Source organism: Acuticoccus sp. MNP-M23 (genome assembly GCF_031195445.1).
Lineage (GTDB): Bacteria > Pseudomonadota > Alphaproteobacteria > Rhizobiales > Amorphaceae > Acuticoccus.
The window spans coordinates 3700213-3930898 of the sequence record NZ_CP133480.1 but is presented as its reverse complement, the minus strand read 5'-3'; the positions used below and the strand labels follow the sequence as shown (position 1 = coordinate 3930898).

General features: G+C 65.4%; 200 protein-coding genes, 2 tRNA genes and 5 pseudogenes (2 of these 207 running past the window's edge). 98 read left to right on the top strand and 109 right to left on the bottom strand.

Going from position 1 to position 230686, the window contains the following annotated elements:
• From RDV64_RS18130 to RDV64_RS18115, 4 genes are all read right to left on the bottom strand, one after another.
• Positions 1 to 1226 carry the beginning of a heavy metal translocating P-type ATPase gene (locus RDV64_RS18130; RefSeq protein ID WP_309196365.1) on the bottom strand. It extends 1318 nt beyond the left edge of the window, so 1226 of the gene's 2544 nt are visible here — the first part of the coding sequence; its start codon is at positions 1224 to 1226; the stop codon falls past the left edge of the window.
• A 108-nt stretch (positions 1227 to 1334) separates the two neighbouring features.
• On the bottom strand, positions 1335 to 2360 hold the full coding sequence (locus tag RDV64_RS18125; RefSeq protein ID WP_309196364.1) for a serine hydrolase: 1026 nt from the start codon (positions 2358 to 2360) through the stop codon (positions 1335 to 1337).
• Positions 2357 to 3037, bottom strand: coding sequence for a DUF6064 family protein (locus RDV64_RS18120; protein WP_309196363.1), 681 nt, complete (start codon positions 3035 to 3037; stop codon positions 2357 to 2359). Before RDV64_RS18120 ends, RDV64_RS18125 begins: the two co-directional genes overlap by 4 nt.
• On the bottom strand, positions 3037 to 3948 hold the full coding sequence (locus RDV64_RS18115) for an aldo/keto reductase (protein WP_375143764.1): 912 nt from the start codon (positions 3946 to 3948) through the stop codon (positions 3037 to 3039). The genes RDV64_RS18120 and RDV64_RS18115 overlap by 1 nt, the downstream gene beginning before the upstream one ends.
• A 238-nt stretch (positions 3949 to 4186) precedes the next feature.
• Between RDV64_RS18115 and RDV64_RS18110 the strand changes: the two genes are divergently transcribed.
• The 5 genes from RDV64_RS18110 (at position 4187) to RDV64_RS18090 (ending at position 9525) form a co-directional block, all read left to right on the top strand.
• The gene (locus RDV64_RS18110) at positions 4187 to 5218 is read left to right on the top strand and encodes an NADP-dependent oxidoreductase (RefSeq protein ID WP_309196362.1); all 1032 of its coding nucleotides are present in this window, start codon (positions 4187 to 4189) and stop codon (positions 5216 to 5218) included.
• 193 nt (positions 5219 to 5411) lie between these two features.
• Positions 5412 to 6434 (top strand): ABC transporter substrate-binding protein, encoded by a 1023-nt coding sequence (locus RDV64_RS18105; protein ID WP_309196361.1) that lies wholly within the window; start codon positions 5412 to 5414, stop codon positions 6432 to 6434.
• On the top strand, positions 6427 to 7239 hold the full coding sequence (locus RDV64_RS18100) for an ABC transporter ATP-binding protein (protein ID WP_309196360.1): 813 nt from the start codon (positions 6427 to 6429) through the stop codon (positions 7237 to 7239). The genes RDV64_RS18105 and RDV64_RS18100 overlap by 8 nt, the downstream gene beginning before the upstream one ends.
• Entirely contained in the window at positions 7172 to 8038 is an 867-nt protein-coding gene (locus tag RDV64_RS18095; protein ID WP_309196359.1) for an ABC transporter permease, read from the top strand. Before RDV64_RS18100 ends, RDV64_RS18095 begins: the two co-directional genes overlap by 68 nt.
• Complete coding sequence (locus RDV64_RS18090) at positions 8035 to 9525, top strand: amidohydrolase family protein (protein WP_309196358.1); 1491 nt, start codon at positions 8035 to 8037, stop codon at positions 9523 to 9525. The genes RDV64_RS18095 and RDV64_RS18090 overlap by 4 nt, the downstream gene beginning before the upstream one ends.
• A gap of 18 nt (positions 9526 to 9543) precedes the next feature.
• On the opposite strand, the gene RDV64_RS18085 is transcribed toward RDV64_RS18090, so the two are convergent.
• The 5 genes from RDV64_RS18085 to RDV64_RS18065 form a co-directional block, all read right to left on the bottom strand.
• Positions 9544 to 10107, bottom strand: coding sequence for a DUF2269 family protein (locus tag RDV64_RS18085; protein ID WP_309196357.1), 564 nt, complete (start codon positions 10105 to 10107; stop codon positions 9544 to 9546).
• A 196-nt stretch (positions 10108 to 10303) separates the two neighbouring features.
• Positions 10304 to 10909 carry an SH3 domain-containing protein gene (locus tag RDV64_RS18080; RefSeq protein ID WP_309196356.1) on the bottom strand — a complete coding sequence of 202 codons (606 nt, stop codon included), beginning with the start codon at positions 10907 to 10909 and terminating at the stop codon, positions 10304 to 10306.
• A gap of 14 nt (positions 10910 to 10923) precedes the next feature.
• The gene (locus RDV64_RS18075) at positions 10924 to 12108 is read right to left on the bottom strand and encodes a hypothetical protein (protein WP_309196355.1); all 1185 of its coding nucleotides are present in this window, start codon (positions 12106 to 12108) and stop codon (positions 10924 to 10926) included.
• Between the two features lie 100 nt (positions 12109 to 12208).
• On the bottom strand, positions 12209 to 17197 hold the full coding sequence (locus RDV64_RS18070) for a hypothetical protein (protein WP_309196354.1): 4989 nt from the start codon (positions 17195 to 17197) through the stop codon (positions 12209 to 12211).
• Positions 17197 to 19269 (bottom strand): transglutaminase domain-containing protein, encoded by a 2073-nt coding sequence (locus RDV64_RS18065; protein WP_309196353.1) that lies wholly within the window; start codon positions 19267 to 19269, stop codon positions 17197 to 17199. Before RDV64_RS18065 ends, RDV64_RS18070 begins: the two co-directional genes overlap by 1 nt.
• A gap of 338 nt (positions 19270 to 19607) precedes the next feature.
• Between RDV64_RS18065 and RDV64_RS18060 the strand changes: the two genes are divergently transcribed.
• Complete coding sequence (locus RDV64_RS18060; protein ID WP_309196352.1) at positions 19608 to 20585, top strand: hypothetical protein; 978 nt, start codon at positions 19608 to 19610, stop codon at positions 20583 to 20585.
• Between the two features lie 39 nt (positions 20586 to 20624).
• Positions 20625 to 21215: a LemA family protein gene (locus RDV64_RS18055; protein ID WP_309196351.1), complete on the top strand. Its 591-nt coding sequence runs from the start codon at positions 20625 to 20627 to the stop codon at positions 21213 to 21215.
• Here RDV64_RS18055 and RDV64_RS18050 read toward each other — a convergent pair.
• The 4 genes from RDV64_RS18050 to RDV64_RS18035 all read right to left on the bottom strand — a co-directional run bounded on the left by RDV64_RS18050 (position 21170) and on the right by RDV64_RS18035 (position 26151).
• Positions 21170 to 22456: a hypothetical protein gene (locus RDV64_RS18050; RefSeq protein ID WP_309196350.1), complete on the bottom strand. Its 1287-nt coding sequence runs from the start codon at positions 22454 to 22456 to the stop codon at positions 21170 to 21172. The two genes, RDV64_RS18055 and RDV64_RS18050, sit on opposite strands and share 46 nt — an antisense overlap.
• Positions 22453 to 24234 carry an alpha/beta fold hydrolase gene (locus RDV64_RS18045; protein ID WP_309196349.1) on the bottom strand — a complete coding sequence of 594 codons (1782 nt, stop codon included), beginning with the start codon at positions 24232 to 24234 and terminating at the stop codon, positions 22453 to 22455. Before RDV64_RS18045 ends, RDV64_RS18050 begins: the two co-directional genes overlap by 4 nt.
• A gap of 338 nt (positions 24235 to 24572) precedes the next feature.
• Positions 24573 to 25013: a cysteine rich repeat-containing protein gene (locus RDV64_RS18040; protein ID WP_309196348.1), complete on the bottom strand. Its 441-nt coding sequence runs from the start codon at positions 25011 to 25013 to the stop codon at positions 24573 to 24575.
• Between the two features lie 229 nt (positions 25014 to 25242).
• Complete coding sequence (locus RDV64_RS18035) at positions 25243 to 26151, bottom strand: LysR substrate-binding domain-containing protein (RefSeq protein WP_309196347.1); 909 nt, start codon at positions 26149 to 26151, stop codon at positions 25243 to 25245.
• A 95-nt stretch (positions 26152 to 26246) separates the two neighbouring features.
• Between RDV64_RS18035 and RDV64_RS18030 the strand changes: the two genes are divergently transcribed.
• From RDV64_RS18030 to RDV64_RS17965, 14 genes are all read left to right on the top strand, one after another.
• Positions 26247 to 27527 carry an FAD-binding oxidoreductase gene (locus RDV64_RS18030; RefSeq protein ID WP_309196346.1) on the top strand — a complete coding sequence of 427 codons (1281 nt, stop codon included), beginning with the start codon at positions 26247 to 26249 and terminating at the stop codon, positions 27525 to 27527.
• Positions 27528 to 27606: 79 nt separating this feature from the next.
• Positions 27607 to 29151 carry an ABC transporter substrate-binding protein gene (locus tag RDV64_RS18025; protein ID WP_309196345.1) on the top strand — a complete coding sequence of 515 codons (1545 nt, stop codon included), beginning with the start codon at positions 27607 to 27609 and terminating at the stop codon, positions 29149 to 29151.
• Positions 29152 to 29205: 54 nt separating this feature from the next.
• Positions 29206 to 30150 (top strand): ABC transporter permease, encoded by a 945-nt coding sequence (locus RDV64_RS18020; RefSeq protein ID WP_309196344.1) that lies wholly within the window; start codon positions 29206 to 29208, stop codon positions 30148 to 30150.
• Positions 30147 to 31052, top strand: coding sequence for an ABC transporter permease (locus RDV64_RS18015; RefSeq protein ID WP_309196343.1), 906 nt, complete (start codon positions 30147 to 30149; stop codon positions 31050 to 31052). The genes RDV64_RS18020 and RDV64_RS18015 overlap by 4 nt, the downstream gene beginning before the upstream one ends.
• A complete protein-coding gene (locus RDV64_RS18010) occupies positions 31049 to 32095 on the top strand; it encodes an ABC transporter ATP-binding protein (RefSeq protein WP_309196342.1) in 1047 nt (348 codons plus the stop codon). Before RDV64_RS18015 ends, RDV64_RS18010 begins: the two co-directional genes overlap by 4 nt.
• On the top strand, positions 32095 to 33051 hold the full coding sequence (locus tag RDV64_RS18005) for an oligopeptide/dipeptide ABC transporter ATP-binding protein (RefSeq protein ID WP_309196341.1): 957 nt from the start codon (positions 32095 to 32097) through the stop codon (positions 33049 to 33051). The genes RDV64_RS18010 and RDV64_RS18005 overlap by 1 nt, the downstream gene beginning before the upstream one ends.
• Positions 33052 to 33082: 31 nt before the next feature.
• Positions 33083 to 35392 carry a molybdopterin-dependent oxidoreductase gene (locus RDV64_RS18000; RefSeq protein ID WP_309196340.1) on the top strand — a complete coding sequence of 770 codons (2310 nt, stop codon included), beginning with the start codon at positions 33083 to 33085 and terminating at the stop codon, positions 35390 to 35392.
• A 365-nt stretch (positions 35393 to 35757) separates the two neighbouring features.
• A complete protein-coding gene (locus RDV64_RS17995; protein WP_309196339.1) occupies positions 35758 to 39978 on the top strand; it encodes a calcium-binding protein in 4221 nt (1406 codons plus the stop codon).
• A gap of 388 nt (positions 39979 to 40366) precedes the next feature.
• Complete coding sequence (locus RDV64_RS17990; protein WP_309196338.1) at positions 40367 to 40954, top strand: hypothetical protein; 588 nt, start codon at positions 40367 to 40369, stop codon at positions 40952 to 40954.
• A 49-nt stretch (positions 40955 to 41003) separates the two neighbouring features.
• Positions 41004 to 41564: an RNA polymerase sigma factor gene (locus RDV64_RS17985; protein ID WP_309196337.1), complete on the top strand. Its 561-nt coding sequence runs from the start codon at positions 41004 to 41006 to the stop codon at positions 41562 to 41564.
• A gap of 332 nt (positions 41565 to 41896) precedes the next feature.
• Positions 41897 to 42829, top strand: a complete 933-nt coding sequence (locus RDV64_RS17980) for a cytochrome ubiquinol oxidase subunit II (RefSeq protein ID WP_309196336.1) — start codon at positions 41897 to 41899, stop codon at positions 42827 to 42829.
• On the top strand, positions 42826 to 44931 hold the full coding sequence (locus RDV64_RS17975; RefSeq protein WP_309196335.1) for a cbb3-type cytochrome c oxidase subunit I: 2106 nt from the start codon (positions 42826 to 42828) through the stop codon (positions 44929 to 44931). The genes RDV64_RS17980 and RDV64_RS17975 overlap by 4 nt, the downstream gene beginning before the upstream one ends.
• Entirely contained in the window at positions 44928 to 45554 is a 627-nt protein-coding gene (locus RDV64_RS17970) for a cytochrome c oxidase subunit 3 (protein WP_309196334.1), read from the top strand. Before RDV64_RS17975 ends, RDV64_RS17970 begins: the two co-directional genes overlap by 4 nt.
• Positions 45551 to 45931, top strand: a complete 381-nt coding sequence (locus RDV64_RS17965; RefSeq protein ID WP_309196333.1) for a cytochrome C oxidase subunit IV family protein — start codon at positions 45551 to 45553, stop codon at positions 45929 to 45931. Before RDV64_RS17970 ends, RDV64_RS17965 begins: the two co-directional genes overlap by 4 nt.
• Before the next feature lie 30 nt (positions 45932 to 45961).
• Here the strand turns inward: RDV64_RS17965 and RDV64_RS17960 are convergent, their stop codons facing one another.
• A complete protein-coding gene (locus RDV64_RS17960) occupies positions 45962 to 46672 on the bottom strand; it encodes an NAD(P)H-binding protein (protein ID WP_309196332.1) in 711 nt (236 codons plus the stop codon).
• Between the two features lie 256 nt (positions 46673 to 46928).
• On the opposite strand from RDV64_RS17960, the gene RDV64_RS17955 reads away from it, so the two are divergent.
• Genes RDV64_RS17955 through RDV64_RS17930 form a run of 6 tightly spaced genes read left to right on the top strand, consistent with a single transcriptional unit; the run spans position 46929 to position 53518 of the window.
• On the top strand, positions 46929 to 48521 hold the full coding sequence (locus tag RDV64_RS17955) for a GMC family oxidoreductase (protein WP_309196331.1): 1593 nt from the start codon (positions 46929 to 46931) through the stop codon (positions 48519 to 48521).
• Complete coding sequence (locus RDV64_RS17950) at positions 48518 to 49000, top strand: DoxX family membrane protein (protein WP_309196330.1); 483 nt, start codon at positions 48518 to 48520, stop codon at positions 48998 to 49000. Before RDV64_RS17955 ends, RDV64_RS17950 begins: the two co-directional genes overlap by 4 nt.
• The gene (locus RDV64_RS17945) at positions 48997 to 49443 is read left to right on the top strand and encodes a cupin domain-containing protein (RefSeq protein WP_309196329.1); all 447 of its coding nucleotides are present in this window, start codon (positions 48997 to 48999) and stop codon (positions 49441 to 49443) included. Before RDV64_RS17950 ends, RDV64_RS17945 begins: the two co-directional genes overlap by 4 nt.
• The gene (locus tag RDV64_RS17940) at positions 49428 to 50375 is read left to right on the top strand and encodes an SMP-30/gluconolactonase/LRE family protein (protein WP_309196328.1); all 948 of its coding nucleotides are present in this window, start codon (positions 49428 to 49430) and stop codon (positions 50373 to 50375) included. The genes RDV64_RS17945 and RDV64_RS17940 overlap by 16 nt, the downstream gene beginning before the upstream one ends.
• A complete protein-coding gene (locus RDV64_RS17935; RefSeq protein ID WP_309196327.1) occupies positions 50372 to 51241 on the top strand; it encodes a VOC family protein in 870 nt (289 codons plus the stop codon). The genes RDV64_RS17940 and RDV64_RS17935 overlap by 4 nt, the downstream gene beginning before the upstream one ends.
• A 15-nt stretch (positions 51242 to 51256) precedes the next feature.
• The gene (locus RDV64_RS17930) at positions 51257 to 53518 is read left to right on the top strand and encodes a glycoside hydrolase family 15 protein (RefSeq protein WP_309196326.1); all 2262 of its coding nucleotides are present in this window, start codon (positions 51257 to 51259) and stop codon (positions 53516 to 53518) included.
• 172 nt (positions 53519 to 53690) lie between these two features.
• Here RDV64_RS17930 and RDV64_RS17925 read toward each other — a convergent pair whose 3' ends face one another.
• From RDV64_RS17925 to RDV64_RS17885, 9 genes are all read right to left on the bottom strand, one after another.
• Positions 53691 to 54635, bottom strand: a complete 945-nt coding sequence (locus RDV64_RS17925; RefSeq protein ID WP_309196325.1) for an ABC transporter permease — start codon at positions 54633 to 54635, stop codon at positions 53691 to 53693.
• Positions 54635 to 55684: an ABC transporter permease gene (locus RDV64_RS17920; protein WP_309199541.1), complete on the bottom strand. Its 1050-nt coding sequence runs from the start codon at positions 55682 to 55684 to the stop codon at positions 54635 to 54637. Before RDV64_RS17920 ends, RDV64_RS17925 begins: the two co-directional genes overlap by 1 nt.
• Positions 55674 to 57209, bottom strand: coding sequence for an ABC transporter ATP-binding protein (locus RDV64_RS17915; RefSeq protein ID WP_309196324.1), 1536 nt, complete (start codon positions 57207 to 57209; stop codon positions 55674 to 55676). The genes RDV64_RS17920 and RDV64_RS17915 overlap by 11 nt, the downstream gene beginning before the upstream one ends.
• A gap of 25 nt (positions 57210 to 57234) precedes the next feature.
• Positions 57235 to 58251 carry a BMP family protein gene (locus RDV64_RS17910; RefSeq protein WP_375143763.1) on the bottom strand — a complete coding sequence of 339 codons (1017 nt, stop codon included), beginning with the start codon at positions 58249 to 58251 and terminating at the stop codon, positions 57235 to 57237.
• Positions 58252 to 58413: 162 nt separating this feature from the next.
• Positions 58414 to 59628, bottom strand: coding sequence for an MFS transporter (locus RDV64_RS17905; RefSeq protein ID WP_309196322.1), 1215 nt, complete (start codon positions 59626 to 59628; stop codon positions 58414 to 58416).
• Positions 59629 to 59632: 4 nt separating this feature from the next.
• A complete protein-coding gene (locus RDV64_RS17900) occupies positions 59633 to 60922 on the bottom strand; it encodes a TRAP transporter large permease (RefSeq protein WP_309196321.1) in 1290 nt (429 codons plus the stop codon).
• Complete coding sequence (locus RDV64_RS17895; RefSeq protein WP_309196320.1) at positions 60922 to 61416, bottom strand: TRAP transporter small permease subunit; 495 nt, start codon at positions 61414 to 61416, stop codon at positions 60922 to 60924. The genes RDV64_RS17900 and RDV64_RS17895 overlap by 1 nt, the downstream gene beginning before the upstream one ends.
• A complete protein-coding gene (locus RDV64_RS17890) occupies positions 61413 to 62396 on the bottom strand; it encodes a TRAP transporter substrate-binding protein (RefSeq protein ID WP_309196319.1) in 984 nt (327 codons plus the stop codon). The genes RDV64_RS17895 and RDV64_RS17890 overlap by 4 nt, the downstream gene beginning before the upstream one ends.
• 48 nt (positions 62397 to 62444) lie before the next feature.
• Entirely contained in the window at positions 62445 to 63311 is an 867-nt protein-coding gene (locus tag RDV64_RS17885) for an isocitrate lyase/PEP mutase family protein (RefSeq protein ID WP_309196318.1), read from the bottom strand.
• Between RDV64_RS17885 and RDV64_RS17880 the strand changes: the two genes are divergently transcribed.
• On the top strand, positions 63301 to 64071 hold the full coding sequence (locus RDV64_RS17880; protein WP_309196317.1) for a GntR family transcriptional regulator: 771 nt from the start codon (positions 63301 to 63303) through the stop codon (positions 64069 to 64071). The genes RDV64_RS17885 and RDV64_RS17880 overlap by 11 nt on opposite strands.
• Before the next feature lie 128 nt (positions 64072 to 64199).
• Here RDV64_RS17880 and katG read toward each other — a convergent pair whose 3' ends face one another.
• Both katG and RDV64_RS17870 read right to left on the bottom strand, forming a co-directional pair.
• Positions 64200 to 66515 (bottom strand): catalase/peroxidase HPI, encoded by a 2316-nt coding sequence (gene katG / locus RDV64_RS17875; RefSeq protein ID WP_309196316.1) that lies wholly within the window; start codon positions 66513 to 66515, stop codon positions 64200 to 64202.
• A 65-nt stretch (positions 66516 to 66580) separates the two neighbouring features.
• Positions 66581 to 66883, bottom strand: coding sequence for a hypothetical protein (locus RDV64_RS17870; protein ID WP_309196315.1), 303 nt, complete (start codon positions 66881 to 66883; stop codon positions 66581 to 66583).
• Positions 66884 to 67292: 409 nt separating this feature from the next.
• On the opposite strand from RDV64_RS17870, the gene RDV64_RS17865 reads away from it, so the two are divergent.
• The 5 genes from RDV64_RS17865 (at position 67293) to RDV64_RS17845 (ending at position 71768) form a co-directional block, all read left to right on the top strand.
• Complete coding sequence (locus RDV64_RS17865) at positions 67293 to 67967, top strand: response regulator transcription factor (RefSeq protein WP_309196314.1); 675 nt, start codon at positions 67293 to 67295, stop codon at positions 67965 to 67967.
• A complete protein-coding gene (locus RDV64_RS17860; RefSeq protein ID WP_309196313.1) occupies positions 67964 to 69325 on the top strand; it encodes a HAMP domain-containing sensor histidine kinase in 1362 nt (453 codons plus the stop codon). The genes RDV64_RS17865 and RDV64_RS17860 overlap by 4 nt, the downstream gene beginning before the upstream one ends.
• Positions 69326 to 69377: 52 nt before the next feature.
• Positions 69378 to 69896 carry a cytochrome b/b6 domain-containing protein gene (locus RDV64_RS17855; RefSeq protein ID WP_309196312.1) on the top strand — a complete coding sequence of 173 codons (519 nt, stop codon included), beginning with the start codon at positions 69378 to 69380 and terminating at the stop codon, positions 69894 to 69896.
• Positions 69897 to 69912: 16 nt separating this feature from the next.
• Entirely contained in the window at positions 69913 to 70539 is a 627-nt protein-coding gene (locus tag RDV64_RS17850; RefSeq protein WP_309196311.1) for a DedA family protein, read from the top strand.
• Positions 70540 to 70652: 113 nt separating this feature from the next.
• Entirely contained in the window at positions 70653 to 71768 is a 1116-nt protein-coding gene (locus RDV64_RS17845; protein WP_309196310.1) for an endonuclease/exonuclease/phosphatase family protein, read from the top strand.
• A 42-nt stretch (positions 71769 to 71810) separates the two neighbouring features.
• On the opposite strand, the gene puhC is transcribed toward RDV64_RS17845, so the two are convergent.
• The 10 genes from puhC to RDV64_RS17795 form a co-directional block, all read right to left on the bottom strand.
• Positions 71811 to 72257 (bottom strand): photosynthetic complex assembly protein PuhC, encoded by a 447-nt coding sequence (gene puhC, locus RDV64_RS17840; RefSeq protein WP_309196309.1) that lies wholly within the window; start codon positions 72255 to 72257, stop codon positions 71811 to 71813.
• Positions 72254 to 72928: a photosynthetic complex putative assembly protein PuhB gene (gene puhB, locus RDV64_RS17835; RefSeq protein WP_309196308.1), complete on the bottom strand. Its 675-nt coding sequence runs from the start codon at positions 72926 to 72928 to the stop codon at positions 72254 to 72256. The genes puhC and puhB overlap by 4 nt, the downstream gene beginning before the upstream one ends.
• Positions 72912 to 73688 carry a hypothetical protein gene (locus tag RDV64_RS17830; protein WP_309196307.1) on the bottom strand — a complete coding sequence of 259 codons (777 nt, stop codon included), beginning with the start codon at positions 73686 to 73688 and terminating at the stop codon, positions 72912 to 72914. Before RDV64_RS17830 ends, puhB begins: the two co-directional genes overlap by 17 nt.
• 67 nt (positions 73689 to 73755) lie before the next feature.
• The gene (gene pufC / locus RDV64_RS17825) at positions 73756 to 75303 is read right to left on the bottom strand and encodes a photosynthetic reaction center cytochrome PufC (RefSeq protein ID WP_309196306.1); all 1548 of its coding nucleotides are present in this window, start codon (positions 75301 to 75303) and stop codon (positions 73756 to 73758) included.
• Positions 75300 to 76325 carry a photosynthetic reaction center subunit M gene (gene pufM / locus RDV64_RS17820; protein WP_309196305.1) on the bottom strand — a complete coding sequence of 342 codons (1026 nt, stop codon included), beginning with the start codon at positions 76323 to 76325 and terminating at the stop codon, positions 75300 to 75302. Before pufM ends, pufC begins: the two co-directional genes overlap by 4 nt.
• Positions 76326 to 76365: 40 nt before the next feature.
• Positions 76366 to 77184, bottom strand: a complete 819-nt coding sequence (gene pufL, locus RDV64_RS17815) for a photosynthetic reaction center subunit L (protein ID WP_309196304.1) — start codon at positions 77182 to 77184, stop codon at positions 76366 to 76368.
• Positions 77185 to 77769: 585 nt separating this feature from the next.
• Positions 77770 to 78165: an acyl-CoA thioesterase gene (locus tag RDV64_RS17810; protein WP_309196303.1), complete on the bottom strand. Its 396-nt coding sequence runs from the start codon at positions 78163 to 78165 to the stop codon at positions 77770 to 77772.
• 99 nt (positions 78166 to 78264) lie between these two features.
• Entirely contained in the window at positions 78265 to 79806 is a 1542-nt protein-coding gene (locus tag RDV64_RS17805) for a tripartite tricarboxylate transporter permease (RefSeq protein ID WP_309196302.1), read from the bottom strand.
• A gap of 9 nt (positions 79807 to 79815) precedes the next feature.
• Positions 79816 to 80247, bottom strand: a complete 432-nt coding sequence (locus tag RDV64_RS17800; RefSeq protein ID WP_309196301.1) for a tripartite tricarboxylate transporter TctB family protein — start codon at positions 80245 to 80247, stop codon at positions 79816 to 79818.
• A gap of 97 nt (positions 80248 to 80344) precedes the next feature.
• The gene (locus RDV64_RS17795; RefSeq protein ID WP_309196300.1) at positions 80345 to 81337 is read right to left on the bottom strand and encodes a tripartite tricarboxylate transporter substrate-binding protein; all 993 of its coding nucleotides are present in this window, start codon (positions 81335 to 81337) and stop codon (positions 80345 to 80347) included.
• 98 nt (positions 81338 to 81435) lie between these two features.
• Here RDV64_RS17795 and RDV64_RS17790 point away from each other — a divergent pair, with 98 nt between their 5' ends.
• The 8 genes from RDV64_RS17790 (at position 81436) to RDV64_RS17755 (ending at position 92650) form a co-directional block, all read left to right on the top strand.
• Positions 81436 to 82173 (top strand): response regulator transcription factor, encoded by a 738-nt coding sequence (locus RDV64_RS17790; RefSeq protein ID WP_309196299.1) that lies wholly within the window; start codon positions 81436 to 81438, stop codon positions 82171 to 82173.
• Entirely contained in the window at positions 82170 to 83549 is a 1380-nt protein-coding gene (locus RDV64_RS17785; protein ID WP_309196298.1) for a sensor histidine kinase, read from the top strand. Before RDV64_RS17790 ends, RDV64_RS17785 begins: the two co-directional genes overlap by 4 nt.
• Complete coding sequence (locus tag RDV64_RS17780; RefSeq protein WP_309199540.1) at positions 83549 to 84601, top strand: ABC transporter substrate-binding protein; 1053 nt, start codon at positions 83549 to 83551, stop codon at positions 84599 to 84601. Before RDV64_RS17785 ends, RDV64_RS17780 begins: the two co-directional genes overlap by 1 nt.
• A 420-nt stretch (positions 84602 to 85021) precedes the next feature.
• Entirely contained in the window at positions 85022 to 85636 is a 615-nt protein-coding gene (locus RDV64_RS17775; protein WP_309196297.1) for a histidine phosphatase family protein, read from the top strand.
• Positions 85633 to 86997, top strand: coding sequence for an amidohydrolase family protein (locus RDV64_RS17770; RefSeq protein ID WP_309196296.1), 1365 nt, complete (start codon positions 85633 to 85635; stop codon positions 86995 to 86997). Before RDV64_RS17775 ends, RDV64_RS17770 begins: the two co-directional genes overlap by 4 nt.
• A 43-nt stretch (positions 86998 to 87040) precedes the next feature.
• Complete coding sequence (locus RDV64_RS17765; protein WP_309196295.1) at positions 87041 to 88312, top strand: fasciclin domain-containing protein; 1272 nt, start codon at positions 87041 to 87043, stop codon at positions 88310 to 88312.
• Positions 88305 to 89519, top strand: a complete 1215-nt coding sequence (locus tag RDV64_RS17760) for an efflux RND transporter periplasmic adaptor subunit (protein ID WP_309196294.1) — start codon at positions 88305 to 88307, stop codon at positions 89517 to 89519. The genes RDV64_RS17765 and RDV64_RS17760 overlap by 8 nt, the downstream gene beginning before the upstream one ends.
• Positions 89519 to 92650 (top strand): efflux RND transporter permease subunit, encoded by a 3132-nt coding sequence (locus RDV64_RS17755; protein WP_309196293.1) that lies wholly within the window; start codon positions 89519 to 89521, stop codon positions 92648 to 92650. The genes RDV64_RS17760 and RDV64_RS17755 overlap by 1 nt, the downstream gene beginning before the upstream one ends.
• 143 nt (positions 92651 to 92793) lie before the next feature.
• Here RDV64_RS17755 and RDV64_RS17750 read toward each other — a convergent pair whose 3' ends face one another.
• From RDV64_RS17750 to RDV64_RS17710, 9 genes and pseudogenes are all read right to left on the bottom strand, one after another.
• The gene (locus RDV64_RS17750; RefSeq protein WP_309196292.1) at positions 92794 to 94233 is read right to left on the bottom strand and encodes an NAD(P)/FAD-dependent oxidoreductase; all 1440 of its coding nucleotides are present in this window, start codon (positions 94231 to 94233) and stop codon (positions 92794 to 92796) included.
• 1 nt (position 94234) lies between these two features.
• Positions 94235 to 94969 carry an ABC transporter ATP-binding protein gene (locus tag RDV64_RS17745; protein ID WP_309196291.1) on the bottom strand — a complete coding sequence of 245 codons (735 nt, stop codon included), beginning with the start codon at positions 94967 to 94969 and terminating at the stop codon, positions 94235 to 94237.
• Entirely contained in the window at positions 94962 to 95840 is an 879-nt protein-coding gene (locus RDV64_RS17740) for an ABC transporter ATP-binding protein (RefSeq protein ID WP_309196290.1), read from the bottom strand. The genes RDV64_RS17745 and RDV64_RS17740 overlap by 8 nt, the downstream gene beginning before the upstream one ends.
• Positions 95837 to 97717, bottom strand: coding sequence for an ABC transporter permease (locus tag RDV64_RS17735; protein WP_309196289.1), 1881 nt, complete (start codon positions 97715 to 97717; stop codon positions 95837 to 95839). The genes RDV64_RS17740 and RDV64_RS17735 overlap by 4 nt, the downstream gene beginning before the upstream one ends.
• Before the next feature lie 82 nt (positions 97718 to 97799).
• Entirely contained in the window at positions 97800 to 98897 is a 1098-nt protein-coding gene (locus RDV64_RS17730; protein ID WP_309196288.1) for an ABC transporter substrate-binding protein, read from the bottom strand.
• A gap of 123 nt (positions 98898 to 99020) precedes the next feature.
• Entirely contained in the window at positions 99021 to 99443 is a 423-nt protein-coding gene (locus RDV64_RS17725; protein WP_309196287.1) for a hypothetical protein, read from the bottom strand.
• A complete protein-coding gene (locus tag RDV64_RS17720; RefSeq protein WP_309196286.1) occupies positions 99440 to 99943 on the bottom strand; it encodes a hypothetical protein in 504 nt (167 codons plus the stop codon). Before RDV64_RS17720 ends, RDV64_RS17725 begins: the two co-directional genes overlap by 4 nt.
• Before the next feature lie 158 nt (positions 99944 to 100101).
• A pseudogene (locus RDV64_RS17715) lies at positions 100102 to 100821 on the bottom strand (IS3 family transposase); the annotation flags it as partial.
• Between the two features lie 414 nt (positions 100822 to 101235).
• Positions 101236 to 102288 (bottom strand): helix-turn-helix domain-containing protein, encoded by a 1053-nt coding sequence (locus RDV64_RS17710; protein ID WP_309196285.1) that lies wholly within the window; start codon positions 102286 to 102288, stop codon positions 101236 to 101238.
• Between the two features lie 109 nt (positions 102289 to 102397).
• On the opposite strand from RDV64_RS17710, the gene RDV64_RS17705 reads away from it, so the two are divergent.
• The 5 genes from RDV64_RS17705 (at position 102398) to RDV64_RS17685 (ending at position 107577) form a co-directional block, all read left to right on the top strand.
• Positions 102398 to 103516 (top strand): class I SAM-dependent methyltransferase, encoded by a 1119-nt coding sequence (locus RDV64_RS17705; protein WP_309196284.1) that lies wholly within the window; start codon positions 102398 to 102400, stop codon positions 103514 to 103516.
• The gene (locus tag RDV64_RS17700; RefSeq protein WP_309196283.1) at positions 103513 to 103728 is read left to right on the top strand and encodes a hypothetical protein; all 216 of its coding nucleotides are present in this window, start codon (positions 103513 to 103515) and stop codon (positions 103726 to 103728) included. The genes RDV64_RS17705 and RDV64_RS17700 overlap by 4 nt, the downstream gene beginning before the upstream one ends.
• 23 nt (positions 103729 to 103751) lie before the next feature.
• The gene (locus tag RDV64_RS17695; protein ID WP_309196282.1) at positions 103752 to 104960 is read left to right on the top strand and encodes an NAD(P)/FAD-dependent oxidoreductase; all 1209 of its coding nucleotides are present in this window, start codon (positions 103752 to 103754) and stop codon (positions 104958 to 104960) included.
• A gap of 145 nt (positions 104961 to 105105) precedes the next feature.
• On the top strand, positions 105106 to 105942 hold the full coding sequence (locus RDV64_RS17690; protein WP_309196281.1) for a methyltransferase domain-containing protein: 837 nt from the start codon (positions 105106 to 105108) through the stop codon (positions 105940 to 105942).
• A gap of 555 nt (positions 105943 to 106497) precedes the next feature.
• Positions 106498 to 107577 carry a hypothetical protein gene (locus tag RDV64_RS17685; protein WP_309196280.1) on the top strand — a complete coding sequence of 360 codons (1080 nt, stop codon included), beginning with the start codon at positions 106498 to 106500 and terminating at the stop codon, positions 107575 to 107577.
• 82 nt (positions 107578 to 107659) lie between these two features.
• Here the strand turns inward: RDV64_RS17685 and RDV64_RS17680 are convergent, their stop codons facing one another.
• From RDV64_RS17680 to RDV64_RS17640, 9 genes are all read right to left on the bottom strand, one after another.
• Positions 107660 to 107842, bottom strand: coding sequence for a hypothetical protein (locus RDV64_RS17680; RefSeq protein WP_309196279.1), 183 nt, complete (start codon positions 107840 to 107842; stop codon positions 107660 to 107662).
• An 88-nt stretch (positions 107843 to 107930) separates the two neighbouring features.
• Complete coding sequence (locus RDV64_RS17675) at positions 107931 to 108419, bottom strand: anthrone oxygenase family protein (RefSeq protein WP_309196278.1); 489 nt, start codon at positions 108417 to 108419, stop codon at positions 107931 to 107933.
• A 188-nt stretch (positions 108420 to 108607) separates the two neighbouring features.
• Entirely contained in the window at positions 108608 to 109264 is a 657-nt protein-coding gene (locus RDV64_RS17670; protein ID WP_309196277.1) for an NAD(P)H-dependent oxidoreductase, read from the bottom strand.
• A gap of 475 nt (positions 109265 to 109739) precedes the next feature.
• Complete coding sequence (locus tag RDV64_RS17665; RefSeq protein WP_309196276.1) at positions 109740 to 110252, bottom strand: YHS domain-containing (seleno)protein; 513 nt, start codon at positions 110250 to 110252, stop codon at positions 109740 to 109742.
• A gap of 273 nt (positions 110253 to 110525) precedes the next feature.
• Positions 110526 to 111326: a cysteine hydrolase gene (locus tag RDV64_RS17660; RefSeq protein ID WP_309196275.1), complete on the bottom strand. Its 801-nt coding sequence runs from the start codon at positions 111324 to 111326 to the stop codon at positions 110526 to 110528.
• Positions 111327 to 111918: 592 nt separating this feature from the next.
• Complete coding sequence (locus RDV64_RS17655; RefSeq protein WP_309196274.1) at positions 111919 to 112929, bottom strand: AraC family transcriptional regulator ligand-binding domain-containing protein; 1011 nt, start codon at positions 112927 to 112929, stop codon at positions 111919 to 111921.
• Positions 112930 to 112998: 69 nt separating this feature from the next.
• Positions 112999 to 113619 carry a pyridoxamine 5'-phosphate oxidase family protein gene (locus RDV64_RS17650; RefSeq protein WP_309196273.1) on the bottom strand — a complete coding sequence of 207 codons (621 nt, stop codon included), beginning with the start codon at positions 113617 to 113619 and terminating at the stop codon, positions 112999 to 113001.
• Positions 113620 to 113629: 10 nt separating this feature from the next.
• A complete protein-coding gene (locus tag RDV64_RS17645) occupies positions 113630 to 114094 on the bottom strand; it encodes a nuclear transport factor 2 family protein (protein ID WP_309196272.1) in 465 nt (154 codons plus the stop codon).
• Between the two features lie 77 nt (positions 114095 to 114171).
• A complete protein-coding gene (locus RDV64_RS17640; RefSeq protein ID WP_309196271.1) occupies positions 114172 to 114720 on the bottom strand; it encodes a carboxymuconolactone decarboxylase family protein in 549 nt (182 codons plus the stop codon).
• Positions 114721 to 114850: 130 nt separating this feature from the next.
• Here RDV64_RS17640 and RDV64_RS17635 point away from each other — a divergent pair, with 130 nt between their 5' ends.
• Complete coding sequence (locus RDV64_RS17635) at positions 114851 to 115726, top strand: bile acid:sodium symporter (RefSeq protein ID WP_309196270.1); 876 nt, start codon at positions 114851 to 114853, stop codon at positions 115724 to 115726.
• Positions 115727 to 115745: 19 nt separating this feature from the next.
• On the opposite strand, the gene RDV64_RS17630 is transcribed toward RDV64_RS17635, so the two are convergent.
• From RDV64_RS17630 to RDV64_RS17605, 6 genes are all read right to left on the bottom strand, one after another.
• Positions 115746 to 115877 (bottom strand): hypothetical protein, encoded by a 132-nt coding sequence (locus tag RDV64_RS17630; protein ID WP_309196269.1) that lies wholly within the window; start codon positions 115875 to 115877, stop codon positions 115746 to 115748.
• Between the two features lie 28 nt (positions 115878 to 115905).
• Complete coding sequence (locus RDV64_RS17625; RefSeq protein ID WP_309196268.1) at positions 115906 to 116400, bottom strand: D-Ala-D-Ala carboxypeptidase family metallohydrolase; 495 nt, start codon at positions 116398 to 116400, stop codon at positions 115906 to 115908.
• 73 nt (positions 116401 to 116473) lie between these two features.
• A complete protein-coding gene (locus tag RDV64_RS17620) occupies positions 116474 to 116761 on the bottom strand; it encodes a DUF6127 family protein (RefSeq protein WP_309196267.1) in 288 nt (95 codons plus the stop codon).
• A gap of 19 nt (positions 116762 to 116780) precedes the next feature.
• Positions 116781 to 117857, bottom strand: a complete 1077-nt coding sequence (locus RDV64_RS17615; RefSeq protein WP_309196266.1) for a DUF2793 domain-containing protein — start codon at positions 117855 to 117857, stop codon at positions 116781 to 116783.
• 10 nt (positions 117858 to 117867) lie between these two features.
• Entirely contained in the window at positions 117868 to 118347 is a 480-nt protein-coding gene (locus RDV64_RS17610; RefSeq protein WP_309196265.1) for a hypothetical protein, read from the bottom strand.
• Positions 118348 to 118406: 59 nt separating this feature from the next.
• The gene (locus RDV64_RS17605) at positions 118407 to 119381 is read right to left on the bottom strand and encodes a hypothetical protein (RefSeq protein ID WP_309196264.1); all 975 of its coding nucleotides are present in this window, start codon (positions 119379 to 119381) and stop codon (positions 118407 to 118409) included.
• A gap of 177 nt (positions 119382 to 119558) precedes the next feature.
• On the opposite strand from RDV64_RS17605, the gene RDV64_RS17600 reads away from it, so the two are divergent.
• From RDV64_RS17600 to RDV64_RS17585, 4 genes are read left to right on the top strand one after another with little or no spacing between them, the layout of a single operon-like run.
• Positions 119559 to 120401, top strand: coding sequence for a cyanophycinase (locus RDV64_RS17600; RefSeq protein WP_309196263.1), 843 nt, complete (start codon positions 119559 to 119561; stop codon positions 120399 to 120401).
• A gap of 9 nt (positions 120402 to 120410) precedes the next feature.
• Entirely contained in the window at positions 120411 to 123032 is a 2622-nt protein-coding gene (cphA, locus tag RDV64_RS17595; RefSeq protein ID WP_309196262.1) for a cyanophycin synthetase, read from the top strand.
• A gap of 42 nt (positions 123033 to 123074) precedes the next feature.
• Entirely contained in the window at positions 123075 to 124373 is a 1299-nt protein-coding gene (locus tag RDV64_RS17590) for an ATP-grasp domain-containing protein (RefSeq protein WP_309196261.1), read from the top strand.
• Positions 124370 to 126382 carry a CocE/NonD family hydrolase gene (locus RDV64_RS17585; RefSeq protein ID WP_309196260.1) on the top strand — a complete coding sequence of 671 codons (2013 nt, stop codon included), beginning with the start codon at positions 124370 to 124372 and terminating at the stop codon, positions 126380 to 126382. Before RDV64_RS17590 ends, RDV64_RS17585 begins: the two co-directional genes overlap by 4 nt.
• A gap of 415 nt (positions 126383 to 126797) precedes the next feature.
• Here the strand turns inward: RDV64_RS17585 and RDV64_RS23890 are convergent, their stop codons facing one another.
• The 7 genes from RDV64_RS23890 to RDV64_RS17550 all read right to left on the bottom strand — a co-directional run bounded on the left by RDV64_RS23890 (position 126798) and on the right by RDV64_RS17550 (position 136747).
• Positions 126798 to 126989: a recombinase family protein gene (locus tag RDV64_RS23890; protein ID WP_375143762.1), complete on the bottom strand. Its 192-nt coding sequence runs from the start codon at positions 126987 to 126989 to the stop codon at positions 126798 to 126800.
• A gap of 387 nt (positions 126990 to 127376) precedes the next feature.
• Positions 127377 to 128651 carry an AGE family epimerase/isomerase gene (locus RDV64_RS17580; RefSeq protein ID WP_309196259.1) on the bottom strand — a complete coding sequence of 425 codons (1275 nt, stop codon included), beginning with the start codon at positions 128649 to 128651 and terminating at the stop codon, positions 127377 to 127379.
• Positions 128644 to 129459 carry an SDR family oxidoreductase gene (locus tag RDV64_RS17575; RefSeq protein WP_309196258.1) on the bottom strand — a complete coding sequence of 272 codons (816 nt, stop codon included), beginning with the start codon at positions 129457 to 129459 and terminating at the stop codon, positions 128644 to 128646. Before RDV64_RS17575 ends, RDV64_RS17580 begins: the two co-directional genes overlap by 8 nt.
• Before the next feature lie 395 nt (positions 129460 to 129854).
• Positions 129855 to 130622 (bottom strand): MauE/DoxX family redox-associated membrane protein, encoded by a 768-nt coding sequence (locus RDV64_RS17570; protein ID WP_309196257.1) that lies wholly within the window; start codon positions 130620 to 130622, stop codon positions 129855 to 129857.
• A 15-nt stretch (positions 130623 to 130637) separates the two neighbouring features.
• Positions 130638 to 131507, bottom strand: a complete 870-nt coding sequence (locus RDV64_RS17565) for a DUF305 domain-containing protein (RefSeq protein ID WP_309196256.1) — start codon at positions 131505 to 131507, stop codon at positions 130638 to 130640.
• Between the two features lie 527 nt (positions 131508 to 132034).
• Positions 132035 to 132406, bottom strand: a complete 372-nt coding sequence (locus tag RDV64_RS17555) for a response regulator (RefSeq protein WP_309196255.1) — start codon at positions 132404 to 132406, stop codon at positions 132035 to 132037.
• A 39-nt stretch (positions 132407 to 132445) separates the two neighbouring features.
• Positions 132446 to 136747 carry a chemotaxis protein CheB gene (locus tag RDV64_RS17550; protein ID WP_309196254.1) on the bottom strand — a complete coding sequence of 1434 codons (4302 nt, stop codon included), beginning with the start codon at positions 136745 to 136747 and terminating at the stop codon, positions 132446 to 132448.
• A gap of 167 nt (positions 136748 to 136914) precedes the next feature.
• Between RDV64_RS17550 and RDV64_RS23885 the strand changes: the two are divergent.
• From RDV64_RS23885 to RDV64_RS17495, 11 genes and pseudogenes are all read left to right on the top strand, one after another.
• Positions 136915 to 137487, top strand: a pseudogene (locus RDV64_RS23885) (ATPase domain-containing protein); the annotation flags it as partial.
• A gap of 85 nt (positions 137488 to 137572) precedes the next feature.
• The gene (locus RDV64_RS17540) at positions 137573 to 138361 is read left to right on the top strand and encodes an ATPase domain-containing protein (RefSeq protein WP_309196252.1); all 789 of its coding nucleotides are present in this window, start codon (positions 137573 to 137575) and stop codon (positions 138359 to 138361) included.
• Complete coding sequence (locus RDV64_RS17535) at positions 138358 to 139401, top strand: sensor histidine kinase (protein ID WP_309196251.1); 1044 nt, start codon at positions 138358 to 138360, stop codon at positions 139399 to 139401. Before RDV64_RS17540 ends, RDV64_RS17535 begins: the two co-directional genes overlap by 4 nt.
• An 87-nt stretch (positions 139402 to 139488) precedes the next feature.
• A complete protein-coding gene (locus tag RDV64_RS17530) occupies positions 139489 to 140220 on the top strand; it encodes a hypothetical protein (RefSeq protein ID WP_309196250.1) in 732 nt (243 codons plus the stop codon).
• A 132-nt stretch (positions 140221 to 140352) separates the two neighbouring features.
• The gene (locus RDV64_RS17525) at positions 140353 to 140733 is read left to right on the top strand and encodes an ATP-binding cassette domain-containing protein (RefSeq protein WP_309196249.1); all 381 of its coding nucleotides are present in this window, start codon (positions 140353 to 140355) and stop codon (positions 140731 to 140733) included.
• Between the two features lie 63 nt (positions 140734 to 140796).
• Positions 140797 to 140973, top strand: a complete 177-nt coding sequence (locus RDV64_RS17520; protein ID WP_309196248.1) for a hypothetical protein — start codon at positions 140797 to 140799, stop codon at positions 140971 to 140973.
• A 143-nt stretch (positions 140974 to 141116) separates the two neighbouring features.
• A complete protein-coding gene (locus RDV64_RS17515; protein ID WP_309196247.1) occupies positions 141117 to 142193 on the top strand; it encodes a helix-turn-helix domain-containing protein in 1077 nt (358 codons plus the stop codon).
• Between the two features lie 317 nt (positions 142194 to 142510).
• Positions 142511 to 144394, top strand: coding sequence for an Ig-like domain-containing protein (locus RDV64_RS17510; protein ID WP_309196246.1), 1884 nt, complete (start codon positions 142511 to 142513; stop codon positions 144392 to 144394).
• Positions 144395 to 144439: 45 nt separating this feature from the next.
• Positions 144440 to 147637, top strand: a complete 3198-nt coding sequence (locus tag RDV64_RS17505) for an Ig-like domain-containing protein (protein ID WP_309196245.1) — start codon at positions 144440 to 144442, stop codon at positions 147635 to 147637.
• A 163-nt stretch (positions 147638 to 147800) separates the two neighbouring features.
• Entirely contained in the window at positions 147801 to 148550 is a 750-nt protein-coding gene (locus RDV64_RS17500) for a hypothetical protein (RefSeq protein ID WP_309196244.1), read from the top strand.
• A gap of 189 nt (positions 148551 to 148739) precedes the next feature.
• Positions 148740 to 148982, top strand: coding sequence for a hypothetical protein (locus tag RDV64_RS17495; protein WP_309196243.1), 243 nt, complete (start codon positions 148740 to 148742; stop codon positions 148980 to 148982).
• Positions 148983 to 149025: 43 nt separating this feature from the next.
• Here RDV64_RS17495 and RDV64_RS17490 read toward each other — a convergent pair whose 3' ends face one another.
• The 5 genes and pseudogenes from RDV64_RS17490 to RDV64_RS17470 form a co-directional block, all read right to left on the bottom strand.
• Positions 149026 to 149244, bottom strand: coding sequence for a hypothetical protein (locus RDV64_RS17490; RefSeq protein WP_309196242.1), 219 nt, complete (start codon positions 149242 to 149244; stop codon positions 149026 to 149028).
• A complete protein-coding gene (locus RDV64_RS17485; RefSeq protein WP_309196241.1) occupies positions 149241 to 149936 on the bottom strand; it encodes a recombinase family protein in 696 nt (231 codons plus the stop codon). The genes RDV64_RS17490 and RDV64_RS17485 overlap by 4 nt, the downstream gene beginning before the upstream one ends.
• A 228-nt stretch (positions 149937 to 150164) precedes the next feature.
• A pseudogene (locus RDV64_RS17480) lies at positions 150165 to 150692 on the bottom strand (phage terminase small subunit P27 family).
• Positions 150692 to 151432 (bottom strand): DNA methyltransferase, encoded by a 741-nt coding sequence (locus RDV64_RS17475; protein ID WP_309196240.1) that lies wholly within the window; start codon positions 151430 to 151432, stop codon positions 150692 to 150694. Before RDV64_RS17475 ends, RDV64_RS17480 begins: the two are co-directional and overlap by 1 nt.
• A 101-nt stretch (positions 151433 to 151533) precedes the next feature.
• Positions 151534 to 151974, bottom strand: coding sequence for a ParB/Srx family N-terminal domain-containing protein (locus RDV64_RS17470; RefSeq protein WP_309196239.1), 441 nt, complete (start codon positions 151972 to 151974; stop codon positions 151534 to 151536).
• 1693 nt (positions 151975 to 153667) lie between these two features.
• Between RDV64_RS17470 and RDV64_RS17465 the strand changes: the two genes are divergently transcribed.
• The 7 genes and pseudogenes from RDV64_RS17465 to RDV64_RS17435 all read left to right on the top strand — a co-directional run bounded on the left by RDV64_RS17465 (position 153668) and on the right by RDV64_RS17435 (position 159116).
• Positions 153668 to 153940, top strand: coding sequence for a hypothetical protein (locus tag RDV64_RS17465; protein WP_309196238.1), 273 nt, complete (start codon positions 153668 to 153670; stop codon positions 153938 to 153940).
• Positions 153930 to 154040 (top strand): annotated as a pseudogene (locus RDV64_RS17460) (virulence-associated protein E); the annotation flags it as partial. The gene RDV64_RS17465 and the pseudogene RDV64_RS17460, both read left to right, overlap by 11 nt.
• Positions 154041 to 154269: 229 nt before the next feature.
• The gene (locus tag RDV64_RS17455; protein WP_309196237.1) at positions 154270 to 154809 is read left to right on the top strand and encodes a toprim domain-containing protein; all 540 of its coding nucleotides are present in this window, start codon (positions 154270 to 154272) and stop codon (positions 154807 to 154809) included.
• 133 nt (positions 154810 to 154942) lie between these two features.
• A complete protein-coding gene (locus tag RDV64_RS17450; protein WP_309196236.1) occupies positions 154943 to 156727 on the top strand; it encodes a hypothetical protein in 1785 nt (594 codons plus the stop codon).
• 213 nt (positions 156728 to 156940) lie between these two features.
• Positions 156941 to 157393 (top strand): DUF2924 domain-containing protein, encoded by a 453-nt coding sequence (locus RDV64_RS17445; protein WP_309196235.1) that lies wholly within the window; start codon positions 156941 to 156943, stop codon positions 157391 to 157393.
• The gene (locus RDV64_RS17440; protein WP_309196234.1) at positions 157390 to 158712 is read left to right on the top strand and encodes a recombinase family protein; all 1323 of its coding nucleotides are present in this window, start codon (positions 157390 to 157392) and stop codon (positions 158710 to 158712) included. Before RDV64_RS17445 ends, RDV64_RS17440 begins: the two co-directional genes overlap by 4 nt.
• A complete protein-coding gene (locus tag RDV64_RS17435) occupies positions 158709 to 159116 on the top strand; it encodes a hypothetical protein (RefSeq protein ID WP_309196233.1) in 408 nt (135 codons plus the stop codon). The genes RDV64_RS17440 and RDV64_RS17435 overlap by 4 nt, the downstream gene beginning before the upstream one ends.
• A 187-nt stretch (positions 159117 to 159303) precedes the next feature.
• Here RDV64_RS17435 and RDV64_RS23880 read toward each other — a convergent pair whose 3' ends face one another.
• Both RDV64_RS23880 and RDV64_RS17430 read right to left on the bottom strand, forming a co-directional pair.
• Positions 159304 to 159687 (bottom strand): hypothetical protein, encoded by a 384-nt coding sequence (locus RDV64_RS23880; RefSeq protein WP_375143761.1) that lies wholly within the window; start codon positions 159685 to 159687, stop codon positions 159304 to 159306.
• Positions 159688 to 160182: 495 nt separating this feature from the next.
• The gene (locus RDV64_RS17430; protein WP_309196232.1) at positions 160183 to 161727 is read right to left on the bottom strand and encodes a hypothetical protein; all 1545 of its coding nucleotides are present in this window, start codon (positions 161725 to 161727) and stop codon (positions 160183 to 160185) included.
• 210 nt (positions 161728 to 161937) lie between these two features.
• On the opposite strand from RDV64_RS17430, the gene RDV64_RS17425 reads away from it, so the two are divergent.
• Positions 161938 to 163049 (top strand): IS3 family transposase gene (locus RDV64_RS17425; protein ID WP_309195819.1). Its coding sequence is split into 2 segments (ribosomal slippage): positions 161938 to 162187 and positions 162187 to 163049, totalling 1113 coding nucleotides; the frame shifts between segments, so codons are not numbered across the junction.
• A gap of 33 nt (positions 163050 to 163082) precedes the next feature.
• Here RDV64_RS17425 and RDV64_RS17420 read toward each other — a convergent pair.
• The 8 genes from RDV64_RS17420 to phnA all read right to left on the bottom strand — a co-directional run bounded on the left by RDV64_RS17420 (position 163083) and on the right by phnA (position 175852).
• Positions 163083 to 167441, bottom strand: a complete 4359-nt coding sequence (locus RDV64_RS17420; protein WP_309196231.1) for a hypothetical protein — start codon at positions 167439 to 167441, stop codon at positions 163083 to 163085.
• Between the two features lie 713 nt (positions 167442 to 168154).
• Positions 168155 to 168244: transfer RNA gene (locus RDV64_RS17415), tRNA-Ser, on the bottom strand.
• A 150-nt stretch (positions 168245 to 168394) separates the two neighbouring features.
• Entirely contained in the window at positions 168395 to 169996 is a 1602-nt protein-coding gene (locus RDV64_RS17410; protein ID WP_309196230.1) for an ABC transporter ATP-binding protein, read from the bottom strand.
• Entirely contained in the window at positions 169993 to 170904 is a 912-nt protein-coding gene (locus RDV64_RS17405) for an ABC transporter permease (RefSeq protein WP_309196229.1), read from the bottom strand. Before RDV64_RS17405 ends, RDV64_RS17410 begins: the two co-directional genes overlap by 4 nt.
• The gene (locus RDV64_RS17400; RefSeq protein WP_309196228.1) at positions 170904 to 171764 is read right to left on the bottom strand and encodes an ABC transporter permease; all 861 of its coding nucleotides are present in this window, start codon (positions 171762 to 171764) and stop codon (positions 170904 to 170906) included. The genes RDV64_RS17405 and RDV64_RS17400 overlap by 1 nt, the downstream gene beginning before the upstream one ends.
• A 7-nt stretch (positions 171765 to 171771) precedes the next feature.
• Positions 171772 to 173322, bottom strand: coding sequence for an ABC transporter substrate-binding protein (locus tag RDV64_RS17395; RefSeq protein WP_309196227.1), 1551 nt, complete (start codon positions 173320 to 173322; stop codon positions 171772 to 171774).
• On the bottom strand, positions 173319 to 174587 hold the full coding sequence (locus RDV64_RS17390; RefSeq protein ID WP_309196226.1) for an alkaline phosphatase family protein: 1269 nt from the start codon (positions 174585 to 174587) through the stop codon (positions 173319 to 173321). The genes RDV64_RS17395 and RDV64_RS17390 overlap by 4 nt, the downstream gene beginning before the upstream one ends.
• Complete coding sequence (gene phnA / locus RDV64_RS17385; RefSeq protein ID WP_309196225.1) at positions 174587 to 175852, bottom strand: phosphonoacetate hydrolase; 1266 nt, start codon at positions 175850 to 175852, stop codon at positions 174587 to 174589. The genes RDV64_RS17390 and phnA overlap by 1 nt, the downstream gene beginning before the upstream one ends.
• A gap of 147 nt (positions 175853 to 175999) precedes the next feature.
• On the opposite strand from phnA, the gene RDV64_RS17380 reads away from it, so the two are divergent.
• Positions 176000 to 176911 (top strand): LysR substrate-binding domain-containing protein, encoded by a 912-nt coding sequence (locus RDV64_RS17380; RefSeq protein ID WP_309196224.1) that lies wholly within the window; start codon positions 176000 to 176002, stop codon positions 176909 to 176911.
• 123 nt (positions 176912 to 177034) lie between these two features.
• Here the strand turns inward: RDV64_RS17380 and RDV64_RS17375 are convergent, their stop codons facing one another.
• The 20 genes and pseudogenes from RDV64_RS17375 to RDV64_RS17280 form a co-directional block, all read right to left on the bottom strand.
• Positions 177035 to 177907 carry a protein-glutamate O-methyltransferase CheR gene (locus tag RDV64_RS17375; RefSeq protein WP_309196223.1) on the bottom strand — a complete coding sequence of 291 codons (873 nt, stop codon included), beginning with the start codon at positions 177905 to 177907 and terminating at the stop codon, positions 177035 to 177037.
• Positions 177901 to 178938 carry a chemotaxis protein CheB gene (locus RDV64_RS17370; RefSeq protein WP_309196222.1) on the bottom strand — a complete coding sequence of 346 codons (1038 nt, stop codon included), beginning with the start codon at positions 178936 to 178938 and terminating at the stop codon, positions 177901 to 177903. The genes RDV64_RS17375 and RDV64_RS17370 overlap by 7 nt, the downstream gene beginning before the upstream one ends.
• 53 nt (positions 178939 to 178991) lie before the next feature.
• Positions 178992 to 179465, bottom strand: coding sequence for a chemotaxis protein CheW (locus tag RDV64_RS17365; RefSeq protein ID WP_309196221.1), 474 nt, complete (start codon positions 179463 to 179465; stop codon positions 178992 to 178994).
• The gene (locus RDV64_RS17360; protein ID WP_309196220.1) at positions 179462 to 182167 is read right to left on the bottom strand and encodes a chemotaxis protein CheW; all 2706 of its coding nucleotides are present in this window, start codon (positions 182165 to 182167) and stop codon (positions 179462 to 179464) included. The genes RDV64_RS17365 and RDV64_RS17360 overlap by 4 nt, the downstream gene beginning before the upstream one ends.
• Positions 182168 to 182230: 63 nt before the next feature.
• Positions 182231 to 182764, bottom strand: coding sequence for a hypothetical protein (locus tag RDV64_RS17355; protein WP_309196219.1), 534 nt, complete (start codon positions 182762 to 182764; stop codon positions 182231 to 182233).
• A 10-nt stretch (positions 182765 to 182774) separates the two neighbouring features.
• Complete coding sequence (locus RDV64_RS17350; protein ID WP_309196218.1) at positions 182775 to 183164, bottom strand: hypothetical protein; 390 nt, start codon at positions 183162 to 183164, stop codon at positions 182775 to 182777.
• Positions 183161 to 183493 carry a rod-binding protein gene (locus RDV64_RS17345; protein WP_309196217.1) on the bottom strand — a complete coding sequence of 111 codons (333 nt, stop codon included), beginning with the start codon at positions 183491 to 183493 and terminating at the stop codon, positions 183161 to 183163. Before RDV64_RS17345 ends, RDV64_RS17350 begins: the two co-directional genes overlap by 4 nt.
• 55 nt (positions 183494 to 183548) lie before the next feature.
• On the bottom strand, positions 183549 to 183986 hold the full coding sequence (locus RDV64_RS17340; RefSeq protein WP_309196216.1) for a hypothetical protein: 438 nt from the start codon (positions 183984 to 183986) through the stop codon (positions 183549 to 183551).
• Complete coding sequence (locus tag RDV64_RS17335) at positions 183983 to 184738, bottom strand: flagellar biosynthetic protein FliR (RefSeq protein ID WP_309196215.1); 756 nt, start codon at positions 184736 to 184738, stop codon at positions 183983 to 183985. The genes RDV64_RS17340 and RDV64_RS17335 overlap by 4 nt, the downstream gene beginning before the upstream one ends.
• A 49-nt stretch (positions 184739 to 184787) precedes the next feature.
• Positions 184788 to 186893, bottom strand: a complete 2106-nt coding sequence (gene flhA, locus RDV64_RS17330; RefSeq protein WP_309196214.1) for a flagellar biosynthesis protein FlhA — start codon at positions 186891 to 186893, stop codon at positions 184788 to 184790.
• A gap of 147 nt (positions 186894 to 187040) precedes the next feature.
• Positions 187041 to 187307: a flagellar biosynthetic protein FliQ gene (locus tag RDV64_RS17325; RefSeq protein WP_309196213.1), complete on the bottom strand. Its 267-nt coding sequence runs from the start codon at positions 187305 to 187307 to the stop codon at positions 187041 to 187043.
• On the bottom strand, positions 187304 to 187708 hold the full coding sequence (flgD, locus tag RDV64_RS17320; RefSeq protein ID WP_309196212.1) for a flagellar hook assembly protein FlgD: 405 nt from the start codon (positions 187706 to 187708) through the stop codon (positions 187304 to 187306). The genes RDV64_RS17325 and flgD overlap by 4 nt, the downstream gene beginning before the upstream one ends.
• Before the next feature lie 142 nt (positions 187709 to 187850).
• Positions 187851 to 188264, bottom strand: a pseudogene (gene flbT / locus RDV64_RS17315) (flagellar biosynthesis repressor FlbT); the annotation flags it as partial.
• A 62-nt stretch (positions 188265 to 188326) separates the two neighbouring features.
• Positions 188327 to 188674 (bottom strand): flagellar biosynthesis regulator FlaF, encoded by a 348-nt coding sequence (flaF, locus tag RDV64_RS17310; protein WP_309196211.1) that lies wholly within the window; start codon positions 188672 to 188674, stop codon positions 188327 to 188329.
• Between the two features lie 10 nt (positions 188675 to 188684).
• Positions 188685 to 189722 (bottom strand): flagellar hook-associated family protein, encoded by a 1038-nt coding sequence (locus RDV64_RS17305; RefSeq protein WP_309196210.1) that lies wholly within the window; start codon positions 189720 to 189722, stop codon positions 188685 to 188687.
• A complete protein-coding gene (flgK, locus tag RDV64_RS17300) occupies positions 189722 to 191107 on the bottom strand; it encodes a flagellar hook-associated protein FlgK (protein ID WP_309196209.1) in 1386 nt (461 codons plus the stop codon). The genes RDV64_RS17305 and flgK overlap by 1 nt, the downstream gene beginning before the upstream one ends.
• Before the next feature lie 10 nt (positions 191108 to 191117).
• Positions 191118 to 192506: a flagellar hook protein FlgE gene (locus RDV64_RS17295; RefSeq protein ID WP_309196208.1), complete on the bottom strand. Its 1389-nt coding sequence runs from the start codon at positions 192504 to 192506 to the stop codon at positions 191118 to 191120.
• A gap of 102 nt (positions 192507 to 192608) precedes the next feature.
• Complete coding sequence (fliI, locus tag RDV64_RS17290; protein WP_309196207.1) at positions 192609 to 193955, bottom strand: flagellum-specific ATP synthase FliI; 1347 nt, start codon at positions 193953 to 193955, stop codon at positions 192609 to 192611.
• A 96-nt stretch (positions 193956 to 194051) separates the two neighbouring features.
• Entirely contained in the window at positions 194052 to 194774 is a 723-nt protein-coding gene (flgF, locus tag RDV64_RS17285; RefSeq protein WP_309196206.1) for a flagellar basal-body rod protein FlgF, read from the bottom strand.
• Positions 194775 to 195560: a DUF1217 domain-containing protein gene (locus RDV64_RS17280; RefSeq protein WP_309196205.1), complete on the bottom strand. Its 786-nt coding sequence runs from the start codon at positions 195558 to 195560 to the stop codon at positions 194775 to 194777. It abuts the gene before it with no gap.
• 193 nt (positions 195561 to 195753) lie between these two features.
• On the opposite strand from RDV64_RS17280, the gene motA reads away from it, so the two are divergent.
• The 23 genes from motA to RDV64_RS17165 all read left to right on the top strand — a co-directional run bounded on the left by motA (position 195754) and on the right by RDV64_RS17165 (position 218674).
• Positions 195754 to 196635 carry a flagellar motor stator protein MotA gene (gene motA, locus RDV64_RS17275; RefSeq protein ID WP_309196204.1) on the top strand — a complete coding sequence of 294 codons (882 nt, stop codon included), beginning with the start codon at positions 195754 to 195756 and terminating at the stop codon, positions 196633 to 196635.
• Between the two features lie 33 nt (positions 196636 to 196668).
• On the top strand, positions 196669 to 197595 hold the full coding sequence (locus RDV64_RS17270) for a flagellar motor switch protein FliM (protein WP_309196203.1): 927 nt from the start codon (positions 196669 to 196671) through the stop codon (positions 197593 to 197595).
• A complete protein-coding gene (locus tag RDV64_RS17265; RefSeq protein WP_309196202.1) occupies positions 197576 to 198151 on the top strand; it encodes a hypothetical protein in 576 nt (191 codons plus the stop codon). Before RDV64_RS17270 ends, RDV64_RS17265 begins: the two co-directional genes overlap by 20 nt.
• 32 nt (positions 198152 to 198183) lie before the next feature.
• The gene (gene fliN, locus RDV64_RS17260; RefSeq protein ID WP_309196201.1) at positions 198184 to 198555 is read left to right on the top strand and encodes a flagellar motor switch protein FliN; all 372 of its coding nucleotides are present in this window, start codon (positions 198184 to 198186) and stop codon (positions 198553 to 198555) included.
• 3 nt (positions 198556 to 198558) lie between these two features.
• Positions 198559 to 199581: a flagellar motor switch protein FliG gene (locus RDV64_RS17255; protein ID WP_309196200.1), complete on the top strand. Its 1023-nt coding sequence runs from the start codon at positions 198559 to 198561 to the stop codon at positions 199579 to 199581.
• A gap of 57 nt (positions 199582 to 199638) precedes the next feature.
• Positions 199639 to 200727: a flagellar biosynthesis protein FlhB gene (gene flhB, locus RDV64_RS17250; protein WP_309196199.1), complete on the top strand. Its 1089-nt coding sequence runs from the start codon at positions 199639 to 199641 to the stop codon at positions 200725 to 200727.
• A gap of 146 nt (positions 200728 to 200873) precedes the next feature.
• The gene (locus RDV64_RS17245; protein ID WP_309196198.1) at positions 200874 to 201293 is read left to right on the top strand and encodes a flagellar basal body protein; all 420 of its coding nucleotides are present in this window, start codon (positions 200874 to 200876) and stop codon (positions 201291 to 201293) included.
• Positions 201290 to 201727: a flagellar basal body rod protein FlgC gene (flgC, locus tag RDV64_RS17240; RefSeq protein ID WP_309196197.1), complete on the top strand. Its 438-nt coding sequence runs from the start codon at positions 201290 to 201292 to the stop codon at positions 201725 to 201727. The genes RDV64_RS17245 and flgC overlap by 4 nt, the downstream gene beginning before the upstream one ends.
• Entirely contained in the window at positions 201724 to 202014 is a 291-nt protein-coding gene (locus tag RDV64_RS17235; protein ID WP_309196196.1) for a flagellar hook-basal body complex protein FliE, read from the top strand. Before flgC ends, RDV64_RS17235 begins: the two co-directional genes overlap by 4 nt.
• Positions 202015 to 202088: 74 nt before the next feature.
• Complete coding sequence (gene flgG / locus RDV64_RS17230; RefSeq protein WP_309196195.1) at positions 202089 to 202877, top strand: flagellar basal-body rod protein FlgG; 789 nt, start codon at positions 202089 to 202091, stop codon at positions 202875 to 202877.
• Positions 202877 to 203377, top strand: a complete 501-nt coding sequence (flgA, locus tag RDV64_RS17225; protein WP_309196194.1) for a flagellar basal body P-ring formation chaperone FlgA — start codon at positions 202877 to 202879, stop codon at positions 203375 to 203377. The genes flgG and flgA overlap by 1 nt, the downstream gene beginning before the upstream one ends.
• A complete protein-coding gene (gene flgI, locus RDV64_RS17220) occupies positions 203374 to 204498 on the top strand; it encodes a flagellar basal body P-ring protein FlgI (RefSeq protein ID WP_309196193.1) in 1125 nt (374 codons plus the stop codon). Before flgA ends, flgI begins: the two co-directional genes overlap by 4 nt.
• Positions 204495 to 205070, top strand: a complete 576-nt coding sequence (locus RDV64_RS17215; protein ID WP_309196192.1) for a MotE family protein — start codon at positions 204495 to 204497, stop codon at positions 205068 to 205070. Before flgI ends, RDV64_RS17215 begins: the two co-directional genes overlap by 4 nt.
• A gap of 2 nt (positions 205071 to 205072) precedes the next feature.
• Entirely contained in the window at positions 205073 to 205783 is a 711-nt protein-coding gene (locus RDV64_RS17210) for a flagellar basal body L-ring protein FlgH (RefSeq protein WP_309196191.1), read from the top strand.
• Positions 205783 to 206295, top strand: a complete 513-nt coding sequence (gene fliL, locus RDV64_RS17205; protein ID WP_309196190.1) for a flagellar basal body-associated FliL family protein — start codon at positions 205783 to 205785, stop codon at positions 206293 to 206295. The genes RDV64_RS17210 and fliL overlap by 1 nt, the downstream gene beginning before the upstream one ends.
• A gap of 44 nt (positions 206296 to 206339) precedes the next feature.
• Positions 206340 to 207047, top strand: coding sequence for a flagellar type III secretion system pore protein FliP (fliP, locus tag RDV64_RS17200; protein ID WP_309199539.1), 708 nt, complete (start codon positions 206340 to 206342; stop codon positions 207045 to 207047).
• A gap of 172 nt (positions 207048 to 207219) precedes the next feature.
• A complete protein-coding gene (locus RDV64_RS17195; RefSeq protein ID WP_309196189.1) occupies positions 207220 to 208149 on the top strand; it encodes a flagellin in 930 nt (309 codons plus the stop codon).
• A 383-nt stretch (positions 208150 to 208532) separates the two neighbouring features.
• Positions 208533 to 209462 (top strand): flagellin, encoded by a 930-nt coding sequence (locus RDV64_RS17190; RefSeq protein WP_309196188.1) that lies wholly within the window; start codon positions 208533 to 208535, stop codon positions 209460 to 209462.
• 380 nt (positions 209463 to 209842) lie between these two features.
• Entirely contained in the window at positions 209843 to 211459 is a 1617-nt protein-coding gene (fliF, locus tag RDV64_RS17185; protein WP_309196187.1) for a flagellar basal-body MS-ring/collar protein FliF, read from the top strand.
• A gap of 1 nt (position 211460) precedes the next feature.
• Positions 211461 to 212342 carry a hypothetical protein gene (locus tag RDV64_RS17180; RefSeq protein ID WP_309196186.1) on the top strand — a complete coding sequence of 294 codons (882 nt, stop codon included), beginning with the start codon at positions 211461 to 211463 and terminating at the stop codon, positions 212340 to 212342.
• Positions 212329 to 213780 carry a flagellar motor protein MotB gene (locus tag RDV64_RS17175; protein ID WP_309196185.1) on the top strand — a complete coding sequence of 484 codons (1452 nt, stop codon included), beginning with the start codon at positions 212329 to 212331 and terminating at the stop codon, positions 213778 to 213780. The genes RDV64_RS17180 and RDV64_RS17175 overlap by 14 nt, the downstream gene beginning before the upstream one ends.
• Before the next feature lie 668 nt (positions 213781 to 214448).
• A complete protein-coding gene (locus RDV64_RS17170) occupies positions 214449 to 217196 on the top strand; it encodes a hypothetical protein (RefSeq protein ID WP_309196184.1) in 2748 nt (915 codons plus the stop codon).
• Positions 217193 to 218674, top strand: coding sequence for a flagellar hook-length control protein FliK (locus tag RDV64_RS17165; RefSeq protein WP_309196183.1), 1482 nt, complete (start codon positions 217193 to 217195; stop codon positions 218672 to 218674). Before RDV64_RS17170 ends, RDV64_RS17165 begins: the two co-directional genes overlap by 4 nt.
• A 53-nt stretch (positions 218675 to 218727) precedes the next feature.
• Here the strand turns inward: RDV64_RS17165 and RDV64_RS17160 are convergent, their stop codons facing one another.
• The 3 genes from RDV64_RS17160 to RDV64_RS17150 form a co-directional block, all read right to left on the bottom strand.
• A complete protein-coding gene (locus RDV64_RS17160) occupies positions 218728 to 219330 on the bottom strand; it encodes a TIGR00730 family Rossman fold protein (protein WP_309196182.1) in 603 nt (200 codons plus the stop codon).
• A 183-nt stretch (positions 219331 to 219513) separates the two neighbouring features.
• A complete protein-coding gene (locus RDV64_RS17155; RefSeq protein WP_309196181.1) occupies positions 219514 to 219666 on the bottom strand; it encodes a hypothetical protein in 153 nt (50 codons plus the stop codon).
• A gap of 138 nt (positions 219667 to 219804) precedes the next feature.
• On the bottom strand, positions 219805 to 222468 hold the full coding sequence (locus RDV64_RS17150; RefSeq protein ID WP_309196180.1) for a cellulase family glycosylhydrolase: 2664 nt from the start codon (positions 222466 to 222468) through the stop codon (positions 219805 to 219807).
• A 159-nt stretch (positions 222469 to 222627) separates the two neighbouring features.
• Between RDV64_RS17150 and RDV64_RS17145 the strand changes: the two genes are divergently transcribed.
• The 3 genes from RDV64_RS17145 (at position 222628) to RDV64_RS17135 (ending at position 224984) form a co-directional block, all read left to right on the top strand.
• Positions 222628 to 222701, top strand: a tRNA-Cys gene (locus tag RDV64_RS17145).
• Positions 222702 to 222751: 50 nt separating this feature from the next.
• Positions 222752 to 223426 (top strand): protein-L-isoaspartate O-methyltransferase, encoded by a 675-nt coding sequence (locus RDV64_RS17140; RefSeq protein ID WP_309196179.1) that lies wholly within the window; start codon positions 222752 to 222754, stop codon positions 223424 to 223426.
• Positions 223427 to 223616: 190 nt separating this feature from the next.
• A complete protein-coding gene (locus tag RDV64_RS17135; RefSeq protein ID WP_309196178.1) occupies positions 223617 to 224984 on the top strand; it encodes a TolC family outer membrane protein in 1368 nt (455 codons plus the stop codon).
• Positions 224985 to 225009: 25 nt separating this feature from the next.
• Here RDV64_RS17135 and RDV64_RS17130 read toward each other — a convergent pair whose 3' ends face one another.
• The 4 genes from RDV64_RS17130 to RDV64_RS17115 all read right to left on the bottom strand — a co-directional run bounded on the left by RDV64_RS17130 (position 225010) and on the right by RDV64_RS17115 (position 228897).
• Positions 225010 to 226422 carry an enolase C-terminal domain-like protein gene (locus tag RDV64_RS17130; RefSeq protein ID WP_309196177.1) on the bottom strand — a complete coding sequence of 471 codons (1413 nt, stop codon included), beginning with the start codon at positions 226420 to 226422 and terminating at the stop codon, positions 225010 to 225012.
• Entirely contained in the window at positions 226419 to 227255 is an 837-nt protein-coding gene (locus RDV64_RS17125; RefSeq protein ID WP_309196176.1) for a sugar phosphate isomerase/epimerase family protein, read from the bottom strand. Before RDV64_RS17125 ends, RDV64_RS17130 begins: the two co-directional genes overlap by 4 nt.
• Before the next feature lie 232 nt (positions 227256 to 227487).
• Positions 227488 to 228306 (bottom strand): response regulator transcription factor, encoded by an 819-nt coding sequence (locus tag RDV64_RS17120; RefSeq protein ID WP_309196175.1) that lies wholly within the window; start codon positions 228304 to 228306, stop codon positions 227488 to 227490.
• Between the two features lie 204 nt (positions 228307 to 228510).
• Entirely contained in the window at positions 228511 to 228897 is a 387-nt protein-coding gene (locus RDV64_RS17115) for a response regulator (RefSeq protein ID WP_309196174.1), read from the bottom strand.
• A 213-nt stretch (positions 228898 to 229110) separates the two neighbouring features.
• Between RDV64_RS17115 and RDV64_RS17110 the strand changes: the two genes are divergently transcribed.
• Complete coding sequence (locus RDV64_RS17110; protein ID WP_309196173.1) at positions 229111 to 229818, top strand: protein phosphatase CheZ; 708 nt, start codon at positions 229111 to 229113, stop codon at positions 229816 to 229818.
• 445 nt (positions 229819 to 230263) lie between these two features.
• Here RDV64_RS17110 and RDV64_RS17105 read toward each other — a convergent pair whose 3' ends face one another.
• On the bottom strand, positions 230264 to 230686 hold the 3' portion of the coding sequence (locus tag RDV64_RS17105) for a pyruvate dehydrogenase complex E1 component subunit beta (RefSeq protein ID WP_309196172.1). The gene runs 1044 nt beyond the window's last position; 423 of the gene's 1467 nt are visible here — the last part of the coding sequence; its start codon lies beyond the right edge, outside the window — the gene reads right to left on this strand; the stop codon is at positions 230264 to 230266.

Here is a 230686-nt window from a genome sequence, read left to right as displayed (position 1 = left end):
ATCTGGGACAGCGCCATGTCCGCGCCCACGCGGGTCGCGCGGAAGGTGAAGGCGCCAGTCTTGTTGATGGTCCCGCCGACAACCTCGTCGCCCGCGCCCCTGGCCACCGGAACAGGCTCCCCGGTAATCATCGACTGGTCGACGTAGCTCGACCCATCGACAACCGTGCCGTCGACGGGAATGCGTTCGCCGGGGCGGACAGCCACGCTGTCGCCTGCCACAACCTCTTCCAGCGGCACATCCACCGCCGCGCCATCGCGGAGGACCCGCGCGGTCTTGGCCTTCAAGCCCACAAGCCGCCTGATGGCATCACCGGTGCGCCCCCTCGCCCGTGCCTCCATGAAGCGGCCGACCAGAATGAGCGTCACGATGACGGCGGCCGCTTCATAATAGACATTGAGCGTGCCGGCCGGCAGAACCTGCGGGGCAAACGTCGCGACCGCCGAATAGGCCCACGCCGCCCCGGCACCGAGGGACACCAGCGAATTCATGTCCGGCCCACCGCGCAGAAGCGCCGGAATGCCGGTCCTGAAAAAGCGCAGGCCCGGGCCGAACAGGACGAGCGTGGTGAATGCGAACTGGACGAACCAGCTTGCCTCGCGCCCGATGGATGCCTCGATTGCCGTGCGCATGGGAGGAAAAAGGTGGCCCCCCATCTCGAGGATGAAAACCGGCAGTGTGAGCGCCGCGGCGATGAGGACGTCCCGCCGCAGCGCTGAAATCTCGCCACTGCGCCTTGCGGCGGCCGGATCGTCCGTCCCGGCTCCGTTCACGACGCTTGCCGCGTATCCGCCGGCCTTCACCGCATGGACCAGATCCTCCGCCGTGCTGGCGCCGGCAAGATAGCGCACGGTGGCCCGTTGGGTGGCAAGGTTCACCGCAGCGTCATCAACGCCCGGGGCGGCCGCCAACGCACGCTCCACCCGCCCGACACAGGACGCGCAGTTCATGCCCTCGATGGCAAGCTCGGTGGTGGCCAGCGTGGCAGCGTAGCCGGCCGTCTCCAATGCTTCGCGAACGCCGCCAAGGTCGGCCGCCCCGCCAAAGTGCAGCGTCGCCTGCTCGGTTGCAAAATTGGCATCGGCGCGCGCCACACCGGGCAGCGATGACAGCGCGCGCTCCACCCGCCCGGCGCACGATGCGCAGGACATGCCCTCGACGCCGATCGTAATGGCCTGTTCAGCCGCGGTCTGGCCCGGATGCGCTGCGGTTGCGGATACGTTCATGGGATCACCTTGCGATCAATCTCCACCGCACATGGTCCTTCCCATCGTGGGAAGGTCAAGAGATGGCAAAGCGGATTGCGCCGAATGTGCCGGCGAGAGATCTGCGCGCTATATTTCGGCTGCGACGGGGACGATCGTGCTGCCGACAAGGTCGTGAAGGTCTCCGGCGTGACCGTCGGTCCGGGCCGGCAGCGTGGGGTCGGAGGTGACGGCGACCGTGAGGCCGGCGTCTTTCAGCACATAGATCATCTGGCCGCCATAGCCGCGCGCATAGGCTGCCGGGACGCCGCCGAACGCGGCAATGAACCAGCCATAGCCATACTGGTCGCCTGAAAATGGCGACCGGGTGCGCGGCTCCAGCGATGCTTCGATCCACGCCGCCGGAACCACCTGCGTGTCACCGGATTTGCCGCCGAGGCGCACCATCTCGCCAATCCGGGCGAGGTCCCGCGGGGACAGCGCCATGTTGTTGCCGCCCATGTAGTGGCCTTGCGGATCGCGGGTCCACGGCGCGATTTCGATGCCGAGCGGCGTGCCGAGCCACTCGCGAGCGAGGGTGAGAAGGCTGCGGTTCGCAACGGTCGCAAGGACGACGCCCAGAACATGGTAGCTGCCGGTGGAGTATTGAAAGCGCCCGCCCGGCTCCGACACGAACGGCCGCGACAGCGCGTAACGCACCCAGTTGGGGCTGGCGACCCACGCGCCATAATTGGGGCCGGACGTGCGTTCGAGCCCCGCCCGCATCGTCAACAGGTCTTCCACGGTGATGGTTTGCACCCGCGGGTCCGCATCGCCCGGAATGAGGCCGGGGATCAGCTCTCCGAGCGTTGCGTCGACGCTGCCGATGAGCCCGCGGTCGATGGCGATCCCGGTCATCAGCGCCACAATCGACTTCGACACCGACTTGACGTTGACGGGCCTGTCGAGGTCCGGACCGCGGAAGGCGCGGGCAAGGCGCTCCTCCCCGTCCTTGACAACCACAATGGCGCGAAGCTGCTCCAGCGCGTCTGCCTCAGCCGCAATGGCGGTAAGGGGATCGTCCGCCGTGGCGGTGGCGCTCCCGGTCGCCGCAATGGTGGCGCAACCGGCAAGTCCCGCCAGCACGGCGCGGCGGTGTAGCGTGGCCGGTGTCATCGCGGTGTTTCCTTCGAGCCGTTTGGCCAGACGGCGCTGGCGGACATGACCGTGGTTGCGACAATCGCTGCGCCAAGCGCGAGCCACCCGGTCGCCGAACCCATGGTGAGAAGCGTTGCCGCGCTCACCAGAAGCCACCCGGCGGGAACGATGGCGAGGAGCCCGACCCGCCAGGAAGGCCGCGCGAGAAGGAGAAGCCCGAGCGTTGCAACCGCGGTCGGGTCCGGTGCGATCCCCACCACCTCCGCCGCGTTGAGTGGACGCCCGGCGACAACGCCGAGTGCCGGATAGGCCGCAGCAAGGAGCACAAAAATTGTGCCTGCAACCCTTCGCAATCCGTCCGCAACGAAGGACAGCCGCAGCCCGAACATGACGAGAAGCACCGCCTCCACCCAGAACACCGGACGCGCATAGGCGGCAATCATGTTGATGGGCGCGTAATATCGGGCGAGGAAGATTTCAGCGACGACGACCCATCCAGCGCCGAGCGCCAGAATTGCAGCAACGCCGCTACGGCCGGCGCCACTCAGCAGCGCGAGGCACAAGCCGAGAAGCAACAACGGGGCGACCGCTGCAAGCGGCCAGACCGACTGGTTGGCCAGCGCAAACAGCCGCCAGTAGGTTTCGGCGGAAAACAGGAGGAAATCCTGCGGCGAATAGGTGAGCCACGTCTCCACTAAAGGGCGGCGACAGTGGCGGCAATCTTCGCCCGCTGTGCCGCGTCAGGCAGGACCCCTCGCGCAGCAGCCTTGTTTTCCCGCATGTGCTGCGCACTGGTGGTGGCCGGAATGGTGACCGTCACCGCCGGATGCGACACGATGAACTTGAGGAGAAGCTGCGCCCAGCTCTCTGCCCCGAGCGCGCCGGCAAACGCCGGAAGCGGTGCCCCGCGCACGCGGCCGACCAGAGCGCCCCGCCGGAACGGGCGGTTGACGATGACGCCGATGCCTTTTTCCTGCGCCAGCGGCAGCAGACGTGCCTCCGGCGTCCGGTCCAGCGCGTTGTAGGTGAGCTGCACGAAGTCCAGCGGATGGCGCGCCATGATGCGTTCCATCTCGCCATGGCGCCGCCCGTGGGACGTGGTCACACCCACATAATCAATCTCGCCTGCGGCCTTTTTGGCAAACAGCGTTTCAAGGTGCGCCTCCCAGGCAACGAGGTTGTGCACCTGCAGGAGATCGAAGGAGGTACGCCACGCCTCCCGCGAACTGGCAATCTGCCCGCTGCCCGCCCCGCCGGACGATGTCCACACCTTGTCGGCGGCAAACAGCGTCTCGGGCTGACCGAGCGCCGCCAGTCCGTGGCCGACGGTGGCCTGCGCCGAACCGTACATCGGCGAGGAATCGATCACGCCGCCGCCCTCGGCAAAGAATGCGCGCATCACATCGGTCGAGCGCTCCAGAAGCACGGGATCGCGGCCGACATTGAAGGTGATCCACGTTCCAAGCCCGATCACCGGCACAGCGGCGCCGGTTGAAGGAATGACCCGCGTTGCGCCCGCCCCTTGCGCCAGGACCTGACGCGGCAGGGCCGCCATTGCCGAGGCGGCAGCGGCTTGTGCAATCAGCGTTCTGCGGGTGATCGACATGAGGGTCTCCGGGTCGTGGACGTTTCGGGCACAGCGGACACACCGAGTTAACAGCCCGTCGGTGGCGCAGTTGCTGTGACACGTCCGCGCGTCCGGCCGGGCGCGATCAAAAGCCATTCGCCAGCGTTTTGGCGCTATCTCATCACGGCACCAGGCTGGCCTTTCCGGCATACGCCTCGCGGTGATAGGCGTCCCCTGCCAGCTCCCCGCGGTGGTCGAAGACACAAAGGAACACCTGATGACGCAGTCCGACACCCAGAACCGGAAATTCGTTCTCGCGCAGCGCCCGAAGGGCGAGCCGGACGACAGCACGCTGCGTCTCGAAACCGAAGCCGTGCCCGCCGCCGGCGCCGGCCAGATGCTGCTGCGCAACAAATATCTCTCACTCGACCCGTACATGCGGGGCCGGATGAGCGATGCGCCGTCCTACGCCGCCCCCGTTGCAATTGGCGAGGTGATGGTCGGCGGTACGGTGGCGGAGGTGGTGACATCCAACGTCGTCGGGTTTTCCGAAGGTGACTGGGTGGTCGCCTTCGGCGGGTGGCAGGACTATGCGCTCTCCGACGGCACCGGCGTCATAAACATGGGCCGGACGCCTGAAAACCCGTCCTGGGCGCTTGGTGTGCTGGGAATGCCCGGCCTGACCGCGTGGGCTGGCCTGACGCAGATCGGCGTGCCAAAGGAAGGCGAGACGCTGGTGGTGGCCGGCGCCAGCGGGCCGGTGGGCGCAACCGTGGGGCAGGTCGGCAAGCTCCTCGGCCTTCGTGTCGTCGGCATTGCGGGTGGTGCGGAAAAGTGCGCCCACGTCACCGGCGTCCTCGGGTTTGACGACTGTATCGACTACAAGGCCGACGGTTTTGCCGATGCGCTGGCCGCCGCCGTTCCCGACGGGATCGACATTTACTACGAAAACGTCGGCGGCGCGGTGTTCGACGCAGTGATGCCGCTGTTGAACACGAGCGCGCGCATTCCGGTCTGCGGGCTGATTTCGCAGTACAACGCCACCCGCCTCCCCGATGGGCCGGACCGGCTGTCCCTTCTCATGGGCATGATCCTGCGCAAGCGGATGACCGTGCGCGGCTTTATCGTCTTCAACGATTTCGGCCATCTTTACCCGGAATTCGCCAGCCAGATGGGCGCCTGGGTGAAAGAGGGCAAGATCCGCTACCGCGAGGAGATGATCGACGGGCTGGAGAAGGCACCGTCCGCGTTCATCGGGCTTTTGCGGGGCGAAGCCTTCGGCAAGCGGGTGATCCGGCTCGACGCCTGATCACGTCCCGTCTGCACCAATGCGGCGTCACTGGCGTTTTCCGGCGGCAATATGGTTTCGGCAACATTGTGCCGCCGGATGGTGTCAACGCTGCATGAAGGCAATTGATTGCCTCGCAAGCCACAGCCAATTTCCGTCACGGCACGGGAATTGCAGCATCTCCGGCATGTTCCAGAGAATGCAGAGGCCAACCATGCACATTGCCAAAAGCCACCGGCGGCTTGCACTGACTTCGCTGCGCAGCGTTGCCGCAGGGGCCGCGCTCGCTGCCAGCTTCGCACCGGGCGCCCTCGCCCTTGACGAAGTGCACCTGCAGACAGACTGGATTCCCTCCGGCGAGCACGCGGCCTACTACGGCGCCTGGTCCAAGGGGATCTTCGAAAAGCACGGCATCGACATCACCATCACCCGTGGCTACGGGTCCGGCGATACGGTGACCAAGCTTGCCAATGGCGCCTTCGATTTTGGCGTTGCCGACTTTGGTGCCGTCCTTGCGGCGCGCGCCAAGCTCGGGATGCCGATCAAGACCATCGGGATGATCTACACCCACTCGCCGCACTCGCTGTTCGTGCTGGAATCGTCCGGCATCGAGGATTTTCAGGATCTCGAGGGCAAGCGCATCGGCATCACGCCGGGCAACAGCCACAAGCTCTATTTCCCCAAGGTCGCCGAGAAGGCAGGCACCGATCCGTCCAAGATCGTTTGGGTCAACACCGATGGCGCCACCATGGCGCCCCTGCTGATCCAGGGTAAGCTTGACGCGGCCCCGTTCTACTCGATCCATTATTACTACCAGAACAAGGCTGCCGAAGCAGCCGGCGAGAAGATCCGCGTCCTCCCGTTCGAGAAGGTGGGCTTTGCGATCTACGCCGCTTCCCTCGTCACGACCGACGAGATGATCGAAGAAAAGCCGGAGCTGGTGGAGCGCTTCCTCGCCGCCACCTACGAGGCCTTCGAGTGGGCGCGCGAGAACCCGGAGGAAGCCTGCACCCTGCACACCGAACGCGTCCCCGAAGTTGCCATGGACGACTGCATGGGCAGCCTTGCTGCGGTGAACGGCTTCATCTTCAACGCGCACAGCGACGAGACCGGGCTTGGCAATTTCAGCCCCGAGCGGCTCGCCTTCACGTGGGCGGCTGTGAAGGAAGCCCAGGCGATCGAAACCGACTTCGATCCCGCGGAGGCTCTGGACACCTCCCTCGTCCCCGGTGAGTAACGAGGTCCACGCGGCGGCGGGGGCAACCCCGCCGGCCATCGTCATCAACAGCCTCGACCGCGTGTTCGAAAGCCGCGACGGCGAGCGGATCCATGCCCTCAAGGGCGTGGACCTCACCGTTGGCGAGCACGAGTTCGTGTCCCTCGTCGGCCCGTCGGGCTGCGGCAAGTCCACCTTGTTGCGGCTGGTGGCGGGGCTTCTTGCGCCCTCGGTCGGTTCGGTTTCCATCCACGGCACGCCGGTGAAGGAGCCCCGCACCGACACCGCGCTGGTGTTCCAGAGCCCGACGCTTCTCCCCTGGGCCTCGATCCTCGACAACCTGCTCTTCCCGCTGAAAATGCTGCGCCGCCCGGTGACCGACGAAGCGCGCCAGAAGGCGCACGGGCTTTTGCAGATGGTCGGCCTCGAAGGCTTCGCCTCGCGCTATCCCAGCGAACTTTCGGGCGGAATGCAGCAGCGCGCCGCCATTTGCCGCGCCCTGATGCATGACCCCGACGTCCTGTTGATGGACGAGCCGTTCGGCGCGCTGGACGCACTCACCCGCGAGGAGATGAGCCGAGAACTCCTCGACCTTTGCGAACGGCGGCCCAAGACGGTCCTGTTCGTCACCCACTCCATCGCCGAATCGGTCCTCCTTTCGGACCGCGTGGTGGTGATGTCGCCCCGGCCCGGACGGATCGAAGAAATCGTTACTGTTCCGCTCGACCGCGCCGAGCGCATCGGACATGAGGCAAGTCATGAGTTCCAATCCTGCGTCCAGCACATCCGCGACCTCATCTTCACCAGACGCCGCACAGCAGCCTGAGGCCAGACGCTCCGCGCCTTCGCGCTCGCGCGCGCTGGTGCAGGAGGCTGCCGTTCCCACGCTGGTGATTGTCTCGCTGGTCGCGGTGTGGCAGCTGGCGGTGGCGGCGTTCGAGATCCCGGTCTATCTCCTGCCCTCGCCGGCGCGCATTGCCGCCGACAGCTACAAGCACGCCGGTACCCTGGGGATGCACACCCTCGCCACGCTGAAAACCGTTGTGCTCGGCTTCATCGCCTCGGTGGTGGTCAGCCTGCCGCTCGCCGTCGTCATCACCTCATCCAAAACCGTGGCGAACACGGTCTACCCGATCCTTGTCCTCACCCAGTCGATCCCGAAGGTGGCGCTGGCACCGATCCTTGTGATCCTGCTGGGCACCAACGAGCTGCCGCGCATTGTGGTCACGTTTCTGGTGGCGTTCTTTCCGCTGGTCATCGCCATTGCAACCGGGCTCGTCTCGGTTCCGGCCGAACTCGTCGAGCTTGGCCGCTCCTATCGCGGCTCGCGCTTTCAGCTTCTCACCCGCATCCGCCTGCCCTACGCGGTGCCGATGATCTTTTCAGGTCTCAAGGTTGCGGTCACACTGTCCGTGGTCGGCGCCGTGGTCGCCGAATTCGTCAACGCGGATGCCGGCCTCGGCTACTTCATCATCTCGTCCACGGCGTTTTTCGAGACCGGTCTCGCCTACGCCGCCCTCATCATCCTGTCTCTCATGGGGATCATCTTGTTCCAGCTTGTCGTCGTCGCCGAACGCGTCTTCTTCCCGTGGTCGCCCTCCAACGCTGCGCCGGTGGCGGCATGAGCGCCACCATCATCCGCGGTGGCCGCCTGATCGACATTGCCGCCCGCACCGCCGATCTCACCGACATTCTGGTGGTGGATGGCACAATCAAGGAAGTTGGCGCCCCCGGCCTTGCCGCCCCGGCGGACGCCGCGGTGTTCGACGCTGCGGGCAAACTCATGCACCCCGGCCTCATCAACGGGCACACCCACGGCCATGGCGGGCTTGCCAAGGGCATGGGCGACCGCTGGACGCTGGAGCTCCTCCTTACCGCAGGCCCCTGGATCAGCGGTTCGCGGCAGGACGAGGACAAGTACCTCTCCACCTTCATCGGTGCTGCCGAGATGCTGCTGAAGGGCTGCACCGCCTGCTACGATCTCACCTACGAATTCCCGCTGCCGTCGGACGCCGGCATCGGCGCCTGCGCCAACGCCTACAAGGACGCCGGAATGCGCGCCGTCATCGCCCCGATGGTGGCCGATATTGCATTCTTCGACGCGATCCCCGGCCTGATGGACGCGCTGCCCGACGCCCTCAAGCGCGAGGCGGAAAAGCTGCGCCTTGCGCCCGGCGAGGCCACACTGTCAGCCATCCGCGCGGCGGTGGAGCAATGGTCGTACGGCGATACCATCCGCCCCGGCGTCGCCCCCACCATTCCCCACCACTGCACCGATGCGTTCATGACCGGGTGCCGCGACATTGCGCACGCGCACGGCATCGGCCTCCACAGCCACGTTGCAGAATCGAAGATGCAGGCGATTGCCAGCCGCGGGATCTACGGCAAGACGCAGCTTGCCCACATGGACGACCTCGGCCTCGTCGGCCCCGATTTTGTGGTCGCCCACGGTGTGTGGCTGGATGACGAGGACATGAAGCGCCTTGCCGGCCATGGCGGTTCGGTGTCCCACAACCCCGGCAGCAACGCTCTGCTCGGCAACGGCATCGCCCATGCCGCGAAAATGCTGCAGCACGGCGTGAACCTTGCCATCGGCACCGACGGCTCGAGCTGCTCCGACAACCAGAACATGTACGAAGCCATGCGCACCGCCGTGTACATGAGCCACGCCCGCGGCCCCGACTATTTTGACGAGTGGCTGTCCACCGCAGACGTCTTCACCGCCGCGACCGAGGGCAGCGCCCGTGCGCTGGGTCTGAAGGACGTCGGCCGCATTGAAGAGGGCTACAAGGCCGACATCGTCTTCCTCGATCTGGCGTCGATCAACCTCATCCCGCTGAACGATCCGGTGAACCAGATCGTGCAGGCCGAGGACGGACGCTCGGTGCATTCGGTGATGGTCGACGGCAAGGTCGTGGTGTCGAACGGCGCCCTCGTCGGCACCGACATGAATGCGCTTGCAAAAAGAGCCGAAAGCGCGCGGGACCGGCTCAACGCCGCCAACGCCGAAAAGCGCGCGCTGTTTGAAAAGCTCGCGCCGGTGGTGCGTTCGTTCTGTCCGGGCCTGTCGCACAAGCCGTACCACGCCGAGCGGCACGTTCACATTCACTGACGGCCCGGCCGCCGGCGGCTAGCGCTTCGGCGCCGCGGCCGCCGGCATCGTCATTTCTGCCGACCGGCCGCCGGCCTTCTCGGCCGTGGCGGCGTCCGGAACGCGGCGCCGCACCCGCCGCTTGAGGCCCGGCCGCCAGACGCCGAGGACGATGTTGGCCACCGCAACGGCAAGGACCACAATGAGCGTGTACCACTCCAGGGTCAGCATCCGCTCCAGCCGCTCGGGCGATGCGGTCCCGGCCGCAATTTTTGCCGCGAGGTCGGCCGCATAGTCCGCCTTGGCGCCGATGATGGTGAGAACGCCCTTGAACATCAGGATGCCAAGGGCCGCCTTGAGCCAGACCCAGCCTTTTTCGAGGAATGGCCGGTGGACGATCATCGACAACAGGCCGCTGACGAGGCCGACCGCCAGCGAAGGCAGCAGCACATAGTTGCTGACGGCGGCAATCAGGCTGCGCAACTGCACGAACCCGTCCGCCGTCGCGGGCGCGGCCACCACCAGAAGAACCATGTAGGACATGATCCCGCCAATCAGCCCGCAGGCTGCAATGGAGTGCAGGATCTTGACGGTCTTGCGCATGGGCCTCCCTCCCCGGTTGCCGCCCGGCGTCGTCTGCCACGGCGGGCACGCTGCGATAAGGCGCACCCTTCGGCCAAAGGCGGACGAGGGCTTTTGACCACAATGACAGCCTCAGGGTGCGGCGCGAACGCGGCAAAGCGCAACACCCCGGTTTCCGGTAGTGTAGAGCCCGCCTGAAAAGGCGGTGGCCTCAGACCTACTCCGCCAGAAAACGTCGGGCGACCCAGCCAAGATCGTCACGGTGAGCCACAAGGCACCAGCCATTCTGGCAGGTGCGCCTGTCCACCGCGCAGCTGGCGGCGGGGATTTCGGATATGACGGCATAGTCGCCGCTCGGGCCGACACGCATGTTGAGTGTCGTGTTTACGCCGGTGAGACAGCCTCTCCCGGAGCGCGCCGGCCTTGTGGCGATCGGCGTGAACACGAGGTCCGAATTGGGGCCGTCGAACACATGGTTGGCAATGGTGCAGTCGCTCAGGCGCAAACGCGGCGATGGCCCTTGGAGACGAAAGGCGCGGCCGGGTGCGTAGTCGCCATAGACGAAATAATCCACCGCCCCGCAGCGCGCGCTGAAAATGCGGGACTGCCCTTCCAGATAACCATCTGTCACGCGGCCGTCGAACAGGATCTGGCCGGGGGCAACGCCCTGGGCCGCTATGGCACGTTTGGGGCGCGCGTAGGTGATGACCACGCGGTTGCCCGTCGTCTCCACATCCATCAGCGATCCGTTGTGGTCATATCGCAGGACCTCGGCTGCCGCGGGAAAGGAGAGCATCACGAGAAGGATAATAATTGAACGCATGGCGGGTCCCCTGTTCAGCGCTGGATGGGCGACAGGAACTTGCCGCGCACCCACCCGATGGCATCACCGCCCTGGCCGATTTCGCACCATCGCTCGTCGAGTATCCGTTCCTGTTCGGAAAGCGATGCTCCGTCGAAGGCGATGTTGTCCGGCTCCGGATTGCAGGCGAAAACGAAGAGGCCGCGCGCCGTGGGGGCGAGCTGCGCCACCCTTGCTGCGCTGGCCGAAGGTTCCGCACGGACCCACAGCGTGCGGTCGGCCGGCACACCGCGCAGCCTGTAGTCCGTTGCGTAGATGCCGAACGCTGGCAGGTCGTCGAAAATCTCTTCTTCCACCGGGAACAGGCGGACGAGGCGTGTGTTTCCATCCACCGCCAGCGTTCCCTCCTGCCGGGCGCGATCGAGGAGGAGCCGTCCCTCGCTCGACGTGCCGGCAAACGTCACCGCCCAGTCTTCAGCGCTGCCTCTGCGCAGGCGAAGCGACAGTTCGGCATTAGCGGAACCCGATGGATCAACCCCATTGAGCGCGCCCTGCCCGGCGCTGCCGGACAGCGTGATCTGACCCAGACGCTGCCCGTCGATCGTTTCGATATCCCAGGTTTCACCGGCTCCGGCGGAGGGTGACGCAGGCGGTGCTTCGGCAATCGGCGAGGCGCTTCCGGCGGCATCTTGCGTCCACCCGTCATCGGCCAGATTGCCGAGGGATGCCAGGGGATCTCGGCGCACCGCATCGAAGATGCTTTCCATGCACATGACCTCTTCGCAAAGGTGCATGCCGCGCTGCGCGCGCCCGTCGTATCCGGTGCCGAGGCGCTCGTGCCGGATACTCGCCTCACCGCCGTTGGCCGTCGCAATCTGCAACAGCCAGCGCCCCTCGACACCCGGCAGCGCGAATGCTGCACGCAAAACATCGTCGTCGATGCGCACGCCCGATGCCTCGATCTGCTGCGACTCCTCCGGCAACGCTTTGCAAAGCACGGGGGTCATCGACGGCGGGCAGCCGGTGCCAGCCTTGTAGAAGCTGATCTCGACCTCCGCCGTCGGGTTGCTCCCGACCTGCAGCACCTGCACCACAATATCGGCCTCGGGCAGCGTATCGGTCAGGGCAAAGCTGGCATACCAGCGCCCAAGATCCGACCGGTCCTGTGCGGCCGCAGGGGCCGCGAAGAGCAATATCAAGGCGAGAAGGCGGATCATCACTCACGGTCTCCGGCGGCGTTGCATCCATATGACCCGGCGTTGGCGCTGGGCGCCACCCCCGGATGCGCGAGGGCAAGGGCGAAACCGGCAGCGCGGCGCATCACCGGGCGTCCTCCAGCGGCTCGATCCGCAGCCCGGTCACCGCGCCGGTTTCGTCCACCTCGGCCACCAGCATCGTGCCGGGTTCCAGCGTGGCGGGCGCCGCGTCAGGGCCAATGCGCAAATCGCCGGCGGGAAGCGTGCGCATCTCCCCCGGCAGCATTCGCGCCAGAATTTCGGCTGCGGCGGAACGGATCTCCACCAGCGGCGGGGGCGGAGGCGGCGGCGGCGCGGCCGAACGGGTCAGCGAGGCGGCAAGGCCGGCGGCATCGACCGCATCCAGGTATTCGCCCCCGCCCAGCTTGGACCAGTGGGTGAAGGTCGCCTTCAGCACCGGATCGTCGATGGCAAAGCCGACAATGTTGACGCGCAGGTCATAGCCCTGTGCCCGGAGCGTCCGGATCGTGTCCGGCACGTTGCCGTCGCAGGTTTCCTCACCGTCGGTCACCAGAACGATGGTCTGCGGTCCCTCGTGGGCGGTCAGCCGCTCGGCCATGTCCTGCAACGAGGCCGCAATGGGCGTGCGGGCGCGGTTGATGGCCTCGATGTCCGCAACCCCCGCGACGACGCGGCCCGGATCCAGTGGACCGAAGGCGGCGACCGTGCGCAGCTCGCACGCCTCCGGGCGGAAACCGAATGCGGTAAGGGCAAACGGGCTGCCGCTCGGAAGGCCATGCAGCGCCAGCCCCGTCAACGCCTCGCGCGCGACCTCGATGCGCCGCCGCCCGTCCAGCCGCTGGAGCATCGAGCCCGAAGCATCCAGGATCACGCCCACCGCAGGCCCGACAGGCGCGGCCGGACCGAAGTCGCTTTCGAAGTCTTCATCCAGCGCGTCGCCGCCAGCGCCCGCCAGCTCGATGCGCAGCCGGCCCGGCGCCGACGGCGCCAAGGGTGGCAGCTCGGCCGGCAGCGCCGCAACCGGCTCAGGCTCCGGCTCGGACGGGGCTTTTGGCTCGGCCTCCGGTGCCTGTTCCGGCTCTTGTTCTGGCTCTGGCTCTGGCTCGGGACCGCGCAACACCTCGGTCCACAGGCGATAGCGCTTCGGTCCGGTCATTGCCGCGAGGGTTTTGTCGAACAGCAGTGCCACATCGCGCGGGCCGTCGATCCATGACATCCCGCCGCCGGTCGCCGCTGCAATATCGCGCACGCGCATCTCCGCGATGGACTGCTCGGCGCAGCGTGCTTCGTCGGTGCATTGGGTGATCCCGGCGTCGACCGGCGCGCGCGCTGTATCGGGTGTGCCCAGCCAGTCCCGGTCGATGCCATTGCCGCTGCCGAGAAAGAGCATCGCCTTGCCGCCTTCCTCGAAGGCGATCCGCGCCGTTTCGCGGGCCAGGGCCGCACCGAAACTGGGCGTTTCGTTGCCGCGCGAAACGGCCCCGCCCGAAAGCGAGCGCAGGACGGCCTCGCGCCCCCGCAGGAGCCCGCTGTCATCGGCCAGCGTCAGCGACAGGCGCGGGAACGACAGCCCGTCATCATCGGCCATCATATCGGCGACAGCGCGCGTGCCGGCCCGAATTGCCGGCAGGTTCGGCGCCATGAAGCTCGACAGCTCCCGAAACATCGTCAGCGTCCGCGGCCCTTCAAACACCCGCAACGCATGGGGACCGGCCGGAATTTCGGCTGCGAGGTCGTACTCCCGGCCGGTGTGGCGCGGCCAGTTGGCGGGCCACACCTCGTCAGGCGGTGGCGCCCCGTCGGCAAGCGGCGGAAAGAGTTCGGGCAGCTTGTCCCGGAATGTCTCGATTGGCGCCAGATCGACCTCGGTGCCAGCCTGATCCACCAGACGCACGCCCACCTCCAGCATCCGCGGATGGGACAGACGCACGCGCAAGAACGCCTGGCCCGGCTCCTCGGGCACGGTCACCGCAAACCAGTCTTCGCGAACGCCCTTGCGCACGGCGCTTTCAACCTCGCCCGTCAACGGAACTGCATCGCCGCGCGTGGTGCCGCCCACGGAGGCAATCTCGCCTGGCGCCGGTGCAAGGCCGGCTGCCTCATAGGGGCCGGCGGTGCGCCCCTCGTCCCAGAGGCCCAGAACCGCGAGGCCCCGCGCTGTGGGGGTGATGCGCAGCCGGTCCGGCGCAAGGACCTCACCGTCCACCGGCGGTGTCGAAACTTCGATGAAGCGGGCCCAGACAGGCGTGTCGAGCGTCAGCGTGCCGCCGGGTTCGAGCGCGCCCAGCTCGACCCACGGCCCGGCGGCATCGCCTGCACTGGCGCGCAGGTCGACGCGCCCGGCTGTCAGCCTTCCGGTTTCGCCCTCCCACGCAATCCGGGCAATTTCGCTGGCGCGGTCTCCGGCAAGGCCCAGCACCCAGACGGCGCGATCGCTGCCGGCCTTGGCGAGCGCGTCTGCCTTGAACGAGGCCTGCGCGCCCGCGGTGACGAGGTTGACCGGCCGTGTCCCCGTCACGGCAAAGCCCGAAACCACGTGGCCGCCCAGTGCCGGATCGCCAAGATCGGCGTCCTTTAGCGCCGGCGGGACGAAACCCGGCCGGGCGATGGCCATCACCTCGGCAAGCCGTGTTGCGCAATTGTCCGGATCGGGGCAATCGAGGTCGCGCAGCCGCAGCCATCCGGCGCTGACGTCCCCGTCAAACGGGAAATATTGGAGGCCCTCGAGCGTCTCCACCCGGGCCTCGCGCACCAGCTGCCACGCTGTCCCATCGTTTGATGTTTCGATGGCAAAACGGCGCACCCCTTGCGCAAATGCGGTTTCGCCCCAGCTTCGTGCCGACATCGCAACGCCCACCAGCGGTGACGTCACCTCAAAGCGGATTGTCGGCGTGCCGTAGCCCTTTTCAACGCGGTAGTGCCCGGTGAAGCCGTCATTGACGAGATCACGGCGCCATGTTCGGGCCGTGCCAAGACCGGGGTTCTTTGCCGATCGCCACACCACGGGCCCCTCAAACGCCTGCCCCGCCGCGCGGACAATCCGCCCGCCGTGGGCATAGCGTGCCACGTCGATCCCGCCGCGCATCGCGTCCGGCACGGCAAAAAAGAGGTGCGATCCGACGGGAGGCGCCTCCGGATCGGCACGCAGGACGGTCTGCACAATGGCCGCGGTCTCATCGCGTTCGAGCCGGATTTCGGGCACCAGATCGTCCCAGCCGGACACCATGGGCGGGGCAATCAGCGTCAACGGAAACGTGGCCGTCTCGCCCGCGGCAAGCGCCACCTTGTCCGGCAGCCCCTCGAACCGCCAGTCCGGCGCCGGCGGGGATGCGAGAAGCGCGGCATCGATCCCGCCATCGGGAGCGTTGATCGTCAGCTCACCGTTTAGCCGCTGGCCAGCCCTGTGGTGGGCCGCCACGGTCTGCGGGCCGATGTTCAGCGCCATTGCCACATCGCCGGGGGGCGCGCCCACATGAAGGGCGTAGACGTCCTCGTCGTTGTTGCCTCGCGCCTCCAGCCCGATTGACCAGGCTCCGGGCTCCAGCCGCCTGACCAGCTTCCAAGGTGCGTCGGGGGCGATCTTGTGGGTTTCCACCTTGGTGCTGCCGCGCATGAGGGTGAGGGTCAGGCCGCCCCGTCCAGGCGGTTCGACATTCAGCGCCACCGTCCGGGCGCGCGGGACGTTGAGGCTGAACCAGTCGGCAAATTCGGCGCGGCGGACCACACCGCGGACTTCTTCATCGTGGCGCAGGCGCTGCGCGAGGGCGGGGGTCCCGTTGGGTTCATGCTCCCAGCCTTCCGGCGCCGGGCCGAGCGGCAGCACCTTGAGGCCGTAGGCGCCCGCACCCGCCACGGTCACCAGATGGCGGCCGGGCAACAAGGCCACCTCGTCGATCCGGGTGCCACGCGTTCCGCCGCGGGCGGAGGCAAGCGCCGTACCGGAGGCTTCGGCCAAGGTGAGTTGCGCAATGTCGCCGGTGGCAGCGATGCGCCAGCGTTCGTCCGCGCGCGGAATATCGAGCGCGAACACGTCAACGTCTCCTGCCGCAAGGTCGCCCGCGATGAGTTGCCCGGTGGGGAGCTTTGTGGCGAGCGCTGCAACGTCGTTCGGCTCCACCTCGCGGCCCTGTGGCGGGGTACGGCCGCGCCGTCTCTCCAGCCGGTAGGGTTGCGCGCTGATCCCCTTCGCAGCAGTGACGCGCACAACATAAGATCCCGGCGGCAACACCAGATCTTCCAGTTCGACCCTCCCGCGGCGTCCCTCGGCGCCCGCAATCCGGGCGCCCGGCGCGCCCGTATCGTCCACCTCGTGCAAGGTCAGGCCCGGCACCGGCAGGGTCCGCCCGGCGCGCAACCGCAAGGTCAGTGCGCCTGCCCCTTGCGGGACGGTCATGCGCCAGTCGTCCACATCGCCTGCGGTGAGAAGTCCGTCGGCCGCCTCGGCCAGCGTGCCGGCCTCGCCCTCCATCGCGTCCTGCGGCGCAAATCCGTCCGCCACCAGCCGCACCGCCATCAGACCGCTGGCCGAGCCCCTGGCTCTGGCACCGTACGCTGCGGTGCCGGGCTCGATGCGGTAGGGCCCTGCCACCGGCACGGCCTTGGGCAATGCTACGCCGCCGGGCAAGGTCAACCGCAGATCCGCTGTGCCGCCCGGCGCTGCAATCATCTGAAACACGCCATGGGGCTCGGTGGCGGAGAGCGTGAACTGGCCTTTCACCCAGTCCGGCGCCATCAGGAGAACGGGGGCGCCGGGGGCAAGGGCAACCTCGGCGCCAGGCTCTGCCAGCGTGCCGCCGAGGAACACGGCCGATAGTGCGATCTCGCCATCGCCAAGCGCCGCAAAGCGGTATTCCACCCCCGCCGCCAGGGCGAACTCCGGCGCATCGCCCTCGCCCAGCAATTGCTGGTCGACATTCTTGAAGCCGGTTCCGTCCGCCATACCGACGGCAAAGGTCACGGGCCAGTGCGCGGCATTGACCTCGATCCGGTAGAGTGCCGCCCTGTCCGGTGTCAGGGCCAGATCGGTGCGCGTCTGGGCAGCAGCCGGCAGCGACAGAAGGACGAGAAGCGAAAGGAGCAGGACGCTTCGCATCAGCACGCCACTTCGCGCACCATGTCGCCCACAACAACGACAGAGACCGCGACTGTCGCCGAAGCTGCCCCCATGGCACCAAACGCCAGAAGCGCGCCCGTTCTGACACAGCGCATGCAGGCGCTGTAGTTTTCCGGCGGGCCAGAATTGCATTTGGCAGTGCCGACGATGGCCTTGTAGGTCGTGAGCGCAATGTTGATGAGGAGCATCTCGTATTCGGTCAACTGGCCTTGTCCGATGCCCTTTGCATCACGCGCGATGGCAAGGCCGGTTGCCGGGTCGACCGAGAACACATCGCTGCCCGCAAAGCCCACGCGGATAGTATCGCTGCCCCGTTCGACCGCCCAGTCCGGGGCGCTCAACAGCCGGTCGGCGGCTGATGAGATCGCATCGGTCTCGATCTGTGCGGCGTCTGCAATCCCCTGGAGCAACAGCGTTTCGGTGAGGCTGGCCCAGACGCCGAGTTCGGTGGTCGCTGCGGTGTCGATCCCGTCGCCGGCCAGGATGAAGCGGCCGTCCAGCATGAGATCCGAAATCAGCCGCCGGTCTTCGGCGCCCAGACGCACCATCACCGCCGCAACCGAGGGACGCGGCCGCACCTCGATGCCAAGATCGGGCCGGTGCTGCACAAGCTGAAGGGACGGGAGCTCCAGATCGTCCCGCGCGGCATCGGCAAAGTCGATGTCGCCGAGGTTGTCTTCCTCCAGCGCCTCCAGCACAAGCCGCACCCGCTCAAGTCCGGCCATGGTCAGCGCTGCTTCCGTCATCGGGCCTGGCGACCAGGAGAGCTGGATGTTCTGGGTGAGGTCATAAAAGCGCGCGGTGGGCTCAGGCGGTCCATCCCCCTCCTCCCACAGCACCCGTTCCACGGTTACCGGAGGGGTGCCGGGGCCGGTCTGCGTGATTTCCAGCCAGTGCCGGGTCAGCCGCGTCACCTCGGTCTGGCGCGCCCCGCCTTCGGCCGCCAGCGTGCCGCTGGCATCGTTCGTCACCTCGCCAAGGCTCTCGAACAGGCCGGCAGCCGGGCTCGACAGGACGCTGGGGTCCACGGCAATGCCGGAAAGGTTGAAGGCCTTGGCCCGGCGCATCGCGCCGCCGCCAAACATGGGGGTGAAGCGCGACACCGCCGCCACATCGCCCGACAAGAATTCCTGCGCGTTGGCAATTCCGGCGGGATAGGCCTGGTAGGTCGGCGCCCAGTTGAGCGCGTTGGCCACGACAATCGACGCCTCGCCGACAGCCTCCACGCGCGTGCCCGACGGTGATGTGGTCGCAATCTTTGCAACGATGCTGACCTTGTGGAGGAGATCGTCCGGCACGACGTCCACGAGGATGCGGAGCGGTTCGGCCGGAAGGTCGGGCGCGGTGCCGAGTGCGGGATGGGCATTCTGCCACGGGTCGGACGCCTGAAGCCGCCAGCGCACATGGTGATAGGGACCGATTGCAGCGCGCAGGGCCTGCAATGCCGCCTCCGGCTGAAGGCTCTGGGCGGAAGCGGCCAGCGCCGCACTGATGCGCGTGGCGCCAGCCTGTGCCTCGGCTTTCAGCGCGGACAGATCCGCGTCCAGCGGGTCGGGACCAGCCCCAGGCTCGCCGAGGACGGTTGCCATCTCGGCGCCGAGTGCATTCAGCCGCTCCGTTACGGCGGGGTCGGCGATGGCGAGCGACAGGGGCTGGGCGACGGCGCGGGCCAGCAGCGCATCGACGCCCGCCTCGTCCACCGCGCTCTCCACAATCTGAGCCTCGTAGCCTGCCGCCTTGAGCGCGCTGGCCAGAAGCAACGCCTGATCCAGCGCATTGCCGGCCCCGGTCAGAAGCGTGCCTTCGGCGCCGCGCATGGTGCCGGCATAGGGGCGGTAGGCGATGTTCTCTCCCACCCAGCCGGCCAGCGCGCCCGCGTCACCACCGGTGACCCGCACCAGTCCTTCCACCGACGTCCATTCTTCCGGCAAGGCTTCGGTCATCTCCTCCACCAGATCGACGGCATCGAGGAGCTGATCAGGTGTCACCTCGGCACGGACGGAAGACAGCGCGAAGGAAAGACACAAGGCGGCAAGCAATACGCGGAACATGGCAGTCTCCAACCAGGGCACGGGAACCCTTGGCGCACAGGAGCGGCCTGTCGTCCCTCAAATGAGGGAGGCGCGCACGGCATGCCGCCGGATAGGGACCGGGACCGGTGCAGACCGAAGTGAGAGCAAATTCGGCGCCTCCCTCATCTGGGTGATTTGAAGGCGTGGATCCGGCGCGATCATGCCCGTCGCAACCATGTCCGGAGTTTGCCCATGTGCATCGTGCGTCCCCTTGCGCCTCTCTTCCTTGCCGCGCCGCCCCGCCCGGTGCCGGGGCGGGCATGCAGGCCCGGCATGTCGGTGGTTTGTGGCAGGGCAGCGGCGGGGCAGACCGCGCGATGACCGCCATGCCCGCACACCGCCACCATTGGGACCCGTTCGAGGGCAGCGTCACGGTGATGCCCTCTGCCCCGCCCAGGGTAAGGCGCCCGCCCTTCGATTCGGGTCTCGTTCAGGGCATTCTGGTCATCGTCGCGGTGATCGCGCTTTTCGCCGCCATCGGACTTCACCTTTTTGCCGGCACGGCGGCTGCGCTTTTCGCGGTCGGTGTCTTTGCGGCGAGCTTTCTGGCGCTGTTCGCCCTTGTCCTGTTGGGTGATGAAGAAGGCTGGACCCGCTGGCTTCTGGTGGAAACGGCGCGGCTGAACGGCTGGACCCCGGTTGCGCTGGACCCTGCCGGCGACATTGTCCGCGCCGGCGGCGTCGATGCGCTTTATGATCCGCGCAGCAACCGGGCAAGGGTCGAGCTGGCGCCGATCCTGCGGTCCCGGCTCGGGCAGATGCTCCCTTTGGTGCCGACGGGGTTCTACTATGGCGCGGCACCGGGGGGGATGCCCTTCTGGATGGGTGTCGAGATCATCAACGTAATCCTTCTTGCCGCGCCGCGGGTCATGCGAACCGACCCGTTCGGCAACACCAGGCTTGCCGGACGCGGCATCAACTTCGTCATCGGCTACCGGCTGGCGCGCAATACCCTGATTGAAGCGCACCTGCTGGCTGAGACCCTGGGCGATTCAAGACGGGACTTCGACACCGAGTCCATCGCCTTCAATGCAGCCTTCCGGGTGACGCTGACGGGCGATACCGCCCAGTCGCGCACCCGGCTCCTGCAGGTGCTGACGCCCGCCTTCATGGAAAAGCTTCTGGAGTTGGAACGGCGGTACCGGATTCAGGTGATGGTGCGCGGGCGGCACGTCTTCTTGCGCGGCTACGCTCTGGTAAACCTTCGCGATCCCCACCTCACGGCGCCGCTCTTTGCAAAGATCGTGGCCGATCTCGCCGCTGGTGCCGAAGGGTTCAAGCACTATGCCGAGTGATGGCCGCGCGCCTCTTCCCCCCTCTCCTGGAGTTTGTCGATGACCGTCCTGATTGTCATTCTGGTCCTGCTCGCGCTGACCGGGTTCGTTTATGTGCGCCAGTTCAACGCCATGCGCACGGCCGAAACCAGGATTGAGGAGGCATGGTCCGGCATTGTGGTGCAGCTGACGCGGCGGCACGATCTGGTGCCCAACCTCATCGCCGCGGTGGAAGGCGCAATGCGGCACGAGGAAGGCATCGTCGATCGTCTGGTTGCAGCGCGCGAGCTTGCCATCAAGGCGCTGAAGGATGGCACGCCGCAGGGCATTGCCGAGGCCGAGGTCGTGCTGGGCGACCGGATGCAGGGGCTGATGGTGCAGGTGGAGGACAACCCCGAAATTGCCGCCACGGCAAACATCGAAGTGCTGCAACGCCAGCTGGAGGAAACCGAGGACCAGATTGCCGCCGCCCGGCGCCTGTTCAATGGCAACGTGCAGGTGCTGAACCAGCATGTTGTGACGTTTCCGGGCAACCTGATTGCACCGGTCCACCACATTGAAGAGCGTTCGCCGTTCGACTTGCCCCAGTCCCGGCGCACTGCGGTTCAGGAGGTCCCGCGCGTTGCCTTCAACACCCAGACGACGCCGTAGACGAGCGCGGCAACGGCGAATCCCACAAGCGCGGCGCTGTTCACGTCCACCGGCGTCATCGCCAAGGCTGCGACGAGGCCCGTGAGCATCGACGCGGCCGCTGCACCGCGCGGCGGCTGCGCGATGAACAGCGCCCCCGCCGCCGCCGGCAGGAACACCACCAGACTGTTGAATGCCGCGACCACCTTGGGCAGCAGATCGCTGACGGCGATGGCAAGGCCAGCCGACACGATCAGCAGCACCGCAATCAGAACCCGCAGCCATGGCAGCGGCGTGCGGTGGCCGATGCTGGAAACCAGCGGCATCACGAAGGTGTCGACCGACGACATGATCGATACCACCAGCACCGCGGTGGCAACCCACGCCAGCGGCCCCGGCATGAGGAGAGCCAGCGTTTCGTGCACGCTTCTCCCCGGTGCCGATCCCCACCCTGCGGCGGCGATGGTGAGAAGGATGCCCGCACACACGGCGGCGGCGCCAAGGTAGGCGCGCTGTGCGGTGCGGTCCGTCGAGGCCAGGGTGATGCGCTGCCAGTTGTCCACCCCCAGCACGGCCGACCATGGCAGGAGAAGCCAGATCCCCACCAGAAGCGCCGGGCGGTAGGGCCCGAGGGTGAACATCTCCCGCGGGTGGACGTCCGCCGACCAGAGGCCCCAGGCTGCCAGCGCCATCCCGGCGATCAGGATTGCCGCCTGCACGCGGTCTGTCCCCACAGCCGCGCGGTAGCCTCCGACAAGAAGGTAGGTGCCGAGGATGGCCGTCACCGCAAGAATGGCAAGCGCCGTGCGTCCGCCGAAGAGATCGGCCGTGATCAACCCCAGCGCGCCCAGTTGCACCGCCGAGCGGAGCAGGAACACCACAGCCAGCGCCCCCCAGACCGGCAGCGCCCCACCGCCATGCGCCCGCGCAATGAAATCGGCAAGGCCGATGGAGCCGAGCCCTTGCGCCCGCGCCCTTATTGCCGGGCTCGCCACAGCGCACAGCACCAGCCCGGCGCTGTAGGCCAGCGCCAGCGAGAAGCCGATCACCGGCGCTTCGGCCGCGAACAGATAGATTGCGAGGAACGATCCGATGCCGATATTGCCGCCAACCGCCCCGGCAAAGGTGGCGCCGAACCCGTTTTCACCCGCGTTGCTCAGAAATGCCGCACGGTCCCGGTGCCCGCGCTGCGCAAGGGCAAACAGCAACGGCAGCAACAGCGCACCGGCTGCCGCCAGAAGGTCCGCGTGCCCGCCGCTCACCCGCCGAACAGCCCCAGCGGCCCGTTCATCACAAGCGCCACAAGTTCGGTTTGTCCTGCGGTTCCGGTTTTCTCGAACGCGCGTTTCAGGTGCGTTCGGGTTGTGTGCAGGGACACGCCCATCACCGTTGCGATGGCATCGGGGCTTCGCCCGCGGCAAAGGTGCGCCACCACCTCGGCCTCTTTCTCGGTGAGGCCGTGGACAAACTGCAAAAGCTCGGCAAGCGCCGTGGTGTCCTCTCCCGCGGCGCGCATGGCAATGACGCCCGACGCGCCGCCCCGCATCAGCGCTGCCTGCCGCAACTGCGGCGGCCTGAAATGCACGCCGAGAACCTCGCCCCCCTCGCCCAGCGCAACCCGGTCACCGCCCGCACGCACCTCGGCGGCAAAGGCGGGCGCGGCCAGACGGCGAAGGGCTGCCCCCATGGCAGCATTATCGCTCTGGGCGAGCACCGCGCCCGAAAGCGCGCCGAGCCGAGCGGCAAAGGCAGCGTTGGCAAACACGATGTCGAGGTCGCGCGTGACGATGGCAAGCCCGATCCCGAGCCTGTCGAGCACCCCCTGCAACACCGTGCCCACGGCTGCCGCCGACATGATCTGCCTGTCGATCTGCAACGCGCGGGCATAATGGGGCATGAGGCCGGCCAGCACATCGTCTGTCCCGTCTTCGTCTTCGGCCATTGAATGGGCAAGGCGATAAAGAAGCTCCACCCAGCGCGCCTCGTTGCCGATGGCGGTGTAGCACAGCTCCACCAGCGCATCGGGGCTGAGTGGTTCGGGGCAGGCGCCCAGCCCTTCCAGAACGAGGCTGGTCACCGCCTGAAGATCGCCTGCGCCGCGGGTTTCGACCGGTGCTGCGCCGCCAGCACACCAGTCGGCAATATGCCGCGAGATTTCCAGCGTGCGCTCGTCGATCAGAAGGCCTGCGCGCCCGCCGGGGATGCAAAGCGTGTCCAGCGTATCCGGGCCGATCTTCCCCAGCGCCTTGCACATCCGGTCCACGTAGGCGCCTCGTGCCGTCATCGGATCGTCGCCGCCATACAGGATGAGCATCTGCGTGCCCGGCGCCAGTCTGACGCCCGGCGGCCAGCGCCACGCGCTCTCGATGCCGCGGAAAAGTTCGGTGAAATAGCCGATGGTGGGGGTCGGCCAGGACAGTGGATCCGCCTCCAGCTCGGCCGTCACTTCGGGGTCGGCCGACACCACGTCGATCAGCCGTGTGCGGCCTGCGATCTGACCGCCCAGAAAAGTATAGAGCTGGTGCATGGTCAGCTCGTCCGGCTGCGTCGAGGCCGACATTGCGCCACGCACGCGCATCAGCGCCCGCGCAAATCGCAGAAGCGCCGGCTGGTTGGGCGGCGGTGCGGCAAGGACAATCCTGCGCGCAAGATCGGGCCGGGCCTTGAGGGCTTCGAGGCACAGCGGTGCCCCGATATTGGCCGCGATGACCAGCCGTTGATCCCACGGCACGCCGTTGAAAGCATGGGCGGCGGCGGCAAGAAAATCTTCCGTCAGCCGTTCCCAGCCGATACCGGGGTCCATATGGGCGAGCGGGGCCCGCCGCCCTGCCGAACCGCCATGCCCACGCAGATCCACGGCCACCACGTCAAAGCCGCGTGCCGAGAGACCTTCGATGGTCCGGGTGAGATTGCCGATGTGCTGGGCCTGCGTGTTCGTCATCAGCGCCGTACCCACCCGGCGCCCCTGCGCCGGAACGTGGCAGCTGGTCAGAACCGTTCCGTCCGGCGTGACGATGGGCTGAGTTGTCCTGCGGAGCAAATGCCCGGTCGCCACGGTGAATTCCTCGTTCGATCGCACGAACTTGCCAGACGCGCAGTTTGCACGAAAGAGGCTGAGCGTAGCAGCACGGATTGCAGTCCTGCCAGATCCTGAAACCTCTGCCCCAGCGCTTTTGCCCGACGCGCGGCGTTCTTTCGCAGCGGTCGCCATCGCCAACCTTGCGGCAACAGATATCATATCGAACCCGCCCCGAGGCTCGGGGCGGCATTCCAGCCGCCATCGACGCCTGCGCGCCGGTTTCAAACCGGTGCTGGCGCGCAGGGCGCCTTGGTTATTGAGACCCGCTGCCCTCAAGGCGCGGGCCTCTAGGGCAGTGCCTATTTCAGGGCTGCCTTGATCCCGTCCGCGCACGGTGCGCTCACACTGCCGGAATACGCGTAGAGGCAGGCCAGCGCATTGCGGCCGCCGGCATCCACCCCGGAGCAGAATTTGCCCTGATCCGCTGCGCACTCTGCCGGCACTGCGGGTGCGCTGCCTGCGCCCATGAGACTGCGAACGCTCTTTGGCAGGAGGATGTTGTTCTGGCTCTTCTTGGCGACAGCATCGACTTCCGACCGGCAGGCCGCATCCAGCTTGGACGAATAGCTCATGAGGCAGGCCGAGATCCGCCCGCGGCCATCGGGAACGCCTGAGCACCATTTCGCGATATTCGCCTGACAGGCTGACATCAGATCAGCCCGCGCGGTATCCGGCATGGACACGAAGAGCGTCATCGCCAGCGCGACGAGGCACCAGTGAATTCCAAAAACACGTTTCATTCGATACTCCTGAGGTGGCCGGCGAGCGGAAGGCTCGCCGTCGCAAATGCCGGCGCTCGAACCGAGTTCCGCACGCCAGCGACACCACACGCGGAGTAACAGACCTGACGGCGATCGATGAGGCAAATCCGCCGTCGCCCGCTGCGTCCCAGTGCCCTGCCCCCGATACGCCGACCGACCGCAGGCGACGGCGGTCCCGACAGGACCGCGAGCATCGTTTCGCGACCGGCTATCGCTGCGCCAGCGCGCCATAGGTCTTGCTGAGCGCGCGGTAGACGTCGAGCATGTTGGCGACTTCCTGCGTGATCGGAACGCCGAGCGGGGCGATCACACTGACACCGAACCCGTCCCCGATATCGATCGGCAGGCTGATCCCGCCCTGCTCGGCATGGCTGCGCGCCATGAACGGGTCGACGACGGCAATCCCCACCCCGCGCATCACCAGCGCATGGGCGACGACAGACAGGTGGACGCGAACCCTGATCCGCGGTGGCACCGGCATTTGGGCGATCAGCCTGTCCAGAATGCGCCCCGTGGTGGTGCTCGCGGCCGTGTAGCCGATGAAATCCCGCCCGGCGAGGTCGGTCAGCGAAAGGCTCTCGCGGGTGGCGAGCGGATCGTCAGCGCGCAGGATGCACCGATAGGGGAAGTGGTCGTGGGCAAGGACCGCAACCTCCGGGGTGACGCGGCGCGGGCTCACAAATCCGAGTTCGGCCTGCCGCCGGGCGACAACCGGAATGATGGAGGATGTGCGCATCGAGTTGATCTCAAGGCTCACGCCGGGCCGGGACGCCAGCAGCTCGCTCGTCAGCGCCACAAGGATCGTCGTGGAGATGACGGGCATGGCGGCGAGTTTCACCGCGCCATGCTCGCCGCGCCTTATGCGCCGCGCACTTGCCTCAATATCGGTCAGCCCGACAAAGGCATGCTCCACTTCGTCGGCCAGCAGGCGCGCGGCGTCGGTGGGGACGAGGCGGTTGCCGGCACGGGTGAAAAGCACGAGTTCGAGGCTATCCTCCAGCGTCTTGAGCAGTCGGCTCACCGCCGGCTGCGACACGGACAGCTCCTGCGCCGCCGCTGATGCGGAGCCGGTGGCCATGACTGTTTTGAAAGCTTCCAGTGCTCGCTGGCTAAGCATAAGTTTTCCGTATGAAAGGCGCCGAAAATTATACTTGCGTTAGAGCTGGTCACATTTCTACCCTTCGGCCAAGCAAACCACACCAGACGGCGCGAATGACCAAGATCCCCAGCGAAACGGAAGTCGTAATCATTGGCGGTGGCGTGGTTGGCATTGGCGCTGCAATCGAATGCGCCGAGCGGGGCATTCCCTGCGTCGTCTGCGAAAAGGGCACGGTGGCGGGCGAGCAGTCTTCGCGAAACTGGGGCTGGATCCGCAAGCAGGGACGCCGGCCCGAAGAGCTCCCGCTGATGCTCGAAAGCGACCGGATCTGGCGCCGTCTCGCCGAACGGATCGAGGATGTCGGCTTCCGTGTCGGCGGGGTTTCGTATTTCGCGCAGTCAGACGAGGAGCTCCAGCGCCACATCGACTGGATGGAGCATGCGGGCCAGTATCAGATCGAGACGCACATCCTGTCATCCGCCGAGGTCGACGAGATGACGGGGCGCACCGATCGGCGCTTCAGGGGGGGCGTGCGTTCGCCGACCGATGCCTACGCCGAGCCGTCACGGGCCGTCCCCGCGCTCGCCCGCTATGCGGAGGCGAAAGGCGCCGTCATCGCGACCGGCACGGCGGTTCGCACGCTGATGCAAGAGGGCGGGCGGGTCACGGGGGTCGTCACCGAGCACGGCCCGATTGCGGCGCAGTCGGTGATCCTCGCCGGCGGTGCGTGGTCGCGCACCTTCCTGAAGAATATCAACGTGCGCTTTCCGCAGCTTGGCGTCCGCTCGTCGGCCATGCGGACCTCACCGGTTGCGCCGATTTCCACCAGCACCTTCGGCGCCTCCGGGGCCTCCATCCGCCCCCGCCTCGACGGCGGCTACACCGTGGGGCGGGCGACCGCCGCCCGGTTCGATCTCATCCCCGCGGCGTTTGAGCATTTCCGCGCGTTTCTGCCTGTCATGTGGAAACGCCGCAAGATGATGAAGCTGCGTCTCGGCAGGGAATATTTCGGCCCGCTGGGGCACCATCGCTGGGGTGAGGACGACACCTCCCCCTTCGAGCTGGTTCGCACGCTCGACCCCGCGCCCGATCAGGCGCTTCTCACCGATCTGTTCCGCACCGCACGCTCGCTCTACCCGCACCTCGCCGAGGCGAAGCCGGTGGAAAGCTGGGCCTCGCTCATCGATGTGATGCCCGACGAGATGCCGGTGATCGACACGGTTGCGAGCGTACCGGGCCTGGTGATTGCGTCAGGTCTGTCGGGCCACGGCTTCGGCCTCGGCCCCGGCGCGGGCGCGCTGGCGGCCCAGCTTGCGCTCGGCCGCGACCCGATTGCCGACCCTCTGCCGTTCCGCCTGTCGCGCTTCGGCCCCAAACATGCAGTCGCAGCGTGAAGCTGGAATTCTCCCCAGGCGGACGCGCGACGGGACTGCAAACCCGATCGACCCACCTGAACACCGTATGGAGCCACTGATGAAGTACCGCCTCCTCGCAATGACGGTTGCTCTACCGCTTGCCATCGCCACGCCGGTGAGCGCCCAGTCCGTCCTGTCCGTCGGCATGGCCGCGCCCGATATCGGCCAGATCGACCCGCACAAGGCCACCACCACCCAGGACAAGCCGATGACCGGCTGGGTCTTCAACGGCCTCGTGCGCTTTCCCCCCGGCTCCGACGACCTCGGCGCGCTGGAACCCGACCTTGCCGAAAGCTGGGAGAAGAGCGAGGACGGCCTGGAGTGGACCTTCCACCTGCGTGACGGGGTAGAGTTTCACCACGGCTACGGCGAACTCACGGCAGAGGACGTGGTGTTCTCGCTGAACCGCGCCGCCGACAAGGAGACGTCGTCCTTCTCCGGCGACTATGCGGCCTTCGAGAAGGTCGAGGCGCTCGACGACAAGACGGTCAAGATCACCTTGTCCTCGCCCGTCCCCTCGCTGCTCGGCCTCGTCGCCAACTATCATGGTGGCAACATCGTGAGCAAAAAGGCGGTCGAGGAGCTGGGCCCCGATTTCACGCTCAAGGCCGTGGGCACCGGTCCGTTCATGGTCGGCGAATACAGCCCGCAGGAATCGATCACGTTCGACGCAAACCCCGACTATTTCCGCGGTGAGCCGAAGATCGACCAGATCGTGTATCGCTTCATCCCGTCCGACTCGGCCCGCGACCTCGCGATGCAGTCAGGCGAACTCGACGTGATGTACGGTCGCCAGGATCAGCAGTGGATCGACCGGATGAGCGATATGGACGGCGTCACGGTCAACGTGGTGCGCCCGGCCGAGCTGCAGAACATCCACTTCAACATGTCGATGGAGCCGCTCGACGATCCCGCTGTGCGAGACGCCATCGTGACCGCCATCGACCGGCAGCAATTTGTCGATTTCCTCGGCGATGCCATCGCAAAGCCGGCTGAATCGATCATCCCCGCCGGCAACCTCGGCTTCGAGGCGCAGGATCTGGTGGCCAAGGGTGACCCCGCGAAAGCGAAGGAAATGCTGGCAGAGGCCGGCTATCCGGACGGGATCACGCTCAAGATGATCCAGACCTCCCTGCCCTCGATGCTGTCCATCGCGCAGGTGCTGCAAGCCCAGCTCGCCGAGGCCGGCATCACCCTCGACCTTGAGGTCGTGGATCACCAGACCTTCCACGCCAACATCCGCAAAGACCTGTCGCAGGTGGTCTACTACTCCGCCGCCCGCTTCCCCGTGGCGGACGTCTATCTGACCCAGTTCTTCCACTCGCGCTCCACCGTCGGTACCCCGACGGCGGCAACAAACTTCTCCCACTGCGACGTGGCCGACGACGAGATCGACGCGGCCCGCGTGGAGCAGGACACCGAGAAGCAGCTCGAACTCTGGAAGACCGCCCAAAAGAAGATCGTCGACGAAAACTGCGCCGTGCCGCTGCACGAGCAGCTGATCGCGTGGGCCAAGAGCGACAAGGTCGACTACGGTTACGACCTGCAGGCGGCAATGCATCTCGGGCCGGAAATCACCGAGAACACCACGATCGCCGAATAACCAACCGGCCCGCGCATCGCGCGGGCCGATCCACTACGGCAACGGGGGAACGGGATGGGATTTTACCTTCTCAAGCGCGCGCTCTACACCGTGCCGATGCTTCTGGGCGTCCTGACGCTGGTGTTCATCCTGGTGCGCATCGTCCCGGGTGATCCGGCCATCGTCATCATGGGCGACAACGCAACGGCCGAAGCGCTTGCCGAACTGCGCACGCGCCTCGGCCTCGACCTTCCCATCTGGCGCCAGTACGTCACCTTCATGGGTGACGTTCTGTCCGGCGATCTCGGTCGCTCCCTCGTCACCAACCGGCCGGTTCTTGCCGATGTGTGGGCGGTTCTGCCCTACACCATCGAGCTCACCATCACCTCGCTCGCCATCGGCGTTCTGGGCGGCGTGCCGCTCGGCATCCTTGCCGCCCGCAAGCGTGACGGCGTGATGGACTGGCTGGCGCGGATCATTTCGCTGGCGGGCCTGTCCTTTCCGGCGTTCATCTCCGCCGTCCTGATGCTTCTCTTCTTCTCCATCCATCTCGGCTGGTTCCCGGTCCTGTCGCGGGGCTACCCGCTCGACGAGCCGGTGGAGCGGCTGCGCTCGCTGGCGCTGCCGGCGCTCAATCTGGGTCTCATCATGATGGCCTACATCACCCGCGTGACCCGCTCGGCGATGCTGAAAGCCCTCTCGGAGGACTACATGCGCACCGCCAGGGCCAAGGGCGTGCCCGGCCTCGCCGTCATCTGGCGGCACGGCTTCCGCAACGTCCTCATCCCGGTCATCACCGTGATCGGCCTTTATTTCGGCGTCCTGATGGGCAACTCCGTCCTCACCGAAATCGTCTTCAACCGTCCCGGCCTCGGCAAGCTCATCATCGGCGCGCTGGACAAGCGCGACTACACGATGCTGCAGGGACTGATGGTGATCTATGCCTTCATCATCGCCGTCGTGAACCTTGCCACGGACCTTGCCTACGGCTTCGTCGACCCGCGGGTGAAAACCAAATGAGCGCCCCCGCAACCCCGTTGCCCGTCGATCCCGAGATGAACGAAGCGGCGACCGCCCGCCGTCCGGGCCGTTTTCGCACGCTCCTTGCTCGCGCGATGCGCTCCGGCGCGCTCACAGTCGGCCTCGTGATGGTCGGCATCATGATCTTCTGCGCCATCTTCGCGCCTCTCATCGCGCCGCACGATCCCTACGCCCAGAACATCCTGCACAAGCTGGAAGGCCCCGGCCCCGTCTACTGGCTCGGCACCGATCAGTTCGGCCGCGACATCCTCTCCCGCATCATCTACGGCGCGCGCATCTCGCTCTTCGTGGGCTTCGTGTCGACGATCCTCGCCGTCGCAATCGGCGTCGCAATCGGCGTGGTGTCCGGCTTCTTCGGCGGGCGGGTGGACCGGATCATCTCCGGCGCCAACGACGGGCTGATGAGCTTTCCGCAGATCATCATGGGCATCATCATCGTGGCGCTCCTCGGGCCCTCCATCGCCAACCTCATCCTCGCCATCACCATCACGGCGATCCCCGCCTTCGTGCGGATTGCGCGCGGCTCCACCATCGCCATCAAGGAGCGCGACTTCGTCGATGCCTGCCGGGCGCTCGGCTACGGCAACGGGCGCATCATGTTCCGGCATATCCTGCCCAACATCGCCGACGAGATCACCGTGCTCGCCTCGCTGTGGCTGGCGACCGCGATCCGCACAGAGGCAACGCTCTCCTTCATCGGCCTCGGCGCGCCGCCGCCCATCGCCACCTGGGGCGGGCTGGTGCGTGACGGGTTCGACAACCTTCTCGATTCGCCGGGGCTTTCGATCTTCCCCTCCATCGCCATCCTCATCGTGATGGTCGGCCTCAACCTCATCGGCGACGGGCTGCGCGACGCCACCGACCCGCGGGCACCGGTATGAGCGCCGCCAAGATCGAGGCGCGCACGCCGCCGGCCGACGCGCCGGGCGCTGCGTCGCCGCCTGCGCTGGCGGTCGACGGCCTCACCACGTCGCTGCGCCTCGGCGGCACCTGGTACGACGCCGTGCGCGACGTGAGCTTCTCTGTCCAGCGCGGCGAGACGCTTGCGCTGGTGGGCGAGTCTGGCTGTGGCAAGAGCCTCACGGCAATGACCATCATGGGCCTGTTGCCGGCGAAAATCGGCCGCCTCTCCGCCGGAACGGTGAACGTTGACGGCCGCACGATCAGCGGCTTGCCGGAAAAGGCGATGGAGAAGGTCCGCGGCGAAGCCATCGGCATGATTTTCCAGGAGCCGATGTCCTCGCTCAATCCCGTGCTGAAGGTGGGCTTTCAGATCGCCGAGTCGCTGATCTACCACCGCAACATGAGCCGCAAGGAGGCCAGCGCGCGGGCGCTGGCGCTGATGGAAGAGGTGCGCATCCCCGCCGCCCGGCAGCGCTTCTCGGCCTACCCGCACGAGTTTTCGGGCGGCATGCGCCAGCGGGTGATGATTGCGCTGGCAATCGCCTGTTCGCCGGGCGCTCTCATCGCCGACGAACCCACCACCGCCCTCGACGTCACCGTGCAGGCACAGGTGCTGGACCTTCTGCGCGGCCTCCAGAACGAACTTGGCCTCGGCATCCTCCTCATCACGCACAATCTTGGCGTGGTGGCGAGCAACGCCCAGCGCGTGATGGTGATGTATGGCGGCGACGTGGTGGAGAGCGCGCCCGTCGCCACGTTCTTCGCCGAGCCGCGACATCCCTACAGCGTCGCCCTGATGTCGGCGATGCCGCGGGTGGATCGCGCTTCCGACGACCTCAACCCCATTCCGGGCCAGGTCCCCTCGCTGCAGGCGATGCCGGCGGGTTGCCGCTACCAGGGCCGCTGTCCGCTGCGGATCGACAAGTGCGCCGAACGCCCGCCGCTGATTGCGGTGGGGAGCGACCCGCAACACACCGCGCGCTGCTGGGTCAAAGCGGCACCGGTGGGGGATGACGCCTGATGCTCCTCGAGGTGAAGTCGATCACGAAAACCTTTCACGCGACGGAAGGCTTTCCGCCGCGCAAGGTCAGCTTGCGGGCGCTCGACGGCGTGTCCTTCTCGGTGGACCACGGCGAGGCGCTTGGCATCGTGGGCGAATCGGGCTGCGGGAAATCCACCGCCGCCCGCGCGACCTTGCGTCTGATCGAGGCCGACAGCGGGTCCGTGCAATATGACGGCGAAGACGTGCTGACCGCGAGCCCGAAGCGCCTGAGAGCGCTGCGCCAGTCGATGCAGATGGTGTTTCAGGACCCGGCCTCCGCCCTCGATCCGCGCCAGCGGGTGGGCGATGCGCTCGCCGAACCGCTCCATGTCCACAAGCTCGCGAAGGGCGCTGACCTTCAACGCCGCGTCGCCGCGGTGCTCGACGAAGTGGGCCTGCCCGCCACTGCCGCCGAACGCTTCCCGCACGAATTCTCCGGTGGCCAGCGCCAGCGCATCGGCATCGCGCGGGCGCTTGTGCTGGAGCCGGGCCTCGTCATTGCCGACGAGCCGGTCTCCGCGCTCGACGTGTCGGTGCAGGCGCAGATCCTGAAACTCCTTGCCCGGCTCAAGGCGGACCGGGGCCTTGCCTATGTGTTCGTCAGCCACGACCTCGGCGTGGTGCGCTATTTCTGCGAGCGCACGGTGGTGATGTATCTCGGCCGGGTCATCGAGAGCGGGCCGACGTCGGCGCTCTTCGATGCGCCCAAGCATCCCTATACCGTGCTCCTGCGCGGTGCCTCGCCGGTGCCGGACCCCTCCGTCGAGATCGCCCGCTCCATCCCCGAAGGTGAGCCGCCTTCGCCGATGAACCCGCCGCCCGGCTGTCACTTCCATCCCCGCTGCCCGCTTGCCACCGACATTTGCCGGCGCGAGGTGCCGCCGCTGCGCTCCTCCGGCGCCGGCCGTCTCCTCGCCTGTCACAACGTGGAATAGGCGCGAGCCCGACGACCCAAGGACTTCGACGATGAACGAGACCGATGATGCCGCCCGCAGCGGCGTCACGCACAGCGCCCATTGGGGAACCTTTCGGGCCGCCTTTAAGGGCGGCGATGTGGAGGTCACGCCGCATCCCGATGACCCGGCACCCTCGCCGATCCTCGGCAACTTCACCGGCGCCCTGCGCCACAAGGCCCGGATCATGCGGCCCGCCATCCGCAAGGACTGGCTCGACAACGGCCCCGGTCCGCGCGAGCGCCCGCTGGACGGCCCGTTCGTCGAGGTGGACTGGGACACGGCACTCGATCTTCTGGCGCGCGAACTGAAGTCGGAGACGGATCGCGGCGGGCCCGCCGCCATCTATGGCGGCTCCTACGGGTGGGCGAGCGCCGGCCGCTTTCACCATGCGCAAAGCCAGATCCACCGCTTCCTCAACGTCGCGTTCGGCGGCTACACCCGCTCGGTCAACAGCTACAGCGCCGGGGCCTCCTCGGTGCTCCTGCCGCACGTCATCGGCCCGTTCGAGCAGCTCTCGCGCCACAACGTGACCTGGGAGCAGATCGCCGCCCACACCGACATGGTGCTCGCCTTCGGCGGGATGGCCATCAAGAATTCGATGATCGGCAATGGCGGCGTGAGCGCGCATATCGAGCCGGGCTTCATGCGCGCTGCCGCCGCCCGCGGCACGCGCTTTCACCTCTTCAGCCCGCTGCGCGACGATCTGCCGGACGACATTGACGCAACGTGGCACCCGGTCAACGTCGCGACGGACACGGCGGTGATGCTGGCGCTCGCCCACACGCTCCTTGTGGAAGACCTCTACGACGCCGCATTCGTGCGTTCGCACACGGTCGGCTTCGACGTTTTTGCCAAGTACCTCACCGGCGAGGCGGACGGGACGGCAAAGGACGCCGAATGGGCCGCGCCCATCTGCGGCCTCGCGCCGGACATGTTGCGCGAGCTTGCGCGAAAAACGGTGGCCGGGCGCACCCTCATCACCGTCGCCCATTCATTGCAGCGGGCCGAATTCGGCGAACAGCCGGTCTGGGCGGCGGTGGCGCTCGCGGCGATGGTGGGCCAGATCGGACTGCCGGGCGGCGGTTTCCACTATGCGCTCGGCGCCATGGGGCACACCGGCCGCCGCGCCGTCTCCGTCGAGATCCCGACGCTCGGCCAGGGCACCAACACGGCCGAATCCTTCATCCCCGTCGCCCGCATCGCCGACATGCTTCTCGATCCGGGCGGATCGTACGAGTATAATGGCCGCACGCTGACCTACCCCGAGATCGGGCTCGTCTACTGGGCCGGCGGCAACCCCTTCCACCACCACCAGGACCTCAACCGCCTGCGCCGGGCGTTCGCGCGCCCCAACACCGTCGTCACCCAGGATTTCGCCTGGACGGGGATGGCCCGCGCCAGCGACATCGTCCTGCCTGCGACAATGTCGCTGGAGCGCGACGACATCGGCGCGACGCGCACCGATCCGCTGCTCATCGCCATGAAACGTGTGGCCGAGCCGGCCGGTGAAGCGCGCGACGATTATGCCATTTTCTGCGGTCTGGCCGAACGCCTCGGCGTCTTGCAGGCGTTCAGCGAGGGGCGGACGGTGGACGATTGGCTCCGCCAGTTCTACGAGCGCACCCGCCAGTCGCTGGAGGAAAATGGCGAAGCGGCGCCGAATTTCGAGGAATTCTGGCAACATGGCACGCAGCCCTTGCCGGTGGGTCCGGACGACGGCGGCTTTCTGCGCGCCTTCCGCGAGGACCCCGTCGGCCGTCGGCTCGCGACGGCGAGCGGCAAGATCGAAATTTTCAGCGAGACCATCGCAGCGTTCAAATATCCCGATTGTCCGGGCCACCCGGCCTATCTGGCGACCACCGAACCGCCCTCGCCCGATCACCCGCTTTTCGTCGTCGCCAATGCGCCTGCCACACGGCTGCACAGCCAGCTCGATTTCGGCGCGCACAGTCAGGCCAGCAAGATGAGCGGGCGCGAGGTGGTGCGGCTCAATCCCGCCGACGCTGCGGACCGGCAGATCGGCGAGGGTGACATCGTCCGCCTCTTCAACGATCGCGGCGCGTGTCTTGCCGCCGCCCATCTGACCGACGCCGTGGCACCCGGCGTGGTCCATCTGCCCACCGGCGCCTGGTACGATCCCGACCCTTCCCCCGACCAGCCGGATCGCCCCACCTGCGTGCACGGCAACCCCAACGTCTTGACGCGCGACATCGGCACGTCCCGCCTGGCACAGGGGTGCACCGGCCAGCTCACGGTCGCCCAGTGCGTCCGCCACGACGGCCCGCTCCCACCCATCCGCGCCTTCGACGCGCCGGTCTGATCACCGGGATCCGAGGCTCGGCATGGAGGGCTTGGGTTGGCCGGGAGTCAGCCCGCGCTCGCTCTGCACCTCGGACAATGCAGGTCCTTCAGGCGCCCGGGCCGACAGCGATCAGGCCGCAAAGATCGATCGGCTGAACAAGGAAACGGCGCGCTTCACGAGGGAGCGCGCCATTGCGAAAGGTATGCGGCGCGTTCGCCGCCAAGCATCGCCAATCCTCCGCGCAACGATGTGCCGCGAGGCAGCGCCGACGGGCGGATGGAAATACAAGAGAAAATTTTTGAACCGCATTCTGCAATAGCGCGACGGAGCCGCTGTAAGACCGGCAATGGGCCGGTGGTTTGAAAACAGCACGCGGGAAAACCATGGCCGACATCAATGGCAACAACAATGCGAACGTCCTGAACGGGACCGACGAAAACGATCTCATCGACGGCAACGGCGGGAATGACTCGCTGAGCGGCCTCGGCGGCAACGACGGCATTCTGGGCGACGGCGGCAACGACACGCTGGACGGCGGCGCCGGGAACGACACCCTGATCGGCGGCGACGGGAACGACCTGTTCATTGGTTCGGAAGGCGCTGACTTCATCTTCGGCGACCGCGACTTCGACACGGTCGACTATTCCACCTCTACGGCGGGCGTCAACGTCGTTCTGGAGGGCAGCGGCACCGGGGGTTTTGCCGAAGGCGACACGTACAGGGGCGTCGACGGCGTGATCGGCTCCGACTTTGCAGACACTGTGACGGGCCACTCCGGCCGCAACGTGATCGAGACCGGCGACGGCGACGACACCGTCATCGACTCCGATAACAACAGCGACACAATCGATCTGGGCGCCGGCAACGATACACTCGTCACCGACAATGGTTCCGGCGATACGTACGAGGGCGGCACCGGCACCGACACGCTGCGCTTCGAGGGCGCCTCCACCCTCGACCTCCTCAACGATACCGTGACCGGCTTCGAGGTAATCGAACTCGTCGGCGACGGCGGGGACGTCCGGCTGCGGATCGACGCGGCGGACCTCGCCGGCGTCACGACCATCCGCTCCCTTGCCCCCGGCAACACGCGCATCGAGATCTTCAACGCCGGCAATTTCGACCTGTCGCAGATCACGCTGGAAGGCATCGACACCAGCGCGGCGGACGAGATCTTCGTCTTCGGCACCAATGGTGCAGACACCATCATCCTCTCCGACCAGGACGATACGCTGGATGCCAACAGCGGTGATGACCGGGTCTTCGGCGGTGCCGGTGACGATTCGATCTTCGGCGACAACGGCAACGACACCATCGACGGCGGCGCCGGCAACGATACCCTGCGCGGCGCTAACGGCAATGACACCTTCATCGGCTCCGAGGGCGCGGATGTTCTCGACGGCGGCGGCGGCCGCGACACGGTCGACTATTCCGCCTCCAGCGAAGGCGTGAACGTCAACCTTGAAAGCAACGTCGCAGGCTCGGGCGGTCTGGCCGAAGGCGACACCTATTCCGGCGTCGACGACATCATCGGCTCCATCCACGACGACACCCTCAACGGCCACAACGGCAACAATTTCATCGACGCCGGCGGCGGCTTCGATACGATCCTCGACGACGCCGAGGGGTCCGACACCGTCGACGGCGGCAGCGGCAACGACACCTTCATCGTCACCCGGATGGGCCGCGACGTGTTCGACGGCGGCAGCGGCAACTTCGACACCCTGCGCCTCGTCGACAACGACCTCGATCTCCTCGACGACACCATCACCAACATCGAGGTGATCGAACTCGTCGGCAGCGGCAACGGTGGCGACATGGTCCTGCGGGTCGACGCTGCGGACCTTGCGGACGTCAACATCATCCGCTCGCTCACCAGCGGCAATGTCCGCATCCAGGTCTTCAACGCCGGACCCGATTTCGACTTCAGTCGCATCGCACTGGAGGGGATCAACACGAGCGCTGGTGACGAGATTTTCGTCTCGGGCACGAATGGCGCGGACACCATCGTCCTCTCCGATCAGGACGATACGCTGGACGCCAACGGCGGTGATGACCGGGTCTTCGGCGGTGCCGGTGACGATTCGATCTTGGGCGACAAGGGCAACGACACCATCGACGGCGGCGCCGGCAACGATACCCTGCGCGGCGCTGACGGCAACGACACCTTCATCGGCTCAAAGGGCGCGGACGTTATCGACGGCGGCCGTGGAAGGGACACGATCGACTATTCCGCTTCTACCGAGGGCGTGAAAATCGACCTTGGAAGCAACAACGCCGGCTCGGGCGGTCTGGCCGAAGGTGACACCTACGCCGGCGTCGACGACATCATCGGCTCCGACCGCGACGATACCCTGAGCGGCAACAACGGCAACAATTTCATCGACGCCGGCGGCGGCTTCGATACGATCCTCGACGACGCCGATGGGGCCGACACCGTCGACGGCGGCAGCGGCAACGACACCTTCATCGTCACCCGGATGGGCCGCGACGTGTTCGACGGCGGCAGCGGCAACTTCGACACCCTGCGCCTCGTCGACAACGACCTCGACCTCCTCGACGACACCATCACCAACATCGAGGTGATCGAACTCGTCGGCAGCGGCAACGGCGGCGACATCACCCTGCGGGTCGATGCTGCGGACCTTGCGGACGTCAACGTCATCCGCTCGCTCACCAGCGGCAATGTCCGCATCGAGATCCGCAACGCGGGCCCGGACTTTGACCTCAGCCGCATTGCGCTGGAGGGGATCGATACCGGCACCGGCGACACCATCACAGTCTTCGGCAGCAATGGCGCGGACCGGATCACCCTCTCCGACCAGGACGATACGCTGGATGCCAACGGTGGCGACGACCGGGTCTTCGGCGGCGCCGGTGACGATTCGATCCTCGGCGACAACGGCAACGACACCATCGACGGCGGCGCCGGAAACGACACGCTGATCGGCCATGACGGCAACGACACCTTCATCGGCTCCGAGGGCGCGGATATCCTGAACGGCGGCCGTAACCGCGATACGGTCGACTACTCCACCTCCAACGCCGGTGTGAACGTGAGGCTCCAGGGCAACTTTGTCGGCTCTGGCGGTTTCGCCGAAGGCGACACATACGCCGGCATCGATGATATCATCGGCTCGGCCTTCAACGACACCGTCGGCGGCAATGACGCCACCAACAACATCGCGGCTGGCGATGGCGACGACCTCATCGTGGCCGACCAGCTCACACGAGACACCGTCGACGGCGGCGCCGGCACCGATACGCTGCGCGTCACCGACAACGACATCGATCTTCTCGACGACACCGTCACCGGGATCGAGGTGGTCGAGTTCCTCGGAACCGGCAACGTGACCCTGCGGGCCGACGGCGCGGACCTTGCCAGCCTCACCCAGCTCAACGCGATCGACGCCAACCGGGTGACGGTCGACATCCGCAACGCCCGGGACGTCGACCTGTCGGGCGTCACCTTCGGCGGCATCGATACGGACGCTGGCGATACCATCAGCATCCACGGCACGTCCGGCGCGGACACGGTCACCGGCTCCGAGCAGGACGAGGTGATCGACGACAACAACAGCGGCGTTGACGACGACCTCTTCCGTGGCCTTGGCGGCGACGACACGATGTTCGGCGATGCCGGCAACGACACGCTGGACGGCGGCGACGGCAACGACGTGATCAGGGCCGGCTCAGGCGACGATTTCATCATCGGCGGCGCGGGAGCTGACGACATCCGCGGCGAATCGGGGATCGACACGCTCAGCTATTCCGCCTCGGACGACGGCATTGCGGTCAACCTCGAATTCGGTTTCTTCTCCGGCGGCGACGCTGCGGGCGACGAGGTGACTGGGATCGAGAACATTGTCGGCACCGCAAAGGACGACATCCTCGAAGGTGACGATTTCCGCAACGACCTGTTCGGCGGCGGCGGGCGGGACCAGATCAGCGGCGGTGGCGGCTGGGACGAGCTGTTCGGCGGCGACGACATCGACTTCCTCCACGGCGATGCCGGCAACGATGTCCTCGATGGCGGCAACGGCAACGACCGCCTGTTCGGCGGCGAAGGCGCAGACCAGATTTTCGGCGGCAATGGCGTCGACATGATCGAAGGCGACGAGGGCAACGACACCATCGACGGTGGTTCGGGCAACGACCGCATCAACGGCGGCGACGGCAACGACGTGATCGACGGCGGCGCCAACAATGACCGCATCAACGGCGGCAACGGCTTCGACGATATTTCGGGCGGGAACGGCAAAGACCAGATCAACGCCGGCGACGGTGCCGATTCCATTGACGGCGGCGCCGGACATGACACCATCGAAGGCGGCGATGGCGACGACCGCCTCACCGGTGGCGATGGCCGCGACACGTTCGTCTTCAGCGACGAAGATTTCGGCGATGACCTCATCCTCGACTTCAAGGCCAACGAGACGATCGACCTCCAGGGCGTCTTCAGTGTCGAGAGCTTCGACGAGCTTGATATCAACGTGGTGCCGACCGCCGGTAATCTGAGCGACGTGACGATCGAGTTCTCGGAAGGGACGATCGAGCTGCAGGGTATCAACTTCACGCTCGACGAGGGCAATTTCATCTTCTGATCGCGGGCTCCGTTTCACCCGGCGCCTGCCCCTTGGATCAAGGCCCCGCACGCATCTGTGCGGGGCCTTTCCAGTTTCGCTGCGGCGACGGCGGGCCGGACAAGCGGCAGTGTCTTTCCACGTCCGGCATGCCGAACCCGAAATTCGAATGACGGCCGGGTTCGGTCGGCCCGACGGTGCGGGGGGCTTCCGCAAGTAACGCGGTCACGACAGGCGCCGCGATCGCTGACAAAGTAGTAATCCGCCTGAACTTCCGAAAACTAATTCAGTCAACAAATCGCATTGCAAACGCTTGCCAAGCCGGGATCAAAGGCGTTAGCGCAATTAAGATTGAACCGTCCGGCACGGTCATGCGACCTACCCAAATGCGGCGGAAGGAGTGTGAGCGATGGTGGACCCGGTCGACAGTGACCCGCTGCAAAACCTCGTCAGGGGCCGTCTTTCGCGTGACGAGGCCGCCCGTCTCGAAGCCGAGATTCAGGGGAATCCTCGTATGGAAGCTGATCTTCGCCTGGTCGAAGCGCTTAACCAGACTGACAGTGCGGTCCACCCCTTTCCCGGCGAGTTTGGCTGGGCACGGCTCTCAAATGCGATCGATCGCCAGAAACCGCGCGCGTTCTGGCAGCGCAATGTCTCCGCCTGGCAGGTTGCCGCCCTCGTGGCCATTGCGATCGGCTGCTGGCAGCTTGCGGTCGCCCCCCATCTCGCCGGGCACACTGCGCCGCAGGGTTACATCACTGCAACGGGCAGTCAGGGCACGACGAGCGCGCAGAACACCCTGCGCATTGCCTTTGCGCCCGCTGGCACCGAACTTGCGATCCGCCGGTTGCTGCGCGACGCGGGCGCGCGCATCGTCGACGGGCCTACGGCGGTCGGCTTATACACCCTCGCCTTCGACACCGAGGAACAGCGCGACACTGCCGCCAAAACTTTGGCTTCATCGAAACCCTTAGTCGGAATCATCGATATAGAGTAACCGATCTTACGGACCCAGCCCTTCGACTGCGTTAAACGTTGAGAAATTTTTGAATACTTCAAATCTTGAGAATCTAGAGTTCCTTCTTCGGCGGATAGCCTTGGGCGATAAAAAGGCAATGCGCGCCCTCTATATGTCAGTCGGTCCGGATCTAGATCGCTTCATCCAGACGCGTAGCCGCGATCCGCACGAAGTGGCGGATATCGTGCAGGAAACGATGCTTGAGGTCTGGCGTCGCGCAGCGACGTTCGAGGGCCGTTCGAGCGTACGCACATGGATCTACTCCATCGCCTGCCACAAGGCGGCCGACCGCTGGCGCAAGTCCACTCCGACGGTTGCCGAGGCGGACGATACAATTGCGGACGAGGCGGCCAGCCCACACGCCGTGCTGGAAGCGCTAGAGGACGGCACGGCCTTGCGGGACTGTATCGCAAAACTCCCCGCCGTTCAGCGCGCCGCGGTTCACCTGGCTTTCTTCTGCGATCTTCCTTACCTCGACATCGCCGCCATCGAGGGCTGTTCGGTCGGCACCGTGAAGACCCGGGTTTTCCACGCCAAGCGCCTGCTCCTGCACTGCCTTTCGAGAAGATCGACGCCATCCGGCGCCTGACGGATATTGGCGGCCTGGCCGCGCTGAGGGCCTTGGTGGGCGCTCAACCGGCAAACCCGTTCAATGTCCACCCCCGCCCCTCAATCCCCGCTCTGCCACGGCGGCGGACTGGCAAAACTGGCAAGGACGAAGCGACCCGGCGGCTCCTGGCGGCAATCGGTGCCTGACAACGGCTGACGTGTCGGGTATTGCGGCGCAGGCAATGTTTGTTACGCTTTCGACAGTGGCAAGGCATCGCAAAGCGTTGGACGGTGCGGGCGCGGCTTCGAGTTGCAGCTCGGCAGTGCGGGGTTATCGGGTTGGAAACGCCTATCTTGGGGTGGACGAGGGTGATGGCCGGCGGCGTGCTGGCGAGCCTCGCCGTGGATGCGGCGTTTGCATCGCAAACGCTGGAGCAGAGCTTTCTTCAGCCCATGGGGCCGATCGCTGACGAGCAGTTCACCCACCTTCTGCGGGTCATCGCGATCTCGATGGTCGTGATCCTGCCTGTCCTCATCGGCGTGCCGTTGATCTTGTGGCGCTATCGCTATGCCAAGCCGCGCGGCCGCTACACGTCGGACTGGGAGTATTCGCCAAAGCTCGAAATCGCCATGTGGGGCGTGCCCGCGCTGGTCGTCGTCGTGCTGGGAGGCTGGCTCTGGTATTCCACCAGCAAGCTCGACCCCTACAACGCGCTCGGCCCGGACCCGCTCAGGGTTCAGGTCATCGGTCTCGACTGGAAATGGCTGTTCATCTACCCGGAAGACGGGATCGCGACGGTCGACGAACTCGTCATCCCCGTCGGCCGGCCGGTCGAGCTGACCCTCACGACGGACACCGTTATGCAAAGCCTCCTCATCGCGCCGCTGACCGGGCAGATCTATGCGATGCCGGGAATGACCACGAAGCTGAACTTTGCCGCGAGCCGACCGGGCGAGGCGGAGGGCGAGAACACGCAGTTCAACGGAAACAGCTTCGGACGACAAAAATTCACCGTGCGGGCGCTCGAACCGGACGATTACACGGCATGGGTTTCAAAGGGCGGCGGTGAGCTGACGCTTGACGAAGCCACTTACACCACCCTGCGCAAACGCTCGGTCCTCGCCGATGCCCGGACCGACCTTGGCCTCGCAAAGAGCGCGGAGCCGATCACCATGACACTCGCTCAACCGGACATGTTCCGCCGGATCGTCGCCAAGTATCACCAGCCGGGTGGTGGGGCAGCGACCCGGACCTGGGGCGGGACCGGCCTGCCTGAAAGCGATCTGCCGGAGATAGGCCGATGAGCGGCGAGACCAGTCCCATTTTCGGCAACCTCACCTGGGACGTGACGCCCTACACCGACCTCAGCCGGCATGTCGACATCAGCACGATCGTGGGCGCGGGTGCGGCGAGCGTGCTGGTCCTCGGGGCATTCGTCGCAGTGGCCCTCCTCACGTACATGCGGTGGTGGGGACCGCTTTATCGCAACTGGTTGATTTCGGCCGACGCGAAGAAGATCGGCATCATGTACATCGCGCTTGCGCTGGTGATGCTGGCGCGTGGCGTCATCGAGGGGTTCGTCATTCGGGCGCATCAGGCGACCGCACTCGGCACGCTCACCGAGCCGGAAAGCGGCCTCGTCGCGCCGGACCATTTCGCCCAGCTCTTCAGCACCCATGGCACGATCATGATCTTCTTCGTCGCCATGCCGCTACTCGTCGGCCTCATCAATTTCGTCCTGCCGCAGCAGCTCGGTGCGCGCGACATGGCGTTCCCCGTACTCAATCAGGTCAGCCTCGGCCTGACCGCGGCCGGCGCCGCGCTGGTGATGGTCTCGCTCCTCGTCGGCAAGTTCGGCACTGGCGGATGGACCATGTACCCGCCCTACACCGGCAAGACGTTCAGTCCCGGTGAAGGCGTCGACTACTGGCTCTGGGCCGTCCTGATATCGGGGGTGGGCTCGACGCTGACGGGGATGAACTTCGCTGTCACCATCTTCAAGAAGCGCGCGCCGGGCATGCATTTGATGCGCATGCCGCTATTCTGCTGGACCTCGCTGTGCGTCGCAATAATGCTGATCTACGCCATGCCGGCGCTGACCGTGTCGAGTGGGATGCTGGCGCTGGACCGCTATGCGGGGTTCCACTTCTTCACCAATACCGCCGGCGGCAACATGATGAACTACGCCAACATCTTCTGGATGTTTGGCCACCCGGAGGTCTACGTTCTTATTCTGCCCGCGTTCGGCGTGTTTTCCGAAGTCAGCGCAACCTATTCGACCAAGCGGCTCTACGGGTACACCTCGCTCGTCATCGCCAGCATGAGCATCGCGGTGATCAGCTTCACCGTCTGGCTGCATCACTTCTTCACGATGGGACAGAGCGCCGGCGTCAACATTGCGTTCGGCATCGCCACCATGGTGATCGGCGTTCCGACGGGCGTGAAGATCTACGACTGGATGGCGACGTTGTGGCGCGGCCGCGTCCGCATGACCGCGCCAATCGTCTATCTCATCGGCTTCTTCATGCTCTTCGTCATCGGCGGACTGTCCGGCATCATCCTCGCCAATCCGTCAATCGACTATCAGGTCCACAACACGACCTTCCTCGTCGCGCATTTTCACAACGTCATCATCCCCGGCGTGCTCTTCGGAATGCTGGCGGGCATTCACTACTGGTTCCCCAAGGCCTTCGGCTTCCGCCTCGACGAGACATGGGGGCGGCGGACCGCGCTGTTCTTCGTCGTCGGTTTCATCGTGACGTTCATGCCGCTGTATGTTCTCGGCCTGATGGGGCTTCCGCGCCGCTCGCCGACCTTCCAGAACCCGGACTTCCTGCCCTGGATGTACGTTGCCGCGCTTGGCGCCTGCTTCATGCTCTGCGCGCTGGCCAGCCTCTTCTGGACGTTCTGGACGAGCTACCGGAGGCGTGTGGAGCTGGCGGTGCCCGGCGGCGACCCCTGGCACGGGAGCACGCTTGAATGGTCGACGCCCGCGCCGGTGCCCGAGTGGACGTTCGCCACCATTCCGCAGGTCACCGCGAGGGACCACTGGGGCGCGGCCAAGCGCGCTGGCGACGCGTGGAAGGCGCCGGCCGCCTATCAGGACATCGAGCTGCCCGCCGATACCGCGCACGGCATCGTCATCGCGGGCGCGTCCGTCGTCTTCGGCTTCGCCATGGTCTGGCACATCTGGTGGCTGGCGATCGTGAGCGCCCTCCTCATTCCCGCAGCGCTGCTCCTGCGCGGCATGCGGACGATCAGGCCGAGGATCATCCCGGCCGCCGAGGTGGCGGAAGCCGACACCCGCTTCCGCCAGTTTGTCGCGGGCCTGGAGCCGGCGACGCGCGCCGATGAAATGACGGCGCGCAATCGCGGCGTTCCGGACATTGCGGAGTTCGCCGCATGAGCAACAACGGTGATTATCCCGGCCTGAACCTTGGCGCGGCGCACGGCGAAGCGGACGACGAAGCCGAAGCCATCGTCTTCGGCTTCTGGGTGTTTTTGATGAGCGATCTCATCATCTTCGGCATCCTGTTTGCGTCTTACGCCTCCTACCTCGACCCGGTGGGCCTCGCCGGCGCGCCGGGGCCGAAGGAGCTGTTCGACATCCGCAGTGTCGCCATCCAGACCGGCCTCCTCCTCCTCGGCGGCACCGCCTATGCGGGTGTTTCGCTGAGCGTCAAATACTGGGACGGGCGCGGCAAGGTGATCGCCTGGCTCCTCGTCTGCGCCGCACTCGGCAGCGCATTCCTGTACTTCGAAATTACCGATTTCCTGACACAGGCCAGCAAGGGCGGCGTGCCGCAGGCGAGCGGATGGCTGAGTTCCTACTTCACGCTCGTCGGCCTCCACGGCCTCCACGTCTTTGCCGGCGTCCTCTGGATCCTCGCGATGGTCGGCCAGGTCCTCTGGCGCGGGATCGACGACACGGTGAAAGCGCGCCTGATGATGCTGGGCGTGTTCTGGCATTTCCTCGACCTCATCTGGGTCGGCATCTTCTCGTTCGTCTTCCTGGTGCCTCTCGCATGACCAAAATCGACGAAAGTCTGATCAACCCGAAGGAACTTGCCAGGCGCGAGCGTCGAACCTACGCGGTCGGCTTCGTGCTCAGTCTCATTCTCACTGTGCTCGCCTTCGCCGCCCTCCTGTCAGACCTGCCGACGACCTTCAAGATCATCGTCATCGTCGTCGCGGCGTTGATGCAGATCACCGTTCACATGCGCAGCTTCCTTCACCTCAGCTTCTCGGGACGCGAGGCGCGCGAGGACCTGCTGCTCGTGTTCTTCTCGGTCAGTCTCCTGGCGATCATGGCGGGCGGGACGTGGTACATCATGACCGACCTCTCCGGCCGGATGCATCAAACCGGCTCCGGCGCGCACTCGGGCCACGACGGAACCGGAGGCTGAGGGGCCGGCGATCAATCTCGCCGGGGGCCGTCACGCCATCATGGCCTTGAGCACGGCCTCGTTGCTCTCGTCCTCGTCCGTTTCCTTGCGTGCAGGGGCCGGATAGCCGCGTGAGAACGTGCCCTGTTCGACGCAGTCGAGCATCACACCGGCAAGATCCGCGATGCGGGTGCGGATGAGCCCATCGGCAATTTCGCCTTCCGACAGGACGAAATCCTCGGTTGCGGGCTTGTCGAGCAGCCAGCCCGGCCGCGCCGCCGTCCAGTCCAGCCCGGAAGCGGCAAGCTCGCGCTCCATCTCTTCCATCTGGTCGAGCACGCGGGTCAGCGCCGGTGCCATGCCGAGCCGGAACATCAGCGGACCGCGGTCGTTTGCGGCGACCATCGTTGCGGAAATGACGACGATCCGCTTCACCCCGGCGGTCCCCATCGCTTCGACGATGCGCGCGGTCCCCTTCGAATAAAGCGGCGGCGGATCGGCGAGCGTGCCGATGGAGTGGCCCACGCCAAGGCACGAGATGACGGCGCTGGCGCCCTCAAGCGCAGGCGCAAGATCGTCTTCCAGGACGTTTGCGACGATCTCGTCCCAATCGCCGGACGTGTCATCCGCCTTGCCGAGATCGACGCCGGCCATGTCGAAACCACGCGCGTTGCCCTGGCGCAGGACCGCGCGGCCAGTATTGCCGGTGGCCCCGAAGACAACGATACGGGCGGGCGGGACGATGGGTGCTGTGTTTGTCATGATCCGCGAACGTGGCAACCCGGTACTCGTTCCACACCACGCCGGCAATGAGGTGCGGCAGAATGCTACCGAGGGGCTTTTGTCGGGCGCCGAAAGGCCGAGCGCGACGGAGATGCCAACGCGGATGAAGCCGGTCAGGAGCGATCGCCTCGACGCTGTACCTTAACATCTTTTATAAATGCGATCGCTTGCCGCAGCTCGAAATGTCGTAAGTTCACCCGGAGACAAATTGATTTGACCCGGAAGTGCTTTGCTCATGACTCATTGGGACGTCATCGTCATCGGATCGGGACCAGGGGGCGGCTCCGTTGCCCGAAAGCTTGCCGAGAGCGGCCGGCAGGTTCTCATTCTGGAGCGGGGCGATTATCTTCCCCGAGAGCGGGAAAACTGGGACGCGAACGCGGTCTTCAACAAGGGCCGGTATCAGACCGACGAGCTCTGGACCGATAGCAAGGGCAACGAGTTTCACCCCGGCCTCCATTATTTCGTCGGCGGCAACTCCAAGGTCTACGGCTCGATCCTGTTTCGGCTGCGCGAGAGCGATTTCGGCGCGGTCCACCACCAGGATGGCGTCTCGCCGGCCTGGCCTGTGGGCTACGAGACGTTCGAGCCCTACTATCAGGCGGCGGAGGAGCTGTTCCACGTCCACGGCGCGCGCGGTGAGGACCCGACCGAGCCACCCTCGCTCAAGCCCTACCCCTTCCAGGCCGTCACCCACGAGCCGCGCATCCAGGAGCTCGCCGACGACCTCGCGCGCGAAGGGCACAAGCCGTTCCACCTGCCGGTCGGCATCCTGCTGGACGAGGTTGACGGCAAGGCAACGCCATCGAGCCCCTGCATCAAGTGCGACCGGTTCGACGGCTACCCCTGCCTCACCAACGGCAAGGCCGACGCGCAGGTCATCTGCGTCGACCCCGCCCTGCGCGAGTACCCCAACCTCACCTTGATGACGCGGACCTATGCCGAGCGGCTGACGACCGACGCCACCGGCCGCACCGTCACCGGCGTGGAGGTGGTCGAAGGCACGGGCGAGGCCGCCCGCCAGCGCACGCTCACGGCCGATATCGTGGTGGTGGCCTGCGGGGCGCTGTCGTCGGCGCTCCTAATGCTGCGCTCGGCAAACGAGGCGCATCCAAACGGGCTCGCCAACGGCTCCGGCCAGGTCGGGCGCAACTACATGCGGCACAACAATTCCATCGTGCTTGCGATCTCGCGCACGCCGAACCCGACGAAGTTCCAGAAGACGCTCGGCCTCAACGACTTCTACCACGCACCCGAACGGGGCGGGATGGGCGGCTGGGAGTATCCGCTCGGCCATATCCAGATGGTCGGCAAGTCCGACGGGGCGCAGATCGAGGGCGAGGCGCTGCCCAAGGCGCTGCAACTCTTTCCGGAGCAGCCGTTCGACTGGCTTGCCCACCATTCGCTCGATTTCTGGCTCACGTCCGAGGATCTGCCGAAACCGGAAAACCGGATTCACTACAAGGAAGGCCGCGTCCATCTCGACCTGACCGACACCAACCTCGAAGCGCACCAGCGGCTGCGGGGCAAGCTGCAGGACCTTTGCAACAAGCTCGACGTGCATCCGCACCTCTTCGACCGGCAGCTATATTTCGGCCAGAACGTGCCGATTGGCGGCACCTCGCACCAGGCGGGCACGATGCGCTTCGGCACCGACCCCGCCACCTCGGTGCTGGATAGAGACTGCCGCGCCCACGAACTCGACAATCTCTATGTCACCGATGCGAGCTTCTTCCCGTCGATCGGTGCCGTGAACCCCACGCTGACCATCATCGCCAACGCGCTGCGCGTGACGGACGGAATTGAAGAAAGGCTCGCAGGCCGATGACATTCGAAATCGTTCTGACGGCGCTGAGCCGGATCGCCCTGATCGCGCTGTTCCTGCCCTTCAGCGCGCTCGACAAGGTGCTCAACTTTCGCGGCGCGGTTGGGCAGGCGCAGGAGATCGGCATCGGCCGCACGCTCGCCGCCATCATGATCGCGGTCGGCTTCCTCGTCGAGGTGGTGATGTCGGCCGGCATCCTCACCGGCATTGCGGACCGCTTTGCGGCGCTTGTGCTGGCGCTCTACTGCGCGGCGACGGCGATCCTCTACAAGCGCTTCTGGGCGGTGCCGGGCTTCGGCCTGACGGGCGCGGGCAAGGGCCGGGAGATGTTCTTCGACTTCTGGAAGAACTTCGCGGTCGCGGGCGGCTTTCTCGTCCTCGCGCTCGGCCCCACCGCGGCAGACGTGGATGCCTTCCTCGCCAACCCCTTCGCCTCCTCGCACCCCTACGCAGCAGCCCCCCTTCCCGGAGCCAACCCATGAGCGGCGATTCGCCCACGGTGACCTACTGGCACCTCTACGCCGATGCCGACGGCATCACCCATCAGCACCGCTGCACCATGAGCGAGTTCCAGATGAAGTCGATCGGGTCCGGCGCCAGCCCGCAATGGCAAGGCCGGACGCACCACGACGGGGCGAGCGTGATGGTCACGGTCCTGCCCGTCGGCTGGCAGGGCGACTGGCACGAGAACCCGAAGCCGCAGTGGATCATACCCCTGTCGGGCCGCTGGTACGTCGAGGCGATGGATGGCACCCGCGTGGAGATGGGTCCCGGCGAAATCTCTTTCGGCGAAGACCAGGGCGCTGCCGAACAGGACGGCCGCAAGGGTCACACCTCCGGCACCGTTGGCGACGAACCCGCCGTTTTGATGCTCGTTCAGTTCGACACGCCGCGCGAGGCCACGAAATCATGCCCGTTCCAGTGAACCTGCCCTCCGGGAAGGTTGCTCCCGACTACGAGGCATTCGAACCGCGCTTTCACCGTTTCATGCTGGCGAACGCGGGGCTGGAGGCGCTGGGCACCGGCTACCGCTGGACCGAGGGGCCTGTCTGGATGGGGGACTGGGGCGCGCTTCTCTTCCAGGACCTCCCCAACAACCGGACGATGCGGTGGATCGAGGGCGTCGGCGTCAGCATCTACCGCGCACCGTCCGACTATGCGAACGGGCAGACGCGCGACTGCGAGGGGCGGCTGGTCGCCTGCTCCCACCACGGCCGCTGCCTCTACCGGACGGAGCGTGACGGCACGGTGACGCGGCTCGTGGATCGCCACGCCGGCAAGCGCCTCAACGCGCCCAACGACATCGTCACCCATCCGGATGGGTCGCTGTGGTTCAGCGACCCGCTCTACGGCATCTCCAACGACTATGAAGGCGGCCGGCAGGAGAGCGAGCAACCGCCCGCACTCTACCGGTTCGACCCGGCGGACGGCTCCATCCGCGTCATGGCGGACGACTTTGGCGGGCCCAACGGCCTTGCCTTCTCGCCCGACTTCCGCCGCCTCTATGTGGCCGAGACCGGCGACCAGACGCGCGACAATCCGGACCAGTTCCTGCGCGTGTTCGATGTGGCCGGCGAAGGCGCCGAAACCCGCCTCACCGGGGGCGGTCTGTTCCACAAGATCACGCCGGGTTACGCCGATGGCATTGCGGTCGACGAGGATGGCTTCGTGTGGTCGAGTGCGGCGGACGGGGTGCACTGCATCGACCCCGGCGGCACGGTGCTCGGCCGGATCACCGTCCCCGCCCGCGTGGCGAACGTTGCGTTCGGCGGGATTGCGTTGAACCGCCTCTTCATCTGCGGCGGCAGCACGGTCTATTCGATCTTCCTCAACCGGCGCGGGGCGCGCCTGCTGTGACCGCCATCGCCGCGATCCGCCTCGTCTCGCGCAATGCGGACCGGCTTGCCGCATTCTACCGCAACGCGCTGGGTTTCCTGCCCGCCGACGAAGGAATGGTGGAAGACCCATTCGTCGGCCGTCGCCGGCTCCTTGGGCTAACGCTGGGCGCGGAGCGGATCGAGATCCTCGAGGTGGACGGTGCACCTCCCGCAACCGGCGCAGGCCCGGACACGGCGTTCCAGCACTTCGCGATGGTTGCGCCGGATATCAACGCCGCGATGAACCGCCTCGCCGCCGCTGAAGGCTGGTCGGCGATCAGCACGAACGGCCCGCAGATCCTTCCGGCCAGTTCGGGCGGCGTCACCGCCTTCAAGTTCTGCGACCCGGAGGGGCATCCGCTCGAATTTCTTTCCTTTCCGGTGGGTCAGGTGCCGCCCGCCTGGCAAGGCCGCGCCGGGGATGGCCTCCTCGGCATCGACCACACCGCCATCGTCGTCGCCGACACTGCGGCAAGCCTCGCCGCCTATGCAGCCCTCGGCTTTCGCCCGGAACCCGGAACGCACAACCGGGGCGTGGAGCAGGACCGGCTTGACGGTGTGGCGGGCGCCGATGTCGTGGTGACGCCGCTCGTGCCGGAGACCGCGCCGCCGCACCTGGAACTCCTGTGCTACCGCCCCGCTGCCGCGGTGCCGCTCGCCGACGACGATCTGCGCGCAACCCGCACGATCCTCGCAGGCGCCGGCAACGGGCCGTGGCGCGATCCCGACGGGCACCGATGGATCAGTGCCGCGACCGGAGGCGCCACGGGTCTGCAATTGCGGCAGCGACAACCCGGCGGCCACGGCGGCACTGTCACCGCACGGATGGCGGCCCATCAACGGTAACGGAGGATTGGCGCAATGAGCGCAGAGAAGATCGCGCCGGGCGCCCCCGGCATCGCGCCCACCTGGGCCTCGAGCGACAAGGACTTCGTGACCACCGCGCTCGGCGCCTCGCGCCTGTGGGCGACCATCGGCCACGGCGTCATCAACGAGGTCTACTGGCCGACCACCGGACAGCCGCAGCTGCGCGACATCGCCTTCGGCATGCTCGTCGGCGACCGCTTCGTCGACCTCAAGCGTGAGCGCGCCTACACTTTATCGACCCCGGCGCCCCATGTCCCGCTCCTCACCATCGCCCACGAGGCCGGTGTGACGTTCGAGGTGCTGCCCGATCCGTCCCGCGACACGCTTCTGGTGCGCTACGACGTCCGCGGCGGTCGCCTTGTCCTTTTCGCAGCCCCGCGGCTCGGCGAGACCGGGCACGGCAACACCGCATTTGTCGCCAATGGCGCGCTTTTCGCCGAGAGCGCCGGCAAGGCACTTTGCATCGCCGCCGACACCCCGTTCGAGACGATGAGTGCCGGCTTTTCCGGCGCATCCGACGGCTGGCGTGATCTTGCCCGGAACGGCCATCTCGAGGACGTCTACACCCGCGCCCCGGGCGGAAACGTCGCGCTGACCGCGATCCTGCCAGAGGGGACCGGCATCCTCGCCCTCGCGTTCGCCGACACCGCCACGGGGGCACGGACCCATGCGCTGTCGAGCCTTGGCGAGGGGTTCGACGCGGTCCGCTCCAGCTTCGTCGCCGGGTGGGAGGCATGGGGTGCGGGCCTTCGCGCGCTGCACCCGGACCCCGCCGTCGAGCGGGCGGCGCGATTTTCGGCAACTGTCCTCAAGATCCACGAGGACAGGACCTTTCCGGGCGCGATCGTCGCCAGCCTCAGCGTCCCCTGGGGCAACACTTCGGACTCCTCCGGCGGCTACCACCTCGTGTGGCCGCGCGATGCGACGCTGTCGGCGTTTGCGCTGATTGCGGTCGGGCTGATCGACGATGCGCGGCGGATCCTTGCCCACCTCATCGCCGTGCAGGACGACGACGGCGGTTGGGCGCAGTGCGCTTATCCCGACGGCACCCCCTACTGGACCGGCGAGCAGCTCGACGAGATCGCTTTTCCCATTCTGCTTGCCGCGAAGATTGCCGAGAGCGGCGGCGACGAGCTGCCCGGAACCCGGCGGATGGTGCGCGCCGCCGCGCGCCACCTTCTCACGAAGGGACCGATGAGCCCGCAGGACCGCTGGGAAGAGAACCCGGGCTTCAGCCCGTTCACCCTCGCCGCAGACATTGCCGGCCTTGTGGCAGCCGGCCCGTGGCTCGACCCGGCCGAGCGCGACGAGGCCGCCGACGCCGCCGACGAGCGCAACGAGCGGCTGGAAGGCTGGTGCGCCGCCGGCGACGGCGCGGCCCGGCACTATGTCCGGATCGGCCCGCCCGCGGCGGACGGCGGCATCGCCGGCCGGGTGCAGCTGCGAAACCGCTCCGGCGAAAGCATCGCCGCCGCCAATCTCCTCGGCCTTGAATACGCCGCGCTGGTGCGGATGGGACTGCGGGCGGCGGACAGCCCCCTCGTGCGGGCAACGACCGCGCGGGTCGACGCCGCGTTGCGCGTCGCCACCCCGAGCGGTCCGCTCTACCGGCGCTACAACGAAGACGGCTACGGCGAACACGACGACGGCAGCGCGTTTGACGGAAGCGGCGTCGGCCGGGCCTGGCCACTCCTCGCCGGCGAGCGCGGGCACCTTGCCCTGGCGGACGGCGAAGACGCCGGCCCCTACCTCGCAGCGATGATGGGGACGGCAAGCGCAGGCGGGCTGATGCCCGAGCAGGTCTGGGACGCGCCGCCGATCCCGCAGCGCGGCCTTGTTGCGGGGCGGCCGTCGGGGAGCGCGATGCCGCTCGTCTGGGCGCACGCGGAGTTTCTGAAGCTTGTCGCAACGGAACAGTCGGGCCGCCCTGTCGAGCTTCTCGCCGCGGTCGAAGCGCGCTATGCGGGCGCCGATGCGCCTGCCGCAAATGCCTGGCGGTGGCGGGCCGACGTGCCGATCGACCGCCTTCCGCCCGGGCGCGCGGTCATCTGGCAGGACGTGCGGCCCTTCACGCTCCATTTCGGGTTCGACGGATGGACGAACGTATCCGACAGGGAGGCCGTTGCGGGGCCATTCGGCCTGTTTACGGTCACCCTCGACGCCGGAGAGTTCGCGGGACAGCGGACCATCGAGTTCACGCGCCGCATTGTTAACGAATGGGAAGGACGGGACTGGACGGTCGTTTTGACCATTTGATCAATCGCAGCAACGTCCGCTGCCATCCCAAACGAGGCCCCATCGGTACGATCCGCCAAGGCGGCCCTGGCTCCGCGAATTTTTACGGGCGTTCAAGCGAGTACAGAGCCGTTTCGGCTGTGCGAGGCGCAGCGCGAAAACCTGGCGCCGCCTCTTGCGAAGCGGTCGACGGTCAGCGTTCGCCCTTGCGATAGGGTTGCATCAAGGCTGCCGGAACGCTCGTCCGCCGCGACATGACGACGAGGGCGAGAATCGCCAGCAGATAAGGGAGCGCGAGGAAGAGCTGGTAAGGCAGCACCGCGCCGAGCGGCGTCTGCTGCAAGCGCACCTGGAAGGCGTCGAACGCTGCGAAGAGGACGGCGGCGAGCACGGCCCGCCCCGGCTTCCATGCGCCGACCACCACGAGTGCGATGCACACCCAGCCGCGGCCGTTCACCATCTCGAAGAAGAACGAGGAGAAGGACGACAGCGTGAGAAACGCGCCGCCAATGCCCATCAGCCCGGAACCGGCAACGACCGCTCCGACGCGCAGCGCCGTCACCGGGAGCCCCTGCGCCTCGACCGCCGCCGGGTTCTCGCCGACCGCGCGAAGGGCAAGACCCAGCGGCGTGCGCCAGAGCACGAACGCGACGAGGCCCGCCAGCGCGAACGCCAGATAGGTGAGCGGCGTCTGCGTGAAGAGCGCGGGGCCGACGAGCGGCAGCTCGGAGAGCCCCGGGATGGGCAGTGGCGCAAACGGCTCGATGCGCGGCGGCGATGTCACCTCCGGCAGGATGAGGCGGTAGGCGTAGTAGGACGATGCTGTCGCCAGCAGCGTGATGCCAAGCCCGACGACGTGTTGCGACAGGCCGAGCGGCACGGTGAGAACGCCGTGAAGAAGCCCGAACGCCATTCCGGTTGCCGCCGCCACCGCGACGCCGCCCCAGAGCGGCATCCCGCCCCACACCGCAATCCAGCCCGCGAACGCACCCGCGACCATTATCCCTTCGATGCCGAGGTTGAGGACGCCCGCCCGCTCGCAGACGAGTTCGCCGAGCGTGGCAAAGATGAGCGGCGACGCAATGCGGATGGTCGCCACCCAGAATGCCGCCGTGACGAGGATTTCCAGCGCCTCCATCAGCGCCACCTGATCCGGTAGCGCGACAACCCCACGGCAACGACCATGAAGAGGAGCGCCGCGGCGAGGAGAACGTCGGCAATGTAGCTCGGCACGCCGGCAGCGCGGCTCATGGAATCGGCGCCGACGAAGACGCCCGCCACAAAAAGCGCCGCCAGAACGACACCAAGCGGATGAAGGAGCGCCAGCATCGCGACGATGATGCCGGTGTAGCCGAACCCCGGCGACAGGTCGCGCGAGAGGTTGCCCTTGAGCCCCGCCACCTCGGAAAAGCCGGCGAGCGCTGCAAGCCCGCCCGAGAGTAGCGCAGTCCACACAAGGACGCGCTCTACCTTGATGCCGGCAAAGCGCGCCGCCTCCACGCCAAGGCCGACGGCCCGGATCCGGTAGCCGAGCACGGTGCGCGTCTCCATCAGCCAGACGAGCACAGCGGCGATGATTGCGAGGAGGAAGCCCCAGTGGAGGCGCAGGCCTTCCACGATGCGCGGCAGGCGCGCTTCTTCGATGAGGCGGGCGGAGCGTGGCCAGCCCATCCCGCGCGGGTCCTTCAGCGGGCCTTCGAGAAGCCAGGAGACGATGAGGAGCGCGACGAAATTGAGAAGGAGCGTCGTCACCACTTCGTCGACGCCGAAGCGCGATTTCAGCGCCACGGGGCCAAGGAGGACGAGCCCGCCCGCCGCCATTGCCGCCACGGCGGCGACGGGGAGAAGGATCGCCGACGGCCACGGCAGCGCGCCGGTGCCCAGAAGCACCGTGACGACCGCGCCTGCGTAAAGCTGCGCCTCCGCGCCGATGTTCCAGAGGCGCGCCCTGAAGGCGACGGCGACGGCAAGGCCCGTGAAGATCAAGGGCGTCGCACGGTTCAGCGTTTCCAGCACCGCGAGGCGGCTGCCGACTGCCCCCTCCACCAGAAGCTGCAACACGGAAAGCGGCGCCGCGCCGGCGAGCGCGCCGAGAAGTGCGGCAAGGATGAGCGTTGCTGCGATTGCCGCCATGGGAAAGCCGGCGCGGCGGCCAAGGCCCGGCGCCTCCAGAACTTCAAGCCGCATCGCGTTCCGTTTCAAAGCCATGGCCGCCCATCAGGAGGCCGAGGTCTGCTGCGTTCGCCGTGCCGCGCGCGAACGGGCGAGACAGGCGCCCTTCGGAGATGACGTGAACCACGTCGGCAAGGGCGAGGATTTCGTCCAGATCCTCCGAGATGAGGATGACCGCCGCCCCCGCGTCCCGCGCCGCAATCAGCTTCTTCTCCACAAACGCGATGGCGCCGACGTCGAGCCCGCGGACGGGCTGGTTGGCGAGGATGATACCGGGGGCCGCCTCAAGCACGCGGCCCAGAATGAGCTTTTGCATGTTGCCGCCGGAAAGAAGCCGGGCGGGCAGCTCCGGCCCCGGACAGCGCACGTCGTAACCGGCGATGATTTCGCGGGCATGGGCGGTTGCGCGGGCGCGGTCGAGAATGCCGGCGCGCGCGAACGGGCGGCGGCCGTGTCCTTCGAGGATCGCGTTTTCGGCGATGGAAAAGTCTGCGACCGTCCCCTCGTGGTGGCGGTCCTCCGGGATGCGGCCGATGCCGGCGGCGAGCGCACGTGCGGGCGACCAAGCGGCAATGCGCACCCCGTCCACCTCAAGGGTGCCGGTGGCGGGCCGCTCCAGCCCCGCAATCAGCGCCGCAAGCGCGGACTGGCCGTTGCCGGCGACACCGGCGATGCCGGTGATCTCGCCTGCCCGCAGCGCCAGCGTAACGCCCGCAAGACCGGGGCCGCGGCGGGGCCGCGTCACAACGCTTGTCAGCGCGAGGCGGACTGGCCCCGGCGTGCCGGACGACGCCGAGGGAAGCTCAACCGTGCCGCCCACCATGAGGGCGGCGAGCCCGGCACGGTCGGTCTCGGCCGTTTTCACCTCGCCAACGACACGGCCGCGCCGGAGCACCACGGCGCGCTCGGCGACGGCGAGAACCTCGTGCAGCTTGTGGCTGATGACGATGACAGCGAGGCCCTGTGCCGCCATGTGGCGCAGCGTCTCGAACAGCGCCGTGGCCTCCTGCGGCGTCAGAACGGCCGTCGGCTCGTCCAGCACCAGAATGCGGGCATCCCGGTAAAGCGCCTTCAGGATCTCCACGCGCTGGCGCTCGCCGACTGTGAGATCACCCACCTTCACCGCCGGGTCGACGGCAAGACCGAACGTGCGGGACAGCTCTGCAATGCGCGCCTGCGCCACACGGCGCCCACGGGCGGGCCGCCACAAGGGCTCGGTGCCCAGAACGATGTTTTCTTCGACCGTGAGGTTGCCGGCCAGCGTGAAGTGCTGGTGCACCATGCCGACGCCTGCATCCAGCGCCGCCGCCGGGTCGCCCGGCGGCAAGGGGCGGCCGAACACCTCAACAGTCCCCGAATCGGCCGTGTAGTGACCGAAAAGGATGTTCATGAGCGTGGTCTTGCCGGCACCGTTCTCGCCGAGCAGCGCCAGGATCTCGCCGCGACGAAGGTCGAGCGAGACGTCCTCGTTCGCCACCACGGGCCCGAAACGGCACGAGATGCCGCGGAGGCGGAGAACCGTCTCCGCCCCGCCGCTCAAGGTCTCACTCCCGCCCGCGCGAAGATCACGAGGAGGCCGGCTCCTCGTCGTTGATCTCGACGGTGAAGCTGCCGTCCCTGATTGCCGCCGCGCGCTCTGCGGCAAGCTTGACGGCCTCTTCCGGAACCTTCCCCTCGAAGGTGCCGAGCGGCGACATCGAGGCGCCGCCCGCAGCCATCTGGCTGTAGGGGCCGTAGTCCTCGGCGGAGAAGGTGCCGGCGGCGACCTTTTCTAGCGCCGCATCGAACGTCGGCTCGAAGTGCCAGAGCGCGGAAGCGACGACCGTTTCCGGGTACTCCGGCTGGGTGTCGATCACATTGCCGATTGCGACGATGCCGCGCTCCTGCGCGGCGTCCGACACGCCGAAGCGCTCGGCGTACATCACGTCCGCGCCGGCGTCGATCATCGCGAACGCGGTCTCCTTGGCCTTCGGCGGGTCGAACCACGAGCCGATGAAGGCGACCTGGAACTCGGCATCCGGCCGGGTTTCGCGCACGCCGGCCATGAACGCGTTCATGAGGCGGTTGACCTCGGGGATCGGGAACCCGCCGACCATGCCGATATTGCCGGACTCCGTCATCGCGCCGGCGATGATGCCGGTGAGATACGATGCGTCCTGGATGTAGTTGTCGAAGACGGAGAAGTTGGGAAGCGCCGGGTCCGCCTTGAACGAGGAGCCCATCAGGAACGAGACATCGGGGTACTCGGCCGCGACCTCGCGCGCCTCGTCCTCGACGCCGAACACTTCGCCGACGATGAACTTCACGCCATTTTCGGCATATTCGCGCATGACGCGCGGGTAGTCGGTGTTGGAGACATTCTCGGAGAACTGGTAGGCGACCTTGCCGGCGCTTTCGGCCGCCGTCGCCGCCTTGTGGATCCGGCTCACCCACTGCTGCTCCACCGGCACCGTGTAGATGCCCGCGGTGGACACCGGGTCGGCGGCGAAGAGAGTTCGCGGCAGCAGACCCGCGGCCATGAGCGCTCCGCCCCCAATCAGGAGATCCCGTCGGCTGATAAAGTCGATTGGTCGTCTCGGCATGATTTTCTCTCTCCCGTCCTGTCGTCTGCGCGTCTTCGGCGTTGGGACTACTCTAAGGCAAGCGATGCGCCAAGTCTGCCGCCCGCAACAGGCCCCGCCTTCCCCAATTGTGCCGGGGCCGGTCTCTCGGGCAGACCATCGCAGGGTCCGAGGTGGTCGTCTTCAGCGGCTGGTGGCCGCTTTGGGCGTGCCGCGCGCGAGAATTGTCATCATCAGCGCAAATGCCACACCCGCCGCGATGACAAGCGTGATGAACGCTTCGGCGAAGGTGCCGAACAGGGCGTGCAACGCGCCGAAGACATTCGGGCCGACCAGCACCCCGGCGAAGGTAAAGACCATCGCAGCGCCGGTGATCGCGCTGACGTCGCCCATCGGCGCGAAGCGCGCAACCTCCGACAGGTAGACGCCGTTCCATCCGATCCCGGTGAACCCGAGGACGATCAGCGCGGCGATGACGACTGCGGTGGGCCAGCCGAACAAGCCTGCGGCAACGATGGTGCCGGCCGCACATGCCATCAGCAAGGCAAGCCCTGCCAGCACACGAGCCCCCGCGCCCACGACATCGGCGACACCGCCCCAGAACAGACGGCCGGCAATACCCGCCCCCTGCACTATTGCGAGAATCCCGCCTGCCGCGACAAGGCCGAAGCCGTAGTCCTGCACCAGCATGACGACGAGGAAGGAGATCGTGCAGAGCTGGATCGCCGAGAAGCAGAAGGAGGCGAGCGCGAGGCAGGCGAGCGGGCCGTTGCGCAGGATACCGAGGAGGCCGCGAAGCGCTGCCCCGGCGGAGAGCGTGCTGCGCGGAGCGTCGGTGTCGAGGGTCTTGCGGCCTGGTTCGAGAGCGGCGGCAAGGCCCAGCGAGATGAGCGCGATGGCGACGAGCAGCGACCCCCACCCCAGCGCAAGCGCCATCGACGGACCGGCAAGGCCCACCATTGCCGCGCCAATCGGGACGCCCGTCTGCTTGATCGAGAAAACGATGTTGCGGCGCCGCGGCGGGGCGTGCTGGGCAAGGAGGGTTGAGGCGGCGGGGTTGATGAGACCATAGGCCAGGCCGATCACCAGGGAGCCGGCGACGATCGGCAGAACCGCGGGCAGCGCGCACAGCAAGGCGCCGAACGCATTGAGCACCATGGAGATCTGACTGGTCCGGCAGGGCCCGACACTGCCAACGAGCATGCCGGCAAAGATCGAAGACACGATCCCGCCAAGATAGACGATCGCGATCTGCGTCCCGATCAGCGAGGCCGGCACCCCGACAGACAGAGCCACCGCCGGAGCGACGGCTGCGATTGCAAGAACCGCAGCCGACCCGACGGCCTGGACCGCGGTGGTTTCGGCCAGAAGCAGAGGAAGACGCACAGTGGCGGGCATCGTTTTATCTCAGGAGGCCGGGAAGCCAGAGTGCCAGTTGCGGCACCGCCGCGACGATCAGAATGACGGCCAGAATCGCCCCCAGCCAGGGCAGCGAGGCGATCGCCACCTTCTCATAGCTCGTATTTGCCACCTTGGTCATGGCAAACAGCACCATGCCGAACGGCGGCGTCGCTTCGCCGATAACCAGTAGCATTATCATCACGATACCGAAGTGAACCGGATCGAAGCCGAACGCGATGACGATGGGCACGAGGATCGGCGTCAGCACATTGATCGCCACCGACACGGCCATGAAACAGCCGATGAACAGCAGGAAGACGACGAGGAGCGCCATCAGCACCGCGGGCTGCGTGGTGAACTCGGTGATCCAGTTGGCAAGCGTATCTGGCACCCGCGCGCGTGTCAGCACCCAGGCGAACAGCGAAGATGCCGCGAGGATGAAGAAGATCACCGCGGTATCGTAGGCCGTGCGCCGGAACACCTCGATAACGCCCCAGAACCCGAGATTGCGGTAGAAGACGGTGGCGACAAGAAGCGCCCAGAGACCTGCGACGGCCGCCGCCTCGGTTGCGGTGAACACCCCCGCGAAAATCCCCGAAAGCAGGATTACAGGAGTGAGAAGGGGCGCAAAGGCGCGCGCGAAGGTGGCCCCGAGCGCGCGCACGCCCGGGAACGGGCTTGCCGGCAGGTTGCGCTTGCGTGCCATGAACGCGGCAAGGGCCATCAGCGCGCCGGCCATCGCGAGGCCCGGGATGAGCCCCGCCAGGAGCATGTCCGAGGCGCTGACGCCGGCGAGAACCGCGTAGAGGATTGCCGGGATGCTTGGCGGAATGATTGGACCGATGAGCGAGGAGCCGACCGTGACGCCGATCGTCGTCTTCTCGTCGTAGCCCGCCTCGCGCATCGCGCGCACTTCCATGGCGCCGAGGCCGGCCGCGTCGGCGACACCGGAGCCGGACATGCCGGCGAACAGCATCGATGCCACGATGTTCACCTGGGCAAGCCCCCCGCGCACATGACCGACCAGCGCGTTGGCAAAGGCGAACAGACGCGTCGTGGCGCCCGAACCGTTCATCATGTGGCCGACGAAGATGAACAGCGGGATCGCAAGGAGGGTGAATGAATCGACGCCCGCCACAAGGCGCTGCGCGATGATGGCGTGCGGGATCTCCAGAATGCCGCGGGTGTAGGCAAAATAGCCCATCGAGGCGAGACCGAGCGCGACCGCCGCCGACACGCCCAGAAGCAGGAGCGCGATCAGCACGATCATGGAGGTGAGACCAGAGGCCACTATTCGATTTCCTCAAGTTCCAGTACGCCGAGCGGCGGTACGGGCTGCGCGAGCCTCAGGAGGGAAACGACGGCGCCGACCGCAGCGCCGAGGAAGGGGGCGAGGTAAATGGCTCCCTTCGGCACGAAATGGAGCGTGGCGAGCGGATAAGGCCAGTTGGCGGCGGTCAATGACCACGACCCCCAGGCGACCGACGCCAGAAAGATGAACGTGAGAACGAGCTGGATGCGGTAGAGCGCTGCCGTCAGCGGGCCGTTGCCCAGCATCCTGTCGAGGATGTCGATCCGGATATGGCCGTGCCGCACCGTCACGACGACCAGACCCAGGAATACGACATAAAGGTTCAACAGCCGCGCCAGCTCTTCGGAGAACACCAGGCTCAGACCGAGGTACCGATAGCCGATCTGCGCCAGGATGAAGACGAAGAAGCCGATGAATGCGATCGTCGCCAAGGCCTCCGCGGCCTTGGCGAGCCCGTCCGTGAGGCGGGTCATTTTGCGGTGTCGGTGCTCGGCTGTGCCTCGATCACCGCGACCGCTGCTTCATAGATGCCATCGTCGAGGGCGCCCTTGGCGGCCTTCTCGATCACCGGCATCGCCTTCTGGCGGAACTCCGGCGCGGGCTCGATCACTTCGAGGCCCGCGTCCTTGATGAGGTTCACGATGCGCTCGTTTTCGGCTTCCGCAGCTTCGGTCGCCGCCGTGGTCGCAGCGTCCACGGAGGCCTGCAAAGCCGACTGCCCTTCAGCGGACAGACCGTTCCAGAAGTCGAGATTGGCCATCACGGTCACATAGCTCTGCTGGTGCCGCGTGGCGACGAGGTACTTCTGCACTTCGTAGATCCGCCGGCCGTAGATGTTGGAGAGCATGTTCTCCTGCGCATCGATGACACCGGTCTGGAGGGCGGAAAAGACTTCGGGCGAGGGCATCGGCGTGGTGACGGCGCCAAGGCCGGACCAGATCTCGATCCACAGCGGGATCTCCGGCATGCGAACCTTGAGGCCCTTCAGCTCGTCGACCGTGGTGAACGGCTTGTTGGCGGTCGCCCAACGCGCACCCTGGTAGTATGTGCCCAGGAACTTCGCGTTTCCTTTCTCCTCCAGCACGGCCTTCAGCTTGTCGCCGGTTTCAGAAGCAAGGAAGGCCTCCACGCTCGCATAGTCGGGGAACAGGTAGGGGACGAGCGTCGCATCGAGGTTCGGGAAATATTCGGAGGCGTGGAGGACGCCCATGTGGATCTGCGACTCGCCGATGCGCACGAGGTCGATCAGCTCACGCTCGCCGCCAAGGGTGCCGTCGAGAAAGATGTCGAGGCTGTCGTCGGACATGCGCTCGTTCATTTCTTCCGTGAGCGTGTCGACCATCACCTTGTTGATGCCGGTGTTCGGCACTGTGGAGGCGAGCGTGATTACATCCGCACTGGCCGGAACTGTCAGGCAGATGGCTGCCGCGAAAGCGATGACGGTATGTTTCATTCGGGGTTTCCTCGTTTTTTGTTTTGTGGTGGTGCGGATGGGCCGCTGTCAGCGGGAGGTGTGTTTGGCGTCGAAATCCCAGACGCGCTGGAAGCCCATCAATCTTGAGAAGTCATCAAAGGGGTAGAGCGACTGCGTCGGCGCGCTTTCGCCGTCCCGGATCAGCCGGCGATAGGCGTCGTCCAGCGCACGACCGGCGGACAGGAAGCCGATCGCCGGGAAGAGCGCGATGGAAAAGCCCAGCTGGGTGAGACGCTCGGCGTTCAGAACCGGCGTGCGCCCGCCCTCGACCATGTTGGCCAGAACGGGCTTGGAAAAGTGGCCGGCGACCCGGGCAAGCTCCTCCTCGCTCTCGGGCGATTCCAGAAACAGGATATCCGCCCCCGCCTTGTCGAACGCTTCCACCCGTTCAAGCGCGGCGTCGAACCCGTGCGTCGTGCGCGCATCGGTCCGGGCGATGATGAGGAAGTCGTCACTTCGACGCGCCTCGACAGCGACCTCGATCTTCTGCGTCATCTGCTCGACCGGGATCACCGCGCGTCCGGCAGTGTGCCCGCACTTTTTCGGGAAGACCTGGTCTTCCAGCTGAATTGCGGCGGCACCGGCGCGCTCGTACTCGCGCACCGTGTGGTCGACATTGAGGAGGCCGCCGTAGCCGGTGTCACCGTCGGCGATGAGGGGGATGCCCTTCTCCTCGGCAACCCTGGCAAAGGCGGCAACGCGGTTCACCATGTCGCTGAACGAGGCGATGCCGGCATCCGGCAGGCCGAGATAGGACGCGACCGTGCCGTAGCCGGTCATGTAGAGGACCTCCGCCCCGGCATCGGCCGCGATACGCGCAGAGATCAGGTCATAAATGCCGGGAGCAATGAGGCATTGCGGTCGAGCAAGCAGTTCACGCAAGTTGGCGGACATCGATGAGCGCCTTTCTGGATACAATGAATGCCATATAGGGCATAATGAGGGGCACTATTGCAAGTTCTGTATACAAAATGATGGAATTTTGAATTTGGCGAAGACCGAGAGCGCAGCGGAACAGGCCTATCGGCTGATCCGCGAATGGATCATCGCGGGCCGCTATGCCGAGGGTGCGCGCCTGCGCGAGGAGGAGCTGGCCAGCGCGGCGCAGACGAGCCGCACACCGGTCCGCGAGGCGTTGCGCAGGCTGGCGGCGGAGGGCTTTGTGGAAATGCAGCCGCGCTCCGGTGCGCTCGTGAAGGCGTGGAGCACCGAGTCCATGCGCGACCTGTTCAACCTGCGCGCATTGCTGGAGGGGCACGCTGCGCAACTCGCAGCAATGCGCTGCACGACCGAGGATATCGACGCGCTTGCCGCGATGAACGCCCACATGATCGCGCTGACCCGGCACCGGGACGATGGGTTTCTCACCGCCTTCTCGGAAACCAACACGGCCTTTCACTGCCGGATTCTACGCGCGTCAGGAAACCCGCAGCTGGAGGCGGTCGCGCTGCCGCTGATCGACCTTGCCCTGATCATGCGGAACTATCGCCGGTTCTCTTCGGAGCGGCTCGAGAAGAGCTGCGGCGATCACGACAGCCTGATCGCCGCCCTGCGCGTGCGCGACGCGGCTCTGGCCGAGGCAGTGATGCGCGCGCACATCCTGTCCGGCGGGATCATCGCCGCCACGGTCAGCGCCGACGGCTCGCAAACCTGACCCGTCCCCCCTCCTCCGGCCACGCCTTTACGCAAGAGAATTCGCAAGACGCACGCATCGCATGTTGCTTCTGGAGGCGGGACCCATTGGCGCCGCCGCTCGCCGAGCGACGGCGCCGCAGCCGTGGGTCAGCCGGCGTTCGCCACGCGCTCGGGCGTCTCGTAGCGGTCGAGCATCATCACCTTGTGCCAGGCGGCGACGAAGGCGGCGACAAAGTCGGGCTTTGCATCGTCGGCCGCCCACGCCTCGGCGATCTGGCGCAACTGCGCGTTGGAGCCGAAGATGAGGTCGCACCGCGTGCCGGTGAACTTCGTCTCGCCGCTGGCGCGGTTTACGAGGCGGAAGCGCATGGCATCATCGTCCGCCTTCTCCCATGTGAAGTCCATGGAGGTGAGGTTCACGAAGAAGTCGTTCGTGAGCGTCCCCGGCCGGTCGGTGAAGACGCCATCGCGCGAGCCGTCCCAGTTGGTGTCCAGAACACGCAGCCCGCCGACCAGCGCAGTCCACTCCGGGGTGGTCAGCGAGAGGAGCGCGGCGCGGTCGAGGAACAGGGCCTCGGGGGCAACCGTGAAGGTCACGTCCTTCTGCATGTAGTTGCGGAAGCCGTCAGCCACCGGTTTCAGCCAGTTGAACTGCTCGACGTCGGTCAGCTCCTGCGTCGTATCCATCCGGCCCGGCGTGAACGGCACGCTGATATCGACACCGCCGTCCTTCGCCGCCTTCTCAACCGCTGCCGTGCCGCCAAGCACGATCATGTCGGCGAGCGAGACCTTCTTGCCGCCGGTCGCGGAGGCGTTGAACGCGTCCGCAATGCCGCGCAGCGCGTCGACCACCTTGCCGCTCAGCGCCGGGTTGTTGACGTCCCAGTCCTTCTGCGGCGCCAGCGCGATGCGTGCGCCGTTCGCCCCGCCCCGCTTGTCGGTGACGCGGTGGGTGGACGCGGCGCTCCATGCGGTGAAGACCAGCTCCGGCACCGTGAGCCCGGACGCAAGCACCTTGTCCTTCAGCGCGGAAATGTCCGCCCCATCGACGACCGGATGGTCGAGATCGGGGATCGGATCCTGCCACGGGAGATCCTCGGCCGGCACCTCGGGCCCGAGGTAGCGCGACTTCGGCCCCATGTCGCGGTGGGTCAGCTTGAACCACGCGCGGGAGAAGGCATCCTCGAAATACTTGAAGTCGGAGAGGAATTTTTCGCAGATCGCGCGGTATGACGGGTCGACCTTCAGCGCAATGTCCGAGGTCATCATCATGAGCTCGTTCTGCTGGCCCGGCACGTGGGCGTCGGGCGTCGTCGGCGCGCCCTGGCCGTCCCTGGGCCGCCACTGGAGTGCGCCGGACGGGCTCTTCACCGGCTCCCACTCGAACCTGAAGAGGTTTGTCAGGTATTCGTTGTCCCACTTTGTCGGATCGGGCGTCCACGCGCCCTCGATGCCGTTGGTCATCGTGTACTGCGCGAAGCCGGTGCCTTCCGGGTTGTGCCAACCAAGGCCCATCGCCTCGATGGGGGCGCCCTCCGGCGCGGGGCCGATCTTCCCGGCGTCCACCATGCCGTGTGACTTGCCGAAGGCGTGGCCGCCGGCGATCAGCGCAACCGTCTCCTCGTCGTTCATCGCCATGCGGCCGAACGAGATGCGGATTTCGCGCGCGGAGTGTTCCGGGTTGCCGTCACCGTCCGGCCCCTCGGGGTTGACGTAGATCAGCGCCTGGTGCGTCGCGCCGAGCGGGTTTTCGAGATCCCAGACTTCCTGGTCCGGGCCGCCGACCCAGCGCTTGTCCATGTTGACCTGCGCGACCGGCTGACTCTTTTCCCGCGGGTCCGCTTCCCAGCCCTCAGGACCCCAGTAGGTCTGCCGGTCCGCCTCCCACGCGTCGATCCGCCCGCCACCATAGCCGAAGGTCGGAAAGCCCATGATCTCGAGCGCGCAGTTGCCCGTCAGGATGTAGAGGTCCGCCCAGGAGATTGCCTTGCCGTACTTGTTCTTGATCGGCAGCAGCAGGCGCCGGGACTTGTCGGTGTTGCCGTTGTCCCACCACGAGTTGATCGGGGCAAACCGCTGCATCCCCTGCCCGGCGCCGCCGCGCCCGTCGGCGATCCGGTAGGTTCCGGCCATGTGCCAGGCCATGCGGATCATCTGCGGGCCGTAGTTGTCGTAGTCCGCCGGCCACCAGGGCTGCGCATCGGTGAGCAGCGCCTTGATGTCTGCCTTGACCGCAGCGATGTCGAGCGTCCTGAACGCCGCGGCGTAGTCGAACGCTTCGCCGTAGGGGTTCGCCATCGGCGGGTTCTGGTGCAGGATCTCGACCTTCAGCCGGTTCGGCCACCAGTCGTCGATTGTCGGGTGCGATCCGATCGCACCGGCGACGCGCGAGCCGCCGAAGGGGCAGGTGCCGCCCTCCTGCACGATCGGCATGTCAGCCGGTGGCTTGGTGTGTTCGTTCATGGGTGTTTTTCTCCAAGGTAATTTCGTGGCGCCACTTCTGGCGACGCTGGAGCGGGTGAAAGGCGTCAGAAAGCTGGCTTGGTCGTTTCGGCTGTTTCGGACGTGTCCTCGCGCTCCTTTGCGCCCGGCCGCGCGCTCCCGACGAAGCGTTCCAGAAGCGCCGCCGCCACCGCGTACTTTGCACCAAAGTAGGGCAGCACCTGCGCGATGCTGTCCAGTGCGACCGCAGGTCCCAGTGTGCGGGCCGGGCTCAGCCGGGTGCCGCCGGCACTGCCGAAAGCCATGATCGCCAGAGGCGCCGTCATCCTGATGGCGACGGGTGCGAAATTTCCGACAAATCCGGCCAAAAGCGCCCCGGACATGGTCACCCAGAGCCCTTCCGGTGGTGCTGCACCGGGTTAAACACCAAACAGAAGCCAGCGAGATTTAAAGACAGTTTCATTCGAAACCGAGGCGCAGCCGCAGCATGGCCATCAACTGCCCCGGCAAGACATGAAATCAGCTTTAACGTGGGGCGCGCTGCATTCCTGCAACCATCGTGCGAGCGTCGCGTTCTTCGGTACGGGCGAAGCGGCCTGACACATCAATGCACCGGAGGAAGAGATTGCGCGGGTGTGCAACCAGTTCGATGCGGGCGTCCAAACGCGGCGCCTGTTTGACGCGCGGACCGGGCGGCCCCGGGCATCATCGCGCGCGATCATCCGCCGCGCGCGCTGATTTACGGGCGCATGCCGGTTTGCGTGTGCCATCCCCCGAGAGCGCCCGGATGCCCGATCCATGACGGCAATCTTCTGTGTGGAGGATGACGAGGCGACCGCGCTGGAGCTTACCGCAACGCTTGCGCGCGAACGCTACGAAGTTCGGCGCTTTGCAACCGGCGGCGAGCTTATGGTGGCGATCGCCGACTGGACCCCTGACCTTCTGCTTCTCGATCGCCGGCTGCCGGACATGGACGGGCTCGACATCGTTCACATGCTGCGGACGGCCGGCAACGCGGTCCCGATCCTCGTCCTCAGCGCGCTGTCGGAAATCTCCGAGCGGGTGCGGGGTCTGCGGGCGGGCGGCGACGACTACCTCGCCAAGCCGTTCGAGGCCGTCGAGCTTCTTGCCCGGATCGACGCTCTGACCCGCCGCCCCGCCACAATCCGCGAATCGCGCTTCAGCGTCGGTCCGATCGTGGCGGACCTTGATCGCAAGGAGGCCTGGCGCGACGGCCGCGCGCTCGAACTGCTGCCGCGCGAGTTCGACATTCTGGTCTACCTCGCCCGGCGCGAGGGGCAGATCGTGACCCGCTTCATGCTTCTGCGCGACGTGTGGGGTTACCGTTTCGAGCCGCGCTCCAACGTGGTCGACGTTCACATCGGCAAGCTGCGGCGCAAGCTCGACCCGCCGGGCACGGAACCGCTGATCGTGAGCGTGCGGGGTCAGGGCTTCAGGTTGAGCATCGGATGAATGAGGTCCGGTCGCGAACGATCGCGCGGTGGAGCGCGGTGATCGCTGCACTCCTGCTCGTCCAGACTGCGTTCCTCTCCGGCGCCTTCGTGCTCTTCGTTTCCATCGGCCAGGCCCGCGACAACGCGCGCACGCTGGACAAGCTCTGCGCGATGTTCGCGCAGATGCCCATCTCGCGCGCTGTCGAAGAGGCGAGCGAAGTCGGCGAGTGGGATGTTCACCGGCGCTACCTGCTGGCGGTGGATGACGCCAGCGACGGGCTTCTGTCCGGAAACATCGTCGCCATTCCGGACGACCTCGATCCGGCCGGAACCCCGCAGTCAGTCGCGGTGGAGCGAACCGAGCCGTCGCTGTCCGTCGAGAGTGATGTCGTCGCCCGCATGTGTACCATCGACGACGGGGCGCGCATGTTCGTCGGCTTCGACCGGGGGAGCGAGAGCGAGACCCTCGGCATGGTCAAGCAGGCGCTTGCCATCTCGCTGGTGCCGACGGCCATCTTTGCCGTGCTCGGCGGCTGGTTCCTCGGCACAAGGGCGACCGAGCGCGTCGAGCGGGTGCGTGATGTGGCGCGGTCGATTACCAAGGGCGACCTGACGCGCCGCCTGCCGACGAGCCGCACGCCTGACAGCTTCGACCGCCTGTCCCTGCACATCAACGTCATGCTGGACCGGATCGAGACGCTGCTCGAAGAGGTCCGCGGGGTGAGCGACGACATCGCCCATCAGCTGCGCACACCGCTGACGCGCCTGCACGCCTCGCTCCAGAGAATGGTGGAGGAGAGCACCGACAACGTCCCCGTCACAAGGGTCGAGGGCGCACTGACCGAAGCGCGGCGCACGCTCGCCATCGTGGCCTCCATGCTGCGCATCCGCGAGGCAAGCGACGAGAGACGGCGCAGACTGTTCGAGCCCGTCGAACTCGCCGATCTGGTCCTCGACGTGGTGGACCTCTACGAGCCGCTGGCGGCGGAGTCCGGCGTCGCGCTCGCAGCCGACGTGTCCGGTTCTGCAATCATGGTGGGGGACCGCGACCTTCTCATGGAAGCCGTCGCCAACCTTGTCGACAACGCGATCAAGTTCGTTCCGGGCGGGCGGGTCGACGTTGTTCTGACGCAGCCGGAGGGCGCGGCGATGATCTGCGTCATCGACGACGGCGCGGGCATCGCACCGGCGGAGATGGACGAACTCAGCAAGCGGTTCAGCCGGTCATGGACGACGGCTGGCGTGGACGGGCTGGGCCTCGGCCTGTCGCTCGTCGCCCGCATCGCCGAGCTCCACGACCTCGCCCTTCGCAGCCAGCAAAGGCAGCCGGGCAGCCGGGCCCGCGTGTGCCTCATACCGCGCGACGACCCGCCCTGAGCGCATGCCCCACGGAAATCCGGTCCACCGCAAAAGCGAAAAGGCAACCCCGATGACAAACTCGACTTCGGTCGCGACCCATGAGCGCTGGACAAGCCTCAGCATCTGGCTTCACTGGCTCATCGTTCTCCTCCTGCTCGCCCAGTTTGCCGAGGGGGAATTCATGGGGGACCTTTTCGACAAGGGCGCCGCGGGTGTGTCCGAGATGACGGCACTTCTCGGCTATGTCCACATCGGCGTCGGCGCAATCATCTTCCTCGCCGCAGCGGTCCGGCTGTGGGACCGCTTTGCGCACGGCCGGCCGGCGGCGCCGGAGGGTGAGCCGAACTGGGCCAAAACGCTCGCCCGGATCAGCCACGCCCTCCTCTACGCGATCCTGCTCGCCATGCCGGTCGCCGGCTTCGTCGCATGGTTCTTCGGGAGCGAGCTGCTCGCCGAGCTGCACAAATGGGCATGGGACGCGCTGATGGTCATCGCCGGGATCCACGTCCTTGGCGCGCTGGTGAACCAGTTCTGGTTCAAGACGGGCGTTCTGACCCGCATCCTCCCCGGCCACGGGCGATCCACCTGAACCTGAAAGCCTCCAAATGTTTGACTGGATTTCCGCGCTCGTCCACCAGGGCGGCTATTTCGGCATAGCGGCGCTCATGTTTTTGGAGAACGTGTTCCCGCCGATCCCGTCCGAACTGATCATGCCGATGGCAGGCTTCGTGGCAGCTGAGGGCGGGTTCAATCTCTGGCTCGCCATCGCGGCCGGCTCGCTCGGCTCTCTCGCAAGCACGCTGCTCTGGTACGAGATCGGACGGCGCTTCGGAGCCGAGCGGCTCAAGCGGATGACTTTCCGCTGGGGCCGCTTGCTGACCATGACACCCGACGAGGTGGACCGCGCGGTTGACTGGTTTGCGCGACATGGCGGGTTGGCTGTCCTGATCGGCCGGCTCGTGCCGGGGGTGCGCACGCTCATCTCCGTCCCGGCGGGAATGGCGCGGATGCCGCTGTCCCGCTTCCTCGCCTACTCCGCGCTGGGCACGGTGGCGTGGGGCGGCGTTCTCGCGCTCGCAGGGTATCTTCTGCAAAGCCAGTATGATCGTGTCGCCGGGTGGGTAAACCCGGCAGCCAACGTCGTCGTGGTGACCATCGTGCTCATCTACCTCTATCGGCTCGCCACGTTCGACAGGCGCCTGAGGCGCTATTCCCAGCCGTCCGCCGATTGACGATGGCCGCGGGCGTCGCTGCGGGAGAGCCGTGGCGCCCTCCTCGCTCGACACTTACGTCCCGGCGTTATTTCCGCTAGTGCCATCAGCATCACCGGAGTTGGACACGGCGCATGGCCAACAGATACGCAAGTCGATGGCGGGTGTGGGCTTTGGCGGCGGTCGGCATCCTCCTCGGGATCACGCTGCTGGCTTCGGCCCTGCCCCTTATCAGAACCGACACCTCGTGGGTGCGGTACGCCGATTTCCCGCGCCTGCAGTTCGCGGTCGCCCTCGTCATCCTGCTGCCGGCCTTCCTGGTCCTGCGGGGACGTGCGGGGCGGATCGGCTGGGTCCTCTCGGCGCTTGTGTTCGCGGCGCTGGTCTATCACGCCTCGCGGCTGTCCCCCTACATCCCGCTGCGGCCGCACGCTGCCGCTTCCGTCGTGGCGTGCGCCCCGGAGAACGCACTCTCGGTGATGGTTGCGAACGTCAAGGAGCGCAACGAGACGTCGGACGCCTTTCTCAAGCTCGTCGGCGAGGTCGAGCCGGACGTCCTCCTCATCATGGAGACCGATCCGTGGTGGGACCGTCAGCTCACGCCGCTCGCGGACAGCTACCCGCACCGCGAGCAGTTCATCCCCGAGGGGCACGGCGCCTTCGGAATGCATCTTCTGTCCAAGCTCCCGCTCGTCTCGCCGGAGTTCCGCTTCCTGTTCGATGCCTACTCGCCCACGCTCTACACCGGGCTCCAACTGCACAACGGCACGACGGTGCAGTTTGTGGCGCTCCACCCGCATCCGCCGATGGTCGGGGTCAAGTCGACCACCTTGCGGGACGGGCACATCCTGAGCGCCGCGCTCGAGGCACGCGCGAACGCTGCGCCGACCATCCTCGCCGGCGACTTCAACGCCGTGCCGTGGGAAGATGTCACCCGCCGCGCCGACCGCATTGCCGGTCTTCTCGATCCACGGATCGGCCGCGGCAACTATTCGACATTCAAGACCAACAGCATCTGGATGTCGTGGCCGCTGGACCAGATCCTTTATCAGGACGGGTTCGGTCTTGTCGGGTTCGAGGTCCTGCCGGACTTCGGGTCGGACCATTTCCCTGTTCTGGCGCGCCTGTGCCAGGTGCCGCCGTCATCGCTGGAACAGACGCCACCGGCGTTGCGGGCCAACGATCTGGCGGAGGCCGAGGCCGCGATTGAAGCTGCCAAAGCGCTTCAGCCGGAGAGCCGGTCGCAATAGCAGCCCGGAACGCCTCTCAGCGCAGCATTCCGGGCGGCCGCATCATTGCGGCGCTTCACTCATCAGGTTCGAGAACGCCTTGATATTCGTGGAGCCGAACCCCGCGAGCGGAACCGCCCGTTCCGTCGATGGATCGCTGAGCGACCAGCGATGGTCCGTTCCAAGGCGCAAGGTGAACACCGCGCCGTCGCCGTCGATGCGCCGGTGCGCCTTTCGGGATAGCGCCTCGACGGCCGCAATCGCGAAGCTTCCGCCTTCGATCGGGAAGGTCGCAAGCGCCTGGCCGTCGAGCGAATAGGCGACGAGCGGCCCCTGCGGATCGTCGCGCACGAAGCGGATCGCGCGTGACGCCTCGACCGCGGCGTTCGCGGGACGGAAGATGCCGCGGTCCGTCTGCCGGGCCACGATCGTTGCGGTGAAGACGAACGCGATGAGGACGGCGGCGGCGACCAGTGCGCCGCGCGGGACGCGGATCGGCTCGTCGCTCATGGCTTGCCGCCGGGTGCGTCGATCATGGCGCCGCCCTCGCTGCGGATGAGAGCGTCGCAGAGCGTGGCGGACGCCGCCTTTGCATCGGCAAGGCCCCGCAGGACGGGCTGGCAGCGCAGCCCGCGCGTCACCCTTGCATGCGGCCACAACACCAGCGCGCCCGGCCCCTGCCCCGGACGCACCGACAGAGCGATGTCGTCGCCCCTTCTGCGCCGCGCACGGATCGAAACGCCGTCGATCTTGCTCAGCGGAATATTGACGCACTTCGTGAAGGCGACGCCGATCAGAAGGATGACCCTGCGCTCCGTCACGAAGTAGCTGGTGGTTTTCGCCGCCAACAGCGCACCGATGGCAAGCAGGCCGAGACCGAGGATGGACAGCGGAACGAAGATGATCGCCGTTGCCAGTACGGCATTTTGCAAGGGTGCGCCGCTCGCCGTGATGGCGCTCGCCGCAAGCACCGCCATGGCGGCCAGGTAAAGCGCGACCGCACGCACCCGGTAGCAATCCACCGCGAGCGTCCAGAAGTCCGGACGGCCGCGCCACAGGACGGTTTCTCCCGCAGGCAGCGCGCCGGGAAGGCCCGCAAGCGGATCGTCGGCTGCGGGCATCGGCGCCAGCTTGTCGTCGTGTGAAGCCTCGGTGAAGGCGAGGTTAGTGGCGAGCGACACTGGCGCCTCCAAACTGGATGCCGCCGGCGAAGAAGCCGTTGACGCGGTCCTCGTCGCGGAACGTCACCACCTCCCCCGCGCGAACGGGAGGATGGCGCAGCGCTTCCAGCGGAAGCGTCGTCACCCGCGCCGTCCCGCGCGCCCTGTCCAGCGCGCAGAAATAGGTCGGCGCCAGCCACAGGCCGACGACACCGTCGATGCTGTAACTGAAGTAACGCACGTCGTACTCGGCCTGATTGAACCAGATGTCGACGATGCGACCGACCGGCAGCCCTTCCTTGTCAGCCAGCACCCAGCCCCGCGGATCGGCCCCGCCGCGCGGGATGTAGTGATCCGGGTGGCTGTTCAGCGAGAGCAGCTTGGGCTCGCCCTCGTTGGTGAGGTCCGGCAGGTCCGGCTTCTGCGCCTGGAACGCGGCGGCACCGATCCCGGCCGACAACGGACGCGGCGATTCCAGCGGCAGGCCGTAGGCCGGGCGGCCGGTGACGTCGTGCAGCGGCTCCGGCACCTCCTCGCGCGGCACGGTCACCGGGTCGCGCCCGTGCGGCAGATGAAACGTCTTGGGCGCCGGCATCGGCGGGAACCCCTCGGACAACGTGAGACGCGGATGGCGCGCGCCGGACACGCCGATCAGCGGGTAGCCTTCGCGCTTGTCCTCGCGCCGCAGGTAGAAGACCAGCACGAAGAGGAAGATGACGAACGCGACGACGCACAGGAACGCAACGTCGATATCGCCAAGGACGGTGGGCACTTCGGTCATCGTGCGCCTCGCGCGTGAGGGGTTGAGACTGTCGCGCGGCTCTCCCGCGCGGTGGACGGGCGAAAACTCATCGCGCGACCTCCCGTGCTGTCGGCGCGCTCGCCGTGGTCGGCGCCCAGCCACCCTTTGCGAGCGGCACGCGCACGGTCGGAACGTCCGGGATGAAGGCCTCCGTCGGCGCGCCGACGAGCCCCGGATACTGCGCCGCCAGCTTCTGTCCGCCGACCGGCTTCGGCAGGCCCGTGTGGCAGGTCTTGCAGTCGGGCTTGAAGGCATCGCCGAGCGGGCCGAGCCGCTCCTTGGGCAGAAGCTTTGCCAAGGGGTCGAAGACGTTGGTGATCAGTCCGTGGGTGAGGACGCGGCCGGTGTAGCCTTCGGCGTGCTTGGGCGTTCCTTGCGTCCAGTCGAAGAAGGCGCGGCTGTTGTGGCAGTAGGTGCAGTTGACGCCGAGAGCGTCAGACCACTGCATCATCAGGATGTAGGTGTGATCGCCATCCTCGAAGACCATCTTCTCGTCGCCGGCGAGCGGAGTGCGCGCCTGCAGGCCGGCGATCTTCTTGTCGCCCCCAATGTACCATTCGAACGGTGCGTTGGGAAAGAACTTGCGGATGGTCGTCGCCTGATCCTGCCACGGCTGCGGCGGGCCGAGCCAGTCCGGACCGGGGTCGTGCTCGGGCTGATTGGTCCAGCTGTTGGCGGGGACCGTCTCGCCGCGGTGGCAGGTGTAGCAGGTGACGCCAGACGGTGCGACGTGGGTGCCGCCGGCGTTCACGCCGCGCACCATCTTCAGCATGGCGCGGGCGACGTCCTTGGTGTAGGGGCCCTCCGCCGCATAGTCGTCGCCGGCGTGGCAGTGGCTGCACCCCTCGTCCGGCGAAACCCAGGCGGTGATGGCCTGCATGGTGCGGTCGAACTCCGCCTTGTCGAGATCGCCAAGTACCTGGACGTTCTGGTACGCCTCGCCAGCGGTCGTCCCGGATGCCGCGACCGCAGGAAGCACGGGGCTCGGCTTGTTGACGGGGTTCGAGCGGGTCCGCGCCGAGGTGAACGTGTCCATGGCGAGGGCGCGGTTGCCCCATTCGGTCGACTGGACCGTCCACGGCGCGTCATAGGTGGGCAGCCCGACGATCACCCCGACAATGGCGACCGACAGCGCCACCGCGCCACCGAGGATCCAGCCGCGGTGCCGCCCGCCATCAGCGGAGCGCCGATCCTCCGCCCCGGCGGCGCGCACCTGCAACGGGTCGCGCTCGGTCAGGCGGCGTTCCTCTTCGGCAAGCCCCGGCGGAAGCGGCCGCCGCTCGCGCACCCAGCTCTCGCCCTCTTGCGCCACCTCGGCGTGGACGAGCCGGTCGTTCGAATCGACCGAGGGTTCATCCGGCGTTCCGAACTCGCCGCCCGCCGGACGGCGCACCTCCCGCTTTTCTTCCTCAAGGTGCAGCGCCGGACGGACGGTCCGGGCCCAGCTCCCGCGGTCATCCTGCAGCGCGGCCTGCGGGTCCTCGGCCACGCGCCGCTTCGCGTCCGCCAGCGCGCGGCGCCTCCGCTCTTCTTCCCGGACGCGCAGGACGTATGCCGCGCCGCGCAGGACATGGCCGATATTATCGCGTTTCATTGCCCGAACTCCCGCATCGCTTCAGGTGAGAGGGAGACGCCCTTCAGCGCTTCCGGCATCAGCTCGGCAGGAACGGGTATCGCGTCGTAGACCGGGGCATACTCTGGCGCGAGACCCCACTTCACGCCCCACAGATACCAGTTGTCGACCACGGTGCCGGTGAGAAGCACGCCGATGGCGCCTGCAAACGTCGTCAGCGTGGCGAACCAGAAGGCCCAGCGGTGGATCGATTCGAAGGTTGCGTTGAAGCCCATCGTCCAGCGCCAGAACAGCGCGCCGCGCTCGGCGGCGGTGCCGCGGTAGACGATCTCCTCCGCCTCGCGCTCCCCGCCAAAACGCGCAGTCGCGAGGATGGTACCGCCGTGCATCGCAAACAGGAGCACCGACCCGTAGAGGAACATGATCGCGAAACAGTGGAACGGGTTATAATACCAGTTGCCGTAAAGAACGGAGACCGTCGCCGTCCAGTTGAGGTGCGGGATGATGCCGAATGGTGGCGCTTCGGACCAGTCGCCGAGCAGCAGTGGCCGGAAGAAGCCGAGCGAGAGGTAAAGGAAGATCGCCGAGGCGAACGCCCACGACACGTGGGTGCCCATGCCGAGCGCACGCGCCCGCCAGTAGATGCGACACCACCACAGGAGGATCGCCGCCGTGAGGAAGAACCCGGCCATCATCCACCAGCCGCCTTCCTGCAGCGGCGCGAACGGGTTGCGGCCGAACTCCGGCCCCGGCGGCTCCAGCCGGTGCCACCCCATGCCGGTGATGAACCGGTAGATGCTCCAGTCCACGCTGGCCCAGAAGTTGAAGCCGATGATGCAGATGGCGATCGTGCCGCAGATGATCGAGGCCCAGCCCACATAGCCGAGGTAGAACGGACCGACCTGCGGGTCCCCGATCTTGCCGATCAACCGTACCAGGCGCTCGCCACCGAAGCGGGAAACGTCTCGACCGGGCAGTGACACAGGCACCTGCGGCGGGCCGAAAACCTGCATGCGCGTCCAGACGCTCTGGAATTGGGACATAGCTTTCAGATCCGTTTGAGAAGTAGCTCTGGCGGCGGGTTCAGTTGATCAGCGACAGGAACCAGTCGTACCAGTACGGCCATCCGTCGACCCAGAACGGGCCGCTCAGGATGATGCAGATCGCGCTCCAGACGCCGGCGTTGATTGCCAGAAACCAGCCAAGCCGATGGATGCCGAGCGGCCCGATCGAGTAGAAGATCACGTCGCGGAAATACTGGTTCTCGTGCTCGCCGAACTTCACCGTCTGGCGGTCGCCGGGGTTGACGACCGACAGGATCACGCCGCCGTGCATCGCCAGCATGAGCGTGGTGGTGAAGAAGAACGTCACCGCGAGCATGTGCGCCGGATTGTAGTGGAAGTGGAGATACTGGTAGCCAACGTTCGACACCCAGTCGAGGTGGGCAAAGATGCCGTACGGAAAGCCGTGCCCCCAGGCGCCGAGCATGACCGGCCGGATGACGACGAGCGTGGCGTAGGCGAAGATCGCCGCGCTGAAGGCGATGGGGACGTGGTAGCCCATGCCCAGCTTGCGGGCGATCTCCACCTGACGCAGCGCCCACGAAATGAACGCACCGAGGGCGCAGATGGTGATGAGCTGCCAGAGCCCGCCGTCCCGCAAGGGGGCGAAGCCGAGCCCGTACTTCAGCGGTGGCGGGGCGATGGTAATCTGCCAGATGTTCCAGGTCGGCCCGATCGCCGCGCCGTAGACGATCAGCAACGTGCCGACGGTGGCGAAAATCAGCGCCGTGACGCCGAAGAAGCCGACGTAGAACGGCCCGACCCAGAAATCGAACAGCGACCCGCCGACAAGGTTGCCCCCGCGGGCACGGTATTTGGCTTCAAATGTAAGAAGCGCCATCGTTTGCCTCCGACTCTGCTGCTCGAGTCATGCCAAACGAAGGCAAGCGACGTCAACTTACATTTACATAAATGTAAATTTAGATTTACACATTCGATTTCTCAATTTCCTTGGGTGCGGCGCGGTGCCACATGTGCTACCATTTGTGCGCAGCTCTGAACGCGATGAGCGAAGGACAGCGATGCGCGGGACCGGCTGCTGGCACCGCGAGTGCCTTCGGATGGCGGCCCCTTCCTTCGTAAATCGTCGCTGCTTCGCCCTCGGGTGCGCCTTTCACCTCAGGGGAACTCTCCACTTTTCTGAAGCACATCCAAAAGATGCCGGGAGACTCCCCTGCCCGCCGGCGCGGCCGGCAACACATGAGACGCCCATAGACGTCGGGCCATGACGGTTTTCGTGTCGCGTCAATATCCGCCGGATGCCGCGCGCGATCGTGTTCAACAGCGCCGCAGCCAAGATTACCGGGCGGCTCGCTCCAGCATCCAAGCCAGCCGGGATCCGTTCGATTGACGCTGGACGCCGATCGGTTGCTCGCATGAATGGAAGCCGCGCGCCGGAGGACGCTTCCCTCCGGCCAGTTGAGGCTCAGGTCGGAGGAGAATCTACCGGACGCGGGCGGCCGTCGCCATCGAGCGCAACGAAGGTGAACGTCGCCTCGGTGACGAGCTCGGTGTCCTCCGCATGGCGTTCGCGCCGCCACGCCTCGACATGGATCCGCATTGAACTGCGGCCGACCTTCTCGATCTCGGCATAAAGCGACACCTCATCGCCGATCCTGACCGGGCGATGGAGCTTCATTCCGTCGACAGCGATGGTCGAACTGCGGCCGCGAGACCGGCGGGCCGCCACGGTCCCCGCCGCGAGGTCCATCTGGCTCATCAACCAGCCGCCGAAAATGTCTCCGGCGGGATTGGTGTCGGCCGGCATGGCAATGACCCGGATAGTTGGCGGCCCTTTCGGGCGAAGATCCTCAGATGACATGATGGCAATCCGATGCTGGTAAGCGCGTGTCCATGGTCCGGCCGCGGTTGGGGCGGCCATCGTCGATTTCGGCCGCCGCTCCGAGCGGGCTGACGTTCGTCAGTCGGTGAGCGCGCCTTCTTCCTCTGCCTGTTTCATCTTCTTCTTGACGCGCCTGCCAAGGACAATCGGCAGCACGAAGCCGACGATGGCGATGGTCCACAGAATGATCGCGAGCCAGCTGCCGAAGAGCGCCGACCACTCCCCGTTCGAGATCGTCATCGCGCGCCGAAGGTTCACCTCCATCTCGTTGCCGAGAAGGATGCCGAGAATGATCGGCACGAGCGGTACATCGAGCTTGCGCAAAACCCAGCCGAGCACCCCGAAGAAAACCATCATCTTCAGCTCGAACGTGGAACCGGTGATCGAGTAGATCCCGATGAACGCGATCATGGCAACGATTGGCATCAGGATGTGCGAGGGCACCAAGAGGACCCGCGTGAAGATGCCGACCATCGGGATGTTGAGCGCAAGAAGCATGAAGTTCGCAATGAACAGCGCCGCGATCAGGCCCCAGACGACGTCGGGGTTGTTCTGGAACAGGAGCGGCCCCGGCTGAATGTTGAGCGTGAGCAGCACGGCGAGCAGCACCGCCGTCGTCCCGGACCCCGGCACGCCAAGCGCAAGCATCGGCACCAGCGCTCCGCCGGAGGCCGCGTTGTTGCCGGCCTCCGGTGCCGCGACACCGCGCGGATCGCCCTTGCCGAAGGTTTCGGACCGCGGGTCGGAGACCTGCTTTTCGACCGAATAGGCAAGGAAGGAACCGAGCGAGGCGCCGGCCCCGGGCAGAACGCCTGCGAGGAAACCCACCACTGTCGAGCGGATCATCGCGGGCGTGCAGTAGCGCAGGAGTTTCCAGGAGGGCGTGAGACGCCCGATCTGCATCTTCGGCTCTTCTTTTTTCTCTCCGCGGCTGCTGCGATGTTCGAGGAAGATGAAGACTTCGGACAGGGCGAAGAGGCCAACGATGGCAATCAAAAAGTCGATGCCGTCGTAAAGGTGCACCTCGCCGAAGGTGAAGCGCTGCACGCCGGTCTGCGTGTCCACCCCGATCATCGCGATCCCGATGCCGAGCGCGGCGGCGAAGGCGGACTTGGCCTGGTTGGCCGCGGCAATGCCGCCGAGCGTTGCAAAGGCCAGCGTGAAGAGAACGAAATACTCAGCCGGCCCGAACAGCAGCGCGATCTTCACCAGCTGCGGCGCGAGGAAGACGAGACCCCAGGTCGCGAAGAACGCCCCCACGAAGGAGGCAATCCCCGAAAGCGCCAGCGCCTCACCCGCTCGGCCGGCCTTGGCCATGGGATAACCGTCGAGGCATGTCATCATGGCCGGCTCGTCGCCGGGGATGTTGAGAAGGATCGACGAGATCCGCCCGCCATACATTGCCCCGTAGTAGACCGACGTCAGTAGGATCAGCGCGGGGACGGCGCCGAGGCCGAAGGTGAAGGCCAGCGGAATCAGGATGGCGACGCCGTTGGCGGGGCCGAGGCCGGGGAGCGCCCCCATCATGGTGCCGAGGAAACAGCCCAGAAACGCGAGCAGAAGATTCTGCCACGTCAGCGCGATGGAGAAGCCGTCGTAGAGTGAAACGAATGTATCCATGAAATGCCCTCAAAAACCGAGTGGGCCGTCGGCGAGCGACAGACCGAAAATGAGCTCGAACAGGACGAAGAGGCCGACCGACGTGCCGACGCCGTTCAGGATTGCCGTCAAAGGCCGTGCGCCGAGGCGCCAGGTCAGGTAGGCGGTGATGATGATTGTGGCGAAGACAAAGCCGAACACCGGCAGAACCTCCGCGTAGCCGAACATGATGAGCACCGCGAAGCCGATCTCGGCCAGGCGGTTGAGCGAAGGCCATTTCGGCTCGGGGTCCGGCTTCAGCACGAAGTAGAGGGACGAGAGGCCAAGGATGACAGCGATGATCATCGGAAATCCGTCCGGACCGATCGCGTCGGACGCGAATGGCTCGGGAATGATCGTCGCGGCCCATGCGTAGAACACGGCGAGGGTCAAGCCGACGCCGCCAAGAACGCGATCACTCATAATGGGACATGTCTCCCGCATGTATGCTGTGAGGAAGGCCAGAACAGGCTTACAGCCCGCCCGTGAAACCGCGGGCAGGCTGCAAGCCGGTGGTCCGTTACTGGATGAGGCCGATCTGGCGAGAGATCGTTTCGATCTCGCTGACGGACTGGGCCACGAATTCGTTGAATTCCTTGCCGTGCAGGTCGAGCTCGGCGAGCCCGTTCTGCTCCATCACGGCCTTCCACTCCTGGCTGTCATACATCGTGTCGAGCTGACCGACCCACCAGTCGTAGGCTTCGTCGCTCATCTTGCCCGGCCCATAAAAGCCGCGCCAATTGGCACCGACCACGTCCACCCCCTGCTCCTTGGCGGTCGGGAAAGCTGAGAAATCCCCCTCCAGCCGCTCGGGCGCGAGAACCGCCAGAACACGCAGATCGCCGGACGCGACGAAGCCCATCGCCTCGGAAAGGTCGCCCGAGTAGGCCTGGAGCGAGCCTGCCAGCAGCTGACTGATCGCCTCACCGCCGCCCGCAAAGGCGACGTACTTGATCGCGCGCAGATCCTCGACGCCGGCCTTCTGCGCAGCGATGAGCACCTTGAGGTGATCCCAGCCGCCCGAGGCCGAGCCGCCGCCGATGGAGATGTCGCGCGGCGTGTCCTTGAGCGCGGTCATCAGCTGGGAAAGGTCTTTGATGTCGGACTCCGGGCGCACGCCGATCACGCCATAATCGGCGCCAATCGTGCCAAGCCAGCGAACCTGGTCCATCGTGTTGCCGGGATACGCGCCTTGCGCGAGCCGGGTCGCGGTCGCGGTGGACGCGGCCACAATCAGGTCGTTCTCGTCGTCGCGCTTGTTGACCACTTCTGCAAAGGCGACGCCGCCACCACCGCCGGAGAGGTTCTGAACCCGCATGGACCCTTCGATGAGGCCGGTTTCGCGCATCACCCGCGCAACCTGACGACATGTGAAGTCCCAGCCGCCGCCGGCCGATGCGGGGGCGATGCATTCGGGCCGCTCGGGCGTGAACGCCTGCGCAGACGCCGCAGTCGGCACGGCTGCAGCAAGGGCGGCCGCAATGGCGGCGCCCGCAAAGGTCGTCTTGATCATGTCAGTTTCCTCCAGTGCAAGCCGGGGTTTTCCCCGGTCGTCAGCGAAGGTTAGTCGTGGATTCTGTCATTTAGCTGTCATCTGGTTACTACGCTGTCATGATTGCTCATCTTTTCATCGGCTGCCGGGGCTCCTATGCTTCGAGATGGAGAAGAATCGTAATGCGCGTGCTCTTGGTGGAAGACGCGAGTGATGTGGCAGCAACGATCGCGGCCCATCTCACGCGGGAAGGATTTGCCTGCGATGTGGCCGAAAGGGCCAGGGAGGCCGAAACCTGCCTGAGCGTGCAAAGCTTCGATCTTGTGATCCTCGACATACAGCTGGCCGATGGCGACGGGCGCGACGTCCTGCGCAACATGCGCCAGCGCGAGGACGCGACGCCGGTCCTCATGCTTTCGGCAAACTACTCGGTCGAGACAAGGATCGGATCGCTCTACGATGGCGCCGACGACTATCTCGTAAAACCCTTCGATCTGCGCGAACTCACCGCGCGGATCTGGGCGCTCAGCCGGCGTGGTCGAGATCAGAAGGGATCTGAGCTTGTTCTGGGCGACCTCGCCCTCAATCCCTCTGCACAGACGGTCCGACTTCGCGGCGAACTGGTTGCCATGACACGCCGCGAATTGACTCTCCTCAACGTCCTTTTGCGAAATCCCGGCCGCATCCTGACGAAGGAAAGACTGTTCGACTGTCTGTTCACGTTCAACGAGTCAGATGTGGGCCTCAACGCGGTGGAGCTTTACGTCGCGCGCATCCGTAAAAAGCTTGGCGGATCGGACGTGAAGATCCTCACGCACCGAAACCTCGGATATTCGATCGAGGCCAGCCGGTCGTGACCGACGTGGCTGCCCCGCGCACGACGTTGTCTTTGCAGGCACGCATCGTGCTGGCGATCGGCTCTGTGCTGGCGGTCGCCGGTATTGTCGTGATGCTGGCGGCATTGGCATATGGCCGTCACGCCGCACGGGAGGCATTCGACCGACTTCTCGTTGGTGCGGCAAGCGACATTGCGGAGTCTATATCCATTCGGGATGGCTTTCCGATCGTCGACATGCCGGTTTCGGCATTCGAACTGCTTGCCCTCGCCCCGCGCGACCGGATCAATTATCGCGTGGTCGGCAGGGATGGCGACACGCTCACCGGCAACCCGGCAGCGCCGCGCCCCGAAACAACCACCGAAACGCCGAGCTTCTACGGCGCCGATTTCAGCGGAGAGCCGGCACGGTACGTTGCCGTGACGCGCCTCTTCGCTGAGCGTGGGTACAGCGGTCCCGTCGAAATCATCGTCGGACACACCTTGCACGCCCGCCGTGACCTCGCGTTCGACATTGCGCAAAATGCGGTGTTCGCTCTCGCTGTGGCGGGGGTCGTGATTGCAGTGCTCGCCTGGCTCGCAGTCCTGTCGACGCTGCGCCCGCTCGGCCGGATCGGCGCAGCGCTCGCGCGCCGCAAACCGACCGATCTGTCGCCACTGGCCGAACCGGCACCGCGCGAGGTCGCCGCGCTTCGTGATGCACTGAACAGCTTCATTGCCCGGCTCCGGCGCCAGCTCGATGCCAACAGGGATCTCATCGCCGACACGGCGCATCAGCTGCGCACACCGCTGGCGGCGATCCGCCTTCAGCTCGATGCCGCATACGACGAGGCGGACCCGGCCGAGCGGCGCATCCTGATGGACCGCGCAAAGAGCCGCGCGATCAGCCTCAGCCGGTTGCTGGACCAGCTCTTGAGCCAGGGCCTTGTGATCCACCGGAGCGATTCGGCGCCGAAGGAGCGTCTCGATCTGCGCGACGTCGCGCTTGAAGTCTATGAAGAGAGTGAAATCGAGGCCTTGGTGATCGACCACGCGATGTCTCTGGACATTCCAGAGGCCGAGGTCTGGGTCGACGCGGACATGCTTTCGCTCACGGAAGCCGGCAAGAACCTCCTCGGAAATGCGATCCGGCACGGGGTACCGCCGATCGTGCTGGGCGTATCCCGCGCCAACGGCGCTGCCCTACTCTGGGTCCGGGACGCAGGCAGCGGGCCCGCCCCTTCGGTTCTCGCCGGCATGGGGCGCCGGTTCGCCAACGGTCGTTCGGCGGGCGCGGGCGGGCTCGGCCTTGCAATCGCGCACGCGGTTGCCGTCAGTCACCAGGGCTGCCTCTCGCACTCATGCGACGGGAACGGCTTCGAAATTTCAATCAGCCTACCTCGCGTGGCGGCCCCATGATGCGGCGAGTGATTGCGGTCGTTTTCCTGATTGCCGGCAGCGTTGCCGACGCGCAGGAGCTGACCGCTGTCATCGGGCCTGAGGCTGCGGTGCAAGAGCTCCGCGTGCGCAGCACGACCGACCTTGCCGTGCTGCGGCCGGTGCTCGAAGGCTTTCTCTCGACCCAGCAGGGCACCGCGATCGTCTATGAACAATGGCTGTCAAACAATCTTTATCGGCAGAGTATCGCGGAATGCGAGACGGGATCGCCAGCGGCGGACCTGATCATCAGCTCGGCCGTTCACCAGCTTGTCGACTTCGTCAACCGCGCCTGTGCCGCAGCTCACGTCTCCAAGGCCACGGCGGCATTGCCGCCCCAGCTCTCGTGGCGCGACGAGCTTTGGGGCATCACGCGCGAGCCGGCCGTCATCGTCTACAACCGCGACCTCGTGCCACCTGACGAAGTCCCGCGTTCGCGCTTCGACCTTCTGGACACCTTGCGCAACGCCCCGGAACGGTACGCCGGTCGCGTTGCCACCTACGACATTGACGCCTCGGGTCTCGGCTTTCTCTTCGCCTATGCAGATTCGCTCGAAGCGACGACGTTCGGCGGGTTGCTCGAGGCATTTGGCCGGACCGGGGCCGTGGCGACATGCTGCTCTGCCGAGATCATGAACGGCGTGTTGAGCGGCGACTACCTCATCGGATACAACCTCCTCGGCTCGTATGCGTTCGAGCTGGCAAAGGCCGATCCGCGCCTCGGGATCGTCGCTCCTTCGGACTACACCCTCATCCTCGCAAGAGGCGCCGTCCTGCCGCGCGGCTCCGAAAACAACGAACTTGCCAGGAGACTGGTGGACTATTTGCTTTCGTCCGCCGGTCAGGACGGTCTGCGCCGCGCGAACCTTCTTATCGATCTCGATGTCCTGCGCGAGAAGGGCGCTGTTCCGGACGGGACCAGTTCGTCCCAGCTGCGCCCGATCGCGCTTTCGCCAAAACTTCTCGTCGCACTCGACCAGCACAAGCGTCTGATATTCACCGAACTTTGGCAGAATTCATTTTTTTCCGAGTAATGGCCGCGAATAATTTGGTCTCAGGCGCGGGACTAATGTCTGGTAGCTGACAGTACTGGCGAGCCAGACGGCAGCACGAAAATTGGTCCCGGGTTGATCTTAACGGGCGGCGGCGCGGCAGAAGCTGCGGAGGCCGCCGAACATGCGCAGTGTGGCGTTCCGGTCGCGGAAGAGGACGGTCGGGGTGCGTCAATCTTTCTGCATTTCGCCGCGAACGCCGTCGCTTCGGTACGGTTTACCCCCATGAGACATTTCATGGCCGCACGGTGACTCTTGTCGTCATGGCCGCACGGACACTCTTGTCGCGACTACGAGCATGGTACCGAAGATGATCGATATGACGCCTGCCGTGCGCCGCCTTACGGCGAGCCACCGCCCTAAGGTGGCCGCCGCCCGGCCTCGTTTCCCCGGGCTCGCCACTTGATAGCCCGGCACCTCCTCGCGGCCATTCTCTCGCTCATCCTCGCCGGGCCTGCCCTCGCCCAGTCCGATCCGGAGCGGCTTGTTGAGGCGATGCAGAAGGGCGGCACGGTCGTCTTCCTGCGCCGCGCCGCGACGGTCGAAAGCCAGATCGATACGGGACGTCTCGAAAACCGTGCGGGGCAGCGCAACCTGTCAGAAGCCGGCACTCGCCAGGCGAAGGCGCTTGGCGCCGCGTTCGAGGCGCTCGATATTGCCTTCGCCCGCATCCTGGTCAGTCCGGTCTTTCGCAGCCGCGACACCGGCGAATTCGCGTTTGGCGTGGGCAGGGTCGAGGTCACGATGGACCTTGTCGCCGACGACTATGCCGGGCCGCACCTTGGCCGGATGCTGGCAGCGACGGAGCGCCTTCTGACGACCCAGCCCGAGCCGAAAGGCGCGAATATCCTCCTCGTCGGCCATCGCACGCCGCTCGAAATGGTGACCCGCCGTTCCTTTGGCGACGACATATTGCCGGAAGGCGCGATGGCAATCTTCGCGCCTTCCGCGGAGGCCACGCGCCTTCTCGGAACACTGATTGCTGACGACCTCATCGACATCGCGGAGGCTCCATGACGACCATCAATCGGCGCACCTTCATCGCGGGGACAGCCGCCGGCGCCGCGCTCGCCACAACAGGCGGACCGGGGGCTGCCCAGGCGCAAGCGACGCTGATCCGGCGCGCCTACGTGATGACCATGTCGGCCGCGGGCGACAGGGCCGAGACCGACGTGCGCATCGAGGACGGACGGATCGCCGCCATCGGGGAGGCCCTACCCGCGGACGGCGCCGAAATCATCGAGGCCGATGGCCATATTCTGCTGCCCGGCTTCGTCGACACCCACACCCACCTGTGGCTCTCCCAGATGCGGGGGCTCTTTTCGCGTTCGCAGGAGACGAAATATTTTCCGCTCGTCGAGCGGCTCGGCCGCGCCTATCGGCCGGACGACATGCGCATCGGCACGTTGTTCGGCGCGGCCGGCAACCTCGATGCCGGGATCACGACCACCCTCGCCTATTGCGACAACATCCGCAGCGCTGCCGACGCCGATGCGGCGCTGGACGGCTTGCGCCAGTCCGGAATCCGGGCGCGCTTCCTCTATACCGGTCACGACAACCTCGACCCGGCGGCCGAAATCGACCTTCCCCATCTGGCCGACCTCATCGAAGCGGGCGAGGCCGGCCGCGTCACGCTCGGCATCGGCTGGCGCAGCCCTGCGGGAGACGCCGATGACGAGGTCGTGGCGCGCGCGATGCGCGAACTCGAATTCGCCCGCGAGAACGACCTGCCGATCTCCACGCACGTCAGCGGATCAGGCGCCGTGGCGCAGCTCGACCGGCTGATCGCTATGGGCGTTCTGGCTGACGACATGCAGCTCGTCCACGCCACCGGGGCCAGTGAGGCCCAGCTTCGCGCGGTGGACGAGGCCGGCGCGTCGGTGTCGCTGACGCCGATCACCGAGCAGCGCGTCGGCTTCGGCGTCACGCGGGTGAACGACTATCGGCCGGTGTTCGGCAGCATCGGCCTCGGCATCGACGGCGCGCTCGGCGGTGCGCCGGACATGTTCGACGTGATGAAGATGCTGCACAACGTTCAGGCCGGGGCGGCCGGCGAGGAGCTTGCGATCCTGCCGCGCCGCGTTCTGGAGTTCGCCACTGCGGAGGGCGCCCGCTCGATCGGCATGGGCGAGCACATCGGCTCCATCGAGGTCGGCAAGCGGGCGGACCTTCAGCTCATTGCCACCGACACGCTCAACATGGGGCCGCTGAACGACGATCCGTCCGCGCTCCTCGTCTACAGCGCGGCGCCCCGAAATGTCGTGCTCGTGATGGTGGACGACGCCATCGTCAAGCGCGACGGCCGGCTGACCGCGCTCGCACCCGCGGAACTTGCGAGGGAGGCTGCGCGCTCCCTTCAAGCCATCCGCAAACGGTGAGAGCGTCTGACGGCGCGTCGCGCCGGGAAAGAATTGAGTTCACATGATCCGACAGTTCAAATGGCTCGCCGTGCTTTGCGGCCTCGTGGCCGCACCCGTTCATGCAGCCGACGTCGCCGCGACCCTAGAGTCCGACGCACGGTTCTCGGTGTTTGCCGAAGCGTTCCGGCAGGCGACCGAGTCGCGGGCGGAACGGGATGCACCGATGACCGTGTTCGCCCCGTCGGACGAGGCGTTTTCGAGGTTGCCGCAGAACTTTCGTGACGCCCTCCTGGCCCCTCGCAACGCGGGCGCGCTCGAAAGGGTCGTCGGCCTCCATGTGGTGCCGGGCAACGCCTACCGCTCCACCAACATTCCCGTGGAGCTGACAAGCGCGTCCGGCACCCGCATTGTCGTGACCTACACGCGCGGCGCCCTCACCCTGCGGCCGGCGCCCGACGAGACGACGCGCGACCCCGACGCCGTCCTCGCCGCCCGCGCGGCCAACGAGGGGCGCATCGTCTCCGGCGACATCGTGGCCGATAACGCGTTGATCCATCTGCTCGACGCTGTCCTCCTCCCGCCAGGGCTGGATGAACTCGACGCTGGGGCCGTCGCTGGCGCCGCTGACGAGCCGCCGACGAGCGCCCCGCCCCAGCCGATCCAGACGGCAGAGGAAGCGGACGAGGCGAACACGTTCGTCGCCGAGATCGCGCAATCGGATGCGGACGGCGCCGGTGTGGACACGATCGCCGCCCCCGCCGTGCCAGCCCCCGCCGAACCTGCCTCTGCCGAAAGCGAGGGCCGTGTCACGGTTCTTCCGGCCGAGACCGACGAAGCCGCCGAGGGCGAGGATACTGGCCCTGTCGTCACGCTGCCGCCGGCCGACGAACCGGCGGACCGCGAAACGGCCAGCACCGACAACACTGCCGCCAATGTCACCATTATCCCGGCCGCCCCTGAAACCGGCACGTCAGAGGTCGCAACGGTCGAACCGAACGCAGTCGTCGTGGCGGCCGCGGATGTCGAGCCGGCCGAACCCGCCGCCGCGACGCCGGAGACGGACGCGCTGGCGCTCACGCGCCCGGTGATCGCAGTCTCCGACCTTCTGGGCCGGGACGTGGAGGATGACACCGGCGAGAAGGTCGGCGAGGTGGAGGATGTTCTCCTGTCGCTGGAGACCGGGCGCGCAGAGACCATCATCCTGTCCATCGACGGCGGCCTTCTCGACCTCTTCGGCGAGACTGTCGAGGTCCGGACACGGGCGATCTCCATTGATCCGCTTGGCAAGACTGTCATCGTCGACCGGAATGCGTTGAACCTCGACAGTGAGTAGCGCCGACAACGCGTCCGTGCAGGACGATGACAACGAACACAAAAGCCGCGGCGGCCTCCTCTGGCTGCTCGCCGCGCTCGTCGTGCTCGCGCTGGGCGCCGGCGTGTTTTACCTATTGTCGAGCGGCGGCGAGGAGGGCGAGGCGCCCGAACGCACCGCCATCCTGGTCCGCGCCGCCACCGTTCGCACCGCTGAAACGCTGACCCTGCGGCAGACGGCTTTCGTGCGCCCGCGCCGCGAGGTTGCGGTAACCACGGAAGTCTCCGGCCGCATCGCCGAGGTCGGTGAAAACTTCGCACTCGGCAAAGCCATCGCGCGCGGCGACCTTCTGATCCGGCTGGAGAGCGAGAGCTTCGAAGCCGACGTTGCCCGTGCTGACGCCGCGGTCACGCAGGCCGAGGCGCAGCTTGCGCAGGCAAATGTCGATCGCGATCGTCAGGCGGAGCTTGAATCGCGCGACTTTGCCTCGGAGGCGGCGCTTCAGCAGGCGATCGTCGCGGTCGCCGCCGCGGAAGGCGACCTTGCCGCCGCCCGCGCCAACCTCACCCAGGCCGAGATCGCGCGCGACGATACCGTGGTGCGCGCACCCTTCGATGCGCTTGTTACAGCCGAGGACGCATCGGAAGGCGCGCTCGTCCAGGCGGGCACCGAGGTCGGTCGCCTCGTCGGCTCCGACGCCGTCGAAATCCTCATGGGCCTTACGCCGGGCGATCTCGCCGTTCTAGGCGACCCCACCGTCGCGCTCGGAGGCCGCATTGTCGTGCGCTCCACTGCCCCCGGCAACGTGATCGCAGAGGGGATCGTGACCGAGGTCAACCCGCGTATCGAGGCGGACACGCGCACGGTCTCGCTGGTGGTGGAAGTCAGCGAACCATTCGCCGGGCCCGGCCGCACGCTGCGCATCGATGAGCTCGTCATCCTGGAGCTGCCTGTGTCGCTGGAGAACCGCGCTGCCGTCGAAGTCCCGCCCGAAGCGATCAAGGGGCGCGCGATGGTCTGGCGCATCGAGGACGGTGCGCTGCGCCGGACGATGGTCACCGTGCTCGACCGGTTCGAGGACCGGGTCGTGCTCGCCGGTGACGCCCTGTCGCCCGGCGCTTCCGTCATGGTGAGCGATCTGGTGGCCCCGTTCGACGGCAAGGAGGTGCGCGTCGAGGATGAGAACGCTGAGCCGGCCTCTCGCGACGCCTCGGAGAGGGGCGGCTGATGGGCGCGATCATCCGCTTCTTCATCGCCTCACCCGTCGCGGCAAACCTCCTGATGATCGCGATCATCGGCGCCGGGCTGTTCGCGGCGAGCAACATCACGGTTCGCACCTTCCCCGAAATCGCGACGAGTACCGTGACCGTCGAGGTCGCCTACCCCGGCGCGACACCCAGCGAGGTGGCCGACGCGATCCTGACGCCCATCGAGGAGCAGCTTCAGGGACTTGAGGGCGTGCGTGAGCTGTCCTCCACCGCGCAGCGCAGCCTTGGCGTGGTCTCCGCCGAGCTCACCCGCGGCGCGGATCTTCGGGCGGTGAAGGACGATATCGAGACCGAAGTCGCCCGCATCACCACCTTCCCCGATGCCGCCGAGACGCCGCGCATCAGCGAGGTCGAGCCCGACGAGCTGGCGATCCAGCTCGCGGTGGTGGGCGACCGGCCGCTCGCCGTCCTGAAGGGGCTCGCCGAGGAAATTCGCGGCGAGATCACCGATCTCGCTTCCGTCAGCCGCGCCGAACTTCAGGGCCTGCCGGTCGACCAGATCGATATCGAGGTGACACGCGAGATGCTGGAGGCCTACGGCATCGGGCTCACCGGGCTTGCCCAGTTGATCGACGCGCAGGACATCGATCTGTCCGGCGGCACCATCGACACCGGCGCCAGCGAGGTGCAGCTGCGCACTGTCGAGGACGCGGAGACGGCGCTGGGCCTGCGGGACGTGCTCCTGTTCCGGTCAGGCACCGGCGCCACCGTGCGCCTCGAGGACATCGCCGTCATCGAGGACACGTTCGAGGAAAGCGCGATCGCCGCCGATGTCTCGGGCCGGCCGGCGGTTTTCATCTCGGTCTACCGCAGCGGCACCGAGCAGGTGCTCGGCATCGTCGACGAGGTCCAGCGCTATCTGGGTGAGGAGCTGGCGCAGCGCCTTCCGGACAGCATCGAGGTGATCGTCTGGCGCAACGAGGGCGAGCAGCTTCAGAACCGCATCGATCTCCTCGCCAAGAATGGCGCCATCGGCGTCTGCCTCATCCTCTTCGTCCTGATGCTGTTCCTCGACCTGCGGATCGCGGCTTGGGTCGCCGTCGGCGTGGTCGTCGCTTTTGTGGGGGCGTTCATCCCGATGCTCCTCTTCGGGGTCACCATCAACCAGCTCTCGCTGTTCGGCTTCATTCTGGCGCTCGGCATCGTGGTCGACGACGCCATCGTCGTGGGCGAGAACGTCTTCACCGAGCTGGAGGAGACCGATGATGCCAAGGCGGCCGCCAGCGCCGGCGCAACGCGGGTGTGGCAGCCGATCCTGTCCTCGGTGACAACCACCATCCTCGCCTTCACGCCGCTCCTGTTTCTGCCGGGCTCATCCGGCTCGTTCATCGCGCCGATCGCTTCGGTGGTGATCTTCGTGCTCATCATGTCGGTGATCGAGAGCTTCTTCGTGCTGCCCAAGCACCTCAGTCACCTTTCGATCCGAGAGCCGCGGCGGTTCTCACCGCGGCGGCTGACCGAGCCGCTGCGCCGCGCCGTGGATCGCGTCTTTCGCAAGGTGACCGACGGCCCGCTCAGCCGCCTGGTGAATGGGGCCATCGCGCACCCGATCTTTGCGATCGCCGTTTGCATCGCCATCCTCGTCGGGTCCGCCGGGCTCGTCGCGGGCGGCGTCGTCAAGTTCGTCTTCTTCCCCAATATCGAGGGCAACTTCGTCGTCGCCGAGCTGGAATTGCCAGAAGGCACCAGCGATCAGGAGACCCGTGAACGGGCCGCCATCCTGGTCGAGGCCGCAGCGCGGGCGGCTGAGGAGGTGAGCGGGCCGGACCTCCTTGTCGGGACGGCGGTGACGCTGGGCTTTGCGTCAGGCGGCGGATCCGGCGGCGGCGCTGGCCCGCTGGTGGGAAACCTTGCCACGGTCGAGGCCAAGCTGCAGGACGCCAACCAGCGCGAGGTCGGCGCACAGGCGTTCCTCAACGCATGGCGCAAGGCCGCAGGCGAGGTCGCCGGCGCCAAACGGCTCAGCTTCTCGGCGAGCGTCGTGGGGATCGGTGATCCCATCGTGCTGGAGGTCTCCGCCGACGACGAGACGACCCGCGACGCCGCGATCGAACGCCTGCGCGAAGCACTTAGCGCGCGCTCGGGCGTGTTCGATATCAGGGATGACCGCTTCTCGTCCGCGCAGGAGATCGCGCTCACGCTGACCCCGGCCGCGCAGGCCTACGGGGTCGATGCCACCAGCCTCGCAAACGAGGTGCGCGGCGCGTTTTTCGGCATCACCATCAACCAGTTCGCGCGTGACCGTGAGGAGGTGGACGTCAGGCTGCGGCTTGCCGAGGGGCAGCGCGATTCCATTGCAGACCTCCTGCGCCTTCGCATCCCGAGCGACGAAGGCCTCATCCCCATTGGCACGGTCGCCGAACTCTCCTTCCAGCCGGCAGCGACGGTCATCACCCGCGTCGACGGACGCACCATCGCGACGCTGACGGCCGACGTCGACAACACCGTGACGACCGGTGGCGCGGAGACGTCCTATGTGACCTCCGAGATCGTGCCGGAGCTTGCGCAGGACTATCCGAGCGTGGTCGTCAGCGCCGGCGGAGAACAGGAGGAGTCACAGCGTTTCGCCGCGGCGCTCCAGTCGAATTTCGCGATCGCCGTTTTCGCGATCTTCGTCGTCATCTCGCTCGCGTTCGGTTCTTACCTGCGGCCGATCATCGTGCTCCTCGTCATTCCCTTCGGCATCGTTGGCGCGCTTCTGGGACATGCGCTGCTCGGCTTGAACCTGACGCTATTGTCACTCTTCGGAATCATCGGCCTTTCCGGCGTGATCGTGAACGGTGCGCTCCTCATCGTAGATTTCATCGGCGAGAACCAGGCAAACGGCATGGCGCCGCGCGAGGCGATCCGGGCTGCGGCCTTGAGCCGGTTCCGCCCGATTGTGCTCACTACGCTCACCACCTTCTTCGGCGTCACGCCGCTGATTCTGGAGCAAAGCGTTCAGGCGAAATTCCTGATCCCGACGGCCGTAGCGCTCGGCTTCGGCATCCTGTTCGCCTCGATCCTCCAGATGGCGCTCGTCCCCGCGCTCGCGTCCCTCACGCTCCGCGCACGCCGCAAAACCCGCCCGGTCCGAGACGGTGCACGGTAGCGCATCAGCGGCCATGGCAATGCGTCGGAGGGGGCCGGAGGCAGCTTGCGGGCGCGCCGGGTGAGCGCTGACATGCACTTCTCGAACCCTGTTCCGCGCAAATGATGTTTCGAAGACCGCGCACGTCGCCGCGACACCAACGTTTATCGCCTAGGCATCAACAGGTCCGCACTCGCCGGCGTCCACTCATCACCGGTGAGCTCAGGCACGTCGTAGTCGCGGCCTCGCTGGAAATGCCAGTCGACGTCTTCGCGGTAGAGCGCTGCCACGATGCCTTCAGACAGACGCGCCGCGCCGACGCTGATCGCAGGAATGTCGCCGGATACCGCGCCGTGGGACATGAGCGCGGGGTAGCAGTAGCAATGGACGCGCGACAGTCCGCCATCCTCCTCGCCGGTCTTGGGGAGGAACTCGAATGCGGGGCCGAGGTCCGGCATGTCGAGGAGAGCGTCGGTTCCGGGTTTGCCGGGCACGAAGCGGTGCCGCCACGTTCTCGCCCGTTCGCCGATATTTTTCAGGAAATCCTTCGCCGCCCAGTCGACCTTGAAGCCGGTGCCGAAGAGGACGAAGTCGAATGCGGCCGGGCCGAGCGAGGTCTGGAGGACGACCTCGCCATCCTTCATGGCGGCTCCGGACACTGCGCATCCGAGGTGGAAGTGCGCGTTGTCGTGCCGGGAGACCCGCAGCACGCTGGCCTTTGGCGGGGGCACCTGCTCTTCTGCGATGTAGCTGTGAATGCGCCACCGCCACGCGTCCGGCAGCTGCGACAGTCCTTCGACGAAGCCCGGATTTCCCATCGCCATGCCGCGATTGGTGCGCGGTATGTCGGACCGCCGCACCAGGATGTGCACGGCCGCCGCGCCGCTCTCCAGCGCGGTCGCAGCGCTGTCCATGGCGGACGAACCGACGCCGATCACCGCGACACGCCGTTCGGCGAGCCTGTCATAATCATACTCGTCAGAGGAATGCGCCCAGCGATCCGGCGGCAGATCGTGCGCGAAGTCCGGCAGCAACGGGCCGCCGAGCCCGTCGCGGCCGGTGGCCAGAACGACATGGCGTGCCCGCTGCACCTGCGCACCATCGGGGGTATCGAGGGTCAGGACCACATGGTCGGGATGCGGCACGATGCCGTTGACGCGGCACTCGCTGCGAACCTCAAGCCCGAGAACCGAGCGGTACCAGCCAAGGTAGTCCATCCATTGCAGGCGGGGGATCTTGCCCAGCGCATCCCATGCGGCGCGGCCGAACTGAGCCTCGAACCAGGCGCGGAACGTGAGCGAGGGAATGCCCAGCGCAGGCCCGGTGAGCCCCTTCGGCGAACGCAGGGTCTCCATCCTCGCCGTCGTTGCCCACGGGCCTTCCCTGCCCCGCGGCCGGCCATCGAAGATGACGGCCTCGACCCCCTGGAAACGCAGGGATGCAGCCGCCGCGAGCCCCGCCATCCCGCCGCCGATCACGGCGACGTCGAGGACCGGCTCGCCATCGATGGTCGTTTCCGGCACCCACTTCGCGGCCGGCAACTGGAGAAAGGCGAGGTCGTCCGCAACGCGGTTGTTGAGAGCGTCGAGAGGTGTCGCTGCCATGTTATCCGCCGAGATACGCACGCTGCACATCATCATTGCTGAGAAGCTCCGCAGCCGCTCCCGACACCGACACCTGCCCGGATTTGAGAACGTACGCGCGATCCGCGATCGTCAGCGCCATGTTGGCATTCTGCTCGACCATCAGGATGGTCAGCCCCATCTTCTTCCAGCCCATCAGGACGTCATAGACCTGATCGACGAATTTCGGCGAGAGCCCCATCGAGGGCTCATCGATGCAGTAAAGGCGCGGTTGCCGCATCCACGCGCGCGCCATTGCAAGCATCTGCTGTTCGCCGCCCGACAGCGTTCCGGACACCTGCTTCCGTCGCTCCGCCAGCCGCGGAAACATCTCCATCGCCTGTTCCAGCATGGCGTCGATCTCCGCCCGTGGCTTGCTGCGGTGCACGAAGGCACCGAGCCGCAGGTTTTCGAGGACCGTCATCTCCGAGAACATGCGCCGGCCCTCGGGGATCGAGCCGATCCCTCGTTCGACCATCTTGTGCGCAGGGGTTCCGTTGACCTCTTCCCCGTCGAAGCGGACCTTTCCCTTCGCCACCTTCACAAGACCCATGACCGCCTTCAGCGTCGTCGACTTTCCGGAGGCGTTGCCGCCGAGGACGACGACGGTTTCGCCGGGCATGACGGAGATGCTGACATCGAAGAGAGCCTGAACGGGGCCGTAGAAGACGTCGACATTCTCGAGCGCAGCCAACGGGTGGTGATGCCCCTCAACCATTGGCGCTCTCGACCTTTCCGTAAGCGGCGGCGGACTTGCGTGTGCCGAGATAGGCCTCGATCACCCTCGGGTGCTCCAGTGCTCGCGCCGGCGTATCGTCGACGATCACCGCGCCTTGCGCCATGACGATGCAGCGCTCGGACAGCCTGCGCACCACCTGCAGCTTGTGTTCCACCATGATGATCGTCATCCCCGGCCGCCGTCGCCGCAGTTCGGCGATGACCTCGGCCAATTCTTCGGTTTCGGTCGGGTTCATGCCGGCAGCCGGCTCGTCCAGCAGCAGGATGTCGGGATCCATCACCAGCGCCCGGGCCAGTTCAAGGCGCCGCCGGTTGGCGTAGGACAGCGAAAACGCCTGATCGTCCCGTCGCGGCCACAGCCGATCGCCGAACAGCATCATGACTGCCTTGGCACGCTCCGCCGCGTCGAGGCGCACCTTTCGATAGCCGGGAAGACGCAACAGGACACTCGCGAGTTCGCTGAGCGCGCCATAGCGCTTCGCGTTCTGCCCGCCGCCGATCATGCCGACCTGCGTTCCCACCATCACGCTGTCGAAGAGCGACAGCATCGGAAAGACGCGGCTGGTCTGGAACGTGCGCGCCACGCCGAGTGACGCGATGAACTCCGGCCGAAACCGATCGATGCGGCGATCGCCAAGGCGGATCTCGCCCTCCTGCGGCCGGATAAAACCGCTGATCATCTGCAGCAGCGTGGATTTCCCCGCGCCGTTCGGCCCGACGACGGACAGGAACTCACCCGGCTGGACCGAGAAATCCAGGGTATCAGCTGCGACCACACCACCGAACCGGCGCGTCACCTTGTCGATATGCAGTGCGCCCGGATGCTGATGCGTTGCCTGTGAAACGTTCATCGGGTCCCCGCGAGCCCCTGGGGGCGAAATCTGAGGAGAAGGAGCAGCACGGCGCCGTATGCGATCATCCGGTACTCTGCGAACTCCCGCAGGACTTCAGGAAGGAGCGCCAGGAGGACGCCGCCGATCAACGCGCCGGTGACGTTTCCAAGGCCGCCCAACACGATCATCGAGATGATGATGATCGAAGTGTCGATGGTGAAGGAGTCCGGACTGACGAAGTTCTGCAGGAAGGCGAACTGCGCGCCGGCGAGCCCCGCAAGAAATCCCGAGACAACGAAGGCAAGGATGAGATAGCGCGGGACCGGGATGCCCGACGCGTGCGCTGCCAGCCGGTCCTCTCGGATGGCGCGCCAGATGCGGCCGATGGGCGAGTTCAGGCAAACCGCTGCGATCGTGACCGCGATGCCCAGGAGCACGAGCGCCTGCCAGTATTGCGCCGTGAGGCTCCTCATCGAGATGCCGATCAGCCCGAGGTCAGGGCGCGGAACACCCGGTATGCCCATCGGCCCGCGTGTTACGTCGATCCAGTTGAGGAACAGGAGGTAGACGATCTGCCCGATCGCCAGCGTCGCGAGCGCCACCGTGTGCCCCGACAGGCGAATGGTCGGCGCGTAAAGCACGGCCGCGAACACGGCGCCGCCGACACCGGCGAAAAGGATCGCGAGCTCGGCGTCGATCCCGAGGTTTACCGTGGAGAGCGCCGCGACGTAGGCGCCGACGCCGAAGAACGCGGCATGGCCGATCGATACGACGCCCGCCGCCCCCGTGAGCAGTGTCAGGCTGACCGCGAGGACCGCGTAGACCGCCGCCTGCACGCCGACTTGCAGGATATAGTTCGAGCCCGTGACCAGCGGCAGGAATGCGAACAGGGCGAGGACCGCCAAGAGAACCGGCAGCGGCGCTTCGAACAGGCGCCACTTTGTCCGCCCGGTGGAGCCTGCCATCGAGGCGACGATCGAGGTCGTCGGGATGCCGCCGGATGCGCCGGTGGCGCCGCCCAGCGCATCGAGCGATTTCTTGCCGAACAGGCCATGCGGGCGGAACGAGATGACCAGCAGGAGGATCGAGAACGCAATGATGTCGCGGTAGCCTTCACCGACGTAACCGGACGCGAGGCTCTCGAACACGCCGAGAAGCAGCCCGCCGACGATTGCCCCCGGAATGGAAGAAAGCCCGCCGAGAAGTGCCGCGGAGAACCCCTTCAGTCCGAACGGAATGCCCATCTGCGGAAACACCGACAGGTAGTACATGCCGATGAGCACGCCCGCGATGGCCCCAAGGGCACCTGCGAGCCCGAAGGAGATCTGGCGGATCTTCGGGACGTCGATCCCCATCTGCGCGGCGGCTTCGGGGTCCTGCGCGGTCGCGCGCATGGCATTGCCGAGCCACGTGCGTGACAGGAAAAGCGTCAATCCCGCCATGACGGTGAGGGACACAACCATGATCGCGAGATCTACACCGGTGAGATAGGCCGAGCCGATGAACACGACGTAGCGCGACAGCGGCGAGGGAAACGACTGGATCTCCGAGGACCAGATCAGTTCGGCCGCCGAGTCGAAGATGATGGCGATCGCGAGCGTCGACAGGAGCGGCGCGATGTACGGCGCGTTCTGCAGCGGCCGCAGCGCCAGCCGCTCGATGAGCATGGCCGCAATGGTGGTGACCGCGATGGCGACCGGTATGCCGACGAGGATCGGAGCGCCGACGCGAACCAGCGTGAACGTGATGTAGGCGCCGAGCATCAGCAACGCGCCCTGCGCAAAGTTGATGATGTTGGCGACGCCGAAGACAAGCGAGAAGCCGAGCGCGATCAGGGCGTAGACGAAGCCGATGACGAGCCCGTTCAGGATCTGGCTCAGGAACAATTCGATCATGACGACTTCGACCTGGGGGTGCGGGGCAAACGAAAGGCCGGGTATCCGTACGGATACCCGGCCCGGAACAGTCCTGGCGCGGCTACTCGTGCAGCTTGTAGGCGCCGTCCTCGATGGCGAGGATGGTCAGATCCTTCTGCGGCGTGCCGTCGACGAATTCGGTGACGCCGGTCACCCCGTCGAAGGGCGGCAGAGCGTCGATGGCATCGCGCATCGCAGCCCGCGTCACGGGCTCGCCGGCCTCGACGAGCGCCTTCGCAGCCTCCCCTGCGATTGCCACCGCGTCCCACGCATAGGCTGCCCAGAGGTCCGGATCGCGGCCAAACTTGTCGGAGTAGAGCTTGACGAAATCCTGCTTCGTCGGGTCGGACGGGAAGAAATAGGTTGCCGTGATCAGCCCGTTCGCCGAATCGCCCGCAAGCTCGAGGAGTTCCGGGTTGTACAGCGTCTCCGGGCCGACGACCTGCTGGTCAAGACCGGCCTGCCGAAGCTGCTGGAGGAAGATCGAGGACGGGCCGTAGTGGCTTGCGAGCAGAATGCTGTCGACGTCCGCGCTGCGCAGCTTGGTGACGAGCGGGCGGAAGTCGCGCCCATCGGGCGACATCGCCTCGAAGATTGGAACCTCCGAACCGCCCTCTTCGAGCGCGGCCTTGGTCGCGTTGCCGACGAAGATGCCCCAGTCGTCCTGGAAATAGATGACGGCGACCTTGTCGTGCGGAGCGTTCGCCTTCAGCGTATCAACGTACTTCACCGACATCGTTTCCTGAGTGTTCGGGATCCGGAACTGGAAGTTCGAGATCTTGGTGAAGTCAGGATGAGACGAGGACGGGCTGATCTGCGGCATGCCGACGTCGGCGAAGATCTCACCGGCGGCGATTGATGCGGAGCTGGTGAACGAGCCGATGGCCGTGACCACATCCTCGTTTTCCGAGTATTTCTGGGCAATCGCCGCGGACTGGAGCGGGTCGCCGCGATCGTCTTCCTGCAGGATCACCAGATCGCGGCCGCCGATGCCGCCGTTCGCATTGGTCGTCTCGGCGAACAGTTCCACCGCTTCCTTGAAGCGTTCGCCATTGGCGCTGAACTTGCCCGAAAGCGGACCGAAGAACCCGAACGTGATGGGACCCTCCGTGCCGTCCTGCGCGTGTGCAGAAGGCACCGAAACCTGTGTGAGTGCCAACGCAACCGCGCCAGCCAGCCCCAGTCGAACCAATCGCGAGTTTTTGTAGGTCAAAGTTTTCTTCCCTCGTTGTTCGTCTTGCGCCCGGTGTCCCGGACGTGGATTGCCGGCAGTGCCGGCCCTTTAGCCCAAAGCGATCGTGGCGACTTCGCCCGGACTGACCCAACACTTTATCGCGGCAAGCTGGATCGCGGACAGCCCCTCCTCGATCTCTCCAATCCAGGAAAGTTCGAAAGGCTCGTTCGCCACGTCGTCACCGTAGTAGATGCAAATTTGCTGCCGCGGCCCGTAAAAACACACCGCGCCTGCCGCGCTGCCGGTCTGGCGGCGGCGTTCCTGGCAAATGTCCTGCAGCAGCATCGGCTTTTCCAGCGGCATTACCACTGGAATGCCGAGATACAACAGGTCGCCGACAATCTTGCCGTGCTGCGCGATCGTGGTAACTGGCAGCGCCTCGGTCAGCCGGCGCGCGGTTTGCGGGTAGCGGTCGGCCCAGACGTTGATCGTGCAGACGTGCTCCCCTCTGATCGCAAGCTTGAGGTTCACCGCTCCATCCCGTCCGCCCCGCGCCGGCCGTAGCCGGCCCGCATGTAGCCACTGCACACGCCCCACGGGAACGCAGCGTCGACCCAGACGTGGACGCGGTTGACGTAGCCGATCATCGCCTCGGTCAGCCGCTTCAGCTCGGCCACGTCATCCACTTCGCCCGCAACCTCCACGTAGAGGCGCACAATATGTGCAGCGTGCTCCAGGCCGAACAACTCGAAAAAGCCGGCCTTGCGCCCGACCATCTCCGCGATCACGGCCTTCACCGTCGGAAGATCGATGCCCTCGCGGTCGCACAGGATCGCGATCACCCAGAGCGTCTCGTCGGCCAGCGACCGGGCGGCACCTTCGGCGAACATGATGGGGGTCAGATACTGGCCGCGCGATCCGATGCCGCGCGGGCTTGTCCCCCGCGCAAGCACGGCGATCTCGTCCGGCTGCTTCAGCCAGATCGCATCCCGCTCCCGATGAAAGAGCTCGACCGCTTCGTCCAACGCCATCGCCATCTCAAACCTCGCCAACCCTCAGGCAACGGTACGCGCGTTGAGCCGGGCATCATCCTCGACCATGCGCCGAGGTTTGCGCAAATCTAAATGCAGCACAATCCCTCCCCCGAACGGCGCACTGAATAGCCCCTAAATTTTTGGACGCCCTCGCGTTACATTTCCTGCTGCCGTTCGAGCTGGGCGGGTGACAGCATCCCGTGCCTGACGTGCTTGCGCTTTGGGTTGTAGAACATCCCAATGTAGTCGAGCACGTCCTGCCTTGCCTCTTCGCGTGTTCGGCAGGTCCTGCGCCGGATCCTCTCGCGCTTGAGGAGATTGAAGAAGCTCTCTGCCACAGCGTTGTCGTGGCAGTTTCCGCGCCGGCTCATCGAATATTCAAGGTTGTGGCGCTGCAGGAAGGCCGCCCAGTGCATGCTGGTGAACTGCGAGCCCTGATCGGAATGGACCAGGGCGCTGCTCTTCGGCTTTCCACGCCACACCGCCATCAGCAATGCTTGCAGTACGATGTGGGTGGTCTGCCGGCTCTGCAATGACCAGCCGATGACGCGGCGCGAGAACACGTCGATCACCACCGCCAGACAGGCAAAGCCCTCCTGGGTGTGTTGGTCTCTCCCTGATCGAGAAGGTCGTCGTGCAGCTTGCGATAGCCGTAAGACCCTGCCGCTTTCCTTCCAGGCCTTGCCGAGCAGCTCGGTCTGACGTGCGTCTTCACGAGCCCGCGTGCTCAATGGGGTCTTCAATCAGGCATAGAAACCGCTGAGGCGGATGCGCAGGCAGCGACACATCGCGCGCACGGCGAACTCTTGGCGATGCTCGGCAACAAATGCGTATCTTACTTTGCATCCTTGGCGGAATACGCGGTGGCTTCTTTTCGGCATCACGAAGGACGGGGTCGCAAAGGAGATCGACTTCGCGCGCGTCTGTTGCGAGCTGATCGCGCTCGAGCGCCATGGCCTCGGCGGCGACACCGGCAAAATCATCAGGGCGGGCAACATCCGCGAGGACATGTTCAGCCTCATCGTCGAGGCCGACCTCGTCATCTGCTATATTACGGCGCACAACGCCAACGTGTTCTATGAGCTCGGAATCAGACAAGCGCTGTGCTCGGGTCCGGGGTGCATGTCTACTGCGCCGATCATCACAGGGACCGACGCGACGGCGCGGCCGGAATCGAGCGGGCCCTGCCTGTCGTCATCGGGGCCGAGGTCTGGATCGGAGGCGGCGCCATCCTGCTGCCCTGGTGTGACAGGGGGTGATGGGGGCCATCGTCAGCGCAGGCAGCGCCGTCATGCGGCACGCCCAGCTGCCGCAATCGGCGCCATGGTCGCGTGCTTGCGCCGGTAGGCGGAGGCCGAGAGACCGACATAGCGACGAAATGCGTTCCGGAAGCTCGACGTCTCGGTATAGCCGACCTCGTCGGCAATCTCCTCGATGGACATGCCGGTCGTTTCAAGCATTTGCTTGGCTTCCTCGACGCGCAGCGTCTGGATGTATTCGACCGGCGTCTGCCCGGTAGCGCGCCGGAACCGCCTCAAGAAGCTGCGTTCGCTCAGCCCCGAGCGAGCGGCCATCGCGGCAACGGGCGTCGGGTCGGCGTAGTTGTCGGCCGCCCACACCTGCGCATCGGCCACGATGGCGTCGTCGTGCTGGCGCCCAGCGAGCAGCGAGGCATAGCAGAGCTGGCTGTCGGTATGGGGTTGCAGCAGGTAGATCTTGGCGATCCGCCGCGCCTCATCCTGGCCCGCGAAGCGCGCGATCAGGTAAAGCATCAGGTCGCCCCAGGACGATGCGCCACCGGCGGTGACGACGCGATGCCCTTCGCCGGCCGGGACCAGGATGCGTTCCTTGCGCACCCGGATTTCGGGATGGCGGCGCGCGATCATGTCGGCGAATCCCCAATGGGTCGTGGCCTCGACCCCGTCGAGAAGACCGGCCGACGCCAGCATCCACGCCCCCGAACAGACCGACGCCACCATCCCGCCATTATCCGCGACGGCGCGGAGCCATTCGGCAAGCGGACCGAATTCATCCGGTGGCGGGCCGTTAGGGTCGAGATGGAGATCCGGCACGATCACGAGGTCGGGCAGCGCGCCCGGCTCTTGCGCTTCGGTCAGACTGCCGTCCGGCGTCACGCGGCGCCCGTTGATGTCGGAATACGGACGACCGTCCGGAGACAGCAACCGCACCTCGAAAATCGGCTTATGGGGCGACTGGCCGTGCAGCATCTGCCAGTCGCGTCCGACTGACCCCAACACATCCAGAATGCAAAACATCGTCGAGGTGCCCGCGCAGGGAAGGGTCAGGACGACGGTCTTCAGCGCGGCGGATGCCTGGTCCATGGGGCGTCCGTTTTTCACCGTTTCGATGAGATCGACGCATATCACGAGTCGGACATCCGCACCAGAACTCTCCGCATGACATGGGCCCAAGCGGCACCCAACCGGAGAAATGCAGATGACCGATCAATCCCCGATCCACCCGTTCGACGCGGCCAAGGCGGAAGCCTTCGCCAACCGCTTCGCCGGCACGCTCAACGAAGCCGCCCTCGCCATCATGTCGTCCCTCGGACACCGCACCGGGCTCTTCGACGCGCTGGCGGCGCATCCGGGCCTGACCGCGAAGACGCTGGCGAAACGGGCCGGCGTCACGGAACGCTACCTGCGCGAATGGCTCGGCGTGATGGTGACCTCTGGCGTCGTCGACTACGGCCCGATTGCGCGCAGCTATACCCTGCCGCCCGAGCACGCCGCGTTCCTGACGCGCGCCTCAGCCCCCGACAACATGGCCGTCACCACTCAGTTCATCGGGGTCGCGGCCTCGGTCGAGACCGAAATGGTATCGCGGTTCCGCGATGGCGGCGGGCTGCATTACGGCCATTTCGAACGCTTCCACGAGGTCATGGCCGAGGACAGCGCCCAGCTCGTGGTCGCCAGCCTGACCGAGGCGATCCTGCCAATCGTGCCTGGCCTGATCGGTCGGCTTGAGGCGGGCATCGACGTCGCCGATCTGGCCTGCGGCGGGGGACGCGCGCTTCTGCGTCTCGCGCAGGAGTATCCCGAAAGCCGCTTCACCGGCATCGACCTGTGCGCCGACGCCTTCGCGGCGACCGAGGCCGAGGCCCGCGCCAAGGGGATCGGCAACCTCCGGTTCGAGGTCCGCGATCTTTCCTCCGTGGACCGGATCGGGCCCTTCGATCTGGTGACGACCTTCGACGGCGTCCACGACCAGCGCGATCCGGAGGGTCTGCTCGACCTCATCCGCGATGCGCTGCGCGAGGGCGGCGTCTACCTGATGCAGGAGATCGGCGGCTCGCGCGACCTCGAGAAGAACATCGGCAACCCCTTCGCGCCGCTGCTTTTCACGATCTCCAGCATGCACTGCACGCCGATCTCGATCGGCCAGGGCGGACCGGGGCTCGGCGCCATGTGGGGCATCGAAACGGCCCGCGAATACCTCGAACAGGCGGGTTTCTCGGACATCGAGATGCACCGCCTGCCGCACGACCCCATAAACGCCTATTTCGTCGCCTGCCGCCGAGCGGGCCTCCAGAAACAATCAGAACAATGAGCATGATTTTTGCTCATTCCCGCGCCCCGCGCCGGCGCTTCCCCGGCCTCGCCCGCGTCCTGAAGATCTGGATCGCGAGCGGTCGGGGCCGGTTGCGCGTTCGCCGCGAAATGGCCGCGCTTTCCGATATTCCCGACCATCTGCTGCGCGACTTGGGCATCGAGGAGCATTCCGAACGGCGCAAGCGCCCCGTACCGCCGACATGGCGCTGAACTCCATACCGGAAGGAACGATCATGAAACCTGTTGATCCCCGGAGCGTGCTGGTGATCGGTGCCGGGCTTTCGGGCCTCGCAGCCGCCCGTACTCTCGCCGACCGTGGCCTTGCGGTCACGGTGCTCGAAACGCGTGACCGCGTGGCCGAACCGTGGCGCAGTCGTCATACGGCACTTCGCCTCAACATCCATCGCGCCTTTGCCGGCCTGCCCGGTCAGGCCGCGCCCCACGGCGATGGCGCCTTTCTGCAACGCGACACGGTTGTGGCGCAACTCGAACACTACGCGTCAGGTCTGAGCGACCGGGTCGAATACGGCACGAAGGCGACCCGGATCACCCGGATGGCGACAGGCTGGCGCGTTACGACAACAAAGGGCGACCGTGACGCCGCGAACGTGGTCATAGCCACAGGGCGCGACCGCGTCCCGCAGATACCCGACTGGCCGGGCCGGGATGGCTTCGAGGGCGCGTTGGTGCATGCGGGCAATGTCGGCGATGTAGCGCGCTTCGACGGCAAACGCGTGCTTATCGTCGGCGCCGGGAACTCCGGGTCGGACGTGCTGAACCATCTGGCTCGCCACAAGCCGGCCGAGGTGCTGGTCTCCGTCCGGCACGGCCCCGCGGTCGTGCCGACGCGGGTCTTCGGACTGCCGTTGCACCGGCTGGCGCGTCTCTTCGCCCTGCTTCCAGCCCCGATCCTCGATCCGGCCTTTCGACTGACGCAATGGTTGTTTCTTGGGAATCTTGGCCGCTACGGGCTCACGAGCCATCCCGACGGCGGCGGCACCCGACTGCTGCGTGACGGGATCGCCTTCGCCATCGATGACGGGTTCGTCGCGGCCCTGAAACGCGGTCGCATTCGGGTGGTTCCCGAATTGACAGCGTTCGACGGCAAGGACGTCGTTCTCGCCAATGGCCAGTGCGTGAGACCGGACGTCGTCATCGCCGCGACCGGCTACCGCCCGGGCCTTGAGGCGCTGATCGCGCCGCTTGGAGCGCTCGATGCAACCGGCCAGCCGCGCGCACCGATGGGCGAGCCCGATCCGGACAATCCGGGCCTCTGGTTCACAGGCTTCCGGCCGATCTTCACCGGCTACTTCGATGCCGCGCGCATCGCGGCCGACCGGATCGCGGCGGGGATTCTCGCCGGGGCCGAGAACCGGCCCGCGTCGCCGGTGGAAGCCGGCAACCACGTCACGGGCAAGGCTCCCGAGGAGGCACTGGCGTGAAGCGCCCCCGGCGCCCTTCCGCCAGCCCCGCATCCCATGGCGCGGCCGCGCCTTGGATGTCCGGAATTCACCGACAGGGTCGGCTCCTGCCATATTCCTGCGCGACCGCATCGACCAGAAATCGCCCAACTATTTATGCCCAGACATGACCCAAACACGCTTGAATGACAGCTTTCCGGTCCTCGACCGGCCACCAGCGGAGCGCACCGGGACGCCCGCGACGGTCTACTCCGCCGCTACCATCGCCCTGCTCGAATTGTGCTGGGGCGCGGGCTGGCTGTCGCCGGGCGGGTCGGAGGACGTCGCGGACCTTCTGCGCGGCCAGGACCTCAGGAATCTCTCGGTCCTCGACATCGGCGTCGGCGCTGGCGGACCCGCGATCGCGCTCCTGACCGATTTCGGCGCGCGCCGCGTAACCGGCATCGATGTCGAACAGCCGGTCCTTGATCGCGCCGCCGCGCTGGCGCAGGCACACGGCGTTGCCGCGGCGCTCGACCTGCGCCGGGTGAGCCCTGGCCCCCTGCCGTTCGTGGACGGGGCGTTCGACGCCGTCTTCAGCAAGGACAGCTTCATCCACATCGCCGACAAGGCGCGCCTGTTTGCAGAGATCCGGCGGGTGCTGCGCCCGGGCGCACTCTGCGCCTTCGGCGACTGGTGCTGCGGACCACCGCCCTATTCCGACGCGATGACGGCGTGGCTCGGCAACGGGATGGGGTTCGCGACGACCACCATCAACGAGATGCGCGCCGAACTCGCCCGCGCCGGCTTTGAGGCCATCGAGGCGCAGGACTGCAACCGCCGGTTCGCCGCAATCGCCGCCGAGGAGGCCGAAGCCCTCGCCGGACCGCGCCGTGCCGAAATCGTCGGCCGCATCGGACACGACGCCGCCGAAAGGCTGATTGCGACCGCGCGACGGCGTGCCCTGATCGCCATCGAGGGGCATCTGCGCCCCGCTCATTTCATCGCGAAGGCCCCGGCTTGACCGGCCCGCCTCTCGTCAACCCGGAGACCCATCATGCGAGCCGATTCGCAGCCCGAAGGCCAGAAGCGCAGCAGTGTCACTCGCCGCCTTGGCAATCCGCGTGGCACACGGGCCTTCGGCACGGCCGGATAAGGCCTTGCTACAGGGACGTCTCAGAGAATGCCGCGAGGCTGATACCCAATGCGAAAGAGGTCGTCATCAGCGCCACATGCCATCTTCTGCGAAAGGCCGATCCGGAGCTATTTGCGAAAATAGTCACGGCCTACATCACTTGGGCCAACGAGAACGAGAGAAACACTTGTTCGGAGTGGGCCGTTCGAGATGCCGCGCGGGAGCACCATCTGCTCTCGCTGCAACCTGCCATCCCGGTGAAGAGGTCGGATCCAAGCGCCAGAGCGGCCTCATCGCTCAATTGAGGCCCCGTGAAACGTCTGCCCGGCACGATGTGACAGTTGTCACTCCTGAAAATCCGCCAAGGCCGTATATGCAATTAACGGACGCGCCTGATGAGGCAGACCCATAAATTATTACTATTTATAGAAAGTATACAGATAAATGAACTTGTCGATGTTCAACAACAAAGTTCTTCAAGCCGATGGTAATTGGCAAAGCCATGCTGGGATTTATGCTTCACACTATGATGCCGCATTTGAAAAATATAAATCAACGCTGTTAGCGCAAAGTAGGTCTGATGCCGCAGCCCAGAAAAAGAAGGAGGCATTGATCTCCCTGATTCTGACAATCTGCACCAGTTCAGCGCTCATCTATTTCGCCGGTCAAACAAGCCTCAAAGCAGCAGCCACAAGCCGCGTGATGAACCGGCTTGCCCCGGAAAAGAAAATCTTAGTGGCGCAGCGCAGCTTCGACGCCAAGACCAAGTTACTGACTTGGACCGGCGCACAGCAGGAGCACGGGCGCCCGGCCAAGATTGGCGAGTTTCTGCTGGGTAGCGCTTACGGAGAAGTGTCCAAACACGTCTCCGGCGGGCTTAACAAGCTCGCCGCCTCACCGAACTCGTTCGGCCCTTCTTCCGCAAGCCCATCCGACAGCGTGCGGACCAGCGTTTCGATGTTGGGTCTGTTGATGCATCATCTCGGTCGGATGAAAGCCATGCTGGCCGAAGCGGCTGGGGCCGCGGTTGAGAAGATGGGCGAAGAGAACGCCGGCCCCCTGCTGGATAGCATTGCGCAGAGCGCCTACTTCAGGCGGCCGCCGCCGATCCAGGCCGGCCTTGCCAAGCGCATCGAGCTCGGGATGTGGATGTCGCATGTTCTTGATCAGGATTATCTCCACACCCTGAGTGAGTTCAACGCGCGCGAGGAAGGATGGATCAAGCAGAAGGAGACCTACCAGTCAATCAACCGGTCACCGGCATCTTTGGGCTACCCCAACTCCGCGCCGTCGGTAACGCACACAGCGCCGCATTTCCGAACAACGACCACTCGTGTTGTGAAGGATACAGGTGATACGATCGACCAGGCCGTTGAATCGGCACACAATGCTGTCTTCCCCAGCGACGGTCCATTCTTTGAGCACCGGAAGACTTTTTTTGGCGGCAACGAGATCAAGGCGCTGGACAGGACCGGATTGGTCAAGGCTGAGTTCGTACTGGCCAAGCTCGCCACTTTGGGCTGAAAGCCGGCCTTACGTCGATGTCGCTGATTGCGACATCGACCAAGGGAACGTAGCCAAAGCTCGACTTTGTACGTTCTTCCGATCAGATCCATGTCCAGACGATGCCTGCGTGTGCGATGAACTCGAGCGCGTCGTCGAGAGGCATGACGACACCGCCCATGTCGGCGACGTCCGCCCATGTGCGGCGGTGCGGCCAGTAGCCCAGCTGAACATCTTCTCCGTTGCCTGTCGGCTTGAGCCGGGCAATCGGCGCTTCTGTGTTCACGAGATAGATGTGGCAGGTGCCCCTGAGGTGCTCCCCGGAGATCGAAAGCTGGCGTAAGCGACATCAGGGGCTTGCTGGTCGCTTCCCGCTACGCCACGGAGAGAAGCCCGAACAACGCCAGGGTGGCGGAGAAGATGCATGCGACGGTGCGAACCGAATTCCAGAATGTCCAGCGCGGGATGTAAATCTCGGTCCAATAGGCGTGTGCCGACGCGGATTCCGGCTGCATACGGCCCAAAGCCTCGTTCATAGGTACGTTGAACAATACCGTGACGCCAAAACAGCCAGCCAGATACACGAGAGCCGCGGACGAGATCAGCAGGCGTGCCTGCCCCTCAAGACCAGTGGTGGAAAAGCCAGCGATGAGCAGGGACACAAGAGCCGTGCCGAGGAACAAGGTCATGAACATCCAGCGGAAGACCTCGCGGTTGATAATCTGCATCGCCTCAACTCCACCAGCACCGCGCGTGAGTGACAACGAGCGCATTATGAAGTCCGAGAACGCGAGGAAGACGCCGCCGAGAAGTGCGTAGGAAAGAATGGCGAACTGCGTGAGGACAAAGAGGAACGGCGACATGAAAAGGTCTCCTTGACGGCGGCTGGACCCCGTAGCGGGCGACGCCCGCCGCCGGAGCTGCCTGGATCAGGCGGTGCTCGCCCAGGCATCGGACCGCGGGCGGTCAGGGCGAATTCGGCGAAGTCGCGCGGCGACAGGCCGAGGGCATATCGTCCTGGGGCAGAGCGGCATTGACATTGCGGGCTCCCTCACGCTGCCTGGCTGGCGGTCGGGCATGCAAGCCGGGTCACCAGATCGCCGACCGCCCGCGCAGCAGCCGCTTTCGATGCCTCGTGCCTGTGATCGCCGAACTCCTGATACTCGATGCCGACATGGTGAAACTCAGACATCCCGAGGTAGCGCGACGCGAAACGCAGGTGCGGGACCAGCATGTCGCCCCCCTCGTTCACCTCGCCCATTCCGAAACCGAACTCGCCCCAGGAGGTCAGCGCGACGACGATCTTGCCAGAAAGCACCGGCTCGAGCGGCCGGTCGCCGCGGGAGAGATCGAAGGTGAAGGTCTTGTTGACCCGCACCACCTGATCGAACCAAGCCTTCAAGGCCGCAGGCATGCCGTAATTGTACATCGGCGTCGTGAAGAGGATGAGATCGACGGTAGCAATTTCGGCGATCAGTTCGTCGGAGAACTCGGTGAGTTTTCGCTGCTCCGCGGTCATCTCTGCGCTGAAGACAGCCGCGATCCATGCTTCGGAAATGATCGGCGGCGGCGTCTTTCCAACGTCCCGAATAATGACCTCGACGCCGGATTCGCGCGCGATCCATTCGTCGATGAACCGGTCGCCGAGTTGGCGAGACAGGGATCGCCCGGCGCGGGCGCTGGCGTCGACCCTGAGGATACGTGTCATGTCGGTGGTCCTTCCTTTCGGTTTCAAGAATGGCTGTCTGCTCGTTCAGGCGGCAGTCCGGCCGTCGCTGGATTCCTTGAGCAGAGCACTGCTCTCGGCATGTCCAAGGGCGTTGTCGGCACGGCCCCCGGTCCCATTAATGGTGCCGTTCACGAAGATCGGGCTCGGTTGCATAGTGTTCCTCCCTGGGCTTGGATGATGTCCGGACGATAGTGCCGGCGCCGCAGCCCGATCTCCGCCGTCCCTGCCATCGGCTTGGTCGTTTCTGCCGAATGACGAACCGGTCATCTGCAACAGCGCTGCGGGCCCTCGCTGACGGACCAGCGGGGGTCAGGTCAAAAGCATTCGCCGAGGCCGGACATTCTGCAGGCTGCGGCTTCAAGACCGCAGCGCATCGACGTGCGAAGGCGTCGCCCACGGAAAGAGGGCGTCGGCCGCAGCCGGCGCCCCCCAGTTTCGCATCGCAGGATGCCGATCAACGCAGACTGGCGGTCTCGAGGCCGTTCACCTCGGCGACGGACCGGCGGTGCATGCCGGGCCAGTTCCGCTCAGCCTTGGCGAGGACGCCGGCCTTGTCCTGGCTGTAGGCCTCGAACACCGCCGCGTTAAGGAAGAGGTAGAGCTTGCCGTCGACCACGTCGGCGTAGCGCGGATCGCCGTCGAGCTTCTTCCCCTTGGCCACGCCGAAGGCGCAGAAGCCGCCGTAGCGCGGCATGTAGCGCCCGGGGTCGGCCGCAAAGTGCGTCATCGCCTCCTCGTCGGCGAAGTAGTAGGCGACGCCGTCGTGCACGGCGGTGAAGCGGGCGTGGCCGGCCGTGACATCGAGCCCTTCCGCAAGCGCGACCGCGTCGACGCCGCGAAGCGCGACGCCCTGGCCTTCCACGGTGGTGCCGGTGGAGACGTTATACTCGTCCGCGGCGAAAGCTGCCTCGGCGGAGGCCATGGCGCCGACGAAGGCGGCGGCTATCAGAATCGAATTGCGGGTCATTAGGTCTTCCTTTCTGCTGGCCCGTAAGGGGCGGTTGATCCCCCGCCGAACGCGCGGAGGGGGAGGTCGCCGCCCTAGGCGGAGCGGCGTCTTGAGGGTCCGGAGATGCCGCGAAGGCCGTCGCCGGAGCGCCTTGGGGACGGTCGCCCCAGGGCGGCCGTGTCGGCGGGAGAAAAGGCGAACGCTACGAACGCCTCGTTGGTCGTCGTCCCCATCGGAGGACCGGCGCGGTCGGCCCTGGCCGTCCGGCGGCCGGTGCCGCGGACCGTCGATTCAGGTCGAGCGCGCGATGCGCTCCACCGCGTCGTCGGTCCACCAGACGCCGTTTGCGACCATGCGGAAGTTGATGAGGGCGGCGAGGTAGCCGTCGCCTTCGGGCACCTTCGCGCCCGCGGTGGCGTCACGCACCACGGCGACCTCGAAGCCCAGCTCCAGCAGCTCGTAGAGATGCGCCTGCGTGCAGAGGTTGGCCGACATGCCCGCCAGGATCACCTTGTCGATCCCGCGCTTGCGCAGTTGCAGGTTCAGGTCGTTCTGGGCGGGGCTGTAGACCTTGTGCGGCGAGCAGATGACGGTCTCGCCGTCCTCGATGTATTTCTTGTACTGCGGCATCCAGTCGGCGCCAGAGCCTTCGAAGTTATCAAGCTTCAAGGGGCCTGGACGGTCGAACATGCCGATGGCGTGCATGGTCTTCTCCAGCGTGCCCTCGAAGTGCCACTTGTGGTCGTGCGGGTAGTAGTAGTGAGGCGAGATGAAGACCGGCATTCCCGCGGCCTTGGCGGCGGCGAACAGCCGTTCGATGTTGTCTACGGTGCCCTGCTCGGTGACGCTCTCGCCCACCACGCCCCAGGTGACGCCGTCCTCGGACAGGAAGTCGATCTGCGGATCGGTCACCACCAGAGCGGTGCGTCCGGGCGCGATCTCCATGTCGACCTGCGGCAGCCCCGGCTCGGCGGGATCGGCGTAGAGGGCGCGCGCCTCGTCGGTGGCGGCGGTCGCGGTTCCTCCAACGACGGCGACGGCCCCGGCCGCAGCGGCGCCGGCGGCCCCCGTCATCAGGCGCCGGCGTGCCATGTCGACCTGCTCCGGGGTTATATTGCAGCCGCAGCCGCGGTCGTGACTATGATCCTGGTCCATTTCTTTGGTCTCCTTCACCTGATATCCGTCATTGCCGCCGGAGCCGGGTCCGGCCGAGGGTGGGCCCTGACCGAAGCGCTCTCTCTGGGTTGGCAGAGGGAAAGTGCAGGAAACGGGGAGTACGGTATCGGCAGGACCTGCCAGGGTATTGGCCAAACCTGCCAGAGCTCGGAATATTGCGGCGCGCGGGGGGCGCCCGGATCTCAATACTCTTGCCTCAGGAACAGGACGCGCGGATGGACAGCGCACGCTTCGGGGGCGGCAACTCGGGAAAACGGTGCCGGCAGCTTGATCCGGCCTAAGGGTGCCGCGGCGCTCTTCCGCGGCGAATGCCCGGGTCGTCCCAGAGACGCGGATCCGCCCTTGCTGTTGCAGCACCTCGTTCGACGGCGAAACGCTGGCGCAGGTGCGCAGTCCGACACGCTTCGCGGATCGTTCGCTGAACCTGGTCCGGGGCTGCCGCGCTGAACTCTACCGTCTCAGCCAAAGCTCTGGCCAGTCCTGCCGAGACGGACCCGGCTGGATGGCGCTATCGGTTCGGGGCCTGCTGCCTGAACTGTGCCGGGGCCTGTCCCACCCAGCGCTTGAACGCTCGGCTGAAGGTACTCTGCTCGGAGAAACCGGTGAGGAAGGCGATCTCGGCGATGGAACTGTCGCTGTCTCGCAGAAGCTCCTGCGCGAGCGAGGATTGCGCCTCGATCAGGACATCGCGAAAGGTCAGTCCCTCGTCCGCTAGGCGGCGATAGAGCGTGCGTTCGCTCATCCCCATGTCGCGCGCGATATCCGCCGCTTGCGGCACGCCGTTGCTGAGCGCCGGTGTCAGGCGGCGCAACAGCGCGGCCCGCAGCGAGGCATCGTCCTCGAGCGAGCCGATCTCGGTCTCGAGATGGGCGGTCAGGAAGTCCGACACCGCCGCATCGCCCAGCCGGTTCGGCAGGTCGAGCATCGCGGGCCCCAATGCTATGGCGTTACGGTCCGCCTCGAAGTGGACAGGGCAGCCGAAATGCGCGGCATAGCGGTCCGGATCGCTGCGGCACGCGTGGCGGAACGAGACGTGTTCGAGGACCAACTCGCCTTCCACGATCTGGCGCATATTGCGCGCGGACCCGGCCAATGCGCCCTCGTTGCGAAACTCCAGCACAGGATGCTGCCCGGTGCGCGCCTCGAAGACGAGAAACGCCGGATCGCCGGTCGCGTCGAGGCGATAGACCGCCGTATCGGTGACCACCCGCCAATAGCGTTCCACACGCTCAAGCGAGGCACGCAGCGTTGGCGCCGTCTTCATGGCAAGACCGAGGACCCCGATATCGTCGGCGCGGATCGCTCTCGCGTAGGCTTCCAGCAACGCAACTTCGTCTTCATGTCCCCGGCGGATCCAGTCCAGAAGATCGAAGTAGTCGGTTTCCGCGAGCCGACCGTCCGCAGGCTGCGGCAGCCGGCGCACGACCACTCCGCCCGAGACAAGAGCCCCGTCGTCTCTCAACGTCATCCCGGCCGCATGGGCCATGGCACGCGCAAATGCGGCGGTCACGCTCGGCATAGCCGACGCTAGGCCGAAAGCATCTCGAGAACCAGCATTTCCGGGCCGCCTGGCAAACGACCGTCTCATTCAGGCGATCAACTCGCGCTGGAGCCCGGTGTTCCCGGCAAGGTCGCGTTCAAGAGATGCGATACGGTCGCGCAAGCGCGCGATCTCGCCGTCGCGCTCAACATCGGTCAGGCGGATAGGGATGTGCTGCGGACAGTTCCAGTCGAACGCGGCGATCCTGATGACGATGCCGCGCTCCGCCCGGGGGCCATCGACGCCGTTCAGGAGATCCACGATGTCCCGGTCCTCGGCAATCCGGACATGGCCCCAGAGCTTCAGACGCTCCCGGCGGGCGTAGTCGACGGCGATGATCGAGACCCGGTCGTCATGGCGCAGATTGCCCACGCTCACGTATTGCCGGTTGCCCCTATAGTCGGCGTAACCGATCGTGCGCTGGTCGATGACCTTCAGAAATCCCGGCGCGCCGCCCCGGAACTGGACGTAGGGCCAGCCGGTCTCCGACACGGTGGCCTGGAAGAAGCCGTCGCGCGCCGACAGGAAGGCGGCCTCGCGCGGCCCTAGCTCGGCGCCGTCGTCGCGCTCGGGCGAGAGCACGCGAGCATAGGCATCCGCCGAGCCGAAGCGCAGCTGTTCCGCGCGGACCCGGGGCGTGAAGGCGATGTCTGCGTAGGCGTTCGGCATGGCGCGTCTCCTACAGTCCGAGGTCGGTGAGGCCAGGGTGATCCTCGGGCCGCGCGCCGAGGTCCCATTGGAACAGGCGCTGCGCTTCGGTGATCGGCAGGTCGTTGATCGAGGCGATGCGCCGGCGCATCAGGCCGTCCGCGTCGAACTCCCAGTTCTCGTTGCCGTAGGCGCGAAACCAATTACCGCCGTCGTCGCGATACTCGTAGGCGAAGCGCACGGCGATCCGGTTGCCGTGATAGGCCCAGAGTTCCTTGATCAAACGGTAGTCGTGCTCGCGCGTCCACTTCCGCGTGAGGAACTCGACGACCCGGTCGCGCCCCGCGAAAATCTCCGCCCGGTTCCGCCACTGGCTGTCGGGCGTGTAGGCGAGCGACACCCGTTCGGGTTCGCGGCTGTTCCAGGCATCCTCGGCCAGCCGGACCTTGATCCGGGCCGAGGCGTCGTCGAAAGGCGGCAACGGGGGACGTGTCATCTGGCGAAACCTTCTTGGGGTGGCGGAGTTCGCCCCGCTCGCGGGCCGGGAGGCAGCGGGAGAGCGCGACCGCGGTGTCAGGCGGCGGTGGCGCTGACGACCGGGAAGTCGATGGGCGTGTCGAACGCCTCGTTCAGATAGTTGGTGAGGGTATTCAGCGCGACGTGCGCCACGATCTCGACGATCTCGGCCTCGCCGTAGCCCGCCATCCTCACCGCCGAGACGTCCGCCTCGGTCACTTGCCCGCGTTCGCGGACAAGTTTTACCGCGAAGCGCACGGCCGCATCGGCCTTCGGGTCGGAGGAGCCGCCGGCGCGGTTCGCGGCGATCTCGGCCTCGTCGAGCTTGGCGAGGTTCTTTCCGAGATAGGCATGCGCCGAAAGGCAGTAGTCGCAGCCATTGATCTCTGCAACGGCGAGTGCGATCCGCTCGCGGGTCTGCGGCGTCAGCCTGCCTTTGGCGAGCGCGCCGTTCAGTCCGAGATAGCCCTCGAGCGCGGCGGGGCTGTTCGCGGTGATGCGGAACAGGTTCGGCACGCTGCCGAGCGTCTTCTTGACGGCTTCGAGCAGGGGCTGGGAAGCGGCGGGCGCCGCGTCTATTCCGGCGGGAAGCTGGATACGAGGCATGTCGAGATCTCCATGTGTTTCGATGCCCCGAAGCTACCGATGCAGCCTGCGTTCGTATTGGCCTGCCCTGCCAAGCCTTTGGCTCGATCCGCCACGCCGCCCGTGATACACGGATCTCGGGGGTCAAGCCGTGACGACTGAAACGATCATCGATGTGGCAGTTCCAGTCGCGGTCTTCTTGATGATGTTCGCGCTCGGACTTGGCCTGACGTTCGCCGACTTCCGCCTGGCGCTGAAACGACCGAAGGCTCTCCTTGTCGGGGTCGCAAGCCAGATCGTCCTCGTTCCGGTCGTGGGCCTCCTGTTCGTGTTGGTGCTGCAGCAAGATCCCGACCTCGCCCTCGGCATGGTGCTCCTCGCGCTCTGCCCTGGCGCCGCGATGAGCAACCTGCTCACTCGGATCGCCGGCGGCGACGTGGCCTTGTCCGTATCCCTGACGGCGGTCAGCAACCTCCTGTCGGCGGCGACCCTGCCGGCGCTGTCGCTTCTGGCAGCGGGTCATTTTCTCGGAGCCGAAGCGACGCGGATCGAGTTGGGGGATCTGACGCTACGGGTCGTGGCGGTCGCCACGGTTCCAGTCCTCCTGGGCATGGCGATCCGTTCCCTCGCGCCCCACCTCGTCGAGCGGCACGAGCCTGCCGTCTTCCGCATCTGCTTTGCCGTCTTCATCGCGATCATCGGCTGGTCCTTCATGGAAGTCGCCGATACGCTGCGATCGGGCCTGATCCTGATCGGGTGGCAGCTTGCATTCCTGACCTTCCTCCTTCTCGGCTTCGGTGTTGCCATGGGGCAGGTTTGCGGTCTGTCCGCACCGCAGCGGATAACCATAGCCATAGAGACGGGTGTGCAGAACAGCGGGCTGGGGCTTGCCGCGGGGGCTATGCTATGGGGCGATGCCTCGGGTTTTCCGCTCTTCGCGATACCCTCCGTCGTCTACGGCGCGTTGACCTATGCAATGACCTTTCCGGTGGTCATCCTGCTTTCGCGCGCCTGGCAGCGCGTCTGAAACAAAGGGAAAGGGCCGGTCAACGACACACCCGCGCCTGCTCACGCATCGCGGCGTAGTCGCCCAGCATTTCCGCGATCACCAATCCCTCCGGCAACAAGGGCAGTTCCTCGGCCGCCCGCGCCTGAAACTCCCGGCTGTACTCGACCACGGGCGGACATGTTCTGACGGCGCGCCCGTCAGAACTCACCGTCGTGCAGCCGCTGGAAAAAGCTCGTTGCGATCACGAGGGCGGCGCGCCGCCGCTTCCAGCATCCGGCGTTGGACATCATTGACCTTCTCCGTGGTCTCAAGACGTTCGGCGAGGCGAGGTCGACGTGGATGAACCCCGAGCGCGGGTAGAACCCGAAACGGATGAATCCGACCTCCCGCGCCGCCGCCTCGAAGGCCACCGGATCGTGGTTTGCCATGGTGATGTCGAAGGCCGCGCCGTCAAGGCGCTTGGAGCGGGTCGCGCCGCCCACGGCGCGGTTGTGCTCTGGGCTGCGATAGGCGGAGCGGACGATCAGCGGCTTGCCCAACCGGTCGCGCAGCGCCTGCAGCTCGTCGAGCGCCGGTTCGTTGACCAGCAGCTTGCCGGTGCCCCGGCAGGCGATCTCGGGCGGCGAGAAATTCGGCCAGCGCCACGCGCTTTTCGGCACATCACGACAATGTCGGTGGAAAGTCGTGTTCATGGGGTCCTCCGAAAACGAAAAACCCGCCTCGAGGGCGGGTCATTGCGGGCTGATGAATGGGGATGGGGCGCGGCTACGGGCCGCCGCCGAAGATCTTGAGCTTGATTGCGATGCCCGCGAGCAGCGCCAGCATGACGCCGGTGGTGATCATGCGAACGGCGGTTTGCATTGCGGTGCGGCGGACCAGCCGGATGCAGTCCACCAGGGAGCGCAGATCGCGGATGTCGAGCGCGGCCTCGTCGCCGTCGAGACCGACATCGGCAAGCGCGCGCTTCGCGCCTTCCTCGGCCGCCCGCGTCAGGATCGCCTCGAACTCGGCGTCGGGCATGCGCACGAAGCCCTCGGATCGGGGTGGTTTCATCGGATCCTCCTTCCGCCGCTCAGCCGACCTTGCAGCCCCAGAAGGAGGTCTGGTCGGCGACGAAATACCCGTCCGCGACCCGGAAATACCCCTGCAGCTCGACGGCATCGCCAGCAGTCAGCGGCACCATGGTCTGCAGCCAGATCGCGGTGGCGAGCGAGACGTGGGTGGCGGAGATTTCGCCAAGGGAGCCGCGGATTTCGGTCGAGCCGTTCAGAACGAATCGCCCGCGCATGCTCGCAGTGGCGCTGGCGTTGATCTTGTCGAGCAGCGTCGTTCCGAAGAGGTAAGTGCCATCCACCGGCGCCACGAAGTGGTTGTTCGCGGCGTCGAACGCCCCCTTATCGTTGTAGTCGGTGCTGTTGAGGCCGATCTTCGTCCAGGTCCCGACGCTGACGTAGTTGTCGTAGTTGGCCCATGCCTTGAAGCGGGGCAGCCGGGGCTGGTCGACGATGCCGGTGGCGTTGTCGACGCTGAGCCCGTCGAAGAAGGTGCTGCTGTCGGCGGAGACCGCGAGGCGGAAGCGGTCCGAGCCGAACAGCCCGACCAGCGCCTTGGTGACAAAGTTGGTCTGCAGCGTCAGCCCGAGATCGTCGCCCGCCGCCTCCTTGTTCATGGTGTAGAACAGATCTCCGGTGCCGCCCTCGCCGAGGGGCTTCGCCGTCCAGAGCGCGGCGTTCAGCTTGGCCGAGAACGGGTTCGACGCATCCGCCGTCGTGCCGAGTCCCAGCAGCGCCACGTTCTGCAGCGCCGCGGGCGTGGTCCCGATCCAGCCTGCGCCGTCGTAGACCAGCAGCAGTCCCTCATCCTCGACCCAAGCCCGCCACCCGGTCCGAGGCGGCAGGCGCAGCCGGGTCCAGCTCGTCCAAATCGCTACGTTCAGGTCCCAGCCCGTCCAGTCACGGGTCCCGCCGCTGGCCACGATATAGCGGTCGCTATCGACGGGGCTGCCGGGCGGCATGGTCAGGTCGCGGTCGAGGACGGAAAACTGCACCAGACCGTCGAGGATCCGCAGCGCCTCGTTGTGGGTGACATGCTTCTGGGCCTGCGCCGCGAGGATCCAGGGCAGCAGAAGATGGGTCGTGGCGTCGGACATGGGATTGCCTTCAGAACAAGAGCGTGACGGTCTCGGGCGCGCCCCGCCCGACCAGCGCGGAGAGCTGGAAGATGCGGACGATGAGGCTCTCGCCGGGGGCGAGTGGCGCGCCCCAATCGGCGGTCTGGTCTGCGGCGGTGTAGACCGCGCTGGTGGTGGCGGTGCTCAGCACCCGCTTCACTGTGGTGCCGTCGAGGATCTCGACCTCGTAGGCTTCGAGCTCCTCGCCCAGCGGCACCTCGAGCCCGCCCCAGCTGTCGGCCACGAGTGCCCGGGACCGGCGTGTCCAGCGGATCGTCAGATCGCCGGGACTGCGCGCCTTGCGCGACGGCTGCTCGACATGGGCGACCGAGAACGGCCGCAACCCGACGCCTTCAGGCGTGAAGGTCTGCGCCACATTGGTCTCGTCGCTGACCGGGCGGCTTGCGGGACCGATGCGCCAGTTCCACGGGATGCCGGAGATCGGCCTCGGCGATTGGCAGCGTTGCAATGCTGTCGCCCAGCACCACGACCCGCACGCCGGCGGGCGCCGGATTGCCCATGGCTCCTTCAGTGCCGCGCTGGCCCCGCAGGAGTCTGGTCAGGCGATACCGGCCTGGGCCGATCAGTTCCGCCGCGCCTGCCTGGACGATTTCCCAGATACCTGGCGCGCTCTCGATTGAACCGCCCCGCGTTTTCCGGAAACCGTTTGGCTTGAATCCTACGCGGCGAGCGGCATGGCCTCAAGCTGGCCGTAGTAGGCGGCTTCCGCCTCGGCGTCGGCCCCAGCAACATCGCGAGCACACCTGCCCGCGTCTCCAACGGCTCGCAGGCCGCCAAGGTCTCGCCGGTCAGCACCTCCTCGATGAGCTTGTGGATTGCGAGGCCACGCTCGCGACGTCCGCGCAACGCAGCGCCGCGCCCGACCGATTCACGGACCTGCGTCCAACCGTCCACCGCCATCGTCGCGGCCGCATCCTCGTCGGCGGAAATGATCGGTGACGCCGGCTCCGGCGCGCCGCCCTCGTGCCGGCTCGGAACCACCCGGAACAGCCGCCGCTGACGGCCGGCTATGCCTTCCGCCTCGGCGCGGAATGTCTCCGCCGACTGCGCGCCCGGACGTATGCCGGCGGCCGCTCGCGCTGCGACGGGCGGACGGTCGAACGGCGGCAGGTCGCCGAGCGCGAGGTCGACCGGAGCGCGCCAGGCTGACCGGCCGGGCTCCGCGTCAGGACGGGGCAACAGCAGCGTCTGCAGCGCCCGCGTCGCCGCCACATACCACAGCTGCTGGCGCTCCAGCCGGATCTCCTCCTTCTCCGCCTCCCAGCGCGCAGCGTACCCCGTCGGCTCGGCGCCGAGCACCTTGCGAAGGAGCGCTCCGGTGGCTTCGTCGACGAAAGCGCGCGATTCCGTCCGCGGCGCACCCAGCGTGTTTACCGGGACAACCACCGGCCGCTTGAGTCCTCTGGCAGCGTGCATCGTGAACAGCGTTACAGCGCCCTCCTGCGCGTCCGGCCGGCCCTCCTGCGTCCGCTCGAAAAGCATTCTTCCGGGTTCCGTCAAGCTCGGCGACTGCCTCACGGTGGTCGCGCGCCATCGAGTGGTGTAGGACGTGCGCGCGCGGGTCCGGTCGAGCGTGAGAGCGGTTGCAATCGCGTCCGCCGGCTGGCTTAGATGATTCCGGCGCACCCTCAGCGCCTTACTTGGAAGGCCACGGTCGCCTTGTTCAACGATCTTACCGACAACAAGTCCCGCGGCGTGCTGGTTGCCATCGGCGGCGCCGAGGACAAGACATCCGAAGCGGTCATCCTGCGGCGCGTTCTCGGCCTCGCGCCGGACCCGTCGGCGTGCGAGGTCGGCGTCATCGCCACGGCGAGCGGCTATCCCGACGAGACGTTCGCCACCTATGACGAAACCTTCGGCCGACTGGGCGCGAAGGCTGTCCACAATCTCGACGTTCGCACTCGCGCCGATGCCGGAAGGCCCGAGCTGATCGAAGCCATCGAGCGGTGCAACGTGATTTTCCTCACGGGCGGCGACCAGCTCCGCCTCACCCACATTCTCGGCGGCTCGCCGCTTCTCGCCGCAATCCGCCAACGGCGCGAACAGGGCGCGGTGATCGCCGGCACCAGCGCCGGCGCCGCCGCCATGTCGGCGACCATGATCTACAACGGCCACGCCGCCGACGCCCTGCGCAAGGGCGCGGTCAAGATGAGTTCCGGCCTGGCGTTCGTGCACGGCGTCATCATCGACAGCCATTTCCTGGAAAGGGGCCGCTTCACCCGGTTGATGGAGGTGGGGACGACGAACCCGGAATATCTCGGCATCGGTATCGGCGAGGATGCGGGGGTCATCATCCACGAAGGGCCGATCCTCGAAGCGATCGGCAACGGCCACGTCATCATCGTCGACAGCTCTGAACTGCGCGTATCGAATGTCTTTGAATTGAGCGACGGCGAGCCGGTTGCGGTCGAGCACGTTATTATGCACGCTCTCACCAGTGGATTTGGCTACGATGTGCGCAAGCGCCGGTTCCTCTCCCCATCCGATCTTGAGAATAACTAAGGAACGCGCGTGAAAATTGTCAGCCATCGGGCTTTGCGTGGACCAAACTACTACAGTGGCTACCCCGCAATCCTCATGCGGCTCGACATTGGCGACCTCAACCACCGGCCGAGCAACGAAGTGCCGGGCTTTCTGGACAACCTGAAGGCCGTCCTGCCGTCGCTTTACGACCATCGCTGCTCTGTCGGCGTGCCCGGCGGCTTTCTCCAGCGCGTCGAGGCCGGCACCTATGCCGGCCACGTTGTGGAACACGTCGCGATTGAGCTGCAGAATCTGATCGGCTTCACGGTCGGCTACGGCAAGACGGTCGATAGCTACGAGCCTTGCGTCTACAACGTGGTCTACCGCTACCGGGACGAAGCGTGCGGGATTGCCGCCGGGGTCGAGGCGGTCGCCATCGTCGAGCGCCTCTACGACGGGCAGACGGCCGATCTGGGGCCGGTGATCGAACGCCTGAAGGAAGTGCGCGACGCCAACATGCTGGGGCCGTCGACCAATTCCATAGTGCAGGCCGCCCGCAAGCGGGGCATCCCCTACGTGCGGCTGACCGAGGACGCGAGCTATATCCAGCTCGGCCACGGCAACCGCCAGCAGCGCTTCCAGGCGACCGTTACGGCAAAGACCAGCCTGATCGGCTCCTCCATCGCCGACGACAAGGACTGGACAAAGAAGATCCTCGGCGAAGCCGGCATCCCGGTGCCCTGGGGCTCGATCACCTACACCTTCGAAGAGGCCGTCGCCGCGGCGCAAAGCATCGGCTATCCCGTCGTCACCAAGCCGCTGGTGGGCAACCACGGACGCGGCGTGACCACCAACATCACCGACGAGAACGAGCTGAAGGAAGGCTTCGACGCCGCTTACGCGCGCAATGCAAGTGTCGTCGTGGAGAAGTACATCAAGGGCGAGGATCACCGCCTCTTGGTGGTGGACGGCAAGCTTGTCGCCGCGGCACGACGCAGGCCCGCCCACGTGGAGGGCGATGGCACGTCCACTCTGCAGCAGCTGATCGACCGCGAGAACAAGGATCCGCGCCGCGGCGTCGGCCACGAAAACCTGCTCACGCAGATCTTCGTCGATCAGCAGACCGAGCGGCTGATTGCGCAGGCCGGGCTCACGCTGGAAAGCGTCCTGCCCCAGGGCGAGATCTTCCTGCTGAAGTCGACCGCGAACCTTTCGACAGGCGGCACCGCCACCGACCTTACCGACGATGTCCACCCCGACGTGCGCTTCGCAGCCGAACGCATCGGCCGGCTGATCGGGCTCGACATCATCGGCATCGACCTTCTGGCCGAAACGTTGACCCGTCCCCTGGACCAGCAGTCCGCCGGCGTGGTGGAGGTGAACGCAGGCCCCGGCTTCCGGATGCACCTGTCGCCGACCCACGGCAAGGGCCGTCCGGTTGGTGAGGCCGTCGTCGACATGCTGTTCCCGGACCCCGGCGACGCGCGCATCCCTATCACCGCGATCACCGGCACCAACGGCAAGACCACCACCACGCGCCTTATCGCGCACATCCTGCGCTATGCCGGCCGCCACGTGGGCATGGCGACGACGGGCGCGATCGAGATTGACAACCACGTCGTCATGCGCGGCGACTATTCCGGCCCGCAATCGGCGCAGATCGTGCTTCAGGAGCCGTCCGTCGACCATGCGGTTCTGGAAGTGGCGCGCGGGGGCATCATGCGCCGCGGCCTCGGCTTCGACGAGTGCGATGTCGGCGTCCTCACCAACATCGCGAGCGACCACCTCGGCGACTACGACGTCCACACGCTCGACGAGCTCGCACGCTGCAAGACCGTCGTCACCTACGCGGTGAAGGAGAGCGGCACCGCGGTCCTCAACGCCGACGACCCGCGCGTGTTCGACCAGGGCACTTACTGGGCACGTGGCAAGATCGCCTACTTCACCATGAACCCGGACAACCCGGATCTTGCGGGCCACATTGCCGGGCACGGCGTAGTGGTCACGGTGCGCGGCGGCAGGATCGTGCTGCGGCAGGGCGAGGTGGAAGCTGAGATCGTCGAGGTCAACGACGTGCCGATCGCTTTCGAGGGCCACGCCGTCTTCAACGTGCAGAACGCGATGGCGGCGGCCGCCGCGGCGCACGCGCACGGCCTCTCGCTGGGCGACATACGGATGGGCCTCACCACCTTCCACCCGACGCCGACACAACTTCCCGGCCGATCGAACCTTATCGAGGCTGATGGCGTTCGCTGCCTGATCGACTACGGCCACAACGTGCCTGCGCTGGCCGCGCTGGCGCCGCTGGTGCGTGGTCTTCAGGGAAAACGGGTGATCGGCGTTGCGAGCGCGCCGGGCAACCGGCGGGACGAGGACCTTTCGGCGCTGGGCCGTCAGCTCGGCGAGATGAGCGACATCCTGTTCATCTGCGAGACGCATGCGCGCCAGCGCGAGGTCGGCGAAGCGGCCGGTCTCCTCAGGGCCGGCGCCGAGGAGGCAGGCTCCTGCCGCGTCACGCTGGAGCTTGCCGAGCACGACGCCATCGGCCGTGCGATGGACGAAGCGAAGGAGGGCGATCTGCTCCTCCTGCTGGTGGACGACGTCGACGGCACGATCCAGCGGCTCAAGGGGCGCAGTTTCCGTGAGAAGGCCGCCGTTGCGGCACAATAAACGCGGCGCATTGCGCCCAATAAAACGGAACGGGAGGATGCGATGACGAAGAACGTCTTCGTGATCGGCATGAACGATCTCAATCACGAGCGCCTGAAGCGGCTCAAGGGTGTCGAGGACGTGGTGTTCCACGGCGTCATCGATCCGGCCATCGTCTACGAGGTGGAGGACTACAACATCCCCTCCCTGCTCGAGATTGCCGAGCGGCAGATCAGGGCGGCCGACGTTCCGGTCGACGCCATCATCGGCTACATGGACATTCCGGTGTCGACGATGCTGCCGCTGCTCGCCAAGAAGTTCGGCACGCGGGCGACGTCGCTGGAAAGCCTGTTGAAGTGCGAGCACAAGTTCTGGAGCCGCACGGTCCAGCGCGAAGTGATCCCCGAGCATATCCCCGCCTTCACCGCGTTTGACCCGTTCGACGACGATGCGCTCTCCAAGATCGGCCAGTCGGCGCTGTCGTTCCCCTTCTTCGTCAAGCCGATCAAGTCGTCGGGCTCGCGGCTTGGCTTCCGTGTCGACAACCCGGAAGACTTCGACTTCGCGATCGAAAAGCTGCGTGCCGGCGTCGGTGCCGTGTCCGAACCGTTCGACTACGTGCTCGACCACGCGGAAATGCCGGCCGACATTCGCAAGGTCGCCGGCCAGTATTGCATGGCCGAGCAGATCATCGGCGGCCGCCAGTGCACGCTGGAGGGCTACGTCTACGACGGCAAGGTCGTCCCCTACGGCGTGGTGGATTCCATCCGTTATCCGCAGGTTCTTTCGTTCTTCTACTACATGTATCCGTCGAAGCTGCCGCAGCGGGTGCAGGACAGGATGGCCGAGATCGCCATCAAGATCATGGAGCACACCGGCTACGACGACTCCGCCTTCAACATCGAGTTCTTCTGGGACGAGGTGCAGGACAAGATCTGGCTCCTTGAGATCAACACCCGCCTTGCCCAGTCCCACTGCGACATGTTCGAGAAAGTCGACGGAACGAGCCATCAGCAGGTTGCCGTCGACATCGGCCTCGGCCGCGCGCCGCAGATGCCGAAGCGTGAGGGCGGTTACAACGTCGCGGCAGAGTTCTTCTACCGCGTGTTCTTCAACAACGCGGTCGCATCGAGCGTACCCTCTGCGGAGGAAGTCGCCGCCGCGCAGGACAAGGTCCCCGGCACCACCGTCGCCGTGCAAATGAAGGAAGGCATGCGACTGACCGAGCTTCCCGAGCAGGATTCCTACAGCTTCGCCGTGTGCTGCATCTGGATGGGCGCCAACACCCAGGCCTCGCTTCTGTGGAACTACGAGCGCGTGATGAAGGGGCTGAACTTCGAGTTCACCAACATCGACGAATGATGCGCGTCGCCGAGGATCTCCCCCACAAGGTTCGGGAGATAAAGCACATCGACGTGCCGATGCCGGACGGCTGCCGCCTTGCCGCCCGCATCTTCATGCCGCAAGACGCCGAAGCAAAACCGGTTCCGGCGATCCTCGAATACATCCCCTACCGCAAGAACGACCTTTGCGCGCCCGAGGATGAGGAGACCGGCCGGTACTATGCCGGCCACGGCTACGCCTACGTCCGGCTCGACCTTCGCGGGGCGGGCGATTCGGAAGGCCTGATGCTGGACGAATACCTGCCGCAAGAGCTGCAGGACGGTGTCGACGCCATCGCATGGATTGCCGATCAGGCGTGGTGCGACGGCAATATCGGCATGATCGGCATCTCGTGGGGCGGGTTCAACGGCCTCCAGATCGCAGCCCTCCAGCCGCCGGCACTGAAGGCGATTGTCACCATCTGCTCCACCGACGACCGCTATGCCGACGACGTGCACTACATGGGCGGCTGCCTCCTCATCGACAATTTCTCCTGGGCCTCGCAGATGTTCGCGCGCAACGCCCTGCCGCCCGATCCGCGCTGGCGCGGCGAAGCCTGGCGCGAACTGTGGCTGGAGCGGCTGGAAAAAAGCGGCCTGTGGCTGGAGAACTGGCTGAACCACCAGACCCGCGACGCCTTCTGGCAGCACGGCTCGGTCTGTGAGGACTATTCGGCGATAAAGATCCCGGTCTACGCGGTGAGCGGCTGGGCGGACGGTTACTGCCGCTCGGTCCTGCGATTGATGGAGCACCTCGAAGGACCGCGAAAGGGCCTCGTCGGCCCGTGGTCGCACAAGCGGCCGCACGTTGGCTCGCCCGGCCCCGCCATCGGCTTCCTGCAGGAGACGCTCCGCTGGTGGGACGAATGGCTGAAGCTTGAGCCGGCCGGCATCATGGACGAACCTATGCTGCGGCTCTTCCAGCAGGACCATGCGCCGCCGCGCGCGAACTACCCGTCGCGCGAAGGCAAATGGATCGCCGAGCCCGTCTGGCCGTCGAGCAACATCGTGCCCACGCACTACGCGCTGGGGTCGGGCGGCACGCTTGGCGGCGAAGGGGGCGGCGCGCTGCTCACCGTCTCATCGCCACTCGACGTCGGCATGGCCGGCGGCAAGTGGTGCTCCTACGCCCACCCCGGCGATCAGCCGACCGACCAGCGCGCGGAGTATGGCGGCAGCCTTACATTCTTCACCGAACCCCTGGCCCAGCCGGTCGACATTGCCGGCGAGCCTGAAGTCACGCTGCGGCTTTCAGCGGACCGGGAGATGGCGCAGGTCGCAGTGCATATCGACGACATCGCCCCGGATGGGGCCGCGACCCGTGTCACGTTCGGCGTCCTCAACCTCACGCATCGCGATGGCCACGCCGACCCGAAGCCCCTCGTGCCGGGCAAAAGTGTGACCGTGCGCGTTCCCCTGAAGCCCGTCGCGCAGCGCTTCCGCGCCGGTCACCGCATCGGCCTCGCGGTCTCCACGTCGTATTTCCCGATGATCTGGCCTTCGCCCGAGAAGGTGACCATTACCGTTGATCCGTCAGGTTCGCGTCTCACACTCCCCGTGCGCCGCGAGGCTCTTGCCATCGATGCCGTCACGTTCGGCGAACCTGAAACCGGCAAGGGACCGACCCGCGAAACCATTGAACCGGCAAACCTTTACTGGCGCGTCGTGCGCGAGGCTGACGAGAACAGCGTCACCCTTGAACTCGGCGACGGCGCCGGCACATACCGCCTGGTGGAAGACGACATAACGATCCGCAAGAACGCGGTGGAGCGCTACACGATAGACCCGAGCGACCCGTCCTCCGCAACCGCTTTTGCGCAGTGGCACGCAGGGCTGGAGCGCGACGGCTGGGTCACGTCCTCGCGCACCACGACGCGCCTCACCTGCAGTCCCACCGATTTCATCATCGAGGCCCATCTAGAGGCGAAACAGGCCGACGAAATCGTCTACGAGCGGAGCTGGAACCGGACGATCCCACGCGGCGTCTGATATCAGCGCGCCTTCCCGCTAACTCGGTAGAGGATTGGCATCCGGGCCCGGAGTCTCTTGCGCAGGTCGGCGGGTCTCCTCGACCGTCCCGGACCGTGGCGCGGGCCTGCCCTCACCGAGGGTGCGCTGGCGCTTCTCGCCGAGCGGATCCTCCGGGGTCCCGATGCCAAGGTCGACGGCGTATCGAGCTGGAAACTTCCCGACCTCACCGCCTCTATCGGAAAGCGGTTAGGCAAGCAGATCACGCCGCAGAGCCTGTTGCGCATCCGCGCATCGGTGCACCCTCAACGCGGATGAGTCGATCAGGCTCGACGCAGGCGGGCCGCCGGCTGCGGCCTGAGCTGCTGCCGGTTTCGTGGACACGAAGAAAAGATCGTGACTATCGCCTCCACGAAAGACATCAGCCTTGTCTGTTTTATCGTCCAGCGCCCGCCTGCTTTCGACCCAGCCTCCCGAGAAGGTTCCGGACGTTCGAAACGTACCACCGCCCTCCCCGTCGTGTGACGATGCCGCATTCGTTCAGCTCTTCAGCGATGGCGCGCAGACTGGTTCGACCCGAGCGCTGAACATCCACGATGATTGGCTCAAGGGCTGATCGTGCAGTCATCAGCTTTCGCGCCACAGCGCGCGCGCCGTGGCGTTTTCGACGCCCGATTGAGGAGCAGAGAACGGTTCGAACTTGCTGAGTGGCGGAGGGAGAGGGTCCCGGAGCGAACATTCTCCGCCTCGTCGGCTACTACAAAGCGAGTGCCCTGGCCTGGCCGGTCTGCAGAGTTGAGTCTCAGAACGGATTTCAGAGCGGCCTCGCCAGGTATCTTAGAGCTGCTGCGGGGACGCTTTAACAGAGGCCGTGAAGCCAAGGGGCGACGTGGATGCAACGTGCCCGGCCTGTCACCGAGGCGGCAGTTTCGGAGTAGCAGAATGGAGGCTCGCGAGCGCGGCACATCGCGAGTGGCCCGTCGCATGTGTGGATGACGCCGCGATGTTACCGATTTCAAGCGGCCAGCCGGTCTATCCGCTCAGAATGCTGCGCCCTCAGTCCCCCCGCAACTGACGCCGATACCGGGATCAACGGGATCACCGTCGCCTGGAAGTCGTGATAAAGATCCTCGCGCGTCGGGTAGACCACGCCGCTCAACGTGCCGTCGGCGTCGACTTCCTGTCTCCAGCCGCCAGCCGTGCGGTCGATGAGCGTTGCGGCGATGTAGTCCCAGACCATGCGGTAGACCCCTTCGTACCGCGCCTCGCCGGTGCGCCGCATCAGCATCAGCGCAGTATTCGCGGTTTCGGCCTGCACCCAGTAGGCTCGGTTCGGCACTGAAACCCGGTCGGCCCAGTCGATGGTGTAGACCATGCCCGGCTTGCCGTCCGGCGCCCAGCCGTGCGCCATCGCGTTGTCGAACAGGCGCACGGCATCGCCGAGCAGCCATTCGGGTGCCGTGCGCCCACGCGTGAGACAGGCCGCCTCGACCTTGAGGAGCAGGCCCGCCCATTCCGCGAAATGTCCGGGCGTCAGGCCGAACGGGCGGGTGTCGTCGGTCGGCAGGTCCGCACCGTAGTCCGGCAGCAGCGTCCAGTCCGGATCGAAGTGTTCCGGCAGACGCCCATCGTGGGCGGATGGGATATCGTGACCGAAACGGCGGGCGAGCGACAGGGCGCGGTCCAGCCAGCGATCCTCGCCCGTCGCGTCGGCGAGCGCGAGGCATGCCTCCGTTCCGTGCATGCAGCAGTTGGCGCCTCGGTAGGCTTCAGGGTCCGTCCAGTCCGCGGCGAAGCTCGGCTGCAGCACCTCTTCTCCGGCGATCCAGAAGCGCTCGTCGATCACCCTCGCGGCCGCCTGAAGCAGCTCGGTGCCGCGCGGCCGTCCCGCCATCGCGGCGGAGGCTCCGGCCAGCGCGACGAAAGCGTGCAGGTACGCCTTCTTCCGCGAGGATCCTGACGCATCGGCGAACCAGCCGTCGTGCCGGCGATCGCGCAAGGGACCATCCAGCAGCGCGTCCAGCGCGTGATCGGCGAGTGGCGCGGTCGCGGGGACCCCCATGAGGGACGCCAGCGCATAGCAATGCACCATGCGCGCCGTGATGATTCCCTGCGCGGTGTCGTCCACCATGGTGCCGTCGTTGCCGAGGGTGGCGAAGCCTGCCGGCACGCGGGCGCCGCCATAGTGATCGAGGAGGCGCTGACCCTCCGCCAGGAGCCAGCGGCGATGGCTGTCGAGGTCCGCCCACGCAGCAAATCCTCCCTCGACAGGGGGCGCGGCGTCAGCCATTGGCGATCATCCCGCCGTTGACGTGGAGGGTCTGGCCGGTCACGAAGCTGGAGTCGCGGCAGGCGAGGAACACGTAGGCCGGGCCGAGCTCGTAGGGCTGGCCCATCCGCCCCATCGGCGAGGCCATGTTCTTCAGCATGTCCTCGTCGTAGTCCTTGAAGACCAGCTGGATTTCGGTCGCGACCGGCCCGGGCGCGACCTCATTAACGCGGATGCCACGATCAATCAGCTGGAGGGCCAGCGCCCGCGTGTAGCCGACGATCGCACCCTTTGTTGCCGTGTATGGCACCAGGTCGGCGTTGCCCACGAACGCGTTGATGGACGTTGTGTTGATGATGCTGGCGCCCTCGCCCATGTGGTTCAGCGCGGCGCGCGTCGTATAGAAGATGCCGTCCATGTTGACGGCGAAGTGCATCCGCCAGTCGTCGTCGCTGATGTCCTCCTGGGAGGCGTAGGGCTTCTGGAGCCCCGCGTTGTTCACCAGAACATCAATGCCGCCCCACTTGGCCACAACGGCGTTCACGGTATCGGTGCAGCTCGTGCTGTCCGCGGTATCGCCCTGGAGGACAAGCGCTTCGGCCCCTTCGGCCTCGATGCCTTCACGCGTCTTCCGGGCGCTGTCCTCGTCGCTGTGGTAGAGGATGGCGACCCTGGCCCCCTCACGCGCCACGTGCAGGGCGACCGCGCGGCCGATGCCGCTGTCGCCGCCGGTGATCAGGACACGCTTGTCCTTCAGCTTGTTCGCACCCTTGTAGTCCTCGGTGATGTATTCGACGGGTGGCATTAAATCGTCGATTTTCTCGGTCATGAGTGTCTTTCAAAGGTTCGGGGCAAGCACGGTAATTGCCGCTGGGTCGATCTGTGGCCGCGTGCAGGACGATGCTGCATCGCGGCGCTGTATGATCAGGAAACGGCGCGCCTTCTGGTCCGTTCCTGCGAAAAAAGTTCATCAGAGACGAGTGTTTTAAGGTTCCATGCCAATAGCGGGTCATGGCACGCCTTGCCGCACTTGCGATCCGCCCGCGGCTTTTCCGGCCGGCCAGATGCACTCATCGATCGCAACCGACCTCGGCCTGACGCCGCCGGCGCTTCACCGGACTATCGCCGGTCTGGAAGGCCGTAATGGGATTGCGCGGCTCAACGCGGGCCCGAGCCGTGCTCCTGTTCGCTGCTAAAAAACGCTGACGTCCGCTTCACCGGTCATCACGACAGAACGAATGCCTTAAGCGGCATCCAAATGCCCATCAGCATCATCATGAGGCTTTCCGTCAGAGACACGAAGCCGAGCGGCACCGACGAGCTGCCGCCGACGCACGCGCACTTCAGCTCCCGCTTGTCGATATAGACCGCCTTGAAGATGCTGACCGCGCCGATCGTGCCGATGACGAGGGCGACGGGCGCCGAGATGAAGACAAGCGCCCCCGCCGTCATAAGGATGCCGGCGAGCGCTTCGCCGAAGGGGTAAATCTTGCCGTAGCGGACCCAGCGCTTGGCGAGGAGATCGTAGTTCAGGAACATCGTCGAGAAGCTCTCGATGTCCTGCAGCTTCTGAATTGCGAGGATCGTCATCGACAGCGAGACGAACCACTCTGCCGCCCGCAACGTGAACGGATTCTCGTATTGATGCCAGGACAGGCCGAGCGCGAGCAGCGCGGCGACGGCGAAGATCGCGATCACCGGCTGGTACGTCGTGTCGCTCTGTTCTTCCTTCGGCGGGTCGATGCCGAAATGGACTCGCAGATCGTCATAGCCGCCGATGCGCTCGCCGCCGATGAAGGTCTGCGGCGTCGTCTTGACCCCGTGCTCTTCCATGAAGGCGTCCGTCTCGGGCCGCGTTTCGAGGTGGTGATCCTCTACCGCGTAGCCCTGCCGCTCCAGGAGATCCTTCGACTTCAGCCCGAAGGGGCAGGTGTGCTCCGGCATAACCATCCGGTAAAGGGTGGCCGTCTTCGTCGAGACTTGCTGCTGCATCGTCCTCGTTCCTTCTTACGCGGCACAGCCGTAGGTGCCGATGTAACCAACGTTGAGGCCCCGCTCGAGCGTCAGCGTCAGCGTCGCCTCGGTCCGGGTGCTGCGGGCGGCGCCGAGCGGTTCGTCGCCCGGGCCGCCGATCTCCATTGTGATGCCGGGGGCGCTCGCCGTGGGGCCCGATACCAGCGTCGAAGGCTCCGCCTCCAGGCGCACCAGATCGCCGCTGATTTTGACAAGGGCTGACCCGTCTCCGGCCAGCCCCAGGACCGGCGGGCTGCCTTCGGTGTATGTGAAGGTGCATTGCGCCCCGGCCGGCAGGCCCTCGGCCATCTCGGCATCGGAGATGAACTGCGGGTCGAGCGCCGGCAGATCGGCGGTCGCGAGCGCCTCGTCCAAGGTGACCACGACCGCCGTCGGCGCCGCCTCCTCGGAGCCGTCGCCGCCGCGGTCGATGGCGTCGATCAGGTAGCGCATCTCGGCGATCTCCTTGTCCTGCGCATAGACGATGTCGCCCGCCAGTTTGCGCACCCGCGGATCGGAGATGTTCGCGCGGCTCGACGTCATGATCGCGATGGAATGGTGCGGGATCATCGCGCGCATGTAGGACGTGTCGCCGACGGTTACCTGACTGCGCACCAGCCACAGCGACAGGGCGAAGACGACTGCGGCGCTCACAAAGATCGCCGCGTTGGCGCGAGCGTTCGTGTACATGCCCAGCATGAAGGCGAGCATGATGATCGCCATCGTCGCGCCCATGAGGATCGCCATGTACGTGCGCGTCTCGGAGAAGAAGACGTGGGCGAAGAGGTAGGTGTTGAGATACATCAGCACGAACATGACGACGGTCGACGTCAGGATCATCGCGCCAAAGCGGATGTAGGACATACTTGTTCACCCTGCGGATCGTTAAAGAGAAGGCATGGGGCTCACTTTCGGTTCCGGGAAAGCCGGACGCGCCCCTTGATCCGAGCCGCTCGACCAAGCGAGCCGGCGCTGTGATGGCTTTCCGGGCAGAGACCACGGACTCAACCACCAGACAGCCGGTGACGCGTAGGCTCGCTACGGCCGAGCCGTCATCTGCGCATTCACCTCGGCATGCCGAGCCCGGACGTCTGGCGGCCAGCGGCTCTTGATGTAGGACAGCACGGCGACGATATCCTCGTCGCTGAGGACGGCCTCGAACGCCGGCATGTTGGAGTAATACGGCTCGCCGTTGCCGATTTGCGCGGCCGATGGAATATGCCTCCTGCGTCCCGTGCAGGCGATAGAGCGTATCGCGGCCGTTCTGGTACAGGGGGAGCTCGCGTGCACCGCCGATGACGGCCGTGCGGCATTTGGTGGTTTTTCGGCACGCCGGACTGCCGTTTGAGTCAAGACACCCCATCTCCGAGCCGAGGCGACGGTGCTTCAGTTTAGTCGACACTCACTTGTTCGCTCAGCTTTCTAAGCGTGGAACGGAGATCGTCCTCTGAAATTGGCTTCTTCATGGTCGGTACGTTTTTCGTCAGCGGATCTCCGGACAGATTCAATCGCGTGTAACCTGTCAGGAAGACGAACGGGATACCGCGGGCTACCAACTCTTCGGCAATCGGGATGCTCGATTCACCCCCGCCGAGGTTCATGTCGAGAATGGCGACCTGCGGCTCGAAGTTATCGAACGCGTCGATCGCTTCCCGTACGGAAGCATGGGGCCCGTCCGGACAATACCCCCAATCCTCCAGCAGCATGACCAGATCCATGCCGACCAGCACTTCGTCTTCGACGACCATTATGCGCAGCGACATCAGTCCAAGCTTCCTTCGCTGTAGCGCGCCTTCACGGCGTCATTTTTTATTCCGCTCTATGACGCAGCAAAAGCCGGCCGGCTTGAATTCAACGCTCACAGTCGCCTTCAGTTCCCGTTCAAGCAGAGTGCCGATCAGAAACATGCCAAAGCCATTCGCCTCGGGAGGCTCGACGCTCGGCCCGTCGATCTCCCGCCATTCGAGGCGTTGAAGCTGGCGTCCATCCGCCTTCACGGTGACCTCGATCCGTCCATTCTCGTGAAGCAGGGCTCCATGTTTCGCCGCATTGGTTGCCAGCTCGTGAATGGCCAGACCGACGGGCAGCGCATTGCCGGGCGACAGCAACAGATCGTCTCCAACGTAGCGGAAGCGGTCGCCGTCGGGGTCTGCGTAGGGGGCCAGTTCCGCACGCAGTAGCGCCTTGAGGTGCTCGCCCTCCCAATCGGTTGCGGTAAGCGCATCATGCGTGCGCGATATCGCGGCGAGACGGTCATTCAGGCCGCGCGCCATGTCTTCCTTGTCCTTGGCCCATCGCTTGCTGAAGCGCGCGACCGCCTGGACGGTGGCCAGAGTGTTTTTGACACGATGCTCGAGTTCTGCGAGCAGGACGTCCTTGCGCTCTTCCGCGCGGACGCGCTCGGTCACATCGATGGCGGAGGGGACAACTTCCGTCACCTTCCCATCGTCGTCGAAGATCGGAACCAGCTGGAAATCTAGGATGAGCGTCTCGCCACCCGCCGCGCGGATCGGGACGTCATAGCGCAGGCTCTCACCCCTGGCCGCGCGGGCGACGGAGTCCTTCAGGCGGTCTTTCGACTCCTCGCTGAACGACCACCAAGACGCATCCCAGAACTTGCGGCCGATGACATCCTTCGCAGCGATCCCGCCCGCTTCGAGCGCGGCAGCGTTCGCCTCCAGAAGCGTGCCCTCGGTGTCGAGCAGCCCGACAAAGGCGCTCAGGCTGTCTTGGAGCCTTTGCAGGCGGTTGCGATCCTCGCGGTCGCGCTCCTGCGCGCGGCGCAGATCGGTCACGTCGGCAATCACGCCCATCAGGCATTTCTGCTCGTTGTCGCCCCGTGCTTCTATCTGGCCATAATACTGGATGTGCCGCTGCTCGCCATCCGATTGCCTGCGGATACGCACGCTGACGTCGAAGTTGCCGGTTCGCCGGGCTGTCTCGACAGCAGACTTAATGACCTCATGGTCGTCGGGATGCAGCATGTTCGAAACGAATTCGTCTAGCGAGAGTGGGCCTTCTTCGCTGGGTCGCCCGAAAATCTCGTACATTCGGTCGTTTTCCCAGATGGCCCGATCCTCGTCCATCAGCCATTCGAAGACGCCAAGGCCTGCGGCCTCGACGGCCACCTCCCGGCGAACAGCACCCGCTGCGAGGTCGCGCTCCAACTGCTTCTCGCGGGTGACTTCGCGGACGCAGGACCCAACGGCGAAAATCTCGTCCCCGTCGCGCACCGGATAAAAATCCACGACGAAGTTACGCTTCGCGCCCTTCTCGGCCGGGGTTTCGGTCTCGACCTTCAGGCCGAGCGCCGGGTCGCCCGTTTCAATCACGCGCCGCTGGATTTCCGCGATTTCGGTGTGGACGGCCGGCAGGAGATCCTCCTGCATGCGACCGATATGCTCATCGACCGGAAACCCGTTGATTTGCGCCAGGGTGCTGTTGATCCGAAGATAACGCAGCTCTCGGTCGAGCAGGTTCAGACCCACCGGCGCGGTATCGTAAAGCTGTTCGAGCTCCGAATATTGTTCGCGCAGTGTTTTGGCGTTCTCCTCCAGCTGTCGTTCGCTGCGCTTGCGTTGCGTAACGTCGACGAAGGTGACGACCACGCCGTCGAGGCGGTTGTCCACGGTCCGGTAGGGTCGCAACCAGGTGGCGAAGGTTTCGTCGGTCGCGTCGATGCGGACTTCTCGTTCGATCGGCTGCAGCGTCCGGCGAACCGCCTCGGCATCATCCTTGAGGCCCGGATAGTCGACATGCCGCGCAAGGTCATGGATCGAACGGCCGATATCGCGCTCCTGCACGCCGAACAGCTTGCGCACCTCGGGCGTGTAGAGCCGCACGCAGTCGCTCTGGTCGATGAAAAGCGTGGCGATGTCGGTGCTCTCGAGCAGGTTCTGGAGATCGCTGTTGGCGCGGACGAGCTGGCGGTTGTTCTCCGACAGTTCCGCGTTGATGGTCTCCAGCTCCTCGTTGATCGACTGCAGTTCCTCGCGGCTGGTCTCGAGCTCCTCGTTGGAGCTCTGCAGCTCCTCGTTCATGCTCAAGAGTTCTTCGTTGGCGCTTCTGAGCTCCTGCTCGGCGCCTTCGAATTCGCGTTCCAGCGTGGACAGGCGCTTGCGGGTCAGGGCGAGTTCCTGGGCCTCGCTGTCCCGCCGCCGGGTCGCTCCAGCCTCGCCAAGGTCGCCCTCTTCCGCCGGCCGCACCTCGGTCAGCGCGAGCAGCATCAAGTCGCTGTCCTCGGATACCGGAGAGACGCGAAGGTCGAACATCTTCGGCTTGTCACCGATATCGACGACGACGTTCCTGATCTGGGCGTCCGTCCCCGTCCCGCGGGCTTCGTCAATCGCGGAATGCGACGGCAGCCTGAGTTCGGGTGCGAGGAAATCATCAAGGGCGACGCTCGTTGCCCCGCGCGACGGCTTCACGAAGGACGACATCGCGTCCGATACGTAGACCACGTCGTTCTGGCGGTTGATCGTCGCGAAGGCCGGGGCGAACCGCTTCATGAAGGCGTCCTCGGACACGGCGGCGATGTCGTCCGCCGCCCGTGGCTTCCCCGCAAATTGCGAGATTGCCCTACCCACCTGCGGGGCCTTCTGCATCCGCGGCTTGGGCTGAACCTGGCCGAGCGCGCTGTAACCCGGTCTGGCCCGATCGTCCCGGCGAAAAATTCGGGCCTGCCGGTCTAAAGACTTGAAGAAACCTTCGCCCTTACCCACCGTCTCCGATGGGCCGAGCCACAGAAACCCGCCGGGGTTCAGGGCGTAATGGAATCTCGGCAGCAGCGCCTCCTGACTGTCGGCGCTGAGATAGATCATCACGTTGCGGCAGGAGATCAGATCGAGCTTGGAGAACGGGGGATCCTGCAACAGGTTGTGCGGCGCGAACACGCACATCTCGCGAAGACGCGGGTCGACCTGCCAGTATCCTTCCGAGCCGTGGAAGAAGCTGTCGCGGCGGGCTTCGGTCATGCCCTTGAGGGAAGCCTCAGGGTAACGGCCGTTGCGGGCGTGACGCAGCGCATCCTGGTCAATGTCGGTGCCGAAGATCTTCCATGACCTCTTGTCGCCGGTCTCCTCGGCGAGTTCGCGCGCCATGATTGCGAGCGAATAGGCCTCCTCGCCGGTTGAGCAGCCGGGGACCCATATCCGGAAGGAGGCGGCCTCGCTGTTCAACACGTCCCGCAGTACCTTCGACTTCACGTCGTCGAAGCTTTCGGGGTCGCGAAAGAACTGCGTCACGCCGATCAGGAAGTCTTGAGTCAGAAGCTCCCGCTCTTCCGACTGCCGCTTCAGTGTTCTGAGATATCCGTCGACGGTCCCCTGCCGCAGCAGGGTCATCCGGCGGGCGATACGCCGCACGAGCGTGCCGGGCTTGTAGCCGGAGAACGAGTTGCCGGCGTCGGTCTCGAGCTGGTCGAGGAGCTCATCGAGCCGCTCCTCGATCTCGTCCAGGAGCGCCTGGCGCCCGATCCCCTCTTCCATCTCGGCACGATGGTTGACGATCTCCATGATCTTGCCAGGTATGGCACTGGCCCTCAGAACGAAGTCGACAAGGCCGGTGGCGGCGGCGCTGTCCGGCATTCCGGGAAATCTCGCGTTCCGGCTCTCCTGCACCAGCGCGATGCCGCCGTGCGACTTGATCGCCCGCACGCCCATCGTGCCGTCCGATCCCGTGCCCGAGAGGACGACGGCGAACGCCTGGCGGCCCGCCGCCTCCGATAGCGAGGTGAAGAAGCGGTCTATCGGGGTGCGCACCCCTTCTTCGCGCGCATGTTCGATGAGCCGGAAACGGCCCTTCTCGATCTCGAGGAACGGCCCCGGCGGAATGATGTACACATGGTCGGGCTCGATCGCGATGCCGTCTTCAATTCTTACGACGGGAACCTCAGTGTGATCGCCAAGCAGCTTGTCCATCAGCGACGGCTGGTCGGGCGCAAGGTGCTGCACGATCACGAACGCGATCCCGCTGTCGTCCGGGATCGCGTGGACGAGTTCCTTCAGGGCCTCCAAACCGCCGGCGGAGGATCCTATTCCCACAATGGGCGGCAGCCTGTTCATTGCGTCCGGCGCATCATCTTCCCAGCGCTCCCAGATAGTCATCCGCTATACGCTGAAGTGGATCCGTCCAGGCTCGCCTAGAGAGGCAGGCTCGGTGTCCTGTTCACTTCCCGCACCACCTGCTTTATCGAGAAGAAGGACGGCGTAAGCAACCTCCCGAAGAAACGTGAGTATGACAGCCGGCGGCCCTCATATCAGGACGGAGGACAATGTTGGCGAAGCGGATTTCCACAGGGGTCGAGGGCCTCGACAGCATCCTGCAGGGCGGCCTGGAAGCGGAGCATGTCTATCTCGTCGAAGGCGGGCCGGGAACGGGGAAGACGACCCTTGCGCTCCAGTTTCTTCTGGCCGGGGTGGAGCCGGACGAAGCGGGTAGATGCCTCTACCTCACGCTTTCGCAAACCCGCGGCGAACTTATTGGTATCGCAAACTCGCACGGGCTGGACCTGTCCGGCATCGAGATCGTCGAGCTGCTGGCGTCGGAGGTGAGCGACGTGTCGCACACCCAAACGGTCCTGCACACGTCGGAGGAGGAGCTCGCCGAGTTGATCGAGAGGATCGTCGCGCGGATTGAGGACCACGAACCCCGCCGCGTCGTCATCGACAGTCTCGCGGAACTGCGCCTCATCAGCACGTCGATGCTGCGCTTCCGCCGCGCGATCCTGGGGCTGAAGACCGCCCTTTCGAAGGCGAAGACGACGGCCCTTCTGATCGAGGCGTTCGACGGCTTGGGAACGGTCGAGAGCACCGAACTGACCACACACGGCACCATCCGGCTGGACTGGACGACGCCGGAATTCGGCGTGACGCACCGGCGCCTCCAGGTCATCAAGATGCGGGAGCCCCTTCTTCGAAGGCTTTCACGACATGACGATCGAGAAAGGCGGGCTCGCGGTGTTTCCCCGCCTCGTTCCGCGCGGGGAGCGACGCGAGACGGAAAACTGGGAGGTCAAGACGGGAGACGAGACCCTCGACGAGCTTCTGGGCGGCGGATTGCCCGGCAACAGCACCACGCTCATCATCGGAGACACGGGCGCGGGGAAGTCCATCCTGTCGGCCAAGCTGGTCGACGCAACGGCGCAGCGGGGCATCAAGGCGGGCTTCTTTCTGTTCGAGGAGTTGTACGACGACGTGCTCGGTCGGGCCCAGGACATCGGCATGGATTTCAAGGGCCATATCGACAAGCGGCTGCTGCATCTGGAGCAATTCAACCCGACCGAAATAACCCAGGGGCAGCTCTTCCGGCGGATCGAGAATGTCGTCGAGGAGGGCGCTCGCCTGATCGTGATTGATAGCCTGACAGGCTTCGTCCGGACCCTGCGCGCGGGGGGCGAATTGCTGCCGCAGTTCAACGCGCTGCTCAATTCGCTGAAGCAGATGGGCGTTGCCACCGTGTTGACGCTGAACGAGTCCGCGGAACAGCAGGCCGGCCAATCCGAAATTGATTTCAGCTTCCTGACTGACAACGTGATCCGGCTGTCGCAGTATCGCCAGGATGGCGAGATCGGCCGCTCCATCTGGGTGGGGAAGAAGCGCTTCGGACCGCATTCCCGAGCCATCCGCGCTCTCCATATCGACCCGCCCGGCGTGACGATCCGCCCGATCGAGGGAGCGTTCGGTGTCACCCGTGACGCTGTCAACGACGAGGCGTCGTGACGGTGGATCAGGGCGACCTCGTGCGCTCGGAACGCCTCGTCGTTCTTGCCCCTTTCGCGCGCGATGCATCCGTCCTCGAGCAGATCCTGCTGGAGCGATCGATAGACGTTGCTCGGCGCGCTTCACTCGACTGCCAGCTACGGAGCGCGCACAGGCTAGAGGTTGGGGCCTTCCTTCTGACCGCCGAGGCGATGACGCCCGCGACGCTCGATGCGCTGATCGATCTGTTGACGCGGGAGCCGCTTTGGTCCGCCCCGCCTGTCGTCCTGCTGGGGGAATCGGAAATTCAGGCGGAGCGCTGGGCCCGCCGGCTCCTGGACGCCCGAGACGGGCAGCCGATCACGGTTCTCATCCGGCCCAGCAGCATCCTGGAGATTGCGACGGCTGTCCAAAGTGCGCTGGTCGCGCGACGCCGGCAGTACGACCTTGCCGATCTGATCGAGAAACACAGCCGCGCCGAGACCCATGCCAACGTTCTTTTCGAGGAACTGAGTCACCGGGTGAAGAACGTCTTCTCCATGGTTTCGTCGCTCGGGATCCTGACGGAGGCGGCTGCGGGCAACTCCGCAGAATTCCGGACCGCTTTCCGGGCGCGGATGAACGCGCTTTCCCGAGCTTACGACGCGCTGCGCGAGGGCAACTGGCAAGCGGCTCCGCTGAAGCTCGTTATCGAGGCGACAGCCGGCGGCCTGCTGACGCCGGACGAGCGCGGCGTGCTGACGTTGGAGGGACCCGACATCAGTCTGGCAAGCGATCAGGCGACGGGGCTTGGGCTCGTCATGCACGAACTGGCGTCCAATGCGCGCAAGTATGGCGCTCTCTCGACGCCGCAGGGCCGCGTCGCGGTTACTTGGTCGCACGATGCAGGCGGCAAGGTCATGTTGCTGTGGGCTGAGATGGGCGGCCCTCAAGTCATCGCTCCGGAGCGTGAAGGCTTCGGTACGACAGTCATCAAGTCGGCTATGCCGAATGGAGAGACAGAATTGTCCTACGAACCAACCGGCGTCCGTTGCCGCCTAAGTTTCAAACTGCAGAAATAAGGCCCCCACACCCGTTCATTAGCCGGGCCAGCTGCAATCCCCTCTTGCAGGGCGGGAACGCAGCTCCGGCAGGTCGGTTATATTGCGATGATCTACCTAACCGCGCTCCTCACGATCGGCTTCTGTCTGATCCACCTGTTGATTGGCCGCCTGCGCTTCCTCGACGTGGCGCCCCGCAGTCGATGGCTATCTGCAGCTGGCGGAATTGCCGTGGCCTACGTTTTCCTGCACGTCCTTCCCGAACTCAGCGCGCACCAGAGCACCTTTGCGCAAGGACTGGGAGTAGCCCCTGAGGTGGCGGAGAGCTGGGTCTTCCTGGTCGCTCTCGTCGGGCTCGCGAGCTTCTACGGTCTGGAGCGATTGGCCAAGACATCCCGAGGCAAGTCACTGCACGGCGGCGCACAGGACGTAGTCGCGGCTGGGCTGTTCCGAGTTCACCTCGGCTCATTCGCCGTCTACAATTTTCTGATCGGCTACCTGCTGGTTCATCGGGAAGAAACGGGCCTCTGGTCCCTGATGATTTACTTCTTCGCAATGGCGATGCACTTTGTGACCGTTGATTTCGGGCTGCGTCAGCACCACAAGGAACGTTACGATACACCCGGACGCTGGATCCTCGTGGCTGCAGTCTGCGTCGGATGGGTTTTGGCGCTGGTCGTGAAGATCCCGGAACTGGCGACAGGATTGCTGTTCGCGTTCCTTGCCGGCGGCGTGGTGCTGAACGTCTTGAAAGAAGAGCTGCCGGAAGAAAGGCAGAGCCGGTTCTGGCCATTCGCCCTCGCCGCCGCCGGCTACGCCGCTTTGCTGATCGCAGGTTGAAGCGACGCGTCGTGACCGAACCCAGCCCGGCGAGCCGTACACCCACAACGCGCTTCACTCCGCGCCTTTAGGTGAGGGCTCGGCCACGGTTCCACGGCCCGCGCGCCGGCTGGCGCGCGGGTGTCCGGCCGCGTGGCGATAGGCGGCATCGACATCGTCGGTGCCATACCGGAGCCGCTGCGCGAGGTTCGCGGGCGGCGATGCGCGATGATCTTTCAGGACGCCACCAGGTCGCTCGGCCCGTTCTCCACGGTGGGAGGTCAGCTTTCCGATATCATCCGCCGACAGCGCGATGCCAGCCGCTCTGCTGCGCGGGCGATGGCGGCGGCCAGACTTGCTGCGGTCAGCCGTCCCGAGCTTGTGCGGGTACTTCTTGAGTTCTCCGGCGGACAGCGCCAGTGCGTGATGATCGCGATGGCGCTGAGGTGCGAGCCGGACACTCCCCTCCTCGGCGAGCCGACGGCGGCACTCGACGTCTCCTTCCTGGCAAAGACTGTCAATCCGCTGCGTTAGCTTCAGGAGAGCCGTGGCCTCGGCTACCTCCGAATTTCGCGTAGCCTGGCGACGGTGGAGAGCATGGCAGACGACGTCATCGTCATGTGCCTCGGCCGCATCGTGCAGAGCGTGCCGGTTGCGCACGTCGTCGCCCGCCCGGCGCATCCCTACCCGCGAGCGCTGCTTCTGGCGGTCCCTCCGCTCGATCCGCGGCAGCGGAACCGCCTATTGCCGCTCGGTGAGTCTGTGCAAAGCTAGTTCCCGCCGCTGCCCGGGTGCCCGTTTGCGCCTCGCTATCCGCGCGCATTTGCCGAGTGCGAGGCGGGCGTGCCTACGCTGATGCCGGTCGGCGGCGGTCGCTCAGCGGCGCGCATCAGCCCGCTCGGTATGGAGGAGCCAACGTGATCGAAACCGCCGGACCGCGTACCGATTGTGTGCCGCTGCCCGGCATTCCAATCAACGATGCGACGTTGCCGATCGAAGATCAGCGGGACGCCTTTCGCGACTTTTATGGCGCATTTTACGGAACGGACTTCATCGGCGGCTCGCGGGACTTTGCTGCCCACGGCCACGCCTGGCAGCTCGCCGGAATGACGGCCGGGTGGAGCCGGCTCAGCGGCGTCCGGCTGCGCTACGACCCGCGGCGCGACGCCATCCAGAGCGGGTGTCTGTTTCTGCGCTTCGCGGTGTCCGGCTCCAGCGTCGGCACGTTCGGCGGCGCGCGGCACTCGCTGACGCCGGGACAGATCTCGTTGGAAAGCCGGGACGTGGGCTTTCACAACATCTACGCCGACTTCAGGTACAACGCGCTGTTTATGCCTCACGAGATGATTGGATACGATCCAGCGATCCATCGCGCAAACTATCTGTTGAGCCCGGAAACACCCGCCGGGCGCATCATGGGTACTGCACTCACGGCTCTTGCTTCGCGCCTTCCGTTCGCCACGGTGCAGGAAGGTCCGCAGATGGCCATGGACGTTGCCGAGCTCGTCCGAGCGCTGATCCTCGAGGGAAGACCACGCGCCGTCAGCGCAGCCGTTATCCGCGCCCGCCGACACGCGATCCAGTCCTCGGTCGACGAAGAGCTGTCCACGGGGGCATTCTCGGTCGATGCCTTATGCGCACGCTTCGCCATCTCGCGGGCGAGCCTTTATCGCATGTTCGCCGATTCGGGAGGGATCGAACGCTACATCCGACAGCGGCGCCTGACCCGGTGCTTCCAGGAGCTGACCCGCTCGAACAAGGAGCGCGGCGTGGTCCGCGATGTGGCCGAGCGCTGGGGCTTCCATGATGCGGCCAACTTCCGGCGGGCGTTCCGTTCATCGTTCGGGGTGACGCCCGTCGAAGTCGTCGGCGAACGGCTTGACCAGCCGCTGCCCGCGCCTTCGGTTGACTCTAGGGTCGCAACCAATCTTGGCGACTGGCTCAGCCACCCGTCCATCACCAGCAAGCGCGCGGAAAACGAGCTATCCGAGTAGAATTTCTGTATCCCGTTCAGAAGATTTGATCGGCAGAACGCGACTGTAGCAGATCACCCACAGATTTTTGGCATGAATTGTGCGCGTTCTCGCAATGATTACTCGCCTGGATGAACTTTGGCGATGAGCGCCGCGGAATTGAGACGCTGGGACCATGATCCCAGGCTTCACATTGGCTATTCGGTAGATGGATCCTCGCCTCCGTCCTAAGCGGGGGCCCTTTGCCTCATGTGGCTCAATTGGTTTTAGCGGCCTTGCGACCGCAGGGCATTTCCCGGTCCGCACGCGTCAGTATCCAATCGTAGAAAGGCGTTTCAGTGGCCGATCCCAAGTATCTGAATGACGGCGGAAACAACAAATCCTACGGCGGCGCCGACCATTGGATCGATGCCGGGGGCGGTGACGACGATATCGAGGGTGGCGGCGGCAAGGACACCATCTACGGCGGCACGGGCAACGACACGCTCGACGGCGAAAACGGCAGCGACTACCTCGACGGCGAAGAAGGCAAGGACTTTCTCAAGGGCGGCAAGAGCACCGACACGCTGATCGGCGGTGCCGGCGACGACACGCTGCTGGGCCAGGGCGACGACGATTCGCTTGAGGGTGGTGACGACAACGACCGGCTGGAGGGCGGCGAGGGCAACGACACGCTGGATGGCGGCGTGGGTCACGACACTCTTTACGGGCAGGGCGCCGCCGACACGCTCAACGGCCGCGCCGGCAGCGACAAACTCTACGGCGGCGACGGCAACGATTCCCTCGACGGCGGTCTCGACCAGGACTTGCTGGAAGGCGACGAAGGCGGCGACACCCTCATCGGCGGCGATGGCAACGACACCATCTTCGGTGAGGCGGGAGACGACTACATCGTCGGCGACGCGAACAGCCACAACTACTACAATGGTAAAGACAGCATTTCTGGCGGCGACGGCGAGGATACAATCTTCGGCAACCGCGGCGACGACACCATCAGCGGCGGAAGCGGCCGCGACGTTATCGAGGGAAATGAAGGTAAAGACAGCATTTCCGGCGGCGACGGCAACGATTACATCGACGCCGGGAACGACGACGACAAGGTCGAAGGCGACGAAGGCGGCGACACGCTGATCGGCAATGGTGGCAACGACACCGTCTGGGGCGAAGGCGGCCGCGATTCCATCGACGGCGGCTCGGGCGACGACGAGATCGACGGGGGCGCCGGCCACGACACGATCTTCGGTGGCGACGGCGACGACTCGATCAAAGGCGGAGATTTCAGCGATCGGATCTACCTCGGAGCGGGAGATGATTTTGCCGACGGACAGGACGACCAGGATCTGATCTACCTCGGCGGCGGCTCTGACACGGCCTATGGCGGCGCCCGCAGCGATATTTTCCTCTTCATGGATGAATACTATTCGTTCGAGGCGGGCAGTCATGCGACCCTCCACGGAAATGCGGGAAAGACCGACCGGTTGATCCTGGAGCAGGCCGGGGATGAGAGCGTCTGGGCCTACACCGAGACATCGCCCGGCGGGGACATGATCCTCGCCCGTCGGAATCCGGACTTCGACCCGGCTGCCTACGATCCATCCTCGGGCCCGGATCATACCATCACCTTCGATGGCATCGACCGGATCATTATCGTCGCATCCGAGCCGGACTTCAGCGCCCGGGAGAACAACGACGGTGATGCGTGGTTCGTGCTTTCCTACAACGGCGACAAGATCGTCGAGGGCAAGGTCGCGAACATTCTGCCGCTGATCACGAACTACGCTCCGGTCGGGACCGACGACACCAAGGTCATGACCCTGACGACGTCGTCGGTCACGGGTGACGTCCTGACCAACGACACGGATCAGGAGAGCGACGTCGACGACGCCCTCGCCGCCACCCTCGTCGACGCCGACACGCTGGTGGATGGCACTGGCACGATCACCGACGACAACGGCACGCTCGTCCTCGATGCCGACGGCAGCTACACCTTCACCGCTTCCGACGATTTCGTCGGCAGCGCCACCTACACCTACGCCGTGGACGATGGGTTCGTCGCCGATTTCGCCACGCTGACCGTCTCGCGCAACGCCGTGCCGGTCGATGACACCGTCCAGGCGCGCCAGAGCGACACGTACTCCGACGGCACCATCATCGACGTGCTTGCGAACGACAACGAGACCGACCTCGAGATCGACCTCACCGTGAGCAAGATCAACGGCTAGGCGGTCGAGTCCGGGGACACCGTCTACGTCTCCGGCATCGGCGACGTGACGCTGCGGGCTGACGGGACGCTGCTGCTCGACCCGTTCGAGTACGACTGGTCGCCGCTTGATGAGTGGGACATCGCCAACGGCGTTGACGAGTATCCGACGGAGTTCAGCTATCACATCGGCGACTCCGACACCCCAGGCGTCGTGACGTTGGTCTACAACGAGGCGCCGATCGCCAAAGCTGACAGCGTCACGCTGCGGGCCGGAGGGGCGATCACTCTCGACGTTCTCGCCAATGATGAAGACGACGAGAACGACGAGCTGACCGTCGTCGCCATCCAAGAGACCGATACGACGTTCACGCCGAGCGGCGGCCTGATCGGCTTCCCCGTGGCGGTGGGCGACGCCGTGATTGAAAACAACCTGATGGAGATCACGCCCCATCCCGAATATTCGGGAACTTTCACGTTCTACTATCGGATCGTTGACGGGAACGAGGGCACCGCTTCCACTGGCGGGGCCCACGGCGTGGGCACCGGCGGCCCCACCCTGGAGACCAGCCACCAAAGCGTCGGCCAGGTGACGGTGACGGTGCTCGCCAACAACGCCCCCGCGGCAGGCGACGACACGGCCAATGTTGGCGAAGACGGAACGGTCACCGTGTCGGTGCTCGGAAACGATACCGACGCCGACGGGGATGCCCTTACCATCGGCTCATACGATACGACCGGCACGCTGGGGACCGTCACCGACAACGGCGACGGAACGTTCGACTACGACCCTGGCGACGCGTTCCAGTCGCTGGCGAGAGGCGAACTGGCGACGGACACGTTCACCTACACCGTCAACGACGGCCAAGGGGGCGAGGATACCGCAACCGTCACCATCTCCATCGATGGCGCGAACGACAGCCCGATCGGCACGTCTGACACCTTCACCACAGACGCGGGCACCGCCTTCACCACCGGCGACGTCCTCGCCAACGATGTCGACGTCGACACCGCCGCGATGCTGACCGCATCCGGCCCGCTCGAGATCCCCGACCACGACACCAAGGGCGAGGTGACCAACAACGGCGACGGCACCTTCGACTACGATCCGAACGGCGCGTTCGACCACCTTGCCGCGGGCGAGACCGCGACCGACCAGTTCTGGTACGGCGCGAAGGACGAGAACGGCGCGACCAGCGCGACGAAGGTCTTCATCACCATTACGGGCTGGGACGATCCCCTCCTTACCGACGACACGGCCGCCGCCACCGAGGACGTGCCCATCGTCATTTCCTCCGTGTTCGCCAACGACACCGGTCAGGGCCTCTCGATCGCCGCCGTCGACCTCACCGCCACCCAGGGCACGGTGACGAACAACGGCGACGGCACGTTCGGTTATGTCGCCGACGGCACCCTCGACGCCCTCTCGGACGGCGAGACGACCGAGGACAGCTTCACCTACACCGCGATCGACGACTATGGCCGCGAGCAGACCGCGACTGTGACGGTGACCGTCACCGGCGCGAACGACGACGTGGTCCCCATCGGGCAAACCATCGTCATCAATGCCGACAGCGGGACCCGCACGTGGAACTACTCGTTCAGCGACCCTGACACGAACGACACCCATGGCTTCGTCCTCGACACCGAAGGCACTGAGGGCACCGCCACCGACAACGGCAATGGCAAGTTCACCTATACGCCGGGCGATGGATGGGCCTCGGTCGCACTCGGGCAAGCGGGCTATGACAGCTTCGATTATACCGTGACCGACTCGGCCGGATCGTCCGCCAGCGGGACCGTGAATTTCGTCATCGTCGGCGTCAACGACGACCCGGTCGGCGTCGACGACCACTTCGGCACGGACGAGCAAACGCCGTTCACCACCGGCAACGTGCTGGCGAACGACACCGACGTCGACGAGGGCGCGACGCTCAGCCTCGCCGGTTTCGACACCAGCGCCACCATCGGCCTCGTCACCGACAACGGCGACGGGACGTTCGCATACGACCCGAACGGCGCGTTCGACGACCTCGCGATCGGCGAGCGCGCGACCGACACCTTCACCTACACCGTGGAGGACGAGCACGGCGCGAGCGATACCGCGACGGTGACGATCACGATCGATGGCACGCCCTATTCGGGGATCGTCGGCACCGACCTGTCCGAGACGCTGAACGGCACGGAGGGCGACGATACGCTCTGGGGCGTCAGTGCCGACGACACGCTGAACGGCGATGACGGTCACGACACCGCGGCCTACGATGGCAACCTCGCCGACTTCAAGGTCGAGATCGCGGCCGACCACAGCGGCGTGTGGGTGAGCGACGGCAACACCGCCGATCCCAGACACGAGGGCACCGACTGGCTGACGGGCATCGAGGAGATCTTGTTCGCAAACGGATGGGCCACCGTGAAGTCCTCCGAGGCCCGCACGTTGATAACCATCTTCGACGACACTGGCGAGTTCATCGCAAAGGAGCGCCTGTCGGGCGGGATCCGCACCGAGGTGGCGTACGTCGACGGCGTCCGCAACGAGGTTCTGCGCACCGACATCGATGACGTCCGTGTCTGGGACACCGTCGAAACATCCTACGAGGATGGCGATCTCGCGCGGCGGTTCAAGATCAATGACGCCGGCAGCTCGGTCCTGGTCCAGTACGAGGACGGTGTGCGAACGGACATGACCCGCGTCGATGCGAGCGGGGCCGACAGCACCGCAGCGTGGTCGACGATCGAATGCGGCTTCGACGATGCCGGCCGGCTGTCGTCGCGCCGCGTGGTCAACGATGACGGCACCGAGCGGACGACGACGTTCGAATATACTGACGGCGTGCTCTCGAAGATGACCATCGTCGACGGGCCGGGCGACGCGGGCGCGGTGCCGTGGGCGATCCGCGAGTTGACGTTTGACGACAGCGGCCGGCGCATCGAAAGGAAGCAGGTCGACGACGACGGGACCGAAAGCGGCAGGGCCTACGAATACACGGATGGCGTGGTGACCAAAGTCACGGCGACCGGCAGTGACGACGGCTTCCTCTTCGAGCGCTCCTCCGAATTTGACGCCGACGGCGATCTCGTCGGTCGCTCCTGGGTCTTCGACGACGGCACCGTGAGGGACGACACCATCGTCGACGACGCTCTCGTCAGCCGCACCATGACCGACGTCCCCGATACGCGACACTGGACGACCGCGACTTTCGACTACGACGCCGACCACAACGTCATCACGCGCTCATACACATGGGACGCCGACCTCGCCTGATCGGAGTTCGGCGGCCGCGACCGCGAATGAACACGGCTACTTCGCCATCGACACAGCGACCGGCGAGGTCACGCTCACGGCCACCGGAGCCGCCTCGGCCGCCAACGACGACGAGGCCACGCCGAACGCGTTCGCCCTCGCTGTGTCGGCGACGGACGCGGCGATGAACACATCTGCCGCCGAAACGGTCACCATCGAAGTCGTCGACGAAGGCGAAGTGTCGGTCGACGCGCAAACAATGCAGGTCAACGACTGGCTGAACCCTGCCTGGGGCGGCGGCTATGTCGCCGAGTTTGAGGTGACGGTGCCGGACGACGTGCCGGGTGGCCACGTGTCGGCCTTCATCATCACCGGTGCGCTGGCGCATGGCACGCTCGTCAACGCCTGGATCAGCGGTCATCCAGCTGCACTGGACGTCGATGCGAGCGGCCAGTCGCTGACCGCGTGCAGCGTCGGCCAGGACTATCAGGTGGAGCTCACGCCCGGCGACACGGTGCGCATCGGCGTCCAAGTCGAGGGCGCGGGATATGAGGCGGGCGCATTCGGTTTCACCTTCGAAGATCTCGACCTGGAAGACGATGCAGGCTTTGACCCTGCGGCGCCCGCATCGCTCGACGGCGCGACGATCCGCGTCGAAACCCTGAGCAGCTGGGATACCGGCGGTGTGGTCGAAATTGACCTGACGAACGACACCGGCGCGCTGATCACGGATGTCGACGACCTCGTGTTCGACCTCACTGACGACAGCGACGTCATCCGCCACGACGACGCCTGGGGCTTTGAATGGACACCGAACGGGCTCGCGGTCACGCCCTGGAACGGCGTGAGCGCGCACGGCGACATCGCCCCGGAGAAGAGGCGAAGATCGGCGGCTTCGTCTACGATTTCGCCGCCGGCAGCGATACTACCGTAACAGCCGACGACTTCGCGGTGGGGTACGAGCCCTTTATCGCATGACACCTGGGCACGAACAGCTACCGGGAGCGTCGGCGTACAAGGCACCCCCGGCCTAATGCTCACGTGGCCTCTTCTCCGAGCGGCGGACTGGCTGCGCGACGCCGCCCGGAGTGCGTAGCCGACCTGGCGACTGAGCCCGATCGCGATGGTCCCCGTTTCCGTCCACTTCGCGAGCGCGGTGGGTGGCGACCTCGTCGCCGACCTCGGTCTCTACGGCGAAAATCTGACGCTCTGTGGCCTCAGGCCGACCACCATCCACACCACCTTGAGCGCGTTCGGCGACCTCCTCGACGCCAGCATGGCGGACACGCGCCACGTGGTGAGCGACACCAGCGGCAACGACCGCGTCAGCGGCATCGTCGGTTGGAATTCGTTGCGTGGAGGCTAGGCACGCCCGTAGAAGCACCGAAGAGGCTGGAGTGCGGTGCGCGCTAGCCACGGAGGCCGACGCGCTCGAAAAACCGTCGCAGCGCATAGGATCTAGCGATCGACACTCCTGTGAAGATCGCGCCGATGGCCAGACTGTCGCCGATCGCCGGATGCATTCCGAAAAGCGGAAACACTACGATTTGCGTCAAGACGGCGGCCGCAAAGCCGACCGCGACAATCACGAGCGCTTCAACAAACGACATCAACTTTGTCTGCTTCATCGATTGGCCTCCAGATGTTCTTGCGCCATTCTCCTGAGGAGGTTTCGAACGTTGGAAACGTGCCACCGCCCTCCCCGTCGTGTGACGGTGCTGCGTTCGTTCAGCTTTTCTGCGATGGCGCGCAGACTGGTTCGACCCGAGCGGCGAAAATCCACCACGAATGGCTGAAGCGATGCGGCGTAGGCATCTGCGTTCGCACTGATCGCCTTCAGAATCGCGGCATTGCCCCGCCCTGCCCGCTGTAGCGCGGCGGCGCCATTCGGGTTCCCTAGCTTGGTCCCGCGCGCCTTGGCGGCCGCCAGTGCCTCACGGGTGCGGCGGGCGATGGCTTCACGCTCCTGCTCGGCCACCAGCGCCATGATGCCCACCGTGAGGTCGTTGGCCTGGGGCATGTCGGCCGCAATGAAACGCACGCCGCTGTCGCGCAGGGTGAGCAGGAAGGCCGCGTTGCGGGAGAGACGGTCGAGCCGTGCGATGGCGAGCGTGGAACCTGTGACCTTCGCAAGGTGAAGAGCCTTGGCCAGCTCCGGCCGATCGCTCACCTTGCCGCTTTCGATCTCCGTGAAGGCCGCGATCACATCGCTGCCCCTCTCGGCGGCGAGCCCATCAATGGCAACTTTCTGCGTTTCCAGCCCGAGACCACTCCTGCCTTGCCGTGCAGTCGAGACGCGGTGGTAGGCAACGAAGCGCATGAAAACCCGGGTGTACAGAACTGCCAAACGTTGGTTGCGCAGTTGTGTACTCGAACCACCGCGGACGCTGAACCGTCATTCGACGGCGGGCTGCAGATAAAGGACTTTACTTCGCGGACGGACTCTTCTCCCGCACCGAGATCTTCAGCGGTCGCCAATGGCATAGGGGGCATAAGGATCCAGCGGCCCGCTCGAAGCACGTTCCTTCAGCCGGAGGAAAGGCGAGCGCTATCCGCCATGATCATACCCGCCCGGCCGATGATCGATCACCGGCCCATCGCTGTTCTTAGGGTCGACGACGAAGCGGACGATGGTGACCTTCAGCGGTTCATCTGCCGCGGCGTTCTCGACCGAGATGCGGCTGCGGGAGGCAGGGGTGATCCCGAGCTCCACCATGTACCGGTTCATCAGCTCCATCTGCTTGTTGGCGAAGCTCAGCCATGGCGACTGCTTGACGTAGGCGGATGGCGTCTTGAGAAGGGTCGGCGTCTCCGCGAGCCGCTTCCCTGCCTCGACCCAGCGGCCTTAAGCCTGGCAGTACGCCGCGAGCGCGGCCCGGTCGACAATCGTGACCACGCCCATGTCGTGGAGCGTTCCGGCAATGCGCCGCCATTCGGTCTTTGCAGCGGACGAGAGATGCGACGGACAGGTAGGCTTGCTCGCAGGCGGCTTCGGCTCGTTCGGATTGAGCGCACGGCGGCCCGGATTGCCGTTCGCTACCTTCAACGCCGTCGGCTTTGGCTTGCGGCCGCGCATCAGGACACCTGCGCATTACGCCGGCTGCGCATGACGTCGAATGTCTCGCCGGTCTCCACCAGCACAGGGCTCTGGCCGGTGAACGCGGCCCATCGGATCACGATGACGTCCACGTAGGCCGGATCGAGTTCGAGGCCGAAGCAGCTCCGCCCTGCAGTCTCGGCCGCGATAATGCTCGTGCCCGATCCGAGGAAAGGGTCGTAGACTGCCTGGCCGGGCGAGGTGTTGTTGAGCATCGGCCGGCGCATGCATTCCACGGGCTTCTGGGTGCCGTGGACGGCGTCGGCATCCTGGTCGCGGTTCGGGATCTGCCACAGCGTGGTCTGGGTGCGGTCGCCGGACCAGTGACCCTTGCCGCCACGACGCACGGCATAACAGCAGGGCTCGTGCTGCCAGTGGTAGTGCCCGCGGGAGAAGACCATCCGGTCCTTGCTCCAGATCACCCGGGAGCGGATGTCGAAGCCTGCCGCCTGGAGATTGTCGGCCACCGTCCCGGCGTGAAGCGCGGCGTGCCAGACGTAGGCAACGTCGCCGGGGAACAGCGTCCACGCCTCCGTCCAGTCCGCTCTGTCATCGTTCTTCACCGTGCCGGTGCGCCTGTTCTTCGTCCCACAGGCTTCGTTCCGCCAGGCCGGCTCGTAGTTCACGCCGTACGGCGGAACGGTCACCATCAGCGTCGGCATCATGCCGTCCAGAAGCCGCGCAACATCAGCTTTGGAGGTGGCATCACCGCAGAGCACGCGATGCTTCCCGAGCTGCCAGAAGTCACCACTCCGCGAGACAGGAATGGCCGGCGGCCCTGGCGTCTCCTCTTCGCGGTCGTCGGCCGCCGAGTTCGACATCAGCTTATCGAGTTCGAGGCTCTCGAACCCGAGGTCTTCGAGGTCGATGCCAAGGTCGGACAGCTCCCCGCTTCGAGGGCGAGAAGTTCGGCATCCCAGCCGGCGCGCTCGGCGAGCTTGTTGTCGGCCAGCACGTAGGCCCGCTTCTGCGTGTCCGTGAGATGGGAGAGTTCTATCGAGGGAACCGAGGACAGCTTCAGTTGCTGCGCGGCGAGAAGGCACCCATGGCCCGCAATGACGCCGTTATTACGGTCGATCAGGATGGGGTTATTGAAGCCGAATTCCCGGATCGAACCCGCGATCAGCGATACCTGCGCCGGCGAGTGGGTGCGGGCGTTGCGGATGTAGGGGATGAGGCTCTCGATGGGACGGTCCTCCACAGCAAGCGTTGGTAGTGACGTTCTTGGCTTCACCGTTGCTGCTGGCCCTGTTCCAGTCATGATTCCGCTCTGCGCCCCCGTAAGGAATTCCGCTGCCTGAAATCGGCGACCCCGGACCTTTTGCGTTCGCCCTTTATACCACATCCAATTGTGTTGGGCTGCGCAACGGCGAAGCTTTCAACAACGCCTCAACGACATTTTGCGGTATACTTCGGTTGAACCGCCTTCGCGTTGCGACGGATGCAAGAGGAGCCACCTCATGAATACGGATCTCCCCCGACCCAGACGCGATGCAAAAGCATTCGCTCAACGCAATCAGCTCATCAGCAAAGTGGAGAACGGACGGCTAACCCCGGACGATGGCGAGGCGAAGGCGCGGGAGCTTTGCATCGGTCCGCTTGCGCCAGTGACGGTGCCGGATGCATTTGATCCCATGCGGCTCGACCGCTGGACTCCATGCATGGCGCTCGCATGGATCCTGTGGCGCTCCGCAGAGAGGGTCCGCGAGTACTGGAGATATTACCGCGAAGAATGTTGGATCTGGGTGTTTGGACGCCATCGCCTCGGACCCGATGGCGAAATTCGGGAAGGCTACTTCCTCGAGCAGCTGGAACCTCCATCAGTTGCGAGGCTCCCGCTCGACGTACGATGGGGACGAAGTGATGGCAGATGCCGCACACCCCAGCACCAATCTGAAGTCGTTCGCAGAAGCCCGCGCGGAACTTTGGGTAATGCTGACGCGAGGAAGCTTAAAAGCCAGCGGCATTGATCGGGAGACGAGAGAACGGAAACAAGTCTCGGAGGCGCTTTGGCCAGATTTGGAAGCCGTCGAAGAGAAAGGCCGGGATATTTATCGATGCATGAAGCAGTTTCCCCATGGCTCGGCCTTGGAGGACGTTAGACTTCATGCCGGCGCCGTCAGGGACCTTTGGCTGCCGACGCCCCACCGGACGGATCGCGCCCCCCCTACTTGTCACCCCGAATACAGGCTACATCCCGCTGTCGGCAGCGGCACATTGGGTGGCGAGCGAAGGCGGCACGATCGATGTGACCGACGAAACTCTACGCGCTGGCTATCGCAGGCTCGTTCAAGAGGTAGTCGATGGCCACATCGAGGCGGTCGGCACCAGTGATGGCCTGCCAGGCCCGATCCCCGGGTACGTCTTCGCTAGCTGCCGCATACGGCACCCCTTCGACGCGCCGGATGACGCGCTCGTTCAGACCGAGGCTTTGGCCCTCGTCTGCCACTCCTATGTTGATGACTTGCTTTGGCAGTCCGGCTTCGACGACTCCTTGCGCAACTGGAATGGGGCTCGTTGGCGACGCATAAGCGTGAGAGGCCCTGATCTGAGCGATGTCTTCCCATACGCAAAGGTCAAGCAGGTTGTCTACGCCAACCCGCGGAGGACCGGGGCGCCGGGACGGCCAGGATCAAGGGACGTCTACCTGCTGGAATTCGAGCAACGCGCCGCGCGCGGTGAGGTGTGTCCGACGATCGGTCTAGAGGCCAAAGCGCTCCACGAGTGGTTTCCGTCGGCTAATGCCGGCATCAAACCTCTCAAGATAAAGCCGATCGAAAATGCCATCAGGTCCGCGTTTCACAACTACAACGCCGCCAAGCGACGAACCAAGGACGAGCCGCACCAAATTATCGAACGCTGCCAGTTTAGTGCGCGCTTTTTAGTGCCAACGAAGCGCACAAGGTTTCCGCAGGACGCCGGCATCAGCCGCCGGATTCACTTCGGAGAAATCTGTGACCGAAACCATCCAGCCGTCACCGGAAACACCCATCCCTGCCTATCTGCGGCGAGACGAAGCTGCGCGCTACGTCCGCACGACGTACAATTTTCCCTGCTCGACCCGCTGGCTCGCGAAGCTCGCTGTCGTCGGCGGCGGTCCGGCCTATAGCAAAGCCGGCCGGACGCCGCTCTACACACTCCACGACCTTGATGCCTGGGCGCGCCAGCGCATCCGTTTGCCTCAGCACTCCACGGTGAAGCCCGAGGAGATGTGGAATGAGCGCTGAGGACATCGCAAAGGCCTTGAACGTGGTCCGGATCGGTGCGGGTTGGATGGCGTCCTGCCCTGTACATGCCGATCGTACCCCGAGCCTAGCGATCAACATCTCGCGCAGCGGCAAGCCCCTGGTCCATTGCTTCGCAGGCTGTAGCCAGGCCTCGGTCATTGCCGAGCTTCGTGATCTCGGCTGCTGGGATGCCGGCAGCACCTCGACCCCAACGGCGAGCATTTCCCCCGGGATTTGCGACCACGATCGCGCGTCCAATACCGCCTACGCCCTCTCCATCTGGGAGGCCTCACGCTTCCCTGCCGGGACGCCCGTCGAACGTTACCTGCGTGTCCCGCGGGATCACGTTCCCGATCTCCGCCTCACTGCGCTTCCACCCCGGCCTCAAGCATCCGGGCAGGCCGCTGTTGCCGTGCATGGTCGCGCTGATCACCCGTGGCGGCGACGGTGAAGAGACCGCGATCCATCGCACCTTCCTGAAAGCGGACGGTAGTGGCAAAGCACTCGTCAGCCCCAACAAGATGATGCTTGGCCCCAGCGGCGGCGGCGCTTTCCGCCTCGCCAATGCCACCGACAGCGTGATGGTCGGCGAAGGCATCGAGACCTGCCTCGCCGTCATGCAGGCGACCGGCCGGCCCGCATGGGCCGCACTGTCGACCTCTGGCCTGCGCCTTCTCGACCTGCCCCGCACCATCTGCGACGTGATCGTTCTGGCCGACGGCGATCCGCCCGGCGAGTCGGCTGCGACGGCTGCAGCCCGTCGCTGGCGCGCCGAAGGTCGCAGTGTTCGCATCGCTCGCCCTCCCGCTGGCGTGGACTTCAACGACCTCCTCATCCGCGGCGCCGCCACCACGGAGGTTTCTGCGTGATCGATCAGTCTCGGAATCCCCATCTGTCAATTATCGCAGCTGTCGAGGGCGCGGAGGCTGTGGCCGATCCCCTCAACGAGCTCGTTGCCGCAGTGACGCACGATCCCGGCGCCGCGTTCTCGCCGAGCTAACGTTGCTAAAGGCTTCGAACCGCCCCGAGTTCGAAGACCTCCGCGCCCGACTGAAGAAGGCTGGCGTCCGCGTTGCCGCGCTCGACAAGCTGATCGAGTCCGAGCGCGGCGAAGGTGGCAGCAGCTCCGCACAGGCCGACATCCTCATCGACATCGCGAGCGCTGTCGAACTCTTCCACTCGCCCGATGGCGGCGCCTGCGCCGACCTCCAGATCGACAACCATCGCGAGACCTACCGAGTTCGCAGCCAGCCCTTCCGTCACTGGCTGGCACGGCGCTACTATCAGGAGACCGGAAGCGCGCCCGGCGCCGTCGCCTTCCAGGCAGCGCTGAACGTGCTGGAGGCCCAGGCCCCCTTCGACGGACCGGAGCGGCCGGTTCACCTTCGCCTCGCCAGCCACGCGGGGCACCTCTTCCTCGACCTCGTCGACGATGGCTGGCGCGCCGTGGAGATCGATGCGACCGGCTGGCGCATCGTCGAGTGTCCCCCTGTGCGCTTCATCCGGACGCGGGATATGCGTCCTCTGCCGCCGCCCGCCTCGGGCGGCTTGATCGCCGAGCTCCGGGAGTTCCTCAACGTCGGCTCGGACGACGACTTCATCCTCGTCGTGTCCTGGCTTCTTGCCGCGCTACGCGATCGTTGCCCCTATCCCCTGTTGGTTGTCTCAGGCGAGCAGGGGTCGGCGAAATCCACCTTCGTGACGATCCTGCGCAACATCGTCGATCCCAACACGGCTCCGCTTCGCGCCCTGCCGCGCGACGATCGCGATCTCTTCATCGCCGCCGGCAACGCTCACGTCCAGGCATTCGACAACGTCTCGGCGATTCCGGTCTGGCTGTCCGACACTCTGTGCCGCCTCGCGACCGGCGGCGGCTACGCAACCCGCCAGCTCCATACCGATCAGGATGAGGCCCTCTTCACCGCGGTGCGCCCCGTAATCCTCAACGGGATCGAGGATGTGGTCTCACGCGACGATCTCGCCGATCGGGCGATCTTCCTCACTCTTGAGCCGATCCCCGAGTACAATCGCGTGCCCGAGACTGCACTCCAGGCGCGGTTTCATGATGCGCGGCCGCGCCTCCTCGGCGCTCTGCTCGACGCCCTCTCGACCGGCCTGCGCGAACTTTCCGAAACCAGGATCGGCAGCTTGCCGCGGATGGCGGACTTCACGCTCTGGGCGACCGCCTGTGAGAGCACGCTGTGGCCCGCCGGCTCTTTCATGAACGCGTACCGCGCCAATCGCGACAGGATCGTTGACGAGGTGATCGAGGCCGATCCCGCCGCATCCGCCTTGAGGGTGCTGATGGCGGACCAGAACGAATGGAGCGGCACCGCGATGGAGCTGTTGTCCACCCTCACACGAGTCGCCGGCGAGCGTTCCCGGTCGAAGTTGTGGCCAGACAGTCCGCGCGCCCTGTCGGGTCGGGTCCGCCGCTGCGCAGCTGCCCTCAGGCATGCCGGACTGCAGATCGCTTACACGATATCCGGGCATGAGCGCATCCGTCTGATCCACATCACACGGCAGGCCAACGCGCCTTCCGACGATGATGGGAAACGACCGTCCGCATCGTCCGCATCGTCCGCGCAGGATGCGGTGGGCAGCGTGACTGCGGATCTCGAACGCGATCGAGCGGCGAGGCAGCCGGGATCCGCGGACGCAACACGGCTTCCTGCGGACGCTGAGTCGACATCGACCGCCCGCAAAACGTCACCGCTGGCCTCGACGGCGGACGATGCGGACGCAAATCTTGCCTTATCCGAACAAGCGGCGGGGGGACATCGATAACCGGCCGCTCCTCCCGACCGCAGGTCCAAACACACTCGACCCGAAACTGTTGAGCACCGAAGAGCGGCTTTGTGAACTTTGCGCAATCCTTGCGGCCGGACTTCTCCGGCTCCGCAGCCGCGATATCCAAGTCACTGCGGGAGATGGAGAATTTCGACTTCACCTCCCGCCCGATGAGAGCGGTTGTCCGTCAGCCAACCCATTGGAGACCGCATGACCGCCGACACCATCCCCGCCCGTCTCGCTGCACTGAAGACGGCTCCGACCCCCGAACTGAAGAAGCAGTGGCGCGATCTCTTCGACAGTGAACCGCCGCCGTTCAACCGCCGCTACCTGGAGAGCCGTCTCGCCTACCGCATCCAAAAGCTCACCTACGGCGGCCTGAAACCCGAGACAGTGAAGCGCCTGGAACGGCTGGGCGAAGAGCTCGATGGCGGCGACTGCAAGATGCGCTGCGCTCGCGCCGATCGCGGCCGCCCCATCACCGGCACCCGGCTCCTGCGCGAATGGCAGGGTGTCGAGCACATCGTCACAGTCACCGCTGACGGGTTTGAATGGCAAGGGCGGCCCTACAAGTCGCTCTCGGCCATCGCCCGCGCCATCACCGCTACACGCTGGAACGGCTGGGTCTTCTTCGGCCTCAAGAACCATAGGACAGGCGCATGATGAAGCCGGCGGAAAAATCTAAGGTGGTCCGCAAGCTGCGGTGCGCCGTCTACACCCGGAAATCCTCCGAGGAAGGGCTGGAGCAGGAGTTCAACTCGCTCCACGCCCAGCGCGAAGCGTGTGAGAACTACATCGCCAGCCAGCGGTCCGAGGGCTGGGTGCTGGTACGCGATCGGTATGACGATGGTGGCATCTCGGGTGGGACGCTGGAACGATCCGGGTTGAAGCGGCTGCTGGACGACATCGAAGATGGGCTGGTCGATGTAGTGGTGGTCTACAAGATCGACCGCCTCAGCCGCTCGCTCACCGACTTCGCCAAGCTCGTCGACGTGTTCGAACGGCACGGCGTCACCTTCGTCTCAATCACGCAGTCATTCAGCACCACCACGTCCATGGGCCGGCTCACCCTGAACATCCTGCTCAGCTTTGCCCAGTTCGAGCGCGAGGTAACCGCCGATCGCATCCGCGACAAGGTCGCCGCCAGCCGCAAAAAGGGCATCTGGATGGGCGGGGTCCCGCCCTACGGCTACCGGGTCGAAAACCGGAAGCTGGTGGTCGACGAAGAAGCCGCCGCGCATGTCCGCTGGATCTTCGACCGCTTCCTCGAGATCGGGTCCTGCACGGAACTGGCGCGGGAGGTCGGCACTCGCGGCATCCGCACCCCGCGCGGGAACAGGATCGACAAGAAATACCTCTATCGGATGCTCAGCAACCGCGCCTATATCGGCGAGGCGGTCCACAAGGGCGACAGCTATCCCGGCGAGCACGACGCCATAATCGATCACGAGATGTGGGAGCGCGTCCACGCCATCCTGCAGGAAAGCCCGCGAAAGCGCGCGGCACGCACTCGCGCCGACACGCCCGCACTCCTGAAGGGGCTGCTGTTCGGTCCCGACGGCGCCGCATTCTCGCCGACGCACACCCGCAAGGGCGGCAAGCTCTACCGTTATTACGTCAGCCAGACCGTGCTGAAGCATGGCGCCGGGTCATGCCCTGTGGGCCGTGTCTCCGCGGGTGAGGTCGAGGCCGCGGTCATCGACCAGTTGCGTAACTTGTTCCGCCAGCCCGAGATCATCGTCGGAACGTGGCGCGAGGCTCGGGAGCAGGACGCGGACGTGACCGAAGCCGAAGTCCGCGACGCGCTGCAGGCTCTGGATTCGGTGTGGAACGAGCTGTTCCCCGCTGAGCAGTCCCGGCTTGTCCAGCTGCTGGTGGAGCGTGTCCAGATCGAGCTGGATGGGGTGGCAGTTCGCCTGCGGATCGACGGCTTCTCCGGCGTCACACAAGAGATGGCTGCGCGGGAGGCGCTTGCGGCATGAGCAGCGCCTCCAACAAGACGATGACGGTGAAGGTGCCGATCACGTTTCAGCGCTGGCGCGGCCGCAAGCGTGTGGTCACGCCAGATGGAATCGAGTTGAAGCCGTCGCCTGAGCGCGAAATCGACAATGCACTTGTGAAGGCGATCGCGCGGGCCCACCGCTGGCAGCGCATGCTTGAGGGCGGCGAGTATGCGACGCTGCGGGAGCTGGCAACAGCGGAGCGGATCAATCCATCGTACGTGAGCCGGGTGCTCAGGCTGACGCTGCTCTCGCCCACACTCGTTGAGAATGCCCTGAACGGAACCCAGGCTGTCACACTGGACTTCCAGAGCTTGTCAAAGCCCTTCTCCGCGGATTGGAATGAGCAGGCGCGCCTTCTGGAACGCTCAAGCAGCACCGCATGAGAGTACGACCTCACCGCCCGTTTGAACGATCATGTCTAGAATGTGCCAATTCCCGCCGTTCGACCCGGCTTTCCATCAATTTCAAAGCGGACATTCCGGGACGACGGGCGGCTCGCCTTGCGAAGAAGCCAACGTCGTTGTTCGGTTACGGGGTAAGGTTCGGATCGGCTGCGGGAGCGATCGGTCATCACTCGATCAGCCTGTTCCTCCACAACGCGAGCAGGACGTCCATCTGGGAATTGTGTTTTTTCGGCTCGCCAAGGACAGCTCGTTTCCAAAGAGCCTGTTTGTCCGTCGCCAGCGTATGGTCCAAGCGCAGCGCCATTAAAGCGCGACAAACGTAAGATTTATTTTTTTCGGAGCGAGTGTAACTTCCCGTTACTACCCGCGCGAGCAAACCCATCTCGCACAACGCAAGAAACGCGTTCCGGGGGCACCCCTTGCACTGGGATGATGGGCTATTTGGAAATACTGCCTTCGCAGCCTGTTCCCACGCGGAACGCGGGGAAGAGGAGCCCTCCCCCGCGAGTAACCTTGCTGCGTTCACTGCGACTATGCCGTATTTTCCCATCGATCGCATGTCCTCCTCGCGCGCGGCTTTCTGGAGTGAGAGGCTGAAGCACTGCCGGCACATTTTTCAAGCGGCGCATCGTGGCCTCGCTCTGGAACGGAAATGCGCGTCGGAGCAGGCCACTCAAGCGATGGTCGCCCAGCCTAGGCAGTTCGAGGGCAGACCCGCCACTAAGTCGTGCCAAAAGCAGACTTTGGCAAATGAAGGCCCGAACGTCCGGCATGGGGCCGATTGCCGACCGTCCGGTCTTGGCCGCCGGATCGAGCGAAGCTGCGATTCGACGGTGGCAGTGTTCGCGTCCGTTTCCGACGAATTCATGACATTTGGTAGCAGACAAGTTAATATCCGTTCACGCCGGGACCCGTCGTTGGCATGCCTCTAAACGTCCGGGCAGGAATGCCCCCCCAAATAGCCGCCTCCATTCCTGAATGTTAGGTCCGATTGACCTGCCGCGGACTCGGAAATTTTGAAGGTTCGCGGCCGACCGTCTGACCGTCAGTAGGTGGCGATGAGTTCGCCAAGGGCGTCTACAAAATGTTCGGCCTGCTGCCCCGACAAGCTACGAGCGAAGTGTCGTGCAGCAACAATTGCCTGCTCGCGAAGAGGCTCGTGGCGCGCGAGCCGAAGGAGGTCGCGCGCCAAGAACTGCAGGCGCTCGGGAATTTCGCCGATCATCCTTGCCCGCCAGATCGCGATCTCGAACAATACCGGGGCCTCGTCATCACCCTCGCGCGGACCAAGCGCTGTCGCGGCGATATCGATCTTGTCAGACTGATGAACCCAACCGTTTACTGACGCGAGCGCTGTAAAGATGAGAAGGTGGAAGCGCGCACTTTCCAACTCTTCGCCGGGAAGTGACAGATCCCAGTCATTGGCACGTTCACGCGCAAGGTCAGCCAGATCCTTTGGCAAGGGCGTATCGGTGCTGGCTTCACGTAGCAAATGCCAGCCAGAGACGGCTTCGCGGCTGCCCGGCTCGGCTGCCAGCAACGCTGTGAGCAATCCTTCTACCTTGTCGCGGAATAACGCGCCGGTGTGGGGATGGAGCGCGTCAAACACATCCCCCAGCTCGGCATTCAGCCTACTGGGCATCGCGTTGTCTGGCGCCAATGACCCGCGAATGATGTCCATCCGGGGACGCTCGCCGTCATCGTTGATTTCGACAACCAGCTGATGGAGCTTCGACCCCGCCCATTCTTGATGGGAAGCCTGCTTCTGGAACTGGATCAACGCCGGCGCCGCTACATGCGCTTTCAAGCGATCAACAGCGATCTCCCTGGGATTGGCGGTGTCTTGGGTGAACTGATCGAGTTGCTCGACTAGTATACGTGGTGAAACAAGCCGATTGCTACCGATCATATCGAGCACTTTCTCGATAATCACATGGCCTGCGATAAGGATCTCGGTGAGTGCGTTGGCGTGCGACCAACACGCGGCGAGCTGCTTTCGCGCGGATAGCGTTGCCCACTCGGGGTCGGCATAGGCTGCGGACGCTGTGAACTTCGCAAGGGCGATGTAGAGGTTCCATATTGGGTTGGCCTCCTCCGAGAGGGCCCGATCGACCCAGCCCCGCACTCTGGCCGATACGAGGTCGCTCAGGTCGCGGCTCGCCAGCGCATCGGCAAGAAAGAGCTGAGTCCAAGGCGATGAAGTCTCGCCTTCCACTTCATCAAGGAAGCACGCCATGCCATTCTCTTCGAGCGACGCGAGGGCGGAAATGATCGGCGCTGGTGGGGCGATGGGGATGCCGCCGAGCCTGCGCACCGCCACGACTAGACCGCGCTCATCGATCAACGTTTGCGCTGCCTGCTCAAAATCGTCGTCCAAGCGGAGGTGCCGGATGAGTTTGCCGATTGCGTCAGGTTCAAGATCGGCCAACGCGAACGCTCGCTTTTCGCGAACGTCAGTGTCTAGATCTGCGTACCAGTGCTGCATCGCCTCATGTGATTTCGCAAAGCTTGCCCGCACGCGTAAATAAGTTGGGCTCGTCGAGGCGAGCGAAGCATTGAACGCGTCCAATTGCTTTTCCGACAGGTCCATGACGCCAGCCCGCTCGAGAAGGGCTTGCTTCCGAACAGTGGCGTCCTCGCTCGCAACCCGACGCGGCCAAGCGTCGAGCCGCATCTTTCTCCGACCGACCGTCAGCTTCAGGTGAGGATCGTCGTCGCTCTCAATCCATTCGACGGTCGCCTGACGTTGCCCCTTGGAATGTCCTCGGTCTGAACTGGACTCCGTCAGAAGGAGACGGAGATGAAGAAGAGCCGCTTCAGCGAAGAGCAGATCATCGCGGTCCTGAAGGAGCATGCCGCGGGGATCGGTGTGTCGGAGCTGTGCCGCAAGCACGGGATCAGCGACGCGACGTTCTACACGTGGCGCAAGCGCTACGGCGGAATGGAAGTGTCTGAAGCCAGGCGGCTGAAGGCGCTGGAAGATGAGAACGGCCGCCTGAAGAAGCTTCTCGCCGAACAGATGCTCGATGTGGCGACGCTGCGGGACGCTCTGGGAAAAAACTTCTGACGCCCAGCGCACGGAGAGGCTTCGTGAGTTGGGCGATTGAAAAGAAGGGGTATTCCCAGCGGCGCGCCTGTGCCCTGATCGGGATGCATCCAAGGACTTACCGCTACCGGTCGCAGCGGCCGGACGATGCGACGGTGCGCCAACGCCTGAAAACGCTGGCGAACGAACGGCGCCGGTTCGGCTATCGGCGGCTGCATATCCTTTTGCGGCGCGAGGGTATCGAGGTGAACCACAAGAAGCTGTTCCGCCTATACCGCGAGGAGAGGCTGAGTGTACGACGGCGCGGCGGCCGAAAACGTGCCATCGGAACGCGGGCGCCAATGACCTTGCCGCGAGGACCAAACCAGCGCTGGAGCCTCGACTTTGTCTCCGACCAGCTCAGCGACGGGCGCCGCTTCCGTGTGCTGGTGGTGCTCGACGACTTCACCCGCCAGTGCCTGACGCTCGTTGTCGACACATCACTGTCGGGGGCTCGCGTGGCACGGGAACTCGACCGCCTGATCGTCAGTCGCGGCAAGCCGCTCACGATCGTCAGCGACAACGGCACCGAGCTGACCTCCCATGCCATCCTCGAATGGCAGGAGGACCGCCGCGTCAATTGGCACTACATCGCGCCCGGCAAGCCGATGCAGAACGGCTTCGTAGAGAGCCTGAACGGTCGCTTCCGCGATGAGTGCCTCAACGAGCATCTCTTCCGCAGCCTTCCGGGCGCTCGCCGCATCATTGAGGAATGGCGCACCGACTACAACCACGACAGGCCGCACACCAGCCTGGGCGGCCTCACCCCGAACGAGTTTGCAACCCGGTCCCGATGGGACCACAACACGAACAGAGTCCAGCTATGAGCGGGGACACTTCTGGGGCAACGTCACGCCGCTTCATCGCGAATCGTCTTCAGTTCCTTGACCAGACCAACAGCGGCGTTGACGATAGCGTCCCAAAATTTCCCGCTCGTCGAAGTCGAAACCGTCGACCGTTATCTGCCCGTGATCAGGGAGATTGAGGGCGTTACGCATACTGGGACGTTGAAGCAGCGACACACGCAGCGGTAGCGGCATGGCGTTCAGGACCCGCCCCGACAGCGCCAGCCAAAGGCGATCTTCCATTAGTCCGTCGTCGGTCCGCGTCAAATGGCGTTCGATCATCTCTTCAAGGCCGCTGCGTATTTCAGGGCGGACTCTCAGCGCGTTTGCAAGCACATGCCGCCATAACCAGTCGAGATATGCGCGTTGCTGCTGCTCGGACCTCTTGCCTGAAAATATCTGGATGGCGACGAGCGCCAACCAGCCGAGGTGGGTACCGAGCAGGCTGTCAGATCGAGGATCCCCGGCCGCCAAAACCAGCATGGGGATGAGGCTCATCTCCAGCGTATCGACGATCCAGGCCGATGCGACCTCCGCATCGCCAACGGTCCAGCTATCGTCGTTCCATATAGCTGCGAGGGCTTGGATTATCGCATGTTCGGAATCGAGCAAGAAGGGTACCTCGCCCTTGATACCGTGTTCGACCGCTGTCGGCTCGGGCCATTGCAAACGCCGGCGATGGATGAGGGCCTCGCCAATGGACCGGCGAATGACTGCGAGGTCTTCGGTTTCTCGAAGCTGGGCATGTCGCACCGCCCGTCGCATGAAGCCGGCGATCTCATCGCCCCGCAGCGGCATGAAAAGCCAGCGCGCGGCACGTAGGCGCTGCCGAAAACCGTCAAGCTGACTCCCCGTCAGCCGCCCATATCGAAGAAGTGCGTCGAGAATTTCGACCGTAGTCGCGATCCGGAATGCCTGATTGTTAATTGACGAGGTATAGCGGTCGTCGACCCATGCGATCCCTCCGTCCGACGCCAGCGACTGGAGGAGTTGCATGAAGCTACGCCCCGCATGCTCCGGGTGCTGAACATCGCGAACCGGCACGCTCTTGTAGGTGCCGTCTTCGAGACCGACGCGGATTTTACCAATAAGGGCAGAGAGACTCTCTACGGTTGCCAGCCGCCGATCCGCATCAACAATCGTTACGCGGACCTCAGCGATCTCGCTTTCCTGGATGCCAACCTGAAACTGCGCGCACAAGGCGCCGAGGAGATTGGCCTGTTCCAAGGTTACGGCGATGCCCTGGTCGAGCGTGACGACTGCGCCATTCGGAGGGGTTGCACCAACAGCAGCGGCGTCGAGAGTTGTACCTAATGTATCGCGCGCTTTCTCCCCGGCTCGTTTCCCGAGCTGCTTCGCTAAGACGTCGAACAGGCGATGGAAGGACAAGGTAGAATTTGGCTCTCCGCCATCACCGTCCCAGAGCACGTGAAAGGTATCGGCCGCAGATAGCTGCGCCCGATCGTGAAGCTCTCCACCAGCGAGACGCGCCAGAACGGCGCGCATAGCGTCAACGCGTTCAGGTTGTGCGATCTCGCTGGCCGATCGTAACGCCAGCATGGCAGGAACGGCTTCCGGCGCAATCCAGAGCGGCGCAAAGGCGCGTTCGGCGAGTTCCAGAATTCCGAGCCCGTGCGCTGTCAGTAGCGCCGTGAGGTCGACCAGAAGTCGCACATCCGCGCGATTTTCCGGCCACGGGTCATCCTCCATACGCCGACCGTAGCGGGCCGAGAGAACCGCCCGGTTCTCCGTGGGTTCGGGTGCCTTGAGGAGCGGACCAAGATAGATAGAGGCCAGCGCTTCCTGTCGAAAACTCGCCAGAACATAGACCGGCGCGTGCCCTTTAGCGTACAGTTCGAACGTCCGCTCTACCTGCTCGCGGCGCTCCTGCATCATCCTCACGATGTCGTCGATCGAGAAACGCTTGACGCCGCCGCGTCCTTGCGCGCCCAGTTGTTCGAGGCGGCCCGTTAGCACGCGCTGTTCGGCCGCCATTTTCAGCTTGAGCGCCAGATCGAAGGCTGCCGTCACATACTCATCGGGAGCGTCGGCAGAAATATCGCGAGTGATGCGCATCGCCGCATCGGGATGCGACTGCATGACAGCGCGCGCCAAGGCTATGTGCCCCGGCGATGGCTGCGCCAAGTCCGCAATATGTTGTTCGTACAGCGCCAGAGCTTCCGGCGCCGCTCCAATCGCCAGCTGAAGCTCGATCGAGCGCCACAGATCCTCAGGCCGTTTCGTCGATTGGGCGATCAACAGACTGAGATCTCGTGCGCCGATCAACTCACCTTTGGCGGCGAGACTATTCGCCCGCAGCCTTTCCAGTTGAACAGGGAGCGTTCCGCCCGGGAAAGCGTGCAGATGCTCAAGCGTTGATAGAACTTGAGACGGCTGCCCATTTCGATAGTAGGCATGCGCGGCTGCCGCCACGGCCTCGGCGGTGCCAATTCTTTCAATGAGATAGGGTGCCGCCTTAACAGCGCTTTTATGCCAGCCAGCCTCGAGCAGCAACTGCGTGGCCGCCAGAATGACGCGTGGATCGCTACTGCCGGCGAGCTGCTCGTCCAGGACCGAAGCGATAGCGACGCGTCTCCGCTTCTTCCGACGGATCTCCATGGCTCGGCGAAGTCGGAGCCAGGGATGCGCGTCGAGCGCGCTCTCGGCTGGTAAGCGATGTGTCTCCATGTTGATGACGGCAAGCCAATAATCTCGCACCTCCGCATGGCCAGCAGCCTCCAAGGCGTCTGAACGTGTTTGAAGAATTTGACGTGCGCACGCGAAGTCGCGATCCGCGTTTGCGAGCGCCACGCGGATAAACAGGGTCTCGAAATCATCGGGATCAGAGTCGAGATCAGCGTCGCATTGCGCGATGGCGGCCCTCCTGTCGAACGGCAAGGCTCGCGAGAGTGCCCATGCGATGAGCGGCGTCGGAAGCGCCCCATCGGCCTGTAGCTGAGCCAACCGCTGCGTCGTCACTGCGTGACGCCAAGGCATGCAAGCCAGGACGCCGAAGTGCCACATGACCATAGAACGGTGCGCGTCCAAGGCAGGATCGGCTATCAACGCACTGAGAAGGGAATCGGCCTTCTCCAAGTCCGCTCGAGCCGCATCCGACAGCCGGACCAAAGGCTGATCGATGGGCGGTGGCCACTCGCCGACAGCAATTTCGACCGATGGTGCCAAGGCGCGTTGAAACTGGCAGATGGCGAGCGCCTGCTGACAGGCACGTGTATCGGGTTCGCGGGCCAGAGCCCGCTCTGCCAGAGCGACCGCCGCTTCGCGATCATTAGCCACCAGCTTTGCCAAAGCGGCGAGACGAAGGGTCTCTGCCCGAGCGTCATCCCCATCGATATGGACTGCTAACTCGTCGTAAGCGGCCTGTGATCGACCCTGACGAAGCAGCGCCGCGGCGCGCACCTCGGCCAACTCTGCCATATCGTCAGCCGATACCCCGTCCAGCAGCGGCTGTGGACCAAGCTCTTCGAGAGTTAAAATTGCTCGCAGCCTGATCGACTCGCCTTCGAGCGCGTCGGCTTGATCGAGCAGCCGTCGTACCCGGGTGAAGTCTTCCGAGGGAATAAGCAGTCCGGCTAAAAGCCGCAGCTTTCCCGCTCTAACGCTCGCGCTCAGCGCTTCGACGGCTTCGGAGCGCAACGCACTTTCGAGTTCCGCGATAACGCGGAGCGTCTCTCCCCGCCTCGCACGCCGCTTGAGCTCGGCAATTTCTCCTGTCTCGGCCTGATTGAGGCGGGTTACATAATGTTGAAGGCTGACTGCGCTGAGGTCCCAACCGCGCTCGAGAGCCTGCTGCAAGCCGGTAAGTGGCCCGGTGGGCTTGCCGAATATTCGTTCATACCAGTTTTGGCCGAGATAGGCTCTAACTGCGACATTAGCGCCGGGAAGACGATCATAGATTTGGGACGAATCCCACACAGAAAATTGAATGCCAAGGGCTGCAAAATTCTGGGTTTGGGCGATGATCTCGTCACTCGCCTGACGGCTTTTGATCGAGCATCCAACGAATAGGATGAAGTGACGAACGTCCTTTTCCCGCCAATGGCTGTCCCAATGCTTCAAAAACCTGCCAGCGGCGGCACGGATGCCAATTGGTCCGAACCGGCGTTCGGCCTTGGCCTGACCAACTTCAAGATAAGGCGCTGGGTCGTGTCGATGAAACGCTATGTGATCAGCACCGAACTGCTCCTGTCCATCGGGACCGTATAGGTTCGTACTGAGAATCTCAGGCTGAGCTTCATGGAGTGCGCGCGCAAATTGCTCGAACCGTCGTGATCCGAGCTCCCAAAACGAATGCTCGTCCTGCGGATTCTGCGAGACCTTGGGGTAACTTGGTAGCGGAGCGGACGAACGCATTTTCATCTCAGCAAAGCGTATATGCTCGCTCCTAAGCGCGCCAGCGCTGACGAAGAAATTGGGCAAGGTGTATGATTTACCAAAGAATTGTTCACAGCATAAACTCGACAAGCTATGCGGCTTGGCACCAACGACCATTGAGCCGTGGCATCAGTCTCTTGTTTAGACATTTTCCGCAAACAAACGCATGTTCGCATTTTCCGACATTCCGGCGCAATGAGCGTCACCAGCTGCAGTCTGCTCTTGGCGATCCCTGCTGTGGACGGAGGACTTGGGAACGCCACAATAAATCCGGGGAGGCGGCCATTCCGTCCATGTGACAGTAATGTCCGCTTTTAAGCATTCCCCATTACAGGCTGAACGACCGAAATGGGGCGCAAAGCGGACGTCGCTGAAAGGGCAGCCGAGGGGCAGCTATGGGTCAACTGCGGACCTCAGCTTGGTCGCAATTTCGATTTGGGCGCCCAGCCCCCTACCGATCGAGAATGCAAAACAGCGATCGGCCGCTCGCCGAAAAACGCACGAAATCCGGGCCTACCAAAGCTGTTGACTAAGATGGCGTAGTCAACAGCTTGAGAGAATGTTGCCCCGGAGAGAGCGAATTCACCTCGTTCCGCCGATTGTGTAGTCAACAGCTTCGGCGCAACGACGCCGCGCCCCGTGGCGTTTTCGGCGCTCGATGGAGGAGCAGAGAACCGTTCGAACTCGCTGAGTGGCGGATGGGGTGGGATTCGAACCCACGGTACGGTCTCCCGCACGCCGGTTTTCAAGACCGGTGCCTTAAACCACTCGGCCACCCATCCGTATTCAAAAACGCTGTCGTGTCTGATGCCCCGAGTGCCGACTTTCAACTTCGCAAAAAGGAACAAGCAAACGTCGTCTTCGGCAATGCCGGGTAGCATGTGAGCGGAGGTGTCGGCAAGCAGGCGATGCAGCGGCGCGAACCCGTGCAGTCAGACGGCGGCTGCGAGCGGGGCACGGTCTTCACGGGTCGCGTGCGGCGGTGCTGCGTTGATGACGAGACGGCGTGTTTGTTCGTGACGGTTCGGGCCATACAAAAGGTCCGGCGTGCAGCGGTCGACGATAACGCCGCCGTGCATCACAACAATCTCGTCGGCAATCCAGCGCACGACGTCGACGTCATGGCCGATGAAGGCCATGGCAAAGCATCGTTCGCGTTGAAGGCGCACGAGCAGCGCAAGGATCTCGGCCTGAACGCTCATGTCGAGTGAGGAGACAACCTCGTCGCAGATCAGCACCGCCGGGTCGCAGAGCAACGCCCGCGCAATGCACACCCGTTGCCGCTGGCCGCCCGAAAGCTGATGGGGGTAGCGCGCCGCCATGGCGCCCGGAAGGCCAACTTCGGCAAGGGCTGCGGCCACCGAAGCGTCGAGCCCTTCGCGCCGGCCGGCAAGGCGCAGCGGTTCGGCCATCGCCCGGCCCACCGTCAGCCGCGGGTTGAGCGCACCTTGCGGGTTCTGGAACACGAACTGGACGGCCCGCCGCTGTGCCTGCGGAAGGCCGCGACTGGTGGCAGTAAGGTCTGCACCCAGAAGATGCACCGTGCCGCTGCTGGGCTTGCGCATGGCCGCCAGCGCCTGCGCAAACGTGCTCTTGCCGGAGCCGGAGCGGCCCAGAATTCCGAGCGTTCGGCCGGCTTGCAGCACGGCACTTGCGGCCGCCACCGCACGCACCGGCGCCGCAAACAGGCGCCGGGCCGGATAGTTTACGCCAAGCCCCTCTGCACGGGCCCGCACCTCGCCCGCCGCGCCCTCCGGCGGCCGCGGCGTCGCCAGCATCTGCCGCGCTGCGACAAGACGCTGCGTGGACGGCTCACGTGGAGCATCCAGCACCCGTCGCGCCGGGCCGGTTTCGACAATGCGGCCATTGTCCAGCATCGCCACATGGTCTGCCGTCGCGGCAAGGCCGAGGTCATGGCTGATGAACAGCGTCGCCATCTGCCGCTCCCGCTGCAAACGGTCCAGCAGCGCGACAATTTCGCTGGTGGTTGCGGTGTCGAGGGCGCTGGTCGGCTCGTCTGCGACCAGAAGGTCGGGCCCGCCTGCCAGCGCCATTGCAATCATCACACGCTGCTGCTGCCCGCCGGAGAGCTCGTGCGGGTGGCGCCCTGCCATGTCCGCGTCCAGCTCCACCTCCTTGAGGAGCGCACGGGTGCGCGCCGCAACATCGCGCGCCACCCCTGCCCGGCCGAGCGCCTCGCCAATCTGCCCGCCAACCCGCATGAACGGGTTGAGTGACGCCATCGGGTCCTGAAAGATCACGCCGATGCGCAGGCCGCGCAGGGCCCGCATCGCACGCTCGTTGCCAAGCGGCAGCGGCACCCCGTCAAAGCGGACATCGGAGGCCGGATCGGCGCGGAGGCCACCCGGCAGAAGGCCGAGTACCGAAAGCGCCAGCGTCGACTTGCCGGACCCGGATTCCCCCACAATGGCGAGTGTCCTGCCGCGAGCCAGCGCAAACGACACGTTGTCCACGATCACGGCACCGCCCGCGCGCACCGTGAGGTTCTTCACATCGAGCAATGGCGTGGTCATCGGGAAAGCCTTGGATCTACGGCACGGTGGATGAGGTCGATCACGGCGTTGATGACCACCAGCGACACGGCAATCACGGTGATTGCGGCCTGCACTACCGGATAGTCACGGCCATGGATGGCATTCAGCATCAGGCTGCCGAGGCCGGGCAGACCGAACAGGATTTCCATCGTCAGCGTGCCCGCCACCAGCCCGGCCAGCACCAGGCCGGAGAGCGCCAGCGCCACCGGCAGCGCGGTGGGCATTAGGTGGAAGAACGCAATCCGCGGCCGCTTCAGACCCTTGGCCCGTGCCGTGCGCACGTGGGCCGAGGTGGCCGCCTCGCGCAGTTCCTCGAACAGCGGCTTGCCGATCTGCCCGGCATTGTCGATGCCGATGATCACGATGGGGAGCGCCAGAGCGCCGATGACCGGCAGCCAGCCGAGCCAGATGGAGAAGACGAGAATTCCCACCACCCCGACGCAGAAGGTCGGGAGTGCGATCGACCAGACGTTGACGAGGTTCACCAGCCCCGCAAGCACCCGGTTTCCGGTCACAGCTGCCGACACCGAAAGGCCGACGGCAATGGCAAGGCCCAGAACGAAGGAACCGAATGCCAGCGTCAACGTGGTGGGGAGCGCTGTGGCAAGCATGTCCGCCACCGGGCGGTTGTAGCGCAGCGACTTGCCGAAATCACCCGTGAGTGCGGCGCCGGCCCAATCGGTCAGGTCGGTGAGAATGGGCTTGTCGAGCCCCATTTCGCGGCGGAGTTCGGTTTCCTGCGCGGCGGTGAGGTTGCCCTCCAGCGCGAGCCTGTCCACCGCGTCGCCCGGCGCCACGCGGCACATGAGGAACACGATGACCACAATGCCCGCCGCCTGCGCCGCCATGCGCAAGAACGCCAGGACCAGCCGTCCCGGTCTTGCCATCACCGGTCTCCCGCCGCGCCGTGCCGCAGCGGATCGAACCGCTCACGCAGGGCATCACCCAGAATGAGGAGGCTGACCGTCAGCGCGATCAGCGCGAACACCGGTGCAAGGATCGCGTGGGGGGCGACCTCCATGTAGCGGCTGCCGTCGGAGATCATCCGGCCCCAGGTGGGGGCGTCCGGCGAGGAGCCGAGGCCGAGAAAGCTCAGCACCGATTCCGTCACGATGCAGCGCGGCAGGATGATGGCCGCCTGCGTGGTCAGGCTTCCCAGAACGTTGGGCACGATGTGAAGCCGCAGCACATGCATCCGCCCGCCGCCGAAAAGGCCGGCAACGCGCACATAATCCTGCGCGGCCTCGCGCTTGTAGGTGGCGCGGGCAACGTAGGCGAAGAACGGCGCGAACGAGACACCGAGCGCAAAGGTGACCGGCCCCGTCCCCTCACCCACCGCGACAATGATGAGGAGCGCCAGAAGGATGCCCGGCACCGCGCGCACGAGGTCGATGAAGGCGAAGACGGCAAGCTCGCCCGCCCGTCCCAGCGCCATGCCAACCAGCCCCAGCGCCCCGCCGATGAGAAATGCGATCAGCGTGCCGCCGACGCCGACTTCCAGCGTCTGCCGCGCGCCCATGACGAGACGGGAGAACACATCCCGCCCGATCTGGTCCGTGCCCAGGAGATGCGCTGCCCCCGGGCCCTTGTTGAGGTGCATCAGATCCTGCGCGAACGGATCGTAGGGCGCGATCCACGGCGCGAACGCGGCAATCAGGACAACGGCCAGAACGACGGCCCCTGCGATCAGGACCGGTATCCGGCCGCCGGTCTCCCGGCGGCCCTTCATGTCAATCGCAAGGGACATGGTGCGCTCAGTCCTTGACGAGCCAGGTCTGCGCAATGCCGCCGCTCACCCAGTTCGGCGACCAGGTGAAGCCCGGCTCATAGCCCTGCACCTCTTCGCGCATGGCAATGGCGTTGGGGGCATGGCCGAGGACCATCAGATAGTCCTTGTCGAGCACATGCTGGAACGCCTTCGTGTAGAGTTCCTTGCGCTTGGCCTCGTCGCTTTCGGCAACCGCCGCCTTGATCAGCGCATCCAGATCTTCGTCCTGGATGCCGCCCCACAACACGGGGTTCGGGCCATCGCTCATCAGGCGAACGAAGCGCAGGAAAATGTCCGCCCGCGGGCCGGACGCCATCACCGACATGTCCCAGTCGTACTGCCCGAGGCGGTTCTGCGCGCCGAGATCGTCAAGCGCGGAATGCTCCACCTTGAAGCCGAGCTGGCGCAGCATCTGGACCACCACCTGCGGGTAGTTCTCCTGCCAGGACACGAGGTCGATGGTGATTGCGGCCGGATCGACGCCCGCATCGGCAAGCATCGCCTTGGCCTTGTCGACGTCGGCGTTCTTGTAGGCGTCGGCCTCACCCATGGCGTCGTCGTAGTAGACGTGGCCAGGCATCACCATCTGGTTGCTGAGGACGCCGGTTGCCGGCGCAAGGAAGTTCATGAATGCCGTCTTGTCGATGGCGGTCATGATCGCGTCGCGCACAGCCGGGTTGTCGAACGGCGGACGCGGATTGCGGTTGTTGAACGCGGCAAAGTACCAGGTCGAGTCTTTCAGGGTCGACGTGCGGATGTCCGGGTCCTGCGCAAGGCGGCGCGCAACGTCGCGGTCGACGTTGACGATGTCGAGGTCACCGGCGCGCAGGGCGTTGGCCTTGTCGATGTCTTCGCGCAGGTTGACGTTCACCGCGGCGAGGTAGGGCAGATCATCGCCGCGCCAGTAATTGTCGAAGGCCGGCGCGGTAAGGCTCACCTGCGGCTTCCATTCGCCGAAGGTGAACGGGCCGGTCCCGATGGGGGTGGTGATGGTGGCATCCCAGCCATCGGAGGCCGGCGACACGATCCACAGTTCGGAGAGCAGCGCCACCAGCGGGGCATAGGGCTCGGTCATGGTGAGGACCACGGTGCGCTCGTCCGTCGCCGACACCGCGCCCACCAGCTTCATGGCCGATGCCAGCCAACCGCCGGTGACGTTGGTGCGCACGCGCTCGATGTTGGCCACCACGGCGTCTGCGGTCAGCGGATCGCCGTTGTGGAAGGTCACACCGTCCCGCAGGGTGAAGGTGTAGGTCTTGCCGTCGGCCGACACGTCGATGTTTTCGGCAAGGAACGGCTCGATGCGGCCGTCGGCACCGATGGAGGTCAGCGCCTCCACATAAAGCTGCTGCACCGCAATGGAGCCGGTGTGGCGGTGGGGGTCGGACGTGTCGAGCCCGAGGGTTGCGTAGTTGAGAACGCCGCCGTGGCTGGGGGCAGTATCCTGCGCGAACACGGGCGCTGCGGTGAAGAGCGCTGCGGTTGCAGCACCAATCAACAGTGCGCGGCGGTTGAGGCGGAAGAGCGTATGGGTCATGGCCGTTGGTCTCCGTCGGGTTCCGAAGTGACTTGGAGTTCGCGCCCGTCGAGGTCCGTCCGGGGCCTGCCGAGATGGGCGAGAATGGTGGGCGCAAGGTCGACGATGGAGGTCGCCTCCCCGCGCAGGATCCCGGGCGCGAAGCCGCGCCCGGAAATCATGAGAAAGGGGGACTGCTCATACGTCCCAAGGCCGCCGTGCTGGCCGCAACCAAGGCGGTCCGGCTTGCCGGCGGCCGGTTTGACGGCGGCGCTGATGCCTGGAACGCCGTAGATGTTGGTCAGCTCGCGCGAGCGCATGGAAACGGCAATGGCGAGCCCGCCCGTCGCCTCGAGGCCGATTTCGGCAAGGCGCGATCCGGCGTAGACCGCCCCGGCCCATGGCGCCGATGCAATGACCGCGTGGAGCGCTGCAATCCGCTCCGCATGTCCGGGGCCGACGTAGATGACGGCGCCGGTGCCATTGGGCGCGATCACGATGTCGTCACCGGGCTCCAGCAGCCCCTTTGCGGCCAGAAAGGCCGCGATATCGACGATCTCGCCAACGCTCTGGTGGCCATGGTCGGAGCCAACGATGAGGAGAATGTCCTCATCGCGCGCAGCAACGGCGGCCATTACCTCCCCGGCGATGGCGTCCGCCTCGCGCAGGACCCTGAGGTGCGCCGGGGACCCCAGCGGAACGGAATGCTGGACGGTGTCCGGCTCGGAAAGCCACAGGACACCGAGGGCCGCATCGCCGTTCACCACCTCGTCGATGAAGCGGGCCGCCATTGTCCTGTCGCCGTCGATCCCGCTCTTGATGTCGAGCGGCTCCGCCACCGGCTCGAAGCCCGGTCCGCGCGAGCCGGCGCGGTGATAGATCGTGCCGTGGCCATCGGGATCATGCGCATAGGCAGCGCCCGGCGACACGTTGTTGAACACCACCACGCCGCCGCAACCGGCCAGCCGCTCGGCCATTGTCGGCATGGTGAGGGTGGCACCGGTGAGGCGGCGCTTGGTCTCGAAGAACTCTGGCTTGCCGACGTCGAACAAGGCGAGGCGCCCGTTGTCCCGAAGCGCGACCGTGTTGCCGCGCAGACCGTTGCGGCCCGGCTGGCAGCCGGTTGCAAAAGCTGCCGAAACCACCCGCGTGGCGGACGGGAACACCGAGCGGTGGGCGGCAAAGCGCGAGGCCTTGTCCGCAAAGCGCACGAGGTTGGGCGTCGTCTCTGGCGAAATGAGGTCGCGCCGCAGACCGTCCAGAATGAGCGCAATCGCACGGGCCATCAGACGACCCCGTTCAGGGCAAAGTCGAAGATGTCGTAGTTGCGCAGGTTGGCGGTTTTCTGCTGGTACGCAGCATTCAGCGGCCGGGAGAGGATGAACGGCACGCGCCGCTCCGCCAGCCCGCCGTGCGAGCGCAGCCGCGTTCCCGCCAGCGCCGAAAGGTCGTGGTCGGCGGCGTGGGCACCCAGGGCGTAACCGGGCGCGGCAATGGCCACCGCTGCCCCCTCGCGCTCCGGCGGCATCTCGAATTCCGCCGCCGCCTCGGCGCCGGGCAGCACCCGGCCCACGCCGGCAATCGCGCCGACCGCAGCCAGCACTGCTGCAGGGTCCACCGCAGCGTCGGTCACGTGGATGCGAACGAACCCGCCGAGCGCGCCGTGGTGGCGCACGAACGGATCGGTGATCGGGCAGATCACCCGCGTTCGTCCTGGGCCGAATGTGGCGTCCAGCGCGTCGGCCACATAGGCCACGCGGGCCCTACCATCGCCATGCGCCATGTCGTTCATGCCATGGTCGGCGACAATGCCGACCGTGGCGCCCGCGGCAATCAGCGCACCAACGCGCTGGTCCACCGCGGCCATGAAGGCGTTGGCGCCACCCGACCCCGGCGCGTGGGAATGCTGCACCAGATCGGACAGCGAGAGATAGGCGACGTCCACCCTGCCCGCCTCGATCAGCCGGACACCGGCATCCAGCACGAACAGCGACAGGTCGGGGTCGTACTGCGAGGGCGCTGCGCGGCCGACGAGCCCGGTCACATCCTCGATACCGTTTTGCGCCAGCGTCGCGTCGTCCGCGCGCTCGGCCGAAAAGGCGATCCCATCAAGGTCATTCGCGAGTGCCTTGAGGAGCTTGTCCTTGGCGGTGATGGCGGCCACCCGCGCGCCGGCCCCTGCCAGCGCGGCGAGGATGGTGCCGGCGCGCATGCCCTCGGCGTCCACCATCATGGTTTCGCGCCCCGTGGCTTCATCGAAATAATAATTGCCCGAGATGCCGTGAACGCTGGGCGGCGCCCCGCAGACGATCGACAGATTGTTGGGGTTGGTGAAGGTGGGCATCGCCGCGTCAGCGATGGCGGCAAAGCCCTCGTCCATCATCTGCGCAAGGTGCGGGACGATGGCGGCCGCGCGGGCGGCCTCGACATAGGCCGGATCGCAACCGTCGTAGCAGATCACCGCCGTGGTGCGGGTCGGCAGCGCGTAGCGGCGCCCGTTGACGGTGACAGCGCGCGAACGTTGCGCATCGCCGGTCTCTCTCAGCGCCATGCGGACTCCTGTTATCAAACCGTTACGTGCATGACGTATAGATATGCCCGTCAAGCAGAGGAAACGTCATCTCGTTGCCAAGCGGCGTACTTCGATAGCTTCAAAGCTACAAACGAAATAAATTCCGCCAATGTGAGCTGAATTCACATGACAAAACGACGACTTCCGCCGATAAAATCATTAATTGCACTTGATGCTATTGTTCGCACTGGCAGTGTATCTGCTGCAGCGGAGCAATTGTCGGTCACACATGGCGCCGTCAGCAAGCAACTGGCGCAGCTGGAGACATGGCTGGGGATGAATCTGTTCTGCGAGCGGCGCCGCGGCATGATTGTGAACGAAGCGGGCGCGCGGCTGGCCGCGTCCGTGGAAAGCGCCCTGAACGGGATCGAGTCCGCGCTTGCAGACGTGTCCGCTTCAAAAGGTCAGGCGGCGCTGACCGTGGTGGCCCCGGCCACCTTTGCCATGCGCTGGCTGATGCCGCGCCTGCCGGCGTTTGCGCAGGAGCACCCCGGCATCGGGGTTCAAGTTCGCCCCACCCACACCACCGAGGATTGGGACGCGCTCGGCTACGATCTTGTCGTGCGCCGCGCGGAGCCGCTGCCCGAGCGGCTCGGCCCCCGGCCCTTCTACACCGAAAGCCTTGGCCTTCTGGTGCCTGCCGCTCTTGCCGGCAGCGCCGCAGACCCCGCATCTCTTGCCTTCGTCGACGCGGCAACCCGGACTGGCGATCTCTCCCGCTGGTGCACCCATGCGCTCAAAGGCACGCCAAAGCGTCCACCAAAGGTGTATCCGCACTTTTACATTGCGCTGGAGGCAGCGCTTTCGGGGATCGGCGCGATTGTTGCCCCGGTGGACCTTCTTGCCGCACAAATCCTGTCCGGCGCGCTGGTGGAGCCTTGGCCGTCAATGCGCATTGCCGGCGCGCGCCAAACCATCGGCGTCAATCCGGACGGGCAGAACCCGCAGGCTGCCGAAACGCTTGCCCGCTGGATGCAGCGCGAGTGGCAGAACACCCCCGCCCCCATATCCCGCCAACGCACAGCCGCACTATCCTGAGGAGCGCCCTGGCTGGCGCCGTTGCCTGCGCCAACGCGAACCACTGCGCCGAGGGCCGCAAGGTTGAAACCGGCCCCGGCAACTGTCGCTCAAGCAGGGCGGATTCCTCCGCAGGGCGCGCATTCAGGCGTAAGCGCCATCCCTCACTTTGGCGGCCGAGTCCGGTTTATCAGCCTTGGTGTAGATATTGCGCCAGGTCGGGTGCCGCACGAACGCGTCCGACAGGCCGAGCGTCGTCTCCGGGCCGCCGAGCACGAGATAACCCTCGGGCGGCAGGAGCTTTGCCATGCGGTTGAGCACATCTGCTTTCGTCGGCCGATCAAAATAGATGAGCACGTTGCGGCAGAAGATGATGTCGAAATTGCCCATCGAGTCGAACGGTTCGAGCAGGTTGCGGGCCCGGAAGCTGACACGCGCACGAACCTTGGGCGAAACCACATAGTGGCCGCTCTCGGTCTTGGTGAAGTGGCGCTGCAGCACGTCGGCCGGCATGCCCCGGCCCACTTCGAAAGCAGTGTATTCGCCCATGCGCGCCCGCCGCAGTGCCGCCTGCGACAGATCGGTGGCAAAGATGCTGATGTCCCTGCCGCCGAACAGCCGCGCATTATCTTCCAGCATCATGGCGATGGAATAGGGCTCCTGGCCAGTGGAGGCCGCAGCGCACCAGACGCGGATCGGTCTCGTCCTGCCCCGTTCGCAAAGCGTTGGCAGCATCATCTCGATGAGGGCCTGAAACGGTTTGCTGTCACGAAAGAAGAGGGATTCGTTGGTGGTCATCGCGTCGACCACCTCGTCCTTCAACGAGAGAAGGCGGCCCGATTTCATCTGGCGCACAAGCGCAGACACCGTCGCAAGGCCGTTGCGCTCCACAATGGGCTTGAGCCTGGTGTTGATGAGGTACGCCTTGTCCGGCGTGACGATGAGCCCCGAATTCTCCTTCAGGAGACGGCTGATATAGGCAAAATCGTCCGATGACAGTGCAGGCGGCGCTACCATGGTGTTTCCCCTGACAACGCACGCGCAACCGTTGTGCCCATGGCGGGCAGCGCAACCACCCGCTCCACAACCCCCGCCGCGACAGCCGCGCCGGGCATGCCCCAGACAACGCTCGTCTCTTCGTCCTGCGCCAGAACCGTGCCGCCGGCTGCATTGATCGCGCGGCCGCCGGCGGCCCCGTCATGCCCCATGCCGGTCAGGATCACGGCGAGCACACCGGCGCCAAATTGCTCGGCTGCCGCAAAGAACAGCACATCCGCCGATGGTCGACAGAAATTGACGGGGGGATCATCGGTCAAGGCAAGCTTCGCGTTTGCACCCCGCCCCTTGATGGAAAGATGAACACCGCCCGGCGCAATGCGCACTTCGCCCGGCGCGAGACCCTCGCCATGCTGCGCCTCCCTGGCGCGCCACGCGGTGGACCGGGAAATGTGCTCGGCAAGAACCGGCGTGAATGCCGCCGGCATATGCTGGACGATAAGCACGGGCACGTTCGTGGTGGCGGGCGAGAAATCGGAAAAAAGCGTGATCAGTGCCTGCGGGCCTCCGGTTGAACTGCCAATCACCAGAATTTCGGGCTTGATCCGGCGCCGTGCGCGCACGGGGCGTGGTGCGGCGGCCTCCGGTGCCGCCAGCTGGGAGACACTGCGGCGGGCTGCAGGTTTCGACGATCGGAGGAGCGCCGCAATCTGGGTTGCGATGGGTTTCAATTCGCTCGGGTGGTCGGTCACGGGAAGGATGAAGAAGGCAGCGGCGCCGGCGCGTGTCACCGGGACCCGCAGCGTCTTGCCGCGCGCTGCGTCGGATGTGACCACGATGATCTGACTGGTGGACGCCACGTCCGAGATACGCTCGGTCAAGGCTTCGCCGCCCAGCCCCGGCATGTCCGCGTCGATTACCAGAGCTGTGCGCCCGGCCCTGGGTGCCCCGGGACGCAACGGAACCAGATCGTTGCTGGCGAGGACCATGTTCGCGTCTGCGCTCTGAAGTGCGCGTCGCAGCGCGATCCGCAGCGCCGGCGACTGCGTCAACAAACCGACTTCCATGGCCCCTGCCCCGGCAGGTCTGGCCGCTGCCGTCAGCGTCACGAGGCAACCAGCGAGACGATATCGTCGAACAGGCGGTCCACCGTGACAATGAGGACAAGTTGGTCTTCCGAGCGCTGCACGCCCACCACAACATCGCGCCACCGCTTGTCGAGGTTGGAGGGCGGCCGTTCGCGCTCGGACGGAAGGGAGGTCAGGACGTCTCCCATCTCGTCCACCGCCAGGCCGAACAGTTCATTGCCCCGCTCGATGCCGATGGCGATGCTGGGAGGCTCCTTGCGCGCCGGAAATCCCAGGATCTGCCGCGTGTCCAGTGCCGTCACGATCCGGCCGCGCAAATTCAGGACTCCGATGAGGCCGGGCGGCGACAAGGGCACCGTGGTGATGCGCGTCAGCGGGAAGATCTCATGGACCGCGCTGATCGGCAGCGCGAACCAGTGACCGGCAAGGCGTGCCGTGACGAACCCCTCCGCGTCGTCCGTCATCTCTCTTTGAACCGCAGTCATGCTCATGCGGCCATCTCCTGCTTTTCGCTGGGACGTGCAAATTCACGCAGTGCCTGGATCAGTCCGTTGCGATCGAGCTTCGAGATGTAGTCGTAGAAGCCTGCCTCGCGGCCACGATCAATAGCCTCCTGGTTGACGAGACCGGTGAGCGCCAGGACCGGGATCCCCTCAAGCTCGGGCATCTTGGTGACCGTCTCCGCAAACTCGTAGCCATCCATCTCCGGCATATCGACGTCGGTGACGATGATCTTCGGCCGCAGGCCGTTGTTGAGCCGCTCGATCGCCTCCTTGCCGGAGCTGCACACGATCGGATCGAAGCCGGCCGCTCGCACCACGGGGGCGACAAGGTTGCGGAAGAACACCGAGTCATCGATCAGCAGGATCTGGATCCTGCGATCCGCGCTCGATACCTGCGGCTCGAACCAGTGGGCCGAGGCCAGACCCAGGAAGTAGCTGACGTCGATGATTTCGGCCGGGTGGCCTGCGATGATCGCGCTGCCAAGGATGCCGTCCTGCTCGGACGGGATCTGCACGATGACCTCGTCCTCCTCGATGTCGAGGATCTCGTCCACCAGAAGGCCCATGGAGCGGCCGTCGTCGGACATGACGAGGAGCGGCTTGTTCTCGCCCTTGGTGGGGTCCGGCGGCGGGCCGAACCAGACCAGCGGGATGAGTTCGTCATTGTACTGGATGCACCACTGCCCGTCGCTCTGGTCGGCATCCGCCAGGTCGATCTCTTCCAGCCGCGTGATCAGGCTGATGGGCATGACCTTGCGGTTGGGACCCGCCGCGCGGAACGTGAGAAGAAGCTGCTTGTCGCGCACGGCTTCCGGCTCCTCGACCGTTTTTGGTGGGGCCTGCAGGCTGCCATCGGCCGCATTGCTGGCCGCGCTGCGCAAACCGTTGGGATCGACGATCATGATGACCCGGCCGTCGCCCAAAATGGTGGACCCGGAGAACACTTCGTGGTTGCGCAATGCCGTCGGCAACGGCTTGACGACGATTTCCTCAGTGCGCAGCACCGTGTCCACCAGCATGCCGAAGCGCATGCCCCGGGCGACGATCACCATCACGAACCCGGTGGTGTTCTCGTCGGTGACCCGCGGCGTTCCGTCCTCGTTGTAGGCACCGGGCAGGCCGAGCAGCGAGCGGAGGTCCACCACCGGCAACAGGCGGTCCCGGGAACGCAGCACCGGCGAATTCTTGATCAGCTTGATGCAATGCGGGCCGCGGGGCTCCACCTTCAACAATTCGTCGACGGAGGTTTGCGGAACCGCAAAATCGTCGTTGTCGATGCCGACGATCAGCGCCTTGGAGATCGCCAGCGTCAGCGGGATCTTCAGCGTGAAGATCGAACCCACGTTGAGGGTGGACCGAACGTCGATATAGCCGCCGATCCGCTCGACGTTGGACTGGACGACATCCATCCCCACCCCGCGTCCGGACACGCTGGTGACCTGTGCGGCGGTGGAAAACCCTGCGCCGAAGATGAACGAGAACACCTGCTCGTCCGGCATCCGTGCGGCGTCCTCGGCCGTGGCCATGCCGCGATCGACGGCCTTTTCACGGATCTTGTCCACGTCGAGGCCCTTGCCGTCGTCGGCAATCTCCACGAGGATCTGCCCACCCTCGTGGTAGGCGTTGAGGGTAATGCGGCCTTTCTCTGGCTTGCCTTTGGCGCGGCGCTCACCGGGCGTCTCCAGGCCATGGTCGGCCGCGTTGCGCACCATGTGAACCAGAGGGTCCTTGATTGCCTCCAGCACCTGCCGGTCAAGTTCCGTCTGTGCGCCGTTCATCTCCAGCTCGATCTTCTTTCCGAGGCTGGATGAAACGTCTCGTACGATCCGCGGCAGCTTGCGCCATGCATTGCCGATGGGCTGCATCCGCGTTGACATGACCGCCTGCTGCAGTTCGCCCGTCACCGTGGAAAGGCGCTGCAGCGCAAGTTTTTGCGTGGACCCCTCGTCGGACCGCATGATCTCGGTCAGCTCGTTGCGGGTCAGGACCAGCTCCGAGACCACCGTCATCAAATGTTCCAGCGTCTCGACGGAGACGCGGATGGAGCTGTCGGAGCGTGCCTCGGCCTCGCCAGTGTCGCCGCCGCGACCACCTTCACCGGGCTTGGCCCTGGCAGCAGGCTTGGCAGGCGCCGCCGGCTTGGCCGGGCTTCCGGGTTTGGCAACGTTGGCGTTGGCAGCGGAGCCGGCAGCGGGAGCAGCGGCTGCCGCCGGCGCCTTCGCAGCCGGAACCGGCTCTGGCTCGGCTGCAGCCGCGGCACCCGGGTCTGCGGCAGCCTTTGCCGGCGCCTGCGCGTTGGCGGCTGCCTTCAAAGTCTCGATGATGGTCTCGTCGCTGCCCTTGGGTTCTTCGCCATTGCTGGATTCGATGTCGGACAGAAGCTCTTTCAGCCGATCGACCGCCAGAAGCGTGGCGTCGACGGCTTCGTGGGTGACGGGTTTGCCGTTGCGGAAGTCATCCATCAGGCTTTCAGCCACGTGGGCAACGTTCGCCATCCGCGGCAGACCCAGGAACCCGCAGGTTCCTTTGATGGTGTGCATGATGCGGAACAGCTCGTTCACGCTGGCGGCGTTGTCGACATCCGGATCGGCAGCCGCGCTTTCAAGCTCCACCAGTCGCACGTCGACCGACTCGAGCGACTCCTGCGTGTCGGTGATGAACTCGGCCAAAAGGTCGTCGAGACCGTCCATTCCTGATCTCCTATGCGGCGTGCGCCGTCTCGCTCGAAAAACTCGGGGGTTGAACGCGGGGTGTCAGTGACCCCCGCCCTTCGCCTTGGCCGCCTGTCCGGCGCCACTGTCCGCATCCGCAACAGGTTCCTGCATGCCGGGGATTTCGCGCTGGGCATCGACAGTTGCGAGGTCGATGTAGTTGAGGCCGTCGACCAGGATGTCCTGGATCACATCGTCCCCCAGACGCTTGTTCACGCCTGAGCGCACGGTTTCGGCAAACTCCTCCAGATCGATCCGGGCAAGCCGGCCGAAATGGATCTCCGCGCGGTTGTAGAGTGTGCGGAACACCTCATCGCTGATGAAGGGATCCGGTTCGGCGCTGATGAGGCGCAAGGTTGCAGCGTCCGCCGTGTAGACCACACGCACGACCACGTAGCCCTTCACCTCGCCGGCACCGAGCACCGGAACCGACATGGTGGGGAGCGACGTGTATCGCAGCCCCTCAAGCTTCACCGGCTCCTCGCCGCCTGCCGTGTCCACCTTCCACGAGGCCACGGCATAACCGGAACCAAGCGCAACGAAGACTGCCCACAGGCCGACCAGAACGAGTTTCATCCGCCAACCCTCAAGTCTGCACCGGGCGTGCTGCCGGCGGCTGGCGCGACGGATGAACCGGGTGCACCGCCTCGGGGGCGTAGGTGCCGTCCCATTCCTCGGCGAGCATTGCCTCGCCAATCAGCTTCACCACCAACTGCGATGCTTCGAGCCGGCGTTCCAGCAGGCCCCGCTCGGTGGCGAGTTTTTCGCGGATCCGGCGGATCGCGTCCTGCTCGCCCGCGCTGAGCCGTTCCGCCGAGATTTCGCCGGAAAGATGCGAAAGGCTGAGCAGTGCGCGCCCCTTGGCTTTGACCATGGCGGTGTCGTCGATGGACTGTTTGGTCCGGATCGCGTCAGCGGTCTCGTCCAGAACCGCTTCAAGCTGCATCAACGTCGGTGTCAGTGGATGTTTTGTCATTGCGTGCTTCCCGTCTGCTCGGCGATGGCGCGGTCAATGATCTGGGCGATGCCAAACCCGCCTGCGCTGGCCGTTGCGGTTGCGATTTCCTCTGCAAACAAGCCGCGCCACATCTTGCCCGCGCTGCCACCCCAGACGACGCTGTCATCCGGCGGCAGGATCGCAGCGATCATCGGCGTCATCATTGCGGCTTCGAATTTTTCGCCGAGGGTCTGGCTGGGCGTGACCCCTGGCGGCCGGGCCGAATACGCCGACGGTGCGTTCGCCGCCTGAGCGGGCGTTAACGCACCGGCGCCGGCAAGTGGTGAAAGGGACGAAAGCTCGATCATGCGATCGCTCCAGCGTGAGAGGTGCCTTCCCGCAAGGAAGGCCAGAAATCCGCAATCAGATTACGGCTTTCGGCTGGTCAGGAGCTTGCGTTGCAGGCTCTGCGGGGCCGGTCGGGTCGATCATCGGCACTGTCATCGCCTCAAGGACGCGCTTTTCGTGGGCTCGGCGGAATTCCTTTCGGGCGCGTTCGTGGCGTCCCTCCAGGGAGCGGGCCCTGGTATCGGCTGCAAGGCGCGCTTCCTCGGCACTGCGCACCGCTGCCGCCAGACGGCTTGTCTCTCGCGCATTGGCGTCCAGCGTTGTCGCCATGGTGACGACGAGGTGCCCGTGGAGCGGATTGTCGCCGTTCAACGCCGCAAGGATCTTGCCCGCCGCCTGTTCGCTCTCGCGGTGTCTGACGATGGCGTTGCGCTCCTGCTCGACCGCCGCATCGGCCAGCGCCCGCTGCGCATGCGCAAGTCGCTCAAGTCGTTTGCGGCGCGCCCGGTTCACAGCGCCACCACAAGCTGCTCGAAGGCGAGGCGGAAGGCGAACATCATTTCGCGCACCGCATAGGCGATCATCATGAGACCGCCGGCCGTCACCATCGGCAACGCCACGAAGAAGACCGGCAGCTGCGGGGTCAGCTTGTTGGTCAGGCCGATGGCGAAGTTGACGATCACCGAATAGATGATGAACGGCGCCGAAAGGCGAAGCGCCACCAGAAAGGCCTCGCTGGCGCGGTCTGCGACGTCCGACAGAGCGGTCTGCGCGTCGTATATGCCGCCGGGGGCGACCACTGCGTAGGAATCAAGCCCGGCGCGCAGGATCTCGTGGTGAAGATCGGTCAGAAAGATGATCATCAACGCGGTGACATTGAACAGCGATGCCGCTGCCTGGGAAGGTTCATTGCCATCAATCGCGGTGCCCGGAATGCCGCCAAGGCCGACCATGTTGGCGATGGCGATGGCCATGGTGCTGAGCGCCATCATCAAAAGCCGCGTCATCAGCCCGATGAACAGACCGATGATGGCCTCCATCCCGAGGACGCGCAGGAGCGCGGCCGGCGTGCGGTCTGACACTGCGTCCGCCGCCGTGTCGATCAGCGGGGGTGCCAGCGCCAGCGTGACGCCGAGCGCGATCAGAAGGCGGACCTTCACCGGTGCGCGCATGGAGGACAGTCCGGGCGCAATCATGAAGATCGCGCCGATCCGTGCAAAAAGCACCGCCATGGCAAGGACGTAAGCCGCGGGTGCATCGTTCACCGGAGAGCCTCCCCCTCCCCCGGCGCACCGGCCGGCTGACTGTGCAGCCTCACGACATTGCGCCGACGGGCTTCACCGTCGCGCCGCGCGCGATCTCGAGATGCGACAGGACGGCAATGGACGGGAACATCCGCTCGATGATCATCCGCACGTAAGGTCGCGCGTCCGGCGCCGTGACCACCGCAAAGCGCGGCGCCTCGGCCATGGCCTGCTTGATGGTCTTGGATGCCGCCTCGGCAAATTCCTCCACAAGGCGCGGGTCCATCGCCAGTTCCACCACCTCGCCCTTGGCATCGCGCTTGAGGCTCTGGTGGAATGCCAGGTCCCAGCGGTTGCCGAGGCGCACGACCTTGAGAACACCGTCTTCGGAAAGGTCGCCGCAAATCTGGGCCGCAAGGCGGATGCGCACATGCTCGGCGACAGCTTCGGCGCGGCGCGCGTGCGGGCTCACCTCCGCCACAGCCTCCAAAATGAGGTGGAGATTGCGGATGGAGACGCGCTCGGCAAGGAGAAGTTTGAGGACCGCCTGCAGGCCGGAGTTGGAGATCTGGGATGGCACGATCTCCTCCAGAAGGCGCTTGTATTCGGGGTCGAGACGGTCGAGCAGCGCGCGCATGTCCTTGTAGGAGAGGAGCTGCGCCAGGTTGTTGCGCACGATTTCCACCAGATGCGTCAGCACGACCGACGTGTTGTCGATCGGGACGAACCCTTCGCGGGTCACGTCGGGCAGGAAGGCCTCGTTGACCCAGAGCGCGTCCATGCCGAAGGCGGGATCGCGCGCCGGATCGCCCGGAACGCGGGGCTTCGGCCCGTCGCCCAGAACGACCAGATAGTCTCCGACCCGCAGGCTCTGCGTTGCCGCGACGGTACCGTGGACGCGCACCATGTAGTCCTTTGCGCCAAGGGTCAGGTCTTCGCTCACCTTCACCTCGGGGATGACGAAGCCATATTCGCGGGCAAACTTGCGGCGGATCTTGGCAAGGCGGTGGGTGAGTTCGGTGGGCGAGCGCAACACGGTGCGGGCGAGCTGCTTGCCGACCACCAGCTCCAGCTCCGGCACATTGAGCTCGTCGCGCACGGAGTCCTTCTGGGAGCGCGCAGTTTCCTCCACCGCACGCTGTGCCTTGCGCTGCACCTCGGCCTCGGCGGCCCGTTTGGCGCGCGGGATGGTGTAGGCCACAAAGGCGAGGATGCCCGAAAGCGTGATGAAGGGGATTGGCGGCAGGCCGGGCATGATCGCGAAGATCGCCATCATGCCGGATGCCATCAGGAGCGCACGGGGATAGGCGCCAAGCTGGCCAAGCACCGCCTTTTCGGCAGAGCCGCGCGTGCCGCCCTTGGAGACGAGGAGGCCCGCTGCCAGCGAGATGATCAGCGCCGGGATCTGGCTGATGAGGCCATCGCCCACCGAAAGGCGGGTGAACACGTCGGATGCCGGACCAAGCTCCATCCCGTAGCGGGTGGTCGCAATGACGATCCCGCCGAAGATGTTGACCGCAATGACGATCAGCGATGCGATCGCCTCGCCGCGCACGAACTTGGACGCACCGTCCATGGAGCCGAAGAAGGCGCTTTCCTCCTCCAGCTCGCGGCGGCGGCGCTGGGCTTCGGTATCGTTGATGAGGCCGGCGGAGAGGTCGGCATCGATCGCCATCTGCTTGCCGGGAATGGCGTCGAGGGTGAAGCGGGCACCGACTTCGGCAATACGGGTGGCGCCCTTGGTGATGACGAGGAAGTTGACCACCACCAGGATCAGGAACACCACGATCCCGATGACGAAGTCACCCGACATCAGGAAGTTGGAAAAGCCTGCAATCACCTGCCCCGCGGCATCGATGCCCTCATGGCCATCGGCCAGGATAAGGCGGGTGGTGGCAATGGAAAGCGCCAGCCGCAGCATGGTCGCGATGAGAAGCACCGTCGGGAAGGACGAAAATTCCAGCGGCTTCTCGATCCACAGCGCCACCATCAGGATGAGGACGGCGATGGCGACCGAGAAGGCCAGCCCCACATCGATCAGGAAGGTGGGAATCGGCAGGATGAGGACGCCGAGCATCGAGATGACGCCCATGGCGAAGGCGACGTCGCGCAGCCCTCCGGGCACGAGGCGCGCATAGCGCGAGGTTGCGGGAGTGACGTTCTCTGCGGTGCTCATGGTCGACGGCCTTCATGGCTGCTGATCAGACGCGGCGCGCAGGAGAGCCTTGCATCGGCCCGCCCAGAGCGCTCACCCTTGATTTTTTTGGGGTCGGCAAACGCACGCCGGGCACCGCAGCAATTGCGGGGTCCGGCGGTAGTGGCGCTAGAAGCCGGACGCGATGTGTCCGTAAACCAACTCGGTGAACGAGAAGATGTGTGCGCCGATGAACGTCGCGGTGACGGCAACGGTGATCAGGATCGCGGCAATCTTGGGAATGAACGTAAGCGTCATTTCCTGCACCTGGGTCAGCGCTTGAACCAGCGAGATGCTGACGCCGACCACCATCGCCACGATCACCGCAGGTGCAGCTGCGATCAGCACGGTGTAGATGGCAGACTGCACCATATCCACGGCATCGACCTCGTTCATGACGAAACGGTGATCCCGTCGCCCACCAGCACTGAATCGCCGCTGGTCAGCGTGGCGTAGATTTCGCCCGATGCAATCTGGACGCTGGCGACCGTGCCGCTGGTGCCCTCCGGCGTTGTCACGTTGCGCCCGATGAGCGACTGGGCATCGGACAGCGCGCTGCTGGTCATCAGCGCCTGCAGCCGGTCATTGGTGATGATGTTCTGCTCCACATTGGAGAAGCTGGCGAGCTGGGCGATATATTCGGTGTCCGACATGGGCTCCAGCGGATCCTGGTTTTTCATCTGCTCCACCAGCAGGCGCAGAAAAGAATCGTAGTCCAGCGTATCGGTCTGCGCTGCGGCACTCACGCCGGCGGACGGCGCGGGGCCGGTGGCGGCAACGGGATTGACGACGTTCATCGGGCCTCTCCTAGTGTTGTTGCAGGATCGTCGAGGCGCCAGGCTGGCCCCCGCGTCCGCCGGAAGCGCCCTGGGCATAATTCTGCGGCGGGACGACCGAGCCGAGGGTCCCCTCGCGGTCCTCGCTTCGGCCGGGGTCTCGCTCTTCCGGCCGTTCCGGCTTGTTTTGCTGGGCAAGCACGGCAGCCTCCTCGTCGAACAGCGCACGCAGGGCCTTCAGCGCCTGAAACGGACGTTCGGCTGCGATGAGCGCGCACGCCTCGTCCAGCCCGGCAAGGAGGCGCTCGGACTTCAGCGCATTGCGCAGATCCGTTGCCATTGCCGTGAACAGCGCACGGCTGGAGCGGGCATTTTGCGGGTCCATCAGCATCGCCTGCGCCGCAAAATAGAGCTGGCGCAGCGGTGTGGTCGTGTCCTCTACCTGAAGAACATGGTTCTCGAGCAGGAACGTCGCGTCGTTCAGAAGCTCGAGGGTCACTTTCCGGTCGACGCGCAAGACGGCGCCGTTCAGGAACAGGCGTTCGCCGGAGCGAAGCGAGATGTGCATGGGCCGCATACCGGTCCCATTGTGGGTCGCATTGTCGTCCTCGCGCCGAGAGCGCCGGGGCCGCGGTCCGTTCATGATGACAATCCTTCGCGCACGGTGCGGTTGATTTCGATGAGGCCAGTCCAATCAGAAGAATCGCTGGCAAGAATTCGGTCGGTTTCCTTGAAGACAAACAGGCCGATCGAAACGAGGTTGGCCTTCAGTTCATCTGAAAGCTCGTTGGCAGGATCGTTGACGTCCTTGAGGAGATACCTCCACAAGCGTTGGATATAGCGGGCGGCGGTGATCGCCTCGGCCGATTGCGCCGGCGTGTCGCGCGCCGCCTCCATCAAGGCGATGCCGGTTTCAAAGGCCTCGACCTCCTGTTCGCGGGCCAACGAGGGCGCGGTCTGCCGGACATCTGAATATTCAGCCCGCACTGGGAACTCCTTAGGCGTAGTTGAGAATGCTGAGACGAGAGAGCTGACCGGTCAGCGCAAAGCTCATCTCAAGTTGCGTCGTCAGAAGGTCGACACGCACCTTCGCATCGGCGACGTCGGCTCCCTCCGTTTCCACAATGGTCTGGGTGAGGAGATCACGGGCAAGGCCCATCCGCTCGTTGGCGCGCGAGATGGCATTTTCCGAATAGCCAAGCTCGCTTTGCAGCGCCGCCACATCGCTCACCGCCTGGCCAATCCGCACGCGGGTGGCGTCGATCACCGCATCGCGCGCCTCCTGCGACAGTGCCGACAGGCCAAGGCCCGCAATGGCGCTCATGCCTTCGGTCACCAGACGCAGCGATGCCTCGTTGGCGTTGGTGCCGGTCTTGACCCGCTCCGAAACGGCAATCCGGCTCGTAAGGTCGTCGTCCGACGCGCTGGACCAGGTCGTGCCCCAGGCAGGATCGTCAAACAAAGCTGCAAACTCGGTGTTGAGGAAGTCCGTCATGTCGGTGGCGGAGATTGCAGCAGCACCGGCGCTTCCCACGGCCACGCCGAATTTCGTCAGGAACGCTGAGGCGATGGCCGCCTCCGGTCCGTCCTCGAACTGGGTGAACGGGGCGTTGGTGGTGTCTGTACCGCTGAAGAGGAAGCTGCGCCCGTCCGAACCGTTCATCCGGTCCGCCAGCCGGTCGAGTGCTGCGCGCCCTTCCTGCTCGACAAGCACGGCCGAGGTGAAGCCCGGCGGCAGCGCGATCACCGAATTGAGGACGCTGGAGGCATTGTCGCGAATGTCGGAGAGTGCCGCCTGAATCAGCGTGAGCCTTGCGGCGGCCACACCATTGGAGCGCATGAGGGTTTCCAGAAGACCCACCTCGTTGCGCAGCGACACCATCCGCCCGGTATCGGTCCCAAGCGCAAGGCCGATATCGGCCTTGCGGCCGGTGGCAAGCTCCGAGGTGCGATTGACCAATTCGGCCTGGATCCGCTGGATCTCCAGACGCGGCTGATTGCGCAGCGCAGCCGTCGAAACGTAGGTCGTTTCCATCAGACGATCCTCAACAATGTGTCGAACATTTCATCGATCATGCCGATCAGCCGCGAAGACGCATTGAAGCTTCGCTCCAGCATCAGCTGGCGGGCATACTCGTCATCGAGGTTGACGCCGGTGGCGCGCGACAGCGCATCGGACGCCTGCAACAAAATTGCAGCCTCAGTGTCGGCGTCGATCTGGACGCTCATGCGCAACCCTTCCAGCCAACCGGCCGACTGGGTGGCAAAATCGAGGATCGAGCCGCTGTCGATCAGCTCTGCATTAGGATCGAACGCAGTTGCCGCGCTCATCTGCGCGCCGAGAGCCAGAAGGCGGTCAGGATAGGCGGCAAAGCCGGAGGCGTTGCCGGTACCGTCGCGCAAATTCTCCACGGCGCCGCCCTGGGACGGGTCCACGTCGGGCGCAATTTCAATGCTGCCCGCATAGTCCGGCCCGCCATTGTTGACGAAAAGGCTGCCGATGCCGTCTTCGAAAATGTCGGTCAGCTCACGCGCGATCTCGTCCATCTGCAGCTGGTAGGTGGGCACCACGGTGTCGCGGACCAGCGCGTGGCCGACAATCTTGCCAGTGGTGGACGGCATCGGCGCACCGGAGCCGGTCACGATGACCCCGTCTACACTGACTTCGCCGCCGATCGTGCCGGAGGTGTAGACTGCCGTGCGCTCGAAGGAGACCGGGCGGGCCTGCCTGTCGAACAGGGTGACACCGCCTTCGGTGAACAGCGCGAGGTCGTCGTTCTCGCGCCGCAGCGTGGTGATGCCCAGATGGGCCGAGAGATCGGACACGATGGCATCGCGCCGGTCGAGGTGCATGGTGGCGTCGTTGCCGGAGATGGTGGCAATGACCACAGCGCGGTTGGCCTCGTCGAACTCGCCGAGGAGGCGGTTCACCTCGTCGACGCTTTCGGCCATGTTGCGGTCCGCTTCCTCCCGCGCCAGCAGAAGGTCGTTGGAAACACGGCGCAGCGCGTCGGTCACGTCGCGTGCCCGCTCCACCACCGAGCGACCGAAGAGCGGGTCGTCCGGCGCGTTGGAGTAGTCGGCGAGCGCAGATTGCAGATCGCCGATCAACGCACCAACAGAGGTGCCGTTTTCCGGATCGCCGACCGTCTCGGCGATCACTTCCAGCTGTGTGAGAACGGCATCGCGTTCGGCGGTTGCCGCGGTGGCGGTGATCATCCGATTGAAGACCGCCAAGTCTTCGGCGCGGCGAACCGAGGCGACCCGGACGCCGCCGTCGATCGTGGTCGCAAGCGTGGCGGCTGCCCGCGAGCGGTCCGGATCGCCTGCAGCCGCGACGTTGCGGCCCGAAAGCGCGATCTGGTATTGCGACGCCAGCAGAGACTGGCGCGCAACGTTGATGGCAACGTCAAGGCTCATGTCTGGTGTCCTAGCGCTTCAGATTGACGAGAACTTCGAGGAGTTCGTTGCCGGTCTGAAAGCTCTTGGAGTTGGCGGTGTAGGCGCGCTGGGAGATGATCATGTCGGTCAGCTCGTCCGCCAGTTCGACGTTGGACTGCTCCACGGCGCCGACGATCAGGGAGCCGTTGCCGGCATCATCGGGCAAGGCAATGCGAAGATCGCCAGACTCGTTGGAGACCCCGTAGATGTTGCCCGAATAGGGCCGCAACTGGTCGGGACTGGGAACGTTGGCCAGCGGCAGGCGGTAGAACTCCACCTCCCCGCCATCCTCGTAGATGGCGAACACCCGGCCGTCCTCCGAAACGGCGACGTCCTGCACCGTTGCCGGTGCGTTGCCGTTGACCGCCACCTCCAGCGGCTCGAAGTCAGCCGAGAACTGGGTCATGTTCGTGATGTCGAAGACGGCTTCGTCGGTCGCATTGGGAAGCTGGATGTTGAGGAAGGCAGACAGGGTCGGATCAGTCGGATCGACGGGGCCCGAATAGGCCGTGCCCGGCACCACGGAGGCGATCTCGGAGATCGAGCCCGTGCTCTGGTCGAAGGTGATGGTGGCCTGGGCCAGGATCGGGTTGGCCGGCGTCGCGCCACCGATGGGCGGGTTGGGGTTGCCGTAAGGGAACGGCGTTGTCGGCGTTGTCGCCGCGGTGGACTGGTCGAACACGGTCACCTCCCACTGGGGCGGGGTCGGACCGGCGGGGTCGTAGTCCTGGGTCTTGGTCCAGTAGAAGTCGAGCGTCACTTCGCGGCCCAGATCGTCGTAGGTGACGACGGAGCTGCGGGTCGTGAAGTTGGACGTGGCCAGATTGTCGGACGGCGTATCGCCCACAATCGCCTCTTCGTTGGCGTTGAGATTGGCGCGGTACACGCCAACGGTGGAGGGCGTGGCGCGCATGTTCATGTAGTCGGTGGAGATGAGCTCCAGGCCGGCAGTGTCGTTGAGCGTGATCGCCACGTCCTGCCCGTCGATGCTGGGATAGCCGAGCAGCGAGAAGCCGGCAGCGTTCATCAGGTTGCCGGTCTGCCCGTCGATGACGAAGGAACCGGCGCGGGTCAGAAAGTCGCCGCCCTTTGCATCCTGGACGATGAAGAAACCGTCTCCCTGCACCGCAAGATCCGTCTTAGACAGCGTGTAGGTGAGCGCGCCTTGCTGCGAGACGTTGTGGCGAACGTTTGCCGTCACCGCACCGGATGCATAGGACTGGGGTCCCGCGTTGAGGATCAGCGACGAAAATTCGGTGGTGGCGCGCTTGTAGCCGACCGTTCCGGAATTCGCGATATTGTCGGCAACGGTACCGAGTTTGTAGGACTGGGCTTCCATCCCTGAAACACCCGTCCTCAATACGTTATAGAGGCTCATCCAAATCCCTTTCGTGGGCGCCGGGTCGACTGGCGGCGTGCGTCACTGCTGGACGGCCAGACCATCGGCTTGCGGATAACAGTTTGTAAGAAACGCCTTGCCTCAGGCTTGGACAGACGCCGCGTCCGCCTCGCCCTCGCGGCCCGACAACAGGGCAGCAAGCTCGGCGAAGGCGTCACGGCAAAGCGGGTCGGACGGGCGCTGCAACAGCGCGCTCTGCAATTTGGGGACGATGGTCACCGCCCGGTCGAGCTCGGCGTCCTGGCCCGGCTGATAGCCGCTGAGAAGCCGCAGATCGCGCGTTTCTTCAAACCTGGAGATGAGGCGGCGCAAGTGCCGGGACAGCTCCGCCTCCTCGGCGGAAAACGCCACCGGCGCGAGGCGCGACAGGGAAGCCAGCGGGTCGATTGCCGGAAAGCGCCCGGCTTCTGCCAGCTCACGCGACAGGACGATGTGCCCGTCAAGGGTGCCGCGAGCAGCATCGGCAATGGGGTCGTCAAGATCGTCGCCATCGACGAGGACGCAGAAGATGGCGGTCATCGACCCGCCGCCGGAGCCCTGCCCGGCCCGCTCGGTGGCACGGGCAAGCTCCGAGAACACGCTGGGGGGAAACCCGCGGGCGACCGGCGGCTCACCCGCCGACAGCGCGACGTCGCGCATGGCCTGGGCAGCGCGCGTCAGGCTGTCCACCAGCAGGAGAACGCGCTCACCCCTGTCACGAAAATACTCGGCAACCGAGAGGGCGGCACGCAGCGCCTGACGCCGCATCAGCGCGGTTTCGTCCGCCGTGGAGGTGACGGCGATGGTCCGGTCCTGGTGGGCCGCGAGCGGTCCCCCCAGGAGTTCGCCCACTTCGCGGCCGCGCTCGCCGATCAGCGCCGCGACCACGGTGTCGACGCCGCCGGTCCCCGCCAGCATGCCAAGAAGCGTGGATTTGCCGACGCCGGAACCGGCGAAGATGCCGATCCGCTGCCCCTCCACCAGCGGCGCGAACAGGTCGATCGCCTTGACCCCTGTGTGAAGCGGCCGTGTCAGCCGGGTGCGGCCGACGGCATGGGGCGGATTGGCATCGGCCGACCGTGGCGGCCCCTTGATGAGGGGCCCCGCGCCATCCACCGGGCGGCCGAGCGCGTCGATGGTGCGCCCCTTCCAGCTATCGTGCGGACTGATGGTGAACGGGCCGCGCAGCAATGCCTCGGCGCCCAGAAACGCGGCCGCCTTGCGCTCGTAGAGCGCTGCGACACAGCGTTTCTGGTCGATCCGGATGATTTCGGCGAGTGCCCCGCCATCCACGTGGCTGATCTCCAGCTGATCGCCGAGTGCGGCGTCCTGCGAAAGGCCTCGAACCCAGCGTTCGGACCGTGTGGCCTCGTCCACCGTTCCCGCCAGAACGACGGGCGGCAGGTCGAGGCCGCTCACCTTTGCGGCAAGCGTTTCCAATTGAGACATCGGGCGTGTCATGGGCCTTCGGTCGTCCCGTTCGCAGCCTTCATCGGCGGCGCCCTTAGAAGGGTTGTTCAGCCATCGGCAAAGCGGCCGAAGGGGCTAGTCGGCGCCCAGGGTGCGGACGGCCTGCTGCACGGTCTGGAAACGGTCTCGCATCGCCGTGTTGCCGTACTCGAAGGCCCGCTGCACCGTGATCAGCTCGGTGATCGCCTGAACCGGATTGACGTTGGATCCTTCGCGGTAACCCTGCCGCACACCGTTGGCGGTGCGGTCGACAATTGGCTCGGCCGCCTGGTTCGAGAGTACGGCGGTATCGCCGTAGCGGGTCAGCGTGGCTTCTTCTGCGATGGCGAAGAGGCCCACATTGCCGGCAACCACGCCTTCCTGGCTGATCGCCCCGTCGGCCGCGACGGTGATTTCCCCACGCTCGGGATCGAGCGCGATGGGTGCGCCGCCTTCGTCCACCACATTGAAGCCGGTCAGCGTCATCAGGTCGCCAGCCTCGGTCACGGTAAAGCGGCCGTCGCGCGTGTAGGCAAGGCCGGTCGGCGTCTGGACGCCGAACCAGCCTTCGCCGACCACCGCAATATCGAGCGGATTGCCGGTGGCCTCCACCGGCCCGCCCTGCCGCTCGATGTGCTGCTCACCGACAGTGGCGAACGCCACGCGCTGGCTGCGGGTCGCCGACAAGATGGTGCCGAAGTCCACCGTTTCGGCGCGAAAGCCTGCCGTGCGCATGTTCGCGACGTTGTTGGCAACGGTGGAAAGACGGGTATCCATTGTGATCTGACCCGAAAGGGTCACATAAAGGTCTGACGGCATTCATGCGCCTCCCAGTCGCAAGGATGAAAGTGACAAGGCAAGATTGAGCGAGGCCACGGACTGCTGCTGTCCGCCGGTGCTGAAGAGGCGCAGGAGCGGGCTGGACGCGGTGTTTTCGGTCGCGTCCCACACGGCAGTGAAGCGGATCAGCATGTCGCGCAGGGCCTCCGGGTCCGAAAGGTCCGCAATATCCAGCCGGTCGGAGATGACTTCGGCCTGGCGCTGCAGATCCGCGCCGGAGAATTCCTGCGGCAGGCCCAGCGTGGTGCGCACCACCTTGAGCAGCGCCGGATCGGCAAGGATCTCGAACACGGTGTTCACCTCGGGGGCCTTGCGCTCGAAGTAAAGGGCAAGGCGGACCCCTTCTCCGTCCAGTTCGCCGGCTTCCACCTCCAGGGTCTGGCGGACGAACTGGTCCACCACAGCCTGCCCGGTGGCCTGACGTTGCATCGTGTCGGCACCGAACGTGGCGAAGTCGAATGTTCTGGCGAACTCGGAGATCCGCGGATCGTTGGTGCGGTTGGCCAGCGTGCCAGGCTCGGCAATGCCCTCTTCCAGGATCTTGCGCATGTAGCCCTTGGCGTCGGCCAGTTCCTCAAGACCGAATGCCGTCATCGCAAAGCGGAACAACCGGCTGTCGCCGACAAATTCCTCGATGGAGCTGACGTTACCGGCGTTCTCCATCCAATATTCGGACCCCAGTTTCACCGGGGCGCGGTTTGCGGTCAGCGCCAGCGAGCGGTCTAGATTTTGCGCGACTATTCGATATCCGGTCGTGGCGTCCATGTCTGGCTCCCCCAAAAGCGGAAATATCAATCATCAACATTCATCCGCGGTCGGCGCGGAACATGACGCCGATGGCTTGTCCGGACCTGTCTGTGTCAAGCGGCGAAAATGCGCTTACCGACAGGCTTAATCTCCAGCCTCGCACAAGCCGTTCGCGCTTCTATTGGGCCAGCGCAGAACGGGAGATGACCTCTTGGCACTCATATTGGGCATTGTAATCAGCGTCGGCTCGATGCTGGGCGGCTTCATGGCGATGGGAGGTCACGTCGACATCCTGTGGCAGCCATTCGAAGTCCTGATCATCTTCGGCATCGCCCTTGGCATCTTCGTGGTTGCCAACCCAGCCGCGATGCTCAAGCAGACCGGCGTCGCGATGGCCGACGCCGCACTCGGCCGCGCCCCCAAGCGCGCGGTCTACCTCGAAGTTCTCGGCGCGCTCTACGCGCTGATGCGGGACCTCAAGTCAAAACCCCGCAACGAGGTGGAAGCCCATGTCGACAATCCGGAGGAGTCGGCAATCTTCAATGCCTCCCCTCACCTCACCGGCGACAAGCAGCTCACCGCCTTCATTTGCGACTACATCCGCCTGATCCTGATCGGCAATGCCCGCGGCTTCGAGATCGAAGCATTGATGGACCAGGAAATCGCGACCATCCGCAAGGAAAAGCTGAAGCCGGCCCTTGCACTCGGCGACATTGCGGACGCTTTGCCGGCCATCGGCATCGTCGCGGCGGTGCTCGGCATCATCAAGGCGATGGGCGCGATCGACCAGTCACCCGAGATCCTCGGAGGCCTGATCGCGGCCGCACTGGTCGGCACGTTCCTCGGCATCTTCGGCTCTTACGCGTTCTTCTCGCCCATGTCCGCCAAGATCAAGTACGTGCGCGAAAAGCAGATGCAGCCCTACATCATCGCGAAGCAGGCTCTGCTTGCCTACATCAACGGCGCCATGCCGCAGATCGCCCTGGAACATGGCCGCAAGACCATCTCCGTCTCCTCCCGCCCCACCATCGACGAGGTCGAAAACACGGCGCTTGGCGGCGGCGGCCCGACCGAAGAAAAAGAAGCGGCCTGACCGCCCTGAAACAACCCACGCTGGAGCGGTTCTATGGACAGTGAAACCAAACCCTCGGTCACTGATCGTCTTGTGGATGCAGCCGGTGTCCAGGTCGATCGGTTGCCGATGCTGCCGATCATCTTCGACCGGGTGGCCAATCAATGCGGCGAAATCCTGCGGAACGTCGCCGCATCCCCCTGCTACTTTTCCATGAGTCACGTGCAGCAGGGCCGCATCACGGAGCTTCTGGAACCCTACGAGGCCAACGCCGTCTGTGCGATGATCGATGTTCCCGAGTGGGACAGCCAGGTGGTCCTCGGCTTCGACCGGGACTTCATCTTCACCATGGTGGAGGTGATGTTCGGCGGCGACGGAAGCGAGATGCCGGAGGAAGACGGCCGCGCCTTCTCCAACATCGAGATGAAGATCTGCGCCCGCATCGCCGAGATGATGTGCAAGACGCTGACACAGGCGTTCGAAGCTCACACCAAGGCGACGTTCAGCCTGCACAGCCTCGAAACGCGGATGCACTTTGCCGTGGTCGGGCGGCGCAATGCACAGGCCGCCTCCGCCAACTTCCTGGTGCAGGCGATCAACCGCGGCGGCGAGATGTTCATCATCCTGCCGCACGCCTGCCTGCAGATGATCCGCCGCTCCATGTCCAAGAAGTCGGACAATGAGCCGGGCACCCGCGACCCCGGCTGGATCGAGCAGATGAAGGCCGGCGCGACGCGAGCCGAAATCAAGCTTCGCGCGATCCTCGACGAACAGACCATGAGCCTTGCCGAGGTCAGCACCCTTGAAGTCGGTCAGGTGATCAATCTCAGCGCCAGTCCGCGATCGCCGGTGAAGCTCGAAGCCAACGATCAGCCCTTGTTCTGGACCAGTCTTGGCCAGGCCGAAGGCACCTACCGCCTGCGCATTGAAAGCGTCTTTGACCCGGAAGAGGAGTTCCTCGGTGATATCCTCAATAATTGATGCGGTTCTTCTGACCGCTCTTGCTGCCACCTCCGGCAGCGTCTTGCTCATGTACCGGCGCCTGCGCCGGTTCGATGTCCTGCAAAGCGAAGCGGCGCGCGCGTTCGCAACGTCCGCCCACGCCCTCGACAACGCCAAGGCCGCGCTGGAAACACTGCAGGACGATGGCGGCGAGATGGCAGTCTCGCTGGCGGCCCGCCTCAACGAGGCACGGCTGATGATCAACGAGATCGAACGCACCACCATGCGGCATCGTCCGGACGATACGCCCGCAGCGCCCGACGCACCCGAATACAGCCCGTCCCGGATCATCGACAGCGCGTGGGAGGACCGTTTTGAGGGTCTGCTCCGCCAGGCGGAGCGGCATTCAGCGAGGACGGCGCATGATTATCGCAGCCAGATGCCCGTTCCGCGCCCTCCTGCCCCCGAGCCTGTCAGCCCCGTTGCCGCCGCAATCGAGGCAGCCCTGGCGCGGATGTCACCGTCTGACGCTGCCGCGGCAGCACGCAATCCCCGTTGGCGCGCCCTCGCCGACGCTGCGCACCGCGCGGCCTGAGCAACCGCCAGCAAACAATTTTAGAGGTCGACATGTCACAAGACGATATCCAGCACACCCATGACGCGGCACACGAAAAGGGCGCAGATGCCGGACGGGCCAAGGCGGCCGCCTTCGGCGGCAGATCCGGCGGCGTAGACGACGGCAACGTGGACAGCATCCTGCGCATTCCGGTGGTGCTGCAGGTGGTGCTCGGCTCGGCCACAATGCCGGTCTCCCAGCTGATGAAGCTGGGGCGGGGCCAGGTGGTCGCGCTCGACCACAGGGTGGGTGAACCGGTCGACATTGTGGTCAACGGCCGGGTGATCGCACGCGGCGAGGTTGTGGTGGTCGACGACGATTCCTCGCGCTTCGGCGTTTCGCTGACCGAAATCGTGGGCCCCGGCGCCTCGGCGGAGGCTTAGGCGATGGTGCCGGCGACCGCTGTGCGCCCGCGCGTCCTGTCGACGCGCGAAAAGGTGGCGACCCTCCTGATGACCATGTCGAAGGATTCCGCCGGGCGGGTCATGAAGTTCCTGCCGCCCGACGACATCAAGGCCGTTACCCACACGATGGCCGAACTGAAGCCGGTTCCGCTCAGCCAGATCGAGGAAGTGGTCGACGAATTCGTCGAGCAGTTCGGCGTCGGCACGACGCTGACCGGTGACGCGGATTCGGTGCGCGCGCTTTTGAGCGGTATCGTCCCGGAAGGCCAGCTGGCGGAAATCATCGCCGAGATGGAGGGACGGGTGAACGAGTCCATCTGGGATCGCCTGTCCGGCATCTCGGAGACGGCGCTCACCCCCTACCTCCTGAACGAACACCCGCAGACCACGGCGCTTTGCCTGTCAAAGCTCAACCCGATCAGTGCAGCGCGGGTGATGAGCGAGATGCCGAAGGAACTGCGCGACAACGTCGCCCGGCGGATGCTCACCTGCAAGGCGGTGGTCGACGACGCGCTGAAGCTCGTCGAAGTCACACTCCACGAGGACTTCATGGTCAATCTGTCGCTGAAAATGGGTGGCGACAGCCACGCGCGGATGGCTGAGATCATCAACAAGATGGAGCTCGACCAGATGGAAAACGTCCTGGAGGGGATCACCCAGACCCATCCGAAGTCGGCAGAGATCCTGCGCTCGCTCCTCTTCACCTTCGACGATATCGTCAAGCTCGACGTCCGCTCGCTCACCACGCTGTTCGATGCGATCGACAGCGACCAGCTGGTGATGGCCCTCAAGGGCACCGACGCCGGCTTCCGCAACAAGGTGCTGTCGAGCCTTGCCTCGCGCACGCGGCGCATGGTGGAGCAGGAACTGGCGTCCGGCGATCCGGCGACCCAGCGCGACGTCAACGAAGCGCGCCGCAAGATCACCGACCTTGCCTTGTCCATGGGCCAGCGGGGCGAGATCGACCTCTCGACTGGCGACGAGGGTGGCGAGCTCGTTCAGTAAGATGGCGGCAACGCACCCCCGCTCACGCCCGTTGCCCCCTGACAGCAGGCAGCGCGCGTGAGCGACAAGCCCGACAGCTCCGAACGCACAGAGGAGCCGACCCCGAAAAAGATCGAAGACGCGCTGAACAAGGGGCAGACCCCCTTTTCGCGCGAGGCGCCGACCTTTGCCTCGCTGCTGGCTCTTCTGATCGTTCTGGGCGTGCTTGTCACGGATCAGACCCGCGATCTCGTCACCATGCTGGCGCAGGTCCACGACAGCGTCGGTGTGATCGACCTCAACGAGGGCACCGATGCCACTGCCCTGTTCATGCAGGTCTACAGGGCGTCGGCGATGTTTCTCATCCCCATCGTCATCCTGCTCGCCATCTTCGGCGTCATTGCCGCAATTGCGCAGACACCGCCGCGGGTGGTGGGCGAGCGGATCCGCCCCAAGATGGACCGCATCTCCATCAAGGCCGGCTTCAAGCGGATGTTCGGCAGCCCGGGCCTGATGGAGTTTGGTCGCTCGCTGTTCAAGTTCGCAGCCGTGGCGTCGGTGGCCGTATTCACCCTCTCCTCGCAGCTCCCGATGCTGGTGCGCTCGGTGTTCGTGGATCCGGTGCTTCTGCCCCAGCAGATCCTTTCCATCGCGACGCGGCTTCTCAGCGCCGTGTGCACCGTCACCATCCTCCTGGTGGCGATCGACCTCGTCTACACCCGCATGAAGTGGCGCCGGGACCTGAAGATGAGCCGCCAGGAAGTGAAGGACGAGCTGAAGCAGAGCGAGGGCGACCCCATCGTCAAGTCGCGCATCCGCTCGGCCCAGAAGAACCAGGCGCGCAAGCGCATGCTGACCGCCGTGCCCCAGGCCACCGTGGTGATCGCCAACCCCACCCACTATGCCGTGGCGCTGGCCTACGAGCGGGGCGCCGGCGGCGCGCCGAAGGTGATTGCCAAGGGCCTCGACCTTGTGGCCCTCAAAATTCGCGAGGTTGCCGAGAAGAACGAGATTCCGGTGATCGAGGATCCGCCCCTGGCACGCGCCCTCTACGCCGCAGCGGATGTGGACCACGCGATCCCGGAAGAGTTTTTCCGCGCCGTCGCCCAGGTTCTCTACTTCGTCTACAGCCACGATACGCGTGGGACCAGCCGCGCCAAGGCCTGACCGGAGCCCGTCCCGTGCGCGGTTTCACACCGCGCCGGACTGCAACCACCGCATTGCAGCATAGCAGTTTTTCACTTCCAGCCCCGGACAAGCCGCCACCGGTAGGTTGGGTCTGTCCGAGCCATGCTTCTTCATAGAGGGCCGACATGACCGTTGGAAATGTCTCCGCTATCGGCGCCACCGCGCCACTTTTCGTTACCCAGCTCGCTGCGAAGCGAGCCGACTGGGCCTCCACCCGGCAGGCCGCCATTGCCGGCAACATCGCCAATGCCGACACGCCCGGCTACAAGGCGCGCGACATCGCGCCGTTCAAGCCGGGCATGGCGTTCACCGAGCGTTTGCAGATGGCCGCCACCGCACCGCAGCACATGACGGTGCCCGAGCTTGCGCTGCGCGCCGAAGAGGTGCGCGAAGCCGATGCCCTCGACGTCGAGCACTCGGCCAACACCGTCACGCTGGACGCTGAGTTGATGAAGGCGGACGAGACCGCCCGCGGCCATCAGCTCGCCGTGTCGGTGATGGGCACCTACTACCGGATGATGATGTCGGCGGTGTCGTTCCGATGAATTATGCCAGCGCAGCCGATCCCCTCGCGATGGTGTCCCGCCTTGCCGGCGCCGGCATGGAAGCCCAGAGTTTCCGCCTGAAAACGGTGAGCCAGAACATCGCCAATGCCAGGTCCACCGGCGGCACCCCCGGCGCGGACCCCTACCAGCGCAAGACCACCGTCTTCGCCGCCGAACTCGACCGGGATATCGGCGCACTCAGCGTGCGCGTGAAGCGGACGGGCCTCGACGATTCCCCGTTCATCGTGGAGCACGATCCCGGCAACCCGGCCGCCAACGCCGATGGGGACGTGAAACTTCCCAACGTCAATCTTCTCATCGAAATGGCCGACATGCGCGAGGCGAACCTCTCCTATGAGGCCAACCTCCAGATGATGAAACGCGCCCGCTCGATGATTGCAATGACGATCGACCTATTGAGGAGCGGATCATGATGAATCCCGTCGGTGCCATCTCTGACCTCGAGACCCCCCGTGCGGTGGAAGGCGTCAACGCACCCTCTTCCGCCGGCTTCGACAAGACCTTTGCCAACGTTGCCAGCGCTGCACGCGACTCCATGCGCGCCGGCGAGGCAGCGGCAATTTCCGGCCTCAGCGGCGACACCTCCGTCCAGGACGTGGTGCAGGCGCTGATGACCGCCGAAGAGCAGCTGCGCGCTGCAATTGCGGTGCGTGACCGTGTTGTCGCCGCGTACCAGGAAATCAGCCGCATGCAGATCTGAGGGCGCCCCGACCGGGCAGTCATCTCTCGCCCAGGCCCCCAGCTGCGTCATTTACCCACCTGACAGGAGAGCCCATGAAGGCCCTTGCGATCGCCGCCACCGGCATGAGCGCCCAGCAGACCAACCTCGAGGTGATTGCGAACAACGTCGCGAACATCAACACCACCGGCTTCAAGCGTGCCCGCGCCGAATTTGCCGACCTTCTCTACCAGGTCGACCGACAGCAGGGCGTGCCCAACCGCGGCGGCGAACTGCCGGTGCCCGAAGGGGTGCGCATCGGCCTTGGCGTGCGCACCATTGCTGTGCGGAACCTGCACGAGCAGGGCCCGCTCAACGGCACATCCAACCCGCTCGACCTTGCCATCAACGGTGCCGGCATGTTCCAGATCACCGGCCCCGAGGGTGAAACCCTTTACACCCGCGACGGCGCCTTCAACCTTGGCCCCAACGGTGAGCTCATCACCCTTGACGGCTATGAAGTGCAACCCGGCCTGCAGATTCCGGTAAACGCCAGTCAGGTGACGATCAACCAGGGCGGCGAGATCTACGCCGAACTTCCGGGCCAGATCGACCCTCAGCTTGTGGGTCAGCTGTCGCTCTCGGTCTTCGCCAACCCGGCCGGGCTTGAGCAGCTGGGCGACAATCTGTTCCGCGAAACGCCCGCCTCCGGCCCTGCCAACGAAGATTTTCCCGGCATCGACGGGCGCGGCACGGTCCGCCAGGGGTATCTTGAAGATTCCAACGTCGACCCGGTGAAGGAAATCACCGAGCTTATTTCCGCGCAGCGCGCCTACGAGATGAACTCCAAGGTCATCCAGGCTGCCGACGACATGGCCGGCGTGGTCAGCCAGGGCATCCGCTGATGGCGGCGCGTGGAAACGCGATCATTGCGGCCGCGCGGTGCCTTGCAGGGGCGGCGGCGCTCGCGCTTGCAGCCCTTGCTGCCGCATCAGCCAACGCTGCCGACCAGTCCGGCGGCCTCTTGCCGGTACCGTCTGCCACCATCGAGCGCGGCGAACGCATCACCGCGCAGATGCTCACCGAAAAACACTTCTACTACGACCCGGGCCGCCCGCTTTCGGTCATCACCGACCCCACCATTGCCATCGGCAAGGCGGCGCGGCGCACCCTCGTCGCCGGCAAACCCATCCCTGCCACCGCTTTCACGACCCACGAGGTGGTCAAGCGCGGCAAACCCACCGAAGCGCGGTTCCGGACCGGCAACCTGTCCATCACCGCCACCGTCATGCCGCTGGCCGACGGCGGCGTCGGCGATCTCGTCCAGGCACGAAACATGGATTCAGGCCGCACCGTCACCGGTGTCGTCTCCCCGGACGGCGCAATTGTGGTGAGCACGCCATGAGGGGCCGCTGGCTTGCATATCTCGTGGCGGCCGCAACGTGCCTTCTGGGTTCGGTGACCGCCATCGCCCAGTCCGAGCCAACCGCCCGGATCAAGGACATCACCACGGTCCAGGGCGTGCGCGACAACCAGCTGATCGGCTACGGGCTCGTCATCGGCCTTGCCGGCACGGGTGACACCTTGCGCAACGCCCCGTTTACGGAGCAGGCGTTGAAATCGATGCTCGACCGGATGGGCGTCGCCGTGCGCGGCGTGCCGCTTCGCGCGCGAAACGTCGCCGCGGTGACCGTGACCGCAGACCTGCCGCCTTTCGTGGGCGTCGGTTCCCGGATTGACGTTCTGATCGGCTCCATCGGCGATGCTTCCTCGCTGCGGGGCGGCACGCTTGTGGTGACCCCCCTCACCGGGGGCGATGGAAAGGTCTACGCCGTGGCACAGGGGCCGATCCAGGTTTCGGGCCTCAGCGTCGAAGGGGACGCTGCAGCGCTGACGCAAGGCGTTCCCACCGGCGGCCGGATCCCCAACGGCGCCCTGGTGGAACGGCGCGTGCCGGGTTCCATGCAAGGCCTCGAACAGGTGGTGCTGGAACTCAACAACCCGGACTATCGCACCGCCGCGCTGATTGCCGATGCCGTGAACGAGTATACGCAGCGCCGCTGGGGCAAGCGCCTTGCCGCAGAGCGCAACCTGCGTTCAGTGGAAATCACGCGCCCCGGTGCCGTCGGCGCCACGAGATTCCTCGCCGAAATCGGCCAGATCCCGGTCACGCCTGACATTGCGGCCCGTGTTGTGGTGGATCAGAGAACCGGCACCGTCGTCATCGGCCAGAATGTCCGCGTGTCAACCGTTGCCCTTGCCCACGGCAACATCACCCTTCGCGTGACCGAACAGCCGGAAGTGGTGCAGCCCGATCCATTCTCCTATGGCGAAACGGCCATCGTCCCGCTCACCGCGGTGGGCGCAGACGAGACCGGCGGCAAGCTTGCCATCGTCCAGGGCACCGATCTGCAGACCCTCGTTCACGGCCTCAACCGGATCGGCCTGACGCCCACCGACATCATCTCGATCCTTCAAACCATCAAGACGGCCGGCGCCCTTCAAGCGGAGCTCCTCGTACAATGACACCCTGTCCCGCAACATCTCCCTCCCCGCCGCGCGAGCGTCCGCAGCCGCCGCGCTATCCCCGTCCGCCTCACGCGCGCCGCATCGTCCTCGCGGTTGCCGTTCTGGCCGCCGGCGCCCTGGCCGCGACCACTGCGCGCGGACAGGAGGCTGCCACGCCGCCGGACGGCGTCGACACGGCCCTTGCCTATTGCACCAACCTTGCGGACGAGGCGTCCGATGCTCGTTTTGCCCGCAAGGCGCAAACGCTGAAGGTACTTGAAGAAGAGGTTGAGGCGCGGCTGAATGCGCTGGAGGAAAAGCGCACCGAGTACCAGAACTGGCTGGAGCGGCGTGAGGAGTTTCTGCAACGTGCGCAGGAGAGCCTGGTGTCGATCTATTCGGGCATGCGCCCGGATGCTGCCTCGGCCCAGCTTGCGGTGATGGACGAATTCACCGCCGCCGCCATCGTCGCCCAGCTGACCCCGCGCAACGCAAGCTCGGTCCTCAACGAGATGGAGACCGAAAAGGCGGCCCGCCTTGCCACCATCATGGCCACCCTCGGCCGGGGCAAAGACGGCAGGGGCGCTTGAGCATGAGTGCGCGCCCGCTCGCAATCCTCGCAGTGCCGCTGGCTCTTGCCGCCTGCGCCGAAGGCCAGCCCTTCGGCGTTCCGGCGCTCACCCCCATTGGCGAGGGTCTCGCCGTCACGCGCACCGCTATTCCGTCTGCGGTCCCCCTCAACATGTCCGACGCCGGCTCCCTTTATGGCCGCCAGAGCCGCGACCTCCTCACCGACGTGCGCGCCGGCAATGTCGGCGACGTCCTGACCGTGGTCATCGAGCTCGATGACCAGGCCCAGTTCGACAACGAAAGCGAGCGCGAGCGGGAGTCGCGCACTGATTTTGGCTTCGGCATTGCGGGGGCCGGCCAGGGCTTCGATGGTCCGGCCAATTCCGCCGAGGCTGACGGGGAGCTGGGTATCGATTCCAGCTCGCGCTACCGCGGCTCGGGCGCCATCGACCGGTCCGAGCGCCTTCGCCTGCAAGTGGCGGTGATCGTCACCGAGGTGCTGGCCAATGGCAACCTCATCATATCCGGCACGCAGGAAATCCGCGTCAACGCCGAGGTGCGTGTTCTCCAGCTGAAGGGCATCGTCAATCCGCTCGACGTCACCAGAGCCAACACCGTCAGCTACGAGAAAATTGCCGAGGCCCGCATTTCCTACGGTGGCCGCGGCCGCTCCAGCGAAGTGCAGTCTCCCAACTGGGGCCAGCAGCTCTACGACCGCGTGGTGCCCTTCTGATGAGCGATGTCACCCAGGATAACGATGCGGCGCCAGCGGCCGCGACGCCAAAATCCGGAAAAGGCGGGCTGATCGTCGCCATTGTGGCCCTCACCGTGCTGGGCGGCGGCGCCGGCGCCGGCGTCGCCTTCATGCAGGTGGACAACCTGGCCGCGGTCATCACCAAAAAGGCCAACGAAGCGCCGGAGAAGGTGCCGGAAGCGCTGGCCTGGAGCGAAACCAGCACTGTCACCGACCTTGACCCGATCATCTCCAACCTTGCCAACCCTGCAACCACGTGGATCCGGATCGAATCCTCGATGGTCTTCGACAAGGACAATGTCGAGGATGTCTCGCGCCTGAAGGCAGAGCTTGCGCAGACGGTGCTGGGCTACGTGCGCACGCTCACCCTTGGCGAGCTTCAGGGCGCCGGCGCTCTCAACCATCTGCGCGCCGATCTCAACGAACGGGCCCGCCTCCTCAGCAACGGTCTCGTTCAGGAACTCATCATCAAGTCCATGGTGCTGCAATGATTGCTCGCCCCGGCCCCACTCTGGCGCTCCTCGCCGCCGGAACCATGTTGTTCCCGGGCACCCCGGCGCTGGCGCAAAATGTCGGCGGCGTCGACCTGTCGGCACTCCTTCCCGCCGGGGAAGGCTCGGCAAGCGGGCGGATTGTCCAGTTCATCGCGCTGATCACCATCCTGTCGCTGGCCCCTGGCCTCCTCATCATGGTGACAAGCTTCACCCGGATCATCGTCGCGCTGTCATTCCTGCGCGCCGGGCTCGGGCTGCAGACGACGCCGGCCAACATCGTGATGATCTCGCTTGCGCTGTTCATGACGTTCTATGTGATGGGTCCGACGTTCGACCGCGCCTGGCGCGATGGTGTCGAGCCTCTGACGGCCAATGAAATCAGTGAGGAAGAGGCCTACACGCGGGTCACCGAACCCTTCCGCCAGTTCATGCTCGACCATGTACGTCCGCGTGATCTGGAGCTTTTTGCCGATCTCGCCGGCATCGATCCGGCGCAGGAAGAGACGGTGGAGCTCAGGATGCTGATCCCGGCCTTCATGATTTCCGAGCTGCGGCGGGGATTCGAGATCGGCTTCCTCATCCTCCTGCCCTTCCTGGTGATCGACCTCATTGTCGCCACGCTGATCATGTCCATGGGCATGATGATGATGCCGCCCACAATCATCGCACTGCCGTTCAAGGTGCTGTTTTTTGTACTGATTGACGGGTGGAACCTTCTGGTCGGCTCCCTGGTGGGCTCCTTCAGCTGAGGGAGCCGCACCGGCTTCGCGGATTCTCGCAAGCCAGGGCCAAGCCATTTCGGCGATAAGGGTGTCCGAGGCACTTGGCGCGACGAACTCTTCCGCGCCAACGGCATGAAGCCCAAGTTGTTTCAGCCTTCATCGGCATGTTTCCAGTTTGTATTGCGTAAGGAAATCAACGATGACGAGCCTTCTCACGAACTCCGCTGCAATGGTTGCGCTGTCGACTCTCAACAGCATCAACATGCAGCTGAACGAGTCGAACAACCGCGTCTCCACGGGTCTCAAGATCCGCGAAGCGCAGGACAGCGCCGCCTACTGGGCGATTGCCACCACCACGCAGTCCGACAACGATGCCATGGCTTCCGTGAAGGACGCCCTGGCCATCGGTCGCTCGACCCTCGACGTGACCTACGCCGGTCTCGACGCGGTTCGCGAAAACCTGCAGACGATCAAGGAACTGATCGTTTCCGCCCGCCAGCCCGGCGTTGACCGCGTCAACGTTCAGACGCAGATCGCCGGCCTTCAGGCGGACATGACCAACAAGGCCAACGCCTCGGTCATGAACGAGCAGAACTTCCTCGCGATCGCCGACAGCGCGACCGAGAACACCACGAAGGCCGTGGTTGCCGGCTTCACCCGCTCGGCCACCGGCGTGTCGATCTCCACCATCGACCTCGACATCAGCGCTGTCTACCTGACGGACGGCAATGCCACGCCGACCGGTATCCTGGACCAGGATCGCACCTACGGCGCTGCCACCACCGCACTGACGTCCACCGCGCTCACCGTCGACATCAGCGCGTTGACCGACTCGGCCGATGATCTCACGATCCTCGAGCACTCCATCACCCTGATCGACACCGCGCTTATCGAGGTGACCACGGCGCAGAACAACGTGGGTGTGAACCTTGCCCGGGCGGAAACCCAGGAGACGTTCGTGAACGCGCTGATGGACGCCAACGAACGTGCCGTTGGCGCGCTGATCGACGCCAACATGGAAGAAGAATCCACCAAGCTGAGGGCGTTGCAGACACAGCAGCAGCTCGCCGTCGAATCCCTCTCGATTGCGAACGCCTCCGCTCAGAACGTTCTTGCCCTCTTCCGGTAAGACGGACTCCTGACCCTTTGAACGGCGCTTCGGCGCCGTTCTTCTCTGGAAAAGGCCGTGCTTTACAGCACGGCCTTTTTTTTCGTCCGCCCGCAACGCGAGCTGGCTTGCGCGGACCACCCCCTCCGATCGCCGGGCGATCCCGCCGAAGGGCTCACGCCGGATCTGCACCGTACCATCAGTTTGGTTATGCCAGATATCGAGCCGCGACAGCTTCAGCAAAGCTGACATCGTTATACCGCTTGTGTGTCGCAGGTTGGTCGGGCGAGTGCCCGCCGTGTCCGAATTTTAAGGGGCAGGAACGCCAAAGGCATGATGCCGTCCTGCAATGCCGTCCATCGGCATGTCTTTCGGGCAACCCCAGTTTTAGAGAAAGAAAGACGATGACGAGCCTTCTCACCAACGTCTCAGCGATGGTCGCACTCCAGACACTCAATCAGATCACGGCCGATCTGATCGAGACCAATGACCGGGTGTCGACGGGTCTGCGGATCCGGGAGGCGCAGGACAGCGCCGCCTATTGGGCGATCGCAACCACCACGAATTCCGACAACGATGCGCTGGGTGCCGTGCGCGATGCCATTGCGCTCGGCCGCTCGGTGTTCGACGTCGCCTACGCCGGTCTCGATACGGTGCGCAGCAGCGTCGACAAGGTCAAACAGCTCCTTGTTTCCGCGCGGCAGCCCGGCATCAACCGCTCGAACGTGCAGGAGGAGATTGCCGGTCTCCTCACCGATATGCGCACCAAGGCGAACGCGGCCGTCATAAACGAACAAAATTTTCTGGCCATCGCCGACAGCGCGACAGAGAACATGACGAAGTCCGTCGTCGCCTCATTCGAGCGCCAGGGCGGCACGGTTTCCATCTCCACCATCAACCTCGACATTTCCGCGGTCTACCTTGTCGATGGCGCCGCAACACCGACCGGCATCCTCGATATCGACCGCACCATCGGTGCCGCCGCCACAGCGGTCACCACGTCGATCCTGAACATCGACATTTCCGCGCTGACGGATTCAGCAGATGACCTCACCATTCTGGAAAACACGCTGGAGCTGGTCGACGACGCACTGACCGAGATCATCACCGCGCAGAACGCCGTGGGCGTCGGCCTTGCCCGCGCTGAATCGCAAATGTCCTTTGTCGAACTCCTGATGGACTCCAACGAGCGGGCCATTGGCGCCCTGGTGGATGCCAACATGGAAGAGGAATCGACCCGGCTGCGAGCGCTTCAAACCCAGCAGCAGCTGTCCGTCCAGTCGCTCGCCATCGCCAACACCTCGGCCCAGAGCATTCTTCAGCTCTTCCAGTAACAGCGCAATCAAGCGCCTTTCGCGAGGGCAAAAATCTCCCTCGGACGCCAGTGTTCAGCGTATATCCGCCGGTCGGACGCGTGGCCCTTGTTGGTCTGTCCGACCCGGCCGGATCTTTGCATTTTTGCGAAATTTCGCACGCCAATCCCAACCGCTGAAGCTCCTTGCAGACCCTGCGCGACCGCGCATCGGGGTCGTTTTCTGCGTTTGATGCGCGGTTTCACAACCACAATTTTCGGCGCGGGACTTGGCTTCCTCCTCCATCCCGACAAGTCACGCCACAGGTTGCTCGGCGAATATGGGATCGCGGGACTGAATGCGCCAATGACGCGTGCGCTGCCCGCATTTGGACAATCGTCGTTCAGTCATGAGGAGGGCCGATGACCGGCCGCGAACACGTCGAGCGAGTGCTCACAAATCTTAAGGACCTCGGTCCACGCCGGCTGACCGCGCTGGCCGCCATTGCGATCGCGACGCTTGTCGTGGTCGGCGTCGGCGCCAGCTACCTCGCCAAACCGCAACGCGAAGTGCTCTATACAGGGCTCGATCGTGAGGACGTGACGCGCATGGGCGGCGTCCTGTCCGAAGCGCAGATTTCCTACGATGTAGCGGCAGATGGCTCTGCCCTTCTCGTCAACCCGGCAGACACCGCCACGGCGCGGATGCTCCTTGCGGAAAATGGCCTGCCCAGCAGTCCAAACGCCGGCTACGAGCTGTTCGACAATATCGGCTCCTTCGGCCTCACCTCCTTCATGCAGGAGGTGACGCGGGTGCGCGCCCTTGAGGGCGAGCTGTCACGCACCATCCAGGGGATGCAGGGTATCAGCGCCGCACGGGTTCATCTGGTGATGAGCGACCGCGGGTCGTTCCGCCGCCAGCAGCGGCCGGCCTCCGCTTCCGTGGTCATCCGCTCGGATGGTGCGAAGGGCGATGCATCGGCAGATGCCATCCGCCACCTGGTGGCTGGCGCGATCCCCGGCATGGAGATTGGCGGGGTCACGGTTCTCGACACGCGGGGCGCCGTGCTGGCATCCGGCGATGATCCGCAGAACCAGTCCTCCGGCCGCCTGTCACGGCTTCAAAAAGAGACCAACGCGTCGCTCGAAGAGCAGATCCGCAAGACCCTCGTTCCCTTCCTGGGGGTGCAGAACTTCACCGTCAGCGTCACGTCCCGCCTCAACATCGACAGGATTGTCGAAAACGAGACGAGCTATGATCCCGATGGCGCCGTTCCGGTGTCGCGCCGCACGGTGCGCGAGGAAGAAAGCGCGGTGAACCGCAACCTCGACGAACCGGTGACGGTCCAGCAGAACATCCCGCAAGAGGAGCTCCCCGGTGAGGGCGGTGCCGATGCACGCGAGGATTCAAGTCGCCGCGAGGAGCTGACCAACTTCAACGTGCCCACCAAGAACGTGGAGCGGGTGCGGGACGGGTTTGCCATCGAGCGGCTTTCCATCGCGGTTCTCGTGAACCAGAGCCGGCTTGCATCGAACGCCGAGGGCGACGGCGCAATTCCGGTCGAGACGCAGCTTGCCGACATTCAGAACCTTGTGCGGACGGCAGCCGGTTTCTCGCAGGACCGGGGCGACCAGCTGGAGGTGGCGGCCATCCCGTTCGCGCCGGAGGAAGAAAGCCTCTATGCGCTGCCTGACGAAGGTTGGCTGGCGACCGTCAACCGCCAGATGGGCACGATCATCAACGCCGGCATTGTCCTGATCGTCGCCGTGTTGCTGATCTGGTTCGGCCTGCGGCCCGCAATACGCGCGCTGACGTCCGAGCCGCGCAGGGATCCGATGACCGAACTTCTGGCGCAGGCCGCCGGCGACGGCCAGCACGAGAAAGACGCATCGCCCGATAGCGAAATGAGCCTGATCGACAGTCTGAAGGCCAAGATGGGCAAGACGCCGCAGACCCGGCTCGAGCAGGTGGTCGACTACGACGCCCAGCGCACGGCCGATCTGATGCGCCAGTGGCTCCTCAATGCGGAAAGGGCCTAGCATGCGCAGCTTTGCCGATACGTTGCCGACGCTGCGCGACAGCCAGGCCCAGAGTGCACCGCCCCAGGCAGGCTTCGAAGCCGAAGCAATCCTCAAAGTCCTGGGTGCGGGGCAAAGGCCGGACGGTCGCCGTGAGGAACCGGACGTCGGCGGCAATCGTCATGCCGCCGCAACACAGAAGGCTGGGACGGCTTCCGTTTCCTATCGCCCTGAGCTGGCGCCGGCGAGCCCGGCACCGAACATCGGGGAGGCCGCGCTTTCCCGCGGCCCCATGCCGGCCCCTCGAGGGGCCGGCAGCGCACCCACCCGTTCTGTCAAAAACGCAATTCCCGCCATCGATACAGATATCGCCGACGGCGCAGCCTCGGCGGTGGACAAGGCCCGGTTGGAAGCGCGCGCTGCGGCGGAGCTGGAAATTGCCGCGGCGGCAGAGAAGGCGCGCGAGGACGCGGAAGCCGCCGCCGAGGTACGCCTCGAAGCTGAACGAACCCGCTGGGCGGAGGACGTGGCAGCATCCCTGTCCACCCAGCTCGATCAGGCCATTCAGGCCCTCCACGACCGGATTGCCGATGCTGCGGCCGCTGCGCTGGCGCCTGTTCTGGAGGAGGAAATGACCACCAAGGCGGTGGAGCGATTCAGCGACAGGATCGACACGCTCCTGTCTCGGGAAAGCCCGGCGCGAGCTGTGGTTGTTAAAGGTCCCCAGCCACTGATCGACGCGCTCGACGGATTGCGGACGGGAAAGAGCCCGTCCGTGCAGCTAGTCGTATCCGAGGACGCCGAGCTGACGGCGCGGATCAACGACACGTCGTTGCGCACCACGATCGGGATGTGGGCTGGCACCCTGACCACCAGTAGCGGGCCGCGCAATGTCACGAAATGACGAAATCATCGTAATTCGCCGACCGGATGAAGAAGCTGCGGCGAAGAAGGGCGGCGCGTGGAAGGTCGCACACGCCGACTTCATGACGGCGATGATGGCGTTCTTTCTGATCATGTGGCTGGTGAACGCGACGGATGAAGAAATCAAGAAGTCCATTGCGAACTACTTCAACCCGATGAATCTGATGGCAGCGCCCACCAGCGCGCGCGGGATCATGGACCCCACCGACGACGCGACCCCGCCCGACACCGCGGAAGAGGATGGCCAGCCCTCCGGCAACCGGCCGATGGGCTCCGCCACGCCTGGCGAAAAGGGCAGTGCCGACGGCGGCGGCAACGTTGAGGAAGGCAACGATCGCACCATGGCGTCGGCCGGCCGTCTGGAGGAGACCGACAACGCGGCCTTCAACGATCCCTATGCCGCGCTCGCTTCTGCGGCCTCCGATATCGATCCGGAGCAGCCGACCTCGGTGGACACACCGGATTCCACGCTCGGCACCGAAGGCGCTACAGCGCAGACCGACAACGCGCGCGACCCCTTCGACCCGGCCTATTGGCAGACCGTCCAGAGCAGACCGTCGCAGACCCTGCGGCCCGGCCGCTCGGGCTCGGCCGATGCACCGCCGGAGGGCGCCATCGTCGATGCCGGAGACGCAACACCGCGCGGCGAAGAAGCCGAACCCGGTCCCGGTGCGTATGCGTCTGCAGAAGATGGCGCCGGCGGCACGGAAGCTGCCGCACGGCGCGCTGCCGAGGCGATGGTCGCCATCACACAACCCGCCGCCACCAAGGCCAATTCATCGCAAGCGCCCGCAGACAGCGCGGCGCCAACGGCGCAGGCAGAGCAAGCAGCTGCAATCGGGGGCGCCGGGCCGCGTTCTTCGCTGGCGGAAGCGATCCTGGCCGAAGCCCAGGCCATGGGCGGCGTCTCGCAAGACACCGCACGGGAGAACGTTGCGGGTCGCACGCAAACAGCGACACAGTCCGCCGCAGAACAGGCCCGCCAGGCAATCCAGAAGGCGCTGTCCGATGTGGATGCCGACATTTCCGTCACAGCCGGGGCGCGCGCGGTGCTGATCTCCCTCACCGACGGGAATGCATTCTCGATGTTCCCGATCGGCTCCTCGGATCCGACGCTGGAGGCCACCGGCCTTTTCCAACGCGTCGGCAATGTGCTGGCAGCCAGAGACGGCACGATCGTTGTGCGCGGCCACACCGATGCACGCCCCTTTCGCGGCGGCACGTCCGACAACTGGACGCTGTCGTTCCAGCGTGCCCACGCCACAAAAAACGCGCTGGTGGATGGCGGCGTGCCGGAGCAGCGTTTTGCCCGCGTCGAAGGGCTCGCGGACCGCGAACCGGCGCGGCCTGATGACCCGTTGTCCGACGAGAACCGCCGTATCGAAATTCTGTACGAACCGTCGGAGGGCATCCAGTGACCCGGCGCAAGGAGAGACTGGCGTACAGCGTCGCCAGACCCGTGCTGGCGGCAGCGCTGCTCGCTGCGCCTGCACAGACCGCATTGGCGTTTGACCCGACATCGCCGGCGACCGCCAGCGCCCGGGCTGACACCGCTGATGAGCTCATGTTGAGCGTGCGCCGCTTGCTGGGCTTCACCCAAAGCGGACAGATGGAGATCATCCCCACGCACGGAACTGAGGCAGCGAACGCGGACAGGACGAGCGTTCTTGCCTTCGTCGAGCCGGCGGCGCCCCTGCCGTCCGTACGCGCAGTCTCCGCCGTTCCCGCCGCCCGCGCGGCGACGCAACCGGCTCCAGCCCCCACCCCGCCCGCGCGCCCTCGTCCACGCCCTCCTTTGGACACCGAGCAGCCACCCGCTGCCGCCACCCCGAGCAATGCTGACGGCACCGTGGAGACTGCCGCGCAAGGCATCAGCGAAGACCAAGCCGGTGTGTCGGCAAGCGCACCCCCATCAGACGACGCGGTGGCGGAGCAGACTGTGCAACCAAAGTCTGCCAGCGCTCCCATCGCCATGGCACCCGCCCCCCGGCCGCCCGAAAGAGCGGAGCCCGCCGAAATCGTGGCGCCTCTCCCTGTAGCCTCGCCCCGCGCTGCAGCGCGCGCCGCGGACGGCAAGCCAGATGCAATGACCACCCCCACGGCAGCGCGCATCACACTGCGGAAAAGCCCGCACCCCGAAACGCCGGAGCCCGTAATTGTGGCCGCCGCGCAGACTTCGGGTCCGGACGCTGCCAAGCTCACCCCGCCCATAGCTGAGGATAGGCGTCCGCCAATGCTCCTTGGCGGGCACGGGGTCTTGCCGGACGAGCCCACCTCGCTCCCGGCTACGGCGACCAGCGCGCTTTCGGAACCGGCCCCTGTTACACCCCCGGCCGATACAGATGCGAAGCCCGGTGATGCGGATCGCGGCGCAGCAGCCGAAATCACCGCCGTCCGCGAGCCGATCGTAACAATGCGGCTGGACGACGAGGTTACTGCGTCTCCACACCCCGGTGCATTCAGCAAGCCTGTGGCCGATGATCCGCAACTTGCGCAGACAGAAGCGGCGCCGCCTACCCCGGCGTTGACGGCCTCATCGACTGGTCCGCATCCACCCACTTATGTGCGTACGGCCGCAGCGACACCCGAACCGCAAAACACAATTTCGGCATGGAATGCTGTCGGCGGCGCGCTGACGGTTCCTTTTGTCGGCACAGCCCGTGCCGCTGCACCCACCCAGACCGAAAGTGTGGAAGAGGTGCAAAGCGCACTTCGCTCGATCCTCCCATACGACGGCATCACTGCGCCCGATGATGCTGAGGTGACCGATCTTGTCGGCCCCCGCCGGCCGCCCGTGCTGGTGGCCGCAGCATCGCTGACCAAGAAGCCGCCGCCCCCTGCAACCGTGACGCCCAGGGCAAAGCCGGACCTTGAGGCCAAGCCCGCCAACACGGACAGCGTTGCGCCCGAGCCTGCCGCTGCCGCTGAATCTGACGACCGAGACAACGCCGAAAGCGCCCCCGAGGTTGAGGTGGCCGCGCAGGTGCCGGAACCGGTCCCCACCGAGATCGTGAGCGGCGAAGATCCCGTCCCGGCAGACGACACCGAGCCTGCCGCTGAACCGGAAGACGCCGCAGCCGGCGGCCAGCTCGCCAATACCGAAGGCGGCACTGGCATACCGGAGGCTGAAACCGAGGCGGAAAAGCCAACTGGGCCGATTGACGTGCCCGAGGCCGACCATGGCGCAGACGATCATACGGCTGCGCCGGTTGACGCCGCCACCGCCGATACGAGCGCCCCAGCGGAAGCTGAAATGCCCACCGGGCCTGACACGGAAGCCACCGCAATCGCGCGGTCGGCTTCAGACGTCCCGAATGCCACAGAGGCTGAGGCTGAGGCTGAGGCTGAGGCCGAAGCGGATACCCAGGCCGAGGCAGAGACGCACGCCGAGACAGAGACGCACGGCGAGCCGGACGCTGACGGCGCATCAGAACCCCACGGTGATGAAGGCGAAGCGCACGCCAAGTCAGATGACCATGGGGGGGATGCGCACGCCAAATCCGACGGGCACGGCGGCGACGATGAAGATGGCGAGGCGGTGCCCGCAATCCAGCCCGCCAACGTCGATTTCACCGAGCCACCAAGGCTCCGGCCCATGCCCCGCCTCATGCGCACGATGAGCGCCCTGCAGGACGACATTGCCCTAGGGTCGAGCTCAGCGCTGGCAGCACAACGCATCATCGGGCAGCGGGTTTCCGAAGCGCTCAAGGCGGTTGCGGACGATGATTTCCGCGATCCGTTCATCGCGCGATCGCTCACGGCCTACGCCTTGACCGGGGGGATCCCCTCCGAAGTGCGTGCCGCGTACGACCGGGGCATCTTCGCGCCGCCCTATGACAAGCTTGTCGCCGGTGCGCTGGCTTTCATGGAAGGGCGCGAAGGCGATGCCGAGCGCCATTTCGGCGAGGTAGACCGCGCCGCTGTCCCCGCGACGCTCATCGGTCCGCTGGAGCTTGCCCTGGCCGCTCTTGCCGTGGACGAGGATCCGGACCGTGCCTTGGTGCACCTTGACCAGGCCCGCCTTGCTGCCCCCGCCACGCTGGTGGAAGAGGCAGCGCTCCGCCGCACCATCCTGATTGCAGCCGAGCAGGACGACCACAAACGGTTCGCAGACAGCACCGACCGCTACATGCGCAAGTTTCGGGGGTCCATTTACGCCGGCAACTTCCGCAAACGTTTCACGTCTGCGCTCACCAGAATGACAATGCTCGACCAACCGGGCGCATTCGACGAGCTTCAGATAATCCTCGAACCGATGACCGAGTCGGGCCGGCGCGAAGTGTTCCTGGAACTGTCCCGCACGGCGGTCGAGCACGGCAAGAGCACCGCCGGAACGGCTGCTGCACGGATCGCAATGCAGGGCGCTCCGGACGGTTCGCTGGCGCTCACCCGGGGCCGACTTTATGCAGCTGCCGCCGACGTCGTGAACCACGAAAAGACACAGGATGCACTCGACGTTCTGGAAGCCATTCCGGTCGATAATCTTGAAGATGCGGACGTGGCGCTGCGGCGTGCCGCAATCAGCCTTGGCCGTTCGGTGATCAATATCCCGCGCGCAGCGGACGCGTCAGCCCCTGATCCGAGCGCTCCGGGCGATTCGGCCACGGTTGATGTTGCATCCGTTGTTCCGGCCGTGGCCGCAGAGACGTTGCCGGTTCCCGACTCGATCATACCGGCCGGTGCCCTCACCGCACCCTTTGCCAGCGCGAGCCAGAACCAAGAGCTGGCTGGCGCGGGCAGCGAACCAGCCGAGGCCGACGAGCCCACCGCTCTGGAAGGCCGCGCCAGAGACATGCTTGCAAATATTGACGAACTTCTGAGGACAAGCGAATGAGCATGACGCCAAACGCAACGCTCCAGTTTCTGCTCGGGAGGCTGCCGGGCACGCCGCGAGGTGCGGTCCCGCCGGTTTCGCCGGAGTTTGCGGCCGTGCTCGCCGCAACCGCCGGCGAGGCGAACAGCGAGCAAGCACCACCGCGCCAGCCCCGCCTGTTGATGGCGTCGACAGCCGTTGCTGCGCCGGACCTCGGAACGACGGCGGCCGAACCTGGGGCGGACCCCGAGTCCGCAGCCTCCGATGCGCCAGAGCGTAAGGTCATTCTCAGCCGCCAGTTGCCAGCAGAACAGCACGCACGTGCGGGCGCTTCCTCCGTGGCCGATGCCGCACGGCCGCTCTACGGAACGATCCCGCCGGCAAGCGCGGCGGAGGCCAAACCGCTCACCGTTTCGCCCCCCAGCGACGGCTTGGGTGAACCCGTTGTCAGCCCGGTTCGGGGTGCTGCCATTGAGGACGCACCCGGTGAAGAGGCTGCGCCGCGGCGCGCGGCTGCCCCGGCACGGTTGGCGCAGGCGGTGTCGGCAGAGCCCCTGCCTCTGGCAACGCCATCGACCGCACCCCGGGATGAACCGGGAGATGCCCTCCTCCAGCGCCTTGCCCGCTATCTCACGGCAACGCCGGACGCGCCGGGCACGTCCCGGCCTGAGGCATCAGACGGGCAAGTCGCTGCCGCCCCGGCCAGCAACGCCCCAGGGCAAGCTCCCGCGACCGCCGTTGCGGCACCTCTTGGAGCCTTTTCACAGCCCGCACCGGCCGCACCGGCGGCGCCTGCCGCAGTAGCGCCGAAACCGCAGCCCCTGCCCCGTGCCGCGATGCGGGAGGTGCAGGCAGACCGTCAGAGCACATTACCGACGGAAGGCGACCGTACGGACGATGGGGTGGCGCCGACCCGGCGCGATGGGTTGCGCGAGCCTGTGCAGCCTCTCCGCCGCGGCGTCGCCAGTCACGCTGGCACTGCGGAAAAACCGGTGATCGGCCCGTCAACGGACGCGTTGACAATAACGCGGCGCGAGACCCATTTTGCGCCGGTGCGCCGCCCGGCCAGCGTCGACGCCCATTTGTGGACGCGAAACCCTGTCGCAGACACGGCGCCACCGCGCGAAACGCCCAAACCATCGTTCTCGGTGGTGGCAGATCAGGTCAAGCCTGCCATGGAACAGGCCCGCGCCGACCTTGAAACCCGTGCACCGCAATTGCTCCAGGCCCAGCAGGCCACTGCCGGTGGCAAGCTCATCGCACCGGTTCGGGTGATGGAGATATCGCTGCAGCCCGCATCGCTGGGTGCCCTCGCTGTCACCATGCGCATCACCGGGACGGGCCTGCGCGTGAGCATATCGGCGTCACAGCGCGAGACGGCAATGGCGCTGGAAGAAGACCTCGACAAGCTGACCGCGCTGGTGCGCGAAGCAGGGTTCGATCCCGATGCGGTCGAGGTGGTGTTTGGTGGCCCGTCGGTGAGGACGCAGGTCAGCTGAGGAGGGCCGCGCGCCTCTGAGGCTGTGCGGCTCTTCCAAACAGGAGCCGCAGCTCAGAGGCGGCGGAGCGCCGTTTCATCGGGGTCGCGCACGGCCTTGAGGGCGGCGTGGCGTTCGATGAGTCTCGGCAAGATGGCGGGGACGCTATCCACCACATCGTACGCCACGTCCCATTCGGGGCGGATGAAGCCGGCAGCCTTCATGTGGCCGATCAGCTCGGCAAGCGGGTCCCAGAACCCTTCGATGTTGGCGACGACGATGGGCTTCTCGTGCTGGCCGAGCTGGGACCAGGTCATCATCTCCACCAGCTCTTCCAATGTGCCGATGCCGCCGGGCAGCGCGACGAAGCCGTCCGACCGGTCGAACATCAGCCGCTTGCGGGCGTGCATGTCGTCGGTGACGACAAGCTCCGTCACCTCGCGCAGCATCACCTCCCGGTCATGCAGGAACTGCGGAATGATGCCGAGCACCTTGCCGCCTGCGCCCATTGCGGCGCGGGCAACACGGCCCATCAATCCCAGCGAACCCCCGCCATAGACGAGGTCTACACCGGCCTCAGCCAGGGTGCGGCCCAGCTCATCGGCAGCCGCGGCGAAGCGAGGGTCATTCCCGTCCGCCGAGCCACAATAAACGCAAACGCTATCAATCTCATTCATCGCTCAAAACTACCGCTTGTCGCCACCGGACGGAAGCTCCCAATTGGCGCACAGCAAGACCCGCGCCGGATTGCGTCCCTGTACACGCCACAACCCGCCGAACCACCTTAAAAAAAACGAGCCGCCCCGGTGGACCGGGACGGCTCTGACAACGACACAATGATGCGCCGAAGAGGATTGAGCCTAGTTTGCGGCGGGCGTTGCGGGTGCTGCCGGGGTCTCCGCATCGTTGATGATGAGCTGGGCATCATCGTCGAAATATCCGGTGAAATAGGCGGCACCGGCGGCAATGGCGAGAACGATCACAATGGTGATGACGATATTCGTGGCGCTCATGTCTGCTCCTATGCCCGCGCGGTAACGGCAGGCTCATTGGTCGATCGCCACATTGGCGGTCGAACACGGCGCCGTTGTGGCGCGCATCACCCAAACGCATGAACTGACGCCAAGTTCAACAAACTTTCGGCAATCTGCCTACTGAATAGCCAGTTCGACATCCGCCCGGGACAACATTTCGCTCAGCGCGATCCCGCCATCGTCCGTGATGAAACCGAAATCGACCGCTTGGCCGGGGGCGATGGCCGCATTCCAGACGGCGCTTTTCACCGTGACCCTGTCCCCCTCGTCCGACACCAGTACGGCGCTCCACAGCTCCGAAAGGTCAAACGGCAAATCCATGGAAAGCTGCCAGCCCTCCACCGGTGCGTCGGACACGTTCTTGATCACGACGTTGAAAAGCGCCCCGCTGCCCCAGTCGTTCTCTAGCACGAGATCCACCGTCAGCGCGGCGCTGTCGGCGCTATGGCCGGCCACCATCACCTGCGCCGCCGATGGTCTTTCCGCCGCAATCAGCCCCACAGCGCTCGCGCTGCGCACGACGGCATTCTCCGCCGAGGTCAATTCCAGCGTATAGCGGGCGGGGCCGAGCGCGGTTGCGCCGGGGGCCATGGCCACCTCCACGGTGGCCTCCCGCGCCCCTGCCGGAATGATCAGGTCGGCGCGTGCCATCCCTGCCGGCCCGCTCCCCTCCGGCCCGGTGATGAAACCAAGCCGCACATCCTTTGCCGCCGCTTCGGACAGGATGACCCGAAACTGCGCAACCCCTGCGGCAGCCCCGGCAACGCTGCCTGCCACATCCACAAAGGGAACGCTGTTTTGCGTACGCTGCTCATCATCGGTGATGATGGAAGTGCCGGACCCGCTGAGGGCGCCCGGCCCGTCGACGAAGAGGTAGAAGAATTCGTCCCCCTCCGCATCCGGGTCCGGCAGCACGGGGACCGATACGGTTTTTTCCAGTTCGCCCGGCGCAAACAGAAGCGAACCGGCGGTCGCCACATAATCGCTTCCGGCAACGGCGGTCCCGTCAGTGGTGGCAAATTTCAACTCGACGCCTTCGGGCGCGGGCGCTGCAAGGCGGACCGTGAAGACAGCGTTGTCATCGAAATTCGCCATCTCGCCGAAGGAGATCTCCGGCCGGGTCTCGCTCAAGAAAGGGTCGAGCAGCGACGTGACGGCGGTGCGCACCGTCGTCCAGTCATCTTCCAGAACGCCGCCAGTATCGCCAGAATTGGGGTTCAGCGACCACCAGAACCAGGGGATGTCATGGGTCTTTAGGTAGGCGGACAGCGCATCGGCCCAGTCGAGGTCCAGCTCGCCTATCAGCCTTGACCCCCACTCGCCCAGAAGCACAGGTGCAATCCCCTCCTCCACCAGATAGCCCCAGTGCTGGCGGAACACAGCGGTGAGGTTCGACCCGTCGGTGAACCAGTCCTGCGGATGGACCGATGCCGGATAGTCGTGCGGCGAGTAGACGACGCGGCCCGGCACATCGAGCACCACGGGATGGTCGCGGACACCTTCAAGATTGCCGCCCCACCAATAGGTGTTCTCGTCGTAGGTCGAGATGCCCTCCACCACGATCAGCCAGTCCGGCGCAATGCTGAGGACGGCATTGCCGATGCGCTCGGCGGCGGCCGCCCAGTCGGTGTCACTGCCATCACCCCAGGTGGCGGCATGCGGCTCGTTCATCAGGTCCGCACCAATCACGGCAGGCGCGTCCTTGTAGCGTTCGGCCATCGCGCGCCATTCGGCAATCACATCAGCCTCGCTGCGGCCATCGCCGTACCACAGGCCGTTGTCGTTGGGGCCGTCTCCCGTGTTGCCGCGGTGATAGTCGAGGAGGACGCGCAGGCCGATCCGGTCCGCATAGCCCACCACTGCATCCAGGATCTGTAGTCCGTTCAGGCCCTCAAGGTCGGGATTGAGGGCGTAGTCGATGCCGCTGGGGGTGCCGCCGTTGCGCGCCACCAGTTCGCCGGAAAACGGAACCCGCAACGTGTTGAACCCCAGCGACTTCGCCTCGTCCATCAGCTCGCGCCAGTTGCGCGCCCACAGGCCGTGGGGGGTGAAGATGTCACTCTCCAGGCCGAACCAGTTGATGCCGTGGATCTGCGCCGCGGCCCCTGCCGAATCGACAATGGCAGCGCCCCGGACCGAAAACGGCCCCGGCGCAAAATCATCCGCCGGCAGACCGGCGCGCGTGCCGGACGGTTCGAGCACCGTATCGCCTTCCACGAAGATGCCGCCGAAGGGGTCCTCCGGCTGGTCGGCATAGGTCAGCGATTGTTGGGACAGCCGCTCCGCATCGGGACCAAGCCCCCCGCCGGACGGGCTGACGGGGATTGCCGGCGCCGTGCCTGCGGCCGTTTGCGGCAGTGGCGGCGGGCCCGGCGTCGGCGGCACCGGCACCGCCTGAAGCGAATCGGCAGGCGGCGGCGCGGGTGCAGCCGGCACGGGTGCCGGCGCCGCGTCATTGGCAAGGTCTGCAGCGCCTTCGGCAACACGCAGCGCAAGCGGATCAAACGCGATCCCGCCATTGACCTGAACACCGAAATTGATGCTCTCGCCAGCCGCGACAGCGCTGTTGTAGTCGAGCGGACCCAGCGTGTAGCGCGTCCCCTCGCGGCCAAGCACCCGCGCGTTCCAGATGTTCGTGATCTCGCCGCCGAGGTCCACCGTCACTTGCCAGGCGCTGAGCGGCTGGTGCGCATCGAGCGCCATGTCGACGATGCCGCCCCGGCCCCAGTCCTGGCGGATCGTGCCACTGAGGTCAGCCTGGGCGCTGGTCAGGTCGGTCATGGCAAAATCATCCTTCGGCACATACGTGTGGCTGCCCTTTGCGCACCACCATAAAGGGTTCCATCGCCCTTACATCAACTGATCCCCGCAAAGAGTGCATCTTGAACAGATCTGCTCCTTGCCGGCGCAAGCCCGATGGCTTATGGCATGCGCCCAGTTGGCGACGTGGCGGAGTGGTTACGCAGCGGATTGCAAATCCGTGTACGCCGGTTCGATTCCGGCCGTCGCCTCCAACCCTTGCCGTAGGGGGTCTTCCCGCGGCGCAATCGTGCGGGAGATCGGCATGGGCGACGAGTCAGCAGTGCTGCGCACACGCATGGTCAACAACCAGCTTCGTACATTCGATGTGACGGACCACCGCGTGCAGGATGCCGTGCTGGACGTGAAGCGCGAAGACTATGTGCCGGCCGACCAGCGGATGATCGCCTATTCGGACGATGCGATCACCATTGCGCGAGACGAGATTGGCCGCCCGACCCGCACTATGACACGGCCGGCCGTTCTCGGCCGCCTTCTCCAGCAGGCGCAGATCACCGAGGACGATGTGGTGCTTCTGGTGGGCGCAGGTCGCGGTTACACGGCCGCGTTGATCGGATGCCTTGCAGGCTCCGTCATCGCGCTGGAATCGGATTCCGATCTTGCCGAGGCAGCCAGCACAACGCTCGAATACGAAGAGGTCACCAACGTTGCCGTCGTCGTCGGCCCGCTGACCGAGGGATATGCGACCGAGGCACCGTTTGACGTGATTTTCTGCGATGGCGCGATCATGACCGAGCCCACCACCCTGCTCGGCCAGCTGAAGGACGGCGGACGGCTGATCGCCATCGAGGGGGAAGGCCTTTCCGGCCGCGCCAAGCTCTACACGAAGGCCGCATCCGGCGTGTCCATGCGCTACGCTTTCAATGCCGCTGCAGGTCCTCTGCCCGGCTTCGCGCCGGCGCCCGAATTCGTCTTCTGACAGGATTTTGGTCCGCGCTTTTCTCTGGGCTGCGACAACGTGGCAGCGTCACGCACGCGGCCGTTGCGCAAATACCGCATCGGCGATCTCGCGCTCCCGACACACCCCGAATTCTCGATAAGGACCTTCCAAATCCTGGCGCGAAACGCCTAGTAGGACGGATGGTTCCATCGGGTTTTGAGGTGTGGCAATGACAGTCAGAAAAGGTGCGCTGGTGTGCGCTGCCGCGGCCGGGTTGCTCCTTGCCGGCCCTGTCAACGCGCAGACGCTGCGTGAAACGCTGAGCGCAGCCTACTCCACCAACCCAACTCTGAACGTCGCACGCTCCTCGCTCCGCTCGATTGACGAGAACATTGCGATCGCCCGGTCCCGCAACCGGCCCACGGTGACCGCGAATCTCAGCCAGAGCCTGCGGACCACACGCACGATCGGCTCCATCAACTCCGGTTCCCGTAGCGGGCCGACGGCAGTGCAGGTGCGCATCGCTCAGCCTCTGTTCGCCGGCTTCCAGGTCCGCAACTCCATCCGTGCAGCGGAAGCGGCTGTTAAGGCCGAGCGCAAGTCGCTGGAAAACACCGAACAGAACGTGCTTCTGGACAGTGCAACTGCCTTTTACGACGTTCTACTAAACCGCGAAGTGGTGCGTCTGCGCCAGAGCGACGTGGCGTTCCTGTCCCGGCAGACCACCGCTGCCCGCGATCGTTTCGAGGTTGGCGAAGGCACCCGGACCGATGTCAGCCAGGCCGAAGCCCGTCGCGCCGAGGCTCAATCTCTGCTGGACGAAGCCATTGCCAACCTCAGCACGACTGAGGCCACCTACCGCCAGCTCACCGGCCTTACTGCGGGCAATCTGGTCGACAACATCAACGAAGCAAGACTGCTGCCGCCGACACTGAACGCCGCCGTCACCCTTGGCCAGAACAGGCATCCGGCCATTCTGGCAGCGCTTTTTGCCGTCGATCAGCAGCTCTACAACGTGTCGGCGCTGGAAGGGCAATTCCTGCCCTCGCTGACGTTGAACGGCAGCGCCGGGACCACGTTCAATTCCACCAACCGCGTGAGCCAGTCGGACGACGCGACGCTGAGCCTCGACCTGACCGTGCCGATCTATCAGGGCGGCCGCGTGTCTGCCGAGGTGCGGCAGGCGAAGGAGAATCTGGGCACCCAGCGCATCCAGGTGGATCTCACCCGCGACGACGTTCGCCAGTTCACCGTATCGTCCTGGGCCAACTACACCGGCGCCCTGCGCTCGATCCAGAATTCACGCACCGGTGTGTTCGCGGCAAACCTTGCCCTTCAGGGCGTGATCGAGGAGCAGAAGGTCGGCCAGCGCACCACGCTCGACGTGCTGGATGCACAGCGCGATCTCATTTCCGCCCAATTGACGCTGGTCCTGTCCGAGCGCGACAGCTTTGTGGCGGCGTTCACGCTCATGTCCTCCATCGGATCGCTCAGCGCCGAGCGTCTCGGGCTGCGGGTGAGCTACTACCGCCCGGCCGAGCACACCGACCAGGTGCGCGACAAGTGGTTCGGCTTCCGCACACCGGACGGCCGCTAGTCGCGCCACCGGCGCCGGACGGCGATCACGCCTCCGGCATCGGCGTCATCGCGCCGAAGTCCGGTATGACCGCGCTGCCAAGCCCTGGCGTGTGGAGCGACCCCAGCGCCAGCTGCCCGTTCTCCACACGCAGCCGAACGGCATCGCCGTCTTTCCGGTAAAGGTCGCCGTGAGCGTCCACAAACGCATCGGCTTCCGCATCCGGCACCCCGGCCATGCCGCTGACATAATGGTGGCCGTTGCGCTCCACATGGGTGCAGCCGATGAGCGACGCGAGCGCCAGATCCTGCTGCAGGGCGATGCCGGCCTGCGTGGTGAGATCCTCTGCGGACATGAAATAGCGCTTCTCGCCCGCCATCTCGTTCCACATATCGCAGCGCGCGCGGTTGATGATGGCGCGATAAAAACCCTTGCAGGATTTTGACGAGATCCCCTGGTAGCCAAGGGCCTTGGCCGCCGGGAACGCTCCTACAAATCCGTCCGACTCGTCAATTTCCACGGGCTTGATGGCGGCCAGCGCCGCAATGTCGGTGGAAAGTGCGCTGGCCCGCGCAATGGGCTGCTCGATGAAAAGAATATTGTCCCGCAGGCGCGCAAGGTCCGGCTCGGCCGCGATCCTGTCCCAGAGCGCGACAACACCGGCGGCATCCTTGAACTGCTCGTTGCCATCCAGCGACACGGCATAATGCGGACATCGATCGATCACCGCGGCGATGGCCTTCAGCCGCGCCACGTCGGCGTCCACGTCGCCGCCAACCTTCAGCTTGAAGTGCGTGACGCCCGTCTGGGCAATCACCTCCTCCAGCGTTTCGGGGAGGCCGTCGTTCAGCCGGTCTGCATCGCTCTGATCGGCCGCAACCAGCGGGTCAACCATCCCCACCGTGTGGCGCAGTGAAATTGTCCGCGCCGGCACAAGGGTTTTGAGAAAATCGTCGAACCGGAAGCCTTCGAGGTCCGGCGCAGTTGCCGCGGAAATCCCGAGCCGGTTCTGGCGCACCGCATCGAAGACGCTGACGCCCTCGATCCGGCAGAGCGCGTCGATCAGCGCCCGGTCCAGCAGTGCAGGCCCGTAGGATGCCACGAGCGGCGGCAGGTCGTGCGTCGCCGCGGCGGCCTCGATGTCAGCAGCCTTCGCGGCATGGAGGGCAAAGGCGCGGGCCGGCGCCTCGTTCATGTAGGCAGCGCTGGCGTTGCGCAGCGCCTGGCGCAGCTGGTTGACATTGTCTTCGTTGGTGCGATCGGCAGACTTGTCGAACCATTTGGGGATCAGGAGTTCGGCGGAGATCCCCTCCCCCTCGCGACCGTCGGCGCAGCGGACATGCGCCTTCACAAAAACCTGGCGCGCTTCCCGCAGCGTGATGACGCCGAAGCGGAACGGCAACCGCAATCGCACCGGCCGCTCGCCAAAGGAAACATCAATAAGTTGAATGTCAGTCATGGTCGATCATCCCGCAGCGTTGTGAGGACACCTGCGGCGCGGGCCGCAGCCGCCATTCCGTCCGGCTCATACACAAACGGCTCGGCCGACACCCAGCCGTTGTAGTTTGTTTCCCGCAGGCTATCGAAGATCGGCGCAAATCGGAGCGCGCCCTCTCCCGGCCCCCGCCTGTTCGGATCGTTGACGTGGACGTGCTGGAGGACTCCCATGGGCATGAACTCGCGGATGATCCGGGCACAATCGCCACCATCGCGCGCAGTGGCGGCGGTATCGATCATGGTTTTGAGGCCGGGGCTTGCGACCTCGCTGACGACCGAAACAGCCTCTGCAACGGTGTTGATGTAGGCTGTCTCATCCGTCGACAACGGCTCGATGCAATAAACGACGCCGGCAGCCGCTGCAGCTTCGCCTGCGATGGCGAACGCGTCGCGCGCCCTTTGCCGGCTCGCCTCATCCTCTTTCCCGGCGATGACCCGCTGTGCCGGTGATCCGTGAACCAGAACGCCAGCGCCGACAGCGGCGGCAAAATCCACAAGCCGGCGCATCAGTTCATGGGTTCGATGCAGAACCGCCTCATCGCTTGTGGTGATCGACAGGCCTGAGGGCGCAGCCAGCAGCCAGTGCAGGGCGCAGCAGCTCAGCCCGTTCGCCGCCAGCGTGCTCCGGAGCCTGGCTGCATCGGAATCGGTCAGGTGTTCGGGGTTCTCGGCCAGGGTAAAAGGGGCAAGTTCAAGCCCGTCAAACCCCACCGCGGCCGCGAACGCGCATTGGCGGTCAAACGGCAGTTCGCGGAGAACCTCATTGCACAGTGCAATCTTCAAGCGACGTTCCATCCCGATGTTGTTCTTGTAACCGGGAGGTTACGTCGTTCTCAGGCCTCGATGCAATGTCTGGTCCGGGCTGATCTGTATCTTGACGCATCCGAACTCACAGGCGGGAGCGTGTCGGACGTTTGATCGCCTGCTGGACCTGCAGCGCGTTCACGCAGAGTTTCGCGAATGTTGCGCCCGCGGCGCCGGGGCCGGACGAGAAGAGCCCGGCCGGGCGCTCGCAGACCTGGTCATTTCAGGGGCGACGGTCGAAGTTGTTGTGCGACTGAAGATGCCGGGCGGTGGGAAGCGACGGGATGACGTCCCCGTCGTCCGTGGTGACGATGGACAGACTGGGACGTTTGGCTCGCGGGCTCTGATCCGGCAGGATTTCGCAAGGCGCGCGGTCACCGATGAACGAATAACCGGCAAAGCGCTTGGCATCGATCACGTCATACCCCAACTGCTGGCGCAGCTTCTTCCGCAATTTCGAGATGTGGCCCTCGATGACGGTTTCGTCGACGCTTTCGTTGAAGAGACCATAGATGGCGTTGAACAGCTGGGACTTGGTGATCCGCCGCCGCCGGTTGCGTGCAAGATATTCGAGGATCTGGCGTTCCCGGCGGGGCAACTCGATGGGCTCGCCATCAATCGTGGGGTCCCGCAGGTCGAAATAGACGACGAGACGGCCAAAATTGGCCTCCTGGCGGCTTTCGGTCGACCGGCGCCAGATGGCATTGGAGCGCGCGATCAGTTCCTTGACGGGCGCTGGCTTCTTCACAACGTCGTCAACGCCGGTATTGAAGAGCGTCAACGTTTCATCGAGGCCACGTTCTTCTTTCAGTGCGATCAGCGGGGTTTTCCCCCGCGCGCGGATAAGCATCGGGATGGTCATTCGCTCCTCGGTCTCGCCGAGGATAACGGCCTGGATTGCGCTGACATCCTCGTCGGACAGGGTTGTCAGCCAGTCTGCGAAATCGCGGCCTGCAAAGGTCGTGCACGCGAGACCCTCGCGCTCAAAACCAGCCTTGTAACCTGTCGCGACGACGTCGCGGGAGTCGATGACGATGTACATCGGCCTACTTTCCGCCGAGCGCACGCGCCCAGCTTTAGTGGTTTAACCTTGAGGGAATGACGGACTTGTCTGCCCCGACCGGCTCGGGACATCGCCACTATAGACCAGTGGAAAGTGAACACAACCATATTTACACTTTATTAGTGCATTTCACTCACACTGATTCGCGGCTGCGTCCCGACCCGGTTCGACGAGGCCTTCCAATCAGGCAGGCTGGAAGACAGACTCGATTTTCCCTTTCAACGTCTGCGCGTTGAACGGTTTCACAATGTAGTTGTTCACGCCGGCTTCCTTGGCGGCCACCACGTTTTCGGACTTCGCTTCCGCCGTCACCATGATGAAGGGGATGTGCTTGAGCGCATCGTCGGCGCGCACCTTCTGGAGCAGCTCGTAACCGGTCATCGGCTCCATGTTCCAGTCGGAAATGATCAGCCCATAATCCTTCTGGCCCAGCTTGACCAACGCTTCGGATCCGTCAGATGCATCATCAACATCAGTAAAGCCGATTTGCTTCAGCAGATTTTTGATAATACGAACCATCGTCTTGTAGTCGTCGATTACCAGAACCGACATATTCAGATCGAGGGACATTACTCATCTCCGTTGTTTCCACCGCCTCGAAAGACGACAAATCTCGCGTAGCCAATCTTTAGTCGGTCCAACTTGCGCGAAACTGTGTCGCCACTATCGCTCTCGCTGCAATTCGCAACTTATAGGTTGTAAGGCGTCATCTCGCGTGTATTGTTGGATTGTGTCGCCGGTTCAATCGGACGCACGCGTCTGTCGGCTGAGATGGAGATTGCGATGAGACGGTTTCGCGCGGAACTCTTCGAAGGACCCAGGAGCCATGGCAGCAAGCCGCCGCCTCCGCCGATGTCGTCCCACGTCGACGGCATTTTGGCGGAGCTCAATGCGCTGCGCGCGCAGAATGCCGAGGCCAAGACCAATGTGGTCAGCCAATCAATCGAAAGTGCCATCGCGGTCTGGAGCGGCGTCGAGGATATTCAGACTCGCCTGGAGGTCACGAAATCCGAAATCTCTGCTCTGCAGGCCAAGGGTGTCGCATCCAACGAGGCGACCAGCCGCACAACCGATGAGTTGCGTGCGGTTGTCACCGGAACGGAAGAGGCTACGGACACGATCCTTGCCGCAGCCGAAGCGATCGACGATGCAGCGCAGCGCCTCGCCTCCAATTCCGACGCCGCCATAAAGGCGGACGGTGAGAAGATCAGCGAAGCGGTGATCCAGATCTTCGAGGCGTGCAACTTTCAGGATATTAGCGGCCAGCGCATCAGCAAGGTCGTCGAATCCATGGGCTTCATCGAGGAGCGCATCGCGTCGATGGTGGACGTCTGGGAGACCATCAAACTCGCCCGCGAGAAAGGCACGCCCACTGCCGTCGCTGCGCCCGAACCCAAGGCGCACGATCCGGAAGGGCTGCTCAACGGGCCTTCTTTCAAGGATGACCCCGGCGTGGTCAACCAGGACGACGTGGACGCCATGTTCCCCTGAAAGACGTGGCCTGCGCAAAAGGCCACGCAACCAGCTTCGACTTAGCAAAGCAAAGGGGCTGAAGCTCTCGGACGGTGATCACCCTATCCGAGAAAACAGCGCCTTGCGCCGTGGTTCATCTCTCAGAAAAACCGATCAAATTGCGAGTTACCGCGCAGAGCAAGCGCGGCTGAAACCGTTTATCGGTCGTCATGAAAAAGATGGCGGTGCGTTTCAGCCAGCGTGGCTGCGGTCCACTCGTGGTTTTGCGAACGGCAGCATGCAGGGCGCAATACCAGCGCGCCGAAGCGGGCAGGAGCGCCACGGACATCCGGCGTGCCGCCGGGACTTCCGGGACGACGCGCGGCTCACCTGTGAGGCGAACGAGGTGAGCAAGAGGCGGTAAGATTGCGAAGACCGGCACCGCGGAAACAGTGCCGGCCGCGCAGCAGACGCAACAGCCGGATCAGGCCGTGTACGTGACGGCTTTCACCGCGTCGATCACTTCGCCAACGTTGGGCAGGGCGAGCTTCTCGAGGTTGGCGGCGTACGGCATCGGCACATCCTTGCCGGTGACACGCATGACCGGCGCGTCCAGGAAGTCGAACGCGTGGTGCATCAGCTGGAAGCCGATTTCCGACGAGATCGAGCAGACCGGGAACGCCTCTTCCACCACAACGCAGCGGTTGGTCTTGCGGACCGACTTGATCACCGTTTCCATGTCGAGCGGCCGCAGCGAGCGCATGTTGATGACCTCGGCGTCGATGCCCATCGCCGCCAGTTCGGCGGCAGCCTTCATGGCGTAGGTCATGCCGATGCCGAACGAGACGATGGTCACGTCGCGGCCCTTGCGCTCCACCTTGGCCTTGCCGATGGGCAGAACCAGATC

Bases quoted from the DNA above. Each gene is read 5' to 3' on its own strand.
- RDV64_RS18125 (WP_309196364.1), bottom strand. From the start codon at position 2,360: ATGACACCGGCCACGCTACACCGCCGCGCCGTGCTGGCGGGACTTGCC.
- RDV64_RS18115 (WP_375143764.1), bottom strand. From the start codon at position 3,948: ATGTCGATCACCCGCAGAACGCTGATTGCACAAGCCGCTGCCGCCTCG.
- RDV64_RS18110 (WP_309196362.1), top strand. From the start codon at position 4,187: ATGACGCAGTCCGACACCCAGAACCGGAAATTCGTTCTCGCGCAGCGC.
- RDV64_RS18105 (WP_309196361.1), top strand. From the start codon at position 5,412: ATGCACATTGCCAAAAGCCACCGGCGGCTTGCACTGACTTCGCTGCGC.
- RDV64_RS18095 (WP_309196359.1), top strand. From the start codon at position 7,172: ATGAGTTCCAATCCTGCGTCCAGCACATCCGCGACCTCATCTTCACCA.
- RDV64_RS18090 (WP_309196358.1), top strand. From the start codon at position 8,035: ATGAGCGCCACCATCATCCGCGGTGGCCGCCTGATCGACATTGCCGCC.
- RDV64_RS18085 (WP_309196357.1), bottom strand. From the start codon at position 10,107: ATGCGCAAGACCGTCAAGATCCTGCACTCCATTGCAGCCTGCGGGCTG.
- RDV64_RS18080 (WP_309196356.1), bottom strand. From the start codon at position 10,909: ATGCGTTCAATTATTATCCTTCTCGTGATGCTCTCCTTTCCCGCGGCA.
- RDV64_RS18070 (WP_309196354.1), bottom strand. From the start codon at position 17,197: ATGCGAAGCGTCCTGCTCCTTTCGCTTCTCGTCCTTCTGTCGCTGCCG.
- RDV64_RS18065 (WP_309196353.1), bottom strand. From the start codon at position 19,269: ATGTTCCGCGTATTGCTTGCCGCCTTGTGTCTTTCCTTCGCGCTGTCT.
- RDV64_RS18060 (WP_309196352.1), top strand. From the start codon at position 19,608: ATGACCGCCATGCCCGCACACCGCCACCATTGGGACCCGTTCGAGGGC.
- RDV64_RS18055 (WP_309196351.1), top strand. From the start codon at position 20,625: ATGACCGTCCTGATTGTCATTCTGGTCCTGCTCGCGCTGACCGGGTTC.
- RDV64_RS18040 (WP_309196348.1), bottom strand. From the start codon at position 25,013: ATGAAACGTGTTTTTGGAATTCACTGGTGCCTCGTCGCGCTGGCGATG.
- RDV64_RS18035 (WP_309196347.1), bottom strand. From the start codon at position 26,151: ATGCTTAGCCAGCGAGCACTGGAAGCTTTCAAAACAGTCATGGCCACC.
- RDV64_RS18030 (WP_309196346.1), top strand. From the start codon at position 26,247: ATGACCAAGATCCCCAGCGAAACGGAAGTCGTAATCATTGGCGGTGGC.
- RDV64_RS18025 (WP_309196345.1), top strand. From the start codon at position 27,607: ATGAAGTACCGCCTCCTCGCAATGACGGTTGCTCTACCGCTTGCCATC.
- RDV64_RS18020 (WP_309196344.1), top strand. From the start codon at position 29,206: ATGGGATTTTACCTTCTCAAGCGCGCGCTCTACACCGTGCCGATGCTT.
- RDV64_RS18015 (WP_309196343.1), top strand. From the start codon at position 30,147: ATGAGCGCCCCCGCAACCCCGTTGCCCGTCGATCCCGAGATGAACGAA.
- RDV64_RS18010 (WP_309196342.1), top strand. From the start codon at position 31,049: ATGAGCGCCGCCAAGATCGAGGCGCGCACGCCGCCGGCCGACGCGCCG.
- RDV64_RS18005 (WP_309196341.1), top strand. From the start codon at position 32,095: ATGCTCCTCGAGGTGAAGTCGATCACGAAAACCTTTCACGCGACGGAA.
- RDV64_RS18000 (WP_309196340.1), top strand. From the start codon at position 33,083: ATGAACGAGACCGATGATGCCGCCCGCAGCGGCGTCACGCACAGCGCC.
- RDV64_RS17995 (WP_309196339.1), top strand. From the start codon at position 35,758: ATGGCCGACATCAATGGCAACAACAATGCGAACGTCCTGAACGGGACC.
- RDV64_RS17990 (WP_309196338.1), top strand. From the start codon at position 40,367: ATGGTGGACCCGGTCGACAGTGACCCGCTGCAAAACCTCGTCAGGGGC.
- RDV64_RS17980 (WP_309196336.1), top strand. From the start codon at position 41,897: ATGGCCGGCGGCGTGCTGGCGAGCCTCGCCGTGGATGCGGCGTTTGCA.
- RDV64_RS17975 (WP_309196335.1), top strand. From the start codon at position 42,826: ATGAGCGGCGAGACCAGTCCCATTTTCGGCAACCTCACCTGGGACGTG.
- RDV64_RS17970 (WP_309196334.1), top strand. From the start codon at position 44,928: ATGAGCAACAACGGTGATTATCCCGGCCTGAACCTTGGCGCGGCGCAC.
- RDV64_RS17965 (WP_309196333.1), top strand. From the start codon at position 45,551: ATGACCAAAATCGACGAAAGTCTGATCAACCCGAAGGAACTTGCCAGG.
- RDV64_RS17960 (WP_309196332.1), bottom strand. From the start codon at position 46,672: ATGACAAACACAGCACCCATCGTCCCGCCCGCCCGTATCGTTGTCTTC.
- RDV64_RS17955 (WP_309196331.1), top strand. From the start codon at position 46,929: ATGACTCATTGGGACGTCATCGTCATCGGATCGGGACCAGGGGGCGGC.
- RDV64_RS17950 (WP_309196330.1), top strand. From the start codon at position 48,518: ATGACATTCGAAATCGTTCTGACGGCGCTGAGCCGGATCGCCCTGATC.
- RDV64_RS17945 (WP_309196329.1), top strand. From the start codon at position 48,997: ATGAGCGGCGATTCGCCCACGGTGACCTACTGGCACCTCTACGCCGAT.
- RDV64_RS17940 (WP_309196328.1), top strand. From the start codon at position 49,428: ATGCCCGTTCCAGTGAACCTGCCCTCCGGGAAGGTTGCTCCCGACTAC.
- RDV64_RS17930 (WP_309196326.1), top strand. From the start codon at position 51,257: ATGAGCGCAGAGAAGATCGCGCCGGGCGCCCCCGGCATCGCGCCCACC.
- RDV64_RS17925 (WP_309196325.1), bottom strand. From the start codon at position 54,635: ATGGAGGCGCTGGAAATCCTCGTCACGGCGGCATTCTGGGTGGCGACC.
- RDV64_RS17920 (WP_309199541.1), bottom strand. From the start codon at position 55,684: ATGCGGCTTGAAGTTCTGGAGGCGCCGGGCCTTGGCCGCCGCGCCGGC.
- RDV64_RS17910 (WP_375143763.1), bottom strand. From the start codon at position 58,251: ATGCCGAGACGACCAATCGACTTTATCAGCCGACGGGATCTCCTGATT.
- RDV64_RS17905 (WP_309196322.1), bottom strand. From the start codon at position 59,628: ATGCCCGCCACTGTGCGTCTTCCTCTGCTTCTGGCCGAAACCACCGCG.
- RDV64_RS17895 (WP_309196320.1), bottom strand. From the start codon at position 61,416: ATGACCCGCCTCACGGACGGGCTCGCCAAGGCCGCGGAGGCCTTGGCG.
- RDV64_RS17890 (WP_309196319.1), bottom strand. From the start codon at position 62,396: ATGAAACATACCGTCATCGCTTTCGCGGCAGCCATCTGCCTGACAGTT.
- RDV64_RS17885 (WP_309196318.1), bottom strand. From the start codon at position 63,311: ATGTCCGCCAACTTGCGTGAACTGCTTGCTCGACCGCAATGCCTCATT.
- katG (WP_309196316.1), bottom strand. From the start codon at position 66,515: ATGAACGAACACACCAAGCCACCGGCTGACATGCCGATCGTGCAGGAG.
- RDV64_RS17865 (WP_309196314.1), top strand. From the start codon at position 67,293: ATGACGGCAATCTTCTGTGTGGAGGATGACGAGGCGACCGCGCTGGAG.
- RDV64_RS17860 (WP_309196313.1), top strand. From the start codon at position 67,964: ATGAATGAGGTCCGGTCGCGAACGATCGCGCGGTGGAGCGCGGTGATC.
- RDV64_RS17855 (WP_309196312.1), top strand. From the start codon at position 69,378: ATGACAAACTCGACTTCGGTCGCGACCCATGAGCGCTGGACAAGCCTC.
- RDV64_RS17850 (WP_309196311.1), top strand. From the start codon at position 69,913: ATGTTTGACTGGATTTCCGCGCTCGTCCACCAGGGCGGCTATTTCGGC.
- RDV64_RS17845 (WP_309196310.1), top strand. From the start codon at position 70,653: ATGGCCAACAGATACGCAAGTCGATGGCGGGTGTGGGCTTTGGCGGCG.
- puhC (WP_309196309.1), bottom strand. From the start codon at position 72,257: ATGAGCGACGAGCCGATCCGCGTCCCGCGCGGCGCACTGGTCGCCGCC.
- RDV64_RS17830 (WP_309196307.1), bottom strand. From the start codon at position 73,688: ATGACCGAAGTGCCCACCGTCCTTGGCGATATCGACGTTGCGTTCCTG.
- pufC (WP_309196306.1), bottom strand. From the start codon at position 75,303: ATGAAACGCGATAATATCGGCCATGTCCTGCGCGGCGCGGCATACGTC.
- pufM (WP_309196305.1), bottom strand. From the start codon at position 76,325: ATGTCCCAATTCCAGAGCGTCTGGACGCGCATGCAGGTTTTCGGCCCG.
- pufL (WP_309196304.1), bottom strand. From the start codon at position 77,184: ATGGCGCTTCTTACATTTGAAGCCAAATACCGTGCCCGCGGGGGCAAC.
- RDV64_RS17810 (WP_309196303.1), bottom strand. From the start codon at position 78,165: ATGTCATCTGAGGATCTTCGCCCGAAAGGGCCGCCAACTATCCGGGTC.
- RDV64_RS17805 (WP_309196302.1), bottom strand. From the start codon at position 79,806: ATGGATACATTCGTTTCACTCTACGACGGCTTCTCCATCGCGCTGACG.
- RDV64_RS17800 (WP_309196301.1), bottom strand. From the start codon at position 80,247: ATGAGTGATCGCGTTCTTGGCGGCGTCGGCTTGACCCTCGCCGTGTTC.
- RDV64_RS17795 (WP_309196300.1), bottom strand. From the start codon at position 81,337: ATGATCAAGACGACCTTTGCGGGCGCCGCCATTGCGGCCGCCCTTGCT.
- RDV64_RS17790 (WP_309196299.1), top strand. From the start codon at position 81,436: ATGATTGCTCATCTTTTCATCGGCTGCCGGGGCTCCTATGCTTCGAGA.
- RDV64_RS17780 (WP_309199540.1), top strand. From the start codon at position 83,549: ATGCGGCGAGTGATTGCGGTCGTTTTCCTGATTGCCGGCAGCGTTGCC.
- RDV64_RS17770 (WP_309196296.1), top strand. From the start codon at position 85,633: ATGACGACCATCAATCGGCGCACCTTCATCGCGGGGACAGCCGCCGGC.
- RDV64_RS17765 (WP_309196295.1), top strand. From the start codon at position 87,041: ATGATCCGACAGTTCAAATGGCTCGCCGTGCTTTGCGGCCTCGTGGCC.
- RDV64_RS17755 (WP_309196293.1), top strand. From the start codon at position 89,519: ATGGGCGCGATCATCCGCTTCTTCATCGCCTCACCCGTCGCGGCAAAC.
- RDV64_RS17750 (WP_309196292.1), bottom strand. From the start codon at position 94,233: ATGGCAGCGACACCTCTCGACGCTCTCAACAACCGCGTTGCGGACGAC.
- RDV64_RS17745 (WP_309196291.1), bottom strand. From the start codon at position 94,969: ATGGTTGAGGGGCATCACCACCCGTTGGCTGCGCTCGAGAATGTCGAC.
- RDV64_RS17740 (WP_309196290.1), bottom strand. From the start codon at position 95,840: ATGAACGTTTCACAGGCAACGCATCAGCATCCGGGCGCACTGCATATC.
- RDV64_RS17735 (WP_309196289.1), bottom strand. From the start codon at position 97,717: ATGATCGAATTGTTCCTGAGCCAGATCCTGAACGGGCTCGTCATCGGC.
- RDV64_RS17720 (WP_309196286.1), bottom strand. From the start codon at position 99,943: ATGGCGTTGGACGAAGCGGTCGAGCTCTTTCATCGGGAGCGGGATGCG.
- RDV64_RS17710 (WP_309196285.1), bottom strand. From the start codon at position 102,288: ATGGACCAGGCATCCGCCGCGCTGAAGACCGTCGTCCTGACCCTTCCC.
- RDV64_RS17705 (WP_309196284.1), top strand. From the start codon at position 102,398: ATGCAGATGACCGATCAATCCCCGATCCACCCGTTCGACGCGGCCAAG.
- RDV64_RS17700 (WP_309196283.1), top strand. From the start codon at position 103,513: ATGAGCATGATTTTTGCTCATTCCCGCGCCCCGCGCCGGCGCTTCCCC.
- RDV64_RS17695 (WP_309196282.1), top strand. From the start codon at position 103,752: ATGAAACCTGTTGATCCCCGGAGCGTGCTGGTGATCGGTGCCGGGCTT.
- RDV64_RS17690 (WP_309196281.1), top strand. From the start codon at position 105,106: ATGACCCAAACACGCTTGAATGACAGCTTTCCGGTCCTCGACCGGCCA.
- RDV64_RS17685 (WP_309196280.1), top strand. From the start codon at position 106,498: ATGAACTTGTCGATGTTCAACAACAAAGTTCTTCAAGCCGATGGTAAT.
- RDV64_RS17675 (WP_309196278.1), bottom strand. From the start codon at position 108,419: ATGTCGCCGTTCCTCTTTGTCCTCACGCAGTTCGCCATTCTTTCCTAC.
- RDV64_RS17670 (WP_309196277.1), bottom strand. From the start codon at position 109,264: ATGACACGTATCCTCAGGGTCGACGCCAGCGCCCGCGCCGGGCGATCC.
- RDV64_RS17665 (WP_309196276.1), bottom strand. From the start codon at position 110,252: ATGACCCGCAATTCGATTCTGATAGCCGCCGCCTTCGTCGGCGCCATG.
- RDV64_RS17660 (WP_309196275.1), bottom strand. From the start codon at position 111,326: ATGGCACGCCGGCGCCTGATGACGGGGGCCGCCGGCGCCGCTGCGGCC.
- RDV64_RS17655 (WP_309196274.1), bottom strand. From the start codon at position 112,929: ATGCCGAGCGTGACCGCCGCATTTGCGCGTGCCATGGCCCATGCGGCC.
- RDV64_RS17650 (WP_309196273.1), bottom strand. From the start codon at position 113,619: ATGCCGAACGCCTACGCAGACATCGCCTTCACGCCCCGGGTCCGCGCG.
- RDV64_RS17645 (WP_309196272.1), bottom strand. From the start codon at position 114,094: ATGACACGTCCCCCGTTGCCGCCTTTCGACGACGCCTCGGCCCGGATC.
- RDV64_RS17640 (WP_309196271.1), bottom strand. From the start codon at position 114,720: ATGCCTCGTATCCAGCTTCCCGCCGGAATAGACGCGGCGCCCGCCGCT.
- RDV64_RS17625 (WP_309196268.1), bottom strand. From the start codon at position 116,400: ATGAACACGACTTTCCACCGACATTGTCGTGATGTGCCGAAAAGCGCG.
- RDV64_RS17620 (WP_309196267.1), bottom strand. From the start codon at position 116,761: ATGAAACCACCCCGATCCGAGGGCTTCGTGCGCATGCCCGACGCCGAG.
- RDV64_RS17615 (WP_309196266.1), bottom strand. From the start codon at position 117,857: ATGTCCGACGCCACGACCCATCTTCTGCTGCCCTGGATCCTCGCGGCG.
- RDV64_RS17605 (WP_309196264.1), bottom strand. From the start codon at position 119,381: ATGCTTTTCGAGCGGACGCAGGAGGGCCGGCCGGACGCGCAGGAGGGC.
- RDV64_RS17590 (WP_309196261.1), top strand. From the start codon at position 123,075: ATGACGAAGAACGTCTTCGTGATCGGCATGAACGATCTCAATCACGAG.
- RDV64_RS17585 (WP_309196260.1), top strand. From the start codon at position 124,370: ATGATGCGCGTCGCCGAGGATCTCCCCCACAAGGTTCGGGAGATAAAG.
- RDV64_RS23890 (WP_375143762.1), bottom strand. From the start codon at position 126,989: ATGACTGCACGATCAGCCCTTGAGCCAATCATCGTGGATGTTCAGCGC.
- RDV64_RS17580 (WP_309196259.1), bottom strand. From the start codon at position 128,651: ATGGCTGACGCCGCGCCCCCTGTCGAGGGAGGATTTGCTGCGTGGGCG.
- RDV64_RS17575 (WP_309196258.1), bottom strand. From the start codon at position 129,459: ATGACCGAGAAAATCGACGATTTAATGCCACCCGTCGAATACATCACC.
- RDV64_RS17570 (WP_309196257.1), bottom strand. From the start codon at position 130,622: ATGCAGCAGCAAGTCTCGACGAAGACGGCCACCCTTTACCGGATGGTT.
- RDV64_RS17565 (WP_309196256.1), bottom strand. From the start codon at position 131,507: ATGTCCTACATCCGCTTTGGCGCGATGATCCTGACGTCGACCGTCGTC.
- RDV64_RS17555 (WP_309196255.1), bottom strand. From the start codon at position 132,406: ATGTCGCTGCGCATAATGGTCGTCGAAGACGAAGTGCTGGTCGGCATG.
- RDV64_RS17550 (WP_309196254.1), bottom strand. From the start codon at position 136,747: ATGACTATCTGGGAGCGCTGGGAAGATGATGCGCCGGACGCAATGAAC.
- RDV64_RS17540 (WP_309196252.1), top strand. From the start codon at position 137,573: ATGACGATCGAGAAAGGCGGGCTCGCGGTGTTTCCCCGCCTCGTTCCG.
- RDV64_RS17530 (WP_309196250.1), top strand. From the start codon at position 139,489: ATGATCTACCTAACCGCGCTCCTCACGATCGGCTTCTGTCTGATCCAC.
- RDV64_RS17520 (WP_309196248.1), top strand. From the start codon at position 140,797: ATGGCAGACGACGTCATCGTCATGTGCCTCGGCCGCATCGTGCAGAGC.
- RDV64_RS17500 (WP_309196244.1), top strand. From the start codon at position 147,801: ATGAACACATCTGCCGCCGAAACGGTCACCATCGAAGTCGTCGACGAA.
- RDV64_RS17495 (WP_309196243.1), top strand. From the start codon at position 148,740: ATGGTCCCCGTTTCCGTCCACTTCGCGAGCGCGGTGGGTGGCGACCTC.
- RDV64_RS17490 (WP_309196242.1), bottom strand. From the start codon at position 149,244: ATGAAGCAGACAAAGTTGATGTCGTTTGTTGAAGCGCTCGTGATTGTC.
- RDV64_RS17485 (WP_309196241.1), bottom strand. From the start codon at position 149,936: ATGCGCTTCGTTGCCTACCACCGCGTCTCGACTGCACGGCAAGGCAGG.
- RDV64_RS17470 (WP_309196239.1), bottom strand. From the start codon at position 151,974: ATGACTGGAACAGGGCCAGCAGCAACGGTGAAGCCAAGAACGTCACTA.
- RDV64_RS17445 (WP_309196235.1), top strand. From the start codon at position 156,941: ATGACCGCCGACACCATCCCCGCCCGTCTCGCTGCACTGAAGACGGCT.
- RDV64_RS17440 (WP_309196234.1), top strand. From the start codon at position 157,390: ATGATGAAGCCGGCGGAAAAATCTAAGGTGGTCCGCAAGCTGCGGTGC.
- RDV64_RS17435 (WP_309196233.1), top strand. From the start codon at position 158,709: ATGAGCAGCGCCTCCAACAAGACGATGACGGTGAAGGTGCCGATCACG.
- RDV64_RS23880 (WP_375143761.1), bottom strand. From the start codon at position 159,687: ATGGGAAAATACGGCATAGTCGCAGTGAACGCAGCAAGGTTACTCGCG.
- RDV64_RS17430 (WP_309196232.1), bottom strand. From the start codon at position 161,727: ATGGACCTGTCGGAAAAGCAATTGGACGCGTTCAATGCTTCGCTCGCC.
- RDV64_RS17420 (WP_309196231.1), bottom strand. From the start codon at position 167,441: ATGCGTTCGTCCGCTCCGCTACCAAGTTACCCCAAGGTCTCGCAGAAT.
- RDV64_RS17410 (WP_309196230.1), bottom strand. From the start codon at position 169,996: ATGACCACGCCATTGCTCGATGTGAAGAACCTCACGGTGCGCGCGGGC.
- RDV64_RS17405 (WP_309196229.1), bottom strand. From the start codon at position 170,904: ATGGCAAGACCGGGACGGCTGGTCCTGGCGTTCTTGCGCATGGCGGCG.
- RDV64_RS17400 (WP_309196228.1), bottom strand. From the start codon at position 171,764: ATGTCCCTTGCGATTGACATGAAGGGCCGCCGGGAGACCGGCGGCCGG.
- RDV64_RS17395 (WP_309196227.1), bottom strand. From the start codon at position 173,322: ATGACCCATACGCTCTTCCGCCTCAACCGCCGCGCACTGTTGATTGGT.
- RDV64_RS17390 (WP_309196226.1), bottom strand. From the start codon at position 174,587: ATGGCCCGTGCGATTGCGCTCATTCTGGACGGTCTGCGGCGCGACCTC.
- phnA (WP_309196225.1), bottom strand. From the start codon at position 175,852: ATGGCGCTGAGAGAGACCGGCGATGCGCAACGTTCGCGCGCTGTCACC.
- RDV64_RS17380 (WP_309196224.1), top strand. From the start codon at position 176,000: ATGACAAAACGACGACTTCCGCCGATAAAATCATTAATTGCACTTGAT.
- RDV64_RS17375 (WP_309196223.1), bottom strand. From the start codon at position 177,907: ATGGTAGCGCCGCCTGCACTGTCATCGGACGATTTTGCCTATATCAGC.
- RDV64_RS17365 (WP_309196221.1), bottom strand. From the start codon at position 179,465: ATGAGCATGACTGCGGTTCAAAGAGAGATGACGGACGACGCGGAGGGG.
- RDV64_RS17360 (WP_309196220.1), bottom strand. From the start codon at position 182,167: ATGGACGGTCTCGACGACCTTTTGGCCGAGTTCATCACCGACACGCAG.
- RDV64_RS17355 (WP_309196219.1), bottom strand. From the start codon at position 182,764: ATGAAACTCGTTCTGGTCGGCCTGTGGGCAGTCTTCGTTGCGCTTGGT.
- RDV64_RS17350 (WP_309196218.1), bottom strand. From the start codon at position 183,164: ATGACAAAACATCCACTGACACCGACGTTGATGCAGCTTGAAGCGGTT.
- RDV64_RS17345 (WP_309196217.1), bottom strand. From the start codon at position 183,493: ATGATCGAGCTTTCGTCCCTTTCACCACTTGCCGGCGCCGGTGCGTTA.
- flhA (WP_309196214.1), bottom strand. From the start codon at position 186,893: ATGAGCACCGCAGAGAACGTCACTCCCGCAACCTCGCGCTATGCGCGC.
- RDV64_RS17325 (WP_309196213.1), bottom strand. From the start codon at position 187,307: ATGAACGAGGTCGATGCCGTGGATATGGTGCAGTCTGCCATCTACACC.
- flgD (WP_309196212.1), bottom strand. From the start codon at position 187,708: ATGAACGTCGTCAATCCCGTTGCCGCCACCGGCCCCGCGCCGTCCGCC.
- RDV64_RS17305 (WP_309196210.1), bottom strand. From the start codon at position 189,722: ATGGAAACGACCTACGTTTCGACGGCTGCGCTGCGCAATCAGCCGCGT.
- flgK (WP_309196209.1), bottom strand. From the start codon at position 191,107: ATGAGCCTTGACGTTGCCATCAACGTTGCGCGCCAGTCTCTGCTGGCG.
- RDV64_RS17295 (WP_309196208.1), bottom strand. From the start codon at position 192,506: ATGAGCCTCTATAACGTATTGAGGACGGGTGTTTCAGGGATGGAAGCC.
- fliI (WP_309196207.1), bottom strand. From the start codon at position 193,955: ATGTCTCAATTGGAAACGCTTGCCGCAAAGGTGAGCGGCCTCGACCTG.
- flgF (WP_309196206.1), bottom strand. From the start codon at position 194,774: ATGCCGTCAGACCTTTATGTGACCCTTTCGGGTCAGATCACAATGGAT.
- RDV64_RS17280 (WP_309196205.1), bottom strand. From the start codon at position 195,560: ATGGACGCCACGACCGGATATCGAATAGTCGCGCAAAATCTAGACCGC.
- RDV64_RS17270 (WP_309196203.1), top strand. From the start codon at position 196,669: ATGGACAGTGAAACCAAACCCTCGGTCACTGATCGTCTTGTGGATGCA.
- fliN (WP_309196201.1), top strand. From the start codon at position 198,184: ATGTCACAAGACGATATCCAGCACACCCATGACGCGGCACACGAAAAG.
- RDV64_RS17255 (WP_309196200.1), top strand. From the start codon at position 198,559: ATGGTGCCGGCGACCGCTGTGCGCCCGCGCGTCCTGTCGACGCGCGAA.
- RDV64_RS17245 (WP_309196198.1), top strand. From the start codon at position 200,874: ATGACCGTTGGAAATGTCTCCGCTATCGGCGCCACCGCGCCACTTTTC.
- flgC (WP_309196197.1), top strand. From the start codon at position 201,290: ATGAATTATGCCAGCGCAGCCGATCCCCTCGCGATGGTGTCCCGCCTT.
- RDV64_RS17235 (WP_309196196.1), top strand. From the start codon at position 201,724: ATGATGAATCCCGTCGGTGCCATCTCTGACCTCGAGACCCCCCGTGCG.
- flgG (WP_309196195.1), top strand. From the start codon at position 202,089: ATGAAGGCCCTTGCGATCGCCGCCACCGGCATGAGCGCCCAGCAGACC.
- flgA (WP_309196194.1), top strand. From the start codon at position 202,877: ATGGCGGCGCGTGGAAACGCGATCATTGCGGCCGCGCGGTGCCTTGCA.
- flgI (WP_309196193.1), top strand. From the start codon at position 203,374: ATGAGGGGCCGCTGGCTTGCATATCTCGTGGCGGCCGCAACGTGCCTT.
- RDV64_RS17215 (WP_309196192.1), top strand. From the start codon at position 204,495: ATGACACCCTGTCCCGCAACATCTCCCTCCCCGCCGCGCGAGCGTCCG.
- RDV64_RS17210 (WP_309196191.1), top strand. From the start codon at position 205,073: ATGAGTGCGCGCCCGCTCGCAATCCTCGCAGTGCCGCTGGCTCTTGCC.
- fliL (WP_309196190.1), top strand. From the start codon at position 205,783: ATGAGCGATGTCACCCAGGATAACGATGCGGCGCCAGCGGCCGCGACG.
- fliP (WP_309199539.1), top strand. From the start codon at position 206,340: ATGTTGTTCCCGGGCACCCCGGCGCTGGCGCAAAATGTCGGCGGCGTC.
- RDV64_RS17195 (WP_309196189.1), top strand. From the start codon at position 207,220: ATGACGAGCCTTCTCACGAACTCCGCTGCAATGGTTGCGCTGTCGACT.
- RDV64_RS17190 (WP_309196188.1), top strand. From the start codon at position 208,533: ATGACGAGCCTTCTCACCAACGTCTCAGCGATGGTCGCACTCCAGACA.
- fliF (WP_309196187.1), top strand. From the start codon at position 209,843: ATGACCGGCCGCGAACACGTCGAGCGAGTGCTCACAAATCTTAAGGAC.
- RDV64_RS17180 (WP_309196186.1), top strand. From the start codon at position 211,461: ATGCGCAGCTTTGCCGATACGTTGCCGACGCTGCGCGACAGCCAGGCC.
- RDV64_RS17175 (WP_309196185.1), top strand. From the start codon at position 212,329: ATGTCACGAAATGACGAAATCATCGTAATTCGCCGACCGGATGAAGAA.
- RDV64_RS17170 (WP_309196184.1), top strand. From the start codon at position 214,449: ATGACCACCCCCACGGCAGCGCGCATCACACTGCGGAAAAGCCCGCAC.
- RDV64_RS17165 (WP_309196183.1), top strand. From the start codon at position 217,193: ATGAGCATGACGCCAAACGCAACGCTCCAGTTTCTGCTCGGGAGGCTG.
- RDV64_RS17160 (WP_309196182.1), bottom strand. From the start codon at position 219,330: ATGAATGAGATTGATAGCGTTTGCGTTTATTGTGGCTCGGCGGACGGG.
- RDV64_RS17155 (WP_309196181.1), bottom strand. From the start codon at position 219,666: ATGAGCGCCACGAATATCGTCATCACCATTGTGATCGTTCTCGCCATT.
- RDV64_RS17150 (WP_309196180.1), bottom strand. From the start codon at position 222,468: ATGACCGACCTGACCAGCGCCCAGGCTGACCTCAGTGGCACGATCCGC.
- RDV64_RS17140 (WP_309196179.1), top strand. From the start codon at position 222,752: ATGGGCGACGAGTCAGCAGTGCTGCGCACACGCATGGTCAACAACCAG.
- RDV64_RS17135 (WP_309196178.1), top strand. From the start codon at position 223,617: ATGACAGTCAGAAAAGGTGCGCTGGTGTGCGCTGCCGCGGCCGGGTTG.
- RDV64_RS17130 (WP_309196177.1), bottom strand. From the start codon at position 226,422: ATGACTGACATTCAACTTATTGATGTTTCCTTTGGCGAGCGGCCGGTG.
- RDV64_RS17125 (WP_309196176.1), bottom strand. From the start codon at position 227,255: ATGGAACGTCGCTTGAAGATTGCACTGTGCAATGAGGTTCTCCGCGAA.
- RDV64_RS17120 (WP_309196175.1), bottom strand. From the start codon at position 228,306: ATGTACATCGTCATCGACTCCCGCGACGTCGTCGCGACAGGTTACAAG.
- RDV64_RS17115 (WP_309196174.1), bottom strand. From the start codon at position 228,897: ATGTCCCTCGATCTGAATATGTCGGTTCTGGTAATCGACGACTACAAG.
- RDV64_RS17110 (WP_309196173.1), top strand. From the start codon at position 229,111: ATGAGACGGTTTCGCGCGGAACTCTTCGAAGGACCCAGGAGCCATGGC.